We start from the raw sequence: 227,037 nt of genomic DNA, 5'->3' as shown, positions 1-227,037 counted from the left end.
GGAAGTGCCACGGTCGGAGACGATCGTCGATCAGGTCCGAGCGCCGCGGCGCCGTCCACAGGCATGATCATCCCGCACCAGTGGCTGCTCGGTCCACCGGTCGGGCAGCCCTCAGTGCGGGGTGATCACCGAGCCGCGGGCAGGCTCAGAAGCCGCGCCTCCCGCGCGACCGGAACCTACGGACCGGCGGGGTCCGGGATCAGCGAGTTGAGCAGCTTGATGTCCGCGGCGTGGCCGCCGCACGGGTCGCCGTCCTTCTCCGACGGCGTCTCGACGACGACGGGGACGCCGGCCATCGAGGGGTGCGCCAGCAGCTCGGCGAACGGCGCGACCCCGATAGAGCCCTCGCCGATGGTGGTGTGCCGGTCCCGCTTCGACCCGCACCCGTCGAGCGAGTCGTTGGCGTGCACCAGGCCCAGCCGGCCCGGACCGACGGTGGACTCGAGCAGGTCGAGGGTCGCCGCCATCCCGCCGGGGGTGACCAGGTCGTGCCCGGCCGCCCAGATGTGGCAGGTGTCGAAGCAGACGCCGACCAGCGGGTGGTCCTCGAGCGCGGCGAAGTACGGGCCGAGCTCCTCGACGGTGGCCGCCAGCGCCTTGCCGCCGCCGGCGGTCGGCTCGATCAGCAGCCGCGGCCCGGCCGGGTCGGCGGCCTCGAGCACCGGCAGCAGCCGCTCGTGCAGCTGCCGCAGCGCGTGCTCGTAGCGGTCCTCGCCGACGGCGGAGCCCGCGTGCACGACCACGCCCTGGCAGCCCAGCTGGGCGCCGCGGGCCAGGTTGTGCGCGATCGAGGCGATGGACTGCTCGACCGTGGCCTCGGTGGGGGAGCCGACGTTCACCAGGAACGGTGTGTGGATGAAGGAGGGCACGCCGCGCTCGGTGCAGCCGGCGGTGAACAGCGCGTCCTGCGCGGGGTCGCCGGGGGTCAGCCTCCAGCCGCGCGGGTTGCCGACGAACACCTGGACGGCGGCCGCACCGACGGCGTCGGTGTACGGGAGTCCGCCCTTGGCCAGGCCGCCCTTGATCTGGATGTGCGCGCCGATGGGCGGCACACGCGAGGGAGTGCTCACGGAGGAGGTGCCTATCCGAACGTCAGGAGGATGGTGATCTTGGAGCCCTGCTCGACGGTCTCGCCCGGGCTCACGCTCTGCCGGAAGACGCGGTTGCCGAAGAACCGGGTGGACTCCACCTGCAACCCGACCGCCTCGAGCGCGGCGGTCGCCTCGGCCTCGTTCATGCCGACGACGTCGGGCACGGTGACCAGCGGAACGCCCGCCGAGACCTGGATCGTCACGGTGCTGCGATAGGGCGCCTCGCGACCGGGGGCGGGCTCGATCGCCATGACCTCGCCCTTGTCGACGTCGGCGCTGCGGCCGTCGTCCGCCCGCTCCACGCTGAAACCGAGCGCCTCCAGGTTGGCCACCGCCTGCTCCGGCGACTGGCCGGTCACGTCGGGGACGCCGACCGGCGCGTGGCCCTTGCTGACCAGCATGGTGACCACCTGGTCGCGCTGCAGCGCAGAACCGGGGGCGGGGTCGAAGCCGGTGACCAGGCCGGCGTCCACGTCGTTGTCGTAGACGTCGCTGCGGGTGACCTGCACCGGCACGGTCTCCTGCAGCTCGGCCTCCACCTCGTCGGCGGGGCGGCCCACGAGCTCGGCCGGGACGGTGTAGCGCTCCGGCCCCTTGGAGACGACGACCCGCACGTCGGTGCCGCGGATGGCCTCGCGGCCGGCCACGGGGTCGGTGGAGATCACGGTGCCCGCCGCCACGGTCTCGCTCCACTCCTCGACCACCGGCTTCGGGTCCAGGCCCGCGTCCTGCAGCAGGTCGACGGCGGCCTCGCGGGACTTGCCCACCAGGGCGGGGACGTCGGTCCAGCGGCCGCTGCCCATCCACCAGCCGATCGCGCCGATGGTGATCGCCAGCAGGACGACGACGGCGACGGCGAAGCGAGCCCGGCGCCGGCGGATGTGCTGCGGCACGCCGGGACGCGCCCGGTCGATGCCGGGGCGGCGGCCCTGCACGTCGGTCGTGGGGCCGGCGCCCATGCCCGGCATGGCGGTGGTGCGGCCGCCGCGCTGCGCGCCGAGCACGGCGGTCCCCGGGTTGCTGGGGTGCCGCGGGCGGGTGGGCCGGTTGGTGGGGCGGAGCGTGCCGGGGCCGGCGGTGCTTCGGCCGGTGGGCACCGGCACCGGCTCGATGCCGACGTCCTTGCGCACGTCGGCGAGCTCGGCGAGGAACGCGCCCGCGTCGATCGGCCGCCCGGCCGGGTCGCGGCGGGTACCGCGCGCGACCAGCTCGTCGACCGCCCACGGCAGCCCGGGCACCTCGGCCGACGGCGCGGGGACGTCGTGGTGCACGTGCTGGTAGGCCACCGCGAGCGGGGTGTCGCCGCCGTACGGCGGGTGCCCGGTGAGCATCTCGTTGACAGCACGATGCCGGCGGCGTAGATGTCGGAGCGGGCGTCGGCGCGGCCGCGCTCCAGCTGCTCGGGGGAGAGGTAGGCGACGGTGCCTATGAGCACGCCGCCGGTCTGGCTGGTCTGCCCGGTGCCGACGACGGCGCGGGCCAGCCCGAAGTCGGCGACCTTGACCACGCCGTCGACGCCGATGAGGACGTTCTCCGGCTTGATGTCGCGGTGCACGATGCCGGCGCGGTGCGCGGCGGTGAGCCCCGACAGCACCGGCTCGAGGACGGCGAACGCCTCGGCCACGGTGAGCCGGCCGCGGGCGGTCAGCAGGTCGCGCAGGGTGCGGCCGCGCACCAGCTCCATGACGAGGAACACCAGGCCCTGGTCGCTGCCCTGGTCGCTGACGCCGACGACGTTGGGGTGGCTGAGCATCGCCGCGGCCCGCGCCTCGCGGGTGAACCGGTCGACGAAGGTGGGGTCGTGGGCCAGGTGCTCGGCCATGACCTTGACCGCGACGGTCTTGTGCAGCCGCAGGTCGGTGGCCGAGTAGACGGTGGACATGCCCCCGCGCGCCACCCGCTCCTCGAGGCGGTAGCGCCCCTCGAGTACGAGCCCGACCACGGGGTCGGTCACGGCGGTGTCCACCTGATCGAGTGTAGGAGGGCCGGGGGCCGGCGGAGGCCCACACGCGCGAGCGGGGCCGGTGCGATGGGTTCTCCTGTCACACCGGCCCCAGGACCCCTCAGCCCAGGTCCAGACCCGGGTAGAGCGGGTGCGCGGCGAGCAGCTCGGCGGTGGCGGAGCGGGTCCGGTCGGCCAGCCCGTCGGTGAGCACGTACTTGGCCTTGGAGACGCCACCGTCCCGCGTCGCGGTCGGCGTGGCGCCGGTGAGGACGTCGACGATGAGCTCCGCCGTCCGGTCGAACTCTTCCGAGCCGAAGCCGCGGGTGGTGAGCGCCGGGGTGCCCAGGCGGACGCCGGAGGTGTACCAGGCGCCGTTCGGGTCGGCCGGGATGGCGTTGCGGTTGGTGACGATGCCCGCGTCCAGCAGCGCGGACTCGGCCTGCCGGCCGGTGAGGCCGAAGGCTGTGACGTCGAGCAGCACGAGGTGGTTGTCGGTGCCGCCGGTGACCAGGCGGGCGCCGCGCTTCCCCAGGCCCTCGGCCAGGCTCTGCGCGTTGTCGGCGACCTGCTGGGCGTAACCGGCGAACTCGGGACGGCGGGCCTCGGCGAACGCGACGGCCTTGGCGGCCATGACGTGCGGCAGCGGGCCGCCGAGCACCATCGGGCAGCCGCGGTCGACGGACTCGGCGAACTCCTCCTGGGCGAGCACGAACCCGCCGCGGGGGCCGCGCAGCGACTTGTGGCTGGTGCTGGTGACGACGTGGGCGTGCGGCACCGGGTCGAAGTCGCCGGTGAGCACCTTGCCGGCGACCAGCCCGGCGAAGTGCGCCATGTCGACGACGAGCGTGGCGCCCACCTCGTCGGCGATCTCGCGCATCGTCGCGAAGTTCACCCGGCGCGGGTAGGCGGAGTAGCCGGCCATGAGGATCAGCGGCTTGAACTCGCGGGCCCGCGCGCGGACGGCGTCGTAGTCGAGCAGCTCGGTCGACGGGTCGGTGCCGTAGGAGGACTGCTCGAACATCTTGCCGCTGATGTTCGGGCGGAAGCCGTGGGTGAGGTGGCCGCCGGCGTCGAGGGACATGCCGAGCATGCGCTGGTCGCCCAGGGCGCGGCGCAGGGTGGCCCAGTCGGCCTCGGTGAGGCCGTTGACGTGCTTGGCGCCGGCCTGCTGGAGGGCGGGCAGCTCCACCCGCTGGGCGAGCACGGCCCAGAAGGCGACCAGGTTGGCGTCGATGCCGGAGTGCGGCTGGACGTAGGCGTAGGGGGCGCCGAACAGCTCGCGGGCGTGCTCGGCGGCGAGCGCCTCGACGGTGTCGACGTTCTGGCAGCCGGCGTAGAAGCGGTGCCCGACGGTGCCCTCGGCGTACTTGTCGCTGAACCAGTTGCCCATGGTGAGCAGCACGGCGGGGCTGGCGTAGTTCTCGCTGGCGATCAGCTTGAGCGACTCGCGCTGGTCGGTGAGCTCCTGGCTGATCGCGGCGGCGACCCGGGGCTCGACGGCGCCGATCACCTGCAGCGCGCTGCGGTAGGCGTCGGAGGCCGTGGCCGCGTCGAAGGCGGTGGCCGGGGTCGTGGAAGGCGCGGTGGTCATGGGGTTCTCCTGGCCGGCATCGTCAACAGGGGGCGCCCAGGCGCGCGGCAGGGGGTGCAGGGCCGCTCCCCGGTGGGTGCCCACCTCTTCGCGCCAGTCACGGCCCGGGTCGAGGTTATCGCGCGGCCACGACCGTGTCGCGGGGCACCGACCGGACGTCGTCCAGGCCGCACAGCGCCATGGTGTGCGCGAGCTCCTCGCCGAGCCCGGTCAGGACGCGCGTGACGCCGTCGGCACCGCCGGAGGCCAGGCCCCAGATCGTGGGCCGCCCGACGAACACCGCCCGCGCCCCGAGCGCCAGCGCGGTGAGCGCGTCCGAGCCGGAGCGGATGCCGCCGTCGGCGTAGACCTCGACGTCGTCGCCGACGGCGTCCACCACCTCGGGCAGCGCGTGCGCGCTGGCGACGGCCGGATCGACCTGCCGCCCGCCGTGGGTGGAGACCCAGACGGCCGACGCCCCGGTCTGCACGCAGCGGGTGGCGTCGTCGCCGCGCAGCACGCCCTTGACGACGACGGGCAGGCCGGAGAGGTCGGCGAAGCGGGGGATGTCGTCGAAGGTCCAGGTCGCCGTCGCGAGGTCCTGCAGGCCCGGCCGGTCGCCGTCACCGGGGTGGTTGGCCATCCGCAGGCCCGCGGGCAGGGCGAAGTCGTGCCGCAGGTCGCGGCGTCGGCGGCCCAGCAGCGGCAGGTCGACGGTGAGCACGAGGGCGGCGTACCCGGCGTCGCCGGCGCGGCGGGCCAGGTCGTCGGTGTGCGCGCCGGAGTGCAGCCGGTAGAGCTGGAACCACCGGGGCGAGCCGCCGGCCTCGGCCGCGACCTCCTCGAGCGTGTGCGTGGCGCTGGTCGAGACGGTCATCAGCGACCCGGCGGCCGCCGCGCCGCGGGCGGTGGCCAGCTCGCCGTCCGCGTGCGCCATGCCCTGGTAGGCCCACGGCGCGACGCCGATCGGGGAGCGCACCGGGCTGCCCAGCAGCTCGGTGTCCAGCGGGACGGCGGTGACGCCGCGCAGCACGCGGGGCCGCAGCCGCCACGACCGCCAGGAGCCCGGCGCCTCGCGCAGCGTCGTCTCGGACTCCGCCCCGCCGGCGTAGTAGTCGAAGACGTCGGCGGGCAGCCGCTCGCGCGCGTCGTCCTCGAGCCGCTCCAGATCGAGGAAGGGCGGCTCCCGGTCCTCCGGGGTCTCCTCGCCCACGGCACGCCGTCGCTGCCCCGGCACCGGGCTGTCGGCTGGGGATGGATGCGCCATAGGCTCGCACCCTATGGACACGTTGACGCCTGCGGAGGTCGCCCAGCTCCTCGGCACCTCGCCGAACCGGGTCCGGCAGCTGCTGCGCGACCGGAAGCTGATGGCCGTCCCCGGCAGCGGCAACGGCAAGATCCCCGCCGCCTTCGTCCAGGACGGCGTGATCCTCAAGCACCTGCCCGGGCTGCTGACCGTGCTCAAGGACGGCGGCTTCACCGACGAGCAGGCCTTCGAGTGGCTGTTCCGCGAGGACGACACGCTCCCCGGCACGCCGGTGCAGGCGTTGCGCGACGACCGGCACACCGAGGTCACCCGCCGGGCGCAGGCCCTGGCGTTCTGACGCCGGCGCATCCGGCGCACCGCCCGGGACGGAAGGACCTGCCGTGGAGCAGCTGACCTACCTCGGGCTGCTCGTGGGCTGCCTGATGGTGACCGCGCCGCTGGAGCTGGTGCTCGGCGTGCGGGTCTACGCCCGCTGGCGGCGGTTCCTGCTCGCGGTGCTCCCGGAGTTCACCGTCTTCGTCGTCTGGGTGCTGTACGCGATCGCGCAGGGGCACTGGGACTACTCGGCCACCCGCACCCTCGACGTGCGGCTGCCCGGCGGGATCCCGCTGGAGGAGGCGCTGTTCTTCCTCGTCGTCCCGCTGTGCTCGGTGCTCGCCCTGGAGGCGGTGCGGAGGGTGACGGGGTGGGACGCCGGCTACCCGGCTGAGGAGGCGGAGCGCGGGCGATGACCTACTCGACCCTGGCGGTGACCGCCGTCGTCGCCGTCCTGGTGGTGGACCTGTTCGGCTACCGCACCCGCATGGTGACCCGGAAGGCGTACTGGACCGCGTACGCGATCATCGTGTCCTTCCAGCTGCTGATGAACGGCGTGCTCACCGGCCTGGACGTCGTCGTCTACGACGAGCGGACCATCTGGGGCCCGCGGATCGCCTACGCGCCGGTCGAGGACCTGCTGTTCGGCTGGGCCATGGTCACCCTCACCCTGGCCAGCTGGGCGGCGGTCAACCGGCGGGCGAACACCGCCAGGCGGCGCGGGGTCGAGACCGACACCCCGCCCGTCGAGCACCCGGTAGCCGACCCGCTCGATCTCGCCGAGGATCCCGCCGTACAGGTCGGTCGCGGCGCGCACGCAGTCGCGGGACTCGGGCGCGAGCATCGGCGTGCCGAGGGCCGCGTCGTCGTACCGGCGGCGGGTGATCGCCACCATCTCGCGCATCAGAGCCTCGAACCCGGGCGAGTGCCGCTTCTCGGCGAGCTGCTCGCGGGTGACGCCGTGCGCGGCCATGAGGTCGGCGGGCAGGTAGACCCGGCCGCGGTCGATGTCCTCGGCGACGTCGCGCAGGAAGTTGGTCAGCTGGAACGCCTCGCCCAGCGCGATGGCGTGCGGCGCGGCCTCCTCGCGGGCCACCCCGGGCGCGGTGCCGAGCACCGGCAGCACCTGCAGGCCGATGACCGACGCCGAGCCCCACATGTAGCGGTCCAGCGCGGCCAGGTCGGCGTAGGAGTCGACGTCGAGGTCGCTGGTCATCGCCGCGAGGAAGTCGACCAGGTGCTCGACGGGGATGTCGTAGCGGCGGTAGGTGTGCACCATCGCCAGCCGGACCGGGTCCTCGGACCAGCCGGCCTCGAGCTCGGCGAGCAGCGCCCGCGACCAGTCGGCCAGGTCCGCCTGCGGATCGGCGCCGGGCAGGTCGACCAGGTCGTCGGCGGTGCGCGCGGCGGCGTAGAGCGCGTGGACGGCGGGCCGCCGGTCGGGGGTCAGCAGCCGGGTCGCCAGGAAGTAGCTCTTGCCGTGCCGTGCGGCGATCGCCGCGCAGTGCGCGTAGGCGGCGGCCAGCTGCTGCTGCCGGGCGGCCTGCGTGCCCGGCGGGTGGAGGAGCGTCACGACCGGGGCCCGGTGATCCGCTCGGCGGCCAGCCGGCCGCTGATCAGCACCATCGGCACGCCGACGCCCGGCTGCACCGACGAGCCGGCGAGCACCACGTTCTCCGGGCCGCGGCGGGGGAGCGTGGAGGGCCGGAACGGGCCGGTCTGGCCGAAGGTGTGCGCCAGGGCGAACGGGGTGCCGGCGGCCATGCCCTGCTCGGCCCAGGTCAGGGGCGTGTCCATGTGCTCCACCTCGATCGCGTCGGCGATGCCGGTCCAGCCGCGCGCGTCCAGCGTGGCCAGCAGTTCCTCGCGGTACCGCGGGCCCAACGCCGCCCAGTCCAGGCCGGCGTTGCCGCCGCTGCGCGGGTCCAGGTTCGGCGTGGGCGCCACCACGCTCACCACCTGACCGCCCTCGGGCGCCAGCGTGCGGTCGGTGACCGACGGCATGCTGATCAGCAGGCTGGGGTCGGTCATGGGCCGGCCGTCGCGGGTCAGCTCGTCGAACACCCCGCGCCAGGACTCCCCGAAGCTGATCGTGTGGTGCGCCTGGCCGGGCAGCTCGGCGCGCACCCCGACGTGCAGCGCGACGCAGGACGGCGAGTAGACCGGCCGGCGCGGCGCGCGCAGGCCCGGCACCAGCCGCCACGGCGCGTCCGAGGTGACGACGACGGCGTCGGCCGGCAGCAGCTCGCCGTCGGCCAGCCGCACGCCGGTGATCCGCCGTCCCGACGTCGGGAGCTCGGTGACGGTGGCGCCGTACCGGAACACCACCCCGGCGTCCGCGGCCGCCGCGGCCAGCGCGCGCGGGACCGCGCCGATGCCGCCCTCGGGGTGCCAGACCCCGGCGCCGATGTCGAGCTGGGCGATGACCGCGTAGGCGGCGATGGCGCGGAACGGCGAGACGCCGGCGTAGAGCGCCTGGAAGCTGAACAGCCGGCGCAGCCGGTCGTCGGCGAAGTACGTCGCGACGTGCGCCGACAGCCGGCCGAAGCCGCCGCGGCGGGCGAGCTGCACGAGTTGGGGGCCGAGCAGGTCCAGCGGGGAGTCGAGGTTGCGGTCGATGAAGGTGGACAGCTGCAGCCGGTACAGCTCGGCGAGGTCGGCCAGGTAGCGGCGCAGCGCGTCGGCCTCGGCCGGCCCGCAGAGCGCGGCGACCTCGGCGGCGAACGCGTCCGGGGCGGCGTGCACGTCCAGCGAGCTGCCGTCGGCGAACTGCGCGCGGTAGCTGGTCTCCAGCGGGGTGAGGGTCAGCCGGTCCTCGAGGCCCTCGCCGACCGCGGCCAGGGTGTCGGCCAGCACCTCGGGGGCGGTGAACACCGACGGGCCGGTGTCCAGGGCGTAGCCGCCGGACTCGACCCGGCCGGCGCGCCCGCCGGGGACGGTGCCGCGCTCGACGACGGTGACCTCGCGGCCGGCGCCGCGCAGCCGCAGCGCGGTGGCCAGGCCGGCCAGCCCCGCGCCGACGACGACGACGCGGTCGGTGCGCCCGGGAACGGTCCGCACGTCAGGCGGTGCGGGTGGTGGCGGCGACGGCGAGCGCGTCGAGCGCGGCCTTGGCGTCGTCGGCCAGCGGGGCGTCGGCGATGGCGGCGCGGGCGCGGGCGGTGCTCTCGGAGATCCGCTCCTCCACGCGGTCGCGGGCACCGGTGCTCACCAGCAGGTCGCGCAGGGCCTCGAAGTCCTCCTCGCGGGCGGCGGCGTTGCCGAGCAGGTCGGCCAGCAGCCGGCGCCCGGCGCCGTCGGCGGCCTCCTCGGCCAGGGCGATGAGCAGGGTCTGCTTGCCCTCGCGCAGGTCGTCGTCGGCGGACTTGCCGGTGACCGCCGGGTCGCCGAACACGCCCAGGACGTCGTCCCGCAGCTGGAAGGCCTCACCCAGCGGCAGGCCGATGGCGGTGGTCGCCTCGACCACCCGGGGGCCGGCGCCGGCGATGGCCACGCCCAGCTGGAGCGGGCGCTGCACGGTGTACCCGGCGCTCTTGTAGCGGGCCACGGTGAGGGCGCCCTCGGCGCCGGGCAGGCCGCCGGCGGCGCGCAGCAGGTCGAGGTACTGGCCGGCGGTGACCTCGGTGCGCATGGTGTCCCAGACCGCGCGGGCGCGGCTGAGCGCGCTCTCGGAGATGCCCGAGCAGCGCAGCAGCTCGTCGGACCAGACCAGGGCCAGGTCGCCGACGAGGATCGCCGCGCCGGTGCCGAACAGGTCGCCGTCGCCGCGGAGCGTGTGGTCGGCGTGCCGGGAGGCGAAGCCGATGTGGGTCGCGGGGCGGCCGCGGCGGGTGGTCGCGCCGTCCATGACGTCGTCGTGGACCAGGGCGCTGGCGTGCACGAACTCGAGCGCGGAGACGGCGCGCAGCACGGCGTCCTCGTCTTCGGCGGCACCCGGGCCGGTGTCGCGCGCCCCGCGCCAGCCCCAGTAGGCGAACGACGGCCGCAGCCGCTTCCCGCCGGAGGCCAGGGCGGCGACCTCGTCGACCAGCGGGATGAGCGAGCCGTCCATGCCGGCGAGCGTCGTGCGCTGGCGCTCGAGGAACTCGGTGAGCGACGCGGTGACCGCGGCGTTGAGCCGGTCGAGCTCCGCGGCGGCGGGGGACGGCGTCCTGTGGGCGGTGGCCGTCCCGTGCGGGGTACCGAGGGTCACCCGCCCAGTATCGCCCCAGGCCCCCGGACGGGCTGGTCCGGCGAGGGTGCGGGGAGGTGCTGCCGTGCATGGGGGTCCGCCTTCCCGGGTCGTCCGCTCCTGCCTTCTTCACCGCTCCGGGTGCTCCTGGATGCGGTCCCGGCCCACAAATCCCCGCGGGCTCCGTACCCTCGTGCACCGTGACCCAGACCGTGCGTGAGCTGCTGGCCTCGGAGCGGCCGACGTGGTCCTTCGAGTTCTTCCCGCCGAAGACGCCCGAGGCCGAGCCGCAGCTGTGGACGGCGCTGCGCGAGCTGGAGCGGCTGCGGCCCTCGTTCGTGTCGGTGACCTACGGCGCGGGCGGCTCCACCCGCGAGGGCACGGTGTCGGTGACCGAGCGGATCGCCACCGAGACGACCATGACGCCGATGGCGCACCTCACCGCCGTCGACCACAGCATCGCCGAGCTGCGGCACGTGATCAGCCGGCTGGCCGCGGCCGGGGTGCGCAACATCATCGCGCTGCGCGGCGACCCGCCCGGCGCGGACCCGCAGGCCGAGTGGGTGGCCCACCCCGAGGGGCTGAACTACGCCGCCGAGCTGGTCGAGCTGATCAGGTCGATGGGCGACTTCTCCGTCGGCGTCGCCGCCTTTCCCGAGCGGCACCCGCGCTCCCCGGACTTCGACACCGACGTGGACATGTTCGTGGCCAAGTGCCGGGCCGGGGCGGACTTCGCGATCACCCAGATGTTCTTCCGCGCCGAGGACTACCTGCGCATGCGCGACCGGGTCACCGACCGCGGCTGCGACGTGCCGATCGTCGCCGGCGTCATGCCGGTGACCAACGCCAAGCAGATCAAGCGGATCGTGCAGCTCTCCGGCCAGGCGTTCCCGGCCGACCTCGCCGAGCGGTTCGAGGCGCTGGACGGCGACCGGCCCGAGGACAAGGCCGCGGTGCGGGCCTTCGGGGTCGAGGTGGCCACCGAGCTGTGCCGCACGCTGCTGGACGAGGGCGTGCCCGGCATCCACTTCATCACCATGAACCGGTCGACGGCGACGCGGGACGTCTACACCAACCTGGTCGGCGCCCCCGCCGTCACGACGGCGGGCTGACCCGGTCGTCGACGGCCGCCGCGGCCCGCGCGGCGGCCCGGCGCAGGCCCTCCCGCTCGGCGGCGTAGCCACCGGCGACGCCGACCACGGGGATGTTGGACAGCGCCCGGTGGTGCAGCCGGCCCTTCGGCCGGGCGTCGAGGGCGTCGTCGATGCGGCTCAGCAGCCGGGACACCCGCCACAGCGTGCGCACCGGGCCGAGCACGCCCCGGCGCTCGTCGCGGGAGCCGAAGGCCTCGCCCCGGTAGGTGCCGCGGGCGTGCACGAGCATCGGCTCGACCGCCTCGGGGGTGAGGTCGCGGTCGAGCAGGACCCGGGAGAGCAGGGAGACGCGCGCGGCGGGGTCGGTGACGCCGTGCTCGCCGGCGACGCCGAGGACGACGAGCGACTGCACCGCCGTCCCCACCGTGTTCTGCAGCGGCAGCAGGTCGGCGAGCTTGCCGGCGAACCGCGGCGCGGCGGAGACGACCGCGGCGACCCGCGAGACACGGTCGGCCCACCACTGGTCCCGCTCGGCCTGCGGCAGGGCGGGCGGGCGGCCGAGCCGCGTGGCCAGCGGGGTGGCCAGGCGGTCGACCCGGCGGAGGACGTCGACGACGACGGCGTCGCTGATGGGGGCAGCCATGCAGGTGCCCTGCCCAGCACGGGCCCGGCGCACGCGTGCGGTGCACCACGGCGCCCTACTGTTCCGGGAGGAACCGTGGCGCGGGGAGGTGCGGGATGCTCAGCCGGGACGAGTACCTGGCCGCGTGGTCGCGCTGGCACGGCGGCAGCGACACCTCCGCCCCACTGGTGCGGGGCTGGCTGACCCTCGCGCACACCCTGGCCCGGCCGCTGGCGTGGATGCACCCGGCGGTGGCCACGGCCGCGGGGCTCGTCGTCGCGGCGGCCGCCGTCGGGCCCGCCGCGGCGGGTGGCGGCTGGCTGATCGCCGCCGGCCTGCTGGTGGGGCTGTCCGGCCTGCTGGACAGCCTGGACGGCGCGCTCGCGATCGGCGCGGGCCGGGCCTCGCAGCGGGGCTACGTGCTCGACTCGGTGGTGGACCGGCTCACCGAGGTCGCCTACGCCCTCGCCCTGTGGGTCGCGGGGGCGCCGGGCTGGCTCGCGGTCGTGTTCGGCGCGCTGTGCTGGCTGCCGGACTACGTGCGGGCCCGCGCCGGGCAGGCGGGCGTGGACCGGACCGGCCCCATCTCGCTGTGGGAGCGGCCCACCCGCGTCCTCATGGCCGGCTTCACCCTCGGCGGCGCGGGGGTCGTCTCCGGCCTCGAGGTGCAGGGCGTCGCGGGCGACGTCGTCACGGTGACCGCCGGGGCGGCCGTGGGGGCGCTGCTCGGTGCGCTGGCGACGCTGCAGCTGGGCTGGTGGCTGCGCTCGGAACTGGCCGGGCCGGACGCCGGCACCCCGGTCGCACCGGAGGCCCGGTAGCGGAGGCAGGCACCTCGTGCCCCCGGGGGAGGGGTGCGCCGCCTACTGTGTGCGTGCTCGTCCCGTCCCGTTCGCCTCTCCGTCACCCAGGCCCGCTCGCGAGCCGGGCGCCCGCGCCCCTCCGGAGCCACACCCCCAGGAGCAGCACGTGCCCGTCGTCGTCACCGGATCGATCGCCACCGACCACCTCATGACCTTCCCCGGGAAGTTCACCGAGCAGTTCGTCGAGGGCCAGATGGCCAACGTCTCGCTGTCCTTCCTGGTGGACGACCTCGTCCAGCACCGCGGTGGCGCCGGCGCGAACATGGCGTACGGCCTGGGCCTGCTCGGTCTCTCCCCGGTGCTCGTCGGCGCGGTCGGCAGCGACTTCGCCGACTACGAGGCCTGGCTGAGCCGGCACGGCGTCGACACCGCGGGCGTGCACTGGTCCGAGCTCAAGCACACCGCGCGCTTCGTCTGCACGACCGACGCCGCGAACAACCAGATCGCGTCCTTCTACTCGGGCGCCATGAGCGAGGCCTCGCAGATCGAGCTGGCGCCGGTCGCCGCCCGGGTCGGCGCCCCCGACCTCGTCGTCGTGGGCCCGAACGACCCCACGGCGATGGTCCGCCACACCGAGGAGTGCCGGACCCGCGGCTACGCCTTCGCCGCCGACCCCAGCCAGCAGCTGGCCTGGGCCGACGGCGCGATGATCCGCGAGCTGGTCGACGGCGCCGACCTGCTGTTCACCAACGAGTACGAGTCCCACCTGCTCCAGCAGAAGACCGGCTGGGACGCCGACGAGGTGCTGGCGCGGGTCGGCACCTGGGTGACCACCCGCTCGAAGGACGGCGTCCTCGTGCGCCAGGCCGACGCCGAGCCGATCGAGGTCATCGCCGTCCCGGAGACCAAGCCGGTCGAGCCGACCGGTGGCGGTGACGCGCTGCGCGCCGGGTTCATCGCCGGGCGCATGTGGGGTCTGAGCCTGGAGCGGGCGACCCAGCTGGGCTCGGCCGTCGCCACCGCGGCGGTCGAGGTCGTCGGCACCCAGGAGTACGCCCTGCCGCGGGAGAGCTTCCTCGGCCGGTTCGCCGAGGCGTTCGGCGACGAGGCGGCCGCGGAGATCGCCGCGCACCTGCCGGCCTGACCGGCCTCAGCGGACGGGGGCGTACGCCGCGTACGTGACCCCGTTGCCGAAGCGCTGCGCGTCCAGCAGGCGCAGCCGCGGCAGCTCGTGGCCGTCGGGGAACAGCCGCCGGCCGCGGCCCTGGACCGCGGGGTAGGTGAACAGCCGGTACTCGTCGACCAGCCCGGCGGCGATCAGCGCGTGGGTGAGCGTGATGCTGCCGGTGACGACGACGTCCTGGCCGGGCTGCTCCTTGAGCTCCCGGACGGCCGCGACCGGATCCCCGGTCAGGACCGTCGTCGGCTCCCATCCGGGCTCGGTCAGGGTCGAGGAGACGACGTACTTCGCGACCTGGTCGAGGTACGCGGTGATGCCGGTCGGGTCCTCCGTCTGCAGCGGCCAGTAGCCGCGGAAGTCCTCGAAGGTCCGCCGGCCCAGCAGCAGGGCGTCGGCGGTCTCGTCCTGCCGGCGCATCTCGCTGAGCTGGTCGGCGCCGTCACCGGCGCCCGCCTGCGGGTCGAACCAGTCGCCGATCATCTCGATCGACCCGTCGAGCGTCATGTTCTGCGTGACAGCGAGCGTCCGCACGGTGGGCTCCTCCGGTCGGGGTGGGGCGGTCGGAGGTAGGACCGCGGCGGACGCCGGAACCGAGCGGTCCTACTCGCCGCCGCGGAGCCGCTCGCCGATGCCCGGGTCGGCCGACCAGGTCCGGAACGGGATGCGCCGGATCTCCTTGACCTCGCCGATCGTGGACCACTCGTTGCCGCCGAGGCGGGCCAGCGGGCGCAGGTGCTCGATGCGCGGCCGGCCGTCGCGCACGGCCTCGGCCCAGACGCTGATGTGCCGGACGCGGCCGAACACCACGGTGCTGTCACCCAGCCGCACGGTGCCGTGCAGCACGCACTCGATGGAGACCGGGGAGTCGGCGACGCGCAGCGCGCCCACCGTCTCGGCCGGCTCCAGCCGCACTCCGGTGTGCTCGGCCTCGCTGTGGTCCGGCGGGAAGTCGGTGGCGGTGGCGTTGACCTGCTCGAACAGCGCCTCGGGGGTGAGGTTGACGGTGAACTCGCCGGTCGCCTCCGCGTTGCGCAGCGAGTCCTTGCGGCCCACCGAGGTGAACTGCACGACGGGCGGGTCGACGCAGGCGACCGTGTAGAACGAGTGCGGCGCCAGGTTGTGCACACCGGTCGCCGAGCGGGTGCACACCCACGCGATCGGCCGGGGGACGACGACGGAGTTGAGCACCCGGTAGAAGGCGCCGGTGTCCATCGCGTCGGGGTCGAAGTGGACGCGGTCGTGCGCTGCCGGGTCGGTCACCGGACCATCCTCGTCGCACCGCCGCCGTCCGGCGCGGGGGCACGGCCGTCCGGCGCGGGCGGCCCGGCGTCGACCGCGCGGCCCCGCCAGCGCAGCGTGCCGCGCCGGTGCCCGAGGACCGATCGCACCATCAGCACGTCGAGGGCGAGGACCGAGACGGGGTGGGCCAGCGCGTCGGGCCACACCCGCCCGCCGGTCGCCGCGGCGCTGACCGCCCGGCCGGCCACCCCGGCCGCGTACCCGGCCAGCCCGGCGCGGGAGCCGCGCAGCGCCGCAGCCGCGGGCAGCACCCAGATCGCGGTGAGCGCCCCGGCCGTGGCCAGGCCCGCGGCCGGCGAGCCGCCGACCGAGGCCCACAGCGACTTGGCGTAGCCCTCCCGGACGCCGGCCCAGCCGTCGTACATCCGGCAGACCGCCAGCGTCGACCCGTCGACGACGGCGCCGCGCCCGCCGGTGGCCTTGACCGCGCGCAACAGCGCGACGTCCTCGATCACCTCCCCGCGCACCGCGGCGTGCCCGCCGGCCCGGTCGTACGCGGCCCGGCGCACGACGAGAAACTGGCCGTTGGCCGCGGCCAGCGAGGGTCGCGGCGAGCGCTCGGCCAGCCGCAGCGGCAGGAAGGTCGCCCACAGCCACTGCTGGAGCGGCTGGACCAGCCGCTCCGCCGCACTGCCCGCCAGCTGGCGCGGCCAGGGGGAGACCAGGTCCAGCTCCGCGTCGTCCAGGACGGCGACCGCGGCGGCCACGGCGTCGGGCATCAGCCGCACGTCCGCGTCCAGGAAGACGAGGACGTCGGCGTCGCCGGCGGCTGCCGCGCCCTGGGCGCACGCGTTCGGCTTGCCGAGCCAGCCCGGACCCGGCGCGCGGGCGGGAACCGACCGGACGCGCGGATCGGGGTGCCCGGCGACCAGGGCGGCGGTGCCGTCGGTCGAGCCGTCGTCGACCACGACCACCCGCAGGTCGGGCACGCCGCGCTGGTCGAGGGCGGCGGCCAGGCAGTCGAGGACGTGCGCCGCCTCGTCGCGGACCGGCAGGACCACGGCGACCGAGCGCCGCACCGACGGTGGAGCGGCCGGCGGGCGGCGCAGCAGCGCCGTGTTCACGGCCGCGTGCACCGCACCGGCGGCGCTGAGCCCGGCCAGCGCGCGCAGCAGCCGGCCGCTCACCGCCGGCGGGACCGCTGGACGGCGAGGACGGCGAGCACCGCCGCGCCCAGCCCGGCGCCCCAGGCCGCGGACCCGGGCAGCCCCAGCCAGCCGGCGTGCGCGAGCGCGCCGCCGAGGGTCATCCAGGCCAGCGCGAGCAGCGGCGCGGCGTCGCCGACCGCAGGGGGAGCCGCGGTGCGCTCGACCAGCAGGTCGAGCAGCGCCATGAGCACCAGCCCGGCCAGCAGCCAGCCGGCCAGGTTGGTCAGGGGGACCGTGTCGATGCCGGGCAGCCCGGGGTCGGGGTGCGCCCAGGTCCAGTAGCCGGCGTCCACCATCTGCGGGTCCAGCACGACGTCCCAGGCGGCGAAGATCGCGGCCGCCCAGGCGATCCGCGCGGGCCTGCGCCGCGTCGCGCGCACGGGACGGGCCAGCCGCCCGGCCAGCAGCCAGCTCGGCCAGGCCATCATCAGCCAGGCCAGGGGCACCAGGAACGGGACGCCGAGCAGCGTCGGGCCGAGCACGGAGCTGTAGGTCCAGCTGCCGTACGGGAAGCCGGTGGCCAGTCCCAGCGACTCGAAGGCGATGGAGACGAGGAGGACGAGCGCCAGGACGCCGAGGCCGGTGCGGGGCCCTCGGCTCAGCCACGCGTGGGTGACCGAGAGCGTCCCGCCCAGCAGCACGATCGCCCAGCTGACCGCGTCGCGGGCACCGCCGTCGGTGAGCGGGTAGGCGATCGCCGTCGCCACCAGGGCGAGCGCGAGCGCGAGGGGCACGGCCCGGCGGGCGCCGGTGCCGTGCAGCAGCGGGACCTCGGCGTCCGGGCTCGCGGCCGGTGCCGGAGCCGTCCCCGTGGTCACGTGCGACCCCGGGCGCGGCCGGCGAGCCGGCGCACGGCACGCCCGGCCGCCGCGCGGGCGAGCGCCGGCCGCGACCGGTCGCCGAGCACCACGCGGGCCGCGCTGCGGCCGGAGTTGCCGGACACGCCGCCGCCCGGGTGGGTGGAGGCGCCGGCCAGGTACAGCCCGGTCAGGCCGGGCACGCGGTAGCCCGACAGGGCAGGCGTGGGTCGGAAGCCGAACATGCTCGCCAGGCCCATCTCCACGTGCATCACGTTGCCACGGGGCAGGGACAGCTCCCGCTCGAGCGCGAGCGGCGTCTGGACGTACAGCCGCTGCACCGAGTCGGCGAAGCCCGGGGCGAAGCGGTCGACCGCCTCGACCAGGCGCCGGGCCTCGGTCTCGGCCATGGCGTCCCAGTCCGCGCCGTCGGCCAGGGCGTAGGGGTACCACTGGCCCCACAGCGTCACGACGTGCTGCCCGGGTGGTGCGAGCGTCTCGTCGCTCGCCGAGAACGACATGGCCAGGGGCACCGGCTCGCGCGGCACCCGGCCGGCGCCCCAGTCGCCGTGCGCGGCGGCCAGGTGCGCGCGGTCGGTGCACAGCAGTTGCAGTCCCTGCAACGACTCGTCGGGCGTGGCGCCCGGATAGCTGGGCGGGGCGCTGGTGAGGGCGCGCACCACCAGGCCGAACCCGTTGCCGACCGGCGGGTCGGCGGCCGCGAGCGCGGGGGGTGCGTCCGCGCCGGCGAGCCGCCGGGTGACGCCGACGTGGCAGGCGGCGACGACGGCGCCGGCGTGGATCCGCCGTCCGGACTCCGTCTCGACGCCGGTGACCCGCGGGCCGGTGCCGTCGTCGTCCACGAGCAGGCGCGCGGCGCCGTCCCCGAGCACGACCCGGCCGCCGTCGGACTCGATCCGCCGGCGCAGCGCCTCGGTCAGCCCGCCGGAGCCGCCGACCGGGTGGCCGGGCGGCACGTCGTGCAGCAGCGCCACCCAGCCGACCATCGCGGCGGTGCCGGGCTCGGACATCGGCGGGCCGGACTGCGCGCCGAACCAGGCCAGCGCCGCCTTGAGCCGCTCGCTGCGGAACCAGCGGTCCAGCAGCGCGTCACCCGAGCCGAGGAAGTCGACGGCGAGGTCGCCGCCCGGGGTGCGCTCACGGCCCTCGCGCGGCGCACCGAGCGGCCAGAACGAGCGGACCAGCCCGCCGGCGCTGGGCCGCCGCCCGAAGGACGCGACGACGGCGCGGCTGCGCGGACCCCACACCCCGACGAACTCGCGGTAGGCCGTGGCGTCCTCCTCGCCACAGGCCGCGGCGATCGAGGCGCAGGTGGCGTCGAGGTCGACGGAGAAGACCAGGGGCCGTCCGTCGGGGCCCTCGTCGCCGGGCGCCGGGGCCGGGGCGAACCCCCACGGGTCGCAGTCGATGTAGCGCAGGCCGGAGGCGGCGAGGTCCAGCTCCTCGACGATCCCGCTGTGCCGGATGATCACGTGCGCGCTCGAGCCGCGGTCGACGCGGACACCGGGCCAGCGCTCGACGGTCGAGACGGCGCCGCCCAGGACGTCGTCGGACTCGACGACCTCGACGGAGAGGCCGGCGCGGGCCAGGTAGGCGGCCGCGACCAGGCCGTTGTGGCCGGAGCCGATCACGACGACGTCGACGGCGGTGTCGGGGGAGCTCACCTCAGGTGTTCGCCGCGGCCGGGTCCTGCGGATGCAGGGGGAGCTCGGCACCGAGGATCGCGAACGGGCGGGGGTCGCCGGGGAAGTGGTAGCCGCGGGCCAGGTCGACGAAGCCGTCGGCGTGGTACAGCCGGAACGCCTTGGTGTCGGCGTCGGGGGTGGACAGCAGCGCCACCGGATGGGGCAGGTCGGCGACGAGGGCGTGCAGCAGCTGCCTGCCGAGCCCGCGGCTCTGCGCGTCGGGGTGGACGTGCAGCTCGCAGACCTCGAACGCGCCGGGCATCCAGCGCTTCGCCGTCCGCCGGTCCAGGGCGGCACGCACCTGGTCGTGCCACCACTGGCCGGGCGCGATCTCGTAGCCGTAGCCGAAGCCGACCAGCTGCTCGGCGTCGTCGTCCGTGGCGGCGAAGGCGCCGACGGCCCGGAAGCCGGGGCGGTCGGTGTGCTGGATCGCATAGCCGTAGCGGCCCGCGACGACCGCGGAGTCGTAGCCCATGGCCAGGCCGTAGATGGCGAGCGCCTCGTGCATGTGGTCGCGGAACCACGGGATCGGCAGCTCGGCGATCCGGGTGCCGGGCCTGGTGTTCGTCACGTGCCGACCGCCTCCGCGACGTCGTGGGGACGGGGTGCGTCGCCCGCTCCGGGGCCGGCCGGGCCGTCCCCGACCTCGGCGGGTGCGCCGTCGGTGAGCCGGAGCAGCTCCTCGTAGGTGGTGGGGAAGACCGTCGCCGGGTGGCCGGCCGCGGCCCACACCTGCTCGTGGCGGGCCAGCTCGACGTCGACGAGGGTGCCGATCGGCTCCGGGTGGCCGACCGGGGCGACGCCGCCGATGGGCTGGCCGGTCACCTCGCGGACGAACTCGGCGGGGGCGCGCCGGACCTCGGGGACGCCGAGGAGCTCGGCGACCTTCGCCTCGTCGACCCGGTGCGCGCCGCTGGTCAGGACGAGCACCGGCTGGCCGACGGCGACGAAGACCAGGCTGTTGGCGATCGCGCCGACCGGGACGCCGAGCTCGGCGGCCGCCGCGGCGGCGGTGCGGACCTCGGCGGGCAGCACGCGCACCTCGCCGGGCGCGCCCGCCTCGTGGAGCAGGCGGGCGACCTCGACGGCCCGGGGGTGCGCGGCGGAGGTCATGGCGATGATCCTGCCACCGGCGACGTGTCGGCGCGCCGGGCCGTCGCCCGGGTGCTCGCCGGAGCGCCTGCGGACGGGGTGACGGGCTCGTGACCTGCGGAAACCGTCGTACCCCGCCCTCACCGTGCAGGGGTGCGGGATCGGGCGCATGCCTGCCACGACCTCTACTGCCTGTGCCGGCGTCACCACCGGAGCAAGACCTTCGCCCGCGGGTGCTCCGGATCCGCAACGCTGCTGAGGAGGCGTGCGCGTCGTCTTGACGGCGCCTGCGGGCTCCGGTCTACTGGACGTGTTCGAACACGCGTTCGAACGAAGAGTTCATCCGCTGCCCGCACCGGTCCCCGGCCTTCCCCACGGGGTGGTGCGGACGGTCGGGGGTGCCGGAGACGTGGGGAGTCTGTCAATGAGCCGGGTGCTCGGTGAGGCCGTCGAACGGGTCGGCGAAGAGGTGCAGGTGGAGCGGGGCGCCCTCGGTCCGGTGCAGTTCTGGCGCGGGCAGTCCCGGTACCTGGTGGGGGAGCTGCTCGACTCGTGGATGGAGACCGCGCCGTGGTGGCGACGCGACGCCGGTGGTGGCGCGTCGGCCGACCTGGTCGCCCCGCGCGAGGTCTGGCGGGTGGAGGCGGTGCGCGCCGGCCGCTCGCGGACGGACTTCGCCGGCGTGTTCGACCTGTCCTGGGACGCCGCGGCGAACCGCTGGTGGCTCGTCCGGGTGCACGACTGATGGGCGCGCGACCCCTCATGGCCGACCAGCTGCCCCTGCCCCCGGCGCTGCCCGCCGCCGCCGTCACCCTGCTGGACCAGGCGCGCCGCGGGCTGGTCGAGGCCGCCGCGAGCACCGACGTCCGGCAGCGCTACGCCACCGCGCACCTCGGCGCGCTGCGGGCCGCGGCCGCCGTGCTCGCCGCCCGCACCCGCCCGGAGTCCGGGCGGCGCCGGCCGCGCAGCGCCTGGGTGCTGCTCGAGCAGGTCGCCCCCGAGTTGGGGGAGTGGGCCGCCTTCTTCGCCGCGGGCGCGGCGAAGCGGGCCGCCGCCGAGGCGGGGCTCTCCTCCGCGGTCACCGACCGGGAGGCCGACGACCTCGTCCGCGACGTCGGCACCTTCCTCTCGGTCGTGGAGAACTGCCTCGGGGTGGCGGCCGGACGCACCTACCCGCGGCCGCGGGTCGTCGGTGGCACCGCCGCCGAGTCCACCTCGTCCACGTCGCAGCGGTGACCGACCCCTTCGTCCACCTGCACGTCGCGTCGGGCTACTCCATGCGGTTCGGGGCCAACCACCCCGCCGACCTGGTGGCGCGCGCCGCCGAGCACGGGATGGGCGCCCTGGCCCTCACCGACCGGGACGGGCTCTACGGGTCGGTCAAGTTCGCCCTGGCCTGCCGCTCCGCCGGGATCCGCCCGATCTTCGGGGTCGACCTCGCCGTCGCCCCGGCGCTCGACACCACCGCACCCCCGGCGCTCGCCCGCGCCCTCGGCGGCGCGGGATCCGGCGCCCGCCCGCCCCGGCTGCACCCCGGCGGCCCGGCGGGCACCCGCCGGGCACCGGCCCGGGGTGGCGCGGCCGTCGACGCCCGGCTGCCGCGCACCACCTTCCTCGCCCGGGACGGCGCCGGCTGGGCGTCGCTGTGCCGGCTCACCAGCAGCACCCACCTGCGCGGCACCCGGGGCGAGCCGGTCAGCTCGCTGGCCACGGCCGCCGAGCACGCCACCGGGCTGACCGCGCTGCTCGGTCCCGACTCCGCGGTGGGCCGGGCGCTGGTCGCCGGTCGCGCCGACCTGGCCGCCGCGCAGCTGGACACCTGGCGGGCGGTGTTCGGCGCGCACCTGGTCCTGGAGGTCGTGCACCACCGCGGCCGGGGGGACCGGCAGCGGGCCCAGGCGATGCTCCGGTTCGCCGCCGAGCACGACGTGCCGGTCGTGCTCAGCAACGCCGTCCGGTACGTCGACGCCCTGGACGCGCCGACCGCGGACGTCCTCGACGCCGCCCGCCGACTGGTGCCGCTGGACCTGCGGCACGTCGACCGGCGCACCGCCGAGGGCTACCTGAAGTCGGGCAAGGAGATGGCGCAGGTCGCCGAGGACCTCGTCGGCCCCGACCGGGACGCCGCCCTGCGGCTGCTCGAGCGCACCGCGCGGCTGGCCGAGCAGTGCGCCGTCGACGTCCGCGACGACCTCGGCATCGGCAGCGTCCGCTACCCCGAGCTGGACGTCGTCACCACGCCCACCGAGCGGGGGCTGACCTCCTCGCAGGTACTGCGGGCGCGCTGCGAGGCCGGGCTGGGCCGCCGCGGGGTGGCGCCGTCGGAACGGGTGCGTGCCCGCCTCGACGAGGAGCTGGCGGTGATCGACCAGCTCGGCTACCCCTCCTACTTCCTCACCGTCGCCGACGTGGTCGACCTCATCAAGAGCTTGAGGGTTCGGGCCGCCGCGCGGGGCTCGGGCGCCGGCAGCCTGGTCACCTACCTGCTCGGCATCTCCGACGTCGACCCGATCCGCTACGGCCTGCTGATGGAGCGGTTCCTCTCGCCGCTGCGCCACCAGCTGCCCGACATCGACATCGACGTGGAGTCCGCCCGGCGGATGGAGGTCTACGACGCCGTCCTCGACCGCTTCGGCGCCGACCGGGTCAGCTGCATCTCGATGATGGACACCTACCGGGTGCGGCACGCGATCCGCGACGTCGGCGCCGCGCTGAGCCTGCCGCAGGCCGAGATCGACGCCGTCGCCAAGGCCTTCCCGCACATCCGGGCCAACCAGGTGCACGCCGCGCTGCGCGACCTGCCCGAGCTGCGGGCCAGCCGGTACGGCTCCAAGCGCGCCGGCGGCTCGGGCGACCTCGACCTGCTGTTCGACCTGGTCGCCCGGCTCGACGGGCTGCCCCGGCACATCGCGCTGCACCCCTGCGGCGTGCTGCTCTCCGATGCCACCCTGCTCGACCGCACGCCCGTCGAGAGCAGCTACCTGGGCTACCCGATGAGCCAGTTCGACAAGGACGACGTCGAGGAGCTCGGGCTGCTCAAGCTCGACCTGCTCGGCATCCGGATGCAGTCGGCGATCGCGCACGCCCTCGACGAGGTCGCCCGGGTCGACGGCGAGACCGTCGACATCGACGCCGTCCCGCGGGACGACCCGACGACCTTCGAGCTGATCCGCAGCACCCGCACGCTCGGCATGTTCCAGATCGAGTCGCCGGGCCAGCGCGAGCTGGTCGGCAAGTTCGGGCCGCAGACCTTCGAGGACATCATCATCGACATCTCGCTGTTCCGGCCCGGGCCGGTGAAGAGCGACATGGTCACCCCGTTCCTCCTGGCCCGGAACGGCTGGCGGGACGCCGAGTACCCGCACCCCGACCTCGAGTTCGCCCTCGCCGAGACCGCCGGCGTGGTGGTCTTCCACGAGCAGGTGCTGCAGGTCGTCGCGCGGATGACCGGCTGCTCGCTGGCCGAGGCCGACGAGGTGCGCCGGGCACTGGGGGAGAAGGACGCCCACGCCGAGGTGCGGGCCTGGTTCATGCCCCGGGTGCTGGACGCCGGCTACCCGGAAGCGGTCGCCGAGCAGGTCTGGCAGGTCCTGGTGGCCTTCGGGTCCTTCGGCTTCTGCAAGGCGCACGCGGCGGCGTTCGCCCTGCCCACCTACCAGTCGGCCTGGCTCAAGACCCACCACACCGCGGCGTTCCTCGCCGGCGTGCTCACCCACGACCCCGGCATGTACCCGAAGCGGCTGATCCTCGACGACGCCCGCAACTTCGGCATCCGGGTGCTCGGCCTCGACGTCAACGCCTCGGGGGCGACCTACCGGGTCGAGCGCGTGGCAGCCGAGCAGGCGCCGGAAGAGGGGGGTGACGAAACCCCCGCCGAGGGTCGCCGCCGCCCCGGGTGGATGCCGCCGGCGATGCAGGACCCCTCGCGGTACGGCATCCGGCTCGCGCTGGCCGACGTGAAGGGCATCTCCGACGACGAGGTGGCCCGCGTGGTCGCCGGGCAGCCGTACCGCTCGCTGAGCGACTTCTGGTCCCGGGCGTCGGTGTCCCGCCCGGTGGTGGAGCGGCTCGTGCTCGCCGGGGGGTTCGACTCGCTCTACGGGTTCGGCGTGCGCGACCGCGAGTCCCGCCGGCCGGCGCACCGCCGCCGGCAGCTGACCCGCCGCGACCTGCTGCTGCAGATCGGTGAGCTCGACCGGTGGAGCCGCAGCGGGGCGCGGGCGAGCTCGGCCGGGCAGCTGAGCCTGGACCTGCTCGGGCTGGAGGGGGACGGCGCGGGCGGGGACGGGCAGGAGGCGCTGTTCCCGCTCGACGACGTCACCGGGCAGGAGGGCCTCGGCACGGAGGCGCCCAGCGGGTCGGGCGCCGGTCCGGGCTGGGCGGAGGGCAGCGGGCTGCCGGAGTTCACCGACGCCGAGCTGGTCCGCGCCGAGCTCGAGGTGCTCGGCCTGGACGCCAGCCGGCACGTCGTCGACTTCTACAAGCCGTTCCTCGCCGCGCTCGGGGCGGTGCCGGCCGACGACCTGCTCGGCTGCCGCAGCGGCTCGGAGCTGCTGGTCGCCGGGGTGAAGGTGGCCACCCAGACCCCGCCGATCCGGTCGGGCCGGCGGGTGGTCTTCGTGACCCTCGACGACGGCACAGGGTGCACCGATTCCACCTTCTTCGAGGACGCCCAGGGGCCCTACGCCGCGACGGTCTTCCACTCGTGGCTACTGGTGATCCGCGGCGTGCTGCGCCGGACCGGAGCACGGGGGGTCTCGCTGCGGGCGACCGGGGCGTGGGAGCTGCCGGCGCTGCACGAGGCGTGGGAGACCGGTGGGCTGGACGCCGTGCGCGAGCTGATGGCGACGCCGGGGGAGTACACCGAGCAGGCCATCGCCGGAGCGGCGGCGTCGCACGGGCCGCGGCCGGTCGTGGTGCGCCCGGTGCTGGTGCACCCCACCGGCTTCCGCATGTCGCCCTACGCCGACATCAAGCCCGCCGGCGACGACGCCGGGACGGCCGCCCGGCGCGCGGCGGCCGGTCCGCCCCGCAAGCTCTGGCACTCCAGCCCGGGCAGCTCGGGGCACTGAGCAGGATGGGGGCATGAGCCGTGACCTGCGCATCTGCTTCGTCGGCGACTCCTTCGTGGCCGGCGTCGGTGACCCCGAGCACCTCGGCTGGGCCGGCCGGCTCGCCCGGAGCAGCGCGCACGGCGGCACCCCGCTCACCGGGTACGTGCTCGGGGTCCGGCGGCAGACCACCGCCGAGGTCGCCGGCCGCTGGGCCGCCGAGTGCCGGGTCCGGCTCGAGGGCGGCGCGTGGGAGTCGCGGGTCGTGCTCTCCACGGGCGTCAACGACACCACCGAGGAGGACGGCGCACTCCGGTTGGCGCCGCAGCGGTCGGTCGCGGCGCTCGGGGGGATGCTCGCCGACGCGGCCGGGGCCGGGTGGCCGGTGCTGGTGGTCGGCCCGCCGGCCGTCGCCGACGACGCCCAGAACCAGCGGATCGCGGTCCTCGACGACCACTTCGCGCGCGTCTGCGCCGAGCACGGGGTCCCGTACGTCCCCGTCGCCGCCGTGCTGGCCGCCGACCCGGTCTGGACGGCGGAGGTCGCCGCGGGGGACGGGGCGCACCCCGGGGCGGCCGGCTACGCCCTGCTCGCCGACCTCGTCCGGCCGCACTGGCAGCGCTGGCTCGCCGGCTGACCGGACGCCGGGAGCACCCCGGCGTCCGGCCGGGGGCTCAGCCCTCGCTGTCCTCGCCGTCGGTGGCGTCCTCGACCTCGCGCTCGGCGTCGTCCACACCCTCCTCGATGTTCTGCTCCACGTCGTCGTCGACCACGTCGGACCCGCAGGCCACGGTCGTGAGGGAGGCGGCGGTGATCGCGAACGCGGCGGCCGTCGTCCGGAGCAGGCGGCGGCGGGGGCGGGTGGTCGTGGTCATGGCGGCTCCTCGGTGCGTGAGCGGGAACGGTCCCCGGAGACCTGCCCGCGACCCGGGCACCGGCAAACGACCCGCAGGTCGCTCAGCGCGGCGGGAGCAGGTGCACCAGCCCCGCGTCGGTCGGCCGGAAGCCGCACGCGTCCAGGTAGAACGGCCGCAGCTCCGGCCGGAAGTCGACGTGCAGCCACTCGCAGCCGGCCGACCGGGCCCGCGCGACCGCCTCCCGCACCACCAGCGCGCCGATCCCCGTCCGCTGCCGGTCGCCCCGGGTCTTCGTGTCGAGCAGGAACGCGTGGTCGCCGCCGTCCCACGCGACGTTGACGAACCCGACCAGCAGCGTTCCCGACCGCGCCGTCACCCAGCCCAGGCTGAACGGGCGGATCCGGTCCCACCAGCCGGGCACCGGGTCGCCGCCGTGCGACCGGATGAGCTCTCCCAGCTCCTCGTCGGGCAGCGGCGCCCGCCAGGCGAGCACGACGTCGGGAGCCCCGGGCATGACGGCACGGTAGGGGCGGCCGCGCGCCGGCGCCGCTGCTTTCCCGGCCCACCGATGAGTCGCCTGCCGCCCGCCGGTCCACCCTCCCGACAGCGATCCCCGGGCCAGAGAGGACCCATCCCATGCCGAAGCAGATCCCGTGCCTGTGGTTCGACGGGCAGGCCGAGGCCGCCGCCCAGCTCTACACCTCGCTCTTCCCGAACTCCGGCATCGGCCCGATCACCCGCTACGGGCCCGACATGCCGCCGCCGATGAAGGAGGGCGACGTCATGACCGTCGAGTTCACCCTCGACGGCCAGCAGTACACCGGCCTCAACGGCGGGCCGCAGTTCCCCTTCACCGAGGCGATCTCCTTCCAGATCCTGTGCGCCGACCAGGAGGAGACCGACCACTACTGGTACGGCCTGATCGAGGGCGGCGGGGAGGAGAGCCAGTGCGGCTGGCTGAAGGACCGCTTCGGCGTCTCCTGGCAGGTCATCCCCACCGAACTCCTGGAGCTCACCGGCGACCCCGACCCCGCGCGGGCGCAGCGGGCCACCCAGGCGATGCTGCAGATGCGCCGCATCGACGTCGCCGAGCTCCGCCGGGCCGCCGACAGCACCGACGGCTGACCGCGGGCGTGGCGTCGCGCCACTAGGCTCCGGACCGTGCCGACCCCGTCCGCTCCGTCGCCCGCCGAGCAGCTCCCCCCGCGGAGCGCAGCGGTCTGGGCGGCCCTGGACCCGGTGATCGGCGCGGGCGCGGCGCTCCGCGTGCTCGACGTCGGCGGCGGCAGCGGCATCTTCGCCGTCCCGCTCGCCCTGCTCGGACACGACGTCACCGTCGTCGACCCCAGCGCCGACGCGCTGGCCACGCTCGCCCGCCGCGCGGCCACGGCCGGCGTCGGCGACCGGGTCCGCGGCGTCCAGGGCGACGGCGACCAGCTCGGCGAGGTGCTCGCCACGCTGCCGTCGGACGGCGGCGGCTACGACCTCGCCCTCTGCCACTCGGTGCTGGAGGTCGTCGACGACCCCGCCGGCACCCTCCGCGAGATCGCCGGCGCGCTGCGCCCCGGCGGCCAGGTGAGCGTCGCCGCGGCCAACCGCGCCGGCGCGGTCCTCGCCCGGGCCGTCGCCGGCCACCCCGTCGAGGCCCGCGCGCTGCTCGAGGACCGCGACCCCGCGGCCGCCCGCCGCACCCCGGCCCGTCGCCGGTTCACCCCCGCCGACCTCCTGGCTCTCGTCGAGGGCGCCGGCCTGCGCCCCGGTCCCTGGCGCGGTGTCTCCGTCGTCGCCGACCTGCTCGACGCCACTTCCGGCGCCGACCCCGACGCCGTCCGCGCCCTCGAGCTGGCCCTGGCCGGCACCTCGCCCTACCGCGAGGTCGCCACCGGGCTGCACGTCCTGGCCGCGCACCCCTGACGCCGCCACACGCGCCGCCGAACCCGATGACCCCGCTGCCCCCGGACCTGGCCCGCCCCGACTACGGCACCGCGACCCTCGCCGACGTCCTCCCCGGCGTCGCCGCGGCGCTCGGCGTCCCCGTTCGGCGCGGCGACCTGCCCGCCGACCCGCTCGGCCTCACCGCCGCCCTCGCGGGGGCCCGGCGGGTGGCCGTGCTGCTCGTCGACGGCCTCGGGGCCGACCTGATCCGGCGGCACGCCGACCTCGCACCCGTGCTCGCCGCCCTGGCCACCCCCGCCGGCGACCTCACCGCGCCCTGCCCGAGCACCACCCCGGTCAGCCTCACCACCCTGGGCACCGGCCTGCCGCCCGGCGGGCACGGCGTCCTCGGCTTCGTCACCGACGTGCCGGGGGAGGACCGCGCCCTCGACCACACGAAGTGGCGCGACGACCCGGACCCCGACACCTGGGCGCCGCAGCTGACCGTCTTCGCGCAGGCGGCAGCGGCCGGCGTCCCCGCGACCGGTCGTCGCCCCGTACGCCTACACGGGCAGCGGCCTGAGCCGGGCGGCCTACCGCGGCGCCACCTACACCGGCACCGTCGGCGCCGGTGACCTCGCAGCGCTGGTCCTGCGCGCGCTGCACGCCACGCCGCGCGCCCTCGTCTACGGCTACTTCCCCGACCTCGACCTCACCGGCCACGTCCGCGGCGTCGACTCCGGCAGCTGGCGGGCGCAGCTCCAGCTGGTCGACCGGATGGTCGAGCAGGTGGTGGCCGGGCTCCCCGGCGACGCCGCGCTGCTCGTCACCGCCGACCACGGCATGCTCGATGTCCCCGCCGGCACCCGGTTCGACCTCGATGCCGCACCGGAGCTGGACGACGGCGTCCGGCTATTGGCCGGTGAACCCCGCGCGCGGTACGTGCACGCCGTCCCCGGTGCCGCGGCCGACGTGCTGGACCGGTGGCGCGCGGTCCTCGGCGAGCGGGCGTGGGTCGTCTCCCGCGACGAGGCCGTGGCCAGCGGCGTGTTCGGCGCCGTCGACCCCGGCGTGGCCGCCCGCATCGGCGACGTCGTGGCGCTGGCGCGCGGCACCTGGGCGCTGACCACCCCGGAGCGCGAACCCGGCCCCAGCAGGCTGGCCGCGTACCACGGCTCGCTCACCGCGACCGAGCTCGCCATCCCGCTGCTCGTCGCGCCGGGCGGGTCACTCGGCTGACCCGGCCGGCTCCGCGCCCCGGCGGGCCGACTCCCGCTGCCACTCCCGGGGCGTGAGCCCGTAGGCCTGCCGGAACCGGCGGGCGAAGTGGCTGGCGTCGGCGAACCCGCAGGCGCGTGCGACCGCCGCGATGGAGCGGTGCCGTCCCGATCGGGACACCAGCTGGGCGCGGGCGCGTTCCAGCCGCTCGGCGATCAGCCACTGCTCCAGGTGCAACCCGGCCCCGGCGAACTCCGAGTAGAGCCGGCGCAGCGAGACGTTGTGCGCCGCCGCCAGCCGCTGCGGGCCGAGGTCGGGCTCGGTGAGGTGCGCACGGGCGTAGGTGGTCAGCCGGGTCAGCAGCGTCTCCTCCCGGACGGCGCGGGCGTACCGCTCGTCCCCGGCCGCGGAGACCAGCAGCGCACGCACCAGCTCGACGGTCGCCCTGCCCAGCGACGCCGCGCCCGGGTCGGCCGCGAGTGGCTCGGCGGCCGCGGCCAGCCGTTCCAGGTGGTCGCGCACCAGGTCGTGCAGCGGGCTCGCGCGCAGCCGCGGCGCCCCGCGGCGCACCACGTCCGGCGGCAGCGCGAGCAGGTCGTAGGGGACCTGGAAGGCCCGCGAGCCGCCGGACTCCTCCCACGAGAACTCGTAGGGCGCGGTCAGGTCGCTGACCATCAGCTGCCGCGGCGGCACCAGGGCCTGCACGTCGAACTGGCCGAACCGGCCGACGCCGGCCGCCTGCACGGCGAGCGCGACCACCGGCGGGCTCTCCACCCGCAGGTGCCGAGGGGTGCGCACGAGCCGGAAGCCCGACGCGTCGGTGGTGAACAGGTTCGCGGCGCCGAAGTGCCACAGGTGCATGCGCGAGTGCACGCGCTCGTCGGGCCCGAGGTGCTCGATCCGGCACGGGACCGAGGCCTGGTCGAACGCCGCGCGGAAGGCGTCGACGCGGTGCTCGGGAGCGACGGCGTCGGTGTCCAGCAGCTGCATCGGCTCCTCCGGCGGAGCGGGACGTGCGGCACCTCCGTGCGGGCGCGTCCAGGGTGGCAGAGCGCTGCCGCACGGGGAACCGGCCCGGGCGCGCGGCCGGCGTGCACGCAGGAGCCGGAGCCGTGCACGCAGGGCCGATCGGGCCGCCCCGCGCGGTGCCAGGCTCCCCGACACGTCCGCCGACCGAGGAGCCGACCCGTGACCGACATCCCCGCGCCCCGCTCGTCCGCCCCCGGCCCGCCCGCCGGCGGTCCCGACACGATCGTGCTCGTGCACGGCTTCTGGGTGACGCCCCGGAGCTGGGAGCACTGGAAGGCCCGCTACGAGGCGGCGGGCTACCGCGTGCTGACCCCGGCCTACCCGGGCTTCGAGGTCGAGGTCGAGGCGCTCAACGCCGACCCGACCCCGATCGCGGAACTCACCCTGCCCGCGGTCATGGCCCGCCTCGAGGAGGTGGTCGGCGGCCTGGAGCAGCCGCCGATCCTCATCGGCCACTCCGCCGGAGGCACGCTCGTCCAGCTGCTGCTCGACCGCGGGTACGGCGCGGTCGGCGTCGTGCTCAACTCGGCTCCCACCGAGGGCGTGCGCGTCCACCCGCTGTCCCAGCTGCGCGCGACCTTCACGGCGTTCAAGAACCCGGCCAACCGGCACCGCGCCGTCCCGCTCACCTACGAGCAGTGGCACTACGCGTTCACGAACACCTTCGACGAGCCGGAGTCCCGCGCGCTCTACGAGCGGTACGCGATCCCCGCCTCCGGCCGGATCCTCTGGAGCACGGTGCTCGCGGACTTCATGCCCGGCCCCCAGGACGCCGCCGTCGACTACCGCAACCCCGACCGCCCGCCGCTGCTGTTCATCTCCGGCGGGGAGGACCACATCATGCCGCCGAGCGTGCAGCGGTCGAACGTCGAGCACTACGACGACGCGCTGCTCACCGAGCACGAGGAGTACCCCGGCTACGCCCACCTGCTGCCCGCGCAGGCGGGCTGGGAGGCGATCGCCGACCACGCCCTCGCCTGGGCCCAGCGGCACGCGACCACCCCGCGGCGGGCGGGCGCCCGGCCGTGAAGGGCGTGCGGCTCACCCACGTCGGCGGGCCCACCGTCCTGATCGAGACCGGCGGCTGGCGGCTGCTGGTCGATCCCACCTTCGACGCCCCCGGCCGCAGGTACGCCTTCGGCTGGGGGACGTCCTCCCGGAAGGTGGCGGGGCCGGCCCTCCCGGTCGAGCAGGTCCTCCCCGTCGACGCCGTCCTGCTCAGCCACGACCACCACGCCGACAACCTCGACGACGCGGGCCGGGCGCTGCTGCCCTCGGCGGGCGCCGTCCTCACCACCCGGCCGGGCGCCGCCCGGCTGGGGAACGGCGCCCGCGGGCTGCACCCCTGGGAGACCACCGAGCTCGAGGCGCCCGGCCGGCCGGCCCTGCGGGTCACCGCGACACCGGCCCGGCACGGCCCGCCGCTCAGCCGCCCGGTCGCCGGGCACGTCATCGGCTTCGCGCTGGAGTGGCCCGGCCAGGAGGACGGCGTGCTGTGGATCTCCGGCGACACCGTGCTGTTCGGCGGCGTCCGGGCCGTCGTCGACCGGCTGCGGATCGACACCGCCCTGCTGCACCTGGGCGGCGTCCGCTTCCCGGTGACCGGCCCGCTCCGTTACTCCATGACCGCCCGCCAGGCGGTCGAGCTGGTGGCCCGGGGCGGGCTGCGGACCGTCGTCCCGGTGCACTACGAGGGCTGGTCGCACTTCCGCCAGGGCCGGGACGCCGTCGAGCGGGAGCTGGCGACCGCGCCGGCCGACGTGCGCGAGCGCGTCCGCTGGCTGCCGCTCGGGCGACCGGTCGAGCTGGTCAGCGGCTGACCGACACCCGGTGCCAGGTGCGCACCCGGCCCGGCCGGACCGCCGAGCAGGTCAGCGGCACCGCCTCGCCCGACGGGCGGCTCTCCACGACGACGGTGACCGTCCCGGCCGGGCCGGCCAGCGCCACCTCCCACCGCTCGGTGCCCGCCGCCGGATCGGGCAGCCGGGTGGCGCCCAGCGGGGCCAGGTCGTCGACGCCCAGCAGACCGAGCTCCTCCCGCGCGCCGTGCTGCGCGGCCTGCACGGGTGCGGCCAGGCCGGCCCGCCCGCGCAGCCACGCCAGCGCCACCTCGCCCTGCTCGTGCGCGGCCACCAGCAGCCCGCCGTCGCCGGGCACCTGCCCGTAGTAGAAGCCGTGGGGGAGGACGACGACGTTCGCGGCGAACCGGTCCCCGCCCAGGTGGCTGCACTCCCACACGTCCGCGGCGGGCATCGCGCGCGCCAGGGGCCGGCCGCGGAGCGCGCAGCACGCGTCGTGCCCGCCGTGCGTGCAGACCAGGTAGGTGGGCAGCGACGCCGGCTCGCCCACCGACCCGTCCCAGGGGGCGGTGAGCAGGTCGGCGTCCGACGTCCGCACCGACCACCACAGGCCCTCGCGGCCCGGGCGGCTGTCGGCGTACGCCCAGCGGCCGCCGGCGTCGGCCAGCCGATCGCCCGGGCGGCGCACCAGCAGGACGCGGACGTCCTCCCGCCGGGCCCGCTCCGCCAGCAGCGGGGCCACCTGCGCGTCGAAGCGGGACTGCAGCAGCGCGTCGCGCCCCCACGGTCCGGGCTGCTCCACCAGCAGCCACCGCTGCACGGGGGAGGCAGTGGCGATACCGGAGTCGCCCCGCGCCAGCGCCTGCACCGAGCAGCGCGCGGCGTCCAGCCGGCCGGGCGGGCGCGGCGGGAGGTCGGTGGCGGTCACGACCCGGGGACGGCGTCCGGGACGACCGCGACCGACTCGGTGACCAGCCGGCGGGCCAGGGTGATCCGGTCCTCGGGCGCCAGCCCGGGCAGGTCGCCCACCTTCAGCTCGCCGACGGCGAGCAGTTCGGTCAGCGCGTCGCGCACCGAGCTCGGGAAGGTGTGCGTGCGCCGGCCGCCCACCAGCGTCACCCGGCCGTCGTCGCCGTCGCGCAGCGCGCAGCGCAGCCGCGGGCGCAGCCGGAGGACGGTGTCGGCGGTGAGCGCGGCCGCGGCGGTCGCCTGGGCCAGCGGGGCGACCGGCTCGGGCCGCACCTGCGCCCAGGTCCGGGCGCGCAGCTGCTCGGCGATCTCGTCGGGGTCCACCCGGCCCAGCCACTCCTGCAGCCCGGCGATCACCGTGGCGACGTGGTCGCGGATCGAGTCGGGGCGGGCGAGGTCCACCCCCAGCGGCAGCGAGCCGCGCAGCGCCGGGTCCTCGGCGGCCAGCGAGCGGAGCAGGTCCAGCGCCGCCTCGGCGGCGCCCCAGCGGGTGACGGAGTGCACGCCGATGGTCAGGTGCGCGCTGATCTCGCCGAGCGCGGTGGCCGAGTGCAGGAAGCCGCGGGGGAGGTAGAGGACGTCGCCCGGCTCGAGGACGGCATCGACGACCGGCTCGCGGGTGGCCGCGGCGGCGACGTCCTCGCGGCGGTCGGTCCACACCTGGGTGCGCAGCGGGTCGCGCAGCACCGGCTCGTGGATGGTCCAGTGCTTCTGGCCGGCCACCTGCAGCACGAAGACGTCGTGCACGTCGTAGTGCGGGTCGAACCCGCGCGAGGACGGCGGGGTGACGTAGGCGTTCACCTGGGTGGGGTGGCCCAGGTCGGCGGCGAGCTGGTCGGCGAACTCGATCAGCGGCGGCCACAGCCGGTGCAGGCCCTGCAGGACCACGGTGCTGCCCTCGGCGAACAGTCGCAGCACCGCGTCCGAGCTGACCTGGTCGGCGACCTCGGCACCGGCGCCTCCGGAGGTGGTGAAGCGCTTCGGGTCGACCACCTGCCCGTCCTTGGCGATGCGCAGGAACGGGGTGCGCAGCCCGCGGCGGGAGAGCAGCTCGTCGACCGCGGCCAGGTCGAGCAGGTCGGTGAAGGTGTTGCCGGTGTCCGCCGCGCGGGTCAGCAGCGGGTGCCGGCCCCAGTGCTCACGCGCGAAGACCTCCGGCTCGGTGTTCGTGCACCGCCGCAGGGCCGGGCGGAGCGGCTGCTCCGCCCGGCCCTGCGGGGCGGGGTCCACGCTCAGGCCGAACCGTCCGCGCCGCCGTCGGCGCCACCGTCCGCGCCGCCATCGGCACCGCCGTCCGCGCCGCCATCGGCGCCGCCGTCGGCACCGCCGTCCGCGCCGCCATCGGCACCACCGTCCGCGCCGCCGTCGTGACCGCCCGGGGTGCCGGCCGCGCCGTGGTCGGCCGCGCCCGCGCTGCCGTCGGCCGGGCCGTGCGCGCCGCTGTCCGCGCCGCCGTCGGCACCGCCGTCGCCGCTGGTCATCTCGTCGTCCAGAGCCATGGGCTCCTCCGCTCGTCTCGGGTCGGGCCGCCGGACGGCGGCTCTCCAGGGCTGTCCTACCTCCCGCATCCTGGCCCCACACCTGGTGTCCCACCAGCGGGGACCGCGCCTCCGTCACAGCCCCCGTCGCGGCCCCCTCCCCAGCCCGCATCACGACTGGGACACGGACCCGCGCCGCGGCCGCGCCCACGGCCGTCCGGGCCGATAGTGTCTCCCCAGGGATCGAACACGTGTTCGACAGGAGAGGGGGCGGCGTGACCGGGCGGGCGGAGGGGTGCACCGTGCTGCACGTCGACATGGACGCGTTCTTCGCCAGCGTCGAGGTCCGGCGCCACCCGGAGCTGGCCGGCACCCCGGTGATCGTCGGCGGGGCGGGCAACCGCGGGGTGGTCACCTCGGCCACGTACGAGGCGCGGCGGTACGGCGTGCACGCCGCCATGCCCACCGCCCGCGCGCTGCGGCTGTGCCCCACGGCGACCGTGCTCCCCGGCGACCTGGCGCTCTACGGCGAGGTGTCCCGCTCGGTGATGGCCGCTGTTCCGCTCGATCACCCCGCTGGTGGAGCCGCTCAGCATGGACGAGGCATTCCTCGACGTCTCCGGGTCCGGCCGGCGGCTGGGCGACGCCGCGGAGATCGGGGAGTACCTGCGCGCCCGCGTCTTCGACGAGCAGGGGATCACCTGCTCGGTCGGCGTGGCGAGCAGCAAGTTCGTCGCCAAGCTCGCCTCCACCTCCGCCAAGCCCGACGGGATGCGGATCGTCCGGCCGGCCGAGGTCATGGACTTCCTGCACCCGCTGCCGGTCGGCGCGCTGTGGGGCGTGGGCCCCAAGACCGAGGAGCAGCTGCTGCGGCTCGGGCTGAAGACCGTCGGCGACCTCGCGCACGTCCCGGCCCGGACGCTGCAGCGGGCGCTGGGCCCGGCCGCGGGCGGCCACCTGCACGAGCTGGCCTGGGGGCGCGACCCGCGCCGGGTGGTCCCGGACGAGCCGGAGAAGTCGACCGGCCACGAGGAGACCTTCGGTACCGACGTCGACGACCCGGCGGTCATCCACCGCGAGCTGCTGCTGCTCGCCGAGCGGACGGCGGGCCGGCTGCGGTCGGGCGGCTGGCTGGCCCGCACGGTGAGCATCAAGGTGCGCTTCGCCGACTTCGCCACGATCACCCGCAGCCGCACCCTCGACGTCCCGACCGACGTCGGGCAGGAGCTCTACGACACCGCCCGAGCGCTGTTCGACGCGCTGGGCCTCGAGCGGGCCCGCATCCGGCTGGTCGGCGTGCGCGCGGAGCGGCTGGTGGAGGCCGGGTCGGCACCCCAGCAGCTGGAGCTCGGCGCCCGCGAGCACGGCCGGCGCGACGCCGAGCTCGCCGCCGACCGCGCCGCCCGCCGGTTCGGCGCGGGAGCCGTCCGACCGGCCACCCTGCTGCACCGCGACGGTCGCCCGGGACGGTCGGGAGGGGCCGCTGCGACCCGCCCGCGACCCCCCGCGCGATACCCGGAGGGGTGACCACCGGCACATCGTCCACGGCTCGCCGTAAGGTCACCTTTCGCGCCCCGCAAAGGGCTCGTATCCTCGATGTCACCGTCGGCGGGAGCCACCGACGGCCCTGGCTCCGCCCACCTGGAGGTCGACGTGCCGCTCTCCGAACACGAGCAGCGTCTGCTGGAGCAGATCGAGCGCGCCCTCGTCGACGACGATCCGAAGTTCGCCTCGTCGGTCCGCACCGGCGACCGCCGGCTGAAGGCCCGGCGCCGGCTGCAGATCGGCGCCGGTCTCGTCGTCGTCGGCTTCGCCGTCCTGGTCGGCGGCGCGGTCGCCGACTCGGTGATCCTGGGGGTGATCGGCTTCCTCATCGCCTTCGGCGGTGCCGCGCTGGCCGTCCTCCACTACAAGGCCGCCACCGGCGCCGTGGAGGCCGGGCCCGCCCCGGCCGGCGGTCGCGGTCCCGCCGGCCCCGCCCGGGCCGGTCGCGGCAGCCGCCCCGGCCGCCCGCCGCTGAAGAACCGGCTCGAGGAGCGGTTCCGCCGCCGCTACGACCAGTAGCCCTCAGCTTCCCGCACCTCCCGTCCGCAGCCGCCGCCCTCCGGGGCGGCGGCTGCGGCGCATCTCGGGCAGCCCACATGCCCATGCGGGCAGCCCCGCCCGCACCGCAGCCGGCAGCGAGGCGGGCCACGCGGTCGCCCGCAGCCGGGTCCGGCGGTCGACGCCCGCGCGCAGCTCCCGCCGGGCGGTGCGCAGCGCCTCGGCCAGCCCGTCCTCGGGGGCGGCGGCCGGCGGGCCGTAGCCGGCCAGCTCCTCGGCCCGCGCCAGCCGGCCGATCGCCGCGGCGCCTTCGGGCCCGGTCCGCCCGCCGAGCGCGGCGCCGGCCTCGCGGGGGGTCCAGGCGGGATCCCGGGCGATGCCGAGGTCGTCGGCGGTGGCCGTCAGCTCGTCCCACAGCGCCTGCGGCTCACCGGTCGCCAGGCGCCGGCGGCGCTGGAGCAGCCGGACACCGGCCGGCGCCGCCGCGGCCCCGACCAGCAGCAGGACCAGGCCTGACCGCACCGGCCACGGGTTCTCCGCGGCCGCGGGGGCGGCGTCGGGCACGGCGCCGTCGTCCGGGCCACCCCCGGGCACCAGCGGGTTGAGCGGGTCCAGCAGCAGCAGCTCGGGCGGGATCTCCGGCGCCAGCTCGGGGGCCTGCTCGGGCAGGTCCTCGGTCGCCACCCGCGGTGCCCACGGCAGGTCGGCCCGGCGGCTGACGTCGATCGGCGTGGGGTCGAACGGCACCCAGCCCAGGTCGACGAAGAAGACCTCCACCCAGGCGTGCGCGTCGTCGGTGGTGATCAGCCGGCTGCCGTCCTCCTGAGCGGTGCCCGGCGTGTAGCCCAGCGCCACCCGGGCCGGCATGCCGGCGGCGCGCACCATGACGGCCATCGCCCCGGCGTACTGCTCGCAGTAGCCCTGCCGCTCGGCGAGGAAGTCGACCAGGTCGTCGCCGCTGGTGCCCGGGGCGGTGGAGAGGTCGTACTCGAAGCCGTTGGCGCGGTCGGTGAGGAAGTCCAGGATCGCCCGCACGCGCGCGTAACCGCCCTCCACCCCGTCGACCAGCCGACGCACCTCGGCGGTCACCCGGGGGTCCAGGTCGGGCAGCTGGGTGAAGCGCACCAGTTCTGGGTGGCCCGGTGGGAGGGGCGGCGCGGCCTGCAGCTGCTCCGGCGAGGGCCGCACCTCCGACGCGGTCACCTCGTAGCGCCGGCCGCGGCTCGAGACGTCCGCGCCGACGACGGTGTCGGTGACCGGGTCGAAGCGCCAGCCGTTCTCCCCGCCGGCGATGGACACCGCCTGCGGCGCGACGGGCACCGGCAGGAAGCGGTCGTCGTGCCCGACCGCCTCGATCGTGGCGGTGACCGGCCGCCCGGACTGCGGGTAGTGGCCGGTCGGCAGCTGCGCGTTCAGCGGCAGCTGGGTCTGCGGCTCGGTCAGCGTCCAGCCGCCCTCGGTGTCGTACCGGTCGATGGTGACCGCGCGCAGGTAGCCGGGGTCGGGCACCGGTGTCTCCAGCCGGAGCAGGTCGATGGGGTCGTTGCGGGTCAGCTCGCCGGCCATCTCGGCGACCGGGTCCAGCGCCGTCCCGGTGGACCCCCCGCCCGTGCCGCCGTTGAGCGTCCCCTCGGCGAGGGTGGGCAGCGTCCCGCCGAGCAGGACCGCGACGAGCACCGCGACCCCGCCGATGCGTGCGGCCGTGCTCCCGCCGGCGCTGCGCGGCCCGCTGACCCGGCGGCCGGCGTCGAGCCGGCCGGCCTGGTCGGACCACAGCAGCAGCCCGAACCCGGCCGCGGGGCCCACGACGGGCACCAGGCCGATGTCGCCGCCGAGGGTGAACACCGGGACGCCGGCCAGGGTGAGCAGGGCCAGGCCGGCGAGCGCGCCCCGCCGGGTGACGGCGAGCAGGTCGACCAGGACCGCGACCAGCCCCACGACGCCGACGACGAGGGCGGTGAGCGAGGCGACCGGCAGCGCGGGCGCCACCTGCTCGCGGATCTCCTCCACCCCGTCGCGCAGGACGGGCAGGAGTGCCTCGACGCCGGCGCGGGTGGGGAGGAGGCCGCCGACGTCGGTGGAGCGGCGGACCAGGTGGGCGGTCAGGGCGGCGAGCTGGGCGAGCGGGACCACGGCGGTGCCGAGCACGGCGAGCACGCGGGGGACCGGCCGGTCCGGGAAGGCGCGGGCGGCGAGCGCCGCCCCGGCGCCGCGCAGCACCAGCCCGGTGACCAGGACGACGAGGACGGCGTCGACCACCGGGCGCAGCCAGGTGCCCGACGAGAGGACGGGGGAGAGCGCGAGTGCCCCGAGCAGCGTGGCGGCCGCCGCGACCAGCGACGCGCGCAGCTCCGCGGCCCTCACCGGACCGCCCCGGCCACCGGCCGGCCGGACAGCGCGGCCCAGACGACGGCGACGGGGTCGCCCGCGCGGGCCACGGCCACCTGCCAGCCGGCGGCGCGCAGCCGGTCGGCGGACTCGTCGCGCTGGTCGGCCAGCGCGGTGCCCGCGGCCGAGCCACCGCGGCGGTGCCCGCGGACGGCGGGCAGGAAGCTGCCCAGGTCGAGCAGCACGGCCGCGCGCGGCGCCGGCCCCGGCAGGGCGCGGACCAGCTCCGCGACGTCGTCGGGGCCCAGCGCCCCGAGCAGGCAGACGACCTGACCGTCGCCACCGATGCGGTGCAGCACCTCGAGGCCGGGGCGGAGGTCGGTGCGCGGGGAGGGCAGCAGCGTGCCCAGCCGGTCGAGCAGCCCCTCGGCCGCGGCGCCGGACGGACCGGCGGGGAGGCGCCCGGTGCCGGCCAGCTCGCCGTCCTCGGTGACGACCCGGACCTCGTGGCCGCGCCGGCCCAGGCCGACGGCGATGCTGGCCGCCGCCTCGACCGCCCACTCCAGGCTGTCGGCGGGATCGGGGTCGTGCTGGCCGGCGATGAGGTGCGCGGGCCGGCGGGCGTCGAGCAGCACCGTGGTCCGCGCCCGCCAGGGCCGCTCCTCGAGGCGGACCTTCAGCTCGCCGGTCCGGGCGGTCGCCCGCCAGTGGACCTTCCGCAGGTCGTCGCCGCGGCGGTACTCCCGGATGCTCACGTCGTCCTCGCCGTGCACGGCGATCGCCCGGCGGGCGCCCTCGCCGCCGTGGCCGTCCAGCGTGCCCGCCGGGCTCAGCGGCTGCACCCGGGGGACGACGAGCAGCGGCGCGGTGCCGGTGCCGGCGTTGCTGCGCTCCACCAGGCCGAAGGGGTCGACGACCCGCGACCGCAGCGGGCCCAGGGCGTGGTGCCCGCGGCGGCGTGGCACGAGCGCGTAGCGCAGCTCGGTCGGGCGCCCGGAGCCCAGCCGGCTCACGGCGAAACGCGGCTCGGGACCCAGGGCGGGCGGCAGGTGCTCGGTGAGCAGCCAGGTGGCCCCGGGACGGCGGCCGGCGCTGGTCAGCGCGAGGGTGACCTCGGTGCCCTCCCCGCGGCGCACCCGCGCCGGCACCGCGGCCCGCTCGACCGACGGCCGGAACCGCTCCCGGGCGACGACCAGCGCGGAGACGAGGGGGAGGACGAGGACGAAGACGGCCAGCTGCACCACGGCCTGCTCGCCCATGGAGGCGCCCGCGGCCAGCAGCACCGCCCCGGCCGCGAGCAGCACCCACCCGCGCCGCGTCAGCGCGGTCCGCGGTCGGCCCGGCCCCGGCACCGCCGTCAGCGCCCGCGGGGGACCGGCAGCGTGGCGACCAGCTCGGCCACCACGTGCTCCGCGGTGCGCCCGCCCCCGGCCGACTCCGGCGCCAGCAGCAGCCGGTGGGCCAGCACGGGGACGGCGAGCGCCTTCACGTCGTCGGCGAGCACCATGTCGCGGCCGGCCAGGGCCGCCGCGGCGCGGGCGGCGCGCAGCAGCTGCAGGCCCGCCCGGGGGGAGGCGCCCAGCCGCAGCGCGGGGGAGCGGCGGGTGCCCTCGACCAGGTCGACGACGTAGCGGCGCACCGCCTCGGACACGTGCAGCCGGCCGACCGCCGCGATGAGGTCCGCGCACCGAGGCGGCGTCGGCCACCGGCTGGAGGTCGGCCAGGGGATCGGTGGTCGCGCGGTCGTCGAGCATCGCCAGCTCGGCGGTCCGGTCGGGGTAGCCCATCGACACCCGGGTGGTGAAGCGGTCGCGCTGGGCCTCCGGGAGGGGGTAGGTGCCCTCCATCTCCAGCGGGTTCTGCGTCGCCATGACCAGGAACGGGCGGGCCAGCTCGTAGCTGACGCCGTCCACCGTCACCTGGCGCTCTTCCATGCACTCCAGCAGCGCCGACTGCGTCTTGGGGGAGGCCCGGTTGATCTCGTCGGCCACGACCACGTTGGCGAAGATCGCGCCGGGCTTGAACTCGAACTCGCGCGACTCCTGGTCGTAGACGGCCACGCCGGTGACGTCGCTGGGCAGCAGGTCGGGCGTGAACTGGATGCGCCGGACGGTCGCGTCGACCGAGGCGGCCAGCGCCTTGGCCAGCGTGGTCTTGCCGACGCCGGGCACGTCCTCGATCAGCAGGTGGCCCTCGGCGAGCAGCGTCACCAGCGCCAGGCGGACGACGGCGTCCTTGCCCTGGACCACGCGGCCGATGTTCGCGGCGATCCGGCCGGCCTCCGCGGCGACGTCGACGGGTGGACCGGTCAGCCCACCGGGGGTGCGTGTCGCCTCCGTCACCCGCCCCACGGTACGTGGCAGGCGCCTGGTCGGAGGGGTGCGCGCGGCCCCCGGGCGCCGGGGGCGGCCCGGACCGGGCGGCGCGGTGGGGAGGTGGACCGCGACACGGCGTTGAGTGGTGTCCAGTGGGGGCCAGTGGGTTACTGTGTCGCCTGGTGGGGAGGCAGGGACTGCTCAGGGGTCGCTGCGGAGCCGGTGGAGGACAGATGCGGGGGGTGAGCCGGTGTTCGTCGGCAGCTATCCCCTGCGCCTCGACGAGAAGGGCCGGCTCGCGCTGCCGGTCCGCTTCCGCGACCAGGTGGCCGACGGCATGGTGATCAAGAAGGGCCAGGAGCGCTGCGTCTACGGCCTCACCATGGCCCGCGTCGCCGAGCAGAGCGCCGCGATGGCCGCCATGGCGCCCTCCGACACCGCCCGGGCGCGCATGGCCGCCCGCATGAGCTTCGGGTCGATGGTCGAGATCGAGCCGGACAAGACCGGCCGCATCACCATCCCGGCGAGCCTCCGCGAGTACGCCGGGCTGGACCGCGACGTCGTCGTCGTCGGCGTGGACACCCGCTTCGAGATCTGGGACGCCGGCAACTGGGAGGCCTACGTGGCCGAGCTGGAAGCCGCCTACGCCGACATGGAGAGCGAGGGGATGCCGACGCTGTCGTGATCCCAGGTCGCCCCACCCGCCCCCACCCGGGCCCCGGGAACCCGTTCGAGCCGCCTTCCCCGCGGCTCGACCGGACCAGGCCCCAGCCGCCTTCCCCGCTGCTGGGTCCACGCCCCGAGGACCGACCGGGCCGGCAGGTGCGCCCGGCCCCGCCCTCCCCGGCGGGCCGGCACCGGTGACCAGCCCGGCCCCGCGGGGCACCACCTGACGCTCTTCCCCGACGCCAGGCGGCGCCCCGCGGGGGACGGACCCCCTCCCCGGACCGGTTCCGCGGACGACCTGCACCCACCCGCCCCACCGCGCCCCACGATCCCCACCGCGCCCCACCGAGAGGCAGTCGACGATGAGCAGCACCGGACCTGCCGAGGCGCCGGACGCGCCGCGGCCGCCGGTGCACGTGCCCGTCCTCCTCGACCGGATCACCGAGCTGCTCGCCCCGGCCTGTGCCGCCCCCGGCGCCGTGCTCGTCGACATGACCCTGGGCCTGGCCGGCCACTCGCTGGCCCTCCTTGACGCCCACCCCGGCCTGCGCCTCATCGGCCTGGACCGCGACCCCGACGCCCGCGCCGAGGCCGCCCGCCGCATCGCCGCCGCCGGCCACACCGACCGGGTCACCCTGGTCCCCGCCGTCTTCGACGAGCTGCCCGACGTCCTCGACCGCCTCGGCGTCCCCGAGGTGCAGGCGGTCCTGTTCGACCTCGGCGTCTCCTCGCTGCAGCTGGACCGCCCCGACCGCGGCTTCAGCTACTCCGCCGACGCCCCGCTGGACATGCGGATGAACCCCGAGCGCGGGCGCACCGCCGCCGAGATCGTCAACACCTACCCGGCCAAGGAGCTGGCGCGGGTGCTCCGGGTCTACGGCGAGGAGCGCTTCGCCTCCCGCATCGCCGCCGCGATCGAGCGCGAGCGCGCCCGCGAGCCCTTCACCTCCACCGCGCGGCTGGCCGACCTCGTCCGCGACGCCATCCCCGCGGCCACCCGGCGGACCGGCGGCCACCCGGCCAAGCGGACCTTCCAGGCGCTGCGCATCGAGGTCAACGACGAGCTCGGCGTGCTCGAGCGCGCGCTGCCGGCCGCGATCGAGGCGCTCGCCGTCGGCGGGCGGATCGCGGTCATCACCTTCCACTCCCTCGAGGACCGCATCGTCAAGCAGACCCTCGCCGAGGGCGCCACCGACCACACCGCCGCACGGCATGCCCGTGCCCCTGCCGGAGCACGGCCCCGTGCTCCGGCTCCTGACCCGTGGCGGCGAGGCCGCCACCGACGACGAGGTCGCCGCGAACTCGCGTGCGGCCTCCGCCCGCGTCCGCGCGGCCGAGCGCATCCGGAGGGCGGCATGAGCAGCCGAGCCACTGCCCGCGTCCCCAGCGCCCGGGTGCCCGCCGCGCCGAGGACCTCGCCCTCGCGCCCCGTGCCCCGGACGGCGCCGCGCACCGCCCGCCCCCAGCTGAGCGTGGTCGCCCCGCCGGCGCCGCGCGCCCGCCGCCGCCCGCGCACGGCGCTGCGGCACCGGCGCGCGCCGTTCGTGCTGCTCGTCGTGGCCCTGCTGGCCGGCACCACCCTCGGCCTGCTGGTGCTCAACACCGCGATCGCCGTCGACTCCCTGGAGGCCACCCGGCTGCGCGCCGACAACGCCGCGCGGGCGCAGGAGGTCGCGCTCCTCCAGCAGCAGGTCATCGCCGGCGGCACCTCGGCCGCCATCGCCACGGCCGCCGTCGCCGCCGGGCTGGTCCCCGCCGGACCGGCCGCCTACCTGGTGCTCGACGCCGACGGCTCGGCCGTGCTCCGCGGGGAGCCGGCGCCCGCCGAGGCGCCCGAGCCGCCGGTGGAGACCCCCGCGGGCGGTAACTGACCGTGGCGGGCACCGTCCGCGGCCCCGGGACGGGACCGCGCAGCGGCGGCCGCCCGGCGCCGCGCAGCGGTCCGGGGGCCTTCACCTCCCGGCGTGCACCGGGCAGCCGGCGCAGCGGGGGAGCGGGGCTCTCGCTCGCCCAGCGGATGAGCCGCAACCGGATCGGGCTGGGTTTGCTGGTCCTGCTGCTCGTCGTCGTGGTGGGCCGGCTGGCCGTCGTCCAGGGCATCGACGGCGCGCGCTACGCCAACGCCGCCGCCCAGGACCGGCTGCGCACCTACCCGATCGCCGCCATCCGCGGCGAGATCACCGACCGCGAGGGCCGGCCGTTCGCCTACACCGCCGACGCCTCCACGATCGCCGCCGATCCCACCGTCGTCACCGACCCGGCCCGGGCCGCGCTGGCGCTCACCACGCTGCTCGACGTCCCGGTCGCCGAGCTCACCGAGAAGCTCGCGGGGGAGGGGCGCTACCAGCTGCTGGCCGAGGGGGTTCCCCCCGAGACCGCCGACGCCGTCCGGGAACTGGGGCTGGCCGGCATCGTGATCACCGACGCCCCGGAGCGGCGCTACCCGGCCGGTGCGGTCGGCGGGCAGGTCGTCGGCTTCGTCGGCCGCGACGGCACCGGCCTGGCGGGCATCGAGCAGACCTTCGAGGACGAGCTCGCCGGCACGCCGGGCACCCGCCGGCTCGAGGTGGGCAGCGGCGGCAACCCCATCCCCTCCCGCGGCATCGACGAGTCGGTGCCCGCCACCGACGGCAGCGACGTCGCGCTGACCATCGACCAGGACCTGCAGTACGTCACCGAGCAGCGGCTCGCCGAGGCCTGCGCCGACGGTTTCACCACCCGCGCCTCGGCCGTGGTGCTCGACGTGCGCACCGGCGAGGTCGCCGCCATGGGCTCCTGCCCCGGCTACGACCCCGGACGGCCTGGTGAGACCCCTGACCGGCTGGGCAACCCGGTGGTCTCCGACGTCTTCGAGCCCGGCTCGGTCATGAAGGCCGTCACGCTGGCCGCCGCGATCGAGGAGGGCGAGGCGACGCCGGAGGAGTTCCTGACCGTCGACGGCCACATCCAGGCCGGCAACCGGCGGGTCACCGACGCGCACGACCACGCGCCCATCGACTGGTCCGTCACCGGCATCCTCGCCAAGTCCAGCAACGTCGGCACGATCATGCTCGCCCGCGAGGTCGGCGACGAGGTGCTCGAGCGCTACCTCCGGGCCTTCGGCATCGGCAGCCGCACCGGCATCGAGCTGCCCGGCGAGAGCAGGGGCATCTTCCAGGGCTCCGACGAGTGGAGCGAGATCCAGGCCGCCAACATCGCCATCGGGCAGGGCGTCTCGGTGACCGCGCTGCAGATGGCCTCGGTCTACCAGGCGATCGCCAACGACGGCGTCCGCATCGAGCCGCGCATCGTCCGGTCGGTCACCTCGCCCGACGGCCACGTCGAGCAGGCGGAGCGGCCCCAGGGCACCCGGGTGATCAGCGAGGACACCGCCGACGCGATGGCCTACATGCTCGAGGCGGTCGTGGGCCCCGGCGGCACCGCGCCGCTGGGCCAGATCGAGGGCTTCCGCGTCGCCGGCAAGACCGGCACCGCGCAGCGGGCCAACCCCGAGTGCGGCTGCTACGAGGGCGGCGGCTACTTCACCACCTTCGTCGGCTTCGCCCCCGCCGACGACCCGCAGTACGTGGTCGCGGTCGACCTGGAGCGGCCGACCAGCTCCGCCGAGGGCGGCCAGGTGGCCGCGCCGGTGTTCCGCGACATCCTCCGGTACGCGCTGACCGCCGACGGCGTCGTCCCCTCGGGCACGCCGCGCCCGGACTTCCAGCTCACCCGCGACCGCTGACCGGGCGCAGCGCTCCGCCCTCCCGCCCGCACACCCCCGGGGCGATCCCGCCACGTCGGCGGGGCGCGGTGGCACGAGGAGGAGGACCGGCGCCGGTAGATTGGAGCCCCGTGACCCCGACCGACGGCGGGTCGGCGCCCCCGCCCGCGGGCAGCCGCCCGCGCGCACCGCGCCCCGTGCCGCTGCCCGAGCTCGCCGATCTCCTCGGCCGGCCGGTCGCCGGCGACCCGGAGGTGACCGTCTCCGGCCTCACCCTCGCCTCCGGCGACGTCCGCCCCGGGGACCTCTACGCCGCGCTGCCCGGCGCCCGCACGCACGGCGTCCGCTACGTCGCGCAGGCCGTCGAGCGCGGTGCCGTCGCCGTCCTCACCGACCCCACCGGGCGCGCCGACGCGGTCGCGACCGGCCTGCCCGTGTGCGTCGTCGAGGACCCCCGCGGCGTGCTCGGCGAGGTGGCCGACCGCGTCTACGACCGGCCCAGCGAGCGGCTGCAGGTCATCGGCATCACCGGCACCAACGGCAAGACGACGACGGCCTACCTGGTGGAGGCCGGGCTGGCCGCCGCCGGCCGGGCCACCGGGCTCATCGGCACTGTGCAGACCCGCACGCGGACCGCCGACGGCGCCACCACCGCGATCCCCAGCGAGCGCACCACTCCCGAGGCGCCGGCCGTGCACGCCCTCCTCGCCGCCATGGCCGAGTCCGGCGTCGCCACCGTGGTCATGGAGGTCTCCAGCCACGCGCTGGTGCTCGGCCGCGTCGGTGCCGTCCGCTTCGCCGCCGCCGGGTTCACCAACCTGGGGCGCGACCACCTGGACTTCCACGGCGACCTCGAGGAGTACTTCCGCGCGAAGGCGCTGCTCTTCGACGGCCGCGCGGCCGCCGAGGTCGTCGACGTCGACGACGAGCACGGCCGCCGGCTGCTCGACCGCCCCGGCCGGCCCCGCCCGGTCACCGTCTCCACCGAGGGCGCGGACGCCGACTGGCGGGCGACCGACGTCGCCGCCGCGCCCGAGGGCGGTTCCACCTTCACCCTGCACGGCCCCGGCGGGCTGCGCCGCGACGCCCGGGTCCGGCTGCCCGGCCGGTTCAACGTGGCCAACGCGCTGCTCGCCGTCGCGCTGCTCGACGCCGTCGGGGTGCCGGTCGACGCCGCGCTCGACGGCATCGCCGCGACCGTCGTCCCCGGCCGGATGGAGCCGGTCGAGGCCGGCCAGCCCTTCGTCGCCGCCGTCGACTACGCGCACACCCCCGACGCCGTCAGCACCGCCCTCGCGGCGCTGCGGACGGCGACGACCGGCCGGCTGATCACCGTGCTCGGCTGCGGCGGCGACCGCGATACGGGCAAGCGCGCGGGCATGGGCGCGGCCGCGGCTGCGGGCAGCGACGTCCTCGTGGTGACCGACGACAACCCCCGCTCCGAGGACCCGGCCGCCATCCGTGCCGCGATGCTGGCCGGCGTGCTCGAGGTGCCGGCGCACCGCCGCGCCGAGGTGCACGAGGTCGGCGACCGCCGCGCGGCGATCGCGACCGCGGTGTCGCTGGCCCGCCCGGGGGACACCGTGCTGGTGGCCGGCAAGGGCCACGAGACCGGCCAGGAGGTCGCGGGCACCGTGCACCCCTTCGACGACCGCGCCGTGCTGCGCGAGGTCCTGGCGGAGGTGCGCCGGTGATCGCGCTGACCCTGGCGGAGGTCGCCGCCCTCGCCGGTGGCGAGCTCGCCGGCGACCCGGACGCCGCGGTCACCGGCGCGGTGACCCTGGACTCGCGCACCGTCGCCCCCGGCGACCTGTTCGTCGCCGTCGCCGGTGAGCGGGTGGACGGGCACGACTACCTCGGTGCGGCCGCCGCGGCCGGTGCCGCCGGCGCGCTGTGCACCCGGCCCGACCCGGCGCTGCCGTGCGTCCTCGTCGACGACCCGGTGGCCGCCCTCGGCCGGCTGGCCGCCGGCGTGCACGCCCGGCTCGCCGCGGCCGGTGGGCTCACCACGATCGGCCTGACCGGCTCGTCGGGGAAGACCTCGACCAAGGACCTGCTCGGCCAGGTGCTGGCGACGGCGGGGGAGACGGTCAGCCCGCCCGGCTCGTACAACAACGACATCGGCATGCCGCTCACCGTGCTCGGCGCCGACGAGGGCACCCGGTACCTGGTGCTCGAGATGGGCGCCCGCGGCCCCGGGCACATCGCCCGGCTGTGCGCCGTCGCCCGGCCCGACATCGGCATCGTGCTCAACGTGGGCTCCGCGCACCTCGGCGAGTTCGGCAGCGCGGAGGTCATCGCGCAGGCCAAGGGCGAGCTGGTGGAGGCGCTGCCCGAGAGCGGGACCGCCGTCCTCAACGCCGACGACGCCCGCGTGCTCGGCATGGCGCCGCGCACCCGCGCGCGCGTGGTCACCACCGGGCGGGCCGCGACCGCCGACGTCCGCGCCGTCGACGTGGCCCTCGACGACTCCGCCCGCGGCCGGTTCACCCTCGTCGCCGGCGGCGAGGAGCACCCCGTCGCCCTGCGCGTCGTCGGCGAGCACCAGGTCGCCAACGCGCTGTCCGCCGCCGCGGCCGCGCTGGCCGCCGGGATGGCCCCGGCCGCCGTCGCCGCCGCGCTGTCCGAGGCCGGGCCGCGCAGCCGCTGGCGCATGGAGGTCACCCGCCGCCCCGACGGCGTCACCGTCGTCAACGACGCCTACAACGCCAACCCCGAGTCGATGCGGGCCGCGCTCGCCGCGGTGGCCGGGATGCCGGCCACGCGGCGCATCGCGGTGCTCGGCGCCATGGCCGAGCTCGGGCCCGGCGCGGCGGCCGAGCACGAGCGGCTGGGGCGCGACGCCGCGGCCGCCGGGATCGATCTCGTCGTGGCCGTCGGCCCCGATGCGGTAGGCATAGCCGACGGTGCGGCCGCAGCCGGGCGTCGTCCAGGAGAGGAGTCGGTGCTCGTGCCGGACCGGGCCGCTGCCCGCCAGCTCGTGTCGGAGGTGCTGCGCCCCGGGGACGTCGTCCTCGTCAAGGCCAGCCGGTCCTTCGGCCTGGAGCTGCTCGCCGCCGATCTGCTCGACGAGGGGGCGAACGGATGAGGAGCGTCCTCATCGCCGCAGGCGTCGGCCTGATCCTGTCCATCCTGCTGACCCCGCTGGCCATCCGCGCCTTCCGGCGGCAGGGCCTGGGCCAGGAGATCCGCGACGACGGCCCCGAGAGCCACCTGTCCAAGAAGGGCACGCCCACGATGGGCGGCACGGTGATCGTCGGCGCGACCGTCGTCGGTTACCTGGTCGCGCACCTGGCGTTCATCGGCAACGCCGGCTGGGGCTTCAGCGCCACCGGCATCCTGCTGCTGTTCCTCATGGTCGGCATGGGCACCGTCGGCTTCCTCGACGACTACCTCAAGATCCGGCACCGCCGCAGCCTCGGGCTGAACAAGACCGCCAAGCTGGTCGGGCAGCTGCTGGTCGGCGTCACGTTCGCGGTGCTGGCGATCAACTTCCCGAGCAACGGGCTGACGCCGGCCTCCACCGTCGTCTCCTACGTGCGCGACATCGAGCCGCTCACCCTGGGCTCGATCGGCTTCGTGATCCTGGCCTACCTGTTCATCGCCGGGTTCTCCAACGCGGTGAACCTGACCGACGGGCTCGACGGGCTCGCGGCCGGCTCCTCGGCGATGGTGCTGGCCTCCTACATCGTCATCTCCTTCTGGCAGTTCACCCACGACTGCGCCAGCGAGCTCATCGAGGGCTGCTACCAGGTGCGCGACCCGCTGGACATCACGCTGGTCGCGGCCTCGGCCATGGGCGCCTGCCTGGGCTTCCTGTGGTGGAACACCAGCCCGGCGCGCATCTTCATGGGCGACACCGGCTCGCTGGCCCTCGGCGGGCTGATCGCCGGGCTGGCGATCGTCACCCGCACCGAGCTGCTGCTCGTCGTGCTCGGCGGCCTGTTCGTCGCCGTCACGCTCTCGGTGGTCATCCAGGTCGCCTTCTTCCGGGCCACCCGCCGCCGGGTGTTCCGGATGGCGCCGCTGCACCACCACTTCGAGCTCGCCGGCTGGACGGAGAACACCGTCATCGTCCGGTTCTGGCTGGTCACCGGGATGGCCGTCGCGTTCGGCCTCGGGCTGTTCTACGCGGACTGGCTCTCCTTCGTGGGGCTGTGATGGAACTCGGCTCGGCCCGCGTGCTCGTCGCCGGGCTCGGCGTCTCCGGGGTCGCGGCGGCCCGCGTGCTGCTGGAGCTGGGCGCGACGGTGCAGCTCACCGACGCCCAGGAGCGCCCGGTCGTCGCCGAGCTCACCGCGGCCGGCGCAACCTGGCTGGGCGACGCCGCCGCCGTCCCCGAGGGCACCGACCTCGTCGTCACCTCGCCGGGCTGGCGCCCGGACTCCCCGCTGCTCGCCGACGCCGCCCGCCGCGGGGTCGAGGTCGTGGGGGAGCCGGAGCTGGCCTGGCGGCTGCGCATCGCCGGGCCGGACGGCGTCCCCGCGCCGTGGCTCGCGGTCACCGGCACCAACGGCAAGACGACGACGGTCACCATGCTCGAGGCGATCCTGCTGGCCGCCGGCCGCCGCGCGGTGGCCGCCGGCAACGTGGGGCGGCCGCTGGTCGAGGTGGTCACCGCCCGCGACCCCGACGGGACGCCCACCTTCGACGCGATCGCCGTCGAGCTGTCCAGCTTCCAGCTGCACTGGTCCTCGACCCTGGCACCGGCCGCCGCCGCGGTGCTCAACGTGGCCGACGACCACACCGACTGGCACGGCTCCTTCGCCGCCTACCGCGACGCCAAGGCCCGCATCCTCGAGCGCTCGCCGGTCGCCGTCGCCGACGCCGGGGACCCGGTCGCCGCGTCGCTCGCGGCGGCGCACCCGCACCCGGTCACGGTCACCCTCGGCGAACCGGCGCCCGGCCAGCTCGGCGTGCGCGAGGGGGCGCTGGTCGACCGGGCGTTCGCCGCCGACCCGGCGGGGGAGGTGCTGCTGGAAGCGGGTCTGCTGCAGGTGCCCGGCCCGCACAACACGGTGAACGCCCTGGCCGCCGCGGCGCTCGCGCGGGCGGCCGGCGTTCCTGCCGAGGTCGTCGGCCGCGGGCTGGCCGGCTTCCGCGGCGGCGCCCACCGCAACGTGCTCGTGGCCACCGTCGACGGCGTCGACTGGGTCGACGACAGCAAGGCCACCAACCCGCACGCCGCCGGCGCCTCGCTGGCCTCCTACCCGCGCGTGGTGTGGATCGCCGGCGGGCTGCTCAAGGGCGCCGACGTCGACCCGCTGGTCGCCGCCGTCGCGCCGCGGCTGGCCGGTGTGGTCCTCCTGGGCCGCGATCGGGACCGGATCGCCGCCTCCCTGGCGCGACACGCCCCGACGGTCCCCGTCGTCACGGTCCCCAGCGGCGACGATGGCGGGATGGATGGGACGGGTGTGACGGCCGAGGCGACGACGGCGCGCGTGGTGGCGGCCGCGCGCGGGCTCGCGCGCCCCGGCGACACCGTGCTGCTCGCCCCCGCGGCGGCGTCCATGGACGTCTACCGCGACTACGCGCACCGGGGCACCGCCTTCGCCGCCGCGGTCCGGGCGCTGGGCTGACCCCGTGACGACGACGCAGACCCGTCCGCGTCCTCCCCGGTCCGCGCGCGAGGAGCGCGTGCGGCCGCCGGCCCGCCGCTGGGCGGCCCCCGCCTGGATGGACGGGCCGATGACCAGCTGCCACCTGGTGCTGGGCGCGGCCGGCCTGCTGCTGCTCATCGGGCTGGTCATGGTCTTCTCCGCCTCCTCGATCGAGGCGGCGCTGGCGCAGGAGGCGGCCTGGGCACCCGGCGTCCAGCAGCTGGTCTGGGCGGGCCTGGGCCTGACCGCGATGCTGGTCACGATGCGGCTGCCGGTCGGGCTGATCCGCCGCTGGTCGCCGTTCGCGCTGGTCGCCGTCGCCGTGCTGCTGCTCCTGGTGCTCGTGCCCGGCATCGGCGTCCGCCTCAACGGCGCGCGGCAGTGGATCGACCTGGGCTTCACGCTCTTCCAGCCCTCGGAGCTGGCCAAGATCGTGCTCGCCCTCTGGGGCGCGCACGTCCTGGCGCTGCGCGAGCGCTACCTGACGACGACGTCGCTGCTGGTCCCGGTCCTGCCGGTGTTCGGCGTGCTCTCGCTGCTGATCATCGCCGAGCCGGACTTCGGCGGGGTCGTGAGCCTCGGGCTGGTGCTCGTCGGGCTGCTGTGGGCCGGCGGGATGCCGCTGCGCTGGTTCGGCGCGTTCGCCGCGGTCGGGGCGCTGCTGATCGCGCTGCTCGTGGCGGTGGCGCCCTACCGGATGGACCGCATCACCGCGTTCATGGACCCCTTCGCCGACCCGACCGACACCGGGTTCCAGGCCATCCGCGGCTTCTACGCGCTGGCCAGCGGCGGCTGGTCCGGCGTGGGCCTGGGCAACAGCGCGATGAAGTGGAACATCCTCCCGGAGGCGGAGTCGGACTACATCTTCGCGATCATCGGCGAGGAGCTGGGCTTCCTGGGCTGCCTGGTGGTCGTCACCCTCTACGGGGTGCTGGCCTACGCCGGCTTCCGCATCGCCAAGCGGGCGGCCGACCGGTTCGTGCAGCTCGCCAGCGTCGCGATCACCGTGTGGCTGGTCGGCCAGGCCACCATGAACATGGGCTACGTGGTCGGCCTCCTCCCCGTGACCGGCGTGACGCTCCCGCTGATCTCCGCGGGCGGCACGTCGCTCATCCTCACCCTCGCCGTGATCGGCCTGCTCGCGCGCTTCGCCTGCACCGAGCCCGCGGCCGTCGAGGCCCTCCGCGCGCGGGACCGCGGCCGGCTCTCCCGGCTGCTGCTCCCCGCCCCCTCGGCCGCCGTCGAGCCGGTCCGCCCCCGCCGCCGTCCCGAGGACCAGGACGCGCAGCGCCCGGTGGTCGGCAGCGGGCGCACCGTCGTGCCCGCCCGCGCCCCGGTCCGCCGGGAGCGGCCGGTCCGCACCCCGGCTGCGCCGCGGCAGGCCGCGCCGCGGCAGGCCGCGCCGCGGCAGGGCGGAGCCCGCGCCTCGGCGCCGCGGCCGGCGCCCGACCGCCGGTCCGGGGGGCCCCGGTGAGCGGCGCGTCCCGACCGCTGTCCGTCGTCCTCGCCGGCGGTGGCACCGGCGGCCACATCGAGCCGATGCTCGCCCTCGCCGACGCGCTGCGCCGCACCCCGGCCGCGGCCGACGGCGGGCTGCGGATCACCTGCCTGGGCACCGCCCGCGGCATGGAGACCCGGCTGGTCCCCGCCCGCGGTTACGACCTGCGGCTGATCCCGCCGGTGCCCCTGCCGCGCAAGCCCACCGTCGACCTGCTGCGCGTGCCCGGGCGGGTGCGGCGCGCGGTCGCCGAGACCCGCGCGCTGCTCGACGAAGTCGGTGCCGACGTCGTCGTCGGCTTCGGCGGCTACGTCGCGCTCCCGGCCTACCTGGCGGCGCGGCGGGCCGGCGTCCCGGTCGTGGTGCACGAGCAGAACGCGCTCCCGGGGCTGGCCAACCGGATCGGCGCCCGGCTGGCCGCGCGGGTCGCCGTCACCACGCCGGGGACGCCGCTGCACCGCGGCGAGCACGTGGGCATGCCGCTGCGCACCGCGATCTCCGCGCTGGACCGCGCCGCCCGACGCGCCGAGGCGCGCGAGACCTTCGGCCTGGATGCCGACCGGCCCACGCTGCTGGTGTTCGGCGGCTCGCAGGGCGCGGCCACGCTCAACCGGGCCGCGGTGGGTGCGGCCGACGCGCTGGCCGCGGCCGGCGTCCAGGTGCTGCACGCCCGCGGACCCAAGAACACCGACGTGGTGGTGTCGCCCCGCGGCGACGGCGCGCCGCCCTATGTCGTCGTCGACTACCTGGAGCGCATGGACCTCGCCTACGCCGCCGCCGACCTCGCCCTGTGCCGGTCGGGCGCGGTGACCGTGGCCGAGCTCTCCGCCGTCGGGCTGCCCGGCGTCTTCGTGCCGCTGCCGATCGGCAACGGCGAGCAGCGGCGCAACGCCCTGCCCGTGGTCGAGGCCGGGGGAGGGCTGCTGGTGGAGGACGCCGAGCTGACGCCGGCCTGGATCGCCGAGCACCTGGTGCCGCTGCTCACCGACCCGGACGCGCTGGCCGGCTACGCCCGGAACGCCGCCGCGGCGGGGGCGCCGGACGCCGACGAGACCCTGGCTGCGATCGTGCTCGACGTGGCCGGAGTCGAGCAGTGAGCGCAGCGGACGTGGCGGCCTGGACCGGTGCGGTGCCCGCGCCGGCCGAGCTGGGGGCGGTGCACTTCGTCGGCATCGGCGGCGCCGGCATGAGCGGCATCGCCCGCATCCTGCTCGCCCGCGGCGTGCGGGTGTCGGGCAGCGACCGGCGGGACACCCCGACGCTGCTGGCCCTGCGCGCCCTGGGCGCGCGGGTCGAGCTCGGGCACGACGCCGCGCACCTGGGCGACGCCGACACCGTCGTGGTGTCCACCGCGATCCGGGACGACAACCCGGAGCTCGCCGGCGCGCGGGCCCGCGGGCTGCGGGTGCTGCCCCGGGCGGTCGCGCTGGCCTCGGTCATGGCCGGGCGGCGCAGCGTGGCGGTCGCCGGAACGCACGGCAAGACCTCGACCACCTCGATGCTCACCGTCGCCGTGCAGGCCTGCGGCGCGGACCCCTCCTTCGCCATCGGCGGCACCCTCAACGAGTCCGGCTCAAACGCGCACGCGGGGGAGGGCGACATCTTCGTCGCCGAGGCCGACGAGAGCGACCGCTCGTTCCTGCTGCTCGCGCCGTTCGGCGGCATCGTCACCAACGTCGAGGCCGACCACCTGGACAACTACGGCGACCTCGCCGCGGTCGAGGCGGCCTTCGACCGGTTCCTGCAGACGATCGACCCGGCCGGCTTCCTCGTGCTCTGCGCCGACGATCCCGGGTCGGCGCGGCTGCGGGGCGTGCCCACGCCGGCCCGGGTGCGCACCTACGGTCGCGACGCCGACGCCGACCTGCGCCTGGACGACCTGCGGGTCGAGGGCGACGCCACCAGCTGGACCGCGGTGCTGGACGGCCGCGAGCTCGGCCGGGTGCGGATCCGCGTGCCGGGGGAGCACATGGCCCTCAACAGCGCCGCCGCGCTCCTGGCCGGCCTCGAGCTGGGACTGCCCGCCGAGGCGCTGATCGATGGCCTGGGCCGCTTCGGCGGGGTGGGCCGGCGGTTCGAGCTCAAGGGCGTCGTCGACGGCGTCCGGGTCTACGACGACTACGCCCACCACCCGACCGAGGTGCGCGCCCAGCTGCGTGCGGCCCGCGCGGTCGCGGGGGACGGCCGGCTGGTCGTGGCCTTCCAGCCGCACCTGTACAGCCGGACGCAGGAGTTCGCCGCCGGCTTCGGCGAGGCCCTCGGGCTGGCCGACGAGGTCGTCGTCATGGAGATCTACGGCGCCCGGGAGGACCCCGTCCCCGGGGTGACCGGCGCGCTGGTGGCCGACGCCGTCCCGCTGCCGGCCGAGCGGGTGCTGTTCGAGCCGTCCTGGTCGGCGGCCGCCCCGGCGCTGGCCGCGCGGGCCCGCGCCGGCGACCTGGTCATGACGATGGGCGCGGGCGACGTCTCGATGGTCGGGCCCGAGGTGCTCGAGGCGCTGACCGCCCGCGCGTCCGGACGGACCGGGGAGGACGGGGCGGGCGGGGCGACGGGCGCCCTCCGGTGAGCCGGACCGGGACGACCACCAAGGACCGCGACGGCGGCTCGTCCCGGCGGCGCCCCGCCGAGCGGCGCACCGGCGCCTCGGTCACCTCGCTGCGCGACCGCCGCCGTGACCGCCGGCGCGGGCGGTCGGGACGGCGCCGCCGCGCGCTCCAGGCCGGGCTGGGCGTGCTCGTGCTCGGCCTCCTCGCGTGGGCGCTGTGGGCCGGCCCGCTGCTGGCGGTCCGCTCCGTGCAGGTGGACGGCACGACCACGCTGCCGGCCGAGCTGGTCCGCGAGACCGCGGGCATCGACGACGGCACGCCCCTGCTCCGGGTCGACGTCGACGCCGCCCGGGACGCCGTCGCCGAGCTGCCCCAGGTCGAGTCGGTCACGGTGAGCCGCGGCTGGCCCAGCCGCGTGGTCGTCACCGTCGTCGAGCGGACGCCGCTGGCCGTCGTCGGCGAGCCCGGCCGCCGGTCCCTGCTGGACGCGCGGGGGGTGCTCTTCGACACGGTCACCGGCGAGCCGCCCGCGGGCGTCGTGCCGCTCGCCGTGGCCGAGCCCGGCCCGGACGACCCCGCGACCACCGCGGCGCTCACCGCGATCGGTGCGCTCCCGGCCGGCATCCGCGAGCAGCTGGGTCTCGTCGAGGCGCCCGGGCCGGGCGCCCTCGTGCTGACGCTGACCGACGGCACCGTCGTCCGCTGGGGCGGCCCGGAGGAGTCCGAGGACAAGGCGCGGATCCTCGCGGCGCTGCTCGACGAGATCGACGCCGGCACCGTCGAGCCCGCCACCGAGCTGGATCTCAGCGTCCCCGACGCCGTCGTCCTCCGGTAGCGGTCGCGCACCGTCGCCACCCGTGTCCGCAGCGCGCGGACGGGCCCCGCGGGTCGACACGCCCACCACCGCGACACGCCCGGAGGGCAAAACAAATGTCGCGGGTGTGATTCCCGGGGTCGGTGGGAGTCTGCACCCCGGCATGAGACGAATCCGGCGCGAGTCGTCACGGCCAGTGGTGAAGATGTGACCGGTGTGTCGCCAGTGGTCCGTGGCGTCCGGCCCTACCGACACGCCGAGCCGGAGCGGGTGCTTGTAGCGCCTCTCGGCCCGCACCTAGCTTCATCCCCGTCGACCGAGTTGACATAACTGTAAGGCTGAACTTGAGGATGAGGGTCCAGTTGGGGAGCGCCGCATGACACCTCCGCACAACTATCTAGCGGTCATCAAGGTCGTCGGCATCGGCGGCGGCGGGGTGAACGCGGTCAACCGCATGATCGAAGTCGGCCTCAAGGGGGTCGAGTTCATCGCGATCAACACCGACGCGCAGGCGCTGCTGATGAGCGACGCCGACGTCAAGCTCGACGTCGGCCGGGAGCTCACGCGCGGGCTGGGGGCCGGTGCGCAGCCCGACGTGGGCCGCCAGGCCGCCGAGGACCACCGCGAGGAGATCGAGGAGGTCCTCAAGGGGGCCGACATGGTCTTCGTGACGGCCGGCGAGGGCGGTGGCACCGGAACCGGTGGCGCGCCCGTCGTGGCCTCCATCGCGCGCAAGCTCGGCGCCCTGACCATCGGCGTGGTCACCCGCCCGTTCGCCTTCGAGGGCAAGCGGCGCGCGGTGCAGGCCGAGTCGGGCATCGAGGAGCTGCGCAACGAGTGCGACACGCTCATCGTGATCCCGAACGACCGGCTGCTCCAGCTCGGCGACCGGAACGTCAGCGTCATGGACGCCTTCCGCACCGCCGACCAGGTGCTGCTCTCCGGTGTCCAGGGCATCACCGACCTGATCACCACGCCCGGCCTGATCAACCTGGACTTCGCCGACGTCAAGTCGGTCATGTCCGGAGCGGGCTCGGCGCTCATGGGCATCGGCAGCGCCCGCGGGGACAACCGCGCGCTGCTCGCCGCCGAGCAGGCGATCGCCAGCCCGCTGCTGGAGGCCTCGATGGAGGGCGCCCACGGCGTGCTGCTGTCGATCTCGGGCGGGTCCGATCTGGGGCTGTTCGAGATCAACGAGGCCGCCTCGCTGGTCTCCGACGCCGCGCACCCGGACGCCAACATCATCTTCGGCGCCGTCATCGACGACGCCCTCGGTGACGAGGTCCGCGTCACGGTCATCGCGGCCGGCTTCGACAGCGGTAAGCCGAACGTGCGCAAGGACGGCGCGGCCGCCTCGGTGCCCGCCGGCCAGGCGCCCGGCGCGGTGCCCAGCGGTCTCTCGCCGCACCGCCGGCCGTCGATGACCCCGATGAACCCGGTGGCCGCCCCGGCGCCTCAGGGCTCGGGGGAGCGGCTCGCCCCGGCGCCGCAGGCGGCGGCCACCCCGGCCCGCCCGGCGACGCCGGCTGCCGCGCCGCAGCAGGGCGGCGGCATCACCGTGCCGCCGCTGCCGCCGATCCCGAGCGCGATCAACGGCCGCCGGCCGCTGTCGAACGAGGACTTCGAGGAGGAGCTCGACATCCCCGAGTTCCTCAAGCAGTAGCCCACGAGCCGGGCGGGGACCCCTCCGCCCGGCCGTAAGGTCGACGCGATGAGTACGAATCCGGCCGCCCCGTCCTCGGCACGACCCCGCAGGGTCGTCACCGATCGGCGGGGCGGCCGTTCGCTGCCGCCCTACGACTCGTTCAACCTCGGCGACCACGTCGGCGACGACCCGGCCGCGGTCGCGGCGAACCGGTCCCGCGTGGCCCGCGAGCTGGCCGTCGCCGAGGACCGGCTGGTCTGGATGGAGCAGGTGCACGGGGCGCGCGTCGCCGTCGTGGAGGGCCCGCAGGACGGCCCGCTGCCCGGCACCGACTCCGTCGTCACCGCCGTACCGGGGCTCGTCCTCTGCGTCCTGGTGGCCGACTGCGTTCCCGTGCTGCTCACCGACCCGGTCGCCGGGGTGGTCGCCGCCGTGCACGCGGGCCGCGAGGGCGTGCGCCGGGGGGTGCTGCCCGCCACCCTCTCGGCGATGGCGAGCCTGGGCGCCCGCGCCCGGCACGTCACCGCGCTGCTCGGCCCGGCGGTGTGCGGCGCCTGCTACGAGGTGCCCGAGGCGATGCAGGCCGAGGTCGCCGCCGTCACCCCCGCGGCCGCGGTGCGCACCCGGCGCGGCACCCCCGGGCTCGACCTGCGCGCGGGGCTGGCCGAGGTGCTGGGCCGGGCCGGCGTGACCGAGGTCGTGCACGACCCGCGCTGCACCGTCGAGGACCCCCAGCTGTTCTCCCACCGCCGCGAGGGCGTCACCGGGCGACAGGCCGGCCTGGTGTGGCTCGACCCGTCGTGACCGGCCTCGGCGCGCACCTCGACGCGGTGCGGGCGCGGATCGACGCCGCCGCCCGGGCGGCCGGGCGGGATCCTGCCGCGGTCTCGCTGCTGGCCGTCAGCAAGACCCGGCCCGCGGCCGACGTGCGGGAGCTGGCCGCGCTCGGCCAGCTGGACTTCGGCGAGAACCGCGCGCAGGAGCTGATCGGCAAGGCCGGCGAGCTGGCCGACCTGCCGGTGCGGTGGCACTTCATCGGCCAGCTCCAGCGCAACAAGGCCGCCGCCGTGGCCCGGCTGGGCGCTGTCGTCCACTCGGTCGACCGCACGTCCCTCGCGCAGGCCCTGAGCCGGGCGGGGGAGGCCGCGCAGCGGCCGGTGGACCTCCTGCTCCAGGTGGACCTCGGCGGGCCGGAGGGGGAGCTGGGCGCCCGCGGGGGGGCGGCCCCGGACGACGTCCCCGGCCTGGCCGACGCCGTCGCCGAGCTACCGGGCGTGCGGCTGCGCGGGCTCATGGCGGTCGCCCCGCGCGGGGAGGAGCCGGGGCCCGCGTTCGCCCGGCTGGCCGCGCTCGCCGATCGCGTGCGTGCCGAGCACCCGGGCGCCGTCGAGCTCTTCCGCGGGCATGAGCGGGGACCTGGAGGAGGCGGTCGCGGCGGGTGCCACGATCGTGCGTGTCGGAACCGCGTTGTTCGGCCGGCGGCCCCTAGCCTCGCCTCACGACACATGAGTCACACCAGTCCCAGGGGCCCCCGGAGCCCCGGAGTGGCTCCGTCGACGATCGTCGAAGGTGCATCTGAGCACGCTGGCAGAGGGGGAGGTCCGATGGCTGGAGCCATGCGGAGGATGGGGATCTACCTGGGGCTCGTCGAGGACGACGACGCCCGCGGGTACGGCCGGTACGACGCCCGGCAGTCCGACCATCCCGACGCCGATCGCCGGTACTCGCGCTACGACGAGGACCGGTACGACGACTACGACGGGGCCGACTACCCGGCCGGCTACGACGAGGACGAGCCGGTGCCCGCCGAGCCCGCCCCGGCGCGCGCCCCCGAGCCGCTCAGCGTGCGCCGGGTCGCCCCGGCCCGCCCGCTCGGGCTGGCGCCGTCGGCCGGCACCGGTGGCGGTGGCTCGCGGATCAGCGCCATGAGCAGCGGCCCCGTGGGCGCGGCCGGTCTCGCCGTCCGCGAGCCGGTGGCCGCCGTCGTCCCGGAGCCCGCTCCGGCGCCGGCCCCCGCGCCGCAGCCGTACCGGATCACCACGCTGCACCCGCGCACCTACAACGAGGCGCGCGTGATCGGCGAGCGGTTCCGCGACGGCATGCCGGTGATCATGAACCTCACCGAGATGGACGACGCCGACGCGAAGCGGCTCGTCGACTTCGCCGCGGGACTGTCGTTCGGGCTGCGCGGTAGCATCGAGCGCGTCACGGCGAAGGTGTTCCTGCTGAGCCCGCAGAACGTCGACGTGACGGCCGAGGACAAGGCGCGGATCCGCGAGGGCGGGTTCTTCAACCAGTCCTGAGGCAGGCGCGGCGCCCATCCGGGCGCCCATGACGGCGGCACCCCCGGGTGCCAGGACGAACGAGGACCGTGGCACTTCTCTGGTTGATCCTCTACGTGGTCCTGACCGTGTTCCTCGTGCTGCTGTTCGCGCGGTTCATCGTCGACTGGGTGATGGTGCTGGCCCGCAGCTGGCGCCCCGCGGGTGCGGTGGCCGCCGGTCTGGAGCTCGTCTACAGCACCACCGACCCGCCGTTGAAGGCCGTGCGCCGCGTCATCCCGCCGCTCAACCTGGGGACGATCCGGCTGGACCTCGGCTTCATGGTGGTCCTGATCGCCGTGGTCATCCTCCGTGGCATCGTCGGGGGTCTGGCGCGCTAACGTGATCGACACTCCCCGGGCAACCGGACGGTCGATCCAGCGCGTCCCCCTCCGGTTGTCCGCAGCCCACTCGTCCCGCCGTACCTCTAAGGTGACCTGATGCCACTCACGCCTGCCGACGTGCACAACGTCGTCTTCAAGAAGCCGCCCATCGGCAAGCGGGGCTACGACGAGGACGAGGTCGACGCCTTCCTCGACGTGGTGGAGGCCGAGCTGGCCCGCCTGATCGAGGAGAACAACGAGCTGCGCTCCGGCGCCGGCAGCCGCGTCCAGGCGCGCGCCGAGGAGCGCCCCGAGCCGGCCCCCGCCCCCGCGCCCGTCGCCGCCGCGCCCCCGGCGCAGCCGCAGCAGGACGACAGCGCCCGCGCGTCGCGGATGCTGGCGCTGGCCACCGAGACGGCCGACCGGTACGTCAACGAGGCCAAGACCCAGGCCGAGCAGATGCTCAGCGGCGCGAAGACCAACAGCGAGCGGCTCATGACCGACGCGCGCGCCAAGAGCGAGCAGATGGTCACCGAGGCCAAGCACCGCGCCGACTCGATGATCGGCGACGCCCGCACCCGCGCGGAGACGCTGGAGCGCGAGGCCCGGGCCAAGGCCGCGGCCCTCGACCAGGACGCCGAGCGCCGGCACGTCGAGGCGATGGGCAGCCTCGAGGAGAAGCGCAGCAGCCTCGAGCGCAAGATCGAGGAGCTGCGCACCTTCGAGCGCGAGTACCGCACCCGGCTGCGCTCCTACCTCGAGTCGCACCTGCGCGACCTGGACAGCCGCGGCTCGGCGGAGCCGGCGTCCAACGCCCGGCAGAACCAGCACGCCGGCGCCTGACCGACCGCGCTCCGCGCGGAGCGCGCTGCAGGGCCCCCGGACCACCGTCCGGGGGCCCTGTGCCGTTCCCGGGGGCGGAGGGCGTCGTGAGCGCGCCGCTGGGGTCGTGCCCCTAGAGTTCGGGGCGTGATCATCGTGGCCGGCCTGTTGGTGCTCGGAGGTCTCGGACTCTTCGTGGGCGGCGTGCTCACCGGGATGACCGCGCTCTACTGGGCGTGCGTCGGGGTGTGCGTGCTGGCCGCGGTGCTGCTGTTCCTCGCCCGCCGGGGGATGGCCGCTCCTGCCGAGCCCGTCCCGGCTGCCCCCACCCCGCCCGCCCGTGCGGCGACGGAGCCGGCCCGGCGGCCGGCGACCACCGAGGCCCCCACCGGCCGGCACGCGGGGAACGGCGCCGCCGCCGCGCCGCCCGCGGAGCCGGTCCTGCCGGCCACGCCGGCCGCACCGGTCTCCGCTCCGCCGCCGGCGTCGTCGTCGCAGCGCGCGGACGAGGGCGAGCCGCCGGTCGAGGAGGTGGAGGTCACCGACCTGCTGCTCGTCGTCGACCTGAAGGACGAGGTGCTCGTCGTCGACGAGCACCCGCGCTACCACGTGCCCGGCTGCGCCGCCCTGACCGGCCGGGAGGTCGTCCCGATCCCGGTGGACGAGGCCCGCGCCGACGGCTTCACGCCGTGCGGCACCTGCCGGCCCGACGCCACGCTCGCCGAGGGCGTCCGGGCCCGCAGGCGCGGCTGATCAGCGCGGGCTGCGCACCACCCAGAAGCGCGAGCCCTCCGGCCCCTCGACGCCCTCGCCGTCGCCCGGCCCCTGCGTGACGCGCTCGGCGAGCACCTCGGCGGCCAGCGCGTCGGCGTGCTCGGTGACGGCCCGGGCGACCGCGCCCTCACCGGTCCAGGAGAGCTCGATCCGGTCGCTGACCTCCAGGCCCGCGTTCTTGCGCGCCTCCTGCACCAGCCGCACGACCTCGCGGACCAGGCCGGCCCGCTCGAGCTCGGGGGTGAGGGTGAGGCCCAGGGCGACGGTGAGCCCGCCGCCGCTGGCCACGGTCCAGCCCTCGCGCGGGGTCTCGGTGACGATCAGGTCCCCGTCGGCCAGCGCCACGGGCGAGCCCTCGACCTCCACGGTCGCGGTCCCCGCGCGGTAGGCGGCGGTGAGCGCGGCCGGGTCGGCGGCGGCGACGGCCTTCGCGACCGCCTGCACCTGCTTGCCCAGCCGGCGGCCGACCGCGCGGAAGTCCACCTTGACGCTGACGTCGACGAGGTCGCCGCCCACGGCCGAGAGCTCGACGAGCTCGGCCACGTTCAGCTCGTCGGCCACCTCGGCGACCAGGTCGCGGGGGAGCGCCGACCATGCGGGTGCCGCGACTAGCGCGCGGGCCAGCGGCTGCCGGGTGCGCACCTTGGCCGAGGTGCGGGCCGAGCGGCCCAGCTCCACGAGCCGGCGCACCAGGTCCACCTGCGCCACGAGCGCGTCGTCACGGGCGTCCTCGTCGACGGCGGGCCAGGAGGCCAGGTGCACCGAGTCGACGGCGCGGTCGGCGGCCGCCCCGACCAGGCCGGGGACGACGGCGCGGCGCCAGACCTCGTCGGTGACGAACGGCGTGAACGGCGCCATGAGGCGGGTCAGCCCGTCGAGCACCTCGTGCAGCGTGGCCAGGGCGGCGGGGTCGCCGTCCCAGAAGCGCCGCCGCGAGCGCCGGACGTACCAGTTGGACAGGTCGTCGACGAAGCCGGCGAGCAGCCGGCCGGCGCCCTGGGTGTCGAAGTCCTCCATCGCGTCGGTGACCTCACGGGTCACCGCCGCCAGGCGGGCCAGCGCCCAGCGGTCCAGCAGCGGGCGCTCGGCGCGCGCGGGCGCCGGCGTCGTCGCGGGATCCCAGCCGTTGGCCTCCGCGTACAGGGTGAAGAAGCTCGCGGTGTTCCAGTAGGTGAGCAGCACCTTCCGGACGACCTCGGAGAGCGTCTCGTGGCCCACGCGCCGGGCCGACCATGGCGAGCCGCCGGCCAGCATGAACCAGCGGACGGCGTCGGCGCCGTGCCGGTCCATCAGCGGGATGGGCTCCAGGATGTTGCCCAGATGCTTGCTCATCTTGCGGCCGTCCTCGGCCAGGATGTGGCCCAGGCACAGCACGTTCTCGTAGGAGCTCCGCTCGAACACCAGCGTGCCCACGGCCATGAGCGTGTAGAACCAGCCGCGGGTCTGGTCGATCGCCTCGCAGATGAACTGCGCCGGGTAGGCGGCCTCGAACTGCTCCTGGTTGCGGTGCGGCGCGCCCCACTGGGCGAACGGCATCGAGCCGGAGTCGTACCAGGCGTCGATCACCTGCCGGACCCGCCGGTAGGTGCCCTCCTCACCGGGCCGGGTGAAGGTGACGTCGTCGATGAACGGGCGGTGCGGGTCCAGGTCGGACAGGTCGCGGCCGGTCAGCTCGGAGAGCTCGGCCAGCGAGCCGACGGCGACCATGCGGGACGGGTCGGCGTCGTTCCGCCAGATCGGCAGGGGTGTGCCCCAGTACCGGTCCCGGGAGAGCGCCCAGTCGACGTTGTTGGTGAGCCAGTCGCCGTAGCGGCCGGTCTTGATGCTCTCCGGGTACCAGGTGGTCTTCTGGTTCTCGGCGAGCAGCTGGTCCTTGATCTCGCTGGTCCGGATGTACCAGGACGGCTGCGCGTAGTACATGAGCGGCGTGTGGCAGCGCCAGCAGTGCGGGTAGCTGTGCTCGAAGCGCTGCTCGCGCCACAGCACCCCGCGGGCCTGCAGGTCCTCCACCAGCGCTGGGTCGGCGGCCTTGAAGAAGTGCCCGCCCACCAGGGGGACGTCGGGCAGGAAGTGGCCCGTGGCGTCGATCGGGACGACGACGGGCAGCCCGTAGCCGCGGCACACCGCGAGGTCGTCGGCGCCGAACGCGGGGGACTGGTGCACCAGGCCGGTGCCGTCCTCCGTGGTCACGTACTCGGCGAGCACGACGTAGTGGGCGTCGCCCTCCGGGAACTCGACCAGGTCGAAGGGGCGCTGGTAGTGCACCCGCTCCCAGTCGCGGCCGGTGGTCCGGGCGAGCACATCGACGTCGTCGGTCTCCCCGAAGACGGCGGCGAGCAGCGGCTCGGCGACGACGAGCGTGTCCTCCCCGCGCCGCGCGACGACGTAGGTGACGTCGGGATGCACGGCGACGGCGGTGTTCGACGGCAGCGTCCACGGCGTCGTCGTCCAGATCAGCAGGTCGGCCTTCCCGGCCCACTCGCCGCTGGTGACGGGCATGCGGACGTACACCGAGGGATCGGTGATCGACTCGTACCCCTGGGCCACCTCGTGGTCGGAGAGGCCGGTGCCGCAGCGCGGGCAGTAGGGGGCGACCCGGTGGTCCTCGACCAGCAGGCCCTTCTCGAAGATCTGCTTGAGCGACCACCACACGCTCTGGATGTAGCCGGAGTCCATGGTCCAGTAGGCCGTGGACATGTCCACCCAGTAGCCCATCCGGCGGGTCAGCTCGGAGAACGAGTCGACGTGCCGCTCGACCGACTCGCGGCACTTCGCGTTGAACTCCGCGATGCCGTACCGCTCGATGTCCGGCTTGCCCGCGAACCCGAGCTCCTGCTCGACGGCGATCTCCACCGGCAGGCCGTGGCAGTCCCAGCCCGCGCGGCGGGGCACGTGCCAGCCCTGCATCGTCTTGAACCGGGGGAAGACGTCCTTGAACGCGCGCGCCTCGATGTGGTGCGTGCCCGGGCGGCCGTTGGCCGTCGGCGGCCCCTCGTAGACGTTCCACTGCGGCCGGCCGGCCGAGCCCTCGAGCGTCCGGGCGAAGATCTTGTCGGCCTCCCAGCGCTGCAGGATCTGCTGCTCCAGCTCCGGCAGGTCGACCTGCGGGGGCATGGCTGCGAACGGGCCGGTGGCCGAGGGGGAACTCACGCCGGCCATTCTCCCCGAACCGGCAAACGGGTTCGGGGCGGGCGTCCGCCGCGCCGCCCCGAACCGCGAGAGGGCGCGACACCGCCCCGACACGGGCGTACGCGACACTGCCCCCATGGGGGACGGCGGCCGGTGAGCACGACGGTCACGCTCGCGCTCGGGATCGGTGCCGTCGTCGTGCTCGTCGCGGCCGTCGCGCTGCGCCTCGCGGACCGGCTCGGCCTGCCCAGCCTGCTGCTCTACCTGGCCCTCGGCGTGGGGCTGGGGGAGAGCGGCCTGGGCATCCAGTTCGAGGACTTCGACCTGGCGGCCAACCTCAGCATCGCCGCGCTCGTGGTCATCCTGGCCGAGGGCGGGCTCACCACGCGGTGGGACGACATGCGCCGTGCCCTGGGGCCGGGGGTCACCCTGGCGACGGTCGGCGTGGGCGTCAGCGTCGTCGTCACCGCGTCGTTCGCCGTCTGGCTGCTCGACGTCGAGTGGGGGTTCGCCCTGCTGCTCGCCGCGGTCATCGGCTCGACCGACGCCGCCGCGGTGTTCGCCGTCCTCCGCCGGTTGCCGCTGCCGCGCCGGCTGGTGGCCGCCGTCGAGGCCGAGAGCGGGCTGAACGACGCGCCGGTGATCCTGCTGGCCGCGGCGCTGATCTCGCAGCTCAAAGGCGGTGAGACGCACGCCTGGTACGTCGTCGTCGGGGAGCTCGCCGTCGAGCTGGCCGGGGGTGCGCTCATCGGCCTGGCCGTCGGTTCCGGCGGCGGCTGGCTGCTGCGCCGCGTCGCGCTCCCCGTGGCCGGGCTCTACCCGCTGGCCACGCTCGCGATCTGTGTGCTCGCGTTCTCCGGCGCCAGCCTCGCCCACACCTCGGGGATCGTCGCGGTCTACCTCTGCGGCGTCGTCCTCGGCAACGTCCGCATGCCGCACCGGTCGGCCAGCATCGGCTTCGCGGAGGGCGCGGCGTCGCTGGCCCAGATCGGGTTGTTCGTGCTGCTCGGGCTGCTGGTCTCGCCGGGCCGGCTGCCCGACGCCGTGGTCCCGGCGCTGCTCGTCGGCGCCGCGCTGCTGCTGGTGGCCCGGCCGCTGTCGGTGCTCGCCAGCCTCGTCTGGTTCCGCTGGCCGCTGCGCCACCAGGCGTTCGTCTCGTGGGCCGGGCTGCGCGGCGCCGTGCCGATCGTGCTGGCCACCTTCCCGCTCACCGGCCGGGTCCCCGACGCCACGATGATCTTCGACACCGTGTTCGTCCTCGTCGTGGTGTTCACGGTCGTGCAGGGCGGGCTCCTGCCCGCGGTCACCCGGCGGCTGGGCATCGCGGCTCCCGCCATCCCGCGCGACGTCGACGTGGAGTCCGCGCCGCTGGACGAGCTCGACGCCGACCTGCTGCAGCTCACCGTCCAGGCCGGCTCCCGGCTCCAGGGCGTCTACCTGCCCGAGCTGCGGCTGCCCGAGGACGCCGCGGTGGTGCTCGTCGTGCGCGACGGGCGATCGTTCGTCCCGGACGAGCAGACCCGGCTCAGGCGAGGCGACCAGGCGCTCATCGTCACCGCCCGGCGCTCGCGTCGGGAGGCCGAACGGCGGCTGCGGGCGGTCAGCCGGGCCGGCCGGCTGGCGACCTGGCGCGGGGAGACCGGCGCCCCCACCGGCGCGGACTGAGCCCTCGCTCCGCTCGGTGGGGCTGCGGGCCCTGCACCGGTCGTGCGAAGGTGGCGGCCCGGCCAGTGCTGCGACCGACGGAGTTCGCCATGCGCTTCCTCTTCCGGCCCCCGGCCACCGAGGCGGCCGAGCTGCTCGGCCTGCCCTGGGACCGACCGCTCGAGGAGTGGGACGACAGCCTGCTGCTCGAGGTGCCGCAGCGCGGCATCTCCCGGCACGTCGTGCGGTTCGTCGCCGCCGGCGGGCACGTCTACGCGCTCAAGGAGATCGCCGAGCGGCTGGCCCGGCACGAGTACGGGCTCCTGGCCCGCTTCGAGGAGGAGGGGCTGCCGGCGGTCAGCGTGCTGGGCATCTGCGTCGACCGCCCCCTCGACCAGCAGGCGATCCTGGTGACCCGCTACCTCGAGTACTCGATGTCCTACCGGTGGCTGTTCTCCCGCCCGCCGGGGGACCACTCCGCCGAGCAGCTGCTCGACACGATGGTCGTGCTGCTCGTGCGGCTGCACCTGGCCGGCGTCTTCTGGGGCGACTGCTCCCTGTCGAACACGCTGTTCCGGCTGGACGCGGGCACGCTGGCCGCCTACCTGGTCGACGCCGAGACCGTCGAGCGCTACCCGTCGCTCACCCCGGGGCAGCGCCGGCACGACGTCGACCTGGCCCGCGAGCGGGTCGGCGCCGAGCTGCTCGACCTCCGCTACGGCGGGCTGCTGCCCGAGGGCATCGACCCCGTCGAGGTCGCCGACAGCCTGCCGCCGCGCTACGAGTCGCTGTGGGAGGAGGTCACCCGGGAGGAGACCTTCTCGCCCAACGAGCAGCAGTACCGCGTCGCCGAACGGCTCCGGCGGCTCAACGAGCTCGGCTTCGACGTCGGGGAGGTGGAGATCGTCACCTCGCCGGAGGGCGCCCGGCTGCGCGTGGAGACCCGGGTCTCCGAGCCCGGGCACAACCGGCGGGAGCTGTTCCGGCTCACCGGCCTGGAGGTGCAGGAGCGGCAGGCGCAGCGGCTGCTCAACGACGTCCGCGCCTACCGGGCGCACCTGGAGCAGCGCACCGGCGAGCCGGTGCCCGAGCCGACGGCGGCGCACCGCTGGCTGGCCGACGTCTACCAGACGGTGATGGCCGCCATTCCGCCCGAGCTGGCCGGCCGGCTCGCCCCGGCGGAGATCTTCCACGAGGTGCTCACGCACCGCTGGCTGCTCTCCGAGCGGGCCGGCCGGGACGTCGGGACGGCGGAGGCGGCGCGCTCGTACGCGCAGAACGTCCTCCCGCGCACACCCCCCGAGGTCACCACACCGTCGGTCATCGCCGAGCGCGCGACCGGCCGCTGAGCGGCGCGTACGGCCGCCGCGCCGGGCGGGAACGGCATCGGTCACGGCGCGGTATCGGTTCGAATTGACAGCCCCTGTGGCCTGCACCACGCTCCGAGCACCCCTCTTGATCAGCTCGCGAGGCGCCAACGGAGGCGATGACCGATGCCGAACGCTCCTGGCCGTTCCGGATCCCGGGGGCGCGCTCCCGCGCCTGCGAGGGCGGTGCCCCGATCAGGGCGACGAGGGATGGCCGGCGCCGCTGCGCTGCTGGTGGCGGCGGGCACCCTCGCCGCCTGCGGCGGCGACAGCGGCGGACCGCCGACCCTGACCTGGTACACCAACCCCGACGCCGGCGGGCAGGCCGAGATCGCGTCCCGGTGCACCGACGCCGCCGAGGGGCGCTACCGGATCAGCACCGCGGTCCTGCCGCGGGACGCGGCCGGGCAGCGCGAGCAGCTGGTCCGCCGCCTCGCCGCCTCGGACTCCTCGATCGACATCATGAGCCTGGACCCGCCGTTCATCCCGGAGTTCGCCGAGGCCGACTTCCTCGCCCCGGTGCCCGACGACGTCGCCGAGCGGGTGACCGAGGGCGTCGTGCAGAGCGCCGTCGAGGGCTCGACCTGGCGGGACGAGCTGGTCGCCGTCCCGTTCTGGGCCAACACGCAGGTGCTCTGGTACCGCGCCTCGGTCGCCGAGGCCGCGGGGCTGGACATGAGCCAGCCGGTGACGTGGGACGACGTCATCCAGGCCGCCCAGGACCAGGACGTGCTGATCGGCGCGCAGGGGGCCCGGGCCGAGTCACTCACCGTGTGGTTCAACGCGCTCATCGAGTCCGCCGGCGGCTCGATCATCGACGAGAACGCCGACGCCCCCGAGGACATCACCCTGGGCCTGGACACCGAGCCCGGGCGCCGCGCGGCGGAGGTCATGCGGGCGGTGGCCGACTCCGGCCAGGTCTCCTCGGCCTTCTCCACCGAGAACGAGGACGCCTCGGCCACCGGGTTCGAGGGCGAGCGCGGCGGCTTCCAGGTCAACTACCCCTTCGTCTACGCCCGCGGTCAGGGTGCGGTGGAGGCGGGCAGCCTGGAGCAGTCGGTGGTCGACGACTACGCCGCCGCGGTCTACCCCCGCGTCGACGAGGACACCCCGGCCGCCCCGCCGTACGGCGGCATCAACCTCGGCATCGGCGCCTTCAGCGCGCACACCGACCTCGCCTTCGAGGCGGCCGAGTGCATCGTGAGCGAGGAGAACCAGGCGTACTACTTCGTGCACGACGGCAACCCGGCGTCGAAGGCCGCGGTCTTCGACGACCCGGACGTGCAGGAGGCGTTCCCGCAGGCCGACGTCATCCGGGAATCGCTCGAACTGGCCGCCCCGCGGCCGCAGACCCCGTACTACAGCGAGGTCTCCGGCGGCATCCAGCGCGAGTACCACCCGCCGGCGTCGGTGGACCCGGAGTCCACCCCCGCGACGGCCACGGAGTTCATCACCGCCGTCCTGGCAGGAGAGCAGTTGCTATGACGCAGACGACGATGCCCCCGACGGAGAAGACGCAGCCGGTCTCCGCCCCGCACGGCACGATCAGCGACCGGTCGAAGGCCGAGCGCAAGCTCGGCTGGCTGCTGGCCGGCCCGGCGTTCTTCGTGATGCTGGCCGTCACGGCCTACCCGATCCTGCAGGCCGCCTACGAGTCGCTGTTCTCCTACCGGCTCACCGACCCGGACAACCGGTCGTTCACCGGCCTGGACAACTACTGGGTGATCCTGACCGACAGCCTGTGGTGGAAGGCCCTGGGCGTGACGATGCTCATCACCGTCGTCACGGTGCTGGTCGAGCTGGTCCTCGGCTTCGCGCTGGCGATGGTGATGGCCAAGGCGCTGTCCTCGATCCGGCCGATCATCCGGGCGGCCATCCTCATCCCGTACGCGGTGATCACCGTCGTCTCGGCGTTCGCCTGGCAGTTCGCCTTCGACATCAACACCGGGTTCGTGAACAGCTGGTTCGCCTGGCTGCCCGGCGTCTCCGCCGACACCGACTGGTTCGGCGGGACGTGGCACCTCGCTGCTGGTGATCTGCCTGGCCGAGATCTGGAAGACCACGCCGTTCATCTCGCTGCTGCTGCTCGCGGGCCTGGCCCAGGTGCCCGAGGTGCTGCAGGAGGCGGCGAAGGTCGACGGCGCGACCTGGTGGCAGCGGCTGTGGCGGGTGACGCTGCCGAACATGAAGGCGGCGATCATGGTCGCGCTGCTGTTCCGCACCCTGGACGCCTTCCGCGTCTTCGACACGATCTTCGTGATGACCAACGGTGCCAACAGCACCGAGTCGGTGTCCTTCCTGGCCTACCGGCAGACCATCTCGCGGCTGGAGATCGGGCTGGGCTCGGCCGTCTCCGTGCTGCTCTTCCTGTCCGTGGTGCTGCTCGCCACGATGTTCATCAAGGCCTTCAAGGTCGACCTGGCCTCCGCGAGAGGGGAAGGCTGATGTCCCGCAAGGAGAAGACCTGGTGGTGGATCGGCGGGGCGGCGATCCTCGTCTACTGCCTGTTCCCGATCGCCTGGATCGTGTCGGTCTCGTTCAAGAAGCCGTCCGACCTGGCCAACAAGTCGTTCCTGCCCGACGGCGGGACCTGGGAGAACTACAAGGGCATCTTCACCGGCAGCGGCGGTGACCTGTTCCTGCCGGCGCTGCGCAACAGCTTCGGCATCTGCCTGATCGCCACCGCGATCTCCTGCCTGCTGGCGATGTTCGCCGCCTACGGCATCGCCCGGCTGGACTTCCCGGGCAAGAAGCTGATCCTCTCGACCGCGCTGGTCGTGGCGATCTTCCCGGTGATCTCGATCGTGACGCCGCTGTTCAACGTGTGGCGGCAGATCGGGCTCTACGACACCTGGCCCGGCCTGATCATCCCGTACCTGTCGCTGACCCTCCCGATCTCGATCTGGACGATGTCGGCGTTCTTCCGTGAGATCCCGTGGGAGATGGAGCAGGCGGCGCAGGTCGACGGCGCGACCACCTGGCAGGCGTTCCGCAAGGTGATCGTCCCGCTGGCGGCGCCCGGGGTGTTCACCACCGCGATCATCGCCTTCTTCATCGCCTGGAACGACTTCGTCTACGGCATCTCGCTGACCTCGACCAGCGCGGCCCGTCCGGTGCCCGCCGCACTGGGCCTGTTCTCCGGTGCCTCGCAGTTCGAGGACCCGACCGGTGCGATCGCCGCGGCCGCCGTGGTCGTGACGATCCCCGTCGTCCTCCTGGTCCTGCTCTTCCAGCGGCGCATCGTCGCCGGCCTCACCAACGGCGCGGTGAAGGGATGACCCCCGCACCGGCGCCCCGGCTCACCCCCACCCCACCCACCCAGCGAGGGGACTCCTGATGGCCTCGATCGAGATGAAGAACATCGTCAAGCAGTACGGCGACGGGTTCCCCGCGGTGAACGACGTCAGCCTGGACATCGCCGACGGCGAGTTCATGATCCTGGTCGGGCCGTCGGGCTGCGGGAAGTCGACGCTGCTGCGGATGATCGTCGGCCTGGAGGACATCACCAGCGGCGACATGCTCATCGGCGGCAAGCGGGTCAACGACCTCGCGCCGCGGGACCGGAACCTGTCGATGGTCTTCCAGAACTACGCCCTCTACCCGCACATGACGGTGTTCGAGAACATCGCCTTCCCGCTGCGGCTGGCCAAGATGCCCGACGACGAGGTGCGCCGCCGCGTCACCGAGGCCTCCGACGTCCTGGAGCTCAAGGACCACCTCGAGCGCAAGCCGGCCAACCTCTCCGGTGGCCAGCGGCAGCGCGTGGCCATGGGCCGGGCCATCGTCCGGCAGGCCGAGGCGTTCCTCTTCGACGAGCCGCTGTCCAACCTCGACGCCAAGCTGCGCGGTCAGATGCGCACCGAGATCTCGCGGCTGCAGCGCCGGCTGGGCATCACCACGGTCTACGTCACCCACGACCAGACCGAGGCCATGACCCTCGGCGACCGGGTCTGCGTCCTGCGCAAGGGCAAGATCCAGCAGGTCGCCTCCCCGCGGGAGCTCTACGAGCAGCCGGTCAACCTGTTCGTCGCCGGGTTCATCGGCTCGCCGCCGATGAACTTCCTGCCGGCGACGCCGAAGGGCGACCGGCTGGAGACGCCGTTCGGCGAGATCGTGCTGGACGAGAAGCGGGCCGCCGCCGTCGCCGGCCACGAGCTGCTGCTGGTCGGCATCCGGCCGGAGTACTTCGAGGACGCCTCCCTGGTGGAGGAGGCCAAGCGGCCGCACGGCTCGGTCTTCACGGCCCGGGTCGACGTCACCGAGTGGCTGGGCGACTCGCAGTTCGCCTACATCCCCTACGACGCGCCCGAGTCGATCCGGAAGCAGCTGCGCGACCTGTCCCGCGAGCTGGACTCCGAGGAGCTGCGCACCCAGGCGATCGTCTCGATCGACTCCACCAGCCGGATCCGCGAGGGCCGCGAGGCGGAGTTCTGGCTGGACACCCGCAAGGTGCACGTCTTCGACCCGGAGACGGGGGAGAACCTCACCCGCGACGCCGAGGCCGGTGCCGAGCTCACCCGCATGGCCACCCAGGACCGGGAGGAGCAGCAGGAGCACGCGCGCGGGGAGTCCATCGGGGCGGCCTGAGCGAGGGGCCGGCGGGGGCGGCGCAGCCGGGTGCCCGCGGACGGCGCGGCTATCGTCGTCGGCGTGACCGAGCAGCCCGACCCCGTCGGCGCCCCGGCGGCCCGCCCCCGCACGCGGCTGCTGCTGCTCCTGGCCGCGGCGGTGCTGCTGGTGGACCTCGCGACCAAGCTGGTCGTCGTCGCCACGGTGGAGCCCGGCGAGGACATCACCGTCCTCGACGGGGTGCTGTACCTGACCCACCTGCGCAACACCGGTGCGGCGTTCTCCTTCGCCGAGGGCTTCACCGTCGTGTTCACGCTGGTGGCGCTGGCGGTCGTCGCGGTCATCGTGCGCACCGCCCGGCGGCTGTTCTCCACCGGCTGGGCGGTGACCCTCGGGCTGGTGCTCGGCGGCGCGGTCGGCAACCTGGTCGACCGCGTCTTCCGCGACCCGGGCTTCCTGCGCGGGGGAGTCGTGGACTTCATCGCCGTCCTCGACCCCGACGGGCGGGCCTGGCCGGTCTTCAACGTCGCGGACTCCGCGATCGTCTGCGGCGGGGTGCTGGGCGCGGTCCTGGCGTTCCGCGGGATCGACTTCGACGGCACCCGCGCCCACGCGGGGACGGCGGGCTCCACCGACCGGGACAGCCCGACCGTCACAATGGGGGAGTGACCAGCGCTCCCGGCTCTCCCGCGTCCGGGATCCACCGTGCCCTGCCCGTCCCCGACGGCCTCGAGGGGCAGCGGGTCGACCAGGCGCTGGCCCGCCTGTTCGGCCTGACCCGCAGCGTCGCGGCCGAGGTCGCCGACGCGGGGAACGTGCTGGTCGACGGCCGGGTCCGGGGCAAGGGCGACCGGGTCAGCGGGGGCAGCTGGCTCGAGGTCGAGCTGCCGCCACCCCCGGGCGAGCCGGTGGCGCCGCGGCCGGTGGAGGGCATGGCGATCCTGCACGACGACGACGACCTGGTCGTCGTCGACAAGCCCGTCGGGGTCGCCGCGCACCCGAGCCCCGGGTGGGACGGCCCGACCGTCATCGGCGGCCTCGCCGCCGCCGGCTACCGCGTCTCCACCTCCGGCGCCGCCGAGCGGCAGGGCGTCGTGCACCGCCTCGACGCCGCGACCACGGGCGTGATGGTCGTCGCCAAGAGCGAGCGCGCCTACACCGCCCTCAAGGCGGCGTTCAAGGAGCGCAGGGTCGAGAAGGGCTACCACGCGCTGGTGCAGGGGCACCCCGACCCCTCGCGGGGCACCATCGACGCGCCGATCGACCGGCACCCCCGGCACGACTGGCGGTTCGCGGTGGTCCAGGGCGGGCGCCCGTCGGTGACCCACTACGAGGTGATGGAGGCCTTCCCGGCCGCCAGCCTGGTCGACATCCGGCTGGAGACCGGGCGCACCCACCAGATCCGGGTGCACTTCTCGGCGCTCCGGCACCCCTGCGTCGGCGACACGACCTACGGCGCCGACCCGACCCTGGCGGCCCGCCTGGGCGTGAGCCGCCAGTGGCTGCACGCCGTCCGGCTCGGGTTCCCGCACCCCGCCGACGGCACCTGGGTGGAGTTCACCAGCGAGTACCCGGCCGACCTCGCCGGCGCGCTGGCCGTCCTGCGCGCCGAGGCCTGACCGGGCGGTGGGGGACCAGCCGTGAGCGGGCTGCCGGACTCGCTGGCCGACTTCGGCCCCGCCGCATTCGCGGCCGCGGTCGTCGCCGTCTACCTGGTCGTCGGTGAGCCGGTCGCGGGCCACGTCCTGCACCGCCGCTTCGAGGGCCGGCTGCGGAGCGACCCCGGCGCCCGGCGCTCCTTCTACGGCCGGCTGCTGGTCCTCGAGTGGGGCCTGGCGCTGCTGGCGCTGGTCGTGTGGCTCTCCGCCCCCGGCGTGGACGCCGCCGCCGTCGGGCTGGCCTGGCCGCGGTCGCCCGGCCCGCTGACGCTGCTGCTCGTCGTCCTCGTGCTGCTCTTCGTCGGCGCCTCCACCCGGGCGCTGCGGGGCGGTGCGCTCACCGAGGCCCCGCAGCCCGTGCGGCCCGCGGCCGGGAGCCGGGCCGGCCGGCACGCCGAGCCGCCCGGGCAGGCGACGCTGGCGCTGCTGCCCCGGACGCCGGGGGAGCGCCGGCTGTTCACCGTCGTCGGGCTGACCGCCGGCATCTGCGAGGAGTGGCTCTACCGCGGCTTCTTCCTCGCCGTCGTGGCAGCGGTCGCCGGGGGCCTGCCCTCGGCCGTGCTCGTGCTCGTCGCGGCGGTCGCGTTCGGCCTGGCGCACGCCTACCAGGGCCGCGCCGGCATCGTGCTCACCGGCGTGCTCGGCGGGGTGATGGCCGCCCTCTACCTCGGGACCGGGTCGCTGCTGCTCCCCGTGCTGCTGCACGCGGCCATCGACCTACGCTTCCTGCTCGTGCCCACCCGCGCCCTGCCCGCCGGACGACCGGCGTGGTGACCGCACGCGTCGCCTGGCCCCGCCGACTGGCCCGAGATCGCCGCCCTGCGCACCCGCGTCTTCGTCGAGGAGCAGGGGGTGCCGCCCGAGATCGAGCTGGACGAGCGGGACGCCACCGCCGTCCACGTGCACGCCCGGGACGACGCCGGACGCGTCGTGGCGACCGGGCGGCTGCTGCTCCCCGACGACGGCGGGACGACGGCGTCCCTGGGGCGGATGGCGGCCGACGCCTCGGCGCGGGGCCGCGGGTACGGCGCCGCCGTGCTGGCCGAGCTGCACCGCCAGGCCGTGCTCGGCGGGATGACCGCGATCGAGCTGCACGCGCAGCTCACCGCCCGCGGCTTCTACGAGCGGGCCGGCTACACCGCCGTCGGGGACGAGTACCTCGAGGCCGGTATCGCGCACGTCACCATGCGCCGCGAGCTGCCGTGACGCCGCTCCGGCCTGCGCTGCCGCGGGCGGACGGGGCGGGTGTGACGGATCGGTCCGGCCGGGCGCCGACACGTCCTGTCAGACCCTCGGCGTAGACAGCTTCCAGTGCGAGGATCGAGGGCACCCCGAGCCACCTCTCCCGAGGCCTCGCACACCGGTCTTCCCCACCGGTCGCCCACCGGAGGACCGCCGGCCGGGCACGCACGACCACCGAGGAGCACCGACCGCCCGTGAGTTCGTCCGATTCGTTCGCGCACCTGCACGTGCACACCGAGTACTCGATGCTCGACGGTGCGGCCAAGCTGCCCGAGGTGACGAAGGCGGCCGCCGAGCAGGGCATGCCGGCGCTGGCCATGACCGACCACGGCAACGTCTTCGGGGCCTACGACTTCTACAAGCAGGCCACCAGCGCGGGCGTGAAGCCGATCATCGGCATGGAGGGGTACTACACCCCGGGCTCGCGGTTCGACCGCGCCCCGTTCGACTTCGGCGACAAGCTCCTCGACGAGGAGGGCGACGGCGGCTCCAACCGGGGCAAGGCGGCGTACACGCACATGACGCTGCTGGCCCGCACCACCGAGGGGATGCACAACCTCTTCCGCATCTCCTCGCTGGCCAGCCTCGAGGGGCAGTACCGCAAGCCGCGCTTCGACCGCGACCTGCTCGAGCGCTACGGCGCGGGCCTGATCGCCACGACCGGCTGCCCGTCGGGCGAGGTCAACATGTGGCTGCGCGCGGGCAAGGAGGACAAGGCGCGCCAGGCGGCGGCGGACTTCCAGGACATCTTCGGGAAGGAGAACTTCTACGCCGAGCTGATGGACCACGGCCTGTCCATCGAGAAGAAGACCCGCCCGGCGCTGATGGCGATCGCCAAGGACCTCGGCATCCCGCTGCTGGCCACGAACGACCTGCACTACACGCACAAGGAGGACTCGGCCGCCCACGACGCCCTGCTGTGCATCCAGACCGGTTCGCGGCTCAACGAGCCCAACCGCTTCCGGTTCAACGGCGACGGCTACTACCTGAAGAGCGCCGCGGAGATGCGTGCGCTGTTCCCCGGTGAGCTGGCGGTGGCCTGCGACAACACGCTGCTGGTCGCCGAGCAGTGCGAGGTGACCTTCACCGAGGGCGCCGACCTCATGCCGCGCTTCCCCCTGCCCGAGGGGGAGGACGAGACCTCCTGGTTCATCAAGGAGGTGGAGCGCGGGCTGCACAAGCGCTACCCCAACGGCATCCCGGACCACGTCCGCAAGCAGGCCGACTACGAGACCGGGATCATCTGCCAGATGGGCTTCCCGGGGTACTTCCTCGTGGTCGCCGACTTCATCAACTGGGCCAAGGACAACGGCATCCGCGTCGGCCCCGGCCGTGGCTCGGCCGCCGGCTCGCTGGCCGCGTTCGCGATGGGCATCACCGATCTCGACCCGCTGGCCCACGGCCTGATCTTCGAGCGGTTCCTCAACCCCGAGCGCGTCTCCATGCCCGATGTCGACATCGACTTCGACGACCGCCGCCGCGGCGAGGTCATCCGGTACGTGTCGGAGAAGTACGGCGAGGAGCGGGTCAGCCAGATCGTCACCTACGGGACGATCAAGGCCAAGGCCGCGATCAAGGACGCCGCCCGCGTGCTCGACCGGCCCTACTCGGTCGGGGACGAGCTCACCAAGCTCATGCCGCCGGACGTCATGGGCAAGGGCATCCCGCTGTCGGGGGTCTTCGACCCGGCGCACCCCCGCTACAAGGAGGCCGCGGAGTTCCGCGCCCGCTACGAGTCCGACCCCGGTGCCGCGGAGGTCGTCGACCAGGCGAAGAAGCTCGAGGGCCTGAAGCGGCAGTGGGGCGTGCACGCCGCCGGCGTCATCATCGGCCGCTACCCGCTGATCGACTCCATCCCGATCATGCGCCGCGAGGCCGACGGCGCGGTCATCACGCAGTTCGACTACCCGACCTGCGAGACGCTCGGCCTGCTCAAGATGGACTTCCTGGGCCTGCGCAACCTCACCGTCCTCGACGACGCGCTGCGCAACATCGTGATCAACGGCAAGGAACCGGTCGACCTCGACGAGATCAGCAAGGACCTCACCGACCCGGCGACCTACGCCCTGCTCTCCCGGGGCGAGACGCTCGGGGTCTTCCAGTTCGACGGCGGCCCCATGCGCTCGCTGCTGCGGCTCATGCGGCCGGACAACTTCGAGGACATCTCCGCCGTCGGCGCGCTCTACCGGCCCGGCCCGATGGGTGCGAACTCGCACACCAACTACGCGCTGCGCAAGAACGGCCAGCAGGAGATCACGCCGATCCACCCCGAGCTGGCCGAGCCGCTCGAGGAGATCCTGGGCGGCACCTACGGCCTGATCGTGTACCAGGAGCAGGTCATGGCGATCGCGCAGAAGGTCGCCGGGTACTCCCTCGGCAAGGCCGACCTGCTGCGCCGGGCGATGGGCAAGAAGAAGAAGTCCGTCCTGGACGCGGAGTTCGTCGGGTTCGAGGCCGGCATGAAGGCCAACGGCTTCTCCGCCGCGGCGATCAAGACGCTCTGGGACATCCTGGTCCCGTTCGCCGACTACGCGTTCAACAAGGCGCACTCGGCGGCCTACGGCCTGATCTCCTACTGGACGGCCTACCTCAAGGCGAACTACCCGGCCGAGTACATGGCCGGCCTGCTCACCAGCGTGCAGGACGACAAGGACCGCCGGCCGGTCTACCTGGCCGAGTGCCGCCGGATGGGCATCAAGGTGCTGCCGCCGGACGTCAACGAGTCCTCCTGGGACTTCACCGCCGTCGGCAACGACATCCGCTTCGGCCTGGCCTCGGTGCGCAACGTCGGGACCAACGTCGTCGACTCGATCGTCAAGACGCGCGAGGAGAAGGGCGCGTTCAAGGACTTCCCCGACTTCATGAAGAAGATCGACACGGTGGCCTGCAACAAGAAGGTCATCGAGTCCCTGGCCAAGGCCGGCGCCTTCGACTCCATGGGGCACTCGCGGCAGGGCATCGTCGCCATCCACGCGCAGGCCGTGGACTCGGCGATGGGGCTCAAGCGCAAGGAGGCCGAGGGCCAGTTCGACCTGTTCGGCAGCTTCGGCGAGGGTGACGCGGCCGAGGACCCGTTCGGCAGCGCGCTGGACATCGTCATCCCGACCGCCGACTGGTCGAAGAGCGAGCGGCTGGTGTTCGAGCGGGACATGCTCGGCCTCTACGTCTCCGACCACCCGCTGCACGGCGTGGAGCACGTGCTCGCCCAGAACGCCGACACCCCGATCGCCGAGATCAACGCCGGCGGGGTCGAGGACGGCGCGAACGTCACCATCGCCGGCATCCTCACCGCGGTCTCGCCGCGCACCAACAAGCAGGGCGCGCCCTGGGCGATCGCGACGCTGGAGGACCTCGAGTCCGGCATCGAGGTGCTCTTCTTCCCCAAGACCTGGGCGGAGGTCTCGGAGAAGGTCGTCCGCGACCAGATCGTCGTGGTCAAGGGCCGGATCAGCCGCCGCGACGACCAGCCCTCGCTGTTCGGCTCCGAGGTGACGCTGCCCGAGCTGACCGAGGGGCCGCGCGGCCCGGTGCTGGTCTCGATGGCGGCCGCGCGCTGCACCCCGCCGGTGGTGGAACGTCTCCGCGAGGTCCTGGGCAGCCACCCGGGCACCACCGAGGTGCAGCTCAAGCTGGTCAACGGCAGCCGCGAGACCGTGCTGCGCCTGGACCAGGGCCTCCGGGTCCGGCCGAGCACCGCGCTGATGGGCGACATCAAGGCGCTGCTCGGGCCCACCAGCGTCGCGATCCTGTGACCACCCCGCCGCCGGCACCGGTGCTGCCCGACCTCGTCGCGGCGGCGGCGGCCACCGACCGCTGGCAGCCCCGGCAGGAGCTGCGCGCGGACCTGCGCGCCGCGGTCTGGCTGGTCCTGGGTCTGGCCGCGGCCGGCGTGCCGGCCGGGCTGGTGTGGTGGCTGCTCGCGCCGCGGGCGGACTTCCGGATCACCGAGGACGGCCCGGTCGTGGTCGGCTCCCCGTCCGCGGAGCTGCTGGTGGCCGACGACGCCGTCTTCGTGCTGGTCATGGCCGTGGTCGGGCTGCTCGCCGGCGTCGTCGCCTGGCTGCTGCGCCGCCACCGCGGCGTCGCCCTGCTCGTCGCCCTCGCACTGGGGGCGACCGCCTGCGGGGTGGTGGCCTGGCTGGTCGGCGAGCTGTTCGGCGAGGGGCCGACGGCGGCCGAGCTGGCCGACGTCGGCGGCACGGTCACCACCGGCCTGGACCTGGGGGCGCTGGCCGCGCTCGCCGTGGCGCCGTTCGTCGCGCTGCTGGGGTACGTGGTCGGCGTGGTGATCAACGCCGACGACGGCCTGGGCCGGACGGGGACGCCCCCGGTCAGTTGACCGTCATGGGGGTGGCGAAGCGCTGCAGCGGTGCCGGGACCGCCCCCAGCTCGCGCAGCAGCGTGAGCTCGCGCCGCAGCAGCCGCGTCTCCGCCGCCAGCCGGCGCCGGGTGGTCGACTCGGCCAGCAGCACCTGCCGGTCCTCGGTGGTGAGCAGCGCCGCCGAGGCGACCAGCCAGGACAGCGCCGCGGGGTCGTCGGCCACCGCCGCGAGCAGTGCGGCCCGCTCGGCGTCCTCCCCGCCGCTGCCGGCCCCGAGGTCGGCGACCTCGTCGACGTAGTCGGTGAACAGCTCCTGCACGCCCGAGGCCAGCACCGCCAGCGAGCCCCGGGCGACCGAGGCGGCCACCGCGTCGAGGTCCTCGTCGCACTCGGCCGGGCCCTGCGCGGTCGCCGTGCCGGGGAGGGCCAGGCCGTCGGCGTCGCCCGCGGCCTCCTCGGCCGCCTCCTCGTCGGCGAGCCACTCGACCTCGCCCTGCAGGTAGGGCGGGTCCTCGCCGACGACGACGTCGCGCAGCCGGAACCGGTCGCCGCCCACGGTGACGATGCGGAAGCCGCCGTCGGCCTGCGGGCGCACCAGCTGCAGCCGCGCGGTGCAGCCGATGTCGTACAGCGCCTCGGCCGGCGCCACGCGCTCGACCTCCCAGCCCTGCCGGATCGCGACGACACCGAAGAACCGCTGCTCGCTCTCCTCCGGCATCGCCAGCAGGTCGAGCACCAGCCGCCGGTAGCGCGGCTCGAAGACGTGCAGCGGGAGGACGACACCGGGGAACAGGGGAGTGCCGAGCGGGAACAGCGGGATCAACTCACCCATCCCGGCAGCCTACGGGCCGCTGACTACGCTGGGACTCCGTCCCACCCCACCCCTCCCGGAGGCAACCCGTGCTCGCCCGCATCGACCTGCGCGGAACCGCGCTGCCGGGATTCCGCGAGCTCGCCGGCCTGCTGCCGCGCGCCGCCACCGACATCGACTCCGTCCTGGCCACCGTCCGACCGCTGTGCGAGGACGTGCGCATCCGGGGCGCCCAGGCGGTCCGCGAGATCACCGCGCGGCTCGATGGCGTGGACAACGAGGACTTCGCCGTCCCGCAGGCGGCACTGGACCGCGCGCTGGCCGAGTGCGACCCGACGCTGCGTGCCGCCCTGGAGGAGGCGATCGCGCGGGTCCAGCGGGTGCACGCCGACCAGCGCCGCGCCGACGTCACCACCGAGGTGGTGCCCGGCGGGACGGTCACCGAGCGCTGGGTCCCGGTCCGCCGGGTCGGGCTGTACGTCCCCGGCGGCCTCGCCCCGCTGCTGTCCAGCGTGGTCATGAACGTCGTCCCCGCGCAGATCGCCGGCGTGGAGTCCATCGCCGTCGCCTCCCCGCCGCAGCGCGACCACGGCGGCCTGCCCGACCCGGGCGTCCTGGCCGCCTGCGCGCTGCTGGGCATCACCGAGGTCTACGCCGTCGGTGGGGCGCAGGCCGTGGCCGTCTTCGGGTACGGCGCGGGCTCCTGCGAGCCGGTGGACATGGTCACCGGCCCCGGCAACGTCTACGTGACCGCTGCCAAGCGGCTGCTGCGCGGGATCATCGGCATCGACTCCGAGGCCGGCCCCACCGAGGTCGCGATCCTCGCCGACGAGACCGCCGACCCCGCGCACGTCGCGGCCGACCTGATCAGCCAGGCCGAGCACGACCCGCTCGCCGGAGCGGTGCTGGTCACCGACAGCGAGGCGCTCGCCGACGCCGTCCTCGCGCTCGTGCCGGGGCAGGTCGCCGCCACCAAGCACTCCGACCGGATCAACACGGCGCTGCACGGCAGCCAGTCCGGCATCGTCCTGGTCGACGACATCGACGCCGGGCTGCGCGTGGTCGACGCCTACGCCGCCGAGCACCTCGAGATCCAGACCCGGGACGCCCGGGCCGTCGCCGGCCGGGTGCGCAACGCCGGCGCGGTCTTCGTCGGCGCCTGGTCGCCGGTGTCGCTCGGCGACTACGCCGCCGGCTCCAACCACGTGCTGCCCACCGGCGGCTGCGCGCGGTTCTCCAGCGGCCTGTCGGTGCAGTCCTTCCTGCGCGGCATCCACGTCATCGAGTACGACGAGCAGGCGCTCGCCGGCGTCGCCGGGCACATCGACGCCCTCGCCGGTGCCGAGGACCTGCCCGCGCACGCCGCCGCGGTCCGGATCCGGCAGCGCACGTGACGTCGATGGACGAGCTCCCGCTGCGGCCGGAGCTGCGGGGGCGCACGCCCTACGGCGCCCCGCAGGTGCCGGCGCAGCATCGGCTGAACACCAACGAGAACCCGCACCCGCTGCCCGACGAGCTGCTCGCCGACCTCGGCGCGGCGCTCGGGCACGCGGCGCTGGAGCTCAACCGCTACCCCGACCGGGACGCCGTCGAGCTGCGCGCCGACCTCGCCGCCTACCTCACCCGGTCGGCCGGGACGCCGGTCGACCCGGCGCAGGTGTGGGCGGCCAACGGCTCCAACGAGGTGCTCCAGCAGATCCTGCAGGCCTTCGGCGGGGCGGGCCGCACCGCGCTGGGCTTCACGCCGTCGTACTCGATGCACCCGATCATCTCGGCGGGCACCGGCACCGGCTGGGTGGACGGGCACCGGCGGGCGGACTTCACGATCGACCCGGCCGCCGCCGTCGCCCAGGTGCGCGAGGTGGCGCCGCACGTCGTCTTCGTGACCAGCCCGAACAACCCGACCGGCACCGCCCGTCCCGCTGGCCACGATCGAGGCGCTGTACGAGGCGACCTCGGGCGTGCTGGTCGTCGACGAGGCCTACGCCGAGTTCGCCCGCACCGGGACGCCGTCGGCGCTGACCCTGCTCCCGGGGCGGCCGCGGCTGATCGTGAGCCGGACGATGAGCAAGGCGTTCGGGATGGCCGGGCTGCGGCTGGGCTACCTCGCCGCCGACCCCGCCGTCGTCGACGCGCTGCAGCTGGTGCGGCTGCCCTACCACCTGAGCTCGCTCACCCAGGCCGCCGCGCGGGCCGCGCTGGCGCACACCGACGCGCTGCTGGCGACGGTGGACGCGGTGCGGGCGCAGCGGGACCGGATCGTCGCCGCGCTGCCGGCGCTGGGCCTGACCAGCGTGCCCAGCGACGCCAACTTCGTGCTCTTCGGCCGGTTCGCCGACGCGCCCGCCACCTGGCAGGCGCTGCTCGACCGCGGCGTGCTGGTCCGCGACGTCGGGCTGCCCGGCTGGCTCCGGGTTCACCGCCGGCACCGCCGCCGAGACCGACGCCTTCCTCACCGCGCTGGGTGAGGTCGCGCCGGATCACCGCCTCGTTCTGGGAGACTGAGCTCATGACCGCACCTGCACGTCGCACCGCCCGGGTGGAGCGCGCGACCAGCGAGACCAAGCTGGTCGTCGAGCTCGACCTCGACGGCACGGGCACCAGCTCGATCAGCACGGGCGTCGGCTTCTACGACCACATGCTCACCGCGCTGTCCAAGCACAGCGGCATCGACCTCACGGTGCAGGCCGACGGCGACCTGCACATCGACGCGCACCACACCGTCGAGGACGTCGCGATCGCGCTCGGCCAGGCGTTCGCCGAGGCCCTGGGCGACAAGCGCGGCATCACGCGGTACGGCGACGCCACCATCCCGATGGACGAGGTGCTGGCGCAGGCCGCCGTCGACCTGTCGGGCCGGCCGTACTTCGTGCACGCCGAGCCCGAAGGCATGACGCCGATGATCGGGCCGGACTACCCGACGTCGCTGACCAAGCACGTGCTCGAGTCGTTCGCGTTCAACGCGCGGATCAGCCTGCACGTGCGGGTGCTCTACGCCGGCCGGGACGCCCACCACATCGTCGAGGGCCAGTTCAAGGCGCTGGCCCGCGCGCTGCGCCAGGCCGTGGCGCTGGACCCCCGCGTCACCGACGTGCCCTCGACCAAGGGTGCCCTGTAACCGGTGAACTCCGGGCTGATCCTGCTGGTGTTCGGCGGCTTCCTCCTCGGCGGCGCGTGGAGCATCTGGAGCGTCGACGAGGACGACCCCCGCCGGAGCACCCCGCAGGTGGTGTTCGCCGTCGTCCTGCTGCTGGCGGCGCTGCTGGCGTCCGCGGCGGGCGTGCTCCGGCTCGTCTGACCCGCGGATGAGCGGGGCGGACGAGCAGCGCCTCCTGCGCACCGTGCTCGCCGACCCGACGGTCGCGGCGGTGCTCGACCGGGCGCCGGCCCTGGGCGTGGCCGACTGGTGGCTCACCGCCGGGGTGCTGTTCCAGACGGTGTGGAACGACCTCACCGGCCGCCCGCCCGGGACCGGCATCCGCGACGCCGACCTCTTCTACTTCGACGAGGACACCTCGTGGGAGGCGGAGGACGTCGTCATCCGGGCCGGGGCGGAGCTGTTCGCCGACCTGCCCGTGCCCGTGGAGATCCGCAACGAGGCGCGGGTGCACCTCTGGTACGCCGACCACTTCGGGACGCCGGCCCCGCCGTTCCGCGACTGCGCCGACGCCATCGACTCCTTCGCCGCGGTCTGCTGCGCCGTGGGCGTCACGGTGGACGCCTCCGGCGAGCCGCGGGTGTACGCGCCGTACGGGCTCGACGACCTGTTCGGGCTGGTCGTGCGCCCCAACCCGCGGCTGGCGCCGCGGGCGGTCTACGAGGCCAAGGCGGCGCGCTGGCTGGGGGAGTGGCCGGAGCTGACCGTGCTGCCGTGGGACGCGGCGGTACCGATACCGCACCGCTGACCCGGGCGCACCCCGGGCCGGGGTGCCTCTCCCTCATCCGGGTGATGATCATCTGCGTCCGCTCGGCTGCGGGCCGCCGCGGGACGACCAGATGATCATGGTCCTCCGCATGCAGCAGTCGCTGCCCGCCGCCCCGGCCGACCCACGGTCGGCCGACGCGCAGCTCCGCCTCGGTGACGTGCTCCTCGAGCAGGGCGTGATCACCCGCGACCAGCTGCGCGAGGCCCTCGACGGCCACCGGCAGGTCGGTGAACCCCTCGGTGCCGTCCTGCTCGCGCGGGGAGCGATCACCCGCCGGCAGCTCTACACCGCGCTCGCCCAGGTGTGGGGCGCCGACATCACCTTCCTCGACTCCGACGACGTCGACCCGGAGCTCGCCCGGCTGTTCCCCGCCGATCTGCTCGCCCGCGAGCTGTGGCTGCCGGTGCGGATCGAGCAGTCTGCCGACGGCGGCCGGCAGGTCGTCGTCGCCGTCGCCGGTCGCCCGTCGGTGCACATCGCCGACGAGGTCGCCGCCCGCACCGGCATCCCCCGGGTGCGGCAGGTGGTGACCTCCGACTGGGACGTGCACCGCGGCCTGCGCACCGCCTGGCGCGACGAGCTGGTGCACACCTCGGTGCGCGCGCTGGCCGAGCAGCGCCCCGCTGAGTCCGCGTCGCAGGTGTTCGTGTGGTGGCAGATCGCGCTCGCCGTCGGCCTGGTCGCGGGCACCACGCTGTCGGCCGTCCTGTGGTTCTCCGCCACGGCGCTCGTCGTCGTGGCGGTGCTCAACGTCTCCGTCGCGCTCGCCGTGGGCGCGAAGGCCCTGATCAGCACGGTCGGCACCGCGTACGAGACCGTCGAGCAGGTCACCGACGAGGAGGTCGCCGCGCTCGTCGACGCCGACCTGCCGCGGTACTCGATCCTCGTGCCGGTCTACAAGGAGGCCGGGATCGTCGGGTTGCTCATGCGCAACCTCGCCGCGCTGGACTACCCGCGGGAGAAGGTGGAGATCCTCCTGCTGCTCGAGGAGGACGACGAGGAGACCCTCGCCGCCGCGCTGGCCGCCGCCCCGCCGGACATCGTCCGGATCATCGTGGTCCCGCACTCGCTGCCCAAGACCAAGCCGAGGGCCTGCAACGTGGGCCTGACCTTCGCCCGCGGCGAGTTCGTGGTCATCTACGACGCCGAGGACCGCCCGGACCCCGACCAGCTGAAGAAGGCCGTCGTCGCGTTCGGCAAGGGCGGCGAGGACCTGGCGTGCGTGCAGGCCGCGCTGAACTACTTCAACGCCACCGAGAACGTGCTCACCCGCATGTTCACCCTCGAGTACTCCTCGTGGTTCGACTACACGCTGGCCGGCCTGGACAAGCTGCGGCTGCCGATCCCGCTCGGCGGCACCAGCAACCACTTCCGGGCCGGCGCGCTGCGCGAGCTCGGCGGCTGGGACCCCTACAACGTCACCGAGGACGCCGACCTGGGCATCCGCGCCTCGGCCCGCGGCTACCGGGTCGCCGTCGTCAACTCCACGACGTACGAAGAGGCCAACATGGCCGTCGGCAACTGGATCCGGCAGCGCAGCCGCTGGGTCAAGGGCTACATGCAGACGGTGCTGGTGCACAGCCGCCGGCCGGTGGCGCTCTTCCGCAGCGTCGGGGCCCGGCAGACCGCCGGGTTCGCCCTGCTCATCGGCGGCACCCCGCTGATGTTCCTGGCCACGCCCTGGCTGTACGCCTTGTTCGTCGTGGACCTCGTCCGGCCCGGGCTGCTGGTGTCCGCCCTGCCGCAGTGGCTGGTGACGGTCAGCCTGGGCAACCTGCTGCTCGGCAACGGCGTGATCATCTACCTGTCGCTGCTCGCCGGGTTCAAGCGGCGCAACTACCGGCTGGTGCCCTTCGCGCTGCTGTCCCCGCTGTACTGGCTGCTGCACTCGGTCGCGGCCTACAAGGCGGCCTGGCAGCTGGTCACCAAGCCGTTCTACTGGGAGAAGACGACGCACGGGCTGTCCAGCCACGTCGCCCCCGGCCCGGCGGCGACCGCCACCGACCGGGCGGACGACCAGTGACCACCGTGCCGTCGCCGCTCGCTCCGCTTCCGCACCGGCGGCGCACCGCCGTCTCCCCGGTCGATGCGTCTCCGGTCGCTGCCGGCGCCGCACCTCGGTCCGTTCCCCTGGGCCGGGTGAGCGCGGCCGCGCTGCTCGCAGTCGGCGCGGTCGCGGGCGGGCTGCTGGTCGCCGGCCGGCCCTGGCAGGACGCGCTGCTGCCGGGGTTCGCGCTGCTGCTCGCCGCCTACGGGGCGGTCTTCTGCCTGCGGGCGGTGACCGTCACCGGCTTCCTCGCGGGCTCCGCCGGGGCCGGACTGGTGATCGCCGGATCGATCCCGCTGCTCGGGGCGCTGGCGGTGGCCGGGGTGCTCGCCGTCGCGTGCGGCGGGGCGCCCGAGTGGCGCCGGGTGGAGGCCTGGCAGTCCGACCGCGCCCGGATGGGTGACTCCGCCCCGGGGCCGGTCGGTCGGCTGTGGCGCTGGGACCCGCGTGGCCGCGGCCTTCCTGGTGCTGTCCTTCCCGCCGGCCATGGCGGCCTTCGCGGAGTTCTTCATCGCCTGGAGCACCTCGCGCTGAGGCCCGTGCCCCGGCCGGGCAGCCGGTGCGCCCGCATGCGCACGAGCGTGGCCTCCCGCCCGCCGGAGACCACGCTCGTGCGCATCCGCGCGACCGGTGGGCTGGTGGTGGCCGTCGCAGCGCCTCGGGGGAATCCCCGGCGGGGCCGCTGCGCTGGTCGGTAGCGTGGCAGGCGTGAAGAAGGTGGCGGTCCTCGACTACGGGTCGGGCAATCTGCGCTCGGCGGAGCGCGCGCTCGCGCGGGTGGGGGCCGACGTCACCGTCACCTCCGACGCGCAGACCGCGCTCGAGGCCGACGGTCTCGTCGTCCCCGGCGTCGGCGCGTTCGCCGCGTGCATGGAGGGCCTCAAGGCCGTCGACGGCGCGCGGATCATCGACCGCCGGCTGGCCGGCGGTCGTCCGGTGCTCGGCATCTGCGTCGGCATGCAGATCCTCTTCGAGCGCGGCGTCGAGCACGGTCACGATGCGGAGGGCTGCGGCGAGTGGCCCGGCGTCGTCGAGCCGCTCCGGGCCCCGGTGCTGCCGCACATGGGCTGGAACACCGTCGACGTCGCCCCCGGCAGCGTGCTCTTCGACGGGATCGAGGACGAGCGCTTCTACTTCGTGCACTCCTACGGCGTCCGCGAGTTCACCCTCGGTCAGGACGACCTGCCCTCGCCGCTGCCCAAGCCGAAGGTCACCTGGGCCGAGCACGGCGACCGGTTCGTCGCGGGCATCGAGAACACCGCGCTGTCGGCGACGCAGTTCCACCCGGAGAAGAGCGGCGACGCCGGCGCCCAGCTGCTCACCAACTGGCTGGGCACGCTCGCCTGATCAGGGCAGCGCGAGCAGCCGCAGGGCGAGGAAGCCCGGGCGGGTGCTCAGCTTCGCGGCCTCCTCGGGCCAGCGCTGCCGCATGCTCTCCGGCGGCCGCGGCTCGACCAGCCGCTGGATGACGAACCCGGCGTCGGTGGCCGCGGCGCAGAGGTCGGACAGCGGCTCGCGCCAGAACTGCACCTCGTGCCGCCCCGACAGCATCGACCAGGCGTCGGTCTCCAGGACGCGGTCGAAGTAGGAGCCGCCCTTGCGCAGCCAGTCGGTGGTCGGGTGCTGGGTGGAGACGACGGCAGCACCGCCGGGCTTCAGGACCCGGCGCATCTCGGCGAAGGCGGCGCGCTCGTCCGCGACGTAGTGGATCGCGAGGGCGCAGACGACCAGGTCGACGGAGGCGTCGGGGTAGGGGAGGGGCTCGTCCAGCCGGGCGACGCGGATCTCGGCGCGGTCGCCGACCCGCGCCCGCGCCAGCTCCACCATGGCGCTGCTGGCGTCGAAGCCGACGACCTCCGCGCCGCGCGCCAGCAGCTCCTCGGCGTAGAGGCCCGGCCCGCACCCGGCGTCCAGCACCCGCAGGCCGGTGACGTCGCCCAGCAGCTCCAGCACGGCCGGCCGGTCGTAGTGGGCGTTGTAGGCGCCGTCCTCGGCGTGCGCCAGGAACTCGTCGGCCATGGACTCGTAGGGGCGCCAGAGCTCGTCGGTCACCGGGCGACCCTAGTGGCGCGGGTCACCACCGGCCGCGGTGCACGACCTCGTCCAGGCCGCGTCGCCCGCGCCGCAGCGAGGGGGAGCGGCGGTCGCCCTCGCCGGGGTAGCCGATCGACAGGCAGCCGACCGGCCGGTACTCCCCGGGCACCCCGAACGCGGCGCGCAGCGCGTCCACCTTGTCCCCGGGCACGCCGAAGAAGCAGGCGCCGAGCCCCTCGTCGACGGCGGTCAGCAGCACGAGCAGCGACGCCATCCCGGCGTCGACGTCCCAGTACGGCACCGGCCAGCGCGCCTCGTCGCGGTCGGTCCAGCCCTTGTCCGGCTCGGCGTACCGGTCGAGGTAGGCCTGCTTGTTCGCGAACGGCACGACCAGCAGCGGCGCCCGGCGCATCCGCGTCAGCCAGGCGTCCGGCGCGCCGGCGTCGGTGGTCGCCGTCCAGAAGCGGTCCCGGTCCTCGTCGTCCTCCAGCACCAGGAACGCCCAGCCCTGGCTGAACCCGGCCGAGGGCGCCCGGATGGCGTGCGCCAGCAGCCGCTCCCGCACCTCCGGCGGCACCGGCCGGTCGGGGTCGTAGTCGCGCACCATGCGACGGCGGCGGACCACCTCTGCGAACTCCACGGCGACAGCCTGCCGCAGAACTCCGATGACATCGCTCCTAGGCTGGTCACCGTGCCGAAGCTGCAGCTGCTCCCCGCCGTCGACGTCGCCGACGGACAGGCCGTGCGCCTCGTCCAGGGGGAGGCCGGGAGCGAGACCTCCTACGGCGACCCGCTCGAGGCCGCCCTCCAGTGGCAGCGCGACGGCGCCGAGTGGGTCCACCTGGTCGACCTGGACGCCGCCTTCGGCCGCGGCAGCAACCGCGAGCTGCTGGCCCGCGTCGTCGGTGAGCTGGACGTCGACGTCGAGCTCTCCGGCGGCATCCGGGACGACGAGTCGCTGGCCGCGGCGCTGGCCACCGGCTGCCGCCGGGTCAACCTGGGCACCGCGGCGCTGGAGTCGCCCGAGTGGTGCGCCCGCGCCATCGCCGAGCACGGCGACCGCATCGCCGTCGGGCTGGACGTGCGCGGCACCCGGCTGGCCGCCCGCGGCTGGACGCAGGAGGGCGGCGAGCTCTACGAGACCCTCGCCCGCCTGGACGCCGAGGGCTGCGCCCGCTACGTCGTCACCGACATCACCAAGGACGGCACGCTCAAGGGCCCGAACCTGGAGCTGCTGCGCGAGGTCTGCGCCGCGACGCCGCGCCCGGTCATCGCCTCCGGCGGCGTGAGCTCGCTGGACGACATCCGCGCCCTGGCCGGGTTGACCGCCGTCGGCGTCGAGGGCGCCATCGTCGGCAAGGCCCTGTACGCCGGCGCCTTCACCCTGCCGCAGGCCTTGCGGATCACCGAGGAGCTCGCGTGAGCGTGGTGCGGCTGGGCTCGGGCAGCCCGTGGGAGGCGGTGGTCGGCTACAGCCGCGTCGTCGTCCGCGGTGACACCGCCTGGGTCAGCGGCACCACCTCCACGGTGGACGGCGAGGTCGCCCACCCCGGCGACGCCGCCGCGCAGACCCGGCAGGCGCTCGCGATCATCGAGCAGTCGCTGGAGCGGGCCGGGTTCACCATGGCCGACGTCGTCCGCACGCGGCTGTTCGTCACCGACATCTCCCGGTGGGAGGAGGTCGGGCGGGTGCACGGCGAGGTCTTCGGCGACATCCGGCCGGCCACCTCGATGGTGCAGGTCGCCGCCCTCATCGACCCCGCCCACCTGGTCGAGATCGAGGCCGACGCGGTGCGGGGGGCCGGGGCATGAGCGTGTCGGTGCGCGTCATCCCGTGCCTGGACGTCGACCAGGGCCGGGTGGTCAAGGGCGTCAACTTCGTCGACCTGCGCGACGCCGGCGACCCGGTCGAGATGGCCCGGGTCTACGACGCCGAGGGCGCCGACGAGCTCACCTTCCTCGACATCAGCGCCAGCTCGGGCAACCGGGAGACGACCTACGACGTCGTCCGCCGCACCGCGGAGAGCGTGTTCATCCCGCTCACCGTCGGCGGCGGCGTGCGCACGGTCGAGGACGTCGACCGGCTGCTGCGGGCCGGCGCGGACAAGGTCGGCGTCAACACCGCCGCCGTCGCCCGGCCGGAGCTGATCGCCGAGATCGCGCACCGGTTCGGCAGCCAGGTGCTGGTGCTGTCGGTCGACGCCCGCCGCGTGCGCGACGGCGCGGCCACCGATTCGGGCTTCGAGATCACCACGCACGGCGGGCGCCAGGGCACCGGCCGGGACGCCGTCGAGTGGGTGGTGCGGGCCGCCGAGCTCGGTGTCGGCGAGGTGCTGCTCAACTCGATGGACGCCGACGGCACCCAGGCCGGCTTCGACACCGAGCTGATCCGCGCGGTGCGCCGCGAGGTGACCGTGCCGGTGATCGCCAGCGGGGGAGCCGGCAAGGTCGAGGACTTCCCGCCCGCGGTCGAGGCCGGCGCCGACGCCGTCCTCGCCGCGAGCGTCTTCCACTTCGGCAAGCTGCGGGTCGGCGACGTCAAGGCCGAGCTGTCCCGCGCGGGGATCCCGGTCCGGTAGCGCCCCGCGGTCAGCGTCCGGGCGCCGTCATGCGCGGCCAGCGGCTCACCAGCGCCGCGGCGGTGAGCAGCACGGCCAGCGACAGGCCGGCCTGGACCCAGGTCCACCAGCCCACCGGCGTGTGCCCGGCCCACGGGCAGGTGATGGTCTCGACGGCCATGAGGACGCCGGCGGCGATGCCGGCGACCGGGGCGTGCCGGCTGCTGCGCCACAGCAGGGTCACCGCCAGCACGATGGTGCCCAGCGCCGACAGGTCGATGACCGCCTGCCACGCCGGGTAGGCCAGGTCGCCCGCGGGCAACGGCTCGACCGCCGGGCACAGCACCCAGGCCACGGCGAAGGCGATGGCGAGCCACCGGCCGGGTCGCCCGGAGGGGACCGGACCACCAGTGCCCGCAGGCGCGGGAGCGGGCGCAACCGGGGCCGGGACCTGCTGCCGGGACTGCGGCCGGGGCGCTACCGGGGAGACCGGCGCGGGGGTCGCGGAGGAAGCGTCGAGCGTCACGCGCGGAACCGTAGAGGTCGACGAGCCGCTGCGCCTGCATCCGGCTCGCCGGGCGCGCGACGGACCGTCGACGCGCGGCGGCCGGGGGAGCAGGGTGGGGAGCCCGACCCCGGAGCGCCGCCATGCACCTGCATCGCATCATCCCGAACCTGACGGTCGCCGACCCGACCACCGGGCACGAGTTCTACGAGGAGTTCCTCGGCCTGGAGAAGCAGTTCGACATGGGCTGGGTCGCCAGCTTCCGGTCCCCGGCGAACCCGAGCATCCAGGTGACCCTCGTGAGCAGGGACGAGACGGCGCCCGAGCAGTCGTCGATGAGCGTGGCGGTCGCCGACGTCGACGCCGCGTACGCCGAGGCGCAGCGCCGCGGCTACGAGATCGTGCACCCGCTCACCCAGGAGCCGTGGGGGGTCCGCCGCTTCTTCGTCCGCGATCCGCACGGCGTCGTCGTCAACGTCCTCGGGCACGCGGACTAGGAGGCGACCGGCCGTGCGGTTCCGGTACTCCCTGACGACGCGGGCCACACCCGAGCAGGTGTTCACCGCCTTCACCGACTTCTCGGAGCGCCGCCTGGAGGTCTGGCGGAGGACCCTGGACCCGGCGAAGTACGAGCTGCGCGAGAGCGGCCCCGGCTGGGCGGTCGCCCGCGAGGGCAGCGCGGGCACCCGCATCTGGGTGCTGCTCCGCTACGAGTGGCAGCCGCCGGGCACCGTCCGCTGGACGCTGCTGGACAGCGACCACTGCGACGCCGGCCGTGGCGAGATCCGGATCGCCCCCGGTCCGGACGGGGGCAGCCGGCTCGACGCCGAGATCGACCACCACCACCCGCGGGGCGCGCGGGGGCGGGCGATCCTGCTGGCCCAGCGGCTGATCGGCCCGGTCGCCTTCCCTCGGCTGTGGCGCTCGGCCCTCGACGCGCTGGCCGGGCCGCCGGGCTGATCACGGCTCAGCAGATGCGCACCCGTGCCACCCCGGTGCGGCCCGACGCCCACAGCAGCAGCTCCAGCGGCTCGCCCTCCACGGTGCGCCCGCCCGCGCCGATGCGGGCCTCGGTGCCGGGCCGGTCGGTGCGGCGCAGCACGGCACCGCGGCGGCCGGCGGCGCGGCGGGCGTACAGCCTGGCCGGCACCCAGAGCTGGTCCTGCACCCCGGCCGGCAGCTCGCGGGGCGTCCACCCGGGCTGGGCCCGCCGCACGTCCTCGTGGTGGATCGCGAACTCCGGCGCGTTCAGCCGTTCGAGCCCCGGCCAGGCCAGCGGCGACCAGGCCGGTGGGCCGGAGCGCACCGCCGTCACCAGCTCGGCGTAGGAGCGCTGCAGCCGGGCGCTGTCCTCCACGCGGTGCGACCAGGCACCCAGCCGCCCCAGCCCCGGCACCTGCTCGAGGGCGTAGCCCGGCATCGCGTCCGGCCGCCGGTCGCGGACGGCGAGGTGCGCGGCCAGGTGCGCCGTCGTCCACCCCGCGCAGCAGGTCGGGGCGTCCGGGCCGAGCTCGTCGAGCAGGTCGGCCAGCGCGCGGCGCTCCTGGTCGGCGAGCGGAGCGGACGCGTCGGGAGCGGAGGTCATCGCCCGACGCTATCGGCATCCGGCGCGCGGAATAAACCGAATACCGTTCGGTTGACGGGTGAGATCCACGTAACATCCGAAGGCCGAACCGAACCACCCCGAGGAGACCCGTGCCGCGCCGCCGTCGAGATGCCGTCGTGCGGCGAGGGGTCCGGCACGTCGGGCGCGCCATCGCGCTGCAGCCGAAGATCTTCGCCGCCGCCCTGCTGGGCAGCGCCCTGTTCGCCGTCATGACGGTGGTCAGCGCCTACGTGATCGGCGAGGTCACCGACCGCGTCGTGCTGCCCTCGTTCGACGACGGCGAGGCCTCGGTCGCGGCCCTGGCGGTGGCGGTGCTGGCCATCATCGGCGTGGCCCTGCTGCGCATCGTCGGGATCGTCGGCCGCCGCCTGCTCTCCGGGATCATGCAGTACCGGCTGCAGGCGCAGATGCGCCGCGAGGTGACCGGGCAGTACCTCCGGCTGCCGCTCTCCTGGCACCAGCAGCACCCCACGGGTCAGCTGCTGTCCAACGCCAACTCCGACGTCGAGGCGGCCTGGTTCTTCGTCGCGCCGCTCGCCTTCGGGCTCGGCGCCGTCGTGATCATCTTCATCACCGGCGGCGCGATGGTCGCGACCGACCCGCTGCTGGCGCTCATCGGGCTGGTCGTCTTCCCCCTCGTCTTCGTCATCAACGCGCTGTACTCGCAGATCATGAGCCCGCGCCAGCAGCGGGCCCAGCAGCTGCGCGCCGAGGTCAGCGAGATCGCCCACGAGAGCTTCGACGCCGCGCTGGTCGTCAAGACCCTCGGCCGCGAGGAGTCGGAGACCGAGCGGTTCGACGCCCGCGCCGGGGAACTCCGCGACGGGCTCATCGCCGTCGGCCGGATCCGCGGGCTGTTCGACCCGCTGATCGAGTCGCTGCCCAACATCGGGACGCTCGCCGTGCTGCTCGTGGGCGCCCACCGGGTGGCCGACGGCGCGATCGACGTCGGCGACCTGGTCTCCATCGCCTACCTGTTCACCCTGCTGGCACTGCCGATCCGCGCCATCGGCTGGGTGCTCGCCGAGCTGCCGCGCGCCCTGGCCGGCTACGACCGGATCACGCCGGTCCTCGAGGCCACCGGCGAGACGCCCTACGGGCCGGACGACGCGGTGACCGGGGGCGGCGGTGCCGCGCTGGGGCTGCAGGGCGTCGGCTACACCTTCGCCGGCGTCGAGCGTCCGGCCGTCCGCGACGTCACCTTCGACGTCCCCGCCGGCCGCACCGTCGCGGTGGTGGGGCCGACCGGCTCGGGCAAGTCCACGCTCGCCGGTCTGCTGGTCCGGCTCGTCGACCCCGTCGACGGGACCGTGCTCATGGACGGCCTGGACCTCCGCCGGCTGCGCGAGGGGCAGGTCAGCGACTCCGCTGCCTTCGTCGCCCAGCAGGCGTTCCTCTTCGACGACACGGTGCGCGGCAACATCACCCTCGGGGGCCCGTTCTCCGACGAGGAGGTGTGGGCGGCGCTGCGGGTGGCCGCCGCCGACGACTTCGTGAGCGCGCTGCCCCAGGGCCTGGACACCCACGTCGGCGAGCGCGGCGCCTCGCTGTCCGGCGGTCAGCGGCAGCGGCTGGCGCTCGCCCGCGCGATCGTGCGCCGGCCGCGGCTGCTCGTGCTCGACGACGCCACCAGCGCCGTCGACCCCGCCGTCGAGGCGCGGATCCTCGACGCGCTGCGGTCCAGCGACTCCCCGGCCACCGTGGTGGTCGTGGCCTACCGCCAGGCGACCATCGCGCTGGCCGACGAGGTGGTCTGGTTCGAGCGCGGCCGCGCGGTCGCGCGCGGCAGCCACGCGTACCTGCTCGGCGAGGTGCCCGGCTACGCCGACCTCGTGCGCGCCTACTCCCAGGCCGAGGGGGTCTCGGCATGACCGTCACGCTGCCCGACGAGGACCGCAAGGAAGGCGCGCTCAAGACGCTGCGCCGGGGCCTGCGGATGATGCCCGAGTTCCGGCGCGGGCTGCCGCTCACGATCCTGCTCGCGGTGCTCGCCACCGCCGGCCGGGTCGTGGTCCCCATCGCCGTCCAGCAGGTGCTCGACCGCGGCATCGGCGCCGACGGCGGGCCGGACCTGGACTTCGTCACCTGGGTGGTGCTCGCCTGCGCGGTCGTCGTGGTGCTCACCGCCGTGGCGGTCTACCGGATGAACCTGCGGCTGTTCCGCACCACCGAGACCGCGCTGGCCGGGCTGCGCGTGCGCGCCTTCCGCCACGTGCACGACCTGTCCGCGGTGCACCAGCAGGGCGACAAGCGCGGCGGGCTCGTGTCACGGGTGACCAGCGACGTCGACCAGCTGTCGCAGTTCATGCAGTGGGGCGGTGTGCTCGGCCTGATCAGCTTCGGCCAGCTGCTCGTCGCCACCGTGGTGATGTTCTTCTACTCGTGGCAGCTGACGCTGGTCGTGCTGGCCTGCTTCGTGCCGCTGGGCATCGCCGTCCGCTGGTTCGCCGCGAAGCTGGCCGTCGTCTACGGCGTGGTCCGCGAGCGGATCGGCGACCTGCTGGCCGCCGTCTCCGAGTCCGTGGTCGGGGCCTCGACCGTGCGCGCCTACGGCGTGCGCGAGCGCACGGCGGAGCGCATCGACGGCGCGATCGACCGGCACTACCGCGCGGCGGTGGACGCGCAGCGCGTGGCCGTGGGCGTCTTCGTCAGCGGTGAGTTCGCCGCGGCGCTGGCCAACGCGGCGCTGGTCGTCGCCGGCGTCTACCTGGGCCTGGCCGGTGACATCACCGCCGGCACCCTCGTCGCCTTCCTGTTCCTCGTCACCCTGTTCGTCGCGCCGGTGCAGACCGCCAGCGAGGTGATCAACGAGGCGCAGAACGCCGTCGCCGGGTTCCGCCGCGTGCTCGACATCATCGACACCGAGCCCGACGTCCAGGACCCCGCCATCACCGACCCCGACGGCACCCACCACCTGCCCGCCGGCGTGCTCGGGGTGCGCTTCGAGCACGTGACCTTCCGCTACGCGCCCGGCGCCCGGAAGGCCCTCGACGACATCGACCTCACCATCGCGCCGCGCCGCCGGGTGGCGATCGTCGGCGAGACCGGCTCGGGCAAGACGACCTTCGCCAAGCTGGTCACCCGGCTCATGGACCCGGTCGAGGGGCGGGTGCTCCTGGGCTCCGACGACGCCGGCTGGGTCGCCCTGCCCGACGTCGCGTTCGAGTCGCTGCGCGCGCGGGTGGTGATGGTGCCGCAGGACGGCTTCCTGTTCGACGCCACCGTCGCGGACAACGTGCGCTACGGCCGGCCGGGCATTCCCGACGACGCCGTCGCCGCCGCCTTCGACGACCTCGGTCTCACCGACTGGGTCACCGGCCTGCCCGCGGGCGTGGCCAGCCCGGTCGGGCAGCGCGGCGAGTCGCTGTCGGCGGGGGAGCGGCAGCTCGTCGCCGTCGCCCGCGCCTACGTCGCCGACCCCGACCTGCTCGTGCTCGACGAGGCGACCAGCGCGGTCGACCCGGCGACCGAGCAGCGGCTCACCCGGGCGCTGGACACCCTCACCGCCGGGCGGACGACGCTCACGATCGCGCACCGGCTCTCCACCGCCGAGCGCGCCGACGAGGTGCTGGTCGTCGACTCCGGGCACGTGGTGCAGCGCGGCAGCCACGCCGAGCTGGTCGGGGTCGAGGGCACCTACGCGCGGCTGCACGCCTCGTGGCGCCGCGCGTCGGCCGGCGAACCGGAGCCCGTCGGCCGACCGCGGCCCTAGGCTGCGCGCCGTGACCCACCCCGCCCCGGCCGTGCCCGCACCGCGCATGCCGCCGTTCCCCGCCATGGTGGCCGCGCCGCTGGCGGTGCTCAGCGCCTTCGCGCCCGGCTTCTTCTTCCTGGTCGCGCTCGGCTTCTCCGGCGGCGAGCTCTCCGGCCCGGAGTGGGTGCTGCTCGCGGTTCCGCTCGCGCTCAGCCTCGGCCTGCTCGTCGGCGCCGTGCTGCTGGTGCGCGGCCGGTCGTGGCTGGTGCTGGCCACCGCCGGCGGGGTGCTCGCCGGGCTCGTCCTGGGTGGCACCGCGTTCGGCGGCTGGGCCGAGGACGCGCTCGGTTTCGGCCTGGCGGTGGGGCTGCTGCCGGCCGCCGCGGCGCTGCTCGCCGCGCATCCCGCGGTGCGCACCTGGGTCGCCGCGCGGCGCGGCGTCCGCTAGCCGCCCGGGCGGCTCAGCCCACGTGCCAGTGCCGCCGGACCAGCTCCTCCCGCGCCGAGCCGTCCTCGGCCAGCGCCTCGGCCGGCGTCGCCTCGTCGATCTCGCGGAGCCCGGCGATGACGGCGTCGAGCAGCGCCGCCGGGAAGACGCCCTCGGCCTCGAACAGCGCCCGCTCGGCGTCGAGCGCGTCGGCCGACTCGGCGCACGAGGTCGGCAACTGCTCGACGTCGTCGCTGTCGCCGGTGCTGAGCCGCTCGGCCAGCTCGAGGCTGCCGTCGTCGATGAGGCCGCGCCGGACAGCGACCGCCATGCCGGCCAGCAGCAGGTGGACGTCGGCAGAGCCGTCGCCGAGCCGGAACTCGACGGTCTGGGGGTGGACGTCCGGCTCGGGAACGGGCGCGCTGCCCGCCGGGTTGGCGTGCGCCACCATGCCGGGCAGCACGTCCCCGTTCCAGGCCAGCGGGACGCGGACCAGGCCGGTCCGGTCCTTCTCCGCCCAGGTGATGGCTCCGGGCGACTCGTCGCCGTCGGCGAACCGCAGGTAGGAGGTCGGGACCGTGTTGCCGAACGCGGTCAGGGCTCTGGCCGCGGAGAGGTACCCGGCGACCAGCCGCCGTCCGGTGTCGTTCAGCCCGTCCCGGCGCACGATGGTGCTGGCGCCGTTGCGCACCAGCCGGCTGTGCACGTGCAGGCCGTTCCCGGCTCCGCCGCTGCTCACCGACGGCGCGAAGGTCGCCTCCAGCCCGTGCGCGGCGGCCACCTCGCGCACCACCCACTTCGCCAGGACGAGGTGGTCGGCGGCCTGCTCGACGGGCACCGGCTGGAACTCGATCTCGTGCTGGACCAGCTGCCGGTCCTCCTCGAGGATGCCGCCGACCTCGCCGTGGGCGTACTTGAGCGGCACCCCCATGGCGGTCAGGTGGCCCAGCACCTGTTCCCGGACCCGTTCGCCCTTCGCGAAGGGACCCGACTCCTGGTACCCCCGCTCCTCCTCGACCGGGTAGATGCGGGAGGGGGAGTCGACGAGGTAGTACTCCAGCTCGCCGAAGGCCTCGAGCGTCATGCCCGTCTCCGCCTGCAGTGCCTCGGCCGCCTTCCGCACGATCTGCTCGCGGGCGTGCCGCAGCGGCGTGCCGTCCTCGTCGTAGAACGAGCAGAGCAGGTCCAGCGAGGGCCGCTCGCCGAACGGGTTGACGAAGGCGGTGCGGTACCGCGGCACCACGTAGACGTCGCTGGCGTCGGCGTCGGTACCGGCGAACACGCTCGAGCCGTCCACCCGCTCGCCGCGCACCAGTACCTCGGTGAGGTGCGCGCGCGAGGTGATGCCGAAGGCCAGCGTCTTCAGCCGGCCGTCACCGCCGACGTAGCGCAGGTTCACCTGGCGGAGCTCCAGCTGCTCGGCCGCCCGCACCAGGTCGGCCGCGGTGAACTCCACCGCCGGCATGCCGAGCAGGCGGACGAGCGGGTGCGGTTCGAACGCGTCGATGGCCATGCCCGCTCCCACGAGCGCGGAGGCGCAGGAGTTCCTCCGGGGCCGTCACGGGCCCACCGCCCTCCGGCCCGCTAGCGTCGGGTCGTGCAGAACACCACCGAGGCAGACGTCGTCGTCGTGGGCGCGGGGCTCGCGGGGCTGGTGGCCACCGCCGAGCTGGCCGACGCCGGCAAGCGGGTGGTCCTGGTCGACCAGGAGCCCGAGGCGAGCCTCGGCGGCCAGGCGCACTGGTCCTTCGGGGGCCTGTTCCTCGTCGACTCGCCCGAGCAGCGCCGGCTGCGGGTGCACGACTCCCTGGAGCTCGCCCGCCAGGACTGGTTCGGCACCGCCGCCTTCGACCGGACCGAGGACCACTGGCCGCGGCAGTGGGCCGAGGCCTACCTCCAGTTCGCCGCCGGTGAGAAGCGCGCCTGGCTCAAGGAGCAGGGCGTCGGCTTCTTCCCCGTCGTCGGCTGGGCCGAGCGGGGCGGCTACACCGCCACCGGGCACGGCAACTCCGTGCCGCGCTTCCACATCGTGTGGGGCACCGGCCCCGGCGTCGTCGCGCCGTTCCTGCGCCGCGTCCGGGCCGCCGTCGAGGCGGGCACCGTCGAGCTGCGGTTCCGGCACCGCGTGTCCGAGCTGGTCGTCAGCGGCGGCGCGGCGACCGGCGTGCGGTGCGCGGTCCTCGAGCCCAGCGGCGTGGCCCGGGGCGAGGCCAGCTCGCGCACCGAGGTCGGCGCGTTCGAGATCGCGGCGCAGGCCGTCGTCGTCACCTCCGGCGGCATCGGCGGCAACCACGAGCTGGTGCGGCGCAACTGGCCGGCCCGGCTGGGCCCGGCGCCGCAGCGGATGCTCTCCGGCGTCCCCGCGCACGTCGACGGGCACATGCTCCAGGCGACCGCGGCCGCCGGCGCCAGCGTGGTCAACGAGGACCGCATGTGGCACTACACCGAGGGCATCGCCAACCACTCGCCGGTCTGGGCGCAGCACGGCATCCGCATCCTGCCCGGGCCCTCGTCGCTGTGGTTCGACGCGCTCGGCCGGCGGCTGCCGGTGCCGCTGTTCCCCGGCTTCGACACCCTCGGGACGCTGGCCCACATCGGCACCACCGGGTACGAGCACACCTGGTTCGTCACGACGAAGAAGATCGTCGAGAAGGAGTTCGCGCTCTCGGGCTCCGAGCAGAACCCGGACCTCACCGGCAAGGACGTCCGGTTGCTGGTCAACCGCGCGCGGGCGGGCGTCTCCGCGCCGGTGCAGGCCTTCCTCGACAGGGGCGAGGACTTCGTCGTCGCTCCGACGCTGCCCGAGCTCGTCGAGGGGATGAACCGGATCACCGGGGGGACGCCGGCCATCGACCTGGCCGAGCTCGAGCGGGAGATCGTCGCCCGCGACCGGGAGATCGCGCACCCGTTCACCAAGGACCTGCAGGTCACCGCGATCCGCGGCGCGCGGAACTACCTCGGCGACAAGCTGATCCGGGTGGCCCAGCCGCACCGCATCCTCGACCCGGAGGCCGGGCCGCTGATCGCCGTCCGGCTGAACATCATCACCCGCAAGTCGCTCGGCGGGCTGGAGACCGATCTGTCCGCCCGGGTGCTGCGCCCCGGCGGCGTGGTCTTCGACGGCCTGTACGCCGCGGGCGAGGTGGCGGGCTTCGGCGGCGGCGGCATGCACGGCTACCGGTCGCTGGAGGGCACCTTCCTCGGCGGCTGCCTGTTCTCCGGCCGGACGGCGGGCCGGGCCGTCGCGGCGGCGCTGTGAGCGACCCGCGCCACCCGGACCCCTGGTCGGACCCCGACCGGCCCGCACCGCCGCCGTACGCCGGACCGCCGCGGACCGCGCCGCCGCAGCAGCCGTGGGGCCAGCCCCCGCCCGGCCAGCAGCCGTGGGGTCAGCAGCAGCCCTGGGGACAGCCCCCGTACGGCCCGCCGCAGTGGGGGCAGCCGCAGTACGCCCAGCCGCCGTGGGGACAGCCGCCGTACGGGCAGCCGTGGGGCCCGCCGCGGCCGGTCGAGCGCACGCCCGGCCAGGTCATCGGCGCGGCCGTGCTCGCCTTCGTGCAGGGCCTCGTCGTGCTCATCGCCTCGCTCTACGTCTGGTTCTTCGCCTCGATCGCCGATATCGCCTCCAGCGGCCGGCCGGGCGTCTACACCTCGGCGACCGCGCGGCAGCTGGCGACGGAGGGCACGGTGCTCGCCGTCCTCCAGCTGGCGTCGGTGGTGCTGCTCGTGATCGGCGGCATCGTCGCGCTCAACCGGCGCACCCGTGCCGCGTACCGGCTGCTCGCCGGCGCGCACGTCGTCCAGGTGGTCCTCGCGTTGTACTGGGGCGGCCGCATGCTCGACCTGCTCGGCGGCCTGGGCGGGTCCGACGGCGAGGGCTCGCTGGCCGCGTTCGCGCTGTTCTTCGCGGTGGCGCCCGCGGTCTCGCTCGGGCTGCTGCTCAGCGCCACGTCGCGGCGCTGGTTCACCGCCCCACCGGCCTGAGCGGGTCGCACGGCAGACTGGCGGCATGCCCGATGTCGTCCCTCCCGTGCTCGACCCCGAGGTCGCGGCGCTGCTGCGCCACGACCCCACCGGCCTGGTGACCGCCGTCGTCCAGCAGCACGACACCCGCGAGGTGCTCATGGTCGCCTGGATGGACGACGAGGCCCTGCGCCGCACGCTCACCACCGGCCGGGCCACGTACTGGTCGCGCAGCCGGCAGGAGTACTGGGTCAAGGGCGAGACCTCCGGCCACCGGCAGTGGGTGCACGAGGTGCGGGTGGACTGCGACGGCGACGCGCTGCTGGTGCTCGTCGACCAGGAGGGCGCGGCCTGCCACACCGGCGAGCGCAGCTGCTTCTACCGCGAGCTGCCCGCGGTCCCCGGCGTCCGTCCCGCGGCGGCCGGCGCATGAGGTTCGGCGTCGACACCCCCGCGCGCGAGGACTTCACCGCCGACCGGCCGATGGTGCCGGTGGTCCGCCGGCTGCTGGCCGACAGCGAGACCGCGGTCGGCATCTACCGCAAGCTCGCCGGCAACCGCCCGGGCACGGTGCTGCTGGAGTCGGCCGAGCAGGGCCGGCGCTGGGCGCGGTACAGCTTCGTGGGCGCCCGCAGCGCGGGCGTGCTCACCGAGCGCGGTGGCGTCACGCAGTGGCTGGGGGAGGAGATCCCCGGGCTGACCGACGACCTGCCGGGCGATCCGCTCGACGCCGTCCGCACGCTGGCCCGCCGGCTGCGCTCGCCGCGCACCCCGGACCTGCCGCCGCTCACCGGCGGGCTGGTCGGCTACCTGGGCTACGACGTCGTCCGGCGGCTGGAACGGCTGCCGGAGACCAGCACCGACGACATCGGCATGCCCGAGCTGGCGATGATGCTGGTGACCGACTTCGCGGTGCTCGACCACGCGGACGGGACGGTGCTGCTGATCGCCAACGTGCTCCGCGGGTCGGAAGGCGGCTACGACGACGCGGTCGCCCGGCTGGACGCGATGGCCGCCGACCTGGCCCGCGCCGTCCCGCCGGGGGTCGCCGTCCTGGGGGAGGCAGCCGTCCCGGAGGTGACCAGCAGCATGGCGCCCGGCGTGTACGAGGCCGGTGTCGAGCGGGTGCGCGAGCACATCCGCGCGGGCGACGCCTTCCAGGTGGTGCTCGCCCAGCGGTTCGAGACGCCGACCACCGCCGACGCGCTCGACCTCTACCGGGTGCTGCGCGCCACCAACCCCTCGCCCTACATGTACCTGCTGCGCTTCGAGGGCCGGGAGACGCCGTTCGACGTCGTCGGCTCCTCGCCGGAGGCGCTCGTGACCGTCACCGGGTCGTCGGCGGTCGTGCACCCGCCGGCGGGTACCCGCCCGCGCGGGGCCACGCCGGAGGAGGACGTCCGGCTGGCCGAGGGGCTGCTCGCCGACCCGAAGGAGCGCGCCGAGCACGTCATGCTGGTCGACCTCGCGCGCAACGACCTGGGCCGGGTGTGCGTGCCGGGGTCGGTCGAGGTGCCCGACTTCATGCGCGTCGAGCACTACAGCCACGTCATGCACCTGGTCTCCACGGTGGCCGGCGAGGTGGCACCGGAGCACGACGCGCTGGACGTCTTCGACGCCACCTTCCCGGCCGGCACCGTCTCCGGCGCCCCCAAGCCGCGGGCGATGGAGATCATCGAGAGCGTCGAGCCGACCCGGCGGGCGCTCTACGCCGGCACGGTGGGCTACGTCGACGCCAGCGGGGACATGGACATGGCGATCGCGATCCGCACCGCCGTCCTGCACGACGGGACGGCCTACGTCCAGGCCGGCGCGGGGATCGTCGCCGACAGCGACGCCGCCCTGGAGGAGGCCGAGACCCGGCACAAGGCGCGCGCGGTGCTCTCGGCGATCGCCCGCGCCGAGGGGCTGCGGGAGCTGTGACCGCGCGCCGGGAGCTGACCAGCGCCGTCCTCGGGGCGGTGGCGTCGGGCGCGCTGGCCCTGGTCGCCGGCGGGCAGGCGTGGGCGGAGGTCACCGCCGACCGGCGGGCCCCGCTGCCCCCGGTCTCGGCCGACCTCTCCGGCGCCGACGCCGCACCGCTGGTGCCCGCCGCCGGGCTCGTGCTGCTGGCCGCGGCGGTCGCGCTGCTGGCGGTGCGCGGCGCCGGTCGCGTCGCCGTCGGCCTGCTCGCGGCGGCGGCCGGGGGCGCGCTGCTCTGGTCGGGCGGGCGCGCCCTGGCCGGCGGGCTGGACGACGCCGGCGCCGACCTGCCCGGCCTCTCCGGCGCCACGGTCGGCGACGTCACCGCCGACGTCGCGGCGTCGGGGCCGCTGCTCGTGGTGCTCGCCGGGCTGGTCGCCGTCGCCACCGGCGCGCTCGTCGTGCTGCGCGGCCGGTCCTGGCCGGGCATGGGCCGCCGGTACGAGCGCACCGACGGGGCGCCGGCGGCCGGCAGCACCGCACCGGCCCGGCCGCGCACCGACGAGGACCGGGCGGTCGACGCCTGGAAGGCGCTGGACCGGGGCGAGGACCCCACCGACCGGCGCGACGTATAGCCCAACCGGCGGGCACCACGCCGACCGCCCCCCTGGCCGGGCGGGATCGGCGGCGGCTCTAGAGTCGTGCTACCGATCCGGCTGGTGAGGGGACGACGTGCGACAGGCAGTGGAGACGGGCAGCGGGCGCACCCCCGCGCCGGCAGGAGCGACCGCGTGAACGTCCTCGACGAGATCGTCGCCGGTGTCCGCGAGGACGTCGCCGCCCGCGAGGCGCTCATCCCGCTCGCCGAGGTCAAGGCGGCCGCGCGCGACGCCCGTCCCGCCCTCGACGCCCTGGCCGCGCTGCGCGCCCCCGGCGTCGGCGTCATCGCCGAGGTCAAGCGCCGCAGCCCCTCCAAGGGCGAGCTGGCCGACATCCCCGACCCCGCCGAGCTGGCCCGCCAGTACGCCGACGGCGGCGCCCGGGTCATCTCCGTGCTCACCGAGCGGCGCCGCTTCGGCGGCTCGCAGGCCGACCTCGACGCCGTCCGCGCGGTCGTTGACGTGCCGATCCTGTGCAAGGACTTCGTCGTCAGCAGCTACCAGGTGCACGAGGCCCGGGCGCACGGTGCCGACGTGGTGCTGCTGATCGTCGCCGCGCTCGAGCAGAACGTGCTCACCGGGCTGCTGGAGCGGGTCGAGTCGCTCGGCATGACCGCCCTGGTCGAGGTGCACACCGAGGCCGAGGCCGACCGCGCCCTGGCCGCCGGTGCCGCCGTCATCGGCGTCAACGCCCGCGACCTCACCACGCTGCAGGTGGACCGCTCGACGTTCGAGAAGATCGCCCCGGGCCTGCCGTCGGAGGTGGTCAAGGTCGCCGAGTCCGGCGTCCGCGGCCCGCACGACCTGATCAGCTACGCCGCGGCCGGCGCCGATGCCGTGCTCGTCGGCGAGGGGCTGGTCACCGCCGGCGACGCCCGCCAGGCGGTGGCCGACCTGGTCACCGCGGGGGCGCACCCCGCGACCCCGCGCACCACCCGCTGACCCCCTCCACCTGCTGCGGCGCGCCGCGCGCGACACTGGGGGCATGACGACGACCAGCCCTCCGCAGCCCGGAGATCTCTCTCTTCCGGCGCGCCCGGGCTGGCCGGACGCCACCGGGCACTTCGGCATCTTCGGCGGCCGGTTCGTGCCCGAGGCGCTCATCGCCGCGCTCGACGAGCTGACCGAGGCCTACGAGGCCATGCGTGTCGACCCGGCGTTCCTCGAGGAGTTCGCCCGGCTGCAGCGGGACTACACCGGCCGGCCGAGCCCGGTCACCGAGGTGCCGAAGTTCGCCGCGCACGCCGGCGGCGCCCGGATCCTGCTCAAGCGCGAGGACCTCAACCACACCGGCTCGCACAAGATCAACAACGTGCTGGGCCAGGCGCTGCTCACCAAGCGGATCGGCAAGACCCGCGTGATCGCCGAGACCGGCGCCGGCCAGCACGGCGTGGCGACGGCGACCGCGGCCGCGCTCATGGGGCTGTCCTGCACCGTCTACATGGGCGAGGCGGACACCCGGCGCCAGGCGCTCAACGTGGCCCGCATGCGCCTGCTCGGCGCCGAGGTCATCCCGGTGACCACCGGCTCGCGCACCCTCAAGGACGCGATCAACGAGGCGTTCCGCGACTGGGTGACCAACGTGGAGACGACGAACTACGTCTTCGGCACCGTGGCCGGCCCGCACCCGTTCCCGGCGATGGTGCGGGACTTCCAGCGGGTCATCGGCGACGAGGCGCGCGCCCAGGTGCTCGAGCGCGAGGGCCGGCTGCCCGACGCCGTCCTGGCCTGCGTGGGCGGCGGCTCCAACGCGATCGGCATCTTCACCGCCTTCGTCGGCGACGAGGGCGTGCGGCTGGTGGGCCTGGAGGCCGGCGGCGACGGCGTCGGCACCGGCCGGCACGCGGCGACCATCACCGGCGGCACCCCCGGCGTGCTGCACGGGGCGCGCTCGTTCCTGCTGCAGGACGAGAACGGGCAGACCATCGAGTCGCACTCGATCAGCGCCGGCCTGGACTACCCGGGCGTCGGCCCCGAGCACAGCTACCTGCACCAGATCGGCCGCGCCGAGTACCGGCCGGTCACCGACGCCGAGGCCATGGAGGCCTTCGCCCTGCTCTGCCGGACCGAGGGGATCATCCCGGCCATCGAGTCGGCGCACGCGCTGGCGGGCGCGCTCGTGCTCGGCCGGGAGCTCGGGGCGTCGGGGGCCGGTGGGCGGGGAGGCGAGCCTCCTCTGCTGCTGGTGAACCTCTCGGGTCGCGGCGACAAGGACGTCGAGACGGCGTCCGCGTGGTTCGGGCTGGGCGAGGACGCCGCGCCGACCGACGAGGACGACCGGGCCGTGGAAGAGGGGCGCGGGGCCGACCCGGGCCCGGGCCTGGACACCCACCAGCAGCCGACCGAGGGTGCGGTCAGCAACGACCAGGCCGTCGCCGGCCAGGACGCGGGGGAGACGGCGTGACCAGCCGGCTGGCGCAGCGGATCGAGGCGGCGAAGGCCGAGGGGCGGGCGGCGCTGATCGCCTACCTGCCCGTCGGCTACCCGGACGTCGAGGGCTCGATCGAGGCGATGGTGGCCGCCGTGGAGGCCGGCGCCGACGTCATCGAGATCGGCGTCCCCTACAGCGACCCCGGCATGGACGGCCCGGTCATTCCAGGAGGCCGTCGAGGTCGCGGTGCGCGCGGGCGTCGGCCTGCGGGACGTGTTCCGCGCGGTCGAGGCCGTCGCCGCCGCCGGCGCCGTCCCGGTGGTGATGACCTACTGGAACCCGGTCGAGCGCTACGGCGTCGAGCGGTTCGCCGACGACCTGGCCGCGGCCGGGGGAGCGGGGCTCATCACCCCGGACCTCATCCCCGACGAGGCCGGCGAGTGGATCGCCGCGGCCGAGCGGGCCGACCTCGACCGCGTCTTCCTCGTCGCCCCCTCGTCCACCGACGCGCGGCTGCGGTCGACGACGGCGGCCAGCCGGGGCTTCGTCTACGTCGCCTCGACGATGGGCGTCACCGGCGCCCGCGACACCGTGAGCGACGCCGCCCGCATCCTGGTCGCCCGCACCCGCGAGGCCCGGCCGGGCATCCCGCTGTGCGTGGGCCTGGGCGTCTCCAACGGCGCCCAGGCCGCCGAGCTCGCCGCCTTCGCCGACGGCGTCATCGTCGGCTCGGCCTACGTGCGGGAGCTGCTCGAGGGCCGCGGTGCCGACGGCGTCCGCGCGCTCACCGCCGACCTGGCCGCGGGCGTCCGCCGCGCGGGGGTGCCGGCATGACGGTGCTGGCGTCGATCCCGAGCCCCTCGCAGGGCGTCTGGGAGCTCGGGCCCTTCCCGCTGCGCGCCTACGCGCTGTGCATCATCGCCGGCATCGTGGCCGCGGCCTGGCTGACCGAGAAGCGCTGGATCGCCCGCGGCGGCGCCCCTGGCGACGTGCTGGACATCGCCACGTGGGCGGTGCCCTTCGGCATCGTCGGCGGCCGGCTCTACCACGTGATCACCAGCCCGCGGCCCTACTTCGGCGAGGGCGGTGACCCGCTCAAGGCCTTCGCCATCTGGGAGGGCGGCCTGGGCATCTGGGGCGCGATCGCGCTCGGCGGGGTGGGGGCGTGGATCGCCTGCCGCCGCCGTGGCATCCCGCTGCCGGCCTTCGGCGACGCCCTCGCGCCCGGCCTGCTCGTCGCCCAGGCGATCGGCCGGCTCGGCAACTGGTTCAACCAGGAGCTCTTCGGCGGCCCGACCGACCTGCCGTGGGGCCTGGAGATCGATCCCGTGCACCGGCCGGCGGAGTACCTCGACGTCGCCACCTTCCACCCGACGTTCCTCTACGAGTTGCTGTGGAACCTCGCCGCCGCGGCGCTGGTGATCTGGGCCGACCGCCGCTTCCGGCTCGCCCACGGCCAGGCGTTCGCGCTCTACGTGCTCAGCTACTGCACCGGCCGGCTGTGGATCGAGCTGCTGCGCACCGATCCGGCGGAGACCTTCTTCGGCGTGCGGCTCAACGTCTTCACCGCCGTCGTCGTCGGCCTGCTGGCCCTGGCCTACCTGGTGTCGCAGCGCGGCCGCCCCCGCGAGGTCATCACCCGCGGCGCCGAGTTCGCCGCGGCCGGGGGCCCGGCCGCCCCGTCACCGTCGCCGGACCGGGACGGGGACCCCGCCCGTGAGGATGATCACGAGCACCCCGGAACCGCGCGGCCGCCCGCCGACGGGTGAGGAGCGCCAACGACCAGCGGGAAGCTGCCGTGCTGCCGCGAACGTGATTTACGCAGCTGTTCGCCGTGTTACGGCTGTGTACGCTTCGGTCGGGCCCGCCGGCGATCCCGGACGGGCCCGAGTGTCGGACCGGGCCAGCGTCGCCCCGCGGACGACGGCCCGTCGGTGACGACCCGAGGGGCTCCCGCCTGCACACCCGGGTCGACCTCCCCTCCCGGGCTGCGCCGGCCTCCGCAGTGCTGTCCGCCAAGACCTTGACCACCGGCACGGGCTCCAGCCCCGCCCGCTCTCCTCGGGAGGAGACGGGCGCCGCCGACGACGGGAGTGACATGCCCGACCTCACCGCCCCCGCCGCTCCGAAGTCAGCCGTTCCGTTCTCCGCGGTTCCCGCTGCCTCCGGCCTCTACGACCCGGCCAACGACAAGGACGCCTGCGGTGTCGCCTTCGTGGCCGACGCCCGCGGACGCCGGTCGCGCGACATCGTCGCCAAGGGCCTCACCGCCCTGCACAACCTCGACCACCGCGGCGCCGCCGGCGCCGAGCCCAACTCGGGCGACGGCGCGGGCATCCTCACCCAGGTGCCCGACGCCCTGCTGCGCGCCAGCGTCGGGTTCGACCTGCCGCCGGCCGGCGAGTACGCGGTCGGCATCGCGTTCATGCCCGCCGACGACGCCGAGCGCGCCGCCCGCGTGGAGGACGTCGCCCGCCTCGCCGCCGAGGAGGGCCTGACCGTCCTGGGCTGGCGCGACGTGCCGATCGACCCCGAGGGTGCCGACCTCGGCCCCACGGCGCGCGCGGTCATGCCGCACTTCGCCCAGCTGTTCGTCGCCGAGACGATGGGCGCCCGCGCCGACGAGGCGGCCTTCGGCGGCAACGTCGAGTGCAACGGCGTCACCCGCCTGGAGCGGCGCTCCTTCGTGCTGCGCAAGCGTGCCGAGCGCGCCGCCGTCGACGCCGGCAGCTCGCTGTACATCGCCTCGCTGTCGTCCCGGACGATCACCTACAAGGGCATGCTGACCACCGACCAGCTGCCGCTGTTCTTCCCCGACCTGCGCGACGAGCGCTACGAGTCGGCGATCGCGCTGGTGCACAGCCGCTTCTCGACCAACACCTTCCCGAGCTGGCCGCTGGCCCACCCGTTCCGCTTCATCGCGCACAACGGCGAGATCAACACGATCAAGGGCAACCGCAACCGCATGCGGGCCCGCGAGGCGAAGCTGGCCACGGAGATGTTCGACGGTCCCGCCGGGCCGGCCTCCGAGCTCGGCCTGGACCGGATCTTCCCGGTCACCGCCAGCGACTTCAGCGACTCGGCGACCTTCGACGAGGTGCTGGAGCTGCTGCACCTGTCGGGCCGCTCGCTGCCGCACGCGGTGCTGATGATGATCCCGGAGGCGTGGGAGAACCACGACGAGATGGACCCGGCCCGCCGGGCCTTCTACCGGTTCCACTCCTCGATCATGGAGCCCTGGGACGGGCCCGCCGCGGTCTGCTTCACCGACGGCACGCTCATCGGCGCCGTCCTGGACCGCAACGGGCTGCGCCCGGGCCGCTGGTGGCACACCAAGGACGACCTGGTCGTGCTGGCCAGCGAGGTGGGCGTGCTCGACATCCCCGCCGCCGACATCGTGGCCAAGGGCCGGCTGCAGCCGGGCCGGATGTTCCTGGTCGACACCGCGTCGGGGCGCATCGTCTCCGACGAGGAGGTCAAGGGCGCCCTGGCCGCCGAGCACCCGTACGACGACTGGCTGCACGCCGGCCTCGTGCACCTGCCGACGCTGCCCGAGCGCCGCCGCTCGCGGCCCAGCCACGAGTCCGTCGTCCGCCGGCAGGCGCTGTTCGGCTACACGGAGGAGGAGCTGCGCGTCCTCGTCCAGCCGATGGCCGCCTCCGGCGCGGAGCCGATCGGCTCGATGGGCACCGACACCCCGATCGCGGCGCTGTCGGACCGCTCGCGGCTGCTCTACGACTACTTCGGGCAGCTGTTCGCCCAGGTGACCAACCCGCCGCTGGACGCCATCCGCGAGGAGCTGGTGACCAGCCTGGGCCGCACCTTCGGCCCCGAGCAGAACCTGCTCAAGGCCACCCCGGCCTCGGCCCGGCAGGTGTTCCTGCCGTTCCCGGTCATCGACAACGACGAGCTGGCCAAGATCCTGCACATCGACGACGACGGCGACCTGCCCGGGTACGCCGCCGTCCGGATCACCGGCCACTTCGACGTCAACGGCGGCGGCCCGGCCCTCGCCCAGGCCGTCGAGGAGCTGCGCACCAAGGTCTCGAAGGCGATCGCCGCCGGGGCCCGGATCATCGTGCTCTCCGACCGCGACTGCGACGAGCAGCGCGCGCCGATCCCGTCGCTGCTCATGACCGCTGCGGTCCACCACCACCTGGTGCGGGAGAAGACCCGCATGGAGGTCGGGCTGGTCGTCGAGTCCGGCGACTGCCGCGAGGTGCACCACGTCGCGCTGCTGCTCGGCTACGGCGCGGCCGCGGTCAACCCCTACCTGGCGTTCGAGTCGATCGAGGACCTCATCCGCGACGGCGCGCTCACCGGCGTCGAGCCGGCGCAGGCCGTCCGCAACATGGTCAAGGCGCTCGGCAAGGGCGTCCTCAAGGTCATGAGCAAGATGGGCATCAGCACCGTCGGCTCGTACACGATGGCGCAGATCTTCGAGGCCGTCGGCCTGTCCCAGGACCTCGTCGACGAGTACTTCACCGGGACCTCCGCGCCCCTGGGCGGCGTCGGCATCGACGTGCTCGCCGAGGAGGTGGCCATGCGCCACCGCCGCGCCTACCCGGACAACCCGACCGAGACCGCGCACCGCCGGCTCGAGGTCGGTGGCGAGTACCAGTGGCGCCGCGAGGGCGAGATCCACCTGTTCAACCCCGAGACGGTGTTCCTGCTGCAGCACGCGACCCGGTCGCGTCAGTACGACGTGTTCCAGAAGTACACCGACACCGTCGACCGGCTCAGCGCGGAGGCCTCGACGCTGCGCGGGCTCTTCGAGCTCAAGACCGGCGTCCGCCCGCCCGTGCCGCTCGAGGAGGTCGAGCCGGTCAGCGAGATCGTCAAGCGGTTCCAGACCGGTGCGATGAGCTACGGCTCCATCTCGCAGGAGTCGCACGAGACCCTCGCGATCGCCATGAACCGGCTGGGCGGCAAGTCCAACACCGGTGAGGGCGGCGAGGACCCCGACCGGTTCACCCCCGACCCGAACGGCGACCTGCGCCGCTCGGCGATCAAGCAGGTGGCCAGCGGCCGGTTCGGCGTCACCAGCGAGTACCTGGTCAACGCTGACGACATCCAGATCAAGATGGCCCAGGGGGCCAAGCCCGGCGAGGGCGGCCAGCTGCCCGGCGGCAAGGTCTACCCGTGGGTGGCGCGCACCCGGCACTCCACGCCGGGCGTGGGCCTGATCAGCCCGCCGCCGCACCACGACATCTACTCGATCGAGGACCTCAAGCAGCTCATCCACGACCTGAAGAACGCCAACGACCAGGCGCGGATCAACGTCAAGCTGGTCGCCGAGGTCGGCGTCGGCACGGTCGCGGCCGGCGTGAGCAAGGCGCACGCCGACCTGGTGCTCATCTCCGGTCACGACGGCGGGACGGGCGCGGCACCGCTGACCTCGCTCAAGCACGCCGGCTCCCCGTGGGAGCTCGGCCTGGCCGAGACCCAGCAGACCCTGCTGGCCAACGGGCTGCGCGACCGCATCGTCGTGCAGGCCGACGGCCAGATGAAGACCGGCCGCGACGTGATCATCGCGGCGCTGCTGGGGGCCGAGGAGTTCGGTTTCGCCACCGCACCGCTGGTCGTCGCCGGCTGCGTGATGATGCGGGTCTGCCACCTCGACACCTGCCCCGTGGGCGTCGCGACGCAGAACCCGGAGCTGCGCAAGCGGTTCACCGGGCGGCCGGAGTTCGTCGTCACCTTCTTCGAGTTCCTGGCCGAGCAGGTGCGCGAGTACCTCGCCGAGCTGGGTTTCCGCACGCTGGACGAGGCGGTCGGCCACGCCGAGCTGCTCGACACCCGGCAGGCGGTCGACCACTGGAAGGCCGCAGGTCTGGACCTGTCGCCGCTGCTCGTCGTCCCGGAGCTGCCCGAGGGCGCGCCGCGCCGCAAGGTGCGCGACCAGGACCACGGCCTCGACGTCGCGCTGGACCAGACGCTGATCCAGCTCTGCGAGGGCGCGCTGCTCGACGCCCGCCCGGTCACCCTCGAGCTGCCGGTGCGGAACGTGAACCGCACCGTCGGCACGATGCTGGGCTCGATGGTCACCCGGCGGTTCGGGGGAGAGGGGTTGCCCGACGGCACGATCGACCTCACCTTCGGCGGGTCGGCTGGGCAGTCGTTCGGCGCCTTCGTGCCGCGCGGCATCACCATGCGGCTCTACGGCGACGCCAACGACTACGTCGGCAAGGGCCTCTCCGGCGGCCGGATCGTCGTCCGCCCCTCGCGGGAGGCGCCGTTCGCCGCCGAGGACAACGTCATCGCCGGCAACGTGATCGGCTACGGCGCGACCGGTGGCGAGATCTTCCTGCGCGGCCGGGTGGGCGAGCGGTTCTGCGTCCGCAACTCCGGTGCGCTCGCCGTCGTCGAGGGCGTGGGGGACCACGCGCTCGAGTACATGACCGGCGGCCGCGCGGTGATCCTCGGCCCGACCGGGCGGAACATCGCGGCCGGCATGTCCGGCGGCATCGGCTACGTGCTCGACCTGGCCCGGCACCGGGTCAACGGCGAGATGGTCGACGTCGAGCCGCTGGACGGCGAGTCGGCCCAGTGGCTGCGGGACGTGCTCGTGCGCTACGCCGAGGAGACCGAGTCGCCGGTGGCCGGTGCGCTGCTGGCCGACTGGGGCCGCTGGTCGGCCCAGTTCAGCGTGATCATGCCGCGGGACTACAAGCGGGCGCTGGACGCGCAGCGCATGGCCGAGGCCAACGGGACCGATGTCGATCTCGCAGTGATGGAGGCCGCTCGTGGCTGAGACGCGCTACGCAACCGAAAGTCTCACGGCGACCGCGCAGGAGGGCTGTGCACGTGGCTGACACCACCGGATTCCTGAAGTTCGAGCGGGAGCTGCCGCCGCGGCGGCCCGTGGAGCTGCGCATCCGTGACTGGAAGGACGTCTACACGGCCCGCCAGAACGGCGAGGACCCGCTGTTCCCGACGGCCGAGGTGCGCAAGCAGGCGGCGCGCTGCATGGACTGCGGCATCCCGTTCTGCCACCACGCGTGCCCGCTGGCCAACCTGATCCCGGAGTGGAACGACCTGGCCCGCCGCGACGACTGGCACGACGCCATCGAGCGGCTGCACGCGACCAACAACTTCCCGGAGTTCACCGGGAAGCTGTGCCCGGCGCCGTGCGAGGGCTCCTGCGTGCTCAACCTGCAGGAGTCGCCGGTCGCCATCAAGCAGATCGAGTGGGAGATCATCGACCGGGCCTGGGACGAGGGCTGGGTCGAGCCGCAGTCGCCCGCCGAGCGCACCGGCAAGAAGGTCGCCGTCGTCGGCTCCGGGCCGGCCGGGCTCGCCGCCGCCCAGCAGCTCACCCGGGCCGGGCACGAGGTCACCGTGTACGAGCGGGCCGACCGCATCGGCGGGCTGCTCCGCTACGGCATCCCCGAGTTCAAGATGGAGAAGGCCGTCCTCGACCGGCGGCTGGACCAGATGCGCGCCGAGGGCACCCGGTTCGTCACCGGTGTGGAGGTCGGCGGCCCCGGTGCCGACGACCTGTCCAGCGAGCAGCTGCGGGCCGAGTACGACGCCGTCGTCCTCGCCGGTGGCGCGACGGTCGGGCGCGACCTGCCCGCCCCGGGCCGGGAGCTGAACGGCATCCACCTGGCGATGGAGTACCTGCCGATGGGCAACCGCCAGGCGCTCGGCGAGCTCGACGACCCGCCGATCAACGCCGCCGGCAAGCGCGTGGTGATCATCGGTGGCGGTGACACCGGGGCCGACTGCCTCGGTACCGCGCACCGCCAGGGAGCGGCCTCGGTCACGCAGCTGGAGATCATGCCCGCGCCGCCGGACCGCCGGGACGCGGGCGCCAACCCCTGGCCCACCTACCCGATGATCATGCGGGTCTCCAGCGCCCACGAGGAGGGCGGGGAGCGGCTGTACTCGGTCAACACCGAGCGCTTCCTGGGTCATGAGGAGGGCCCCGCCCACGGCAACGTGCGGGCGCTGCTGCTGCACGAGGTGGAGCGGGTCGACGGCCGGTTCCAGAAGATCGAGGGCACCGAGCGCGAGCTGCCGGCCGACCTCGTCTTCCTCGCCATGGGCTTCACCGGCGCGCAGCGCACCGGCCTGCTCGACGCCCTCGGCGTGGAGATGGACCAGCGGGACAACGTCGTCCGCGACGCCGAGTTCATGTCGACCGTCCCCGGCGTCTTCGTGGCCGGTGACATGGGCCGCGGGCAGTCGCTCATCGTGTGGGCGATCGCCGAGGGCCGCGCCGCGGCCGCCGCCGCGGACACCTGGCTCACCGGCGCCTCGGCGCTGCCCCGCCCGGTGACCCCCACGGCCGTGGCCCTGCGGTAGCACCGCGCTCCTCCGGAGCGCTCTCCTCCCGGCCCCGCGACCACGACCCGGTCGCGGGGCCGGGGCGTGTGTGGGGAACCGCTCCCGGGCGCGATGCGGTCCGGAGGACTGCGGTGAACTAGCGTTCCCACCATGTCCCGCCGCGCCAAGATCGTCTGCACCCTGGGTCCGGCGACCAGCTCTCCGGAGCAGGTCATCGCCCTCGTCGAATCGGGCATGGACGTCGCCCGCCTGAACTTCAGCCACGGGGCGCACGACGACCACGCCGCGGCCTACCAGCGGGTGCGGGAGGCCTCCGACCGGACCGGCCACGCCGTCGCCGTCCTGGCCGACCTGCAGGGCCCCAAGATCCGGCTGGGCACCTTCTCCGAGGGCCCGGTCGAGTGGCCCACCGGCAGCCAGGTGATCATCACCGTCGACGACGTCCAGGGCACCGCCGAGCGGGTGTCCACGACCTACAAGGACCTCGCCAACGACGTCGCCGTCGGCGACCGGCTGCTGGTCGACGACGGCAAGCTGGCGCTCACCGTGCTGTCGGTCCACGGCCCCGACGTCACCTGCCTGGTCATCGAGGGCGGCCCGGTCTCGAACAACAAGGGCCTGTCGCTGCCCGGCGTCTCGGTGAGCGTGCCGGCGCTGTCGGACAAGGACGAGCTCGACCTGCGCTTCGCGCTGCGGCTGGGCGTGGACTTCATCGCGCTGTCCTTCGTCCGCTCCGGCTCCGACGCCGAGCTGGTGCGCGAGATCATGCGCCAGGAGGACGTCGAGGTCCCGGTCATCGCCAAGCTGGAGAAGCCCGAGGCGGTGGAGCGGCTGGACGAGATCGTCGAGGCGTTCGACGGGATCATGGTCGCCCGCGGCGACCTCGGCGTGGAGCTGCCGCTGGAGCAGGTGCCGCTGGTGCAGAAGCGCGCCATCCAGGCCGCGCGCGAGCGCAACAAGCCGGTCATCGTGGCCACCCAGATGCTCGAGTCGATGATCGTCAACTCGCGGCCCACCCGCGCCGAGGCCTCCGACGTCGCCAACGCCGTGCTCGACGGCGCCGACGCGGTGATGCTCTCCGGTGAGACGTCGGTCGGCGCGCACCCGATCGCCGCCGTCCGCACGATGGAGCGGATCATCGACGCGGTCGAGAGCGACCACGCCGCCGTGCCCGAGGTGGCCCGCCGCTCGCGGTCCCGCTCCGGGGCGATCGTGCGCGCGGCCAAGGACGTCGGCGAGGCGCTCGACGTCAAGGCGCTGGCCACCTTCACGCAGACCGGCGAGACCGCCCGGCGGCTCTCCTCGCTGCACCCGCGCCAGCCGCTGCTGGCCTTCACCGTCGACCCCGCCGTCCGCAGCCGGCTGGCGCTCACCTGGGGCGTGGAGACCTTCCTCGTGCCCGAGGTGTCGCACACCGACGACATGGTCGCCCAGGTGGACTTCTCGCTGCTGTCGATCGGCCGGCTCAAGGTCGGCGACCGGGTCGTGGTGGTGGCGGGCAGCCCGCCCAACACCGTCGGCTCGACCAACCTGATCCGCGTCCACGAGGTGGGAACCGACTCATGACCGCCAGCGACGGCACGACCCAGGCCGCGGCCCTCATGTCGGTGCTCGCCCTCGAGGAGCGCGAGCCCGACCTGTTCGTCGGCAAGACGCCCGACACGACGATGCAGCGCATCTTCGGCGGCCAGGTGGCCGGCCAGGCGCTCATGGCGGCGGCCCTGACGCTGCCCGAGGGCCGCTCGGTGCACTCGCTGCACTCGTACTTCCTCCGCCCGGGCGACCCGAACGAGGAGATCCGCTACGCCGTCGAGCGGATGCGCGACGGGCGCACGTTCAGCACCCGGCGGGTGGTCGCCTGGCAGCGCCGCGGCGAGAAGGACGCGGCGATCTTCGCGCTCACCGCCGACGCCTCCGCGGGGGAGGCCGCCTACGCCGAGCACGCGCTCCCGATGCCCGACGTCCCGGAGCCGGAGAGCCTGCCGACGTTCCTCGAGCTGCTGGCCAGCCGCGGCGAGGAAGGACGCGCGGCGATGAGCATCGGCCAGGCCGTGGAGCAGCGGATGCTCGAGCACCCCTTCCACCGCCCGCCCAAGACCTACCCCGACACCAAGTCCTGGGCCTGGATGCGGGTGGCCGGGCGACTGCCCGACGACCAGGCCGTGCACGCCGCTGCCCTGACCTTCGCCAGCGACCTGAGCCTGCTCGGTGCGGGCACCGCACGCATGGGCGGCGGCTGGGGCCGCACCGCGGGCTCGAGCCTGGACCACGCGGTCTGGTTCCACCAGCCCGTGCGCGCCGACGAGTGGTTCCTCTACGAGACCGACAGCCCGGCGGCGTCGCACGGCCGGGCGCTGTGCTTCGGCCAGATCTGGGCCCAGGACGGCACCCACATCGCGACGGTCACCCAGCAGGGCCTCATCCGCTCGCTCTGAGGCCGCCGCCCGCCCGCCGCCTACTCGGCGGCGGCGGGCTCCTGCGGGCGCTCGTCGGCGGGCCGCTCATCAGCCGGCTGCTCGGGCTCGCCGACCGGTGCCGCGGCCTGCTCGGCGTCGGCCCGCTCGCTCTCGGCCCGCTCGCTCTCGGCCCGCTCGCGCTCGGCCCGCTCGCGCTCGGCCCGCTCGCGCTCGGCCTGCCGGGCGGCGGCCTGCTCCGCGGCCTGGGCGGCGAAGTCGGCGGCCAGCCAGTCGTGGCCCTCGCGCAGCAGCGTCCACACCCGCTCGACGTGGGCGCGGGTGGTCGACGGGGCGCCGACGGCGATCCGGAGCACCGCCCGGCCGCCGACGGTGGTGTGGGTCAGGAACACCTCGCCGCCGTCGTTGAGCCGCTCGAGCAGGGTCATCGTGGCGACGTCGGCGTCGACGCCCGAGGGCCACCGCGGGGTCAGGCAGACCAGCGACAGCGGGTGCGGGGTGAGGACGTCGAAGCGCTCGTCGGCCTCGGCCCACCCGGCGAGCTCCTGGGCAAGGGCGACCGACCCGCGGATGTGCGCGCGCAGCCCCTCGGCGCCGTACCAGCGGAGCACGAACCACAGCTTGAGCGCGCGGAAGCGGCGGCCGAGCGGGACCTGCCAGTCGCGGTAGTCGACGACGGTGCCGGCGTCGGTGGCGGCGTTGCGCAGGTACTCGGGGAGGATCGCCAGCGCGCCGGTGAGGGCGGCCCGGTCGGCGACCCAGAACAGGGTGGCGTCGAAGCCGGTGAGCAGCCACTTGTGCGCGTCGGTGGTGTAGCTGTCGGCCCACTCGACGCCGTCCTGCAGGTGCCGCAGCTCCGGGACGACGGCGCTGACGCCGGCGTAGGCGGCGTCGACGTGCAGCCAGGCGCCGAACTTCTGGCAGACCGGGCCGATGGCGGCCAGCGGGTCGACGGCGGTGGTGGAGGTGGTGCCGACGGTCGCGCAGACCAGCACCGGGGTGTAGCCGCGGGCGACGTCGCGCTCCATGCGGGCGGCGAGCGCGCCGGGGTTCATCGCCAGGTCGCCGTCCACCTCGACGATGCGGACGGCGTCGCTGCCCAGGCCGGCGATGCGGACGGCCTTCTCCATGGAGGAGTGCGTCTCGGCGGAGACGTAGACGGTGGCCCGCTCGGGCTCGACGCCGCGGCGCACGGTGGCGCCGCCGCTGGCCCGGTGCAGGGCGGCCAGGAGGGCGACGAGGTTGGCCCCGGAGCTGGAGTCCTGGACGACGCCGCCGCCGGTGCCGGTGGAGCGGAAGGAGGCGGGCAGGCCGAGCAGCTCGGCGAACCAGTCCATGACGTGCTGCTCGAGCTCGGTGGCGGCCGGGCTGGTCACCCACGACATGCCCTGCACGCCTAGGCCGGCGGAGACCAGGTCGCCGAGGACCGAGGGCCCGGAGGTGTTGGCCGGGAAGTACCCGAAGAAGCCGGGGTGCTGCCAGTGGGTGAGCCCGGGCACGACGACGCGGTCGAGGTCGCCCAGGACGTCGGCGAACGGCTCGCCCCGCTCCGGCGGGGCCTCGGGCAGCGCGGCCCGCACGTCGCCGGGAGCGACCGTCGACCGCACGGGCAGCGACCCGACCCGCGACCAGTAGTCGGCGATCCAGTCCACGACCTCGTGGCCGTGCTGCCGGAACTGCTCAGGAGTCATGTGCGGCGCGGGCTCGGTCACGCTGAACACCCTAGGCGGGCCGGTGGGGCCGACCCCCGCTACCGCCGCAGCTGCGCGAGTACCGCACCGCACCGCGGTACCGAGCCCATCACCGCGGTACCGGGGGACCGCCGGAGGCGGTGTCGCGCCGAGCGGGGGCCCGGAGGGTCCCCGACGAACGGCAGGGAAGGGCTCCGAGCACAGGGGGAACGGCACGTGGCCGCGTTCGTCGTCCGCAGGACGACAAAGACAACCCAGTGCCCCCGGTGCGACTCGAACGCACACTGCGCGGGTTTTGAATCCGCTCCCTCTGCCGATTGGGGTACGGGGGCGCGCCGGCCGGGCCGGCAGCCGGGTCAGCGTAACCGGGGCGGTCAGGGGCCTGACGTCGCTAGGCTCAGCCCCGTGAGCAGCGCGCCGGCCAGGGTTCTCATCGCCGAGGACGAAGCACTCATCCGTCTCGACCTCAAGGAGATGCTCGAGGAGGAGGGGTACGAGGTCGTCGCCGAGGTGGGCGACGGCCAGCAGGCGGTGGACCGCGCGGCGGAGCTGGCACCGGACCTGGTGATCCTGGACATCCAGATGCCGGTGCTCGACGGGCTGTCGGCGGCGGAGCAGATCGCGGCGGCGCGGATCGCTCCCGTCATCGTGCTGACGGCGTTCAGCCAGCGGGAGCTGGTGGAGCGGGCCCGTGACGCCGGCGCGATGGCCTACCTGGTGAAGCCGTTCTCGAAGCACGACCTGGTGCCGGCGATCGAGGTGGCGCGGGGCAGGTTCGCGGAGATGGCGGCGCTGGACGGCGAGGTGCGCACGCTGGAGGAGCGGTTGGCGGCCCGGCAGGTTGTGGAGAAGGCCAAGGGTCTGCTGATGGCTGCGCGCGGCGTGACCGAGGCGGACGCGTTCCGCTGGCTGCAGCGCTCCGCCATGAACGAGCGGACGTCGATGCGGGTGCTCGCGGAGCGAATCCTGGCCGACGGCGTACCTCCTGAGGCCGGCGCCACCTGAGCGTCGGCGGCGCCGTCGATGTAGCGGCTCCAATGCGTCGGTGACCTGTCGATCGTCGGTATCGGAAACTGTCCGCCTACGAAGTTGCGGGACGGTCTCGGGGTGGCCCTCCGACCCCGCCGTGGCGCCCGTTCCGGCCCGGTCAGGGACGCGATCACGAGACGGTCACGAATCGTCGGGGGCCGCTCAAACTCGCGCGGGGAGCGCCCTACTGTTTGCCAGCCGCTCCCCACCGGGACGGCGATCGACCACCGGCGGAGCGAACAGCGATCCGCCGATCTGGCTCTGGAGGACATGTGCGTTTCTCGGTCAAGACGGGCGCGCCCCTGCTCGCCATGGCGCTGGCTCTCACCGCCTGCGGCACGTCGGGCGGCGACGACGAGGAGGCCTCGGGCAGCGGCGGCGAGGCCGGCACCTGCGAGGACGTCGCCATCGGTTACTTCGGGGCCCTGACCGGCTCCGCGGCGAACCTCGGCATCAACATCCGCAACGGTGTGCAGCTGGCCGTGGACCAGTTCAACGAGGAGAACGCCGACTGCCAGGTGGCGCTGGAGGAGTACGACTCCGCCGGTGACCCCAACCAGGCGACCGGTCTGGCCACGCAGGCCATCGGTGACGACTCGGTCATCGGCATCGTCGGCCCCGCCTTCTCGGGCGAGTCCGACACCGCCGGCCCGATCTTCTCCGAGGGCGGGCTGCCGACCATCTCCGCGTCGGCCACCAACCCCGACCTGTCGACCAACGGCTGGGACACCTTCCACCGCGTCCTCGGCAACGACGCCAGCCAGGGCCCGGCGGCGGCGAGCTACATCGCCGACGTGCTCAAGAGCGAGAAGGTGTTCGTCGTCGACGACGCCTCCGCTTACGGCGCCGGCCTGGCCGAGATCGTCGAGGAGAGCGCCGGTGACGCCGTCGTCGGCACCGACACGATCCAGACCGGTCAGACCGACTTCTCGGCGACCGTGACCGCCATCCGCAGCTCGGGTGCCGACTCGGTCTTCTTCGGCGGCTACTACGCCGAGGCCGGCCTGCTCGTCCAGCAGATGCGCGGCGCCGGTGTCGAGGCGACGTTCGTCGTCGCCGACGGCGTGAAGGACCCCGGCTTCATCGAGGCCGCCGGCGACGCCGCCGAGGGCACCATCATCACCTGCCCCTGCCTCCCCCCGGAGGAGAGCCAGGACTTCTACACCGCCTTCGAGGACGCTTTCGGCTCCGCGCCGGCGACCTACTCGGCCGAGGCCTACGACGCTGCCAACGTGATGCTCCAGGGCATCCTCGAGGGCAACACCGACCGCGAGTCGCTGCTCGAGTGGATCAACGACTACGAGGGCGAGGGCATCACCAAGTCGATCAAGTTCGACGAGAACGGTGAGCCGGAGAACATCTCGGTCTGGGCCTACAAGGTGGAGAACGGCGAGATCGTCGCCGACCAGGAGATCGAGACCGACTGATCTCCTCCTGACCCACCAGTGCGCGGCCGGGCCTCCTCCTTGAGGAGACCCGGCCGCGTCGCCACCTGCCTACCGGAGACCTCGTGTCATTCCTGATCGACAACTTCGTCGAGCTCACCGTCACCGGTCTCGTGCTCGGCGCCGTCTACGGCCTCGTCGCCCTCGGCTACACGCTGGTCTACGGCGTGCTCCAGCTGATCAACTTCGCCCACTCCGAAGTCTGGATGTTCGGCAGCTTCGCCGCGGTCTGGGTGACCGTGGCCCTGGGCGTCGCCCCGGGCAGCGCGCTGCCGATCGTCATCGGAGTCCTGCTGCTGGCCCTGCTGGCCGCCATGACCGTCAGCGGTGGTGTCGCGCTGCTCCTCGAGCGCGTGGCCTACCGCCGGCTCATCCGTCTCGACGCCCCGAAGCTCGTCGCGCTCATCAGCGCCATCGGCGCCAGCTTCGCCCTCGCCGAGCTCATGGGTCTGCGCGACCGCGTGGCCGGCTGGCTCGGGCTGCGCGACACGCTCGACCCGTACGTGCGCTCCGCGCGCGACAACACCCGCTTCCGGAACCCCCTCGAGACCGAGGGGGTGTTCTCCGTGGGCGGGTACACGGTCACCAACGTCGACATCATCATCATCGTCAGCGCCATCCTCATGATGGTGGCGCTGGACCAGTTCATCCGGCGCACCCGCACCGGTCGTGGCATCCGCGCGGTGGCCCAGGACTCCGAGGCCGCCGCGCTCATGGGCGTCAACCGCAACCGCGTCATCCGCGCGACGTTCCTCGTCGGCGGGATCATGGCCGGCGCGGCCGCGCTGCTCTACCTGATGCGCTTCGGCGTGACCCGCTGGAACGCCGGCTTCCTGCTCGGCGTGAAGGCGTTCACCGCCGCCGTCCTCGGGGGCATCGGCAACGTCCGCGGCGCTCTGCTGGGCGGCTTCGTGCTCGGCCTGGCCGAGAACTACGGGTCGGCGCTGATCGGATCCGAGTGGCGCGACGTCGTCGCGTTCCTGCTGCTGGTCGTCATCCTGCTGTTCCGCCCCACGGGGCTGCTCGGCGAGAGCCTGGGGAGGGCCCGCGCATGACTCAGGGAAAGGCTTCCCCCGACACCGAGCCGAGCGCAGCCCGCTCGGCCTGGGGCCCCCGGCTGGGCTGGGACCGCGGTGCGCTCGCCCGCCGGATCACCGCCCTGCCCGTGCCCGCGAAGTGGACGCTCATCGGCGCGTTCGTGGTGTTCCTCTACGCGCTGCCGCTGCTGGAGATCCCGATCCTCAGCACGCCGGACACCGACTTCGGCGCGGTGCTCTTCACGGTGGCCAGCTACGTGCTGGTCGCCCTGGGGCTCAACGTCGTCCTCGGTTACGCCGGTCTGCTGGACCTCGGGTACGTCGGGTTCTACGCGATCGGCGCCTACACGGTCGCCGTGTTCGGCTCGCTCCAGGCGCAGCTGTCCTGGTGGCTGCTGATCCCGATGGCGGTGGTCTTCACCACCATCTCCGGCGTCCTGCTGGGTGCGCCCACGCTGCGCGTCCGGGGCGACTACCTGGCGATCGTCACGCTGGGGTTCGGCGAGATCATCCGGCTCACCGCGCTCAACACCGACTGGCTGGGCGCGGCCAAGGGCATCACCGGCGTCCCGCGTCCGCCCAGCGTGGAGCTCTTCGAGATCCCGCACCTCCAGTGGGAGGGCGCGACGGCCGTCATCGACCTCGACGACACGACGACGTTCCTCGTGTTCGGCGTGGCCGACCAGGCGCCGTACTACTGGCTCGCGCTCACGGTGATCTTCATCGTCCTGGGTGCCGACCGGATGCTGCGGCTCTCCCGCGTCGGCCGGGCCTGGGAGGCGACCCGTGAGGACGAGGACGCCGCCGAGCTCATGGGCGTCCCGACGTTCCGGTTCAAGCTGCTGGCCTTCGCCTCGGGCGCGTTCATCGGTGGCCTCTCGGGCGCCCTGTTCGCCTCGCGGCAGGGGTTCATCAACCCCGAGTCCTTCCAGCTGCTGCTGAGCATCCTGTTCGTGGCCGCGGTGGTCGTCGGCGGTGCCGGCAACCGCTGGGGCGTCATCATGGGTGCGATCGTGGTGGCCTACCTGCCGGAGCGGTTCCGCGGCTTCGAGGAGTGGCGCCTGCTGGTCTTCGGCATGGCCCTGCTCATCCTGGCCAACTTCCGCCCGCAGGGGTTGATCCCACCGAGGCGCACCAGACGCGCCCAAGCCGTCGACGAACAGCTCGAGGCACTCGAGGAGGGGACCGATCGTGTCTGAGATCCCCGTGGCCGAGCAGCCCCGCGCCCGGGAGGGCGCGGCGCTGCTGTCGGTCGACGACGTCAGCATCCAGTTCGGCGGGCTCAAGGCGCTGGACCGCGTGAGCTTCGACGTGCAGCGAGGGCGAGATCCTCGGGCTCATCGGGCCCAACGGCGCCGGCAAGACGACCTGCTTCAACGTGATGACCGGCGTCTACCAGCCCACCTCCGGCGAGGTCCGCTTCGCCGGTCAGCCGCTGGGCCGGCGCAAGCGGTTCGCGATCACCCGCCTCGGCATCGCGCGCACGTTCCAGAACATCCGGCTGTTCGGCAACATGACGGCGCTGGAGAACGTGCTGGTGGGTGCCGACGCCCACCACCGCACGAACGTGGTCGACGCGCTGTTCCGCTCGCCGCGGCACCGCCGCGAGGAGCGCGAGGGCGAGCAGACCGCCCGCGACGTCATGCGCTTCCTCGGTCTCGAGCGGAAGGCCGACGAGCTGGCCCGCAACCTCTCCTACGGCGACCAGCGCCGGCTGGAGATCGCCCGGGCCATGGCGACCAAGCCCAAGCTGCTCTGCCTGGACGAGCCGGCCGCCGGGTTCAACCCGGCGGAGAAGGCCCAGCTCATGGACCTCATCCGGCGGATCCGCGACCGCGGCCTCACCGTGCTGCTCATCGAGCACGACATGAGCCTGGTCATGGGCGTGAGCGACCGGGTCGCCGTGCTGGAGTTCGGCCGCAAGATCGCCGAGGGCTCGCCGGCGGAGGTCCGGAACGACCCCGCGGTCATCGCCGCCTACCTCGGCACCGAGGTCGACGATCTCGACGACGAGGAGGCGAACCTCTGATGCTGCTCGAGGTCGAGGGGCTGTGCGTCAACTACGGGCGCATCGAGGCCATCCGGGACATCACGTTCTCCGTCGAGCAGGGGTCGGTGGTCACCCTCATCGGGGCCAACGGCGCGGGCAAGACGACGACGCTGAAGACGCTGTCCGGGCTGCGCAAGGTGCGTGCGGGCTCGGTGCGCTTCCAGGGTCGGGACGTCACGCACATGGCCTCGCACGAGCGGGTGCCGCTGGGCATCAGCCAGTCGCCCGAGGGGCGGCGGATCTTCCCGGGGATGTCCGTCGTGGAGAACCTGGACATGGGCGCCTACGCGCGCGCGGACCGGGCGAAGACGCGGTCGGCGGACCTGGAGCGGGTCTTCGGGCTGTTCCCGCGGCTGCTGGAGCGGCGGGACCAGGCGGCCGGCACGATGTCCGGCGGCGAGCAGCAGATGCTGGCGATCGGGCGGGCGCTCATGTCGCACCCGACGCTGCTGCTGCTGGACGAGCCCTCCATGGGGCTGGCGCCGAAGCTGATCCAGCAGATCTTCAGCATCATCAAGGAGATCCGCGAGCAGGGCACCACCATCCTGCTGGTCGAGCAGAACGCCGCGCAGGCGCTCAAGATCGCCGACAGCGCCTACATCCTGGAGACCGGTGAGATCGTGCGCACCGGCACCGGGCGAGAGCTGGCGGCCGACGACAGCGTGCGGGCGGCCTACCTCGGTGGTGACGTCTGACCGGCTGACCCGGCCGGCGGGGCCCGGACGTCCTCGGACGTCCGGGCCCCGCTGCGTTCGGCGGCGCCGGCCTGCCGGTGGCACCTGCGGGTCTGTGGTGCGCCGCCTGGTTGCTCACCGCCCGGTCGCTTTCCGCACCGCGCGTCCCGCCCGTCACACGGGGCGGCGCGCCGCCGTCACCCCGTGTGGGCGGGGCGGCACGCTGCGCTCAATTCGTCCAGGGAGGCAGCTGTGCCGGGAGTCGCATCGCGATCCAGGGTGGTCACGCGGGTCGCACGTCCCGAGGACCTGCCCGTCGTCCTGGACCTGGTCCGCCAGCACCGGTCCGAGGCGCACGCCGAGGAGGTGCTGACCGGCCACCCGCCGGTGCACGCCGCCGGCGCCGGCTTCCGCCGCCTGCTCGAGGACGGCGGGCACCAGGTGGTCCTGGCCGTCCTGCCGGGGGCCGACGGCTGCCCGGAGACCGGGGTCGCCGTGGGCCTGGCGGTGCTGGGCCTGGACCCGCTGTCGCTGGTGCTGGGCACCCCGCAGGTCACCGTGGACACCTTCGTCGTGCACCGCGACCACCGGCGCTCCGGCGTCGGTGCCGCCCTGCTCGCCGCCGCCGCCGGCTACGCGCGGGCCAACGGTGCGGCGCACGTCGTCGCCGCCGTGGCCCAGGAGGCCGACCGGCAGCGGTTCTTCGCGCGCATGGGCTTCGCTCCGCTCACCACCCGCCGGATCGCCTCGGTGCACACCCTCGGCCGGTCGCTGGCCGCCTGGCAGCGCCGCCGGCTCGGGATCCTGCCGCTGCCGCGGCGGGTGCCCGCCATGGCCCGGCGGCGCGGGGTGCCGCCGCTGCCCTCGGCACCTGCCGGCCGCTGACCGGCCGGCAGGCGACGGGCGTCAGGTGCGGTCGGCCAGGGTCATCGTGGTCAGCCGTGCGGTGGCCGTCTGCCGGCCTTCGTCGTCGGTGACCTGGATGAGGAACGTCGACAGCGTGCGGCCGCGGCGCACCGGGGTGCAGACCGCGGTCACCGTGCCCGAGGTCGCGGCGCGCAGGTAGCTGGCGTTCAGCTCCACGCCGACGACCTGCTTGCCCGGGCCCGCGCCGATCGCACCGGCCACCGAGCCGATCGTCTCGACCAGCGCGCAGGTGGCCCCGCCGTGCAGCAGGCCGAAGGGCTGCTCGTTGCCGGCCACCGGCATGGTCGCCACCAGCCGGTCGGGGGTGTAGTCGACGATCTCGATGCCCAGCTTGTCGTCCAGCGGGCTGAGCGCGTGGCCGGGCAGCCATTCGGGGGGAGGAGTGCTCACCCCGGCACCGTAGCCACCCCGTCCCGGGGTCGCCCGGCCCCGGGTGTCGGTGCCCGCACCTAGGATCGGAACCGATGTCCGCTCCGGTCTCCACCTCCGCGCCCGCCACCCCTGCCAGCACGGGCACGCGCCCCCGGCTGCTGCTCCTCGACGGTCACTCGCTGGCCTACCGCGCCTTCTTCGCGCTCCCGGTCGAGAACTTCTCCACCACGACCGGGCAGCCGACCAACGCGGTCTACGGCTTCACCTCGATGCTGATCAACATCCTGCGCGACGAGCAGCCCTCGCACCTGGCCGTGGCGTTCGACGTCGGCCGCAAGACCTTCCGCAGCGAGATCTTCGCCGAGTACAAGGCCAACCGGGCCGAGAGCCCGACCGACTTCCGCGGCCAGGTCAGCCTCGTGCAGGAGGTGCTCGGCGCGCTGCGCGTGCCGGTCATCACCGCCGAGGGCTACGAGGCCGACGACGTCATCGCCACGCTCACCGTGCAGGCGGTCGAGCAGGGGATGGACGTGCTCATCGCCACCGGCGACCGCGACGCGCTGCAGCTGGTCAACGAGCACGTCACCGTGCTCTACCCGCGCAAGGGCGTCTCGGACATGACCCGGTTCACCCCCGACGCGGTCGAGGAGAAGTACGGCCTCACCCCGACGCAGTACCCGGACTTCGCCGCGCTGCGCGGCGACCCGAGCGACAACCTGCCCAGCATCCCGAGCGTGGGGGAGAAGACCGCGGCCAAGTGGGTGCGCGAGTACGGCTCGCTGGACGCGCTGGTCGACCAGGTGGACACCGTCAAGGGCAAGGTCGGCGAGAAGCTGCGCGAGCACCTCTCCTCGGTGATGCAGAACCGCCGGCTCACCGAGCTCGACCGGTCGGTGCCCCTCGAGGTGGGCCCGCAGGACCTCGCCGTCCAGGCCTGGGACCGCAACGAGGTGCACACCCTCTTCGACAACCTGCAGTTCCGCGTGCTGCGCGAGCGGCTGTTCGCCACGCTCTCCAGCGCCGAGCCGGAGGTCGAGGGCGGCTTCGAGGTCGTCCTCGACGAGCTCTCGCGCGGCGAGCTGGCGGAGTGGCTGGACACCTACGCGCAGGGGCGCACCGGGGTGATCTTCCGCGGGAGCTGGGGCCGAGGCGTCGGCGAGCTCGCCGGCCTCGGGCTGGCCGGCAGCGACGACCACGCCACCTTCGTCGACCTGGGCCCCGGCCTCGAGGTCGCCGACGAGCAGGCGCTCGCCGCCTGGCTCGCCGACCCCGACCGGCCGAAGGTCGTGCACGAGGTCAAGGGCCCGCTGCTGGCGATCTGGTCGCGCGGGTGGGAGCTCGAGGGCGTGGTCAGCGACACCGCGCTGGCCGCCTACCTGGCGATGCCCGGCCAGCGGTCGTTCGACCTCGCGGACCTCGCCGTCCGGTACCTCCGGCGCGAGCTCAAGGACACCGCCGAGCCCGAGGGCCAGCTGACCCTCGACGGGCTCGGCCCGTCCGAGGACGACGTCGCCCGCGAGGCCGCGCACGCCGACGTGCTCAAGGCCGTCGCGGTCAACGACCTCTCCGACGCGCTGGAGACGGTGCTGGGGGAGAAGGGCGGCGACGCGCTGCTCGGCGGCATCGAGCTTCCGCTCACCCGCGTGCTGGCCGCCATGGAGTACCGCGGCATCGCCGTCGACCTGGACTTCCTGCGCGACCTGCAGCAGGAGTTCGCCGACGGCGTCGCCCAGGCGGCAGCGGAGTGCTACGCCGTGATCGGCCGCGAGGTGAACCTGGGCTCGCCGAAGCAGCTGCAGGCGGTGCTCTTCGACGAGCTCGGCCTGCCGAAGACGAAGAAGAACAAGACCGGGTACACGACCGACGCCGACGCGCTCACCTCGCTGCTGGCCTCGACCGGGCACCCGTTCCTCGAGCACCTGCTGCGGCACCGCGACGTGACCCGTTTGCGCACCGTCATCGACGGGCTCATCCCGATGGTCGACGACGCCTCGCGGATCCACACCACGTTCCAGCAGACGATCGCCGCCACCGGCCGGCTCTCCTCGACCGACCCCAACCTGCAGAACATCCCGATCCGCACCGCCGAGGGCCGCCGGATCCGGCAGGCGTTCGTCGTCGGGCAGGGCTACGAGTCGCTGATGACGGCGGACTACAGCCAGATCGAGATGCGCATCATGGCGCACCTCTCCGGCGACGAGGGCCTGATCGAGGCCTTCACGTCGGGGGAGGACCTGCACTCCTTCGTCGCCTCGCGGGCCTTCGACATCCCGATCAGCGAGGTCGACCCGGAGGATGCGCCGGCGGATCAAGGCGATGAGCTACGGGCTCGCGTACGGGCTGTCGGCCTACGGGCTGTCCGGGCAGCTGCGCATCTCCGTCGAGGAGGCGCGCGAGCAGATGAACGCCTACTTCGAGCGGTTCGGCGGCATCCGCGACTACCTCGACGGGGTCGTCGACGACGCCCGGCAGACCGGGTACACCGAGACGACGCTGGGCCGCCGCCGTTACCTCCCCGACCTCACCAGCGACAACGGCCAGCGCCGGCAGATGGCCGAGCGCATGGCGCTCAACGCCCCGATCCAGGGCTCGGCCGCCGACGTCATCAAGGTCGCCATGCTCAACGTGGAGAAGGCGATCGCGGCCGAGGGGCTGGAGTCGCGGATGCTGCTGCAGGTGCACGACGAACTCGTGCTCGAGGTGGCGCCGGGGGAGAAGGACGCCCTGGAGACGCTGGTCCGCCGCGAGATGGCCGGTGCCGCCGAGCTGTCGGTGCCGCTGGAGGTCTCGGTCGGGTTCGGTCGCACCTGGAACGACGCCGCGCACTGACCCCCGGGGCAACCCTGCAGCTGAGGTCGAGCGTGAGACCTGTCCTCAGCCGGTCCGCGCGGGGCTGATGCGCTGCCAGCCGTGGACGACGCGGCCGGTCGCCGCGTCGAAGCGGTACCAGCTGCCCTGTCCCGGCTGGTCGTACCGGCGGTCGACGGGGACGCCGAGCAGGTGGCACAGCAGCAGTGCACCCACCGCGCCGTGGGCGACGACGGCGACGTCGCCCACCGCGGCCGCGACCGCCCGCTCGACGGCGCGCACGAAGCGCCGCTGGGCGTCGACCGCCCGCTCCCACCCGCGCACGCTCTCCTCGGGCCGCGCGAAGAACGCGTCCGCCACCGCCTCGAACTCGGCGGGCGGGAGGTAGCCCGTCGCCGAGCGGTCGTTCTCGCCCAGCTCCGGGTCGACCTCCACCGCCAGGCCGGTCGCCTCGGCGAGCGCCCCGGCCGTCTCCAGCGCCTTCCGCTCCGCGCTGCTGACGACAGCGGTCAGCGTGGGCACCCACGGCTGCGCGACCAGGTGGGTCAGGCGGGCGCGACCGTCGGCGGACAGGCCCCACTCGGGAACCGGCACGCCGGGGTCGACGGCGACCTCGGCGTGGGTCACCACGTAGATCTGCACGTCGGCAGTCAACCGCGCGCCGGCTGCCGGCGGGCAGGTCCGGGCCGCGACCCGGTCGGTGTCCTCACGTCGGCGCGTCGCGGACGGACCGTCCGGCGCACCGGGTCACGCGGGCGTGCGGCAGACCAGGATCAGCGTGCCGGGCACCAGGGCGCCGCGCTCGGGGGACCACTGGCCCCAGGTCTGGGTGCGGCTCGGCGTCCACTCCGGCTCGACCAGGTCCTCGAGGACCAGGCCCGCGCCGACCACCGCCCGGACCCAGTCGCCGACCGTGCGGTGGTGCTCGACGTAGACCGTGCGGCCCGAGCCGTCGGTCTCCACGTAGGGCCGCCGGTCGAAGTAGGACGAGGTGACCTGGAGGTCCTCGGGGTCGGGGGAGTCGGGGAACGGCCAGCGCATCGGGTGGTTCACCGACGCCACGAAACGCCCGCCGGGCCGCAGCACCCGGGCGACCTCGGTCAGCACCGCGTGCGCGTCCGCGACGAACGGCAGCCCGCCGAACGCCGAGCAGGCCAGGTCCGCCGAACCGGTCGCCAGCGGCAGCGCCCCGGCGTCGGCCTGCAGCAGCGGGACGTCGAGGCCGGTGGCCCGGTTGAGCTCGGCGGCGCGGGCCAGCATGCCGGCGGAGAGGTCCAGCGCGACGACGGCGGCGCCCTCACGGGCCAGCCAACGGGCGCACGGCGCCGAGCCGCAGCCGATCTCGACCACCCGGCGGCCGGCGACGTCGCCCAGCAGGCGGGCGTCGGCCTCGCGCAGCCCCTCGGGGCACCAGAGGAAGTCCGCGTCGCCGAGGTCGGAGCCGTGCTCGGCCAGGTAGGCGGGGGCGGCGGCGTCCCACCAGCGCCTGTTGGCGCGGGCGGACTCGTCCTGGCCCGCGGGGCGCCGGGCCACGCCGCCGGCGGCGGGGTAGCCGTCGCCGCCGAGGGGCAGACCGCCGGCGGGCGGGGGAGGGGTGCTCATGACACGCCGATGGTGACACGCCGCCGGGGCGGCCGGACGGCGCGCACCCAGGTGGACCCGGGCCTCCCGACGTCCGTACCATGAGGAATGCGCCAGAGGTCTGTCGTGGTTTTCCCCACACGGAACGCCAGAGCCGGCTTCCCCCGCTGAACCACCCTCGTGGTCCCGAGGCCACGGGGTTCCCTGTCCCTACGCATAAACCGTCCGGAGCAACCAACCACATGACCTCCACTCAGGTCCGTCCTTCCAGCACCCCCCAGGTCGCCGTCAACGACATCGGCAGCGAAGAGGACTTCCTCGCCGCCATCGACGCCACGATCAAGTACTTCAACGATGGCGACATCGTCGAGGGCGTCATCGTCAAGGTCGACCGGGACGAGGTGCTGCTGGACATCGGCTACAAGACCGAGGGCGTCATCCCCTCGCGCGAGCTCTCCATCAAGCACGACGTCGACCCGAACGAGGTCGTCAAGGTCGGCGACGAGGTGGAAGCCCTTGTTCTCCAGAAGGAGGACAAGGAAGGCCGGCTGATCCTCTCCAAGAAGCGCGCTCAGTACGAGCGCGCCTGGGGCACGATCGAGGCCAAGAAGGAAGCCGACGAGGTCGTCACCGGCACCGTCATCGAGGTCGTCAAGGGCGGCCTCATCCTGGACATCGGTCTCCGCGGGTTCCTCCCGGCCTCGCTGGTCGAGATGCGCCGCGTCCGCGACCTCCAGCCCTACGTGGGCCGCGAGCTCGAGGCGAAGATCATCGAGCTCGACAAGAACCGCAACAATGTCGTGCTCTCCCGTCGCCAGTGGCTGGAGCAGACCCAGTCCGAGGTGCGCAGCGAGTTCCTCAACAAGCTCGCCAAGGGCCAGGTCCGCACGGGCGTCGTCTCCTCGATCGTCAACTTCGGTGCGTTCGTGGACCTCGGCGGCGTCGACGGTCTGGTGCACGTCTCCGAGCTGTCGTGGAAGCACATCGACCACCCGTCCGAGGTCGTCGAGGTGGGCCAGGAGGTCACCGTCGAGGTCCTCGACGTCGACTTGGACCGCGAGCGGGTCTCCCTGTCGCTGAAGGCGACGCAGGAGGACCCGTGGCGTCAGTTCGCCCGCACGCACCAGATCGGTCAGGTCGTCCCGGGCAAGGTCACCAAGCTGGTTCCCTTCGGTGCGTTCGTGCGCGTCGACGAGGGCATCGAGGGCCTGGTGCACATCTCCGAGCTGGCCGAGCGCCACGTGGAGATCCCGGAGCAGGTCGTGCAGGTCGGCGACGAGCTCCTGGTCAAGGTCATCGACATCGACCTGGACCGCCGCCGCATCTCGCTGTCCCTGAAGCAGGCCAACGAGGGCGTCGTCGGCGACGAGGAGCAGTTCGACCCGGCCGCCTACGGCATGTCGGCGTCCTACGACGAGCAGGGCAACTACATCTACCCGGAGGGCTTCGACCCCGAGACGGGCGAGTGGCTCGAGGGCTTCGACGAGGCCCGCGAGACCTGGGAGCGGCAGTACGCCGAGGCCCAGGCTCGCTTCGAGGCGCACCGCAAGCAGATCGCGGCGGCCAAGGAGGCCGACGCCGAGGCTGCGGCCGGTGGCAGCTACTCCAGCGACGACGCTGCTGGTCCGGACGCCCCGGCCAGCACCGGCGGCACGCTGGCCAGCGACGAGGCCCTGGCCGCGCTGCGGGCCAAGCTCGCCGGCGGCGAGTGAGCAGCTAGCCCGGCGCCGAGCGCCCGGCACTGAACGACGGAGGCCCAGGACCCACGCGGTCCTGGGCCTCCGGCGTTCTCCGGGGGAGGTCACGACCCCGAGGACCGGACTCCGAAGACGACAGGCTCCGGCGACGACGACAGGCCCCGTGGACGGTCGTCCACGGGGCCTGTCGGATGCCGGCGCCGTCCCAGATCCCCCTGGGGCGGCGGGCGCTGCTCGGCTGCGGGGCGCGTGCGCGCCCGGCCGTCAGAGGCTGAGGATGATGGCGAACGCGGTGCGCGGGCGGCCGCCGTTGCCGGCGAGGAAGGTCCAGGTGTGCCGGCCGGCGGGCGGGGTCTGCACCAGCCAGCGCAGGAAGGCGTTGCGCGGCCCGGGCTGGGGGCGCTGGAACGCCATGCGCTCGCGGACGGCGGGGATGTCCGCGCAGCTGACGCCGTTGGTGGCGCCCATCCGGTGCCGTCCGGCGCCCCGGGAGGCTGCGCGGGTGGACGGGGTGCCGGCGGTGGTCCGGTGACGGGACATGGGGGGGCCTGCCTCTCTTCGGCGGGGAAGATCGCCGAGGCCGAAGTTAGCCGTGTGACTGGTGGGACTCGTGCGACGCGCCGGTGGGTGCGCGGTCGTGTTACCTCTCCGTGACCTCCGACGGCGCCGGTCGCTACTCTGCGCACATGCTGCGGATCGGACTGACCGGTGGGATCGGCTCGGGGAAGAGCACGGTCTCGGCCCTGCTCGACGCCCGGGGCGCGGTGATCGTCGATGCCGACCGCATCGCCAGGGAGGTCGTCGAGCCGGGCACGCCCGGGTTGGCCGCGGTCGTCGAGGCGTTCGGGGACGGCGTGCTCGCCGCCGACGGCTCGTTGGACCGGCCGGCGCTGGCCGCCATCGTGTTCGCCGACCCCGCGGCGCGCGCCCGGCTGGACGCGATCGTCCACCCGCTGGTCCGCGACCGGGCGCTCGAGCTGACCGCTGCCGCGGCGCCGGACGCCGTCCTGGTCAACGACGTCCCGCTGCTCGTGGAGACCGGTCAGGCGAGCAGCTACGACCTGGTCCTGGTGGTGGAGGCCGACCTCGGGACCCGGCTGGCGCGGCTCGTGGAGCGCGGCATGACCGAGGAGGACGCGCGGGCGCGCATCGCCGCGCAGGCGACCGACGAGCAGCGCCGGGAGGTCGCCGACGTGGTGCTGGACAACAGCGGCACGCGCGAGGAGCTGGCCGCGCAGGTCGACCGGTTCTGGGGGGAGCGGGTCGAGCCGGCCCGTGGCTGATCCCGGGTCGCGGGCGCGGCGGCGCGAACGGGGCCGGCTCGAGGCCCTCGTCGGGGTCGACCTGCGGCCGGTGGCGGAGGGAGTCCTCTCCCGGCTGGTCGCGGCCGCTCTCGAGGGTGCCTCGGCCGACGAGGTGACCCCGCCGGTCACCCCCGGCCCTGGGTGGAGCCCGGAGCGGGTCGAGTGGCTGCGGGCGTTCCACCGGGACCGGCGGGCCGGGCTCGACGGGCCCGCCGGTGAGGTCACCTGGGCCGTCGTCGAGTTCGCCCCGGGGGAGGACCAGGACACCGGCCGCGTCCTCGGCTCCGTGCGGCTGCGCCGGACCGGCGAGCCCGGCGGGTTCGAGACCGGGATCTGGCTCGTGCGCGACGCCCGGGGGCGGGGGGTCGGCACGACGGCGGTGCGGCTGCTCCTGGAACGGGCCCGGGAGGCCGGTGCGGCGACGGTGCGGGCCGACACGACGACCGGCAACGCAGGCGCCGTCGCGCTGCTGCGGGCACTGGGGTTCAGCACGACCGTCCAGGGTGAGCGCGTCCGGGCGGAGCTGACGCTCGGCTGAGGTGGCCGGAGGGCCCCGGAACGGAAGAACCCCAGGCGCCCGGTGGGCTCCTGGGGTTCTCGTGGTGGGCGATACTGGGATCGAACCAGTGACCTCTTCCGTGTCAGGGAAGCGCGCTACCGCTGCGCCAATCGCCCGGCCCGGTCTCGCGACCGGTCCCTCCTCCGCGCTCGTGCTCCGCGGAGGAGAACGAGGTGGAGACGGGATTTGAACCCGTGTAGACGGCTTTGCAGGCCGTTGCCTCGCCTCTCGGCCACTCCACCGCACGCGGGCGCCGATCTCGCGATCAGCGCCCGAGGTTCCGAGCGGATGACGGGATTCGAACCCGCGACCCTCACCTTGGCAAGGTGATGCTCTACCACTGAGCCACATCCGCACTGCGTTGTTGCGAGGAGAACGTTACCTGACGGCCTTTCGGCGTCCAACGAGGGGGGGTCCCCCGCTGCGTCGCGCGCCGGCACTGCAGGAGCGTTCCCGCAGGTCAACGCCCCGTCGGGTCTGCTCCGCCGTTGGACAGCAGGACGTGCAGCTCGTCGTCGAGGCGCAGCAGCTCGCTCTCCGAACCCGACGGCACCAACGCCTCGGTCTGCCGCAGGAAGCTTGCGACGACGGCGCGGGACAGCTCGAACAGCGCCTCGCCCGAGGGGGCGCGCAGGTGCAGGAAGAGCACGTCGCTGGCCGCGTGCGCGGGCCAGACGCGGACGTCACCCTCGCCCGACGGGCGGTCGAGGCCCACCTGGAGCAGCTCGCGGCTGACCAGCCAGGCGATGCCCTCGTCGGTGTCGACGGTGCCGCTGTCGTCGCCGATGTCGCCGAAGGCGATGCGGACCGCGAACGGGTCCGCCGCGTCGTAGCAGAGGAGGGCCGGCACCTCGGTCCACGATTGCGGACCGATCAGCTGCAGCGTGACGGGGGACGTGTGACCGGGATTCCAGCGGCTGGCCATGTCAGGTCAACGACATCCCGCTCGGGGAGTGACGCAGCTCGTCACTCCAGTCACACCCGCCACACCGGCCACGCCTGTCGGTCATGCAAAGGTGTGTGTCCGCCGAGGACGGTTCGGAAACGGGTTTGGTGCAGTCGGGACGGAAGAGGTTGCGCGGGGGCCACTGCCCGCAAGGCCCCCGACGTAGGCTGCGGAGGTCGTCCGGGGGACCGATACCGGTACGACGCAGCCTTGACCTGGAAGGTGACCCGCTGAGCGGACAGGAGACCGTGGCCACGCCGGACCGGCACCCGAAGCGGGAGACCGGCACCGAGCGGCGCGCCCGGTACGACGCGGACGACACGGACAGCCTGCGCGAGCGGGTCGCCGACGCGCGCTGGCGCCGCCGGATCGCGGCGCGGCGCAGCACCAACCACGCCTACCGGGTCGGGGTCGGGGTCGTCGGTGGTGTCGTGGTGGCGTTCGGGCTGGTCACCATCCCGCTGCCCGGGCCGGGCTGGCTGACCGTCATCGCAGGCCTCTTCGTGCTGGCCACCGAGTTCACCTGGGCTGAGCGGCTGCTCGAGTTCACCCGCGAGCGGGTGGCCCGCTGGACCGCGTGGGTCGGGGCGCAGCCGGTGTGGGTGCGCGGCCTGCTGGGGCTCGCCACGGCCGCCTGCGTGTACGGCGCCCTGGTCGTCACGCTGCACGTCGTGGGCGTTCCCGGGTGGATGCCGGGGTGGGTGCCGCTCTGGCGCTGAGCGTCTGGCAGAATGGCACCGCGGTCGCGAGCGGCCGCGCCGGGCGATTGGCTCAGTGGTAGAGCGCTTCGTTCACACCGAAGAGGTCACTGGTTCGAACCCAGTATCGCCCACCGGCACGCAGGGCCAGGTCACCCCGGGAACGGGTGGACCTGGCCCTTCGTCGTTCCCGGGGTGGCCGCTCAGCGGGCCCGGTAGTGGGCGTGCACGAGCCCGCTGGCGAACGCCTTCTCGCCGACCAGCTCGAGGTCCAGGCGGACGCCGTCGGGGAAGAAGCGGGTGCCGGCGCCGACCACGCTGGTCGTGGTGAACAGGTGGTAGTCGTCCACCAGGCCGGCCGCGATCGCCTGGGCGGCCAGGGTCGGGCCGTCGACGGAGAGGTCGGCGTCGGAGGCCGCCTTGAGCCGGCGCACCGCCTCGGGGTCGAAGGTGCGCTCGATCCGCGTGCGCGCGCTCGACACGTCCTCCAGCGTCGTGGAGTAGACGACCTTCTGCGCCGCCTGCCAGTCCCGCGCGTACTGCACGATGTGCGGCGGGGCGCCCGGCTCGGCGTGCGCGGTCTCCCAGAAGACCATCGTCTCGTACATGCGCCGGCCGTAGAGGTACGTGCCCAGGTCGCGGAAGAGGTCGCCGATGTAGGTGTGCACCTCCTCGTCCTCGGCGCCGCGACCGAGGTCGCCGTCCGCCGCCACGGCGTAGCCGTCGAGCGAGGTCACCATCCCGTACACGAGCCTGCCCATGCGTTCCTCCCGGTCCGAGCGCTGCGGCTCCGGTCTCCTGCCGCTCCGACCGGAGCCGGCCCGGGAACTGAGCGGTCGCGCGGGGCGGGTCAGCCGTAGCGGACCAGTCGCACCATCCCGTCCTCCATGTGGTGGTGGTTGTGGCAGTGGAACAGCCAGTCGCCGGGGTTGGTGGCCAGGAAGTCGAAGGTCACCTCGCCCCCGCGCGCCGGGACGGTGACGGTGTCCTTGACCGGGCCGCGGCCCGTGGGGGTGAGGACCTGGAAGTGGTGGCCGTGCAGGTGCATCGGGTGCCACTTCGCGCTGGTGTTGCGCATCGAGATCCGCACCCACTCGCCCTCGGCGACCGGCAGTGGATCGGCGTCGGGGTAGCTCTGGCCACCGATCTGGGTGCCCGAGAGCTCCAGCTCGAAGCGCCGGTCGGGCTCACCCGAGGGCAGCGGCAGCGGCTCGCGCGCCAGCAGGTCGGCGTAGGACGCCAGCCGGCCGTCCAGCTCGGCGGGCCGCTCGGCGACGGCCGGCGGCGACGACGCCTCGCTTCCGTCGTACCGGAGCAGGGCCCGCCCCCAGCCCGTGCGCCCCTCGGCCTGGACGCCGATCTGCCACACGCCCCCGGCCTGGTCGCACTCGACGAGCACGTCGTACCGCTCGCCCATGCCCAGCCGCAGCGCCTCGACGGTGACCGGCTCGACCGGCATGCCGTCGGTGTGGGTGACCGTCAGCCGGTGCCCGGCGACGGCGAACCGGAAGCCGGTGTCGGCCGCGATGTTCATGACCCGCAGGCGCAGCCGGTCGCCCGGCCGGGTCGTGAGCACCGGGGCGTCCTCGGGAGGACGGCCGTTGACCAGCAGCAGCGGGTACGAGCGCCCGCCGAAGGAGACCGCGTCGCCGGGGTCCTCGTCGGCACCCGGCGCGGCGCCCGGCCCGGCGTCCGGACCGGGAGCCGGCCCGTGCCCGCCGTGGGCGTCCACGCCGTCCCGCCAGTCGTCGAGCATCAGGACGTGCTCGCGGTCGTAGGAGAGCTCCTCCGACCGGGGCTCCACGACCAGCGGGCCGTAGAGCCCGCGGTCCAGCTGCATGCCGACGTGCGCGTGGTACATGAACGACCCGGGCACCGGCGTCGTGAACTCGTAGGTGAACCGCCCGCCGGGCACGACCGGGTCCTGGGTCACCCGCGGCACGCCGTCCATCCGGTTGGGCGGTGCCAGCCCGTGCCAGTGGATGGTCGTGTCCTCGGGCAGCGCGTTGTCCAGCTCCACCCGCAGCACGTCTCCGGCCCGGAGCCGGATCTCCGGACCGGGCAGCGTGCCGTACCCCCACGTCGGGATCTCGTGCCCGGCGAGGTCCACCCGCATCGGCGCGGCCGTCAGCCGCAGCGCCCCCGGGGCCGGGGGAGCCGCGGCCGACGGGCCTCGGCCGCTGCAGCCGGGCAGCAGGGCCAGCCCGGCCGCGGCGGCGCTCAGCCCCAGGAACCGGCGTCGGGTCGCCGTCACCAGCGGTCCGTGGTCACTCGGCGGTGAACTCGGCGAACATGCCCATCGTGAAGTGCGGGGCACCCATCCCCGGCATCTCCGTGCTCATCGTCCCCTCGGGGATGAAGCAGGCGGCGCCGTACCGGCCGGCGTCCATGCGCAGGAAGGTCGTCTCCGACTGCCCCGGCTCGACGACGGTGACGCCCTTGAGCTCCAGCTTGGAGAAGACCTCCTCCTCGGGGAGGGTGAGCAGCGCCTCGATGGGGTCGGTGACGTCGTCGTTGATGCGCGCGATGCCGATCTCGTGCAGCTCGGTGCCCTCGTTGGTCAGGGTGACCGCGACGACGCCGGCCGGCACGGAGTCCGGCAACCCCTCGTACTCGAAGTCCACGCCGGTCGCCTCCACCTGCTCGAAGCCGCACTCGGCGAGCATGTACTCGTCGATGGCGTCGTCGGCCTGCTGGAACTCGGGGCTCTCCAGGCCCGACGGGTCGCCACCGGAGAGCGCCTCGCGCACGAGCCCCGCGGCGGTGTCGACGTCCTCGGAAATCTCCTCCGGCGCGTTCTCCTCGACGTCGGCCAGCAGCGGCTCGACGGTCGCGCCGAACTCCTCCAGCGCGGCCTGCTGCTCCTCGGGCGGGGCGGTCTCGTCGATCGGGGGACCGAGGGAGAAGGCGCCCTCGAGGTCCACCGACGCCTCGCAGAACGCGGCCGGGTCGGCGGCGGCCGCCGACTCGCTGGTCTCCGACGCGCTGGTCTCCGAGGAGGCCTGCGCGTCGTCGCCGTCGTCGTCGGAACCGCAGGCGGCCAGGGCGGTGGCCATCAGCAGTGCAGCACCCCCCGAGGCCCATCGCCGCACCCGCCGGGTCCGTCCCGTCATCTCGTCCTCGCCTTCGACCTGGGCGGACGGCGCGGTGCCGCCCGCTCTGCCGCGGAAGGGTGGAGGGCAGGCGGCACGCGGAGGGCGCTCCGTGTTCCACCGGTGTAGTCACTCCATCCGCACCCCCGCGAGGCGGCACGCCTCGTGCCCGCTCCCTCACCGGACGTGCCCGACGAGGAAGCCGGTGGGCTCCGGGGGGACGATCGGACCGTGACGACGACGACGGCCGGGCACGTGGCGGGCATCTGGATCTACCCGGTGAAGTCCCTCGGCGGCACCGCGCGCGAGCGGGTGCGGCTGGCGGCCTCGGGGCCCGAGGGGGACCGCGCCTGGGCGGTGGTCGACGCGGGCACGGGCGAGGTGGTGCGGGGCAAGCACGCGCCCGCGCTCGCCGGCATCGCGCCCAGCGGCGACCCGGACGCCGACGCGCGGGCCGTCGCCGCGGCGCTGGGCCGGGGCGTGCGGCTGCAGGCGGCGGAGGGATCGGCCGCCGACGCCGCCGCGGTGCACCTGGTCTCCCGGCAGGCGATCGACCGCGCCGTCACCGGCGACGTCCCGGAGGGCTGCTCGGCGGACGACCCGCGCGCCAACCTGGTGCTCGACCTGCCCGACGGGGAGGACGAGCGCACCTGGGTGGGCCGCACGCTGCGGATCGGGAGCGCCGAGCTCGCCGTGACCCGTACACCGAAGCACTGCCTGGGCGTCTACGCCGAGGTGCGCCGGCCCGGCGAGGTGTCCGTCGGCGACGCCGTCCTGCTCTAGCGTCCGCTCGTGCCCCGCCGATCCGTCGTCGTCGCCGCGCTCGCGGTGCTGCTGGCCGCCGGGTGCTCCGGTGGGCCGTCCCGGGAGGCGGCGGCGCCCGGGACCACGACCGCGCCCGCGCCCCCGGCGCCGGAGAGCGTCACGCTGCTGGCCACCGGCGACGTGCTGGTGCACCAGGAACGGTCGCTCACGCGGGGCGCGCGGCAGCCGGACGGCTCCTACGACTTCTCCGGCGTGCTGGCTCCCGTCTCCGGGCTGATCGGGGACGCCGACCTCGCCGTCTGCCACCTGGAGACCCCGGTCGCGGCGGCCGGCGGGCCCTACGCGCGGCTACCCGAGCTTCGCGGTGCAGCCCGAGATCGTCGACGCCCTCGCGGGCGCCGGGTACGACGTCTGCTCCACCGCCTCCAACCACTCCCTCGACGACGGCTTCGAGGGGCTCACCCGCACGCTGGACGAGCTGGACGCGGTGGGGATCGCGCACACGGGGACGCATCGCAGCGATCAGGCGAGCGCCGAGCCGACGATCGTGGAGCGGGCCGGTGTCCGGGTGGGGTTCGTCGCGGCCACCTTCGGCCTCAACGGGGTGCCGCTCCCGGACGGCCGGGAGTGGGCGGTCGACGTGGCCGCGGTGCCGGACGTCGACGGGATGCTGGCGGCGGCGTCCCGCGCCCGCGCGGCAGGTGCCGACGTCGTCGTCGCCAGCCTGCACTGCTGCCGGGAGTACGAGCAGGACCCGACCGACGAGCAGGTGGCCGCCGTCCGCACGCTGCTGGCCTCCCCGGACGTCGACCTGGTGCTGGGCCACCACGCGCACGTCGTGCAGCCGTTCGAGCGGATCGACGGCGAGTGGGTCGCCTACGGGTTGGGCAACCACCTCGCCGAGCACTCCACGCGGGGCTACCCGACGGAGGACTCGGTGGCCGCCCGGTTCACCTTCACCCGGGGTCCCGACGGGCGGTTCACCGTGTCGCGCGCCGAGGCGGTGCCGTTGCGGATCGAGATCGCCGAGGACGGCGTCCGCGTCGTGCCGGCCGACCCGGCGAGCGCCGCCCGGATCGCCGAGGTGCTGGACCGGCGGGGCGCGCGGGCCGCCGGACTGGAAGTACTCCCGGGGTGAGGGCGGTCGCGCACTAGTCTCGGGAGGTCCGTCCCCCGAACTCCTGGAGTGCTCTCGTGTCGACCCCGCCCTCGCCCACCGCCGTCGGATCCGTGCGGGTGCCGGCCGGGACGACGGCGGTGCAGGCGCTCAAGGACGCAGGCCTCCCGCTCAAGGGTCCCGACGGCGCCGTCGTCGTCCGGGACGTGGCCTCCGGTGAGCTCAAGGACCTCGCCTGGGCCCCGGAGGCCGACGCCGAGGTGGAGCCGGTCGCGGCGTCCAGCGCGGACGGCCGGGCCGTCATCCGGCACTCGACCGCGCACGTCCTGGCGCAGGCGGTGCAGGAGCTCTTCCCCGGCACCTCGCTGGGCATCGGGCCGCCGGTGGAGAACGGCTTCTACTACGACTTCGACCCCGAGCGGCCCTTCACCCCCGAGGACCTCGCGGCGCTCGAGAAGAAGATGACCGAGATCGTCCGCGCGGGGCAGCACTTCGCCCGCCGGGAGATCAGCGACGCCGACGCGCAGGCCGAGCTCGCGCACGAGCCGTACAAGCTCGAGCTGATCGGGCTCAAGGGCGGCGCCGGCGACACCGAGGGCGCCGACGTGGAGGTCGGCGGCGCCCAGCTGACCATGTACGACAACCTCGACGCGCGCAGCGGTGAGCGGGTCTGGACCGACCTGTGCCGCGGCCCGCACCTGCCGCGCACCAACGCGATCCCGGCGTTCAGCCTCACCCGCAGCGCGGCCGCCTACTGGCGCGGCAGCGAGAAGAACCCGCAGCTGCAGCGCATCTACGGCACCGCGTGGGAGAGCAAGGACGCCCACAAGGCCTACCTGCAGCAGCTGGCCGAGGCCGAGCGCCGCGACCACCGCCGGCTCGGCGTCGAGCTGGACCTCTTCAGCTTCCCCGACGAGATCGGGTCCGGCCTGGCGGTCTTCCACCCCAAGGGCGGGGTGGTGAAGCGCGAGATGGAGGACTACGTCCGCGCGCGCCACCTGGAGGAGGGCTTCGACTACGTCGGCACCCCGCACATCAGCAAGCGCGGGCTCTTCGAGACCTCCGGGCACCTGCCGTACTACGAGGACACGATGTTCCCCGGCATGGAGCTGGAGAACAGCGAGTACTTCCTCAAGGCCATGAACTGCCCGATGCACAACCTGATCTTCCGGTCGCGCGGGCGGTCCTACCGCGAGCTGCCGCTGCGGTTCTTCGAGTTCGGCTCGGTGTACCGCTTCGAGAAGTCCGGCGTCGTCCACGGCCTCACCCGCGTGCGCGGGCTGACCCAGGACGACTCGCACAGCTACGTCACCCCGGAGCAGGCACCGGGCGAGGTCCGCCACCTGCTGTCCTTCGTGCTCGGCCTGCTGCGCGACTTCGGCCTCGACGACTACTACCTGGAGCTGTCCACCCGCGACGACGGGCCGAAGTTCATCGGCTCGGACGAGGAGTGGGCGGTCGCGACGCAGGTGCTGGAGGACGCCGCGCGGGAGACCGGGCTCGAGCTGGTCCCCGACCCGGGCGGCGCGGCCTACTACGGCCCGAAGATCTCCGTGCAGGCCCGCGACGCCATCGGCCGGACCTGGCAGATGTCGACCATCCAGTACGACTTCAACCAGCCGGCGCGCTTCGGCCTGGAGTACACCTCCGCCGACGGCGGCCGGCAGCAGCCGGTGATGATCCACTCGGCGAAGTTCGGCTCCATCGAGCGCTTCTTCGGCGTCCTGACCGAGCACTACGCCGGCGCCTTCCCGGCGTGGTTGGCACCGGTGCAGGTCGTCGGCATCCCGATCACCGACGAGCAGGTGCCCTACCTGACCGACGTGGCCGCGAAGCTCCGGCGGCGCGGCGTCCGCGTCGAGCTCGACGACTCCGACGACCGGATGCAGAAGAAGATCCGCACCGCGAGCAAGCAGAAGATCCCGTTCGTGCTCATCGCCGGGGCGACCGACGCCGAGGCCGGTGCGGTGTCCTTCCGCTACCGCGACGGCAGCCAGCGCAACGGCGTCCCCGTGGACGAGGCCGTCGAGCAGGTCGTCGCGTGGATCGCGGCCCGGACGAACGCCGACCCGTCGGCGGCCGACGAGACCGGGACCGTGGTCGCCGGATGAGCGAGGCCTTCGAGCACCTGTGGACGCCCTACCGGATGGCCTACATCCGCGGCGAGGGCAAGCCCACCGGGGCGCACGACTGCCCCTTCTGCGTCATCCCGTCGATGAGCGACGAGGACGGCCTGATCGTGGCCCGGGGGACCGCGGTCTACGCGGTGCTCAACCTGTACCCGTACAACGCCGGCCACCTGATGGTCGTGCCGTACCGGCACGTGCCCGACTACACCGACCTGACCGTCGAGGAGGTCGCCGAGCTCGGGGCGGTCACCCAGACGGCGATGCGCGTGGTCCGCGAGGTCGCCGGCGCGCACGGGTTCAACATCGGGATGAACCAGGGCTCGGTCGCCGGGGCCGGCATCGCCGACCACCTGCACCAGCACGCCGTCCCGCGCTGGGGCGGGGACACCAACTTCATGCCGGTCGTCGGGCTGACCCGCGTGCTGCCCCAGGTGCTGCGGGAGACCCGCGACCTGCTCGCCGCCGCCTGGCCCGGGGAGGGCTGATGCTCGGCGTCAACGCGCGCCCCGCCGTCGCCAAGGTGCTGGCGCCGATCGTGCCCGGGCTCTCCCGCGCCGGGATCACCCCCGACATGGTGACCGTCACCGGGACCCTCGGCGGCGGTCCTGTCCGCGGTGTTCCTCATCGGGAACGGCTTCCTCTTCTGGGGCGCCTTCGCGGTCTGGATGTTCGTGATGCTGGACATGCTCGACGGCGCGCTGGCCCGCGCCCGGGGCGGCGGCACCGTGTTCGGCGCGGTGCTGGACTCCGTGGGCGACCGCGCCGCCGACGCCGCGATCTTCGCCGCGCTGGCCTGGTGGTTCTCCGGCGAGGGGGACAACCGGCTGATCGTGCTGCTGGCGCTCGTCTGCCTGGTCCTCGGTGTCCTGACCAGCTACATCAAGGCCCGTGCCGAGGGCGTGGGGCTGTCCTGCGACGTCGGCATCGTCGAGCGCACCGAGCGGCTGATCATCGTCCTCGTGGGCACCGGGTTCACCGGCCTGGGCATCCCGTACTCGCTGCACGTGGCCCTGGTCGTCCTGGTCGCCGGCAGCGCGGTCACCGTCGCGCAGCGGATGCTCGCCGTCCGCCGGGGTGCCGCGGGCGCCCCGCTGCCCTCGTCCCCGCCGAAGCCGTGACCGCACCCGCGGGGCTGCGCAGCCGGATCACCGGCCGGCTGACCGACGCGGGGTACGCGGCCGGCTGGCGGGCGGTCCGCATGCTGCCCGAGCCGCTGGCGCGGTCCGGGTTCGAGGCCGGCGGGCGCTGGGCGGCCGGCCGGGACGGCGCCGGGGTGCGCCAGCTGCGGGCCAACCTGCGGGTGGCCACGGGCGGCACGCTGTCCGAGGCCGAGCTCGACGAGCTGCACCGCCGGGCGATGGCCTCCTACGCGCGCTACTGGCAGGAGGCGTTCCGGCTGCCCACGCTGGGCATCGACCGCATCCGCCGGGACACCCGGGTGCCCGGTTTCGAGCACGTGGAGCGCGCGCGGGCCGAGGGCCGCGGGGTGGTCCTCGCGCTCCCGCACAGCGGCAACTGGGACGCCGCCGGCGCCTGGCTGGCCGACCGCCTGGGCACCCCGTTCCTCACCATCGCCGAGCGGCTCAAGCCGGAGTCGCTGTACCGCCGCTTCCTGGAGTACCGCGAGGGCCTGGGCATGAAGGTCACCCCGCTCACCGGCGGGCCCCGGCCGGGCTCGGAGGTGCTCCGCCAGTGGCTCGCCGAGGGCGGGGTCAGCTGCCTGCTGGTCGACCGCAACTTCGGCACCGGTGGCGTGAGCGTCGAGTTCTTCGGCCGCCCGGCCCTGCTGCCCAGCGGGGCCGCGCTGCTGGCCGCCCGCACGGGGGCCGCGCTGTTGCCGGCCGTGCCGCGCTTCGACGGCGCGGGCTGGCACGTCCAGGTGCACCCCGAGGTGCCGGTGACGGGGGAGGGGCGCCTCGCCACCCGGGTCACCGACGCGATGCAGGCCGTCGCCGACGTCTTCACCGAGGGCCTGGGCCGGCACCCCGAGGACTGGCACATGCTGGGTCGGATCTGGGCCGACGTCCCGCCCGACCCGCCGCGACGGGCGGTCCCCGCGGGGGAGGAGGGCTGATGCGGATCGGACTGGTCTGCCCCTACCAGTGGGACGTCCCCGGGGGCGTGCAGTACCACGTGCGCGACCTGGCCGACACGCTGCGCGGGATGGGCCACCACGTCGAGGTGCTGACCCCGGCCGAGCACGAGGAGTCGCTCACCGACCCGTGGATCACCTTCGCCGGGCGGGCCGTCCCGGTGCCGTACAACGGCTCGATGGCCAGCCTGCAGTTCGGGCCGGTGTCGGCGGCGCGCGTGCGGCGCTGGCTGCGCGAGGGGCGGTTCGACGTCGTCCACGTGCACGAGCCGGCGCCGCCGTCGGCCTCGCTGCTGGTCTGCATCATCGCCGACGGGCCGATCGTGGCGACCTTCCACGCGGCCACGACCCGGTCGAAGTGGCTGGCGGCCTGGGGGCCGGTGGTCCGCCCCTGGCTCGAGCGGATCAGCGGGCGCATCGCGGTCTCCGACTTCGCCCGCCGCGTGCAGGTCGAGCACCTCGGCGGGGACGCCGTCATCATCCCCAACGGGGTGCACGTCGACGCCTTCGCCGAGGGGCCGTCGCTGCCCGCGGCGTCCGGCCCGGGCCCCACGATCGGCTTCCTCGGCCGCTTCGACGAGCCGCGCAAGGGGCTGCCCACGCTGCTGGAGGCGATGCGCACCGTCGTCCGCCGGCACCCGCAGGCCCGGCTGCTCGTCGCCGGGCGGGGCGACGCCGACCAGCTGCACCGGCTGGTCGGGGAGGAGCTGCGCCCGCACGTGCAGCTCCTCGGCGAGGTCTCCGAGCCCGACAAGGCCGCGTTCCTGCGCTCGGTCGACGTCTACTGCGCGCCGAACCTGCTGGGGGAGTCCTTCGGGGTCGTCCTCATCGAGGCGATGGCCGCGGGCGCCCCGATCGTCGCCAGCGACCTGGACGCGTTCGCGCGGGTGCTCGACGGGGGCAGCGCCGGCGTGCTGGTGCCGCGCGGGGACGCCGCGGCGCTGGGCCGCACCCTGGCCGACCTGCTCGCCGACCCGGAGCGGCGGGCGCGGTTCTCCGCCCGCGGGGGGCCGAGGTGGCGCGGACCTACGACTGGCCGGTCCTGGCCCGGCGGATCCTCGCCGTCTACGAGACCGTCGTCCCGCCCGGGGGCGCCGGCGTCACCGCGGCGGAGGACGGCGAGGTGCCCGAGGTGCCCCCGTCCGGCGGCGCGCCGCGGAGCTCCCGCTGGCGGGGGAGCGCCCGCTAGCTGTACTGACCAGAGACGTTGGTCGAGGAGCTGTGACGACGGGATCTGAGTAGAGGTCTTGTTCGGGGAGGACCTCCGGGCGTGGAGTGGAGCTGCTGAAGGCACCCATTCCACGAGTCACCGGAGGTCCTCGTGCTCCACGCTAATGCCGCCTTGACCCCGCGCCAGCGTCTGCGGATGGCCCAGCTGATCGTCGAGGACAACTGGCCCAAGGTTCGGGCCGCGGAGTTGTTCGGAGTGGCGTGGACGACCGCGGATCGGTGGGCCGAGCGGTATCGAACGCTGGGTGCCGCCGGCATGGTCGATCGCTCCAGCCGTCCGCGCACCAGCCCCACCAAGACCGCCCCGGAGACGACGAAGCGGATCGTGTCGCTGCGGCTGCGCAAGCGGTGGGGCGCGGTCCGGATCGCCGCGGAAACCGGCGTGGCGGCCTCGACCACCGGGGCGGTGCTGCGCCGCTGCGGCCTCAGTCGGCTGTCTCGTATCGAGCGTCGCGAGCACCAGGTGGTGCGCTACGAGCACGCCGCTCCCGGCGATCTACTGCACGCCGACGTGAAGAAGCTGGGCAACATCCCCGCCGGCGGCGGCTGGCGCTTCCTCGGCCGCGAACAAGGCAAGGCCAACCGCACCGCCGATGGCGGCCGCGCCCGCAGCCGCCACGGGCAGCCGCTGATGCGCCACGGCTTCATCCACGTCGTGCTCGACGACCACACCCGGCTGGCCTACGCCGAGATCCACAACGACGAACTCGGGGCCACCGCCACCGCGGTGCTGCGCCGCGCGGTGAACTGGTTCGCCGACCGGGGCGTGACCGCCCGCAGGGTGCTCACCGACAACGGAGGCTGCTACCGCAGCCGCGACTGGGCGGCCGCCTGCGCCCAGCTCAACATCACCCCAAAACGGACCCGGCCCTACCGCCCGCAGACCAACGGAAAGGTCGAACGCTTCAACCGCACCATGACCAGCGAATGGGCCTTCGCTCAGCTCTTCACCAGCGAAGCCGACCGCCGCGCCGCCTTTCCTGCTTGGCTACACGGCTACAACCACCATCGGCCCCACACCGGCATCGGCGGCCACCCACCCATCAGCCGCTTGACCAACCTGCCCGGTCAGTACAGCTAGCCTTCGCCCTCATGGGTGCGCAGGCGTGGGTGTGGGCGGTCCTCGCGGTCGTCGCCGTCCTCCTGCTGCTCTGGACGGCGTGGACGCTGGTCCGGCTCACGCGGCTCGAGGCGCGGGTGGCCCGCGCCCGGGCGACGCTCGAGGTCCAGCTGCGGCGGCGCGCCGGGCTGGCGGAGGAGCTGGCCCGGGAGCACGCGGCGGCGCTGGGCCCGGAGCGGGCGCGCGCCCTCGCGGGGGCCGCCGCCGACGCCCGCTCGTCCGGGCCCGGGGACCGGGAGGCGGCCGAGAACGCGCTGGGCCGCGAGCTGCGCGAGCTCCCGCCCGAGCTGCCCGGCGTGCCCGCGCCGCTGCAGGCCGACCTGGCCGGCACCAGCACCCGCGTGGCGCTGGCCCGGCGCTTCTACAACGACGCGGTGCGCGACACCCAGGCGCTGCGCAGCCGCCGGCTGCCGCGGGTGCTCCGGCTGCACGCCGGGTCCCCGCTGCCCCGCTTCTTCGACATCGACGACCGGCTCGAGGTGCTCACCGGCAGCGGTGCGGGACACGCGGCCGCCGAGCGTCCGTAGGATCACGGGCCTCCGACCGTCCCTCTGCACCCCGAGGCGCCCCCGATGACTGCGCAGACCCCCTCCACCGGTACCGACCGCGTCAAGCGCGGCATGGCCGAGCAGCTCAAGGGCGGCGTCATCATGGACGTCGTCACCCCCGAGCAGGCGAAGATCGCCGAGGACGCCGGCGCGGTCGCCGTCATGGCGCTCGAGCGGGTCCCCGCCGACATCCGCGCCGAGGGCGGGATCTCCCGGATGAGCGACCCCGACATGATCGAGGGGATCATCGGCGCGGTCTCGATCCCGGTCATGGCCAAGGCCCGGATCGGCCACTTCGTCGAGGCGCAGGTGCTCCAGGCGCTCGGCGTCGACTACATCGACGAGTCCGAGGTGCTGACCCCCGCCGACGAGGCGCACCACATCGCCAAGAGCGCGTTCACCGTGCCGTTCGTCTGCGGCGCCACCGACCTGGGCGAGGCGCTGCGCCGGATCTCCGAGGGCGCGGCGATGATCCGCTCCAAGGGCGAGGCCGGCACCGGCAACGTCGTCGAGGCCACCCGGCACATGCGCTCGATCCGCGCCGGCATCAAGGCGCTGGGCACCCTGGACGAGACCGAGCTGTTCGTCGCGGCCAAGGAGCTGCGCGCCCCCCGTGGAGCTCGTGACCCAGGTCGCGCGGGAGGGCAAGCTGCCGGTCGTGCTCTTCACCGCCGGCGGCATCGCCACCCCCGCCGACGCGGCGATGATGATGCAGCTCGGCGCCGAGGGCGTCTTCGTGGGCTCGGGCATCTTCAAGTCCGGCGACCCCGCGCAGCGCGCCGCCGCCATCGTCCAGGCCACGACCTTCCACGACGACCCCGACGTCATCGCCAAGGTCTCCCGCGGGCTGGGCGAGGCGATGGTCGGGCTCAACGTCTCGACGCTCCCCGCCGACCAGCGCTTCGCCTCGCGCGGCTGGTGACCCCGACCGCCCCGGCGGTGCTGCACTTCTCCGAGGACCCGACGATCCGCCGGTTCGTGCCGCACCGTGCCCGCACCTCGGCGGACCCGCGCCCGCTGGTGTGGGCCGTCGAGCCGCTGGCGGCCCCGGAACCGGTCGGTGACCTGCTGGCCCTGCACGAGCAGGCGCGGATCCAGCTGCGGGCGCTCCCCGAGCTGGGGGCCTTCTGGCGGGACGTCGTCGGGTCCACGCTGGGGTTCAGCGGGATCCGGCTGGGCAACGCGCGGCCGGCGGTCGCGTCGTGAGCCGGCCGCTCATCGGGGTGCTGGCGCTGCAGGGCGACGTCCGCGAGCACCTGGCCGCGCTGCGCGACCAGGACGCCGAGGCGGTGCCGGTGCGGCGGCCCGAGGAGCTGGCCGCCGTCGACGGCCTGGTGCTGCCGGGCGGGGAGTCGACGACGATCGCCAAGCTGGCCCGCCGGTTCGGGCTGCTCGACCCGCTGCGCGCCGCGGTCCGGGACGGGCTGCCGGTCTACGGCAGCTGCGCCGGGATGATCCTGCTCGCCGACCGGCTGCTCGACGCGCCCCCGGACCAGGAGACGATCGGCGGGCTCGACGTCACCGTCCGCCGGAACGCCTTCGGCCGGCAGGCCGACAGCTTCGAGTCCGAGATGGACGTCGAGGGCCTCGGCGGCGGCTCGCTGCACGCGGTCTTCATCCGGGCGCCGTGGGTGGAGGAGGCGGGCGACGGCGTCGCCGTCCTCGGCCGCGTCGTCGGCGGGGAGGCCGACGGTAGGATCGTCGCGGTCCGCCAGGGGAACCTGGTGGCCACGAGCTTCCACCCCGAGCTGACCGGGGACCGCCGGGTGCACGCGCTGTTCGTCGAGATCGTGCGGCGTCACCTGGCCGCGAGGGCCGGCGCGGGCGCCGGGAACGAGGAGGACTGATGAGCGGCCATTCCAAGTGGGCGACGACCAAGCACAAGAAGGCCGGCATCGATGCCAAGCGCGGCAAGCTCTTCGCCAAGCTGATCAAGAACATCGAGGTCGCGGCCCGCACCGGTGGCGGTGACCTCTCGGGCAACCCGACGCTCTACGACGCCGTCCAGAAGGCGAAGAAGAGCTCGGTGCCCAACGACAACATCGACCGGGCGGTCAAGCGCGGTTCCGGTGCCGAGGCCGGTGGCGTCGACTACCAGGGCATCACCTACGAGGGCTATGGCCCCGGCGGCGTCGCCGTCCTCATCGAGTGCCTGACGGACAACAAGAACCGCTCGGCCATGGAGGTCCGCACCGCCATGACCCGCAACGGCGGGAACATGGCCGATCCCGGGTCGGTTTCCTACCTGTTCTCCCGCAAGGGCGTCGTGGTGGTGCCGAAGTCCGACGGCGTCGACGAGGACACCGTGCTCATGGCCGTCCTCGACGCCGGTGCCGAGGAGGTCCGCGACCTCGGCGACACCCTCGAGGTGGTCAGCGAGCCCGGGGACATGGTCGCCGTGCGCACCGCCCTCCAGGACGCCGGGATCGACTACGACTCCGCCGACATGGGCTTCCTGCCCAGCGTGCAGGTCGAGCTGGACGAGGACGGCGCCGGCAAGGTGTTCCGCCTCATCGACGCCCTCGAGGACCTCGACGACGTGCAGAACGTCTACGCGAACTACGACGTCTCCGACGAGGTCATGGAGAAGATCGACGCCTGACGGCCGCCCCGCCCGAGGGCGGGGCGCCCCGGCGGAGGCCGGTCCGCTCCGCGTGTTGCGGGCGCGCGCCGCAGAGTTGCGGTTAGCGTGGGTCGAACAGGCGTTCGGTCGGCGGGAGGCTCTTCCATGCGGGTGCTCGGCATCGATCCGGGGCTGACCCGGTGCGGCTGGGGGGTCGTGGACGGCCGCCCCGGCGCCCGGCCGGCGGCGGTCGGCGTGGGCGTGATCCGCACCCTGGCCGAGCTGGACCTGGAGCTGCGGCTGCTGGAGCTGCACACCGCGGTCACCGCGCTGCTGCGCGCGCACCGGCCCGACGTCGTGGCCATCGAGCGGGTCTTCACCCAGAACAACAAGGGCACGGCCACCGGCACCGCGCAGGCCGCGGGCGTGGCCGCGCTGGCCGCGGCGCAGGCCGACCGGCCGGTCGCCTGGCACACCCCCAGCGAGGTCAAGGCGGCGATCTCCGGCAACGGCCGCGCGGACAAGGAGCAGGTCACCCTCATGGTCACCCGCGTGCTCGGCCTGGCCGAGGCGCCGAAGCCGGCCGACGCCGCCGACGCGCTGGCGCTGGCCGTGTGCCACGTCTGGCGCGGCCCGGCCCAGCAGCGGCTCCGCTCGGCGGCGATCGCCGGCGGCATCGGCGCGCCCGTCGTGCAGCGCACGCTGCCGCGCTGGCAGGGGGTGGCGGCCCGATGATCGCCTCGGTGAACGGCCGGGTGGCCGCGGTCTCCCCGGACGGCGCGGTCGTCGAGGTCGGCGGCATCGGCCTGGCGGTGCAGTGCACGCCCGGCACCATCGCGCGGCTGCAGGTCGGCGAGGCCGCGCGGCTGTCCACCAGCCTGGTCGTGCGCGAGGACTCGCTGACCCTCTACGGCTTCGCCGACGACGACGAGCGCTCGCTGTTCGAGCTGCTGCAGACCGCCAACGGGGTCGGCCCGCGGCTCGCCCAGGCCGTGCTGGCCATCCACCCGCCCCGCGAGGTGCGCCGCGCGGTGTCGATGGCCGACGTCAAGGCGCTCATGCAGGTCCCCGGCATCGGCAAGAAGGGCGCCGAGCGGCTGATCCTGGAGCTGCGCGACCGGCTCGGCTCGGTCACCACCGACACCTCGCTGGACGGCCCGTCCACCGGCCTGCCGGCGGTCACCCCGGTGGCACCGTGGCGCGACCAGCTCACCTCCGCGCTCGTCGGCCTCGGCTGGTCGGGCAAGGAGGCCGAGACGGCGGTCGTCGAGCTCGCGCCGGTCGCCGACGCGCAGATCGTGGAGACCGGCGGCGTCGAGGTCGCGGTCCTCCTGCGCCGGGCGCTCCAGCTGCTGGGCCGCTCGTGAGCGCCCCCTTCGACCGGTCGCTGACCGGTGAGGTCGCCGCCGACCTCGGTCAGGAGTGGGCGGTGTCGCCGCAGGCCGGCGACGAGGAGCGCGTGGTCGAGTCGGCGCTGCGCCCGCACTCGCTGCACGACTTCATCGGCCAGCCCAAGGTCGCCCGGCAGCTGGCGCTGGTCCTCGAGGGCGCCAAGCGGCGCGGCCGCCCGCCGGACCACGTGCTGCTGTCCGGCCCGCCCGGGCTGGGCAAGACCAGCCTCGCGCTGATCATCGGCTCGGAGCTCGGGACGGCGGTGAAGATCACCAGCGGCCCGGCGATCGAGCGCTCGGGCGACCTCGCCGCGATGCTGTCGAACCTGGCGCCCGGCGACGTGCTGTTCATCGACGAGATCCACCGCATCGCCCGGCCGGCCGAAGAGCTGCTGTACATGGCGATGGAGGACTTCCGGGTCGACGTCGTCGTCGGCAAGGGGCCGGGGGCGACGGCGATCCCGCTGGAGATCAACCCGTTCACCCTGGTCGGCGCCACCACCCGCGCCGGCCTGCTCACCGGCCCGCTGCGCGACCGCTTCGGCTTCGTCGGCCAGATGGAGTTCTACGAGCCCGCAGAGCTGCAGCAGGTGCTCGCCCGCAGCGCCGAGCTGCTCGGCGTCGAGCTCACCGACGAGGGCTCGGCGGAGATCGCCGGCCGCTCCCGCGGGACACCGCGGATCGCCAACCGGCTGCTGCGCCGCGTCCGCGACTACGCGGAGGTGGAGGCCGACGGCCGGGTCACCCGCGCCGTCGCCGAGGCCGCGCTCGCGCTCTACGACGTGGACCACCTGGGCCTGGACCGGCTCGACCGCGAGGTCCTCTCGGCGCTGGTGACGAAGTTCGGTGGCGGCCCGGTCGGCGTCGCCACCCTCGCCGTCGCCGTGGGGGAGGAGCCGCACACCGTCGAGGAGGTGTGCGAGCCCTTCCTGGTGCGCGCCGGTCTGCTGGCCCGCACCTCCCGCGGGCGGGTCGCGACCGAGGCGGCCTGGCGGCACCTGGGGCTGGAGGTGCCCCGGGCCGGGATTCCGCTCGGCCGGGTCACAGCAGACCCACAGGGCGCAGGCTCGTCGTCAGAGCCGCTCTTCGACGCCTAGACTCCGGGGCGCTGGCGCGCAAGAAGAGAGGCCGCGGCCGTGCGCGCCCCACCGGGTCGCCGCGTGCCGCGCACCGGGTGCGCGCAGGCAACCGACGAACCCGAGCGGCCCCCGGGCCGCACCGACCGCGGAGCTGGACGCGCGGTAGAGAGGCACACCTGTCGTGGAGCTCTTCCCTCTGATCATGCTGGTCCTGCTGGCCGTGCTGCTGTTCGTGCTCCCCGCACGCCAGCGCAAGGCGATGCAGGCCCGGGCCCAGGCGCTGCAGGAGTCGCTGACCATCGGCTCGCCGGTGATGACCACCAGCGGCATGCACGCCACGGTCGTCGGTCTCGGCGAGACGACGGTGGACCTGGAGCTCGCTCCCGGCGTCGTCGTCACCTTCGCCCGCCAGGCGGTCCTGGAGATCCGCGAGCCGGTCACCGGCACCCCGGGCGATGACGCGCCCGGTACGGCCGGGGGACGCCCGGCCGACGACAGCTTCTGATCGCAGGAGATCCCGTGGCCAACCGCTCGTTGCCGGCCAGCCGGTACTTCGGGGCGTTCGTCCTCGTCCTCGCCGTGCTCTACGGCCTGGTCTTCTTCACCGGCTCCACCCGGACGCCGCAGCTGGGCCTGGACCTGCGCGGCGGCACGACCGTCACGCTGACGGCCCGCACGCCGGACGGCGGGGCGCCCGACCGGGAGGACCTCGAGCTCGCCCGCCGGATCATCGAGCAGCGGGTGAACGGCCTCGGTGTCGCCGAGGCCGAGGTGGTCACCGAGGGCGACTCGAACATCGTCATCTCCGTCCCCGGGGACGACGGCGACCAGGCCCGCGAGCTCGGCGAGACCGCCCAGCTGCGGTTCCGCCCGGTGCTGAACGTCGCCCCGGCCGACCAGGCGCCGGCCGAGGACGCCGCGCCCAGCGACGGCGCCGAGGCCACCGACCCGGCCGCACCCACCGAGGGTGCCGAGCCCACGGACGGCGCCGAGCCCACGGACGGCGCCGAGCCGACCGATCCGGCCGCGCCGAGCGAGGCCGCCGAGCCGACCGACCCGGCCGCACCGAGCGGGGCCCGCCGAGCCGACCGGCGGCGCGGACACCGCTGCGCCCACCCGGGCGCCGGACGCACCCGCCGTGACGCAGGAGGAGGCCCAGGCCGCCTTCGACGCGCTCACCTGCGGGGGTGCCGCCACCAGCGACGTCGCCCGGCCCGACGACCACGTCGCCGCGTGCAGCGAGGACGGCGAGTTCAAGTACCTGCTCGGCCCGGCCGTGGTCGAGGGCACGTCGGTCACCGACGCCGCCGCCGGCACCCGCGCCGGGACCGGCGAGTGGGTCGTCAACCTGGACTTCGACTCCCGGGGCAGCTCCGCCTGGGGCGCGTACACCTCGGCCAACGTCGGCAACTCCGTGGCGATCACCCTCGACGGCCGGGTCATCTCGGCGCCGACGATCAACTCGGCCATCGTCGGTGGCGGCACCGAGATCACCGGCAGCTTCGACCAGGAGTCGGCCACGGAGCTGGCCAACCAGCTCAAGTACGGCGCGCTGCCGCTGAGCTTCAGCCAGGCCACCGCCCAGTCGATCTCCACCGAGCTCGGCGAGGAGCAGCTGCAGGCGGGACTCATCGCCGGTGCGATCGGCGTCGGCCTGGTGTTCCTGTACTCCCTGCTCTACTACCGCGCCCTCGGCCTGGTGATGATCGCCAGCCTCGTGCTCTCCGGCGTGGTGGTCTACGGCGTGCTGGTGGTGCTCGGCCGGGAGATCGGGTTCACCCTGAGCCTCGCGGGCATCGCCGGGTTCATCGTGTCGCTCGGCATCACCGCGGACTCGTTCGTCGTGTACTTCGAACGGCTCAAGGACGAGATCCGCGAGGGCCGCAGCCTCCGCTCGGCGGTGCCGCGCGCCTGGGTCCGGGCGCGGCGCACCATCCTCTCGGCCGACGCGGTCAGCTTCCTGGCCGCGGCGATCCTCTACTGGCTCGCCATCGGCGACGTGAAGGGCTTCGCGTTCACCCTCGGCATGTCCACGGTCCTCGACCTGGTCGTGGTCTTCCTCTTCACCCACCCGCTCATGTCGGTCCTCTCCCGGTACAAGTGGTTCGGCAGCAGCCGGATCTCGGGGCTGGGGTCGGTCGACCGCGCCGGGTGGTCCACGCAGCGGCAGGCGGACCGCGAGCTGGTCGGCGCCACCGCCGGCCCGACCGCCGAGAACAGGAGCCAGGCATGACCCGCGACGAGCGGAACGACGGGACCGGGACCACGGAGCCCGACGAGGTCGTCCGGGTGGGCACCGACGCCGACGAGGCGCAGGACGCCAGCCACGCCGCCGACGAGGCGGCCGCCGCGCTGGGCGACGACGACCTGGCCGAGGCCGGGCTGCCCCGCGAGGGGGCCGGTGACCGGACGCACGAGCCGCGCGCCTCGCTGGCGCACCGGCTCTACAACGGCGAGGCCGGGCTGGACGTCGTCGGCAAGAGCCGGCTGGTCTACAAGGTCACCGCCGTCGTGGTGCTGCTCTGCCTGGCCGCGATGGTCTTCCGGGGCTTCAACTTCGGCATCGACTTCGCCGGCGGCAACAGCTTCCGCCTGCCCGGCGAGTCCGCGCAGCTCGCGCAGGTCCGCGAGGCCGCGGAGGAGGCCGGCGCGGAGGTCGCCTCCGCGCAGGTCGTCGGCGGCGACACCCTGCTGCTGCGCACCGGAGCCCTCGAGGGCGACGCGGAACGCGCGGTGGTGGCGGCCGTCGCGGACGCCGCCGGGGTCGAGCCCGGCCAGGTCAGCCCGGAGTCGGTGAGCGCCGACTGGGGCCGGGACATCACCGACCAGGCCCTGGTCGCGCTGGTGGTCTTCCTGGTGGCGGTCGTGGCGTTCCTGGCGCTGCGGTTCCAGCTCAAGATGGCGATCGGTGCCATGGCCGCCCTGCTGCACGACATCGTCGTCACCGCGGGCGTCTACGCGCTGATCGGCTTCGAGGTCACCCCGTCGACGGTCATCGGCTTCCTGACCATCCTCGGGTTCTCGCTGTACGACACCGTCGTCGTGTTCGACAAGGTCGACGAGAACGTCAAGGACCTCGACAAGTCCGCCCGCATGACCTGGAGCGAGGCGGCCAACCTGGCGGTCAACCAGACGCTCATGCGCTCGATCAACACCTCGGTCATCGCGCTGCTGCCGGTCGCCGGGCTGCTGTTCGTCGGCGCCGGGCTGCTCGGTGTGGGCACGCTCAAGGACCTCGCCCTCGTGCTCTTCGTCGGGCTGGCCGCGGGCACGTACTCCTCGATCGTCCTGGCCACGCCGATCGTCGCCGACCTGAAGGAGCGCGAGCCGGAGGTGCAGGCGCTGCGCCGGCGCGTCCTCGCCCGCCGCTCGTCGGCCGCCCGGCAGGGAGGGTCCGGCGTGCCCGCGGGCCCCGTCGCCAGCGCGCGGCGCGGCCGTCGTCCCGCGGGCGGGAGCACCGCGGTCGCGGAGCTGCCCACCGAGGTGCAGGCCGACGTCGTCGTCGAGTCGCCCGCGTCGGTGCGCCGGGACGTGGACGGCGGCACGACCGCGCCGCGCCCCGGTGCCCGGCCGCAGCGGCCCGGCGCCCCGGCCCGCCGCCCGTCGGGCAAGAAGCGCCGGTGAGCGCCGCCCCCGAGCAGGTCGGGACGCAGCAGCCGCTGGACGAGCTGATCGCCTCGCTGACCGTCGACATCCCCGACCACCCCGAACCCGGGGTGCTCTTCCGGGACCTCACCCCGGTCTTCGCCGACGGTCCGGCGTTCGCCCGCGTGGTCGAGGGGCTGGCCGCACCGGCCGCCACCGACCCGCGGGCCGCGGCGGTGGCCGGGGCCGGCGGCCCGGGTGCCGACACCCCCGGCCGCTCGTTCGACGTCGTCGTCGGGGTGGAGGCGCGCGGGTTCCTGCTCGCCGCCGCGGTCGCGCTCGCCGCCGGTGTCGGGGTCGTCCCGGTGCGCAAGGCCGGCAAGCTGCCGCGCGAGCGGATCTCGGCCGACTACGTGCTCGAGTACGGCACCGCGACGCTGGAGCTGCACGCCGACTCCATCCGGCCCGGCCAGCGGGTGCTCGTCGTCGACGACGTGCTGGCCACCGGCGGCACCCTCGGTGCCGCGGTCGCCCTGGTCGAGCGGCTCGGCGGCGTCGTCACGGCGGTGGGCGTCGTCGTGGAGCTGGCCGCGCTCGGCGGCCGGGAGCGCGTCGCGCCGCACGCGGTGCACGCCCTCTGGACCACCTGACCGGGTCATCCGGGTCCCCGGGGTGCGGCGGGGACACGCCCGGCACGGCTAGCATGGTGAGGGTCTCCCTCTCCTCGAACCAGCAGGAGTCGCCGTGGCCTCCGACGTAGCCGCCGACGCCGCTCCTGCGCGCCCCGGGCGGCCCGGCGCCACGACCGACGCGGCGCCGCCGTCGGGGCCCGGGAGCGCCCCCGCGCACCGGCCGCCGCTGCCCGAGCGCCCGGCCGTCCGCCGCCCGGACGACGTCGCCGCCGAGCCGGGGGACGGGGACTCGGGCGCGCCCCGCCGCCGGGTCCGCGACCGGCTGGCCCGCCGGATCGTGGCCGGCCAGCGCAGCACCGTCGTCCGCCCGGTGCTCGAGCCGCTGGCCGCGCTGCACCGGCAGAGCCATCCCAAGGCCGACCTCGTGCTGCTCCAGCGGGCCTACGACGTCGCCGAGACCGCGCACGCGGCGCAGAAGCGCAAGAGCGGCGACCCCTACATCACCCACCCGCTGGCGGTCGCGACGATCCTCGCGGGCCTCGGCATGGACACCACGACGCTGGTGGCGGCGCTGCTGCACGACACCGTCGAGGACACCGGCGTCACGCTGGAGTCGATCACCGCCGACTTCGGCCCGGAGGTCGCGCACCTCGTCGACGGCGTCACCAAGATCGACAAGGTGAAGCTGGGGGACGCGGCCCAGGCCGAGACGATCCGCAAGATGATCGTCGCGATGGCCCGCGACCCGCGGGTGCTGGTCATCAAGCTCGCCGACCGGCTGCACAACATGCGCACGCTGCGCTTCCTCCCGCCGGAGAAGCAGGAGAAGAAGGCGCGCGAGACGCTGGAGATCCTCGCCCCGCTGGCGCACCGGCTGGGCATGAACACGATCAAGTGGGAGCTCGAGGACCTCGCGTTCGCGACGCTCTACCCCAAGCGGTACGACGAGATCGTGCGGCTGGTGGCCGAGCGCGCGCCGTCGCGGGACACCTACCTGGCCGAGGTCACCACGACCGTCCAGGAGCAGCTCAAGGCCGCCAAGATCGAGGCGGTGGTCACCGGCCGGCCCAAGCACTACTACTCGATCTACCAGAAGATGATCGTCCGCGGCCGGGACTTCACCGACATCTGGGACCTCGTCGGCATCCGGATCCTGGTCGACTCGGTGCGCGACTGCTACGCCGCGCTCGGCATCATGCACGCCCACTGGCAGCCGCTGCCGGGGCGCTTCAAGGACTTCGTGGCGATGCCGAAGTTCAACATGTACCAGTCGCTGCACACGACGGTGATCGGTCCGCACGGCAAGCCGGTCGAGCTGCAGATCCGCACCCACGACATGCACCGCACCGCCGACTACGGCATCGCCGCGCACTGGAAGTACAAGGAGAACGCGCGGGCCGGCGGCCGGCCCAGTGCCGGCGAGTTCGGCGCCCCGCCGAAGGTCGGCTCGCCCGACGACATGCTGTGGCTGCGGCAGCTGCTGGACTGGCAGCGCGAGGCGCAGGAGCCCGGCGAGTTCCTCGAGACGCTGCGCTACGACCTCGGTCCGCAGGAGGTCTTCGTCTTCACGCCCAAGGGCGACGTGGTCAGCCTGCCCGGCGAGTCGACGCCGGTGGACTTCGCCTACGCGGTGCACACCGAGGTCGGCCACCGCACCATCGGGGCCCGGGTGAACGGTGCCCTGGTGTCGCTGGACAGCACGCTCTCCAACGGCGACGTCGTCGAGATCTTCACCTCCAAGTCGCCGACCGCCGGCCCGTCGCAGGACTGGCTGTCCTTCGTCGGCTCCTCGCGGGCGCGCACCAAGATCCGCCAGTGGTTCACCAAGGAGCGCCGCGAGGACGCGGTCGAGGCCGGCAAGTAGAGGCGCTGACCCGCGCCATGCGCAAGGCCGGCCTGCCGCTGCAGCGGCTGCTGGGCGGCGAGGCGCTGAGCACGCTGGCCAAGGACCTCCGCTACGCCGATGTCACCGCGCTCTACGCGGCGGTGGGGGAGAACCAGATCTCCGCGGCATCGGTCGTGGAGAAGCTGATGACGGCGCTCGGCGGGACCGAGGGCGCCGTCGAGGACATCGCCGAGACCGCGATCCCCACCAACCGGCCCACGCCGCGCCGCTCCGGCACCGGCGACCCGGGCGTCGTCGTCCACGGTATGACCGACGTGTGGGCCAAGCTGGCCAAGTGCTGCACGCCGGTGCCCGGCGACGAGATCCTGGGCTTCGTCACCCGCGGCGGCGGCGTCAGCGTGCACCGCACCGACTGCACCAACGCCGGCGACCTGCAGCGCAAGCCCGAGCGGCTGGTCGAGGTCGAGTGGGCCAGCGCGCCGGGCTCGGTGTTCCTCGTCGCCATCCAGGTGGAGGCGCTGGACCGGCACCGGCTGCTCTCCGACGTCACCAAGACGCTGGCCGACGAGCGGGTGAACATCCTGTCCGCGTCGGTGCAGACCAGCCGCGACCGCGTCGCGATCAGCCGGTTCACCTTCGAGCTCGCCGACCCCGCCCACCTCGGGGCGGTGCTGCAGGCGGTGCGCAACGTCGACGGCGTCTTCGACGTGGAGCGCGTCACCGCCTGACGACGCCACCCCACGCTGGGATCAGGTGACCTGATCCCAGCGCGTCCTCCCTCGTGGTGCACGGTGAGGGAGGACGCGCTGCGGTGGGGGAGGACGCCCCGGGAGGTCAGCCGGCGAGGGCCATCGACTCGATGGTGACCGGCTCGGCGGGGGCGCCGTCCTGGCCGCCGTCGGCGACGCCCTTGGCTGCGATGGCGTCGAGCACGCCCAGCCCGGCCTCGTCGATGGTGCCGACGACGGTGTAGTTCGGGTTGCCCTCGAGGCTGTCGCCGTAGACGAGGAAGAACTGGCTGCCGTCGAAGCCCTGGCCGGAGTTGGCCATGGCGACGGTGCCGCGCGGGTAGGTCTCGTCGCCGGTGGCCGCGGTCGGGTAGTCGAAGGCCGCGCCGCCGCGACCGGTCTCGCTCGGGTCGCCGCACTGCAGCACCTGCAGGCCCGGGCTGGTGGTCAGCCGGTGGCAGCCGGTGCCGTCGAAGAAGCCCTGCTCGGCGAGGTAGGTGATCGCCGCGGCGGCGCACGGCGCGCCGGCCCGGTCGAGGGTGAGGCCGATGTCGCCGGCGCTGGTCGCCATGGTCAGCGCCTGGGTGCCCTCGGTCGGGACGTCGCCGTCGGGCAGCCCGACGTGGGTCAGGTTCGGGTTCACCGAGGGGTCGGTGGCGACGTAGTCGCAGGTGGGCGCGTCGGCGGCGGCCTCGGGGGCGTCGTCGTCGCCGGAGAAGACGCCGCTGATCACCAGCGCGGCGAGGACCACCACGACGGCGGCGAGCGCGGCCAGGCCGATGCCCAGGTTGCGGCGGCGCTTCTGGGCCAGCTCGGCGCGGCGCTCCAGCTGGCGCTGCAGGTGGCGCTGGGCGGCCTCGCGGCGCTGCTTGTTCGTGGGCACGGGGGAACTCCTCGGCGGGCGGCTGCTCGGCGGGGCGGCGGCCCGGACCACGGGCGCCGCTCGACGCGGTCAGCGACGGAGTCTAGGTGGGGGACCTGCGGGGTCCCTGGATGCCCGCTGTCCTGGCACGCCGCCCGAGCGGGGGTGCCCGCGTAACCTGCACGGGTGCTCATCCGCTCCTTCCCCGCCGGTGCCTTCGGGACCAACTGCTACGCCGTCGCGTCCGGCCCCGGCCAGGAGTGCGTCGTCGTCGACCCCGGCATGGACGCCGTCGAGCCGCTGGCCCGCATGCTGGCCGACGACGGGCTCAAGCCGGTCGCCGTCGTCCTGACCCACGGCCACCTCGACCACACCTTCTCGGTGCTGCCGGTGTGCGACGGGTACGACATCCCCGCCTACCTGCACCCGGCCGACCTCGGCATGATCTCCGACCCGATGCGCTGGCACGGCCCGCAGCTCGCCCCGCTGCTCGGGGGGCTGAAGCTGCCCGACCCGAGCGACGTGAAGCGCCTGGACGACGGCGCGGTGCTGTCGCTGGCCGGCGTCGACCTCACCGTCCGGCACGCGCCGGGCCACACGCAGGGCTCGGTCATGTTCTCCCTCGACCTGGGCGAGGCGCCGGGGCTGCTCGCCGGTGACGTGCTGTTCGCCGGATCGGTGGGCCGGGTCGACCTGCCCGGCGGCTCCTGGGACGCGATGCTCACCTCGCTGCGCGACGTCGTCCTGCCGCTGGACGACGCGACGGTCGTGCTGCCCGGCCACGGCCCGGCGACGACGATCGGTCGCGAGCGGGCCACCAACCCCTACCTGGCCGAGGCCGCCGCCGAGCCGAAGGGGCGGGGGCTCTGATGGCGGGCCTGACCGCGCCGAAGGGCACCTTCGACACGCTGCCGCCGGACTCCGCGCCGCTTCCTCGCCGTCCGCGACACCCTCACCGCGCCGCTGCGCGCGGCGGGCTACGGGTACATCGAGACGCCGGTGTTCGAGGAGACCTCGGTCTTCTCCCGCGGGGTGGGCGAGTCGACCGACGTCGTCACGAAGGAGATGTACACCTTCGAGGACCGCGGCGGCCGCTCGCTGACGCTGCGCCCGGAGCTGACCGCCGGGCTCATGCGCGCCTTCATCGAGCACCGGCTGCACACCGGCGCCCTGCCGGTGAAGGTGTGGGCGGTCGGCTCGGCGTTCCGGTACGAGCGCCCGCAGGCCGGCCGCTACCGGCACTTCACCCAGGTCGACTGCGAGGCGCTCGGCGTCGACGACCCGGCGCTGGACGCCGAGGTCGTGGCCCTGGGCGTGCAGGGTTTCCGCGACCTGGGGCTCACCGACTTCGAGCTGCTGCTGACCTCGCTGGGCGACGCCACCTGCCGCCCGCAGTACCGCGAGCTGCTCGTCGAGTTCCTCGCGAAGGCTGGACCTCGACGAGGAGACCCGCCGGCGCGCGGAGATCAACCCGCTGCGGGTGCTCGACGACAAGCGCCCCGAGGTGCAGGCGCAGCTGGACGACGCCCCGCTGATGGTCGACCACCTGTCGGACTCCACGAAGGCGCACTACGACGCCGTCCGCCAGCACCTGACCGACCTCGGCGTCAGCTGGACCGAGGCGCCGCGACTGGTGCGCGGGCTGGACTACTACACGAAGACCACGTTCGAGTTCGTGCACAACGGGCTGGGTGCGCAGTCCGCGATCGGCGGCGGTGGCCGCTACGACGGGCTCTCCGCCGCGCTCGGCGGCCCGGACCTCTCGGGCATCGGCTACGCCGTCGGCGTGGACCGCACCCTGCTCGCGGTGCAGGCCGAGGGGCTCGACATCGGAGCGACCGCCGGCGTGCAGGCCTTCGTGGTGCCGCTCGGTGCCGAGGCCAAGCGCCTGGCGGTCCGGCTGATCGGGCAGCTGCGGCAGGCCGGGGTCGCGGCGGACACCGTCTACGGCGACCGCGGGCTCAAGGGCGCGATGAAGGCCGCCGACCGCTCGGGGGCCTCGCACGTCGTCGTCATCGGCGAGCGCGACCTCGCCGAGGGCGTCGGCCAGCTCAAGGACATGGCCACCGGGGAGCAGACCGCCGTCCCCGTCGCCGAGCTGTTCGACGCGCTCCAGCGTGCGACGGTGGGGGCATGACGAGCATGGAGCAGCGGCCGCTGGGCCGTACCGGCGCCGAGGTCGGCGTCGTCGGCCTGGGCACCTGGCAGCTGGGCGGCGACTGGGGCGACGTCTCCGCGGACGACGCCGCCGCCGTGCTGGACGCCGCGCTCGACTCCGGCGTCACGCTGCTGGACACCGCGGACGTGTACGGCGACGGGCGTTCCGAGGAGCGGATCCGGCAGGCGCTGGCGACCCGCTCGGACCGGCCGGTCGTCGCGACCAAGGCCGGCCGCCGCGCCGACCCGTTCGAGGCGGCCCAGTACACGCCGGAGAACCTGCGCGCGTGGATCGACCGGTCGCGCCGCAACCTCGGCGTCGACACCTTGGACCTGGTGCAGCTGCACTGCCCGCCGCCGGCCGTCTACTCCGACCAGCGGGTCTACGACGCGCTGGACTCCTTCGTCGAGGACGGCGCGATCGCCGCGTACGGGGTGAGCGTGGAGACCGTCGCCGAGGGGCTCACCGCGCTGCAGCACCCGGGCGTGGCCACGATCCAGGTGATCCTCAACGTCTTCCGGCGCAAGCCGCTGGAGGAACTGCTGCCCGCCGCCCGTCGTGCCGGCGTCGGCGTGCTGGCCCGCGTGCCCCTGGCCAGCGGGCTGCTCACCGGCACGTACGACGAGTCGACGACGTTCGCCGCCGACGACCACCGCAGCTTCAACCGCAACGGCGAGGCCTTCGACGTCGGCGAGACCTTCGCCGGCGTGCCCTTCGACGTGGGTGTCGCCGCCGCCCGCGAGGTCGCCGCCATCGCCGGCGACACCGACACCGCGGCCTTCGCGCTGCGCTGGGTGATCGACCAGCCCGGCGTCACCGCCGTCATCCCCGGGGCGCGCAACGTCGCGCAGGTGCGCGGCAACGTCGCCGCCGCCGCGCTGCCGCCCCTGACCGCAACCCAGCTCGCCGACCTCGAGCGGCTGTACGACGAGCGCATCCGCGCGCACGTCCACGACCGCTGGTAACCACCCCCACTCGAAAGGCACCCCCTTGCTCCGCACCCACGACGCCGGCGCCCTCCGGGCAGCCGACGCCGGCAGCACCGTCACCCTCGCCGGCTGGGTCGCCCGTCGCCGCGACCACGGTGGCGTGGTCTTCCTCGACCTGCGCGACGCGTCCGGCTACGTGCAGGTCGTCGTCCGCGAGGAGGAGGCGCACCACCTGCGCAACGAGTACTGCGTGCTCGTCACCGGCGAGGTGCGCCGCCGTCCCGAGGGCAACGAGAACCCCGAGCTGCCCACCGGCGAGATCGAGGTGGCGACGACGTCGCTCGAGGTGCTGTCGTCGTCGGCGCCGCTGCCCTTCCCGATCGAGAGCGACCAGGCCGCGTCGGACGACGTCCGCTACAAGTACCGCTACCTCGACCTGCGCCGGCAGGGCCCGGCGAAGGCGATGCGGCTGCGCTCGGAGGTCAGCCGGGTCGCCCGCGCCGTCATGCACGAGCACGGCTTCGCCGAGGTGGAGACGCCGTCGCTCACCCGCTCGACGCCCGAGGGCGCGCGCGACTTCGTCGTCCCGGTCCGGCTGCAGCAGGGCAAGTGGTACGCGCTGCCGCAGTCGCCCCAGCTGTTCAAGCAGCTGCTGATGATCGGCGGGCTGGAGCGCTACTACCAGATCGCCCGCTGCTTCCGGGACGAGGACTTCCGCGCCGACCGGCAGCCGGAGTTCACCCAGCTGGACTTCGAGATGAGCTTCGTCGAGCGCGACGACGTGCTGGCCGTGGCCGAGGACGTGGTCCGGGCGCTGTGGCGCGAGCTGGCGTCCTACGACGTCCCGGAGATCCCGCGGATGACCTACCGCGAGGCCATGGACCGGTTCGGCTCCGACAAGCCCGACCTGCGCTTCGGCGTCGAGCTGACCGAGCTGACCTCCTACTTCGCCGACACCCCGTTCCGCGTCTTCCAGGCGCCCTACGTCGGCGCGGTCGTCATGCCCGGCGGCGGGTCGCAGCCGCGGCGGGCGTTCGACGCGTGGCAGGACTGGGCCAAGTCGCGGGGTGCCCGCGGGCTGGCCTACGTGACCATCGCCGAGGACGGCACGCTCGGCGGGCCGGTCGCCAAGAACATCTCCGACGGCGAGCGCGAGGGCCTGGTCGCCGCCGTCGGCGCGAAGCCGGGCGACTGCGTCTTCTTCGCCGCCGGCGCCCGCCGCACCGCGCAGGAGCTGCTGGGCGCCGCGCGCAACGAGATCGCCAAGCGGCTGGAGCTCATCGAGCCCGGCTCGTGGTCGTTCCTCTTCGTCGTCGACTTCCCGATGTTCGAGGAGACCGAGGACGGCGACTGGACCTTCATGCACCACCCGTTCACCTCGCCCACCCCGGAGTGGCGGGACCGGTTCGCCGAGGACAAGGGCGCGGCGCTGTCCGACGCCTACGACATGGTGATCAACGGCAACGAGGTCATGAGCGGCTCCGTGCGCATCCACGACGCCGACCTGCAGGAGCGGGTGTTCGAGACCCTCGGCATGTCCCGCGAGGAGGCCCGCGAGCGGTTCGGGTTCTTCCTCGAGGCGTTCGCCTACGGCCCGCCGCCGCACGCCGGCGCCGCGCTCGGGTGGGACCGGCTCACCGCGCTGCTCACCGGGGTCGACTCGATCCGCGAGGTGATCGCCTTCCCGAAGACCGGTGCCGGCTTCGACCCGCTGACCGGGGCGCCGACGCCGATCAGCGACGCCCAGCGCGCGGAGGCGGGCATCGACGCCAAGCCCGAGGAGCCCGCGGAGGCCGACCCGTCATGAGCCTGCGCGCCCGCACCCTGCTCGGACCCGGCCCGTCCAACCCCTACCCGGAGGCCCAGGCCGCGCTCGGGTATCCGCTGCTGGGGCACCTCGACCCGCTGTTCCTCCAGGTGCTCGACGAGACCTCGGACCGGCTGCGGCAGGTCTTCGGGACGGCGAACCGGCGCACGCTGCCGCTGTCGGCGACCGGCTCCGCGGGCATGGAGGCGGCGTTCGTCAACACGGTGGGCCCGGGCGACGTCGTCGTCGTCGCGGTGAACGGGTTGTTCGGGCAGCGCATGGTGGAGGTCGCCTCCCGCTGCGGCGCCGAGGTGGTCGCCGTCGAGCACGAGTGGGGGCAGCCGGTCGACGCCGAGCGCGTGCTGGCCGCGCACCCCTCCCCGAAGCTGATCGCCGCGGTGCACGCGGAGACCTCCACCGGGGTGCTCTCCGACCTCCGACCGCTGGCCGCCGGGAAGGGCGACGCCCTGCTGCTGGCCGACTGCGTGACCTCGCTGGGCGGGGTGCCGGTGCGGCTGGACGAGTGGGGGGTCGACCTCGCGTACTCGGGTTCGCAGAAGTGCCTCGGCGTCCCCCCGGGCCTGGCGCCGTTCACCATCTCCGACCGGGCGTGGGAGCGGCGGATCGAGAAGCCGCAGAGCTGGTACCTCGACCTCGGGCTGCTCGGCGGCTACGCGGGTGAGGCGGCCGGCGGTGGGCGCACGTACCACCACACCGCGCCGACCGGCATGGTCGTGTCGCTGCACGCGGGGCTCGGCCGGATCCTCGAGGAGGGGCTGCACGCCGTGCACGCCCGCCACGCCGAGGCCGGCCGCCTGCTGCACGAGGGACTGGCCGGGCTGGGCCTGGAGCTGTTCGCCGCGGAGGGCCACCGGCTGCCCGAGCTCACCACGGTGAAGGTGCCCGACGGCGTGGACTCGGCGGCCGTGCGGAAGGAGCTGCTCGAGCGCTACGACCTCGAGATCGGCGCCGGCGCGGGCCCCTATGCGGCCTCGGTGTGGCGGATCGGTCTCATGGGCCCCAACGCCGCCCCCGACCGCGTCGCCCTCGTCCTCGCCGCGCTCACCGACGTCCTCGCCCGCTGACCCGCCCCGTCCGCGAGGGCCCGCTCCAGCGCCGAGTGCTGACTTGTGGTCGTTCGCGGCGGCGTGTCGGCGCGCGTCGACGACCGCAACTCAGCAGTCGGCCTCACCAGGTGGCTCCGCGGCTGCGCAGCGCCCGAGCCGCGCGCTCCACGACGGCGTCCAGCCGCCCCAGGTGCCGGCCGGCGAAGCGGAGCACGAGCCAGCCGTCGGCGGCCATCAGCGAGTAGCGGTCGACGTCGCGGCCGAACTGCTCGCGCTCGGCGTGCTGACGGCCCTCGTACTCCAGGGCGATCTTCCACCGCGCCCATCCGAGGTCGGCGTGCGCCACCTCCCGGCCCCACCTGTCGACGATCGGGTGCTGCACCTCGGGCGCAGGGAGGCCCGCGCTGACCACCGCGTAACGGACGAGGCTCTCCGGCCGGGACGCCGCCAGCGGGGTGAGCAGCGGCGCGAGGTGCCGGGCGGCGACGACGCCGCGCACCCCGCCGGCTCGCCGGAGCCGCGCGTCCACGCGGGCCGCGTCGAGGTGTCCGCCTCGGTACAGCGCATCACCGACCGCGACGAGCTCCCCACGGGGCAGGACGGGTGCCAGGTCCAGCCAGGTCTGCGCGCCGCTGGTCACGGGCAGGCCGAACGCCCGATCGACGTCGTCCTCGTCGAGCCGGCGGACGTGCGACCGGATCCGCAGCCGCTGCGGTCGGGCCACACCGGGCGGGACGCTCACGTGCAGGGGGAACGCGTGCCGGACGGGCGCGCCGAGGAGCCCGGCGGCCGTCCCGTGGGAGAACGCTGCCCCGGGCGGCAGCACCTCGGCCACGGCCGCGCAGACGTTCGGGAGCGAGAACGCGACCGCTCTGGAGACGTAGGCCCCGCGGGTGGCCCGCGCGCCGTCGTCCCGGAGCTGGGCCCGGGTCATCCCGGCCGTCGCCACCTGCACGCGCGTGTAGACGACGGGCAGCTCCACGGGATCCATCAGCGCAGCGTCGCCAGCGCATTCCCCGGGCGGGGCCGGCGTGCGCGATCCGTGGACGACGCGGCTGCCTGTGGATCGTCGAGTGCGGACGTGCGGTCGTCGCCCGCGGCGCGTCGGTGCGTGTCGGCGGCAGCAACTCAGCAGTCGGCCGGGGGCGATCGGCGGGGAGGCGGACGGCGGGGAGAAGTGGGGTCGGGCCCGAGGGCGGAGCCGCTGGTCAGTGCCGGAGCCCGGGCGTAGCGTCCGCGCATGGGCCTGCCGGTGCTCCTGGCCGTGGACGACGACGCGCCGGTCCTCGCCGCGGTCGAGCGGGACCTGCGCGACCGGTACGCCGAGCGGTACCAGGTGATGACGGCGGGCTCCGGGGAGCAGGCGCTGGACCTGCTGCGCCGGCTGCGGCTGCGCGAGGAGCCGGTCGCCCTGCTGCTGGTCGACCAGCGGATGCCCGGGATGACCGGCACCGACCTGCTCACCGCGTCCCGGCGGGTGTACCCGGACGCGCGGCGGGTGCTGCTCACCGCCTACGCCGACACCGATGCCGCCATCCGGGCGATCAACGACGCCGGCGTGGAGCACTACCTGCTCAAGCCCTGGGACCCGCCGGAGGACCGGCTCTACCCGGTGCTGGACGACCTGCTGGAGACCTGGCGGCGGCCGGCGCCGACGGCGAACCTGCGGCTGATCGGCGACCGCTGGTCGCCCGACTCGCACGAGCTGCGCCAGTTCCTCGCCCGCAACCTGGTGCCCTACCGCTGGCTGGACGTCGAGTCCGACCCGCAGGCCCGCGAGCTGCTCGACCTGGCCGGCACCGGCGCCGGCGAGCTGCCCGTCCTGGTGCTCGACGACGGCGAGGTGCTGACCCGCCCCGACCTGCACGACATCGCCGCCCGCATCGGGCTGCACGTGCGGGCCGAGCGGGACGCCTACGACCTGGTCATCGCCGGCGCCGGCCCGGCCGGGCTGGCCGCGGCCGTCTACGGCGCCTCCGAGGGGCTGACCACCCTGCTGCTGGAGTGCAGCGCCCCGGGAGGGCAGGCGGGCACCACGAGCCGGATCGAGAACTACCTCGGCTTCCCGGTCGGGCTCTCCGGCGCCGACCTCACCCTGCGCGCCCGCGAGCAGGCGACCCGCTTCGGGGCGGAGATGCTGGTGCCGACGGAGGCGGTCGGGCTGGTGCGCGCCGACCCGTACTCGGTGGTCACCCTGGCCGACGGCGGGGAGGTGAGCGCCGCGGCCCTCGTCGTCGCCTCCGGCGTGAGCTACCGAACCCTCGACGTCCCGGGCGCCGCCGAGCTGACCGGCCGGGGCGTCTACTACGGCGCCGGCCGCGCGGAGGCCGCCGACCACGAGGGCGGCCGGGTGTTCGTGGTGGGCGGCGGCAACTCCGCCGGTCAGGCCGCGCTCTTCCTCGCAGCCTTCGCCGCCGAGGTGACGATCCTGGTCCGCGGCCCGGACCTGGCGACCACCATGTCGCGCTACCTGACCGACCGGATCGAGGCCTCCGACCGGATCACGGTCGTGCCCCGGACGGAGGTCGCCGGAGCCGTCGGTGGGCACCGGCTGGAGGCCCTCCGGCTGCGCAGCGGCACCGAGGAGCACGAGGTGCCCGCGGACGCCGTCTTCGTCTTCATCGGGCAGGCGCCGCGCACCGGCTGGCTGGACGGCGCGGTGCGGCGGGACGCCCGGGGCTTCGTGCTCACCGGCGCCGACCTCGGCACCCCGCCGCCGGACTGGCCGCTGGCGGTCCCGCCGCTGCCGCTGGAGACCTCGGTGCCGCGGGTGTTCGCCGCGGGGGACGTGCGCGCCGGCTCGGTGAAGCGGATCGCCTCGGCGGTGGGCGAGGGCGCGATGGCGGTGAGCTTCGCCCACGAGCGGCTGGCGGGGCGGTGACCACCCCGGCCGGCGACGTCGCCGCCGCGCTGCGCAGCTCCACGATCTTCGCGCAGCTGCCGGAGGCCGACCTCGCCGAGCTCGCGGCCGGCGGGCGCACCCTGGAGGTGCCCGCGGGCACGGTGCTCATGGCCGAGGGGGCGCCGTCGGACGCGATGATCGTCGTCCTCGAGGGGCAGGTCGAGGTCACCCGGGACGGCGGGGGCGGCCCGCCGGTGCTGCTCAACCTGTGCACCCGGGGCGACCTGCTGGGCGAGCTGGGCGTGCTGCAGCGGGTGCCGCGGTCGGCGACGGTGCGGGCGCGCACCGCGGCCCGGGTGCAGCGGATCGACGTCGACGCCCTGGACCGGCTGCTGGCCCACCCGCACTCCGCGCGGGCGCTGCTCCAGGCCACCGCCCGCCGGCTGGCCCGGGAGGAGGCGCTGCTCCGGCAGCGCGAGCGGATGGCCGCGCTGGGCGCGCTCTCCGCCGGCCTGCTGCACGAGATCAACAACCCGGCCGCGGCGGTCCGGCGCAGCGCCGGCCGGCTCCGGGCGCTGCTCGCGGAGGACGCCGCGCCCGGCCCGCTGCACGGGCTGGCCGGGCCGCCGCCCGCGGACGCCCTGGACCGGGCCGACGCCGCCACCGCCCTGGCCGGCGTGCTGGCGCGCGCGGCCCCGGGCCTGGGCCGGGCGGCGGCCCAGCAGCTGGCCGCGGCCGGCGTCGCCGCGCCCGCTCTGGAGGCGGCGCTCCAGGCGCTCCCGGCGGAGCGGCGCGCCACCGAGGTGCGGCGGTTCCTGCGCCTGCGCGAGGCCGACGACCTGCTGGAGGAGCTGGCGACCGGTGCCGAGCACCTGTCCCGCATCGTCACCGGGTTCCGCCCCCTGGCCTACTCCGCCGACCAGGGGCTCACCGAGGTCGACCTGCACGCCGGCCTCGACCAGGCGCTGGTCCTGCTCCGGCACAAGCTCCCGCCCGGGGTGCAGGTGGTGCGCGAGTTCGCCCCCGACGCCCGCGTGGTCCGCGGGCGACCGGCGGACCTCGCCCTGGTCTGGATCAACCTGCTCGACAACGCGGTCGCCGCGGTGGGGAAGGAGGGCACGATCACCGTCCGCACCTCGAGCGCCGGCGACCGGGTCGTCGTCGACGTCGAGAACACCGGCCCGCCGGTGCCGCCGGAGGTCGCCGACCGCGTCTTCGACGCCTTCTTCACCACCAAGGGCGTCGGCATCGGCACGGGCCTGGGCCTGACGACGTCGCTGGCGGTGGTCGCCCAGCAGCACCACGGCGAGCTGACGCTCGGCTCGGCCGACGGCGTCACCCGCGCCCGCGTCGTGCTGCCCCGGGGCGACGACGGCCCGGCCTAGGGCACCGCCTCCGCCAGCCGGTCCTGCCGTCGCCCGGCGAGCAGCCCGCGGCACAGCGCGGCGAGGTCCACCAGGCCGACGAGCACCCCGTCCTCCACGACCGGGGCGTAGGCGGCGGAGACCCGCAGCATCCGCTCGGCCGCCTCGGGCACGGGGGTGTCCGGGGCCAGCCCGACCATCTCCGGCAGCTCCAGGTCCACCAGCCGGGTCTGCTCGAGGTCGCGCCCGTCGGCGACGGCCTGGGTGACGTCGCCGTCGCAGACCAGGGTGGCCGGCACCCGGGAGGCGCCGTCGGTGAGCACCACGAGCACGTTGTCGTGCGACCGCTTCATCAGGTACGCGGCCGCGGCGACGTGCGCCGTGCGCTCCACCGTCGTCATCGCCGAGCGCATGACGTCGCGCACCACGGGGTCGGGGGTGGGGGTCATGCCGGGCTCCTCGTCGTCGTCCGGTCGCGCTGCGGTCAGCGCCTCCGGCGGGTGGGTGCGCCCGCTCCCGACCGGGGAGCGGGGCGCGGGACGGGCAGGGTCAGCAGGTAGGCCTCGACCGGCTCGGCCTTGCCCTTGACCCGCAGCTCGGGGGTCGGGGCGAGCGCGGCGTCGTCGCCCAGCAGGGCCCGGGTCCGCTCGCCGACCAGCACGCCGCCCACCGGCGCGGCCGCCTGCAACCGGGCGGCGACGTTCACCGTGTCGCCGACGGCGGCGTAGACGACGTAGCCGCGGCCGCCCATCTCGGAGACGACGACGGGGCCGCTGTTGACCCCGACCCGGAGCTCCGGCCAGTCGTCGTGGTCGCGCCGGATGGCGGCCACCTCGTCCTGCAGCGCCGCCGCGGCGCCGACCGCACGGCGGGCGTGATCGGGCTGGTCGCCGCGGCGGTTGAAGGTGGCGAAGATGCCGTCGCCGGTGAACTTCTCCACCTCGCCGCCGAACCGGCGGGAGACCAGCGGCGTCGCCACCTCGTAGTAGGCGCGCAGCATCGCGGCGACCTCGGCGGGGTCGCGGTCCTCGGCGAAGGTCGTGTACCCGGCCAGGTCGCCGACGAGGACCGACACCTCCTGCCGCTGCTCACGGGTGGCCGGCAGGTACAGCGGGCGGAACCGCTCCTCCCGCCACTCGCGCCGCGCGGCGGCGAAGACCAGCAGGAACCCGGCGACGATGATCGCGTGCCACACCCACCAGGAGGGGTGGAACTTGCGCTCCCCGGCGGCGGCCACGCCCAGGAGCGCCTCGGCCAGCAGCACGTAGCAGACGACGACGCTGACCACGAGGAACCCGAGCCGCTCGCGGTGCACCCACCACAGGCGCGCGGCGGCGCACACGTAGGCGAGCGCGGCGGTGCCGGCGGCGATCTCCAGCGCGTCACCGCTGGGGCCCTCGCCGGTGATGACGTCGATCGGCGGCCAGTTGCCCAGCGACCAGATCCCCCACAGCACCAGCGCACCGACGACGGCGGCGCGCAGCCACGGCCGGGCGCGCATGACCGCCGGCCCGGCCCACGGGCGGATGTCGACGTAGGCCGACGCCAGGGCGAACGGGGCGGCGACGAGCAGCCCGACGGTGATCGCCACCGTGTAGCCGGGCAGCGACTCGTGGGTCAGCACGTGCTGGGTGCCCGCCGCGTGCAGGGCCATGAACCCGCTGACCGTGAGGAACGCCAGCGAGAGCAGCAGGACGCGGGCGTCACCCCGGGCGCGGGCGGCCTCCCCGGTCACCACCGAGAGGCTGGCCGCCACGAAGCCGACGACGAGGAAGAAGACGAAGTGCAGCGGCGCGCTGGTCCAGTGGACGGCGGCGTAGTCCGGCTTCAGCAGGAAGACCATGCCCGCGGCGGGCAGGAGCAGCCCGGCGACGACGGCCACGGTGCCGGGCCGGAGCCACCCCGGGGCACGGCGCGCGGGCGCCGTCGCCCGCCCGCCCGCAGCGGGAGGGCGGTCGGCCTCGTCCTGCGCGGGTGCGCGCCCGGCCGGGTCCACCGCGCCACTGTGCGTCGGCGCCGCACGCCGGTGCCAGGGTCTTTCGGCCGCGGGGCTCAGCCCAGCCGGGCCAGCTGCTCCGGGGTCAGCTCGAGCTCGGCGGCCTGCGCCGAGTCCTGGACGGAGGCCGCGCGGGACGCGCCCGGGATCGGGACGACGACGTCGGCCTGCGCCAGGTGCCAGGCCAGCGCGACGCGGTACACGGAGACGTCGAGCTCGGTGGCCAGCTCGGCGAAGGCCGGGGCGTCGGCGTCCAGCGAGCCGGCCCGCGCCGACCCCGCCGAACGGGCTCCACGGGAGGAACGCCAGCCCGTGCGCGGCGCAGTGCGCCAGCTCGCCGGCCGAGTGCCGCCAGCCGGGGGAGAACTGGTTCTGCACGCTCACGAAGGCGTCGCCGACGATCGCCCGGGCCGCGTCGATCTGCGCGATGTCCGCGTTGGAGACGCCGACCATCCGCACCAGGCCGTCGTCGGCCAGGGCACGCAGCGCGCCCATCGACTCCTCCCACGGCGTCGACGGGTCGGGCCGGTGGTACTGGTACAGCCCGATCGCCTCCACGCCCAGCCGGCGCAGCGAGTCCTCGCAGGCACGGCGGAGGTAGGCGGGGGAGCCGTCCAGCCCCCAGTCGGTGCCCGAGCGGGTGTGCCCGCCCTTGGTCGCCACGAGCACGTCGGCGGCGCCGGGCCCGTAGGAGGCCAGCGCCTCGGCCACCAGCGACTCGTTGTGCCCGAACTCCGCCTCGTCGCGGGAGTAGGCGTCGGCGGTGTCGACCAGGGTCACCCCGGCGTCCAGGGCGGCGTGGACGACGCCGACCGCCTCCTCGCGGGAGGGCCGGGGCCGCTTGGTGGACAGGGGCATCGCCCCCAGCCCGATGGCGCTGACGGACAGGGTCCCGATGCGTCGCTGCTGCACGGGGGGTGTCGTGCCCCGCGGGTAGCGTCGCAACCGTGACATCGCTGTTCGACCCGGCTCCGGACGAGCAGGGTGCGCCCGCCGTCGACCCGGGTGCCCCGCTGGCCGTGCGCATGCGGCCACGGTCGCTCGACGAGGTGGTCGGCCAGCAGCACCTGCTCGGCGCACGCGCCCCGCTGCGCCGGCTGGTGGAGTCCGACGAGCCGATGTCGCTGGTGCTCTACGGCCCGCCCGGCACGGGCAAGACCACCCTGGCGCACGTCATCTCGCTGGCCACCAAGCGGCAGTTCGTGCAGCTCTCCGCGCTGGACTCCGGGGTCAAGGAGGTGCGCGCGGTCATCCAGAGCGCCAAGCGCGAGCTGACCTTCTCCGGGCGCCGCACCGTGCTGTTCATCGACGAGGTGCACCGCTTCTCCAAGACCCAGCAGGACAGCCTGCTCTCCGCGGTCGAGGACCGGATCGTCAGCCTCATCGCGGCCACCACCGAGAACCCGTTCTTCTCCGTGGTCAGCCCGCTGCTGTCGCGCAGCCTGGTCCTGGCCCTCCAGCCGCTGGACGACGACGACGTCCGCACGCTGCTGCACCGGGCGCTCACCAGCGACCGGGGGCTGGACGGCGCGGTGACGCTCAGCGCCGAGGCCGAGGAGCACCTGGTGCGCATCGCCGGGGGTGACGGCCGCAAGGCGCTGACCGCGCTGGAGTCCGGCGCCGGCGCCGCGCAGGCGGTGGGGGCCACCGAGATCGACCTGGCCACGCTGGAGACCGCCGTCGCCCAGGCCGCGGTGCGCTACGACCGGCAGGGCGACCAGCACTACGACGTCGCCAGTGCCTTGATCAAGAGCATCCGCGGCAGCGACGTCGACGCCGCCATGCACTACCTGGCCCGCATGGTCGAGGCCGGGGAGGACCCGCGCTTCATCGCCCGGCGGCTGGTGATCTCCGCCAGCGAGGACATCGGGATGGCCGATCCGACGGCGCTGCTCACCGCGGTCGCGGCCGCCGACGCGGTCGCCTTCATCGGCATGCCCGAGGGGCACTTCCCGCTGGCGCAGGCCGTCGTCCACCTGGCCACCGCACCGAAGTCCGACGCCGTCACCAAGGCGATCGGCGAGTCGGTGCGCGACGTCCGGGCGGGGCTGGCCGGGCCGGTGCCACCCGGGCTGCGCGACGGTCACTACGCCGGGGCGAAGAAGCTCGGGCACGCCCAGACCTACGTCTACCCGCACAGCCACCCCGACGGCGTCGTCCCGCAGCAGTACCCGCCGGACGCGCTGGTCGGCAAGGACTACTACCGGCCCACCGGCCGGGGTGCGGAAGCCCGGCTGGGGGAGCGGCTGGCCAAGCTCCGGGCGATCATCCGGCGCGGTCGCTGACCGAACTGCCGATGACGGGCGGGGACGGGAACGGTCGACCGGCCCCGCGACTACTGTGACCACTCCCGGGCGGAGCCTCGCCGAGACCTTCAGAACAGGAGCACGTGTGTCCGCAGGAGAGATCGCCGGGCTGGTCGCAGCCGGGGCGCTGGTGCTGCTGGTGGTGCTGGTCGCCGTCCCGCTGCTCAAGCTCGGCCGCACGCTCGACGAGACCACGCTGACCATCCGGCAGGTCCGCGAGCAGAGCGCGCCGATCCTGACCCAGGCCAGCACCACGGTCACCCACGTGAACAGCAACCTCGAGCGGGTCGACGACATCACCGGCAACGCCGCCAACGTGTCGAGCAACGTCGCCGCGCTGACCAGCGTCGTGGCCGCCACGCTCGGCAGCCCGCTGATCAAGGTCGCCGCGTTCTCCTACGGCGTGCGCAGCGCCGCCCGCAAGAAGCGCGAGGGCGAGGCGCTCGCCGAGATCGCGCGCCGGGACAAGGAGGCGCGTCGCGCCCGTCGGTCCGCGCGGCGGGCCGCCTGATGCGCCGGCTGTTCTGGCTGGCCATGGGCGTCACCATCGGCGCCCTCGTCGTCCGCAAGCTCGGCCGGGCCGCGGAGAAGATGACCCCCGCGGGCATCGGCGCCTCGATCGCCGACGGCCTGCGCGACCTCGCCGACGCGATCGGCGACTTCGGCGCCGACGTCCGCGACGCGATGGCCGAGCGCGAGCAGGAGCTGCGCGCCGGCACGGGCCTGGACTCCCCGCTGCCCACCGGCGACCAGGTGCGGCTGCCCGGCCGCGGCGCGCACAGCGCCGAGTGACATGGCCCCCTCCTGACCTCCCGGGCCGGGGCACGCCGCCCCGGTCCGGCCCCGACCGCCGACCTGAGAAGACCTGATGCAGACCGCCGAGATCCGCCGCCGCTTCCTGGAGCACTTCGCCGCGCGCGGCCACACCGTCGTCCCCAGCGCGTCGCTGGTGTCCCCGGACCCGTCGCTGCTGTTCACCGTGGCGGGCATGGTGCCGTTCATCCCGTACCTGACCGGCCGCGAGCCCGCGCCCTACCCGCGGGCCACCAGCGTGCAGAAGTGCGTCCGCACCCTCGACATCGAGGAGGTGGGCAAGACCACCCGCCACGGCACGTTCTTCCAGATGAACGGCAACTTCTCCTTCGGCGACTACTTCAAGGAAGGCGCCATCCAGCACGCCTGGGAGCTGCTCACCGGCTCGGTCGACGACGGCGGCCTGGGCTTCGACCCCGACCGGCTCTGGGTCACCGTCTACCTGGACGACGACGAGGCCGCCGAGGCCTGGCACCGCATCGCGGGGCTGCCGGTCGAGCGGATCCAGCGGCTGGGCAAGAAGGACAACTACTGGCACACGGGAGCGGCCGGCCCCGGCGGTCCGTGCTCGGAGATCTACTACGACCGCGGCCCGGAGTTCGGGCCCGAGGGCGGTCCGCTCGTCGACACCGCGGGCGACCGGTTCCTGGAGATCTGGAACCTCGTCTTCATGCAGTACGAGCTCACCGACGTGCGCAGCAAGGAGGAGTTCACCGTCGTCGGTGAGCTGCCGAACAAGAACATCGACACCGGCATGGGCCTGGAGCGGGTGGCCTACCTGCTCCAGGGCGTCGACAACATGTACGAGATCGACGAGGTCGCGCCGGTGCTGCGCAAGGCCGCCGAGCTGGCCGGCGTCACCTACGGCAAGGACCGGGACGCCGACGTCCGGCTGCGCGTGGTCGCCGACCACGTGCGCAGCGGTCTCATGCTCATCGGGGACGGCGTCACGCCGGGCAACGAGGGCCGCGGGTACATCCTGCGCCGGCTGCTGCGCCGCGCGGTCCGCTCGATGAAGCTGCTCGGCGTCGACGACGCGACGCTGCCCGAGCTGCTGCCGGTCTCGCGCGACGCGATGAGCGCCAGCTACCCCGAGCTCGCCACCGACTTCGACCGGATCTCGTCGGTCGCCTACGCGGAGGAGGAGGCGTTCCGCCGCACCCTCACCTCCGGGACGGCGCTGTTCGACACCGCGGTGGCGCAGGCCAAGCAGGCGGGCACCCCGACGCTCTCGGGCGACCAGGCGTTCAGCCTGCACGACACCTTCGGCTTCCCGATCGACGTCACCCTCGAGATGGCCGCCGAGCAGGGCGTGACGGTCGACGAGGCGGGCTTCCGCGCGCTGATGCAGGAGCAGCGCGACCGGGCCCGCGCCGACGCCCGCGCCAAGCGCACCGGCTCGGTCGACGTCCTCGCCTACCGGAAGCTGCTGGCCGACCACGGGCCCACCGACTGGCAGGCCTACGAGACGCTGCGCACCGACTCCCGGGTGCTCGGCCTGGTCTCCGAGGCCGACGACGAGGCCCCGCGCCCGGCCGGCCCCGGCGAGATCACCCGCGTGGTCCTGGACCGGACGCCGTTCTACGCCGAGTCCGGTGGCCAGGTCGCCGACGCCGGCATCCTCACCTGGGACGGCGGCCGCGCCTGAGGTCATCGACGTGCAGCGCCCGGTCAAGGGCCTGGTCGCCCACCAGGTGCGCGTCCTCGAGGGCGAGCTGCACCTCGGCACCGAGCTGACCGCCGAGGTCGACCACGAGTGGCGGATCTCCGCCTGCCAGGCGCACTCGGGCACGCACGTCGTGCACGCCGCGCTGCGCCAGGTGCTCGGCCCGCAGGCCCTGCAGTCGGGCTCCTACAACCGGCCGGGCTACCTGCGGCTGGACTTCGCCTGGCAGGGCGCGCTCACCCAGCAGCAGCGCACCGACATCGAGGACGTCGCGAACGCCGCGGTGCGGGCCGACCACGCGGTCTCCGCCTCCTGGATGACGCTGCCCGAGGCGCGCGCGTTCGGCGCGCTGGCGCTGTTCGGCGAGACCTACGGCGAGCAGGTGCGCGTCGTCGAGATCGGCGGCCCCTGGTCGCGCGAGCTGTGCGGTGGCACCCACGTGCGGGGCAGCGCGCAGATCGGGACGCTGGCGCTGACCGGCGAGTCCTCGGTCGGCTCGGGCGCACGTCGCGTCGAGGCGGTCGTGGGCCTGGAGGGCTTCCGCTACCTCGCCCGCGAGCGCGACCTCGTCCGCCAGCTCGCCGAGCTGCTCAAGACCCCGCAGGACGGGCTGGTCGAGCGGGTCGGCGGCATGCTGTCGCGGCTGCGCGAGGTCGACCGCGAGCTCGCCGAGCTGCGCGGCCAGCAGACCCTCGCCGCGGCCGGTCAGCTGGCCGGCGCCGCGCGCGACGTCGGCGGGGTCGCCGTCGTCACCGGCGCCCCCGCGGGGCTGGCCGGCGGCGACCTGCGCACCCTGGCGCTCGACGTCCGCGGCCGGCTGGGCGAGCGCCCGGCCGTCGTGCTGCTCGCGTCGGAGTCCGGTGGCAAGGTGGCTCTCGTCGCGGCGCTGAACCCGGCCGCCCTCGCGCAGGGGCTGTCGGCCAACGACGTGTTGAAGGCCGCGGCGGGTCCCGTCGGCGGTCGAGGTGGCGGAAAGGCAGACGTCGCCCAGGGGGGCGGCACCGACGCTGCAGGGATCCCCGCCGCGTTGCAGGCCGGCGAACAGGCGGTTGCGGCCGCCACGGGAAGGTGAGCACCGTGCCCACGAGCGACGACCACGGTTCCGAGTACAACCCCGACGACACCGGTCCGGTCGGGGGACGGCGGCGCGAGCTGCCGGCCGTCCCCCCGGCCCGGCCGCGTCCGCCGGCGGGTCAGCCGACGTACCACCCGACGACCGAGATCGACCTGAGCCAGGGGTTCCCGCCCGTCACGAACGAGACGACGGAGATCGACCTGTCCGGGGGCTGGCCGGCGCACCTCAAGGTGCCGCCGAAGCCGGCCGCGCCGTCGGGCCGGGTGCTCGGCGTCGACGTCGGCACCGTGCGGGTCGGGCTGGCCCTGTCCGACCCGACCGGCACCCTGGCCAGCCCGCTGGAGACGGTCCAGCGGGCCAAGGACGGCGCCGATCTGGACCGTCTCGCCGCCCTCGTGGTGGAACTACGAGGTGACCGAGGTGGTGGTGGGGGAGCCGAGGCACCTGTCGGGTGCGTCGGGGGCGTCCGCGGCAGACGCCAGTGCTTACTCTCAGGCACTGGCCGACCGCATAGCGGAGGTGCCCGTGTACCTGATCGACGAAAGGCTCTCGACCGTGACCGCAGCCAGCCACCTGCGCCAAGGCGGCATCGACAGCCGCCGCCAGCGCTCGGTGATCGACCAGGCCGCCGCCGTCGTGATCCTGCAGCAGTACCTGGACAGCCGGCGGGCGCGGCCGTGACCGTGCCCGGTGGTCCGGGCGGGCGGGGGCGGCACTCCGCCGGGGACAGCACCGGCGGCCTCCCGTCCCTGCCCTGGACCGCCGGCCCGCCGGCCGCTCCCGGCACCGACCGCACCGGCCCGCTCCCCGAGCCGGCCTGGTGGTCCTACGGCTCCACCGATCACCCCGACCACCCGCGGGCCCGGCACTCGAGCGGCGACGACGACGTCCCCGAGCGGCGTGAGCCCGGGCCGGCCGCACCCCTCGGCTCCGCTGCCGCCGATGCCCTCCGGCGTCTGGGACCGGCTGCAGCCGCCCGCCGGGGGCACGCCCGACGACGACGCGACCGTCGCGCACCGGTTCGACCCGCACGAGGAGCACCCGCTGGACGGTGCTCGCGAGGCCGGCCGCACCGACGACGCCGGGCACCGCGACGACGACGGGCCCGACGACGCCGGGCACACCGCGCCGGCCCACCCCGCCGACGGCGACACCGATTCGTGGGACCGCACCGGCGGCCTCGAGGTCATCGGCTCCTCCGACGACCCCCACCACGACGAGTTCCACGACGACCACCACGACGACGACCGGTTCGGCGACGACTCCCACGACCACGCCGGCGCGGCGCCCGCGCGCCGCCGCGGCCGCCGCCGGCGCCGTCCCGTCGCGGTGCTGCTCAGCCTGCTGGTGCTCGGCGGGCTGGTCGCCGGGATCGTGCTCGGCGTCCAGGCGCTCATGGGCCTGACCGAGGCCGAGGACTACACCGGCACCGGCACCGGCACCGTCGAGGTCCGCGTCGCCCAGGGCGACACGCTGAGCGACATCGCCCGGACGCTGGCCGACGCCGACGTGATCGCCTCGACCCGGCCGTTCGTCGACGCCGCCGACGGTCGCCCGGAGGCCACCGGCATCCAGCCCGGCCTCTACTCCCTGCGTTCGCAGATGAGCGGCCAGGCCGCGCTGGACCTGCTGCTCGACCCCAGCTCGCGGCTGCTCTCCCCCGTGACCATCCCCGAGGGGCTCACCGTCGCGCGGGTGCTCGACCGCATCGCCACCGAGACGGGGCGGCCCATGGAGGAGCTCCAGGCGGCCGCGTCGGACGGCGCCGCGCTCGGGCTGCCCGCCTACGCCAACGGCCAGCTGGAGGGCTACCTCTTCCCGGCCACCTACGACGTCGAGCCCGGCCAGTCGGCCGTCGAGGTGCTGCGCGCGATGGTGCAGCAGTTCACCAAGGTCGCCGCCGACCTCCAGCTCGAGGCGCGGGCGGCGGCCGCCGGCCGGACCCCGGCGGAGGTCGTCACGGTCGCCTCGATGATCCAGTCGGAGACGCGGCTGGACGCGGAGCGGCCCGACGTCGCCCAGGTCATCTACAACCGCATGGCGCAGGGCATCCCGCTCGGCATCGACGCCACGCTCGCCTTCGGGCTGGGCAAGAGCGGCAACGACCTCACCGTCTCCGACCTGCGCACCGACAGCCCGTTCAACACCCGCACGCGCACCGGCCTGCCGCCCACGGCGATCAGCTCCCCGGGCGAGGAGAGCCTGGAGGCGGCGCTCGCGCCGAGCTCGGGCGACCTCCTGTACTACGTGCTGCAGAACTCCGACGGGGCGCACTTCTTCACCGACGACTACGCCGAGTTCCAGGCCGCCCGGCAGCGGTGCGCCGACGCAGGCCTCGGCTGCGGTGGCTGAGCGGCCCGGCCGGGCCGCGGTGCTGGGCCGGCCGGTCTCGCACTCGCTCTCCCCGCTGCTGCACCGCGCGGCCTACGCCGCCCTCGGCCTGGACGGCTGGCGCTACGACGCGCTGGACGTCGGGCCCGAGGACCTGCCGGAGCTGCTGGCCGGCCTGGACGAGGAGTGGCGCGGCTTCTCGGTGACGATGCCCTGCAAGCAGGCGGCCGTCGACGTCGCCGACGTGGTCGAGCCGCTGCCGCGGCTGCTGCACGCGGCCAACACCCTGGTCCGGGAGGAGCGGGGGTGGCGCGCGGAGAACACCGACGTCGCGGGCATCGGCACCGCGCTCCAGGTCGCCGGGGTCGACTCGGTGGACCGGGCGGCCGTGCTCGGTGCCGGCGGGACGGCCGCGGCGGCCGCGGTGGCGCTCGCCTCGCTGGGCGCCCGGCACGTCGACGTCGTCGTCCGGGAGCCGGCCCGCGCCCAGGACCTGGTGCGCGTGCTCGACGTCCTGCAGGTGCCGGTGACGGTGTCGCCGCTGGAGGGCGCCGTCGTCGACGCGCCGGTGGTCGTGAGCACCGTCCCGGTGGCCGGCCAGCCCGCGGTCAGCGCCCTGCCGTGGCGCGCCGGGCAGACCGTCCTCGACGTCCTCTACGTGCCCTGGCCCACGCCGCTGGCCGAGCGGGTGACCGCCGCCGGCGGCACGGTCATCGGCGGCGCCGAGGTGCTGTTCTGGCAGGCCACCGTCCAGGTCGAGCTGATGACCGGCCGGCCCGCGCCGATCGCGGAGATGCGCCGCGCCCTGGACGCCGCGCTCTCCGCCGCCTGACCCCACCGTGGAGCCGACCCGGCCGGCGCTGGCCGTCGGCGTCCTGGTGGTCGCCGTCGTCGTCGGGCCCTGGCTGGCCCGGGTCGCGGTGCGGCTCGGCCGCCGGGACGACGCCGCGCTGCCCGGGGGCGCCCGCGCCGGCGTGATGACGGCGGTGTTCGCCGCGCTGCTGGCCGGAGCGGTCGAGTTCACCGGGCTGCGGCCGGTCACCGCGGCGCTGGCGTGGGCCGCGGGCGCGGCGGTCGTCCTCGGCGCCACCGACCTGATCGGCCACCGGCTGCCCGACCGGGTCACCTACCCGGCCTACGTCGTCTGCGGCGCCGCGCTGCTGGTCGACGCCGCCGCGGAAGGCACCTGGCCGGCGCTGCTGCGCGCGGCGGCCGCCGGAGCCGTGGCCGCCGGCCTGGGGGCGCTGGCCTGGCTGGTCTCGCCGCAGGGCCTGGGGCTCGGCGACGTCAAGCTGCTCGGCCTGCTCGGGCTGCTGCTCGGGTGGTTCGGCTGGGGCGTGCTGATGGCGGGGGTGTTCCTCGGGCTGCTCACCGGGGCGCTGGTCTCGGTGCTGCTCCTCGTCACCCGCCGGGCGACCTGGCAGACCGCGCTCCCGTTCGGCCCGCCGCTGCTGGCCGGCGCCGTCCTCGCCCTGGCGACGGGTGCGGTCCCGCCGGGCTGAACCGGATGGCGCGCGGGGGAGGCGGCGCTCGTACTGGCAGAATCGCCGGCATGTTGCGCTGGTTGACCGCAGGGGAATCGCACGGTCAGCAGCTCACCGCCATCCTGGAGGGGCTGCCGGCGGGCGTGGAGGTGCAGACCTCCGACCTGGACCGCGAGCTGGCCCGGCGCCGGCTGGGGCACGGCCGCGGGGCCCGGATGTCCTTCGAGCAGGACGAGGTGACCCTCACCGGTGGCGTGCGGCACGGCCGCACCCAGGGCGGGCCGATCGCGGTGCAGGTGGGCAACACCGAGTGGCCGAAGTGGTCGACGGTCATGTCCGCCGACCCGGTGCCCGCCGACGTGCTGGAGGGCCAGGCGCGCAACGCGGCCCTGACCCGGCCGAGGCCGGGCCACGCCGACCTCTCCGGCATGCAGAAGTACGGCTTCGACGACGCCCGGCCGGTGCTCGAGCGGGCCAGCGCCCGCGAGACCGCGGCCCGCGTCGCCCTCGGCGCGATCGCCCAGGCGTTCCTCCGCCAGGCGCTGGGCGTCTCGGTGGTGAGCCACGTCGTCGCCATCGGGCCGGTCACCGCACCCGAGGGCATCGTGCCCGGCCCCGACGACAACCCGGCGCTCGACGAGGACCCGGTGCGCTGCGCCGACCCGGCCACCAGCGCCGCCATGGTCGCCGAGATCGACGACGTCCGGAAGAGCGGTGACACCCTCGGCGGCGTCATCGAGGTCGTCGTCTACGGCCTGCCCCCGGGCCTGGGCAGCCACGTGCACTGGGACCGGCGGCTGGACTCCCGGCTGGCCGGCGCGCTCATGGGCGTGCAGTCGGTGAAGGCGGTGGAGGTCGGCGACGGCCTGGAGACCGCCCGCCGCCGCGGCTCGGTGGCCCACGACGAGATCGTGCTCGTCGACGGCCCGGGCGGGGAGAAGCGCGTGCAGCGGCTCACCGACCGCGCCGGCGGCATCGAGGGCGGCATGACCAACGGCGAGGTGGTGCGCGTGCGCGCGGCGATGAAGCCGATCAGCACGGTGCCCCGTGCGCTGCAGACCGTGGACGTCGCCACCCAGGAGCCCGCGGTCGCGATCAACCAGCGCAGCGACGCCTGCGCCGTGCCCCGCGGCTCCGTGGTCATGGAGGCGATGGTCGCGCTGGTGCTCGCCGACGCGGTCCTGGAGAAGTTCGGGGGCGACTCGGTCGCCGAGACCCGGCGCAACGCCGCGGCCTACCTCGACTCGCTCCCGCTCCGGTGACCGGCCCGATCCTGGTGCTCGTCGGGCCCCCGGCGTCCGGCAAGACCACGGTGGGCACCGCGGTCGCCGCCGCCCTCGGGGTCGGGTTCCGCGACACCGACCGGGACGTCGAGGAGGAGACCGGCACCCGCATCGCCGACCTGTTCGTCGAGCACGGGGAGCCGCACTTCCGCGCCCTCGAGCGCGCGGCGGTCGCCCGCGCGCTGGCCGAGCACGACGGCGTGCTCGCCCTCGGCGGCGGCGCCGTCGTCGACCCGGAGACCCGGGCGCTGCTCGTGGCGCACGGCCGCGGCGGCGGGCGGGTCGTCTGGCTCGACGTCGACCTGGGCTCGGCCGCCAAGCGCGTCGGCCTGTCGCGGGACCGGCCGCTGCTGGCGGTCAACCCGCGCGCCATGCTGCGCACCATGCTCGAGGACCGCGCCCCGCTGTACCGCGAGGTCGCCACCGCCACCGTGCCGACCAGCGGCCGGGAACCCGACGACGTCGTCGTCGACGTGCTCGCCGTCGTGCGGGGAGGAGAGCCCCGATGAGGCAGGTGCAGGTCGCCGGCGAGCGGCCCTACGAGGTGCTCATCGGCGCCGGCGCGCAGACCCGCCTCGGGCTGGTGCTCGACGGCGTCGCCCGCGCCGTGGTCGTGCACGCCCCGCCGCTGACCGCCGCGGCCGGCGCCGCGGTGGAGACGCTGCAGACCTCGGGCATCGCCGCCGAGTCGATCGTGGTGCCGGACGGCGAGGCCGCCAAGACCGCCGAGGTCGCCGCCGGTGCCTGGGAGGAGTTCGGCCGGCTCGGGCTGACCCGCACCGACGCCGTCGTCGGGCTCGGCGGGGGAGCGGTCACCGACCTCGCGGGCTTCCTCGCCGCCACCTGGGCCCGGGGCGTCGCCGTCGTGCAGGTGCCCACCAGCCTGCTCGGCATGGTGGACGCCGCCGTGGGCGGGAAGACCGGCATCAACACCTCCGCCGGCAAGAACCTCGTCGGCGCCTTCCACCCGCCGGCCGCCGTGCTCGCCGACACCGACGCCCTGGCCGGGCTGCCCGACGCCGAGTTCCGCTCGGGGCTGGCCGAGGTCGTCAAGTGCGGCTTCATCGCCGACGCCGAGGTCCTGCGGCTGCTCGGGGAGGACCCCACCGGCCGCCGCGACACCGAGGAGCTCATCGCCCGCGCCGTCCAGGTGAAGGCCGACGCGGTCGGGCAGGACCTGCGCGACACCGGCGTCCGCGAGTTCCTCAACTACGGGCACACCCTGGGCCACGCCATCGAGCGGATCGAGGACTTCGGCTGGCGGCACGGCGAGGCCGTCGCCGTCGGCATGGTGTTCGCCGCGGAGCTCGCCGGACGGGCGGGACTGCTCACCCCCGCCGAGGTCGACCGGCACCGCACGCTGATCGCCGCCATGGGCCTGCCGACCACCTACCGCGGGGACTGGGACGCCCTCCAGGCGGTCATGCGCGTGGACAAGAAGGCCCGCGGCGCCACGCTGCGCTTCGTCGTCCTCGACGGGATCGGCACCCCCCGCATCCTGACCGACCCCGACCAGTCCTGGCTCGACGCCGCCTGGGCAGCCGTGTCGTCCACCCACCCCTCCGCCCCCGCGAACGGAGACACCGCGTGACGATCCAGGTCCTCAACGGCGCCAACCTCGGCCGGCTCGGCACGAGGGAGCCCGAGATCTACGGGACGACCACCTACGCCCAGCTCGTCGACGTCATCGGGACCACGGCGCGCGAGCTGGAGCTCGACGTCGTCGTCCGGCAGACCGACGACGAGGGCGAGCTGCTGCGCTGGGTGCACGAGGCGACCGACGCCGGCGATCCCGTCGTCCTCAACCCGGCCGGCTGGTCGCACACCTCGGTGGTGCTGCGCGACGCGCTGGCCGCGCTCCCCGGGCCGCTGGTCGAGGTGCACATCAGCAACGTGCACACGCGCGAGGAGTTCCGGCACCACTCCTACGTCTCGGCGGTGGCCGACGGCGTGATCGCGGGCCTCGGCATCGAGGGCTACGTGCTGGCGCTGCAGTGGATGGCGCTGCGGGGCCACCGGTGAGCGCTGCGGGACGGGTGGGGAGCCCCGCGGCACGCCGGGACGCGCTGCGGGCCGTCGCCGCGGAGCGGGGTCTGGACGCGGTCCTGGTGACCAACCTGCTCAACGTCCGCTACCTGACCGGGTTCACCGGCTCCAACGGCGCGCTGCTGCTGCGCACCGACGGTGCGGACCTGTTCGGCACCGACGGGCGCTACACCACGCAGGCCGCCGCCCAGGTGCCCGACGTCGAGGTGCTGGTCGACCGCGGCACCGTGCCCGCGCTGGCCCGCGCCGCCGTGCGCACGGGTGCCGGCCGGCTGGGCTTCGAGTCGCACGACCTGACCGTCGACGGGCTGGAGCAGCTGCGCTCGGTGCTGGCCGACGCCGCCGCCGGCGGCACCGTGCCGGAGCTCGCGTCGGTCCGGCGGGCGGTCGAGGCGCAGCGGGCGATCAAGGACGCCGGCGAGATCGAGGCGCTGCGGCGGGCCTGCGCGATCGCCGACGAGGCCCTCGGCGAGCTGGCCACCGAGGGCGCGCTGCGGCCGGGCCGCACCGAGCACGAGGTCGGGCGCGAGCTGGACGCGCGGATGCTCGCCCTCGGTGCGGAGGCGCCCTCGTTCGAGACGATCGTGGCCACCGGCGCGAACTCGGCGATCCCGCACCACCGCCCCGACGGCACCGTGCTGCAGGCCGGCGACTTCCTGAAGCTGGACTTCGGCGCCACCGTCGACGGCTACCACTCGGACATGACCCGCACCCTCGTGCTGGGCCCGGCGGCCGACTGGCAGCGCGAGATCTACGCGCTGGTCGCGGAGTCACAGGCCGCCGGACGAGCCGCCCTGGCGGTCGGCGCGGACGTCGTCGCGGTGGACGCCGCCTCCCGTGACGTCATCGCCGCGGCCGGCCACGGCGACCACTTCACCCACGGCCTCGGGCACGGCGTGGGGCTGGAGATCCACGAGGCGCCGGGCATCGGGCCTCTCGGCGCGGGTACTCTTGCCGCCGGCATGGCCGTCACCGTGGAGCCGGGCGTCTACCTTCCCGGCCGCGGCGGTGTCCGGATCGAGGACACCCTCGTCGTCACCGCGGACGCGCCCGAACTGTTGACCCTCACGAGCAAGGAACTGCTGGTTCTCTAGATGGCTACCACCAACGACCTGAAGAACGGCATCGTCCTCAAGCTGGACGGCCAGCTCTGGACCGTCACCGACTTCCAGCACGTGAAGCCCGGCAAGGGCGGCGCGTTCGTGCGCACCACGCTGAAGAACGTGCTCTCGGGCAAGGTCGTCGACAAGACCTTCAACGCCGGCCTCAAGGTCGAGACGGCCACCGTCGACAAGCGCACGATGACCTTCCTCTACAAGGACGGCGCTGACTTCGTCTTCATGGACGGCGACACGTTCGACCAGATCACCGTGCCGGCGGCCACCGTCGGCGGCGGCGCGGACTACCTCCTCGAGAACACCGAGGTCATGGTGGCCGTGCACGACGAGGTCCCGCTGTACGTCGAGCTCCCGGTGACCATGGAGCTCGTGGTCGAGCACACCGACCCGGGCCTGCAGGGCGACCGCTCCACCGGCGGCACCAAGCCGGCCACCCTGGAGACGGGCGCGCAGATCAACGTCCCGCTGTTCATCTCCACCGGCGAGAAGCTCAAGGTCGACACCCGCGACGGCCGGTACCTCGGCCGGGTCAACTGACCCCGTCCGCGATGCCCTCCACCGCTGTGCCCCCGCGCCGGACCGCCCGCTGATGGCCGCACGGACCAAGGCCCGCAAGCGCGCCGTCGACGTCCTGTACGAGGCCGACGTGCGCGGCCGCGACCGCCGGGCGCTGCTCGAGGAGCGGGTCGCCGACGGCAACCCGCCGGTCCCGGAGCACTCGATCCGGCTGGTCGAGGGCGTGATCGAGCACTCGACGCGCATCGACGAGCTGATCGACACGCACGCCTCGGGCTGGTCGCTGGACCGGCTGCCCGACGTCGACCGCGCGATCCTGCGGATGGCCGTCTTCGAGCTGCTGTGGGTCGACGACGTGCCCGACGCGGTCGTCATCGACGAGGCGGTGGAGCTGGCGAAGACGCTCTCCACCGACGACTCGCCGGCCTACGTCAACGGCGTCCTCGGCGCCGTCCTCCAGGCGGAGATCCCCACGACGTGATCTGTCGGCCTCCGGCCGACACCGCGGCCAGGAGCCGTCCCGACGGGCACTGAGGCCCCTCAGCCGACCCGTCACGGACCCTCCGGGCCCACTCCGCGCCGACTCGGTCCACGGGGCTCCCGCTGCGACGTCCGCTCGTCACTGCAGGTCGCGCCTGGCGAACAGGACCGCGCCGAGCACCAGCACGACAGCGGTGACGGCGCCGAGCAGCAGGCCGGACTGCAGGTGGCCCAGGTAGTACTCGACCGGTTGCAGCACCCCGTCGACGTCGGGCCGGCTCTCGTCGTAGACGTAGAGGGTCGACCCGCCCTGCTCCACGAGCGCGACGGCGTTGTTGCTGAGCAGCCAGGGCTGCCACAGGGGCCGCAGCCCGCGCACCGCGCTCTCCACCACGACCAGGTAGACGAAGGCGACGCCGAGCGCCGCGCCGGTGTTGCGCACCAGGTTGGTCAGGCCGAACGCGAGCAGCGCGGCGAGCACGGTGAGCAGCACGCCGCGGGCCTGGGTCTGCAGCAGGTCGCCCCAGAACCCGGCCGGCAGCGCGGCGTCCCGGCCGACGAGCGCGTGCAGGGTGCCGGCCATCGCCAGCCAGCCGGCCTGGGCGAGCACGCCGATGACGGCCGCCGCCCCGGTGAGGACGACGACCTTCGCGGCCATCACCTGCATCCGGCGGGGCACCCAGAACAGCAGCGCCACCAGCGAGCGCGTCGACCACTCGGCGCCGATCCAGGTCGCCCCGACGAGCGCGACCACGACCGAGGCGAGCGCGGCGAACCCCAGCGCGCCGGTGGTGCCGGAGGCGGCGAGGTCGAACGGGGCGGTGTCCAGGTACCAGGAGAGGTCGTAGTCGTCGCGGGACTGCTCGGGGCCGCAGAAGTCCTCGGGCGAGGTGCCGGCCGGGAGTTCGGCGTCGGCCAGGCACTCCTGGCGGAACTCCTCGTTCATCGCCACGTCGGCGTCGATCTGCTGCTCGGCCCGCGCGATCTCGTCGGCGGTCGGGGTGCCGTACTGGGTCAGGGCGATGCCCGTGGCGGCGAGCCAGCCGACGACGGCGAGGGCGAGCACCACCTGGATGAACCGGCGGGACCGGAACCGGTGCAGCTCCGAGCGCAGCAGGCTGCCGAAGGTCGACCGGGGCGCGGTCCGGTTTCGGCGGGCGGTGCGGACGGCTGCACGACGGCGCTCATGCCGGCGTCCCCGGGTCGGCGCCGGCGGGGCCGTGCTCGCCGCCGGTGAGGGCGAGGAAGGCGCTCTCCAGGTCGGGGGTCAGCCGTCTCAGCTCCTCGAGGTAGATGCCGGCGCCGGCGAGCGCGCGGGTGATCTCGCCGGGGGAGGCGACGGCGTGCACCACCAGCCCGCCGTCGGCGGGGGAGACGGCGAACCCGGCCCGCTGCAGCACGCCGGCGGCCGCGACGGGGTCGGGGACCTGCACGAGCACGTCGCCGGAGCCGCGCCCGGCCAGCACCTCGGCGACCGGCCCGGAGGCGACGCAGCGGCCGCGGGTCAGGATCGACACCGAGTCGCACACCTGCTGGATCTCGCTGAGCAGGTGCGAGGAGAGCAGCACGGTCGTGCGCCCGTGCCGGCCGAGGCGGCGGATGAGCTCGCGGACGTCACGGATGCCGGCCGGGTCCAGCCCGTTGCTCGGCTCGTCCAGGATGAGCAGCCGCGGCTGCTTGAGCAGCGCCGCGGCGATGCCCAGCCGCTGCTTCATGCCGAGCGAGTAGCCCTTGAACCGGTCCTCGGCCCGGTCGGCGAGGTCGACGAGCTCCAGGCACTCCTCGACCCGGGCGCGCGGCAGGCCGGCCGCCTCGGCGAGCAGCTGCAGGTTGAGCCGGCCGGTGAAGCCGGGGAAGAACAGCGGCGTCTCGACCAGCGCGCCGACCGAGCCGATGACGTCGGGCAACCGGTCGGGCACGGGCTGGTCGAGCACCCGGATCGCCCCGCCGCCCGGGTCGGCCGCGACCAGGCCCAGCAGCACGCGGATCGACGTCGTCTTGCCCGAGCCGTTGGGGCCGAGGAAGCCGTGCACCCCGCCGTCCTCGACGAGCAGGTCGAGCCGGTCCAGCGCGCGGTGCGGCGGCCGGCCGCGCCGCCGGTAGGTCTTGGACACGGCGGTCATCTGCACGGCCGGCATGGCTGCACCCTGGCACAGGCCCGCCCGCCGACTGCGTACTTGTCGTCGCCGACACGCGCCGCCACGCCGCGCCCGCCGACGACAACTCAGCACTCGACGCGGGGCCGGAACGACGGAGGGCCCCTGCCGTCGTGGCAGGGGCCCTCCGTTCGTCTCAGGTCACCGCGGGGAGCGGCGGCGCTCCCAGTCGGGGTTGAGCTCCTCGTCCTCGTCGTCCGGGCCACCGAAGCCCACGACGCTCTCCATGCCGGCGGAGATGACGCCCCACTCGATCAGCCGCGAGGTGAGCTCGTCGGGGCTCATGTCGTAGATGATCGCCAGCGACTTGAGGTCCTCGGCGCGGATCGAGAGGACCTTGCCGTTGTAGTCGTGCCGCTGCGCCTGGATGGTCGAGGCGTAGCGGGCCAGCGGGCCGGCCTCGTCGGCGGGCAGCGAGCCCAGTGACTCGAGGTTCAGCACGATCTTGCTGCTGGAGGTGACCGCGGAGCTCGGCCGCGGGTCGGGCAGCAGCTCGGAGACCGGCACGCCGTAGAAGACGGCGAGTTCGGAGAGCCGCTGCACGGTGACGGCGCGGTCGCCGCGCTCGTAGGAGCCGACGACGACTGCCTTCCAGCGGCCGTGCGACTTGTCCTCCACGCCCTGCAGGGACAGGCCCTGCTGGTTGCGGATGGCGCGGAGCCGGGCGCCCAGGGCCCGTGAGTAGTCGGTGCTCATCGCGTTCCTGCTCACTGTCCGTCGTCTGGGGGTGGTCGTGATCGTCACGCAGCGTACTGGTCAACGGGTGTGCGCAACACCCGGTCACGCCCCGGCGCAGAAAGTCCGGGCGCCCGACCAGCGGCTCCGCACCGCCGCCGGGCCGGCGGGGCCCGTGCAGTACCGTCGGGGCAGGTCCACCCACTCCTTTAACGACCCGTCCCGTGAGGCGGGGAAGGAGGCCTGATGGCCAGCTCGACCCCGCCTGCCCGGAACGCGGCGCCCCCCAGCGGCGACCCGTCGGCCGGCTCCCTCCTCTCCGCCGCCGACGTCGCCCGGATGGTCGACCGGATGGCCCACCAGCTCATCGAGCGCGCAGCCGCTGCTGCCGCACCCGGTGACCCGACGGCCGGGCTCGACGGCCTGGTCCTGGTCGGCATCCCCACCCGCGGCGCCCCGCTCGCCCGCCGGCTGGCCGCGCGGATCGAGGCCTTCGCCGGCGTCGCCGTCGACGTCGGCACCGTCGACATCACGCTCTACCGCGACGACCTGCGCCGCCGCGGCGTCCGCGCCCTGGAGCCCACGGTGCTGCCCGACGGCGGCATCGACGACCGGCTCGTGGTGCTCGTGGACGACGTCCTGTATTCCGGCCGGTCGGTGCGTGCGGCGCTGGACGCGCTGCGCGACCTGGGCCGGCCGCGGGCGGTGCAGCTGGCGGTCCTGGTCGACCGCGGGCACCGCGAGCTGCCGATCCGCGCCGACCTGGTCGGCAAGAACCTGCCCACCGCGCGCAGCCAGAAGGTGTCGGTGCGGCTCGCGGAGATCGACGGCGTCGACGAGGTCAGCGTCACGGAGGTGGTGGAGCAGTGAAGCGGCACCTGCTGGAGGCCGCCGACCTCGACCGGGACGACGCGACGCTGGTGCTCGACACGGCGGCGCAGATCGACCAGGCGCTGGCCGGCCGCGAGGTGAAGAAGCTCCCGACGCTGCGCGGGCGCACGGTGGTCAACCTGTTCTACGAGGACTCCACCCGCACCCGGATCTCCTTCGAGCTGGCCGCCAAGCGGTTGAGCGCCGACGTCATCAACTTCTCCGCGAAGGGCAGCAGCGTCTCCAAGGGCGAGAGCCTCAAGGACACCGCGCTGACCCTGGAGGCGATGGGTGCCGACGGCGTCGTCGTCCGGCACGCGGCCTCGGGCGCACCCCACCGGCTGGCGAACTGGGTGCGCGGCAGCGTGGTCAACGCCGGCGACGGCACGCACGAGCACCCGACGCAGGCGCTGCTGGACGCGTACACGATCCGGCAGCGGCTGGGCCGGCTCGAGGGCGCGCGGGTGGCGATCGTCGGCGACGTCCTGCACAGCCGGGTCGCCCGCTCCAACGTGGGGCTGCTGCACACCCTCGGCGCCGAGGTCACCCTCGTCGCGCCCCCGACGCTGCTGCCGGTGGGGGTGGGCAGCTGGCCGGCGGAGGTGTCCTACGACCTCGACGCCGTGCTGCCCAAGGTCGACGTGGTGATGATGCTGCGGGTGCAGGCCGAGCGGATGAACGCCTCGTTCTTCCCGAGCGCGCGGGAGTACAGCCGCCGCTACGGCCTGGACGCCCGCCGCATGGCCGCGCTGCCCGACGACGCGATCGTCATGCACCCCGGCCCGATGAACCGCGGGATGGAGATCGCCGCCGAGGTGGCCGACTCCGCCCGCTCCACGATCGTCGAGCAGGTCGCCAACGGGGTCTCCACCCGCATGGCCGTGCTCTACCTGCTGCTCGGAGGCTCGCCCGCATGACCACGTACCTCATCAAGGGCGCGCGCCCGCTCGGCGGCGACGCGGCCGACATCCTGGTGAAGGACGGCCGGATCGCCGCCATCGGCGACAACCTCTCCGCGACCGGCGCCGAGGTCGTCGAGGCCGCCGGGCTGATCGCGCTGCCCGGCCTGGTCGACCTGCACACCCACCTGCGCGAGCCGGGCCGGGAGGACGCCGAGACCGTCGAGACCGGCAGCCGGGCCGCCGCGCTCGGGGGCTTCACCGCGGTGCACGCCATGGCCAACACCGACCCGGTCGCCGACACCGCCGGCGTCGTCGAGCAGGTGTGGCGGCTGGGCCAGGAGGCCGGGCTGGTCGACGTCGTCCCGGTGGGCGCGGTGACCGTGGGCCTCCGGGGCGAGCGGCTGGCCGAGCTCGGTGCCATGGCCGACTCCGCCGCGCGGGTCCGCGTCTTCTCCGACGACGGGCACTGCGTCGCCGACCCCGCGCTCATGCGCCGCGCGCTGGAGTACGTGAAGGCCTTCGACGGCGTCGTCGCCCAGCACGCCGAGGAGCCCCGGCTGACCGTGGGCGCCCAGATGCACGAGGGCGACCGCTCGGCGTCGCTCGGCCTGACCGGCTGGCCGGCCGCCGCGGAGGAGGCGATCATCGCCCGCGACGTGCTGCTCGCCCAGCACGTCGGCGCGCGGCTGCACGTCTGCCACGTCTCGACGGCGGGCTCGGTGGAGATCCTGCGCTGGGCGAAGTCCCGCGGCGTGCAGGTCACCGCCGAGGTCACCCCGCACCACCTGCTGCTCACCGACGCCTGCGCCGAGAGCTACGACCCGGTGTTCAAGGTCAACCCGCCGCTGCGCACGGACGCCGACGTCGAGGCGCTGCGCGCCGGGCTGGCCGACGGCACGATCGACGCCGTCGGCACCGACCACGCACCGCACGCGGTGGAGGACAAGGAGAGCGAGTGGGCGTCGGCCCGGCCCGGCATGCTGGGGCTGGAGCAGGCGCTCTCCGTGGTGATCGAGACGATGGTCGAGCCCGGCCGCCTCGACTGGGCCGGCGTCGCCGACCGCATGTCGGTGCGCCCCGCGGCCATCGGCCGCCTCGACGGGCACGGCCGGCCGATCGCGCCGGGCGAGCCCGCCAACCTGCTGCTGCTGGACCCCACGAGCCGGGCCACCGTCGACCCGGCCGCGCTGGCCAGCCGCAGCCGCAACAGCCCCTATGCCGGCCGGGAGCTCCCCGGCCGGGTCGTCGCGACCTTCCTGCGGGGAGTCCCGACGGTGCTCGACGGAAAGGCGCAGAAGTGAAGGACGCGATCCTCGTGCTCGAGGACGGCAGGACGTTCCGGGGCGAGGCCTACGGCGCGGTCGGGACGACGGTCGGCGAGGCGGTGTTCGCCACCGGCATGACCGGCTACCAGGAGACGCTGACCGACCCCAGCTACGCCGGTCAGATCGTGGCGATGACGGCCCCGCACATCGGCAACACCGGCGTGAACGGCGAGGACGACGAGAGCCGCCGCATGTGGCCGGCCGGGTTCGTCGTGCGCGACCCCGCGCGACGCACCTCTAACTGGCGGGCCACCGGGACGCTGGACGACGAGCTGGTCGCCCAGGGCATCGTCGGCATCAGCGGCATCGACACCCGTGCGCTCACCCGCCACCTGCGCGACCGCGGCGCCATGCGCGCCGGCATCAGCAGCGAGCTCTCTGTCGACGAACTGCTGACCCGGGTCACCGCGGCCGCCGGCATGGCCGGTGCGGACCTCGCACCCACGGTGAGCACCGGCGAGGCCTACGTCGTCCCGGCGGTGGGGGAGAAGCGGTTCACCATCGCCGCGCTCGACCTGGGCATCAAGACCGCCACCCCGCGGCACCTGGCCGAGCTCGGCGTCGAGACGCACGTGCTGCCCTCGACGGCCACCGCCGAGGAGCTGCTCGCCGCGGGCCCGGACGGGGTGTTCCTCTCCAACGGCCCGGGCGACCCGGCCGCCGCCGACTACGCCGTCGCCGCGGTGCGGGGCGTGCTGGACGCCCGCCGCCCGCTGTTCGGCATCTGCTTCGGCAACCAGATCCTGGGCCGCGCGCTGGGCCTGGGCACCTACAAGCTGCGCTTCGGCCACCGCGGGCTCAACCAGCCGGTGCTCGACCGGGTCAGCGGCACGGTCCGGGTGACCAGCCACAACCACGGCTTCGCCGTCGACGCCCCGCTCGACCGGCCCACCGACACCCCGTACGGGCCGGTGGAGGTCAGCCACGTCGGGCTGAACGACGACGTCGTCGAGGGGCTGCGGCTGCTCGAGACGCCGGCCTTCAGCGTCCAGTTCCACCCCGAGTCGGCCGCCGGGCCGCACGACGCCGCGCCGCTGTTCCAGCGCTTCGTCGACCTCATGGAGTCCGCCCGCGCCGGGGAGAAGAACTGATGCCGAAGCGCACCGACATCGAGCACGTCCTGGTCATCGGCTCCGGGCCGATCCTCATCGGCCAGGCCGCCGAGTTCGACTACTCCGGCACCCAGGCCTGCCGCGTGCTGCGCGCCGAGGGCCTGCGGGTCAGCCTGGTGAACAGCAACCCGGCGACGATCATGACCGATCCCGAGGTCGCCGACGCCACCTACGTCGAGCCGCTGACCCCGGAGTTCGTCGAGAAGGTCATCGCCAAGGAGCGCCCCGACGCGCTGCTGGCCACCCTCGGCGGGCAGACCGCGCTGAACATCGCGATCGGCCTGTACGAGAACGGCGTGCTGGAGAAGTACGGCGTCCAGCTGATCGGCGCCGACGTCGACGCGATCAACCGCGGCGAGGACCGGCAGCTGTTCAAGGACATCGTCCGCTCGATCGGCGCCGACGCCCCCCGCTCGACGGTGTGCTCCACCGTCGAGGAGGCGCTCGCGACCGCCGAGGAGGTCGGCTACCCGGTCGTCATCCGGCCCAGCTTCACCATGGGCGGGCTCGGCTCGGGCTTCGCCACCGACGAGGCGATGCTGCGCCGCATGGCCTCCCACGGCCTGGCCGACTCCCCGGTGCACACCGTCCTCATCGAGGAGTCGGTGCTGGGCTGGAAGGAGTACGAGCTGGAGCTGATGCGCGACCGCAGCGACAACGTGGTGGTCATCTGCTCGATCGAGAACATCGACGCGATGGGCGTGCACACCGGCGACTCGGTGACCGTCGCTCCGGCGATGACGCTCACCGACCGCGAGTACCAGAAGATGCGCGACGTCGGCATCGCCGTGCTGCGCGAGGTCGGCGTCGACACCGGTGGCTGCAACATCCAGTTCGCCGTCAACCCCGCCGACGGCCGGCTGGTCGTCATCGAGATGAACCCGCGGGTCTCCCGGTCCAGCGCGCTGGCGTCCAAGGCCACCGGCTTCCCGATCGCCAAGATCGCCGCGAAGCTGGCCATCGGCTACACCCTCGACGAGATCACCAACGACATCACCGGCGTCACCCCGGCGGCGTTCGAGCCGACGCTGGACTACGTCGTGGTCAAGATCCCGCGGTTCGCCTTCGAGAAGTTCCCCGGTGCCGACCCCCGGCTGACGACGACGATGAAGAGCGTCGGCGAGGTCATGTCGATGGGCCGCAACTTCGCCGAGGCCCTCGGCAAGGCGATGCGCTCCACCGAGACCAAGGTCGCCGGCTTCTGGACCGGTGGGGAGGAGACGCGGAGCGCCCAGGAGCTGCTCGACGCGCTGCGCGTGCCGGTCGACGGCCGGCTCTACCTCGCCGAGGCGGCGCTCGCCGCCGGTGCGAGCGTCGAAGACGTAGCGGCTGCTAGTGGATTCGATCCATGGTTCGTCGACCAGATCGCGCTGGTCCGCGGGGTGGCCGACGAGGTGCGCACCGCGCCGTCGCTCACCCCGGAGGTGCTGCGCCGGGCCAAGCGGTACGGGCTGTCGGACCGGCAGATCGCCGCGCTGCGCCCCGAGCTCGCCGGTGAGGACGGCGTCCGGTCGCTGCGCTGGCGGCAGGGCATCCGGCCGGTCTACAAGACCGTCGACACCTGCGCCGGCGAGTTCGCCGCCCGCACGCCGTACCACTACTCGTCCTACGACGAGGAGACCGAGGTCGAGCCGCGCGAGAAGCCGGCGGTGCTCATCCTGGGCTCCGGGCCGAACCGGATCGGGCAGGGCATCGAGTTCGACTACTCCTGCGTGCACGCCGTGCTGGCGCTGCAGGACGCCGGCTACGAGGCGGTGATGGTCAACTGCAACCCCGAGACCGTCTCCACCGACTACGACACCGCCGACCGGCTCTACTTCGAGCCGCTGACCTTCGAGGACGTCCTCGAGGTGGTCGAGGCCGAGCGCGCCGCCGGCCCGGTCGCCGGCGTCATCTGCACCCTGGGCGGGCAGACGCCGCTGGCGCTGGCGCAGCGGCTCAAGGACGCCGGCGTGCCGGTGCTGGGCACCTCGCCCGAGGCGATCGACGACGCCGAGGACCGCGGGGCGTTCAGCCGGGTGCTCTCCGACACCGGGCTGCTCGCGCCCAAGCACGGGATGGCGACCACGTTCGCCGAGGCCCGCGCGATCGCGGCGGACATCGGCTACCCGGTGCTGGTGCGCCCCTCCTACGTGCTGGGCGGCCGCGGTATGGAGATCGTCTACGACGACGCCACGCTCGAGGCCTACATCGCCAAGGCGACCGACGTCAGCGTCGACCACCCGGTGCTCGTGGACCGCTTCCTCGAGGACGCCGTCGAGATCGACGTGGACGCGCTCTACGACGGCACCGACCTCTACCTGGGCGGGGTCATGGAGCACATCGAGGAGGCCGGCATCCACTCCGGTGACTCCGCGTGCGCCCTGCCGCCGATCACCCTCGGCACCGCGGACCTGCTGAAGATCCGGGCCGCCACGGAGAAGCTGGCCGAGCGGATCGGCGTCCGCGGGCTGATGAACGTCCAGTACGCGATCAAGGACGACATCCTCTACGTCATCGAGGCCAACCCGCGGGCCAGCCGCACGGTGCCGTTCGTGTCGAAGACGACGGCGGTGCAGCTGGCCAAGGCGGCGGCGCGCATCGCGGTGGGGGAGACGATCGCCGAGCTGCGCGCGGCCGGGGTGCTCCCCGCGACCGGCGACGGCACCGACCTGCCCGAGGGCGCGCCGATCGCGGTCAAGGAGGCGGTCCTGCCCTTCCACCGGTTCCGCGACCTCGAGGGCCACGGGGTGGACACCGTGCTCTCCCCGGAGATGAAGTCGACCGGCGAGGTCATGGGCCTGGACACCGAGTTCGGCACCGCCTTCGCCAAGTCCCAGGCGGCCGCCTACGGGTCGCTGCCGGTGAAGGGCACGGTCTTCGTCTCGCTGGCCAACCGCGACAAGCGCGGCGCGATCTTCCCGGTCAAGCGGCTCGCCGACCTCGGCTTCCGCATCCTCGCCACGGCCGGCACCGCGCAGGTGCTGCGCCGCAACGGCGTGACCGCCGAGGTGGTCGGCAAGTTCAGCGAGGGTCCGGGCAACGTCGTCGAGGCGATCCTGGCCGGGGACGTCGACATGGTGGTCAACACGCCGTTCGGCGCGCCGGGCAACAGCGGCCCGCGGCTGGACGGCTACGAGATCCGCACCGCCGCGGTCTCCGCCGGCATCCCGTGCATCACCACGGTGCAGGGCCTGGGTGCCGCGGTGCAGGGCATCGAGGCGCTGCGGCAGGGCGGCATCGGCGTGCGCAGCCTCCAGGAGGTGCACGCCGCGCTGGCCGCGGGAGCGCAGGCGTGAGCTCCCCGGTCCGGCAACTGCGCGACGACCTGGTCGCGCGCGGGCTGGTCGAGCAGCTGCCGGCAGCGTTCCGGGCCGGGCTGACCCGGTTCGGCACGCCGCCGGCCGGCGAGCTCGCCGCGCTGACCGGGGCCGCCGAGGACCTCGCCGGGCGCCTGGCCTCCGGCGGGGTCGGGGACGCCGACCTGCCGCTGCTGGTCCGGGTCCTCTACGTCGCCCGCCGTGCCGACCTGCTCGCCGGGCACGGGCTGCCGACGCCGGCCTACGACGTGCTCGGCGGGTTCCGGGAGAACCTCGACCGCCCGCTGGGCGCCCGGCTCCCCGAGCGGCCGTCGGCCGGGGGACGCCGCTGGCGGCTGCTCGGCCGCTCGGTCGGCTTCCCGATCGGCATCCCGGCGTGCGTGCTCAACGGCAGCGAGGCGTGGGTGCGGCACAACGTCGCCAACGGCTGGAACGTGCTCACCTACAAGACCGTGCGCGGCCGCGCCCACCCGGCCAACGAGGCGCCGAACTGGGTGCTCGCCGCCCGGGAGACCGCGAGCCTCGCCCCCGGGGCGGACGCCGACGTCGTGGCCGACCCGTGGGACTGGGTGCCGCCGGGCACCCGCGAGGTCAGCAGCGTCAACTCCTTCGGCGTGCCCTCGCCCGAGCCCGCGGAGTGGATGGCCGACCTCGCCCGGGCGGTCGCCGCGGTGGGCGAGGAGCAGCTGCTCCTGGTCAGCGTCATGGGGGAGGACCCCGAGGGTCGCGGCGACGTCGCCGCCCTGGCCGGCGACTTCGCCCGCACGGCGCTCATGGCCCGCGAGGCCGGCGCGCAGGTCGTCGAGCTCAACCTCTCCTGCCCGAACACCCTCGACCGCTCGGCGAGCGGCGTGAAGCCGCCGCTGTGCCTGGACCCCGACGCCACCGTGGCCGTCGTCGAGCACGTCCGCCGCGCGCTCGACGACGGCGCCGGGCTGGTCGCCAAGCTCTCCTGGCTCGACGAGCCGCAGCTGGCCGCGCTCGTGCCGCGCCTCGCGCCCCTGGTCGACGGGATCGCGGGCATCAACACCGTGCAGAGCCGGGTGCGCCGCAGCGACGGCACCCCGACCTTCCCCGGGCGCGAGCTGGCCGGGCTGTCGGGCATCGCCGTCCGCGAGCCGGCGCTGGACTTCACCCGGCGGCTGGTCGCGCTGCGCGAGGCCGGCGGCGTCCCCTTCGACGTCCTCGCCATGGGCGGGGTCACCGACCCGGCGTCGTTCGAGGCGCTGTTCGCCACCGGCGCCGACGCGGTGCAGACCGCGGCCGGCGCCTTCGCCGACCCCGGGCTGGCCGCGTCCTGCACCGCCGCGCTGGCGAGCACCCTGCCACGATCCGGAGGAAACCCGTGACCGCACCCTTCGGCTCCCGCCTCGCCGATGCCGTCGCCGCCCGCGGTCCGCTGTGCGTGGGCATCGACCCGCACCCGCCGCTGCTGGAGCGCTGGGGGTTGCCGGACAGCCCGGAGGGCCTGGCCCGGTTCACCGACGCCGTCGTCGACGCGCTGGCCGGGTCGGTCGCCGTCCTCAAGCCGCAGGCGGCCTTCTACGAGCGGCACGGCTCGCGGGGCCTGGCGGTGCTGGAGGACGGCGTCGCCCGCGCCCGCGCCGCCGGGGCCCTGGTGCTGCTGGACGCCAAGCGCGGGGACATCGACTCCACGATGGCCGCCTACGCCGACTACCTGCGCCCCGACCACCCGCTGGCGGTCGACGCGATGACGGTGAGCCCCTTCCTGGGCGCCGGCTCGCTGCAGCCCGCCGTCGACACCGCCCGCGCGCACGGGGGAGGGCTGTTCGTCCTGGCGCGGACCTCCAACCCGGACGCCGGCTCCCTCCAGCTGGTCGGATCGCCGTCGGTCGCGCAGCGCGTCGTCGACACCGTGGCGGGCTGGAACGCGGAGACCCCGGGCGGCTCGTTCGGCGTCGTCGTCGGCGCCACGCTGAGCGACCTCGACGTCGACCTGGGCGGGCTCGGGGGGCCGGTGCTCGCCCCGGGCCTGGGCGCCCAGGGCGGGTCGCCCGAGGACGTGCGCCGGCTGTTCGGCGCCGGCTTGGTCGTGCTGCCCAGCGTCTCGCGGGACGTGCTCTCCGCCGGCCCGGGCACCGCGGCGCTGCGGGCGGCGGCCGACCGCTGGTCGGCGGCGCTCGCCGGCTGAGCCGTCGGCCGGACCGGCCGGGACCGCGTCCCCACCGGCGTGTCGCGCGTGCGGCGTGTCGCGCTCCGGCGCCTTGCCGATCGGTCGGGAACCGGTTCGGAACGGGTCCGTCCGCATCCACCCCTGACCTGCGGTGATCACGAAGGGTGAGCGGCGCGGTCACCCGGCCGTGCGCGGTGCCGGTGCCTCCTGCGAGCCGCGCAGCGGATGGTGTCGTGACCTGCGGATTTGCCTCATACTCGCCGGATCGTGAGGCTCAGGGCGCACGTCGCACCCACCACCCTGGATCCGCGAACAGCACCGCCGGCGACGCCGCCGGCGACGACACGATTGGGTCGCACCATGCCCCTTCCCGAACTGTCCCCGGAACAGCGCGCAGCCGCACTCGAGAAGGCCGCCGCCGCGCGCAAGGCGCGCGCCGAGCTGCGCGAGCGGCTCAAGAGCAAGGGCGCGACCGTCGGCGACGTCCTCAAGCAGGGCGAGACCGACGAGGTGATCGGCAAGATGCGCGTGTCGGCCGTCCTGGAGTCCCTCCCGGGCGTCGGCAAGGCGCGGGCTGCGAAGATCATGGAACGCCTGGAGATCTCCCCGACGCGCCGCGTCCGGGGCCTGGGCGCCAACCAGCGCCGGGCGCTGGAGACGGAGTTCGCGGCCGACCAGGACGCCTGAGCCCCGTTCCGGCCCGCACGCGCACGACCGGACGAGGACGACGAGTGGCAGCGAAGGCACCGGCACGGCTCACCGTGCTCTCCGGACCCTCCGGGGTCGGCAAGGGCACCGTGGTCGCCGAGGTCCGGCGGAGGCATCCCGACGTCTGGGTGTCGGTGTCCGCCACCACCCGCCGCCCCCGGCCCGGCGAGGTCGACGGCGTCCACTACCACTTCGTGGACGCCGCCGAGTTCGACCGGCTGGTCGCCACCGACGGGCTGCTGGAGTGGGCCGAGTACGCGGGCAACCGCTACGGCACCCCGGCCGCTCCGGTGCGCGCGCAGCTGGCCGCCGGTGCTCCGGCCCTGCTGGAGATCGAGCTGCAGGGCGCCCGCCAGGTGCGCGCCCGCGCTCCCGAGGCGCAGCTGGTCTTCCTCGCGCCGCCGTCCTGGGCCGAGCTGGTCAGCCGGCTGGCCGGTCGCGGCTCCGAACCGGCCGAGGTCCAGGAGGCCCGGCTGGCCATCGCGCAGGCCGAGCTGGACGCCGCCGGGGAGTTCGACGTGGTGGTCGTCAACGACGACGTGGCCCGCGCCGCCGACGAGTTGGTAGGCTTGCTGACTGCGCCCTCGCCCGGACTCGTGCCGGGGGAGTAGCGCCCACGAGGGAGAGCCCCACCGGTCCCTCCCTCCCGCTGTCGAATGAGGAGCACGCCCGCCCGTGTCCGGAGTCGCACCCGCCCCCGAGGGCATCACCAACCCGCCGATCGACGAGCTGCTCGAGCGCACCAGCAGCAAGTACGGCCTGGTCATCTTCGCCGCGAAGCGCGCCCGGCAGATCAACGCCTACTACAGCCAGCTCTCCGAGGGCCTGCTGGAGTACGTCGGTCCGCTGGTCGACACCGCGCCGCAGGAGAAGCCGCTGTCGATCGCGCTCCGCGAGATCAACGAGGGTCTGCTGACCCACACCGCCGGCGAGAACTGAGCCGGCCGCCCGGGCACCCGCCCCGGGCACCCCAGAAGTGATGACGACGCCCCCGGTCCCGGCCGGGGGCGTCGTCGTGCCTGCGGCAGGATGAGCGCATGAGTCGGATCGTGCTGGGCGTCAGCGGGGGCGTGGCCGCGTACAAGGCGGCCCTGCTGCTGCGCGCCTTCACCGAGGCCGGGCACGACGTCCGCGTCGTCCCCACCCCGGCGGCGCTGCACTTCGTCGGCGCGGCCACCTTCGAGGCGCTGTCGGGCAACCCGGTGACCACCGACGTGTGGTCCGACGTCGACGAGGTCGCCCACGTCCGCATCGGGCAGACCGCCGACCTCGTCGTCGTCGCCCCGGCGACCGCCGACCTGCTGGCCCGGGCCGCCACCGGCCGCGCCGACGACCTGCTCACCGCCACGCTGCTCACCGCGCACTGCCCGGTGGTCTTCGTCCCGGCGATGCACACCGAGATGTGGCTGCACCCCGCGACGCAGGACAACGTCGCCACCCTGCGCCGCCGCGGCGCGGTCGTCCTGCCGCCCGCGGTCGGCCGCCTGACCGGCCCCGACTCCGGCCCCGGCCGGCTGCCCGAGCCCGCCGACGTCGCCGCCCTGGCCGCCGTCGTCCTGGAGTCGGGGGCGGCCGCGCTCGCGCAGGACCTGGCCGGGCGCCGCGTCGTCATCAGCGCCGGCGGCACCCGCGAGCCGCTGGACCCGGTCCGCTACCTGGGCAACCGCTCCTCGGGCAAGCAGGGCTGGGCGCTGGCCCGCGTCGCCGCCGCCCGCGGCGCCGACGTCGTCCTGGTCGCGGCCAACGTCGAGCTGCCCGCGCCCTTCGGCGTCCGGGTGGTGCCGGTCGGCACCGCCGAGGAGCTGCGGACGGCGATGCACGCGGAGGCGGGGTCGGGCGGGGGAGCCATGGCCGACGTCCTGGTGATGAGCGCCGCCGTCGCCGACTTCCGCCCGGCGAGCGTGGCCGGCGCCAAGATGAAGAAGGACTCCGCGGGTGAGCCGGACTCCGTGCCGCTGGTCCGCAACGCCGACGTCCTCGCCGAGCTGGTGGCCGGGCGCCGCCCGGGGCAGCTGGTCGTGGGGTTCGCCGCCGAGACCGGGGACGCGGAGGCCGACGTGCTCACCCACGCCCGCGCGAAGCTCACCCGCAAGGGCTGCGACCTGCTGGTCGTCAACGACGTCTCCGCCGGCCAGGTCTTCGGCAAGGAGGACAACTCCGTCGTCGTGCTGGCCGCCGACGGCGCGGCCGACGAGATCGGGCCCGGCCCGAAGGACTTGATCGCCGCCGGGATCTGGACGACGATCGCCGCCCGCCTCACCCCCGCCTGACCCCGGGGATCCCCAGCCCCACCCGTCCCCGGCCGGGGGTCCGCCCCGGCCGGGTACCGTGCCCCCACGAGTCGTGGAAGCGAACGGCTCGACGACTCGTGCCCAGCGACCCAGGAGTACCGACATGTCACGCCGTCTCTTCACGTCCGAGTCGGTCACCGAGGGGCACCCGGACAAGATCGCCGACCAGATCAGCGACTCGATCCTGGATGCCATGCTCGCCCAGGACCCGCGCAGCCGCGTCGCCGTCGAGACCATGATCACGACCGGCCAGGTGCACATCGCGGGCGAGGTGACCACCGCCGGCTACGTCGACATCGCCTCCATCGTCCGCGAGACGGTGCTGCGCATCGGCTACGACTCCTCCCGCAAGGGCTTCGACGGCGCCTCCTGCGGCGTCAGCGTCTCCATCGGCGCGCAGTCGCCCGACATCGCCCAGGGCGTCGACACCGGCTACGAGGCCCGCACCTCGGGCTCGGCCGACGACGCGATCGAGCGCCAGGGCGCCGGCGACCAGGGCCTGATGTTCGGCTACGCCACCGACGAGACCCCCGAGCTCATGCCGCTGCCGATCGCGCTGGCGCACCGCCTGGCCCGCCGCCTCTCGGCCGTGCGCAAGGACGGTTCGGTGCCCTACCTGCGCCCCGACGGCAAGACCCAGGTCACCGTGGTCTACGAGGACGACCGCCCGGTCGCCGTCGACACCGTCGTCGTCTCCTCGCAGCACGCCGAGGACATCTCGATCGAGCAGCTGCTCGCCCCCGACATCAAGGAGCTCGTCGTCGAGCCGGAGCTGGCCGCCCTCGGCCTGCCCACCGACGGCTACCGCCTCCTGGTCAACCCGACCGGCAAGTTCGTCATCGGCGGCCCCATGGGCGACGCCGGGCTGACCGGCCGCAAGATCATCGTCGACACCTACGGCGGCATGGCCCGCCACGGCGGCGGCGCCTTCTCGGGCAAGGACCCGTCGAAGGTGGACCGCTCGGCGGCCTACGCGATGCGCTGGGTGGCGAAGAACGTCGTCGCCGCCGGGCTGGCCAAGCGCTGCGAGGTGCAGGTCGCCTACGCGATCGGCGCCGCGCACCCGGTCGGCCTGTTCGTCGAGACCTTCGGCACCGGCACCGTCGCCGACGACGTCCTCGAGAAGGCCATCAGCACGGTGTTCGACCTGCGCCCCGGCGCGATCGTCCGCGACCTGGACCTGCTGCGCCCGATCTACGCGCCGACGGCCGCCTACGGCCACTTCGGCCGGTCCGACGTCGACCTGCCGTGGGAGCGCCTCGACCGCGTCGAGGCCCTCCGCTCGGCCGTGGGCCTCTGACCTCCTGAGCACCCCCGTCCCACCCGACGACCCGGGTCCCGCGCGCCTGCCGCGCGTGGCCCGGGTCGTCGTCGACGTGCCGCTGGCGCACCTGGACCGGCCCTTCGACTACGCCGTCCCCGAGAAGCTCGAGGACACCGTGCAGGCCGGCTGCCGGGTGCGGGTGCGGTTCCACGGCCGGCTGGTCGACGGCGTCGTCTGGGAGGTCGGGGACAGCACCGACTTCGCCGGCACCCTCCAGCCGCTGTCGCACGTCCCCTCCGGCGAGCCGGTGCTCACCCCGCAGGTGGCGCGGCTGGCCCGCACGGTGGCCGACCGGTACGCCGGGACGCTGAGCGACGTGCTGCGGCTGGCGCTGCCACCGCGGCGGGCGGCCGCGGAGAAGCGCGAGTCGCCGACGCCCGAGGCGCTGCCCGGGCCGCCGGACCCCGCGGGGTTCGCGCGCTACACGGCCGGCCCGGCGCTGCTCGACGCGCTCGCCGAGGGCCGGCCGGCGCGGGCGGTGTGGACGGCGCTGCCCGGGGAGGACTGGCCGGCCCGGCTGGTCGAGCTGTGCCGCGCCACGCTCTCCGGGCGGCGCGGCGCGCTGGTCGTCGTCCCCGACGGCCGGGACCTGGACCGGCTCGCCGCGGCGGCAGCCGCGCTCCTCCCGGCGCACGCGTTCACCGTGCTGCGCGCCGACGACTCACCGGAGAAGCGCTACCGCTCGTTCCTGGCCGCCTCGCGCGGAGCGGCGCAGGTGGTGCTCGGTACGCGCGCGGCGATGTTCGCGCCGGTCCGGGACCTGGGCCTGGTGGTGATCTGGGACGACGGGGACGACCTGCACGCCGACGAGCGCGCGCCGTACCCCCACGCCCGCGACGTGCTGGTCCAGCGCGCGTGGCTGGACGACTGCGCCGCCGTGGTCGCCGGGACCACGCGCACCGCGGAGGGCGCGCTGCTGGTCGAGTCGGGGTGGGCGCACGAGCTGGTGGCGGACCGGGCGGTGCTGCGGTCCGCGGCGCCGCGCGTGCAGGCGCTCGGCGAGGACTTCGAGCTGGCCCGCGACGCCGCCGCCCGCTCGGCCCGGCTGCCCTCCCTGGCGCACGAGGCGGCACGGAAGGCGCTGGCCGCCGACACCCCGGTCCTGGTGCAGGTGCCGCGCCGCGGTTACGTGCCCTCGCTGGCCTGCGCGCGCTGCCGCGCGCCGGCCCGCTGCGCGCACTGCTCGGGGCCGCTGGGCATCTCCCCGCGCCCCGGACCCGGGGGCACCCGCATCCCGGCCTGCCGGTGGTGCGCCCGGCCGGCGGCCACCTTCGACTGCCCGCACTGCCACGGCACGAAGCTGCGCGCCTCGGTCATCGGTGACTCGCGGACGGCGGAGGAGCTCGCCCGCGCCTTCCCCGGCGCGGCGATGCGGACGTCGGGCAGCACCTCGGGCGTGCTGGCCACCGTGCCGGGCGGGGCGTCCCTCGTCGTCGCCACGCCGGGCGCCGAGCCGGTGGCCGAGGGCGGGTACGGCGCGGCGCTGCTGCTGGACTCGTGGGCGCTGCTGGGCCGCGCCGACCTGCGGGCGGGGGAGGAGACGCTGCGCCGCTGGATGAACGCCGCGACGCTCGTGCGCCCGGCCGCGGCCGGCGGTCACGTCGTCGTCGCGGCGGACGCCGGGCACCCCGTCGTCCAGGCGCTGGTGCGCTGGGACCCCGCCTGGCTGGCCGCCCGCGAGCTGGCCGACCGGCGTGAGCTGGGCTTCCCGCCGGTCACCCGGATGGCGTCGGTCGCGGGCTCCCCGGCCGCGCTGGCCGAGTTCCTCGAGGCGCTCCGGCTGCCCGAGGGCGCCGACCTGCTCGGCCCGGTGCCCGAGCGGCCGCGGCCCGGCCAGGAGGGGGAGCGGGAGCGCTACCTGGTCCGCGTGCCGCGCGCGGCCGGCGCGGCGCTGGCGCACGCGCTCGCCGAGGTGCAGGGCGTGCGCAGCGCGAAGAAGGTGCCCGAGCACATCCGCGTCCAGCTGGACCCGCTCGACCTCGTCTGAGCCACGCCTACGATCGACGGGTGAGCGTCACCCCCATCCGGCTGTACGGCGACCCCGTCCTGCGCACCCCCGCCGCCCCGGTCGTCGACTTCGACGCCGAGCTGCGGCAGCTGGTGGGCGACCTGACCGAGACGATGCACGCCGCCGGCGGGGCCGGGCTGGCCGCTCCGCAGATCGGGGTCGGCCTGCGGGTGTTCACCTGGTTCGTCGACGGCGAGGTCGGCCACCTGGTCAACCCCGACGTCGTCGCCGTGGGCGAGGAGGTCCAGGACGGCCCCGAGGGCTGCCTGTCGATCCCGGGCCTGCGCTACGACTGCCGGCGGCACCTGCACGTGGTGGCGTCGGGCTGGAACATGCACGGCGACCCGGTGCGGATCGAGGGCTCGGAGCTGCTGGCCCGCGCCATCCAGCACGAGACCGACCACCTCGACGGCGTGCTGTTCGTCGACCGCCTCGACGAGGTCGCCCGCGTCGAGGCCCTGGCCGAGCTCGAGGCCGCCGAGTGGGCCGGCATCCCCGCCTACCTCCCCGTCGTGAAAGTGAGCCCGCACTGAAGGTCCTGTTCGCCGGTACGCCGGCGCCCGCCGTCCCGTCGCTGGAGGCGCTGCTGGCCTCGGACCACGAGGTGGCGGCGGTCCTCACCCGCCCCGACGCCCGGTCGGGGCGCGGCCGGACCGCCAGCCGGTCCCCGGTCGCCGAGCGCGCCGACGCCGCCGGCATCCCCGTGCTGCAGCCGCGCTCGCCGCGCGAGCCGGAGTTCCTCGACCAGCTGGCCGACCTCGCCGTCGACTGCGCGCCGGTGGTCGCCTACGGGGCGCTGATCCCGCAGGCCGCGCTCGACCTGCCCACCCACGGCTGGGTCAACCTGCACTTCTCGCTGCTGCCCGCCTGGCGCGGCGCCGCCCCGGTGCAGCACGCGATCATGGCCGGCGACGAGATCACCGGCGCGGCCACCTTCCGGCTCGAGGCGGGCCTGGACACCGGCCCGGTGTTCGGCACCGTCACCGAGGCCATCGGGCCGCGGGACACCGCCGGTGACCTCCTCGGCCGGCTCGCCGTCAGCGGCGCGCAGCTGCTGGTCGCCACCCTCGACGGCATCGCCGCCGGCGCGCTCGAGGCGCAGCCGCAGCCGGCCGACGGCGTCAGCCTGGCGCCGAAGGTCGAGACCGCCGACGCCCGCGTCGACTGGGCGCTGCCCGCGCACGTCGTCGACCGGCGGGTCCGCGGCGTGACGCCGGCACCCGGCGCGTGGACCACCTGGCGCGGCGACCGGCTGCGTCTGGGCCCGGTGACGCCGGTGGCGGACGCGCCGTCGCTGGCCCCGGGCGAGCTGGCGGTGGCCGGCCGCGACGTCCTCGCCGGCACGGGCACCGGTGCGGTGCGGCTGGGCGAGGTGCAGCCCGCCGGGAAGCGGATGATCCCCGCGGGGGACTGGGCGCGCGGCGCCCGGCTCACCGCCGGCGACCGGCTGGGGGAGACCGCGTGACCCGGCCCCCGAAGCGCCCCTCCGGCGGTCCGCAGCGCGGCCGGCGGCCGCACCCGGCCAGCAAGCGCCGTCCGCTGGACGGGGCGCGGCTGACCGCCTACGACGTGCTGGACGGCGTCTCCTCGCGCGAGGCCTACGCCAACCTGCTGCTGCCCCAGCTGCTGCGCGAGCGCCGGCTCGACACCCGCGACGCCGCCTTCGCCACCCAGCTGGCCTACGGCGCGCTGCGCGCCACCGGCACCCTCGACGACATCCTCACCGGGCTGGTGAGACGCCCGCTGGCCGAGCTGGACCCCCGGGTGCTGGACCTGCTCCGGCTCGGCACCTACCAGCTGATCGACCTTCGGGTGCCCTCGCACGCAGCCGTCGACACCACCGTGGACCTCACCCGGGCGATCGTCGGCAGCGGCGCGTCGGGGCTGGTCAACGCGGTGCTGCGCAAGGTCGCCGCGGGCGGTGACCGGGCGGCGTGGCTCGAGACGCTGGGCGGCGACGCCGGGCAGCGGCTCGCCCTGGCCACCGACCACCCGCGGTGGATCGTCAACGCCTGGCGCGACGCCCTGGGTGGTGAGGACGAGCTCGAGGCCGCGCTGCTGGCCGACGACGCCGCTCCCGAGGTGCACCTCGTGGCGCGGCGGATCCCCCGCGACGAGCTGGCCGCCGAGGCCGGCGGCGAGCCCGGCCCGTGGTCACCGTTCGCCGTCCGGCTGCCCGGCGGTGACCCGGGGCGGCTGGCGTCGGTGCGCTCCGGCCGGGCCGCCGTCCAGGACGAGGGCAGCCAGCTGGCCGCGCTGCTGCTGACCCGCGCGCCGCTGGAGGGGCCGAACGCCGCCTGGCTGGACATGTGCGCCGGTCCCGGCGGGAAGTCGGGGCTGCTGGCCGCCGTCCGCCCCGAGGGCGTGCGGCTCACCGCCGCCGACCGCGCGCCGCACCGGGCCGAGCTGGTCCGGCAGGCACTGGCCGGTGAGGACGACGTCGAGGTGCTGGCCGCCGACGGCCGCGAGCCGCCGTGGCGGGCCGGATCGTTCGACCGGGTGCTGCTGGACGCGCCCTGCACCGGGCTGGGCGCGCTGCGCCGTCGTCCCGAGGTGCGCTGGCGGCGCACGGCCGAGGACGTCGCCCCGCTGGTGGAGCTGCAGCTGGAGCTCCTGGCGAGCGCGCTGGCGTCGGTGCGGGTCGGGGGCGTCGTCGCCTACGTGACCTGCTCGCCGCACGCCGAGGAGACCGTCGGGGTGGTCGAGGTCGCCGCGGCGCGGGACGACGTCGAGGTGCTGCCGGTCGCGCCGCTGTTCCCCGACGTCCCCGGCCTCGCGCGCGGGGACGCCGGGCAGCTGTGGCCGCACCGGCACGGCACCGACGCCATGTTCATGGCGCTGCTCCGGCCGGACCCGCTGACCGCTAGGGTCGCCGGCCATGGCCTGGCTGCCCGACGGCTTCGCCCACCCGCTGCGCGTGGACCTGCCGACCGGGCACCACCTGCGCCCCATCCGCGCCGACGACGTCGACCTCGACCTGCCGGCGGTGATGGGCTCGCGGGAGCGGCTCTGGTCGATCTACGGCGAGGCGTGGGGGTGGCCACCGGTGGGGATGACCGCCGAGGCCGACCGCGCGGACCTGGGCCGAGTGGATCGCCCTGCCCGACGCGTGACCCGCCACGAGATATGCACAGTCGGGGCTTTCACGGCCCGCTGGACCCCGAGTGTGCAGATCTCGCGGACCGGTGTCAGAAGGGGAACGCCCGCTTGGTGCGCTGGACGCTCACCCAGTGGTCGGTGGTGAACTCCTCGATCGCCCACTCGCCGCCGAAGCGGCCCAGCCCGGACTCCTTCTCGCCCCCGAACGCGGTGTTGTTCTCGTCGTTGAGCGGCGAGTCGTTGACGTGGGTCATCCCGGCCTCGACGCGCAGCGCGAAGTCCACGCCGCGGGCGACGTCCTCGGTGAAGACCGCGCTCGAGAGGCCGTACTCGGTGTCGTTGGCGATCGCCAGGGCGTCGTCCTCGTCCCGCGCCCGGATGATCGTGACCACCGGGCCGAACATCTCCTGCCGGGCGCTGGCCACGGAGTTGTCGCCGAGCAGCACGTGCGGGGGCAGCACCGAGCCGATCGGGCCGGTCGGGTCGCCGCCGAGCAGCTGCTGCGCGCCGTCGGACAGCGCGTCGGCGATCTTCTCCTGGATGCCCTCGAGCTGGCCGCGGTTGATGATCGGGCCGATGACGGTGTCGGACTCGCGGGGGTCGCCGGCCTTCAGCGCCCGGGCGCGCTCGACGTAGCGCTCGACGAACTCGTCGTGCACCGAGCCGTCGACGACGATCCGGTTGGTGATCATGCAGACCTGGCCCTGGTGGAAAAACTTGCCGAAGATCGCGGCGTCCACGGCGTAGCCCAGGTCGGCGTCGTCGAGCACGACCAGCGGTCCGTTGCCGCCGAGCTCCAGGGAGAGCTTCTTCAGCCCGGCCTTCTCGGCGATGCCCTTGCCGACCGGTGTCGAGCCGGTGAAGGACACGACCCGCGGGGTCGGGTGGCTCACGATCGCGTCGCCGATGTCGCGCCCGGACCCGATGACCACCGAGAGCAGGCCCGGCGGGAGGCCGGCCTCCTCGTAGAGCTTGGCCAGCAGCAGGCCGCCGGTGACCGGGGTGTCCCCGGCCGGCTTGAGGACGACGGCGTTGCCGAGGGCGAGCGCCGGGGCGACCGAGCGGTTGGACAGGTGCATCGGCACGTTCCACGGGCTGATCACCGCGACCACCCCGACGGGACGGCGGTAGACGCGGCTCTCCTTGCCCTCGATGTCGGCCGGCAGGATCCGGCCCTCCACGCGGTACGGGTAGGACGCCGCCTCGTGGAAGTCGCGCAGCGTGATCGCGTACTCGAACTCGGCGGCGGGGGCGGCGGCGCCGGACTCGCGGATGTGCCAGTCGACGATCTCGTCCTTGCGCGCCTCCATGATCCGGGCGGCGCGGCGCATCACCTCGGCGCGCTCGCCGGGCAGCCGGGCCGCCCAGTCGCGCTGGGCCTCCTTGGCGGTGGCGTAGGCCTCGTCGAGGTCCTCGGCGTCCGCCAGCGGGATCTCGGTGAGCGTCTCGCCGGTGTAGGGGTCGGTGTCGGTGGCGGTCTTCCCGGCGCGGCCGGCGCGCCAGGTGCCGGCGATGGGCATCCGGTCGAATCCGTCGTAGGGCGTGGGGGTGTCGGAGGCCATGGGTGGGGCCCTACCCGGTGGTGCCCCACGGACACGTCCGCGCAGGTCGGGCGGTGGCTCAGTAGTAGGGCGAGCCGGATCCGTCGGCCGCCCCGGCCTGCCGGATGCTGCGCCACTGCGCCTCCTGGAGGTGGGCGACGACCGCCTCGCAGATCCAGAGCAGGGGACCGGCCCGCTCGAGGTCGCGCCGGTCGACCTCTGCCGGACGACGCCCGGCGGCGCCGCAGGCCGTGGCGAGTGCGTCGAGGACCGCCGATTCCGGCTCGCCGTGGGAAGCCGGCGTCCCGACCGCGTACCGGCGACCGAGCAGCGTCCGGCGGACCGTCCACCGGTGCGCCGTCACCGCCGCGTCGGCGACGTCGGACATGCCCACGCCGCCGTGGTCCACCCACCAGGTCAGCGGCTGCTGCGGCTCGACCTCCATCGCGGCCAGCAGCCGGTCCGCCGGCGGGAACCCGGTCGGCGCGACCTGCACCTCGATGGCATCGGCCTGCTCCACGACCCGGCCGGCGCGGACCAGATCGACCAGCAGCGCGCCGCGGGCGGCGGTGTCCCAGATGTCGAAGGAGCGCAACCGGCCGCGCTCGCGCAGGCAGCGGGCAGCCAGCCCGACCGCCACCCCGTCGGCCAGATCCATGTGCACCCTCCGTGGACGAGGCCGCAATAAGGCGGCACCTAGACTCCCCGCGTGTCCCGGCAGCCCATGATCGCCCCCAGCCTGCTCTCCGCCGACTTCGCCAACCTCGCCGCCGAGGTGGCGCGGGTCGCCGACGCCGACTGGCTGCACGTCGACGTGATGGACGCGCACTTCGTGCCGAACCTGACCCTGGGCCTGCCCGTGGCCCAGGCGATCCAGGCGGTCAGCCCGGTGCCGCTGGACTGCCACCTCATGATCGAGAACCCGGAGCGCTGGGCGCCCGGCTACGCCGAGATGGGCGCCCGCAACGTCACGGTGCACGCCGAGGCGTGCACCGACCCCCGTGCCGTCGCCCGCGACCTCAGGGCCGCCGGCGCGCTGGCCGGCCTGGCGATCAAGCCCGGCACCCCGCTCGAGGACTACCTCGACGTGCTGCCCGACTTCGACACCCTGCTCGTGATGAGCGTCGAGCCCGGCTTCGGCGGCCAGTCCTTCATCGCCGACGTGCTGCCCAAGGCCCGCAAGGCCCGCGAACTCGTGGACGCCGGTCACCTGACGCTCGTCGTCGAGATCGACGGCGGGATCAACGCCGACACGATCGAGCAGGCCGCCGAGGCCGGCGTGGACATGTTCGTCGCGGGCTCGGCCGTCTACGGCGCCGACGACCCGGCGAGGGCGATCGCCGCCCTGCGCGCGCAGGCCGCCGCGGCGATGCACGGGTGACGATCCGCGACGTCGAGCGCGCGGCCATGGCCCGCGCCCGCGAACTGGGCGCAGCCGTCCTCGGCACCACCAGCCCGAACCCCGCCGTGGGCGCGGTCGTCCTGGCCGCCGACGGCACCGTCGCCGGAGAGGGCGCCACGCAGCCACCGGGCGGCCCGCACGCCGAGGTGCAGGCCCTCGCGCAGGCGGGGGAGCGCGCCCGGGGCGGGACCGCCGTCGTCACCCTCGAGCCGTGCGCGCACACCGGCCGCACCGGCCCCTGCGCCGACGCGCTGATCGCCGCCGGCGTCGCCCGGGTCGTCGTCGCCGTCCCGGAGCCGACGCAGCTCGCGGGCGGGGGAGCCGAGCGGCTGCGCGCCGCCGGCGTCGTCGTCGAGCTCGGCGTCGAGCAGGACCTGGCCGAGGACGGCGCGCTGGCGCCGTGGCTCACCGGCGTGCGCGAGCACCGGCCGCAGGTCGTGTGGAAGGTCGCCGCCACGCTCGACGGCCGGGTGGCCGCCGCCGACAGCAGCAGCCGCTGGATCACCGGCCCGCGGACCCGCGCCGCCGTCCACCGCCTCCGGGCCACCTGCGACGCCGTCGTCGTCGGCTCCGGGACGGCGGTCACCGACAACCCCCAGCTCACCGTGCGCGACACCGACGGCCGCGACGCCGACCGGCAGCCGCTGCGCGTCGTCGTCGACCGGCGCGGGCGGCTGCCCGCCACCGCCCGCGTCCTGGACGACGCCGCACCCACGCTGGTCAGCCGGGCCGCCGGGCCGGCGGAGCTGCTGGCCGAGCTGTTCGGCCGCGACGTGCGCCGCGTGCTGCTGGAGGGTGGCCCGACGCTGGCCGCCGCGTTCCTGCGCGCCGGGCTCGTGGACGAGGCCGTGGTCCACCTCGCACCGAAGCTCCTGGGCGCCGGACCGGCCCTCGTGGGCGACCTGGGAATCACTTCGATCGCGGATGCGCTCTCCTTCGAGACGGTCGAGGTGCTCCCGTCGGGTGGGGACGTGCAACTCCGGCTGCGGCCCACCCGGCACACTGGGGGCCGACAGTCCGTCCGGGAAGGGAGCTGAGGTGTTCACCGGCATCGTCGAAGAGGTGGGCACGCTCGTCGTCCGCGAGGCCCAGGGCGACTCCGCCGTCCTGCGGATCCGGGCGCAGCGGGTGCTCGAGGACGTCGCCCTGGGCGACTCCATCTCGGTCAACGGCGTCTGCCTGACCGTCACCGGTGTCACCCCCGACGGCGAGGCCTCGGTGTGGACCACCGACGTCATGGCCGAGACGCTGGACCGCAGCAGTCTGGGCGCGCTGGCCGACGGCGACCCGGTCAACCTGGAGCGGGCCGTCTCCGCGCACACCCGCCTGGGCGGGCACATCGTGCAGGGCCACGTCGACGGTGTCGGCACGGTGCTCGCCCGCACCCCCGGCGAGCACTGGGAGGTCGTCCGCATCGGGCTGCCGGCCGGGCTCGCCCGCTACGTCGTCGAGAAGGGCTCGATCACCGTCGACGGCGTCTCCCTCACCGTCAGCGCCGTGTGCGCTGCCACCGACCCCGAGCCGTGGCTCGAGGTCAGCCTGATCCCCACCACCCTCCGCGAGACCACGCTGGGCACGCGCGCCACGGGGGACCCCGTCAACCTGGAGGTCGACGTGATCGCCAAGTACGTCGAGCGACTGCTGGAGGCACGTCGGTGACCGCACCCCTGACCCGTCTGGACAGCATCGAGACCGCGATCGCCGCGATCAAGGACGGCCGCCCGGTCGTCGTGATCGACGACGAGGACCGCGAGAACGAGGGCGACCTCATCTTCGCCTCGGAGCTGGCGACCCCCGAGCTGGTGGCCTTCATGGTCCGCTACACCTCGGGCTACATCTGCGTCGCGGTCACCGAGTCCGACGCCGACCGGCTGGACCTGCCGCCCATGCACCGGGTGAACCAGGACCGCCTCGGCACCGCCTACACCGTCACCGTGGACGCCCGCGAGGGCGTCACCACGGGCATCTCCGCCTCGGACCGGGCGACGACGATCCGCACGCTGGCCAACGCCGACGCGACCTCGCGCGACCTGTCGCGGCCCGGGCACATCGTCCCGCTGCGCGCCAAGGACGGCGGCGTGCTGCGCCGGCCCGGCCACACCGAGGCCGCCGTCGACCTCGCCGTGCTCGCCGGCCTGCGCCCGTCGGGGACGCTGTGCGAGATCGTCAGCGAGAAGGACCCGACCGGGATGGCCCGCGGCGAGGAGCTGCGCGTCTTCGCCGACGAGCACGACCTCGTCATGGTCTCCATCGCCGACCTCATCGCCTACCGCAAGCGCTTCGACAAGCTGGTCGAGCGGGTGGCCGAGGCGATCGTGCCGCTGGCGCCGGGCACCTTCACCGCCGTCGGCTACCGCAGCTCCTACGACGAGCGCGAGCACGTCGCCTTCGTCTACGGCGACATCGGCGACGGCGAGGACGTGCTCGTGCGCGTGCACTCCGAGTGCCTCACCGGCGACGTCTTCGGCTCGCTGCGCTGCGACTGCGGCCCCCAGCTGCAGGCCGCGCTGCAGGCCGTCGCCGACGAGGGCCGCGGCATCGTGCTCTACATCCGCGGGCACGAGGGCCGGGGCATCGGCCTGCTGCACAAGCTGCAGGCCTACCAGCTGCAGGACCTCGGCGCCGACACGGTCGACGCCAACCTCGACCTGGGGCTGCCGGCCGACGCCCGCGACTACGGCACCGGCGCGCAGATCCTCGTCGACCTGGGCGTGCACACCATGCGGCTGCTGACCAACAACCCGGCCAAGCGCGCGGGGCTGGAGGGCTACGGCCTCAAGGTGCTGGGCCGGGTCGGCCTGCCCAGCCACGTGACCGCCCAGAACCTCGGCTACCTGCGCACCAAGCGCGACCGCATGGGCCACCTGCTCGACATCATCGAGCCCGGGGTCGAGGAGGCCGGCGAGCCCGTGCACGCCGACCCGATCCCGGAGAACGTGCCCCTCCGCGTCGACGAGCAGCCTTCGTGAACGAGCTCGCGAGTTCAGCGATGGACAGAGCAGTGGAGCCGCGAACGCGGCCGACGAGCGCCAGCGAGGAGGTCACGTGAGTGGTTCGGGAGCGCCGGTCGTCGAGCCCGTCGACGCCGCGCGGCTGACGCTCGGCATCGTGGCCACCACCTGGCACGCGGAGATCACCGACTCGCTGCTCGCCCGCGCCCTCGAGGCCGCCCGGGCCAGCGGCGTCGCGGAGCCGACCGTCGTCCGCGCCCCGGGCGCCGTCGAGCTGCCGGTGGTCGCCCAGGCGCTGGCCGAGGGGCACGACGCCGTCGTCGCCCTCGGAGTGGTCATCCGCGGCGGCACGCCGCACTTCGAGTACGTCTGCGACGCGGTGACCGCCGGCCTGACGCGCGTGGCGCTGGACGCGGGCACCCCCGTCGGCAACGGCGTGCTGACCTGCGACACCGAGGAGCAGGCGCGCGACCGCGCGGGCCTCCCCGGCTCGGCCGAGGACAAGGGCTGGGAGGCGACCATCGCCGCCCTCGCCACCGCCCTGACCCTGCGCGACCTGCGGCGCCGGCAGCGCACCACCGGGTTCAGCGCCACCCCCGCAGGAGGCCGGTCGTGAAGACCTTCGACGCACTGTTCGCCGAGCTCTCGGTCAAGGTCGCCGAGGGCGACGCCGCCTCGGGCACCGTCGCCGCGGTCCGCGACGGCGTGCACGCCGCCGGCAAGAAGGTCGTCGAGGAGGCGGCCGAGTCGTGGATGGCCGCCGAGCACGAGGGGGAGGAGCGCACGGCCGAGGAGATCAGCCAGCTCCTCTACCGGGTGCAGGTGCTGATGCTCGCCCGGGGTCTGACCCTGGACGACGTCTACGCTCACCTCTGATCTCCCCGCGTCGTCCCCGTTCTGAGGAGTAGTTCCGTGCTGCGCATCGCCGTCCCCAACAAGGGCGTCCTGAGCGAGCCGGCGGCGGAGATGCTCGCCGAGAGCGGCTACCGCATGCGGCGCAGCACCAAGGACCTCGTGGTCTACGACCCCGACAACGACACCGAGTTCTTCTACCTCCGGCCGCGGGACATCGCCGTCTACGTGGCCGCCGGCACGCTGGACGTCGGCATCACCGGGCGCGACATGCTGCTGGAGACCGCGCCGGCCGAGGGGGAGGGCCCGACCGCGGTCGAGGTCATGCCTCTGGGTTTCGGGCGGTCGTCCTTCCGCTTCGCCTCGCCGGTCGGCTCGGGCATCGAGTCGGTCGAGGAGCTGGCCGGCAAGCGGATCGCCACCGCCTACCCGGTGCTGCTGCAGCGGCACCTCGGGGAGTCGGGCATCAAGGCCGACGTCGTCAAGCTCGACGGCGCCGGTCGAGACCGCCTGCGCGCTCGGCGTCGCCGACGCCGTCTGCGACGTCGTCGAGACCGGGACGACGCTGCGCGCGGCGGGTCTGCACATCATCGGCGAGCCGGTGCTGGCCAGCGAGGCGATCCTCGTGGGCCGCGAGGGCGCCGAGGAGATCCCCGCGGTCGCGCAGCTGCGCCGCCGACTGCAGGGCGTGCTGGTCGCCCGGCAGTACGTGATGCTCGACTACGACTGCCCGGACGACATCCTGGCCCGCGCCACGGCGATCACGCCCGGCATCGAGGGCCCGACGGTCAGCCCGCTGCAGCGGGCCGGCTGGTCGGCGGTGCGGGCCATGGTCCGGCGCAGCCAGACCAACCAGATCATGGACGACCTCTACGAGCTGGGGGCCCGGGCGATCCTGGTCACGAGCATCCACGCCTCGCGGCTCTGACCGGCGGAAACTTCTCCGCGCCCCCGCTCGTCAGTAGCACGTGCGCCGACTCGCCCTGGGCCTGCTGCCCGCCGTCCTGCTGCTCACCGCCTGCGGCTCGTCCGACGACGACGGCGCCGCTGTACCGGGTCCGACGACGTCGAGCCCGACCGCCCCTGACCCCGACGGGGGCGGCGCCGATCCGGCGGCGGGCGGGATCGCGCAGGCGGACAACGACCTCCAGCTCGAGATCGACCTGGGCGACGGCCGCGCGGCGGAGACCTGGACGCTGACCTGCGTCGGGTTCGTCGAGGGCAGCCACCCGGTGGCGCAGGCCGCGTGCGACCACCTGGCCGGCCTCGAGCGCCCGTTCGCCCCGCTGCCGGAGGACGTCATGTGCTCGCAGCAGTACGGCGGGCCGGAGACCGCGCGGGTGCTCGGGCGCTGGGGCGGCGAGCCGGTCGACCTCGAGCTCTCCCGGGTCGACGGCTGCCGCATCGCGCAGTGGGACGCGCTGGTCCCCGTGGTGCCCGCGCCCGCGGGCTGATCGCTCCCCGTCGTCAGCGGCCCCGGGTGGTGCGCTCGACCAGGTCGATGGCGGTGCACAGCCCCAGGGCCGTGGCGCGGTTGCCCGTCGGCCCGGACGACAGCAAGGCGTCGACCGCCGCGGCCAGCGAGCCCTCGCCGACCAGCGCGTGCAGCACCGCGGCGTACTCGCCACTGACCCGGCCGGCGGCCGCGTGCCGCAGCAGCGCCCGGGACAGCTCGGTGGTGCGGCAGGCGGCCAGTGCGGTCACGCCGGCGGCGAAGCGCGGCGCGGCGGGGTGCCCGAGCAGGACCAGGCCGGCGATGGTGCCGGCCATGACGTCGTCGCCGGCCGGGGTCAGGCCCGGGCCCACGCCGATGAGGCGGGTGGCGGTGCGCAGCGCGGCGTCGAGGTCGGCGCGGCGGACGGCGCCGCGCAGCGCGGCCAGCGGGCCCCCGGGGCCGGTGGGGAGACCAGGGAGCGCGAAGGCGCTGTGCGGGACGCCCTCGCCGTACAGCGTGGTGCGCAGCTGGCGGACGCCCTCGGGGAGGAGCGCGGGCCGCGCGCTGGGCAGCCGGGGGCGGGGGTCCCACCAGGCGGCGGCGCTGACCGCGAGGTCGCCGACGACGATGCGGCCGCCCCCGACCTCGGCCGCTGCTGTCGGGGAGACGAGCGGGCGCCCGGTGCTCGGGCGGAACAGCACGCAGCCCAGCGGCAGGCGGGCCGCGTCGCTGGTGAGGACGGCGACGACGTCGCCGTCGCGCTCGCCGGGCACGTGCAGGTAGACGCCGGTCGGGGTGCTCGCGACGATGCGGGCCCGGCGGACGGGGCCGCGCAGCAGCGCGGTGACACCGGTGCTGGCGGCCGCCGGCACGGGGGTGAACTGGCGCGGGCGCCCGGGGGAGCCGGCGTGGCGGTGGAGGGGGATGGTCGGAACGGCTGCTCGCGCGGCGCGGCCGCGCGCCGCCGTCGTATGCGAGCGGCCGTCGCGGCCCGTGGTCTCGTCGATCGTGCGCATGGTGACCCTTCGCCGCAGGGACGTCGGAGGGGTCGGGTCGGCCCCGTCCGAGTTCTGCTCGCCGTCCGCTCGCGGAGGGGGCAGGTGCCGCCGGGTCGGGAGTGACGGCCTAGCATCCTTGCGAGCGGGTTGAGTGGACTTCGAACCTATGCGGCGCGTCGCACGCCCTCTGATGGCGGAACTCGCCAAGAATGGGTGCACCGGTCCAGGGAGTCCTGACAGATTTCTGCGACACGGACGCCACGTTGGCGACGGGAAGGGGGGGTGTGTCGTGACTCAGAGTGAGAGCTCGCCCGTGTCGCCCACGCAGCGTGACGGAACGGTGCCGTTTCGCCGGAACTGGGTGGTCGAGGAGCCGGCCCGCGCCGACCCCCGCGCCGAGCGCGGCAGCTGGCAGGAGCGCATGGGGCTGACCGTCGAGGACGTGCTCGACCTGCCCGGGCTCTCCGGGTCGTCGGTGGTGGCCGGCAGCGGCGGTCTGGGCCGCTCCGTCCGCCACATGGTCGTGGACAACCCGGCCGACCCGCTGGCGGCCGCGGGCGTCGACGTCCTCGTCGTCCTGGGGGCCCGGCTGCCGCAGGCCGACCCGGCCAACTGCCGGGCGCTGGTCGAGCGGCTGGACTCGATGGGCACCGCCGCGCTGGCCTACCGGCGCGCCGAGGGCCCGCCGCCGGTGCCGGCGGAGGTGCTCGCCGAGGCCGAGCGCCGCGGGCTGCCGGTGCTGGCGCTGCCGGCCGGCGTCCGCCTGGACGAGATCGTCTCCGAGGTGCTCGGCGCCGTCGTCACCAAGCAGGGTCAGGCGCTCGCGCTCTCCTCCCGCATGGACGACCAGTTCATGGAGGTGGCGCTCACCGGCGGCGGGCTGGCCGAGGTCACCCAGCGGCTGGCCGTGATGATGGACGGCGCCGCGGTGCTGGGCCTGGGGCCCGACCGCGAGGTGGTCACCAGCGCCGGCCCCCGGGACGACGTCGCCGAGATCAGCGACTGGCTGTGGCTCCTGGACGCCGCCGCGGACGACGCCCTCGCCGAGCTCACGCCCTCCCGCCGGCTGGCCGGTGTCCGCGCCGACCGGACGGTGGTGACCCCGGCCGACGTGCTGGCCGACGCCGACCTCTCGCCGGCCGACGGCATCCTGCTCGTCCCCGGCCACCACGAGCTCCCCGGCGGGGTGGGGGAGTACGCGGTGGCCCCGATCATGGCCGGCGACCAGCGGCACGGCTGGCTGGTCGCGGTGCACCGCACCGGCGCGATGATGGTCGGTGCCGGCGGCGTGCTGGAGCGCGCGGCGGTCATCGCCGCGCTGTCGGTGATCCGGCTGCAGGCCGTGCACTCCGTGGAGCTGCGCTTCCAGGGGGACCTGGTCCGGCGCCTCGTCGGCGGCTCGGTGGGCCACACCGAGCGGACGCTGGCCTACACCCGGTCGTTCGGCTGGCGGCTGGACGGGCCGGTCGCGGTGCTCGTGACCGCCACCGAGACGGTGGCCGACGCGGCGGGCGACCCCACGCGTGCCCTCGACGTCCTGGACCGGCTGGCCGACGGCTGGCGCTCGGCGCTGGAGTCCGAGGTCGCCGGCGCCGCCGTCGCGGGGCTGGCCACCGAGATCGTCACCCTGCTGCCGCTGGACGGCCGCACGCCCGAGGAGGTCTCCTCGCTGGTCGCCGCCGTCAGCTCGCGGGTCAACGGCCGGCTGCGCCGGCTGGGCCGCGTGCTCGGCACCGGTATCGGCCGGCCCGCCGGCTCGCTGCCCGAGCTCGCCGAGGCGCACCGCCAGGCGCAGCGGGCGCTCGGCGTCGGCCAGGAGATCCAGGGCGGCGCCTCGGTCACCCACTTCGACCAGCTCGGCGTCTTCCGGCTGCTGTCGCTCATCCCGGACAGCACCGAGCTGCGCTCCTACGTCGACGAGGTGCTCGGCCCGCTGGCCGACGCGACCGACGCCGACTCGGCCGACCTGCGCGAGACGCTGCTGGTGCTGCTGGAGACCAACCTCAACGTCGCGGAGTCCGCGCGCCGGCTGCACTTCCACTACAACACGATGCGCTACCGGATCGGCAAGCTCGAGCGGATGCTCGGGCCTTTCACCAGCGACCCCAACCTGCGGCTGAACCTGCTGCTGGCGCTGCACGCCGCCCGGATGAGCGGGCTGGACCAGCCGCACCGCCCGCCGCTGGAGGCGGGCATGGCCCCGCCGCCGGACGACGGCCTCGACTCGCTGCTCTGAGCACTGGAGGAACCGCCATGACCGATGCTGCGCGTCCGCTGCAGGGGAAGGTCGCCCTGGTCACCGGGGCCTCGTCGGGCATCGGGGCCGCGACGGCGGAGGCGCTGGCCGCCGCCGGCGCCGCGGTCGCCATCGGTGCCCGCCGCCGCGACCGGCTCGACGAGCTCGCCGGGCGGCTGCGCGGCAGCGGCGCGAGCGTGCTCACCCTGGACCTCGACGTCACCGACGAGCAGGCCTGCGCCGACGCCGTCGCCCGCACCCGGTCCGAGCTGGGCGGGCTGGACGTCCTGGTCAACAACGCCGGCGTGATGCTGCTGGGCACCATCGTCGGCGCCGACCCCGAGGACTGGCGCCGGATGCTGTCCACCAACGTGCTGGGCCTCATGTACATGACCCACGCCGCGATCGACGGGATGGTCGAGCAGGGGTCCGGGGACGTCGTCAACGTCTCCAGCGTCGCGGGCCGGGTCGCGCGCAAGGGGGCCGGGGGGTCACCGGCCGCGGTGTGCGGATCGGGCTGGTGGAGCCGGGGGCGGTGGCCACCGAGCTGACCGACCACATCACCCAGCCCGAGGCCAGGGCGGCGTCGAAGAAGATGGCCGAGACGATGACGCCGCTGCAAGCCGAGGACATCGCCCGCGCCGTGGTCTACATGGTCGGCCAGCCGCGGCACGTCGCCGTCAACGAGATGCTGGTGCGCCCCACCGACCAGGAGCGCTGAACCGCGTCCTCCCTCACCGGAGCGCGTCCTCCCTCGCGGTGCGCGCCGAGGGAGGACGCGCTGGGATCAGGTCACCTGATCGTGGCGGGGGTCAGTCGTGGAAGACCTCGATCGCGGCGCCGATCTCGACCAGCCGCTCGTAGAGGTGCTCGTATCCGCGGGCGATGATGTCGACGTTGCGCAGCACCGAGGTGCCCTTCGCCGCGAGCATCGCCAGCAGGATGCAGACCGCCGGGCGCAGCGCGGGTGGGCAGACCACCTCGGCGCTGGACCAGCGGGTCGGGCCGTCGACCAGCACGCGGTGCGGGTCGAGCAGCCGCACGTCGGCGCCCAGCCGGGTCAGGTCGGACAGGTGGATGGCCCGGTTGTCGTAGACCCAGTCGTGGATCATCGTCGAGCCCTCGGCGTGGGCGGCGATGACCGCGAAGAACGGCAGGTTGTCGATGTTGAGCCCCGGGAACGGCATCGGGTGGATCTTGTCGATCGGCGCCCGCAGCTGCGAGGGGTGGATCGTGACGTCGGCCAGCCGGGTGTGCCCGTTGGCCGCGAGGTACTCCGGCGAGAGCTCGTAGCGCAGCCCCATCTCGGCCAGCACCGCCAGCTCGATCTCGAGGAACTCCACCGGCGCCCGGCGCACGGTGAGCTCGGAGCCGGTGACGATGCCGGCGGTGAGCAGGCTCATCGCCTCGACCGGGTCCTCGCTGATCGTGTAGTCCACGTCGGCGTCCAGCACCGGGCGGCCGTGCACGGTCAGCGTCGTCGTCCCCAGGCCCTCGATCTCCACCCCGAGCAGCTGCAGGTACAGGACCAGGTCCTGGACCATGTAGTTGGAGCTGGCGTTGCGGATGGTGGTCGTGCCCTCGGCGCGGGCGGCGGCCAGCAGCGCGTTCTCGGTGACGGTGTCCCCGCGCTCGGTCAGCACGATCGTGCGGCTCGTGGCCCCGGTCGGGGTGACGGTGGCGTGGTACTCGCCGGCGCGCGCCTCGACCTCCAGGCCGAACGGGCGCAGCGCGATCATGTGCGGCTGCACGGTGCGGGTGCCCAGGTCGCAGCCGCCGGCGTAGGGCAGCTCGAACTCCGGTGCCCGGTGCAGCAGCGGGCCCAGGAACATGATGATGCTGCGGGTGCGCCGGGCGGCGTCGGCGTCGATGCCGGCCAGGTCCAGCTCGTCCGGGACGACGAGGGTGAGGTCGTGCCCGGCCTCGTCCCAGGACGCCGAGACGCCGATCGAGCGCAGCACGTCGAGGATCCGCTCCACCTCGACGATGCGCGCCACGTTGCGCAGCGTCGTCCGGCCGCGGTTGAGCAGGGCGGCGCAGAGCAGCGCGACGGCGGCGTTCTTCGACGACTTGACCGCGACGCTGCCGCTGAGCAGCCGGCCCCCGGTGACCCGCAGGTGCGTGGGCCCGGCGGGGCCGACGCTGATCAGCTCGCTCTCCAGCGCGGCGGAGAGCCGGCCGAGCAGCTCGAGGGTGAGGTTCTGGTTGCCCTGCTCGATGCGGGCGACGGCGCTCTGGCTGGTGCCCAGCCGGTCGGCGAGCTGCTGCTGGGTGAGGCCGCGGTGCTGCCGGGCGTCCCGGACCAGCGCCCCGATCTGGCGCATCGCGGAGTCGGGGGGCAGCTCGGTCACCGTCACCGGGCGAGGCTATCTCATCTGTGAGATAACGAGCCGGGACCGTCGCGTGTCGCCCACGCGAACCGGTGCGGTGTCCGGTTCCCGCCGGATCCTGTCGGTGCCCGCGCCTACGGTCCGCTCGTGAGCTCTCCCGCCGCCCCCTCGGCCCGCACCGTCCTGGCGGTCGTCGTCACCGTGCTCTCCTGGGCGTCGGCGTTCGTCGCCATCCGGGGCGTGGGGGAGGACCTCTCGCCCGGCGCCCTGGCGCTCGGCCGGCTGCTCGTCGGCACCGCCGTGCTCGGGCTGCTCCTGGCCGGCCGGGGCTGGGTGGCGCCCGACCGCCGGGAGTGGGTGCTGCTGGCGGTGTGCGGCGTCGGCTGGTTCGGCGTCTACAACCTGGCGCTCAACGCGGCCGAGCAGCACCTGGACGCCGGCACCACCGCGATGCTGGTGAACATCGGGCCGATCCTCATCGCCGTCCTGGCCGGGTGGCTGCTGGGCGAGGGCTTCCCGAGCTGGCTGGTGGTCGGCGTGGCGGTGGCCTTCGCCGGGGTGCTGCTCATCGGCCTGGCCACCCGCGGTGCCGACGTCGACCTGCTGGGCGTCGTGCTGTGCGTGGTCGCCGCCGTCACCTACGCCATCGGGGTCGTGGCGCAGAAGCCGCTGCTGCGCCGGCTCCCGGGCCTGCAGGTGACCTTCACCGCCTGCGCCATCGGGGCGGTCTGCTGCCTGCCGTGGGCCGGCGCGCTCGCCCGCGACCTCGGCACCGCCCCGGCCGGCTCGATCGCCGGCATGGTCTACCTGGGGGTGGTGCCGACGGCGCTGGCGTTCAGCACCTGGGCCTACGCGCTCACCCGGATGGACGCCGGCCGGCTCGGCGTCACCACCTACCTCGTGCCGCCGCTGGTGATCCTGCTGGGCTGGGGCCTGCTCGACGAGGTGCCGCCGGCGCTCGCCGTCGTCGGCGGCGCGGTCTGCCTGACGGGTGTGGCGCCTCTCCCGCCGGGGTGCGCCCCGCCGGTCGGCGGCGGCCCGGGCCGAGCCGGTGCCCGCCGGCACGTGAGCGACGCGCGTGCGGGGTCGGGCCGCCGATGGGGTAGGCAGGTCCCAGGCACCCGACCGGGAGGTAGGACCGTGGACCAGCAGCAGTGGGCGCAGGTGGTGGAGGCGGCCACGCGCGCGCCCTCGATCCACAACACCCAGCCGTGGCGGTTCACCGCCACGGCCGACCAGCTCGACGTGTTCCTCGACCCGGGGCGCGCGCTCCCGGTGCTCGACCCGACCGGTCGCCAGCAGGTGATCAGCTGCGGGATCGCCGTCGAGTTCGCCGTCGTCGCGCTCGCCGCCGCGGGCTGGCTGAGCGAGGTCGAGCTCCTGCCGGACGACGACGCCGACCACCTGGCGACGGTGCGGGTCATCGGCCCGATCGTGGCGACCGACGAGGACTCCGCGCTGGCCGCATCGATCGCCCGCCGGCACACCGTCCGCGACCCGTTCCAGCCGCGCGTCGTCCCGGTCGACCTGCTGGACCGGCTGCAGGCCGAGGCCGCCGCGTTCGGCACCTGGTTCAAGCCGGTGACGCGGTCGGAGGAGGAGGTCGCCACCGTCTTCCTCATCGACCGGGCCGAGGAGATGGAGCAGGGCGACCCCGCCTACCTCGCCGAGCTGCAGCAGTGGGTGCGCACCGACCCCGCCGCGGTCGACGGCGTCCCGGTGGGTGCCGTGCCGGCCGAGGACCCCCACGGGCGGCCCTCGAACTGGAGCATCCGGGACTTCGTCGTCGGCACCCGGAGCGCGGGGGAGGGGGCGCCGGTCGACGCCGACGCGCCGCCGCCCGAGGTCGAGCGGCCCACCGTCGTGCTCATGGGCACCGACGGCGACGACCGGTACGCCTGGCTGCAGGCGGGGCGGGCGCTGGCCCGGGTGCTGCTGGTCGCCACGGCGGCCGGCGTCGCGGCCTCGCCGCTGACCCAGGCGCTGGACTGGCCGGCCACCCGCACCCGGCTGCGCGCCCGGCTCTCGCTCGTCGGGCACCCGCAGATGCTGCTGCGGATGGGCTACCCGCGCGAGGGGGGCGAGGTCGCGGTCAGCGGCCGGCGTCCGGTCGCCGAGGTGCTCACGGTCGCGCCCTGAGCCCGATCCGCAGAGGGGCTCCGGCCGGTCAGTCGGTGCGGCGGGTGGGCGCCCACGGGTCGTCGGCGTCGAAGTCGTCGGCCGGCTCGGCGCCGGCGGACCCTGCGCCGGTCTCGGCGTCCGCGGACCCGGTGCCGGTGCGTCCGCTCCGCTGCGCGGCGCGCTGGGCGGCGGCCTCCAGCGCGGCGTCCCGCTCGCGGGCCCTCTCGGCGGCCGCTGCGCGGGCCCGGGCGCGCTCCTCGCGGCGGGAGGGCCGCGGGTCGTCCCTCGTGCCGGCCCCAACCCCGTCCCCGACCTCGGCGGCCGCGCCGGACCTGCCCAACGCGAGGCCCGCGACGGCCAGCCCGATCGGCAGCACGTAGGCGGCGGCGCGCTCGGTCGCGCCCTCGGCGAGGACGGCGACCTCGGTGAGGAAGAAGACCGTGGCGGCGGTGCCGACCAGCCCGAGCACCACGAGCACCGTGCCCAGCACCTCCGAGCGGGGACGCAGCGCGTACGCGAGCGCGATGAGCCCGAGCGCGCTGCCGATCAGGTACATCGTCGCGCCGACGCCGTGCCAGGTGCCGGAGCGGTCCGAGGGGAGCACCCCGACCAGCAGCACACCGACGGCGGCCAGACCGAAGAGGTAGGCGGCGACGCGGCCGGCGCCGGCCCCCAGCGCCGGCAGCAGCAGCACGGTGCCGCCCAGGATGAGCGCCGCCTGCACGACGAAGGAGGCGTTCATCACCTGGTGGCCGGGCCACGTGGTGGCGCCGAGGTCGCTGATGACGTCGTCGGCACGGGAGTAGCCCTCGCCGCGGAACTGCACCACGGTCTCGACGACGAAGAACTGCAGCGTCAGCAGCCAGGCGAGCGCGCCCCAGCGGATTCGGTCGGAAGTCACGGCACCCATGGTCCCAGGAGCGGCGCGCCGGCCCGCTCGAGGACTGCGGCGAGCTGCGCCGCGGTGAGCCAGGAGGGGTTGCTCCCGGCCGGCATGCGGAGCACCTCGGCGTCGCGGAACCGCGGGTCGTGCAGCAGCTCGCCGCGATCGACCGGGTCGGCGAGCCGGGTCAGGCGCACGGGGAGGGCGGGGCGGTCGTCGCCGTCCGGGCCGGGGTCGGCGGGCTCCTGCGGCGGGCCGGTGACGATGCCGACGGCGTGCACGCCCGGGGTGACCCGGCCGCTCACCCACAGCAGCACCGGCTGGCCCGCCGCCACCAGGCCGAGCCGGTAGGAGCGCCGGACGCAGCGGGTCAGCTCCCGCTGCTCGCCCGGCGTCCATCCCGGCTCGATCTGCTCCGGTGGGCGGCTGCTCTTGACCAGCCAGGCGGCCAGCGCGCCCGGCTCCGTCCGGAGGCCCATCCCGAGCCGGCGGGGGCCTCGGCGTCAGTCGGTGGCCGGGTGGCGCTCGGCGCCCAGCGGGTCGGCGTCGTCGGAGCCGACGGCCTGGCGCTCGAGCTCGGTGCGGCGCTCGAGG

212 protein-coding genes, 5 tRNA genes, 20 pseudogenes and 1 riboswitch (2 of these 238 running past the window's edge) are annotated in these 227,037 nt (G+C 74.9%); of the genes and pseudogenes, 173 read left to right on the top strand and 64 right to left on the bottom strand.

The genetic code is table 11. The features are described from left to right. From JKP76_RS16710 to JKP76_RS16690, 6 genes and pseudogenes are all read right to left on the bottom strand, one after another. Nucleotides 1-11, bottom strand: the start of a protein-coding gene (locus JKP76_RS16710) for a DUF559 domain-containing protein (protein WP_309229606.1). The gene continues 850 nt to the left of window position 1, outside the view; 11 of the gene's 861 nt are visible here — the first part of the coding sequence; it begins with the start codon at nt 9-11; the stop codon falls past the left edge of the window. A gap of 165 nt (nt 12-176) precedes the next feature. After that, nucleotides 177-1,070, bottom strand: a complete 894-nt coding sequence (locus JKP76_RS16705; RefSeq protein WP_309233023.1) for a deoxyribonuclease IV — start codon at nt 1,068-1,070, stop codon at nt 177-179. Between the two features lie 11 nt (nt 1,071-1,081). Next, a complete protein-coding gene (locus JKP76_RS16700) occupies nt 1,082-2,422 on the bottom strand; it encodes a Stk1 family PASTA domain-containing Ser/Thr kinase (protein ID WP_242471984.1) in 1,341 nt (446 codons plus the stop codon). Between the two features lie 23 nt (nt 2,423-2,445). Next, nucleotides 2,446-2,973, bottom strand: a pseudogene (locus JKP76_RS21490) (protein kinase); the annotation flags it as partial. 181 nt (nt 2,974-3,154) lie between these two features. Further along, nucleotides 3,155-4,627 carry a glycine hydroxymethyltransferase gene (locus JKP76_RS16695; RefSeq protein WP_200491991.1) on the bottom strand — a complete coding sequence of 491 codons (1,473 nt, stop codon included), beginning with the start codon at nt 4,625-4,627 and terminating at the stop codon, nt 3,155-3,157. A 27-nt stretch (nt 4,628-4,654) separates the two neighbouring features. Then, nucleotides 4,655-4,738, bottom strand: a riboswitch (ZMP/ZTP riboswitch). Between the two features lie 4 nt (nt 4,739-4,742). After that, a complete protein-coding gene (locus tag JKP76_RS16690; protein ID WP_309229608.1) occupies nt 4,743-5,819 on the bottom strand; it encodes an alpha-hydroxy acid oxidase in 1,077 nt (358 codons plus the stop codon). Between the two features lie 67 nt (nt 5,820-5,886). Between JKP76_RS16690 and JKP76_RS16685 the strand changes: the two genes are divergently transcribed. From JKP76_RS16685 to JKP76_RS16675, 3 genes and pseudogenes are all read left to right on the top strand, one after another. Further along, the gene (locus JKP76_RS16685) at nt 5,887-6,210 is read left to right on the top strand and encodes an Rv2175c family DNA-binding protein (RefSeq protein WP_200491989.1); all 324 of its coding nucleotides are present in this window, start codon (nt 5,887-5,889) and stop codon (nt 6,208-6,210) included. A gap of 43 nt (nt 6,211-6,253) precedes the next feature. Next, complete coding sequence (locus JKP76_RS16680; RefSeq protein WP_200491988.1) at nt 6,254-6,604, top strand: lycopene cyclase domain-containing protein; 351 nt, start codon at nt 6,254-6,256, stop codon at nt 6,602-6,604. Beyond that, nucleotides 6,601-6,810, top strand: a pseudogene (locus JKP76_RS16675) (lycopene cyclase domain-containing protein); the annotation flags it as partial. The gene JKP76_RS16680 and the pseudogene JKP76_RS16675, both read left to right, overlap by 4 nt. 177 nt (nt 6,811-6,987) lie before the next feature. On the opposite strand, the pseudogene JKP76_RS16670 reads toward JKP76_RS16675, so the two are convergent. The 3 genes and pseudogenes from JKP76_RS16670 to JKP76_RS16660 all read right to left on the bottom strand — a co-directional run. Continuing rightward, nucleotides 6,988-7,761 (bottom strand): annotated as a pseudogene (locus tag JKP76_RS16670) (phytoene/squalene synthase family protein); the annotation flags it as partial. After that, entirely contained in the window at nt 7,758-9,248 is a 1,491-nt protein-coding gene (gene crtI, locus JKP76_RS16665; RefSeq protein WP_200491987.1) for a phytoene desaturase family protein, read from the bottom strand. The pseudogene JKP76_RS16670 and the gene crtI, both read right to left, overlap by 4 nt. Before the next feature lies 1 nt (nt 9,249). Then, a complete protein-coding gene (locus JKP76_RS16660) occupies nt 9,250-10,380 on the bottom strand; it encodes a polyprenyl synthetase family protein (protein ID WP_200491986.1) in 1,131 nt (376 codons plus the stop codon). Between the two features lie 179 nt (nt 10,381-10,559). On the opposite strand from JKP76_RS16660, the gene metF reads away from it, so the two are divergent. Beyond that, a complete protein-coding gene (metF, locus tag JKP76_RS16655; RefSeq protein WP_309229609.1) occupies nt 10,560-11,471 on the top strand; it encodes a methylenetetrahydrofolate reductase [NAD(P)H] in 912 nt (303 codons plus the stop codon). Here the strand turns inward: metF and JKP76_RS16650 are convergent. After that, complete coding sequence (locus tag JKP76_RS16650; RefSeq protein WP_200491984.1) at nt 11,455-12,096, bottom strand: hypothetical protein; 642 nt, start codon at nt 12,094-12,096, stop codon at nt 11,455-11,457. The genes metF and JKP76_RS16650 overlap by 17 nt on opposite strands. A gap of 95 nt (nt 12,097-12,191) precedes the next feature. Between JKP76_RS16650 and JKP76_RS16645 the strand changes: the two genes are divergently transcribed. After that, complete coding sequence (locus JKP76_RS16645) at nt 12,192-12,896, top strand: CDP-alcohol phosphatidyltransferase family protein (protein WP_200491983.1); 705 nt, start codon at nt 12,192-12,194, stop codon at nt 12,894-12,896. Nucleotides 12,897-13,044: 148 nt separating this feature from the next. Then, nucleotides 13,045-14,022, top strand: coding sequence for a carbohydrate kinase family protein (locus tag JKP76_RS16640; protein WP_200491982.1), 978 nt, complete (start codon nt 13,045-13,047; stop codon nt 14,020-14,022). Between the two features lie 6 nt (nt 14,023-14,028). On the opposite strand, the gene JKP76_RS16635 is transcribed toward JKP76_RS16640, so the two are convergent. The 7 genes from JKP76_RS16635 to JKP76_RS16605 all read right to left on the bottom strand — a co-directional run bounded on the left by JKP76_RS16635 (nt 14,029) and on the right by JKP76_RS16605 (nt 20,121). Then, nucleotides 14,029-14,589: a dihydrofolate reductase family protein gene (locus tag JKP76_RS16635; RefSeq protein WP_200491981.1), complete on the bottom strand. Its 561-nt coding sequence runs from the start codon at nt 14,587-14,589 to the stop codon at nt 14,029-14,031. A gap of 69 nt (nt 14,590-14,658) precedes the next feature. Next, complete coding sequence (locus JKP76_RS16630) at nt 14,659-15,318, bottom strand: flavin reductase family protein (RefSeq protein ID WP_309229610.1); 660 nt, start codon at nt 15,316-15,318, stop codon at nt 14,659-14,661. Then, on the bottom strand, nt 15,315-16,484 hold the full coding sequence (locus JKP76_RS16625; RefSeq protein WP_200491980.1) for a glycosyltransferase family 2 protein: 1,170 nt from the start codon (nt 16,482-16,484) through the stop codon (nt 15,315-15,317). The genes JKP76_RS16630 and JKP76_RS16625 overlap by 4 nt, the downstream gene beginning before the upstream one ends. After that, a complete protein-coding gene (locus JKP76_RS16620) occupies nt 16,481-17,323 on the bottom strand; it encodes a carotenoid biosynthesis protein (RefSeq protein WP_309229611.1) in 843 nt (280 codons plus the stop codon). Before JKP76_RS16620 ends, JKP76_RS16625 begins: the two co-directional genes overlap by 4 nt. Next, entirely contained in the window at nt 17,320-18,987 is a 1,668-nt protein-coding gene (locus JKP76_RS16615; protein ID WP_200491979.1) for an NAD(P)/FAD-dependent oxidoreductase, read from the bottom strand. The genes JKP76_RS16620 and JKP76_RS16615 overlap by 4 nt, the downstream gene beginning before the upstream one ends. Before the next feature lies 1 nt (nt 18,988). Next, nucleotides 18,989-19,579 carry an N-acetyltransferase gene (locus tag JKP76_RS16610; protein ID WP_200491978.1) on the bottom strand — a complete coding sequence of 197 codons (591 nt, stop codon included), beginning with the start codon at nt 19,577-19,579 and terminating at the stop codon, nt 18,989-18,991. Continuing rightward, entirely contained in the window at nt 19,576-20,121 is a 546-nt protein-coding gene (locus tag JKP76_RS16605; protein WP_200491977.1) for a YbaK/EbsC family protein, read from the bottom strand. The genes JKP76_RS16610 and JKP76_RS16605 overlap by 4 nt, the downstream gene beginning before the upstream one ends. 403 nt (nt 20,122-20,524) lie before the next feature. Between JKP76_RS16605 and JKP76_RS16600 the strand changes: the two genes are divergently transcribed. The 4 genes from JKP76_RS16600 to JKP76_RS16585 are packed head-to-tail and all read left to right on the top strand — an operon-like array spanning nt 20,525 to nt 25,788. Continuing rightward, nucleotides 20,525-20,845, top strand: a complete 321-nt coding sequence (locus JKP76_RS16600) for a DUF6504 family protein (RefSeq protein ID WP_200491976.1) — start codon at nt 20,525-20,527, stop codon at nt 20,843-20,845. Beyond that, nucleotides 20,845-21,336: an SAV_6107 family HEPN domain-containing protein gene (locus JKP76_RS16595; RefSeq protein ID WP_200491975.1), complete on the top strand. Its 492-nt coding sequence runs from the start codon at nt 20,845-20,847 to the stop codon at nt 21,334-21,336. Before JKP76_RS16600 ends, JKP76_RS16595 begins: the two co-directional genes overlap by 1 nt. Further along, on the top strand, nt 21,333-25,172 hold the full coding sequence (locus tag JKP76_RS16590; protein ID WP_200491974.1) for a DNA polymerase III subunit alpha: 3,840 nt from the start codon (nt 21,333-21,335) through the stop codon (nt 25,170-25,172). Before JKP76_RS16595 ends, JKP76_RS16590 begins: the two co-directional genes overlap by 4 nt. A 13-nt stretch (nt 25,173-25,185) precedes the next feature. Next, nucleotides 25,186-25,788: a GDSL-type esterase/lipase family protein gene (locus JKP76_RS16585; RefSeq protein WP_200491973.1), complete on the top strand. Its 603-nt coding sequence runs from the start codon at nt 25,186-25,188 to the stop codon at nt 25,786-25,788. Between the two features lie 37 nt (nt 25,789-25,825). On the opposite strand, the gene JKP76_RS16580 is transcribed toward JKP76_RS16585, so the two are convergent. Beyond that, nucleotides 25,826-26,026 carry a hypothetical protein gene (locus tag JKP76_RS16580; RefSeq protein WP_200491972.1) on the bottom strand — a complete coding sequence of 67 codons (201 nt, stop codon included), beginning with the start codon at nt 26,024-26,026 and terminating at the stop codon, nt 25,826-25,828. Between the two features lie 82 nt (nt 26,027-26,108). Continuing rightward, the gene (locus JKP76_RS16575; RefSeq protein WP_200491971.1) at nt 26,109-26,522 is read right to left on the bottom strand and encodes a GNAT family N-acetyltransferase; all 414 of its coding nucleotides are present in this window, start codon (nt 26,520-26,522) and stop codon (nt 26,109-26,111) included. Nucleotides 26,523-26,644: 122 nt separating this feature from the next. Here JKP76_RS16575 and JKP76_RS16570 point away from each other — a divergent pair, with 122 nt between their 5' ends. Genes JKP76_RS16570 through JKP76_RS21480 form a run of 4 tightly spaced genes read left to right on the top strand, consistent with a single transcriptional unit; the run spans nt 26,645 to nt 29,122 of the window. Next, entirely contained in the window at nt 26,645-27,133 is a 489-nt protein-coding gene (locus tag JKP76_RS16570; protein WP_200491970.1) for a VOC family protein, read from the top strand. A gap of 36 nt (nt 27,134-27,169) precedes the next feature. Continuing rightward, nucleotides 27,170-27,922 (top strand): methyltransferase domain-containing protein, encoded by a 753-nt coding sequence (locus tag JKP76_RS16565; RefSeq protein WP_200491969.1) that lies wholly within the window; start codon nt 27,170-27,172, stop codon nt 27,920-27,922. A gap of 26 nt (nt 27,923-27,948) precedes the next feature. Beyond that, nucleotides 27,949-28,518 carry an alkaline phosphatase family protein gene (locus JKP76_RS21485; RefSeq protein WP_242471983.1) on the top strand — a complete coding sequence of 190 codons (570 nt, stop codon included), beginning with the start codon at nt 27,949-27,951 and terminating at the stop codon, nt 28,516-28,518. After that, entirely contained in the window at nt 28,463-29,122 is a 660-nt protein-coding gene (locus tag JKP76_RS21480; protein ID WP_309233073.1) for an alkaline phosphatase family protein, read from the top strand. The genes JKP76_RS21485 and JKP76_RS21480 overlap by 56 nt, the downstream gene beginning before the upstream one ends. Here the strand turns inward: JKP76_RS21480 and JKP76_RS16555 are convergent. Continuing rightward, on the bottom strand, nt 29,111-30,091 hold the full coding sequence (locus JKP76_RS16555; RefSeq protein ID WP_200491968.1) for a helix-turn-helix domain-containing protein: 981 nt from the start codon (nt 30,089-30,091) through the stop codon (nt 29,111-29,113). The genes JKP76_RS21480 and JKP76_RS16555 overlap by 12 nt on opposite strands. A gap of 198 nt (nt 30,092-30,289) precedes the next feature. On the opposite strand from JKP76_RS16555, the gene JKP76_RS16550 reads away from it, so the two are divergent. Further along, entirely contained in the window at nt 30,290-31,159 is an 870-nt protein-coding gene (locus JKP76_RS16550; protein ID WP_309229612.1) for an alpha/beta hydrolase, read from the top strand. A 5-nt stretch (nt 31,160-31,164) separates the two neighbouring features. Then, entirely contained in the window at nt 31,165-31,950 is a 786-nt protein-coding gene (locus tag JKP76_RS16545) for an MBL fold metallo-hydrolase (protein ID WP_200491967.1), read from the top strand. Here the strand turns inward: JKP76_RS16545 and JKP76_RS16540 are convergent. From JKP76_RS16540 to JKP76_RS16530, 3 genes are read right to left on the bottom strand one after another with little or no spacing between them, the layout of a single operon-like run. Further along, on the bottom strand, nt 31,940-32,857 hold the full coding sequence (locus tag JKP76_RS16540; protein WP_200491966.1) for a sucrase ferredoxin: 918 nt from the start codon (nt 32,855-32,857) through the stop codon (nt 31,940-31,942). The two genes, JKP76_RS16545 and JKP76_RS16540, sit on opposite strands and share 11 nt — an antisense overlap. Further along, nucleotides 32,854-34,128 carry a JmjC domain-containing protein gene (locus tag JKP76_RS16535; RefSeq protein ID WP_200491965.1) on the bottom strand — a complete coding sequence of 425 codons (1,275 nt, stop codon included), beginning with the start codon at nt 34,126-34,128 and terminating at the stop codon, nt 32,854-32,856. The genes JKP76_RS16540 and JKP76_RS16535 overlap by 4 nt, the downstream gene beginning before the upstream one ends. Before the next feature lie 2 nt (nt 34,129-34,130). Then, nucleotides 34,131-34,397, bottom strand: a complete 267-nt coding sequence (locus tag JKP76_RS16530; protein ID WP_200491964.1) for a hypothetical protein — start codon at nt 34,395-34,397, stop codon at nt 34,131-34,133. Between the two features lie 296 nt (nt 34,398-34,693). Here JKP76_RS16530 and JKP76_RS22695 point away from each other — a divergent pair. From JKP76_RS22695 to JKP76_RS16520, 3 genes and pseudogenes are all read left to right on the top strand, one after another. Then, a pseudogene (locus tag JKP76_RS22695) lies at nt 34,694-34,870 on the top strand (DNA polymerase IV); the annotation flags it as partial. Nucleotides 34,871-34,970: 100 nt separating this feature from the next. Further along, nucleotides 34,971-35,903: a DNA polymerase IV gene (locus JKP76_RS21470; RefSeq protein ID WP_255522696.1), complete on the top strand. Its 933-nt coding sequence runs from the start codon at nt 34,971-34,973 to the stop codon at nt 35,901-35,903. A 126-nt stretch (nt 35,904-36,029) separates the two neighbouring features. Beyond that, nucleotides 36,030-36,440 (top strand): DUF3040 domain-containing protein, encoded by a 411-nt coding sequence (locus JKP76_RS16520; protein WP_200491963.1) that lies wholly within the window; start codon nt 36,030-36,032, stop codon nt 36,438-36,440. A gap of 3 nt (nt 36,441-36,443) precedes the next feature. Here the strand turns inward: JKP76_RS16520 and JKP76_RS16515 are convergent, their stop codons facing one another. From JKP76_RS16515 to JKP76_RS21460, 4 genes and pseudogenes are all read right to left on the bottom strand, one after another. Next, complete coding sequence (locus JKP76_RS16515; RefSeq protein ID WP_200491962.1) at nt 36,444-38,783, bottom strand: DUF3488 and transglutaminase-like domain-containing protein; 2,340 nt, start codon at nt 38,781-38,783, stop codon at nt 36,444-36,446. Next, nucleotides 38,780-39,496: pseudogene (locus JKP76_RS24210) on the bottom strand (DUF58 domain-containing protein); the annotation flags it as partial. The gene JKP76_RS16515 and the pseudogene JKP76_RS24210, both read right to left, overlap by 4 nt. Before the next feature lie 608 nt (nt 39,497-40,104). After that, nucleotides 40,105-40,386 carry a hypothetical protein gene (locus JKP76_RS21465; protein ID WP_309233072.1) on the bottom strand — a complete coding sequence of 94 codons (282 nt, stop codon included), beginning with the start codon at nt 40,384-40,386 and terminating at the stop codon, nt 40,105-40,107. Nucleotides 40,387-40,597: 211 nt separating this feature from the next. After that, nucleotides 40,598-40,918, bottom strand: a pseudogene (locus JKP76_RS21460) (AAA family ATPase); the annotation flags it as partial. Nucleotides 40,919-41,312: 394 nt separating this feature from the next. Between JKP76_RS21460 and mraZ the strand changes: the two are divergent. The 18 genes and pseudogenes from mraZ (at nt 41,313) to JKP76_RS16410 (ending at nt 61,753) form a co-directional block, all read left to right on the top strand. Further along, nucleotides 41,313-41,747: a division/cell wall cluster transcriptional repressor MraZ gene (gene mraZ, locus JKP76_RS16500; protein ID WP_200491960.1), complete on the top strand. Its 435-nt coding sequence runs from the start codon at nt 41,313-41,315 to the stop codon at nt 41,745-41,747. A gap of 343 nt (nt 41,748-42,090) precedes the next feature. After that, on the top strand, nt 42,091-43,599 hold the full coding sequence (rsmH, locus tag JKP76_RS16495) for a 16S rRNA (cytosine(1402)-N(4))-methyltransferase RsmH (RefSeq protein WP_242471982.1): 1,509 nt from the start codon (nt 42,091-42,093) through the stop codon (nt 43,597-43,599). A 2-nt stretch (nt 43,600-43,601) separates the two neighbouring features. Next, complete coding sequence (locus JKP76_RS16485; protein ID WP_200491958.1) at nt 43,602-45,452, top strand: penicillin-binding protein 2; 1,851 nt, start codon at nt 43,602-43,604, stop codon at nt 45,450-45,452. Between the two features lie 110 nt (nt 45,453-45,562). Continuing rightward, nucleotides 45,563-47,125, top strand: coding sequence for a UDP-N-acetylmuramoyl-L-alanyl-D-glutamate--2,6-diaminopimelate ligase (locus JKP76_RS16480; protein ID WP_200491957.1), 1,563 nt, complete (start codon nt 45,563-45,565; stop codon nt 47,123-47,125). Then, entirely contained in the window at nt 47,122-48,519 is a 1,398-nt protein-coding gene (gene murF / locus JKP76_RS16475) for a UDP-N-acetylmuramoyl-tripeptide--D-alanyl-D-alanine ligase (RefSeq protein ID WP_200491956.1), read from the top strand. Before JKP76_RS16480 ends, murF begins: the two co-directional genes overlap by 4 nt. After that, complete coding sequence (gene mraY, locus JKP76_RS16470; RefSeq protein ID WP_200491955.1) at nt 48,516-49,592, top strand: phospho-N-acetylmuramoyl-pentapeptide-transferase; 1,077 nt, start codon at nt 48,516-48,518, stop codon at nt 49,590-49,592. Before murF ends, mraY begins: the two co-directional genes overlap by 4 nt. Further along, nucleotides 49,592-51,010 (top strand): UDP-N-acetylmuramoyl-L-alanine--D-glutamate ligase, encoded by a 1,419-nt coding sequence (gene murD / locus JKP76_RS16465; protein WP_200491954.1) that lies wholly within the window; start codon nt 49,592-49,594, stop codon nt 51,008-51,010. The genes mraY and murD overlap by 1 nt, the downstream gene beginning before the upstream one ends. 4 nt (nt 51,011-51,014) lie before the next feature. Next, nucleotides 51,015-52,505: a putative lipid II flippase FtsW gene (gene ftsW, locus JKP76_RS16460; RefSeq protein WP_309229615.1), complete on the top strand. Its 1,491-nt coding sequence runs from the start codon at nt 51,015-51,017 to the stop codon at nt 52,503-52,505. 65 nt (nt 52,506-52,570) lie between these two features. After that, the gene (gene murG, locus JKP76_RS16455) at nt 52,571-53,626 is read left to right on the top strand and encodes an undecaprenyldiphospho-muramoylpentapeptide beta-N-acetylglucosaminyltransferase (RefSeq protein WP_242472208.1); all 1,056 of its coding nucleotides are present in this window, start codon (nt 52,571-52,573) and stop codon (nt 53,624-53,626) included. Then, a complete protein-coding gene (gene murC, locus JKP76_RS16450; RefSeq protein ID WP_200491953.1) occupies nt 53,623-55,095 on the top strand; it encodes a UDP-N-acetylmuramate--L-alanine ligase in 1,473 nt (490 codons plus the stop codon). Before murG ends, murC begins: the two co-directional genes overlap by 4 nt. Beyond that, nucleotides 55,092-55,910, top strand: coding sequence for an FtsQ-type POTRA domain-containing protein (locus JKP76_RS16445; protein ID WP_200491952.1), 819 nt, complete (start codon nt 55,092-55,094; stop codon nt 55,908-55,910). The genes murC and JKP76_RS16445 overlap by 4 nt, the downstream gene beginning before the upstream one ends. Before the next feature lie 355 nt (nt 55,911-56,265). After that, nucleotides 56,266-57,552 (top strand): cell division protein FtsZ, encoded by a 1,287-nt coding sequence (gene ftsZ / locus JKP76_RS16440; protein WP_200491951.1) that lies wholly within the window; start codon nt 56,266-56,268, stop codon nt 57,550-57,552. Nucleotides 57,553-57,600: 48 nt separating this feature from the next. Further along, nucleotides 57,601-58,338, top strand: coding sequence for a peptidoglycan editing factor PgeF (gene pgeF, locus JKP76_RS16435; RefSeq protein WP_200491950.1), 738 nt, complete (start codon nt 57,601-57,603; stop codon nt 58,336-58,338). Further along, nucleotides 58,320-58,832 (top strand): annotated as a pseudogene (locus tag JKP76_RS24205) (YggS family pyridoxal phosphate-dependent enzyme); the annotation flags it as partial. The gene pgeF and the pseudogene JKP76_RS24205, both read left to right, overlap by 19 nt. A gap of 723 nt (nt 58,833-59,555) precedes the next feature. Further along, a pseudogene (locus JKP76_RS24200) lies at nt 59,556-59,837 on the top strand (cell division protein SepF); the annotation flags it as partial. A gap of 68 nt (nt 59,838-59,905) precedes the next feature. Beyond that, complete coding sequence (locus JKP76_RS16420; RefSeq protein ID WP_200491948.1) at nt 59,906-60,196, top strand: YggT family protein; 291 nt, start codon at nt 59,906-59,908, stop codon at nt 60,194-60,196. A 99-nt stretch (nt 60,197-60,295) separates the two neighbouring features. Then, the gene (locus JKP76_RS16415) at nt 60,296-61,021 is read left to right on the top strand and encodes a DivIVA domain-containing protein (protein WP_200491947.1); all 726 of its coding nucleotides are present in this window, start codon (nt 60,296-60,298) and stop codon (nt 61,019-61,021) included. Between the two features lie 126 nt (nt 61,022-61,147). Next, nucleotides 61,148-61,753 carry a hypothetical protein gene (locus tag JKP76_RS16410; RefSeq protein ID WP_200491946.1) on the top strand — a complete coding sequence of 202 codons (606 nt, stop codon included), beginning with the start codon at nt 61,148-61,150 and terminating at the stop codon, nt 61,751-61,753. Here the strand turns inward: JKP76_RS16410 and ileS are convergent, their stop codons facing one another. Then, a complete protein-coding gene (ileS, locus tag JKP76_RS16405) occupies nt 61,754-64,924 on the bottom strand; it encodes an isoleucine--tRNA ligase (RefSeq protein WP_309229617.1) in 3,171 nt (1,056 codons plus the stop codon). It lies immediately after the preceding gene. 132 nt (nt 64,925-65,056) lie between these two features. Between ileS and JKP76_RS16400 the strand changes: the two genes are divergently transcribed. The 3 genes from JKP76_RS16400 (at nt 65,057) to JKP76_RS16390 (ending at nt 69,399) form a co-directional block, all read left to right on the top strand. Beyond that, nucleotides 65,057-66,568: a potassium/proton antiporter gene (locus JKP76_RS16400; protein WP_200491944.1), complete on the top strand. Its 1,512-nt coding sequence runs from the start codon at nt 65,057-65,059 to the stop codon at nt 66,566-66,568. A gap of 89 nt (nt 66,569-66,657) precedes the next feature. After that, nucleotides 66,658-67,896, top strand: coding sequence for a DUF4032 domain-containing protein (locus JKP76_RS16395; RefSeq protein ID WP_200491943.1), 1,239 nt, complete (start codon nt 66,658-66,660; stop codon nt 67,894-67,896). Between the two features lie 228 nt (nt 67,897-68,124). Further along, nucleotides 68,125-69,399 (top strand): extracellular solute-binding protein, encoded by a 1,275-nt coding sequence (locus JKP76_RS16390; RefSeq protein ID WP_242471981.1) that lies wholly within the window; start codon nt 68,125-68,127, stop codon nt 69,397-69,399. On the opposite strand, the gene JKP76_RS21450 is transcribed toward JKP76_RS16390, so the two are convergent. Beyond that, nucleotides 69,365-69,538: a hypothetical protein gene (locus JKP76_RS21450; protein ID WP_242471980.1), complete on the bottom strand. Its 174-nt coding sequence runs from the start codon at nt 69,536-69,538 to the stop codon at nt 69,365-69,367. The genes JKP76_RS16390 and JKP76_RS21450 overlap by 35 nt on opposite strands. A 90-nt stretch (nt 69,539-69,628) precedes the next feature. Next, nucleotides 69,629-69,910, bottom strand: coding sequence for a hypothetical protein (locus tag JKP76_RS21445; protein ID WP_242471979.1), 282 nt, complete (start codon nt 69,908-69,910; stop codon nt 69,629-69,631). A gap of 35 nt (nt 69,911-69,945) precedes the next feature. On the opposite strand from JKP76_RS21445, the gene JKP76_RS21440 reads away from it, so the two are divergent. The 9 genes from JKP76_RS21440 (at nt 69,946) to JKP76_RS16345 (ending at nt 79,722) form a co-directional block, all read left to right on the top strand. After that, the gene (locus JKP76_RS21440) at nt 69,946-70,359 is read left to right on the top strand and encodes a sugar ABC transporter permease (RefSeq protein ID WP_309233021.1); all 414 of its coding nucleotides are present in this window, start codon (nt 69,946-69,948) and stop codon (nt 70,357-70,359) included. Then, nucleotides 70,359-71,192: a carbohydrate ABC transporter permease gene (locus tag JKP76_RS16380; protein WP_200491941.1), complete on the top strand. Its 834-nt coding sequence runs from the start codon at nt 70,359-70,361 to the stop codon at nt 71,190-71,192. The genes JKP76_RS21440 and JKP76_RS16380 overlap by 1 nt, the downstream gene beginning before the upstream one ends. A 58-nt stretch (nt 71,193-71,250) precedes the next feature. Next, complete coding sequence (locus JKP76_RS16375) at nt 71,251-72,501, top strand: ABC transporter ATP-binding protein (RefSeq protein ID WP_200491940.1); 1,251 nt, start codon at nt 71,251-71,253, stop codon at nt 72,499-72,501. 63 nt (nt 72,502-72,564) lie between these two features. After that, nucleotides 72,565-73,152 carry a signal peptidase II gene (gene lspA, locus JKP76_RS16370; RefSeq protein WP_200491939.1) on the top strand — a complete coding sequence of 196 codons (588 nt, stop codon included), beginning with the start codon at nt 72,565-72,567 and terminating at the stop codon, nt 73,150-73,152. Further along, nucleotides 73,149-74,102 (top strand): RluA family pseudouridine synthase, encoded by a 954-nt coding sequence (locus JKP76_RS16365; RefSeq protein WP_309229620.1) that lies wholly within the window; start codon nt 73,149-73,151, stop codon nt 74,100-74,102. Before lspA ends, JKP76_RS16365 begins: the two co-directional genes overlap by 4 nt. Before the next feature lie 21 nt (nt 74,103-74,123). Beyond that, on the top strand, nt 74,124-74,915 hold the full coding sequence (locus JKP76_RS16360) for a CPBP family intramembrane glutamic endopeptidase (protein ID WP_200491938.1): 792 nt from the start codon (nt 74,124-74,126) through the stop codon (nt 74,913-74,915). A 36-nt stretch (nt 74,916-74,951) separates the two neighbouring features. Continuing rightward, nucleotides 74,952-75,347: a GNAT family N-acetyltransferase gene (locus JKP76_RS16355; RefSeq protein ID WP_200492595.1), complete on the top strand. Its 396-nt coding sequence runs from the start codon at nt 74,952-74,954 to the stop codon at nt 75,345-75,347. 230 nt (nt 75,348-75,577) lie between these two features. Then, nucleotides 75,578-79,135: a DNA polymerase III subunit alpha gene (gene dnaE, locus JKP76_RS16350; protein ID WP_200491937.1), complete on the top strand. Its 3,558-nt coding sequence runs from the start codon at nt 75,578-75,580 to the stop codon at nt 79,133-79,135. Then, complete coding sequence (locus tag JKP76_RS16345) at nt 79,132-79,722, top strand: DUF2567 domain-containing protein (RefSeq protein ID WP_200491936.1); 591 nt, start codon at nt 79,132-79,134, stop codon at nt 79,720-79,722. Before dnaE ends, JKP76_RS16345 begins: the two co-directional genes overlap by 4 nt. Here JKP76_RS16345 and JKP76_RS16340 read toward each other — a convergent pair. Then, a complete protein-coding gene (locus JKP76_RS16340) occupies nt 79,715-80,536 on the bottom strand; it encodes an LON peptidase substrate-binding domain-containing protein (RefSeq protein ID WP_200491935.1) in 822 nt (273 codons plus the stop codon). The genes JKP76_RS16345 and JKP76_RS16340 overlap by 8 nt on opposite strands. Nucleotides 80,537-80,604: 68 nt before the next feature. Between JKP76_RS16340 and hisD the strand changes: the two genes are divergently transcribed. From hisD to hisH, 9 genes and pseudogenes are all read left to right on the top strand, one after another. Next, on the top strand, nt 80,605-81,909 hold the full coding sequence (hisD, locus tag JKP76_RS16335) for a histidinol dehydrogenase (RefSeq protein WP_200491934.1): 1,305 nt from the start codon (nt 80,605-80,607) through the stop codon (nt 81,907-81,909). A gap of 5 nt (nt 81,910-81,914) precedes the next feature. Further along, a pseudogene (locus JKP76_RS22685) lies at nt 81,915-82,373 on the top strand (aminotransferase class I/II-fold pyridoxal phosphate-dependent enzyme); the annotation flags it as partial. A 103-nt stretch (nt 82,374-82,476) separates the two neighbouring features. After that, the gene (locus tag JKP76_RS22680) at nt 82,477-82,983 is read left to right on the top strand and encodes an aminotransferase class I/II-fold pyridoxal phosphate-dependent enzyme (protein ID WP_309233071.1); all 507 of its coding nucleotides are present in this window, start codon (nt 82,477-82,479) and stop codon (nt 82,981-82,983) included. A gap of 41 nt (nt 82,984-83,024) precedes the next feature. Further along, nucleotides 83,025-83,633: an imidazoleglycerol-phosphate dehydratase HisB gene (gene hisB / locus JKP76_RS16325; RefSeq protein WP_091767363.1), complete on the top strand. Its 609-nt coding sequence runs from the start codon at nt 83,025-83,027 to the stop codon at nt 83,631-83,633. A 3-nt stretch (nt 83,634-83,636) separates the two neighbouring features. Next, a complete protein-coding gene (locus tag JKP76_RS16320) occupies nt 83,637-83,813 on the top strand; it encodes a hypothetical protein (protein WP_200491933.1) in 177 nt (58 codons plus the stop codon). A 7-nt stretch (nt 83,814-83,820) separates the two neighbouring features. Then, nucleotides 83,821-84,420 (top strand): nucleotidyltransferase family protein, encoded by a 600-nt coding sequence (locus tag JKP76_RS16315; protein ID WP_200491932.1) that lies wholly within the window; start codon nt 83,821-83,823, stop codon nt 84,418-84,420. Nucleotides 84,421-84,511: 91 nt separating this feature from the next. Next, nucleotides 84,512-86,464 carry a glycosyltransferase gene (locus tag JKP76_RS16310; protein WP_207168316.1) on the top strand — a complete coding sequence of 651 codons (1,953 nt, stop codon included), beginning with the start codon at nt 84,512-84,514 and terminating at the stop codon, nt 86,462-86,464. 116 nt (nt 86,465-86,580) lie between these two features. Next, nucleotides 86,581-87,186: a hypothetical protein gene (locus JKP76_RS16305; RefSeq protein ID WP_200491930.1), complete on the top strand. Its 606-nt coding sequence runs from the start codon at nt 86,581-86,583 to the stop codon at nt 87,184-87,186. A 10-nt stretch (nt 87,187-87,196) separates the two neighbouring features. Continuing rightward, on the top strand, nt 87,197-87,835 hold the full coding sequence (gene hisH, locus JKP76_RS16300) for an imidazole glycerol phosphate synthase subunit HisH (protein WP_200491929.1): 639 nt from the start codon (nt 87,197-87,199) through the stop codon (nt 87,833-87,835). Here hisH and JKP76_RS16295 read toward each other — a convergent pair whose 3' ends face one another. Both JKP76_RS16295 and JKP76_RS16290 read right to left on the bottom strand, forming a co-directional pair. After that, nucleotides 87,836-88,540: a class I SAM-dependent methyltransferase gene (locus JKP76_RS16295; protein WP_200491928.1), complete on the bottom strand. Its 705-nt coding sequence runs from the start codon at nt 88,538-88,540 to the stop codon at nt 87,836-87,838. A gap of 22 nt (nt 88,541-88,562) precedes the next feature. Next, nucleotides 88,563-89,162, bottom strand: a complete 600-nt coding sequence (locus JKP76_RS16290) for a nitroreductase family protein (RefSeq protein WP_200491927.1) — start codon at nt 89,160-89,162, stop codon at nt 88,563-88,565. A gap of 51 nt (nt 89,163-89,213) precedes the next feature. Between JKP76_RS16290 and priA the strand changes: the two genes are divergently transcribed. The 3 genes from priA to hisF are packed head-to-tail and all read left to right on the top strand — an operon-like array spanning nt 89,214 to nt 91,101. Continuing rightward, on the top strand, nt 89,214-89,945 hold the full coding sequence (priA, locus tag JKP76_RS16285) for a bifunctional 1-(5-phosphoribosyl)-5-((5-phosphoribosylamino)methylideneamino)imidazole-4-carboxamide isomerase/phosphoribosylanthranilate isomerase PriA (protein WP_200491926.1): 732 nt from the start codon (nt 89,214-89,216) through the stop codon (nt 89,943-89,945). Next, the gene (locus JKP76_RS16280; RefSeq protein ID WP_200491925.1) at nt 89,942-90,334 is read left to right on the top strand and encodes a RidA family protein; all 393 of its coding nucleotides are present in this window, start codon (nt 89,942-89,944) and stop codon (nt 90,332-90,334) included. The genes priA and JKP76_RS16280 overlap by 4 nt, the downstream gene beginning before the upstream one ends. Next, nucleotides 90,331-91,101, top strand: coding sequence for an imidazole glycerol phosphate synthase subunit HisF (gene hisF, locus JKP76_RS16275; RefSeq protein WP_200491924.1), 771 nt, complete (start codon nt 90,331-90,333; stop codon nt 91,099-91,101). Before JKP76_RS16280 ends, hisF begins: the two co-directional genes overlap by 4 nt. Nucleotides 91,102-91,111: 10 nt before the next feature. On the opposite strand, the gene JKP76_RS16270 is transcribed toward hisF, so the two are convergent. Beyond that, complete coding sequence (locus JKP76_RS16270) at nt 91,112-91,606, bottom strand: hypothetical protein (protein ID WP_200491923.1); 495 nt, start codon at nt 91,604-91,606, stop codon at nt 91,112-91,114. A 122-nt stretch (nt 91,607-91,728) separates the two neighbouring features. Between JKP76_RS16270 and JKP76_RS16265 the strand changes: the two genes are divergently transcribed. Further along, nucleotides 91,729-92,082 (top strand): VOC family protein, encoded by a 354-nt coding sequence (locus tag JKP76_RS16265; protein WP_200491922.1) that lies wholly within the window; start codon nt 91,729-91,731, stop codon nt 92,080-92,082. A 13-nt stretch (nt 92,083-92,095) separates the two neighbouring features. Then, nucleotides 92,096-92,545, top strand: a complete 450-nt coding sequence (locus tag JKP76_RS16260; protein ID WP_200491921.1) for an SRPBCC family protein — start codon at nt 92,096-92,098, stop codon at nt 92,543-92,545. A 7-nt stretch (nt 92,546-92,552) separates the two neighbouring features. On the opposite strand, the gene JKP76_RS16255 is transcribed toward JKP76_RS16260, so the two are convergent. Further along, on the bottom strand, nt 92,553-93,170 hold the full coding sequence (locus tag JKP76_RS16255; RefSeq protein ID WP_200491920.1) for a TIGR03085 family metal-binding protein: 618 nt from the start codon (nt 93,168-93,170) through the stop codon (nt 92,553-92,555). Nucleotides 93,171-93,307: 137 nt separating this feature from the next. Here JKP76_RS16255 and JKP76_RS16250 point away from each other — a divergent pair, with 137 nt between their 5' ends. Genes JKP76_RS16250 through JKP76_RS16240 form a run of 3 tightly spaced genes read left to right on the top strand, consistent with a single transcriptional unit; the run spans nt 93,308 to nt 97,333 of the window. Continuing rightward, entirely contained in the window at nt 93,308-95,062 is a 1,755-nt protein-coding gene (locus JKP76_RS16250; RefSeq protein WP_309233020.1) for an ABC transporter ATP-binding protein, read from the top strand. Further along, entirely contained in the window at nt 95,059-96,903 is a 1,845-nt protein-coding gene (locus JKP76_RS16245) for an ABC transporter ATP-binding protein (protein ID WP_200491918.1), read from the top strand. Before JKP76_RS16250 ends, JKP76_RS16245 begins: the two co-directional genes overlap by 4 nt. A gap of 10 nt (nt 96,904-96,913) precedes the next feature. Then, complete coding sequence (locus JKP76_RS16240) at nt 96,914-97,333, top strand: hypothetical protein (protein WP_200491917.1); 420 nt, start codon at nt 96,914-96,916, stop codon at nt 97,331-97,333. A 13-nt stretch (nt 97,334-97,346) separates the two neighbouring features. Here JKP76_RS16240 and JKP76_RS16235 read toward each other — a convergent pair whose 3' ends face one another. Further along, a complete protein-coding gene (locus JKP76_RS16235) occupies nt 97,347-98,825 on the bottom strand; it encodes a glutamine synthetase beta-grasp domain-containing protein (protein ID WP_200491916.1) in 1,479 nt (492 codons plus the stop codon). Nucleotides 98,826-98,909: 84 nt separating this feature from the next. Between JKP76_RS16235 and JKP76_RS16230 the strand changes: the two genes are divergently transcribed. The 14 genes and pseudogenes from JKP76_RS16230 (at nt 98,910) to JKP76_RS16170 (ending at nt 116,934) form a co-directional block, all read left to right on the top strand. Next, nucleotides 98,910-100,571: an FAD-binding dehydrogenase gene (locus JKP76_RS16230; RefSeq protein WP_200491915.1), complete on the top strand. Its 1,662-nt coding sequence runs from the start codon at nt 98,910-98,912 to the stop codon at nt 100,569-100,571. Continuing rightward, nucleotides 100,568-101,296: a hypothetical protein gene (locus JKP76_RS16225; RefSeq protein WP_200491914.1), complete on the top strand. Its 729-nt coding sequence runs from the start codon at nt 100,568-100,570 to the stop codon at nt 101,294-101,296. Before JKP76_RS16230 ends, JKP76_RS16225 begins: the two co-directional genes overlap by 4 nt. A 25-nt stretch (nt 101,297-101,321) precedes the next feature. Then, a complete protein-coding gene (gene hisI, locus JKP76_RS16220) occupies nt 101,322-101,708 on the top strand; it encodes a phosphoribosyl-AMP cyclohydrolase (RefSeq protein ID WP_200491913.1) in 387 nt (128 codons plus the stop codon). Continuing rightward, complete coding sequence (locus JKP76_RS16215) at nt 101,705-103,198, top strand: anthranilate synthase component I (RefSeq protein ID WP_200491912.1); 1,494 nt, start codon at nt 101,705-101,707, stop codon at nt 103,196-103,198. Before hisI ends, JKP76_RS16215 begins: the two co-directional genes overlap by 4 nt. Next, the gene (locus JKP76_RS16210) at nt 103,195-103,812 is read left to right on the top strand and encodes a Trp biosynthesis-associated membrane protein (RefSeq protein ID WP_200491911.1); all 618 of its coding nucleotides are present in this window, start codon (nt 103,195-103,197) and stop codon (nt 103,810-103,812) included. Before JKP76_RS16215 ends, JKP76_RS16210 begins: the two co-directional genes overlap by 4 nt. A gap of 156 nt (nt 103,813-103,968) precedes the next feature. Next, on the top strand, nt 103,969-104,778 hold the full coding sequence (trpC, locus tag JKP76_RS16205) for an indole-3-glycerol phosphate synthase TrpC (protein ID WP_200491910.1): 810 nt from the start codon (nt 103,969-103,971) through the stop codon (nt 104,776-104,778). 43 nt (nt 104,779-104,821) lie between these two features. After that, a complete protein-coding gene (gene trpB, locus JKP76_RS16200) occupies nt 104,822-106,240 on the top strand; it encodes a tryptophan synthase subunit beta (protein ID WP_200491909.1) in 1,419 nt (472 codons plus the stop codon). Next, nucleotides 106,237-106,371, top strand: a pseudogene (locus JKP76_RS23600) (tryptophan synthase subunit alpha); the annotation flags it as partial. The gene trpB and the pseudogene JKP76_RS23600, both read left to right, overlap by 4 nt. 82 nt (nt 106,372-106,453) lie before the next feature. Beyond that, nucleotides 106,454-107,041 (top strand): tryptophan synthase subunit alpha, encoded by a 588-nt coding sequence (trpA, locus tag JKP76_RS16195; RefSeq protein ID WP_309233070.1) that lies wholly within the window; start codon nt 106,454-106,456, stop codon nt 107,039-107,041. Then, nucleotides 107,038-107,976 carry a prolipoprotein diacylglyceryl transferase gene (lgt, locus tag JKP76_RS16190; protein WP_200491908.1) on the top strand — a complete coding sequence of 313 codons (939 nt, stop codon included), beginning with the start codon at nt 107,038-107,040 and terminating at the stop codon, nt 107,974-107,976. Before trpA ends, lgt begins: the two co-directional genes overlap by 4 nt. 329 nt (nt 107,977-108,305) lie before the next feature. After that, nucleotides 108,306-112,961 (top strand): glutamate synthase large subunit, encoded by a 4,656-nt coding sequence (gene gltB, locus JKP76_RS16185; protein WP_200491907.1) that lies wholly within the window; start codon nt 108,306-108,308, stop codon nt 112,959-112,961. A 53-nt stretch (nt 112,962-113,014) separates the two neighbouring features. Further along, on the top strand, nt 113,015-114,517 hold the full coding sequence (locus JKP76_RS16180; RefSeq protein ID WP_200491906.1) for a glutamate synthase subunit beta: 1,503 nt from the start codon (nt 113,015-113,017) through the stop codon (nt 114,515-114,517). Nucleotides 114,518-114,649: 132 nt separating this feature from the next. Continuing rightward, nucleotides 114,650-116,065 (top strand): pyruvate kinase, encoded by a 1,416-nt coding sequence (gene pyk / locus JKP76_RS16175; protein ID WP_200491905.1) that lies wholly within the window; start codon nt 114,650-114,652, stop codon nt 116,063-116,065. Further along, nucleotides 116,062-116,934, top strand: a complete 873-nt coding sequence (locus JKP76_RS16170) for an acyl-CoA thioesterase II (RefSeq protein ID WP_200491904.1) — start codon at nt 116,062-116,064, stop codon at nt 116,932-116,934. Before pyk ends, JKP76_RS16170 begins: the two co-directional genes overlap by 4 nt. Before the next feature lie 20 nt (nt 116,935-116,954). On the opposite strand, the gene JKP76_RS16165 is transcribed toward JKP76_RS16170, so the two are convergent. Together JKP76_RS16165 and JKP76_RS16160 are read right to left on the bottom strand one after the other, a co-directional pair. After that, nucleotides 116,955-118,625, bottom strand: a complete 1,671-nt coding sequence (locus tag JKP76_RS16165; RefSeq protein WP_309229625.1) for a pyridoxal-dependent decarboxylase — start codon at nt 118,623-118,625, stop codon at nt 116,955-116,957. A 237-nt stretch (nt 118,626-118,862) separates the two neighbouring features. Beyond that, nucleotides 118,863-118,936: transfer RNA gene (locus tag JKP76_RS16160), tRNA-Leu, on the bottom strand. A gap of 73 nt (nt 118,937-119,009) precedes the next feature. On the opposite strand from JKP76_RS16160, the gene JKP76_RS23595 reads away from it, so the two are divergent. The 7 genes from JKP76_RS23595 to JKP76_RS21430 all read left to right on the top strand — a co-directional run bounded on the left by JKP76_RS23595 (nt 119,010) and on the right by JKP76_RS21430 (nt 125,724). Further along, nucleotides 119,010-119,609: an ANTAR domain-containing response regulator gene (locus tag JKP76_RS23595; RefSeq protein ID WP_200491903.1), complete on the top strand. Its 600-nt coding sequence runs from the start codon at nt 119,010-119,012 to the stop codon at nt 119,607-119,609. Nucleotides 119,610-119,905: 296 nt separating this feature from the next. Next, nucleotides 119,906-121,060 (top strand): branched-chain amino acid ABC transporter substrate-binding protein, encoded by a 1,155-nt coding sequence (locus tag JKP76_RS16150; RefSeq protein WP_200491902.1) that lies wholly within the window; start codon nt 119,906-119,908, stop codon nt 121,058-121,060. A gap of 83 nt (nt 121,061-121,143) precedes the next feature. Continuing rightward, complete coding sequence (locus JKP76_RS16145; RefSeq protein WP_309229628.1) at nt 121,144-122,133, top strand: branched-chain amino acid ABC transporter permease; 990 nt, start codon at nt 121,144-121,146, stop codon at nt 122,131-122,133. Then, nucleotides 122,130-123,314: a branched-chain amino acid ABC transporter permease gene (locus JKP76_RS16140; protein WP_200491901.1), complete on the top strand. Its 1,185-nt coding sequence runs from the start codon at nt 122,130-122,132 to the stop codon at nt 123,312-123,314. The genes JKP76_RS16145 and JKP76_RS16140 overlap by 4 nt, the downstream gene beginning before the upstream one ends. Before the next feature lie 128 nt (nt 123,315-123,442). Beyond that, the gene (locus tag JKP76_RS16135; RefSeq protein ID WP_309233069.1) at nt 123,443-124,144 is read left to right on the top strand and encodes an ABC transporter ATP-binding protein; all 702 of its coding nucleotides are present in this window, start codon (nt 123,443-123,445) and stop codon (nt 124,142-124,144) included. Next, complete coding sequence (locus JKP76_RS16130; protein WP_200491900.1) at nt 124,144-124,860, top strand: ABC transporter ATP-binding protein; 717 nt, start codon at nt 124,144-124,146, stop codon at nt 124,858-124,860. The genes JKP76_RS16135 and JKP76_RS16130 overlap by 1 nt, the downstream gene beginning before the upstream one ends. A 258-nt stretch (nt 124,861-125,118) precedes the next feature. Continuing rightward, nucleotides 125,119-125,724 (top strand): GNAT family N-acetyltransferase, encoded by a 606-nt coding sequence (locus JKP76_RS21430; protein ID WP_200491899.1) that lies wholly within the window; start codon nt 125,119-125,121, stop codon nt 125,722-125,724. Between the two features lie 21 nt (nt 125,725-125,745). Here JKP76_RS21430 and JKP76_RS16120 read toward each other — a convergent pair whose 3' ends face one another. Beyond that, nucleotides 125,746-126,156: a PaaI family thioesterase gene (locus JKP76_RS16120; protein ID WP_200491898.1), complete on the bottom strand. Its 411-nt coding sequence runs from the start codon at nt 126,154-126,156 to the stop codon at nt 125,746-125,748. A 74-nt stretch (nt 126,157-126,230) separates the two neighbouring features. Between JKP76_RS16120 and polA the strand changes: the two are divergent. Both polA and JKP76_RS21425 read left to right on the top strand, forming a co-directional pair. Then, nucleotides 126,231-128,375: pseudogene (gene polA / locus JKP76_RS16115) on the top strand (DNA polymerase I); the annotation flags it as partial. 58 nt (nt 128,376-128,433) lie between these two features. Continuing rightward, nucleotides 128,434-128,967, top strand: a complete 534-nt coding sequence (locus JKP76_RS21425; protein WP_309233068.1) for a DNA polymerase — start codon at nt 128,434-128,436, stop codon at nt 128,965-128,967. 45 nt (nt 128,968-129,012) lie between these two features. Here JKP76_RS21425 and JKP76_RS16110 read toward each other — a convergent pair whose 3' ends face one another. Then, nucleotides 129,013-129,588, bottom strand: coding sequence for a histidine phosphatase family protein (locus tag JKP76_RS16110; RefSeq protein ID WP_200491897.1), 576 nt, complete (start codon nt 129,586-129,588; stop codon nt 129,013-129,015). Between the two features lie 105 nt (nt 129,589-129,693). Further along, nucleotides 129,694-130,548, bottom strand: coding sequence for a class I SAM-dependent methyltransferase (locus tag JKP76_RS16105; protein WP_200491896.1), 855 nt, complete (start codon nt 130,546-130,548; stop codon nt 129,694-129,696). Between the two features lie 221 nt (nt 130,549-130,769). On the opposite strand from JKP76_RS16105, the gene rpsA reads away from it, so the two are divergent. After that, a complete protein-coding gene (rpsA, locus tag JKP76_RS16100; RefSeq protein ID WP_200491895.1) occupies nt 130,770-132,239 on the top strand; it encodes a 30S ribosomal protein S1 in 1,470 nt (489 codons plus the stop codon). A 249-nt stretch (nt 132,240-132,488) separates the two neighbouring features. On the opposite strand, the gene JKP76_RS16095 is transcribed toward rpsA, so the two are convergent. Beyond that, nucleotides 132,489-132,692 (bottom strand): hypothetical protein, encoded by a 204-nt coding sequence (locus tag JKP76_RS16095; protein WP_242471977.1) that lies wholly within the window; start codon nt 132,690-132,692, stop codon nt 132,489-132,491. Nucleotides 132,693-132,910: 218 nt separating this feature from the next. Between JKP76_RS16095 and coaE the strand changes: the two genes are divergently transcribed. Both coaE and JKP76_RS16085 read left to right on the top strand, forming a co-directional pair. After that, the gene (gene coaE, locus JKP76_RS16090) at nt 132,911-133,507 is read left to right on the top strand and encodes a dephospho-CoA kinase (protein ID WP_200491893.1); all 597 of its coding nucleotides are present in this window, start codon (nt 132,911-132,913) and stop codon (nt 133,505-133,507) included. Further along, nucleotides 133,500-134,066: a GNAT family N-acetyltransferase gene (locus JKP76_RS16085; RefSeq protein WP_309229631.1), complete on the top strand. Its 567-nt coding sequence runs from the start codon at nt 133,500-133,502 to the stop codon at nt 134,064-134,066. Before coaE ends, JKP76_RS16085 begins: the two co-directional genes overlap by 8 nt. A 62-nt stretch (nt 134,067-134,128) precedes the next feature. On the opposite strand, the gene JKP76_RS16080 is transcribed toward JKP76_RS16085, so the two are convergent. The 4 genes from JKP76_RS16080 to JKP76_RS16065 all read right to left on the bottom strand — a co-directional run bounded on the left by JKP76_RS16080 (nt 134,129) and on the right by JKP76_RS16065 (nt 134,937). Beyond that, nucleotides 134,129-134,203, bottom strand: a tRNA-Val gene (locus JKP76_RS16080). 55 nt (nt 134,204-134,258) lie between these two features. Continuing rightward, a tRNA-Cys gene (locus JKP76_RS16075) sits at nt 134,259-134,329 on the bottom strand. A 41-nt stretch (nt 134,330-134,370) separates the two neighbouring features. Then, nucleotides 134,371-134,442, bottom strand: a tRNA-Gly gene (locus tag JKP76_RS16070). Nucleotides 134,443-134,547: 105 nt separating this feature from the next. Further along, nucleotides 134,548-134,937, bottom strand: a complete 390-nt coding sequence (locus JKP76_RS16065; protein WP_309233019.1) for an SsgA family sporulation/cell division regulator — start codon at nt 134,935-134,937, stop codon at nt 134,548-134,550. Nucleotides 134,938-135,281: 344 nt separating this feature from the next. Here JKP76_RS16065 and JKP76_RS21420 point away from each other — a divergent pair, with 344 nt between their 5' ends. Further along, complete coding sequence (locus JKP76_RS21420) at nt 135,282-135,752, top strand: TIGR02611 family protein (RefSeq protein WP_309229632.1); 471 nt, start codon at nt 135,282-135,284, stop codon at nt 135,750-135,752. A 41-nt stretch (nt 135,753-135,793) separates the two neighbouring features. Then, nucleotides 135,794-135,865: transfer RNA gene (locus JKP76_RS16055), tRNA-Val, on the top strand. Nucleotides 135,866-135,934: 69 nt separating this feature from the next. Here JKP76_RS16055 and JKP76_RS16050 read toward each other — a convergent pair. From JKP76_RS16050 to JKP76_RS16040, 3 genes are all read right to left on the bottom strand, one after another. After that, nucleotides 135,935-136,492 (bottom strand): dihydrofolate reductase family protein, encoded by a 558-nt coding sequence (locus tag JKP76_RS16050; RefSeq protein WP_200491890.1) that lies wholly within the window; start codon nt 136,490-136,492, stop codon nt 135,935-135,937. 89 nt (nt 136,493-136,581) lie between these two features. After that, on the bottom strand, nt 136,582-137,985 hold the full coding sequence (locus tag JKP76_RS16045) for a multicopper oxidase family protein (protein WP_309229633.1): 1,404 nt from the start codon (nt 137,983-137,985) through the stop codon (nt 136,582-136,584). Nucleotides 137,986-137,998: 13 nt separating this feature from the next. Further along, nucleotides 137,999-138,787: a hypothetical protein gene (locus JKP76_RS16040; RefSeq protein ID WP_200491889.1), complete on the bottom strand. Its 789-nt coding sequence runs from the start codon at nt 138,785-138,787 to the stop codon at nt 137,999-138,001. A gap of 267 nt (nt 138,788-139,054) precedes the next feature. Between JKP76_RS16040 and JKP76_RS16035 the strand changes: the two genes are divergently transcribed. From JKP76_RS16035 to JKP76_RS23010, 24 genes and pseudogenes are all read left to right on the top strand, one after another. Next, on the top strand, nt 139,055-139,606 hold the full coding sequence (locus JKP76_RS16035) for an MOSC N-terminal beta barrel domain-containing protein (protein ID WP_200491888.1): 552 nt from the start codon (nt 139,055-139,057) through the stop codon (nt 139,604-139,606). A gap of 9 nt (nt 139,607-139,615) precedes the next feature. After that, nucleotides 139,616-139,891 (top strand): annotated as a pseudogene (locus JKP76_RS24195) (CapA family protein); the annotation flags it as partial. 61 nt (nt 139,892-139,952) lie between these two features. Next, nucleotides 139,953-140,726 (top strand): CapA family protein, encoded by a 774-nt coding sequence (locus tag JKP76_RS16030; RefSeq protein WP_309233018.1) that lies wholly within the window; start codon nt 139,953-139,955, stop codon nt 140,724-140,726. 56 nt (nt 140,727-140,782) lie between these two features. After that, nucleotides 140,783-142,816: a threonine--tRNA ligase gene (gene thrS / locus JKP76_RS16025; RefSeq protein WP_309229634.1), complete on the top strand. Its 2,034-nt coding sequence runs from the start codon at nt 140,783-140,785 to the stop codon at nt 142,814-142,816. After that, nucleotides 142,813-143,319, top strand: coding sequence for an HIT domain-containing protein (locus tag JKP76_RS16020; RefSeq protein ID WP_200491887.1), 507 nt, complete (start codon nt 142,813-142,815; stop codon nt 143,317-143,319). The genes thrS and JKP76_RS16020 overlap by 4 nt, the downstream gene beginning before the upstream one ends. A 129-nt stretch (nt 143,320-143,448) precedes the next feature. Then, complete coding sequence (gene pgsA / locus JKP76_RS16015) at nt 143,449-143,952, top strand: phosphatidylinositol phosphate synthase (protein WP_309233017.1); 504 nt, start codon at nt 143,449-143,451, stop codon at nt 143,950-143,952. Continuing rightward, on the top strand, nt 143,949-144,908 hold the full coding sequence (locus JKP76_RS16010; RefSeq protein WP_200491886.1) for a phosphatidylinositol mannoside acyltransferase: 960 nt from the start codon (nt 143,949-143,951) through the stop codon (nt 144,906-144,908). Before pgsA ends, JKP76_RS16010 begins: the two co-directional genes overlap by 4 nt. After that, on the top strand, nt 144,908-146,164 hold the full coding sequence (locus tag JKP76_RS16005) for a glycosyltransferase family 4 protein (RefSeq protein WP_304504742.1): 1,257 nt from the start codon (nt 144,908-144,910) through the stop codon (nt 146,162-146,164). The genes JKP76_RS16010 and JKP76_RS16005 overlap by 1 nt, the downstream gene beginning before the upstream one ends. 83 nt (nt 146,165-146,247) lie before the next feature. Continuing rightward, nucleotides 146,248-147,237, top strand: a complete 990-nt coding sequence (locus JKP76_RS16000) for an IS481 family transposase (protein WP_200491885.1) — start codon at nt 146,248-146,250, stop codon at nt 147,235-147,237. An 11-nt stretch (nt 147,238-147,248) separates the two neighbouring features. After that, nucleotides 147,249-147,803, top strand: coding sequence for a hypothetical protein (locus tag JKP76_RS15995; RefSeq protein WP_200491884.1), 555 nt, complete (start codon nt 147,249-147,251; stop codon nt 147,801-147,803). Nucleotides 147,804-147,848: 45 nt separating this feature from the next. Then, a pseudogene (gene pdxS / locus JKP76_RS15990) lies at nt 147,849-148,746 on the top strand (pyridoxal 5'-phosphate synthase lyase subunit PdxS). After that, nucleotides 148,743-149,030 carry a DUF6886 family protein gene (locus JKP76_RS15985; protein ID WP_200491883.1) on the top strand — a complete coding sequence of 96 codons (288 nt, stop codon included), beginning with the start codon at nt 148,743-148,745 and terminating at the stop codon, nt 149,028-149,030. Before pdxS ends, JKP76_RS15985 begins: the two are co-directional and overlap by 4 nt. After that, nucleotides 149,027-149,671: a pyridoxal 5'-phosphate synthase glutaminase subunit PdxT gene (gene pdxT, locus JKP76_RS15980; protein WP_200491882.1), complete on the top strand. Its 645-nt coding sequence runs from the start codon at nt 149,027-149,029 to the stop codon at nt 149,669-149,671. Before JKP76_RS15985 ends, pdxT begins: the two co-directional genes overlap by 4 nt. After that, nucleotides 149,671-150,426 carry a YebC/PmpR family DNA-binding transcriptional regulator gene (locus JKP76_RS15975; protein WP_200491881.1) on the top strand — a complete coding sequence of 252 codons (756 nt, stop codon included), beginning with the start codon at nt 149,671-149,673 and terminating at the stop codon, nt 150,424-150,426. Before pdxT ends, JKP76_RS15975 begins: the two co-directional genes overlap by 1 nt. A 126-nt stretch (nt 150,427-150,552) precedes the next feature. Further along, nucleotides 150,553-151,122: a crossover junction endodeoxyribonuclease RuvC gene (ruvC, locus tag JKP76_RS15970; protein ID WP_200491880.1), complete on the top strand. Its 570-nt coding sequence runs from the start codon at nt 150,553-150,555 to the stop codon at nt 151,120-151,122. Then, on the top strand, nt 151,119-151,754 hold the full coding sequence (gene ruvA, locus JKP76_RS15965) for a Holliday junction branch migration protein RuvA (RefSeq protein WP_200491879.1): 636 nt from the start codon (nt 151,119-151,121) through the stop codon (nt 151,752-151,754). Before ruvC ends, ruvA begins: the two co-directional genes overlap by 4 nt. Before the next feature lie 62 nt (nt 151,755-151,816). Continuing rightward, nucleotides 151,817-152,875, top strand: coding sequence for a Holliday junction branch migration DNA helicase RuvB (ruvB, locus tag JKP76_RS15960; protein ID WP_375335670.1), 1,059 nt, complete (start codon nt 151,817-151,819; stop codon nt 152,873-152,875). A gap of 163 nt (nt 152,876-153,038) precedes the next feature. Then, nucleotides 153,039-153,362: a preprotein translocase subunit YajC gene (yajC, locus tag JKP76_RS15955; RefSeq protein ID WP_200491878.1), complete on the top strand. Its 324-nt coding sequence runs from the start codon at nt 153,039-153,041 to the stop codon at nt 153,360-153,362. A 14-nt stretch (nt 153,363-153,376) separates the two neighbouring features. After that, a pseudogene (locus tag JKP76_RS24190) lies at nt 153,377-153,673 on the top strand (protein translocase subunit SecD); the annotation flags it as partial. Between the two features lie 322 nt (nt 153,674-153,995). Then, the gene (secD, locus tag JKP76_RS21415; protein ID WP_309233016.1) at nt 153,996-155,090 is read left to right on the top strand and encodes a protein translocase subunit SecD; all 1,095 of its coding nucleotides are present in this window, start codon (nt 153,996-153,998) and stop codon (nt 155,088-155,090) included. Beyond that, nucleotides 155,087-156,481 (top strand): protein translocase subunit SecF, encoded by a 1,395-nt coding sequence (secF, locus tag JKP76_RS15945; protein WP_207146596.1) that lies wholly within the window; start codon nt 155,087-155,089, stop codon nt 156,479-156,481. Before secD ends, secF begins: the two co-directional genes overlap by 4 nt. Further along, the gene (locus tag JKP76_RS15940) at nt 156,478-157,092 is read left to right on the top strand and encodes an adenine phosphoribosyltransferase (RefSeq protein WP_375335657.1); all 615 of its coding nucleotides are present in this window, start codon (nt 156,478-156,480) and stop codon (nt 157,090-157,092) included. The genes secF and JKP76_RS15940 overlap by 4 nt, the downstream gene beginning before the upstream one ends. Before the next feature lie 94 nt (nt 157,093-157,186). Further along, nucleotides 157,187-158,938, top strand: coding sequence for a RelA/SpoT family protein (locus JKP76_RS23015; RefSeq protein ID WP_309233015.1), 1,752 nt, complete (start codon nt 157,187-157,189; stop codon nt 158,936-158,938). Between the two features lie 17 nt (nt 158,939-158,955). Further along, nucleotides 158,956-159,648, top strand: a complete 693-nt coding sequence (locus JKP76_RS23010; RefSeq protein WP_304504741.1) for an ACT domain-containing protein — start codon at nt 158,956-158,958, stop codon at nt 159,646-159,648. Between the two features lie 106 nt (nt 159,649-159,754). Here the strand turns inward: JKP76_RS23010 and JKP76_RS15930 are convergent, their stop codons facing one another. Next, nucleotides 159,755-160,531, bottom strand: coding sequence for a peptidylprolyl isomerase (locus JKP76_RS15930; protein WP_200491877.1), 777 nt, complete (start codon nt 160,529-160,531; stop codon nt 159,755-159,757). A gap of 165 nt (nt 160,532-160,696) precedes the next feature. Here JKP76_RS15930 and JKP76_RS15925 point away from each other — a divergent pair, with 165 nt between their 5' ends. From JKP76_RS15925 to JKP76_RS15905, 6 genes and pseudogenes are all read left to right on the top strand, one after another. Continuing rightward, entirely contained in the window at nt 160,697-161,380 is a 684-nt protein-coding gene (locus JKP76_RS15925; RefSeq protein ID WP_200491876.1) for an MBL fold metallo-hydrolase, read from the top strand. Nucleotides 161,381-161,473: 93 nt separating this feature from the next. Then, a pseudogene (locus JKP76_RS21410) lies at nt 161,474-161,821 on the top strand (ATP phosphoribosyltransferase regulatory subunit); the annotation flags it as partial. A gap of 169 nt (nt 161,822-161,990) precedes the next feature. Beyond that, nucleotides 161,991-162,647, top strand: coding sequence for a His/Gly/Thr/Pro-type tRNA ligase C-terminal domain-containing protein (locus JKP76_RS21405; protein WP_309233014.1), 657 nt, complete (start codon nt 161,991-161,993; stop codon nt 162,645-162,647). Then, entirely contained in the window at nt 162,644-163,633 is a 990-nt protein-coding gene (locus JKP76_RS15915) for an aldo/keto reductase (RefSeq protein ID WP_242471976.1), read from the top strand. The genes JKP76_RS21405 and JKP76_RS15915 overlap by 4 nt, the downstream gene beginning before the upstream one ends. A 25-nt stretch (nt 163,634-163,658) precedes the next feature. Then, nucleotides 163,659-165,404 carry an aspartate--tRNA ligase gene (aspS, locus tag JKP76_RS15910; protein WP_200491875.1) on the top strand — a complete coding sequence of 582 codons (1,746 nt, stop codon included), beginning with the start codon at nt 163,659-163,661 and terminating at the stop codon, nt 165,402-165,404. Continuing rightward, complete coding sequence (locus JKP76_RS15905) at nt 165,401-166,489, top strand: alanine--glyoxylate aminotransferase family protein (RefSeq protein WP_200491874.1); 1,089 nt, start codon at nt 165,401-165,403, stop codon at nt 166,487-166,489. The genes aspS and JKP76_RS15905 overlap by 4 nt, the downstream gene beginning before the upstream one ends. A gap of 103 nt (nt 166,490-166,592) precedes the next feature. Here the strand turns inward: JKP76_RS15905 and JKP76_RS15900 are convergent, their stop codons facing one another. Further along, on the bottom strand, nt 166,593-167,462 hold the full coding sequence (locus JKP76_RS15900) for an endonuclease domain-containing protein (protein ID WP_200491873.1): 870 nt from the start codon (nt 167,460-167,462) through the stop codon (nt 166,593-166,595). A 249-nt stretch (nt 167,463-167,711) separates the two neighbouring features. On the opposite strand from JKP76_RS15900, the gene JKP76_RS15895 reads away from it, so the two are divergent. Further along, on the top strand, nt 167,712-169,352 hold the full coding sequence (locus JKP76_RS15895) for an FAD-dependent oxidoreductase (protein ID WP_200491872.1): 1,641 nt from the start codon (nt 167,712-167,714) through the stop codon (nt 169,350-169,352). After that, complete coding sequence (locus JKP76_RS15890; protein WP_200491871.1) at nt 169,349-170,698, top strand: ATP-binding protein; 1,350 nt, start codon at nt 169,349-169,351, stop codon at nt 170,696-170,698. The genes JKP76_RS15895 and JKP76_RS15890 overlap by 4 nt, the downstream gene beginning before the upstream one ends. Here the strand turns inward: JKP76_RS15890 and JKP76_RS15885 are convergent. From JKP76_RS15885 to JKP76_RS24180, 3 genes and pseudogenes are all read right to left on the bottom strand, one after another. Beyond that, nucleotides 170,695-171,126 (bottom strand): CBS domain-containing protein, encoded by a 432-nt coding sequence (locus JKP76_RS15885; RefSeq protein WP_200491870.1) that lies wholly within the window; start codon nt 171,124-171,126, stop codon nt 170,695-170,697. The two genes, JKP76_RS15890 and JKP76_RS15885, sit on opposite strands and share 4 nt — an antisense overlap. Before the next feature lie 35 nt (nt 171,127-171,161). Next, nucleotides 171,162-172,178, bottom strand: a complete 1,017-nt coding sequence (locus tag JKP76_RS24185; protein WP_242472178.1) for an adenylate/guanylate cyclase domain-containing protein — start codon at nt 172,176-172,178, stop codon at nt 171,162-171,164. A 551-nt stretch (nt 172,179-172,729) separates the two neighbouring features. Further along, nucleotides 172,730-173,531, bottom strand: a pseudogene (locus JKP76_RS24180) (aldo/keto reductase). An 89-nt stretch (nt 173,532-173,620) separates the two neighbouring features. Between JKP76_RS24180 and JKP76_RS15870 the strand changes: the two are divergent. The 17 genes and pseudogenes from JKP76_RS15870 (at nt 173,621) to nusB (ending at nt 187,792) form a co-directional block, all read left to right on the top strand. Continuing rightward, nucleotides 173,621-174,958, top strand: a complete 1,338-nt coding sequence (locus JKP76_RS15870; RefSeq protein ID WP_200491868.1) for a replication-associated recombination protein A — start codon at nt 173,621-173,623, stop codon at nt 174,956-174,958. Nucleotides 174,959-175,064: 106 nt separating this feature from the next. Next, nucleotides 175,065-175,490, top strand: a complete 426-nt coding sequence (locus tag JKP76_RS15865; RefSeq protein ID WP_200491867.1) for a DUF948 domain-containing protein — start codon at nt 175,065-175,067, stop codon at nt 175,488-175,490. After that, entirely contained in the window at nt 175,490-175,771 is a 282-nt protein-coding gene (locus tag JKP76_RS15860; protein ID WP_200491866.1) for a hypothetical protein, read from the top strand. Before JKP76_RS15865 ends, JKP76_RS15860 begins: the two co-directional genes overlap by 1 nt. A 76-nt stretch (nt 175,772-175,847) precedes the next feature. Continuing rightward, complete coding sequence (alaS, locus tag JKP76_RS21400) at nt 175,848-177,440, top strand: alanine--tRNA ligase (protein WP_242471975.1); 1,593 nt, start codon at nt 175,848-175,850, stop codon at nt 177,438-177,440. Nucleotides 177,441-177,450: 10 nt separating this feature from the next. Then, on the top strand, nt 177,451-178,530 hold the full coding sequence (locus tag JKP76_RS21395) for a DHHA1 domain-containing protein (RefSeq protein WP_309233012.1): 1,080 nt from the start codon (nt 177,451-177,453) through the stop codon (nt 178,528-178,530). Further along, nucleotides 178,527-178,877: pseudogene (locus JKP76_RS23585) on the top strand (Holliday junction resolvase RuvX); the annotation flags it as partial. The gene JKP76_RS21395 and the pseudogene JKP76_RS23585, both read left to right, overlap by 4 nt. Before the next feature lie 67 nt (nt 178,878-178,944). Then, nucleotides 178,945-179,214, top strand: a complete 270-nt coding sequence (ruvX, locus tag JKP76_RS21385; RefSeq protein ID WP_309233011.1) for a Holliday junction resolvase RuvX — start codon at nt 178,945-178,947, stop codon at nt 179,212-179,214. Nucleotides 179,215-179,475: 261 nt separating this feature from the next. Continuing rightward, nucleotides 179,476-180,885: an endolytic transglycosylase MltG gene (mltG, locus tag JKP76_RS15845; RefSeq protein WP_200491865.1), complete on the top strand. Its 1,410-nt coding sequence runs from the start codon at nt 179,476-179,478 to the stop codon at nt 180,883-180,885. Further along, nucleotides 180,878-181,696 carry a shikimate dehydrogenase gene (locus tag JKP76_RS15840; protein WP_200491864.1) on the top strand — a complete coding sequence of 273 codons (819 nt, stop codon included), beginning with the start codon at nt 180,878-180,880 and terminating at the stop codon, nt 181,694-181,696. The genes mltG and JKP76_RS15840 overlap by 8 nt, the downstream gene beginning before the upstream one ends. Before the next feature lie 7 nt (nt 181,697-181,703). Beyond that, a complete protein-coding gene (locus tag JKP76_RS15835; RefSeq protein WP_200491863.1) occupies nt 181,704-182,366 on the top strand; it encodes a prepilin peptidase in 663 nt (220 codons plus the stop codon). A gap of 62 nt (nt 182,367-182,428) precedes the next feature. Further along, nucleotides 182,429-183,610 carry a chorismate synthase gene (aroC, locus tag JKP76_RS15830; protein WP_242471974.1) on the top strand — a complete coding sequence of 394 codons (1,182 nt, stop codon included), beginning with the start codon at nt 182,429-182,431 and terminating at the stop codon, nt 183,608-183,610. Next, nucleotides 183,607-184,140, top strand: coding sequence for a shikimate kinase (locus tag JKP76_RS15825; RefSeq protein WP_200491861.1), 534 nt, complete (start codon nt 183,607-183,609; stop codon nt 184,138-184,140). Before aroC ends, JKP76_RS15825 begins: the two co-directional genes overlap by 4 nt. Continuing rightward, nucleotides 184,137-185,222: a 3-dehydroquinate synthase gene (aroB, locus tag JKP76_RS15820; RefSeq protein ID WP_200491860.1), complete on the top strand. Its 1,086-nt coding sequence runs from the start codon at nt 184,137-184,139 to the stop codon at nt 185,220-185,222. The genes JKP76_RS15825 and aroB overlap by 4 nt, the downstream gene beginning before the upstream one ends. Then, a complete protein-coding gene (gene aroQ / locus JKP76_RS15815; protein WP_200491859.1) occupies nt 185,219-185,653 on the top strand; it encodes a type II 3-dehydroquinate dehydratase in 435 nt (144 codons plus the stop codon). Before aroB ends, aroQ begins: the two co-directional genes overlap by 4 nt. Further along, the gene (locus JKP76_RS15810) at nt 185,650-186,771 is read left to right on the top strand and encodes a Xaa-Pro peptidase family protein (RefSeq protein ID WP_200491858.1); all 1,122 of its coding nucleotides are present in this window, start codon (nt 185,650-185,652) and stop codon (nt 186,769-186,771) included. The genes aroQ and JKP76_RS15810 overlap by 4 nt, the downstream gene beginning before the upstream one ends. Further along, nucleotides 186,772-187,332, top strand: a complete 561-nt coding sequence (gene efp / locus JKP76_RS15805; RefSeq protein WP_200491857.1) for an elongation factor P — start codon at nt 186,772-186,774, stop codon at nt 187,330-187,332. A gap of 52 nt (nt 187,333-187,384) precedes the next feature. Further along, nucleotides 187,385-187,792: a transcription antitermination factor NusB gene (nusB, locus tag JKP76_RS15800; RefSeq protein WP_200491856.1), complete on the top strand. Its 408-nt coding sequence runs from the start codon at nt 187,385-187,387 to the stop codon at nt 187,790-187,792. Nucleotides 187,793-187,930: 138 nt separating this feature from the next. On the opposite strand, the gene JKP76_RS15795 is transcribed toward nusB, so the two are convergent. The 3 genes from JKP76_RS15795 to JKP76_RS15785 all read right to left on the bottom strand — a co-directional run bounded on the left by JKP76_RS15795 (nt 187,931) and on the right by JKP76_RS15785 (nt 190,643). Next, complete coding sequence (locus tag JKP76_RS15795; protein ID WP_242472175.1) at nt 187,931-188,893, bottom strand: ABC transporter permease subunit; 963 nt, start codon at nt 188,891-188,893, stop codon at nt 187,931-187,933. Between the two features lie 82 nt (nt 188,894-188,975). Then, entirely contained in the window at nt 188,976-189,929 is a 954-nt protein-coding gene (locus JKP76_RS15790) for an ABC transporter ATP-binding protein (RefSeq protein ID WP_200491854.1), read from the bottom strand. Nucleotides 189,930-190,088: 159 nt separating this feature from the next. After that, the gene (locus tag JKP76_RS15785) at nt 190,089-190,643 is read right to left on the bottom strand and encodes a transcriptional regulator (RefSeq protein WP_200491853.1); all 555 of its coding nucleotides are present in this window, start codon (nt 190,641-190,643) and stop codon (nt 190,089-190,091) included. 225 nt (nt 190,644-190,868) lie between these two features. On the opposite strand from JKP76_RS15785, the gene pyrR reads away from it, so the two are divergent. From pyrR to JKP76_RS15705, 16 genes and pseudogenes are all read left to right on the top strand, one after another. Then, complete coding sequence (pyrR, locus tag JKP76_RS15780; protein ID WP_200491852.1) at nt 190,869-191,492, top strand: bifunctional pyr operon transcriptional regulator/uracil phosphoribosyltransferase PyrR; 624 nt, start codon at nt 190,869-190,871, stop codon at nt 191,490-191,492. Next, nucleotides 191,489-192,409, top strand: coding sequence for an aspartate carbamoyltransferase catalytic subunit (locus JKP76_RS15775; RefSeq protein ID WP_200491851.1), 921 nt, complete (start codon nt 191,489-191,491; stop codon nt 192,407-192,409). The genes pyrR and JKP76_RS15775 overlap by 4 nt, the downstream gene beginning before the upstream one ends. After that, nucleotides 192,406-193,695 carry a dihydroorotase gene (locus tag JKP76_RS15770; RefSeq protein ID WP_200491850.1) on the top strand — a complete coding sequence of 430 codons (1,290 nt, stop codon included), beginning with the start codon at nt 192,406-192,408 and terminating at the stop codon, nt 193,693-193,695. The genes JKP76_RS15775 and JKP76_RS15770 overlap by 4 nt, the downstream gene beginning before the upstream one ends. After that, the gene (carA, locus tag JKP76_RS15765; protein ID WP_200491849.1) at nt 193,692-194,810 is read left to right on the top strand and encodes a glutamine-hydrolyzing carbamoyl-phosphate synthase small subunit; all 1,119 of its coding nucleotides are present in this window, start codon (nt 193,692-193,694) and stop codon (nt 194,808-194,810) included. Before JKP76_RS15770 ends, carA begins: the two co-directional genes overlap by 4 nt. Continuing rightward, a complete protein-coding gene (gene carB / locus JKP76_RS15760) occupies nt 194,810-198,109 on the top strand; it encodes a carbamoyl-phosphate synthase large subunit (protein ID WP_200491848.1) in 3,300 nt (1,099 codons plus the stop codon). Before carA ends, carB begins: the two co-directional genes overlap by 1 nt. Then, entirely contained in the window at nt 198,106-199,479 is a 1,374-nt protein-coding gene (locus JKP76_RS15755) for a dihydroorotate oxidase (protein ID WP_200491847.1), read from the top strand. The genes carB and JKP76_RS15755 overlap by 4 nt, the downstream gene beginning before the upstream one ends. Next, nucleotides 199,476-200,282, top strand: coding sequence for an orotidine-5'-phosphate decarboxylase (gene pyrF, locus JKP76_RS15750; protein WP_200491846.1), 807 nt, complete (start codon nt 199,476-199,478; stop codon nt 200,280-200,282). The genes JKP76_RS15755 and pyrF overlap by 4 nt, the downstream gene beginning before the upstream one ends. 342 nt (nt 200,283-200,624) lie before the next feature. Further along, the gene (gene mihF / locus JKP76_RS15745) at nt 200,625-200,951 is read left to right on the top strand and encodes an integration host factor, actinobacterial type (protein WP_200491845.1); all 327 of its coding nucleotides are present in this window, start codon (nt 200,625-200,627) and stop codon (nt 200,949-200,951) included. Between the two features lie 44 nt (nt 200,952-200,995). Beyond that, the gene (gmk, locus tag JKP76_RS15740) at nt 200,996-201,583 is read left to right on the top strand and encodes a guanylate kinase (protein WP_200491844.1); all 588 of its coding nucleotides are present in this window, start codon (nt 200,996-200,998) and stop codon (nt 201,581-201,583) included. 64 nt (nt 201,584-201,647) lie between these two features. Continuing rightward, complete coding sequence (rpoZ, locus tag JKP76_RS15735) at nt 201,648-201,911, top strand: DNA-directed RNA polymerase subunit omega (protein WP_012949163.1); 264 nt, start codon at nt 201,648-201,650, stop codon at nt 201,909-201,911. A gap of 98 nt (nt 201,912-202,009) precedes the next feature. Continuing rightward, nucleotides 202,010-203,242 carry a bifunctional phosphopantothenoylcysteine decarboxylase/phosphopantothenate--cysteine ligase CoaBC gene (gene coaBC / locus JKP76_RS15730; protein WP_200491843.1) on the top strand — a complete coding sequence of 411 codons (1,233 nt, stop codon included), beginning with the start codon at nt 202,010-202,012 and terminating at the stop codon, nt 203,240-203,242. A gap of 124 nt (nt 203,243-203,366) precedes the next feature. Beyond that, nucleotides 203,367-204,563 (top strand): methionine adenosyltransferase, encoded by a 1,197-nt coding sequence (gene metK, locus JKP76_RS15725; RefSeq protein WP_200491842.1) that lies wholly within the window; start codon nt 203,367-203,369, stop codon nt 204,561-204,563. Nucleotides 204,564-204,618: 55 nt separating this feature from the next. Further along, nucleotides 204,619-206,574 carry a primosomal protein N' gene (locus JKP76_RS15720; protein ID WP_200491841.1) on the top strand — a complete coding sequence of 652 codons (1,956 nt, stop codon included), beginning with the start codon at nt 204,619-204,621 and terminating at the stop codon, nt 206,572-206,574. Between the two features lie 20 nt (nt 206,575-206,594). Continuing rightward, nucleotides 206,595-207,128 (top strand): peptide deformylase, encoded by a 534-nt coding sequence (gene def, locus JKP76_RS15715; protein WP_200491840.1) that lies wholly within the window; start codon nt 206,595-206,597, stop codon nt 207,126-207,128. Then, nucleotides 207,077-208,060 (top strand): methionyl-tRNA formyltransferase, encoded by a 984-nt coding sequence (gene fmt / locus JKP76_RS15710; RefSeq protein WP_309229647.1) that lies wholly within the window; start codon nt 207,077-207,079, stop codon nt 208,058-208,060. Before def ends, fmt begins: the two co-directional genes overlap by 52 nt. Next, nucleotides 208,057-209,430: pseudogene (locus tag JKP76_RS15705) on the top strand (RsmB/NOP family class I SAM-dependent RNA methyltransferase); the annotation flags it as partial. The gene fmt and the pseudogene JKP76_RS15705, both read left to right, overlap by 4 nt. Before the next feature lie 353 nt (nt 209,431-209,783). On the opposite strand, the gene JKP76_RS15700 reads toward JKP76_RS15705, so the two are convergent. After that, entirely contained in the window at nt 209,784-211,256 is a 1,473-nt protein-coding gene (locus tag JKP76_RS15700; protein WP_200491839.1) for an aldehyde dehydrogenase family protein, read from the bottom strand. Between the two features lie 58 nt (nt 211,257-211,314). After that, complete coding sequence (locus JKP76_RS15695) at nt 211,315-211,893, bottom strand: hypothetical protein (RefSeq protein WP_200491838.1); 579 nt, start codon at nt 211,891-211,893, stop codon at nt 211,315-211,317. 51 nt (nt 211,894-211,944) lie between these two features. Between JKP76_RS15695 and rpe the strand changes: the two genes are divergently transcribed. The 10 genes and pseudogenes from rpe to JKP76_RS23580 all read left to right on the top strand — a co-directional run bounded on the left by rpe (nt 211,945) and on the right by JKP76_RS23580 (nt 217,894). Beyond that, nucleotides 211,945-212,616, top strand: coding sequence for a ribulose-phosphate 3-epimerase (rpe, locus tag JKP76_RS15690; RefSeq protein WP_309229648.1), 672 nt, complete (start codon nt 211,945-211,947; stop codon nt 212,614-212,616). Next, on the top strand, nt 212,613-213,674 hold the full coding sequence (gene ribD, locus JKP76_RS15685) for a bifunctional diaminohydroxyphosphoribosylaminopyrimidine deaminase/5-amino-6-(5-phosphoribosylamino)uracil reductase RibD (RefSeq protein WP_309229649.1): 1,062 nt from the start codon (nt 212,613-212,615) through the stop codon (nt 213,672-213,674). Before rpe ends, ribD begins: the two co-directional genes overlap by 4 nt. A gap of 1 nt (nt 213,675) precedes the next feature. Continuing rightward, nucleotides 213,676-214,296, top strand: coding sequence for a riboflavin synthase (locus JKP76_RS15680; protein WP_200491837.1), 621 nt, complete (start codon nt 213,676-213,678; stop codon nt 214,294-214,296). Beyond that, nucleotides 214,293-215,606, top strand: a complete 1,314-nt coding sequence (locus tag JKP76_RS15675) for a bifunctional 3,4-dihydroxy-2-butanone-4-phosphate synthase/GTP cyclohydrolase II (protein WP_200491836.1) — start codon at nt 214,293-214,295, stop codon at nt 215,604-215,606. The genes JKP76_RS15680 and JKP76_RS15675 overlap by 4 nt, the downstream gene beginning before the upstream one ends. Nucleotides 215,607-215,682: 76 nt before the next feature. Further along, nucleotides 215,683-216,204: a 6,7-dimethyl-8-ribityllumazine synthase gene (gene ribH, locus JKP76_RS15670; RefSeq protein WP_200491835.1), complete on the top strand. Its 522-nt coding sequence runs from the start codon at nt 215,683-215,685 to the stop codon at nt 216,202-216,204. After that, on the top strand, nt 216,201-216,464 hold the full coding sequence (locus JKP76_RS15665) for a phosphoribosyl-ATP diphosphatase (RefSeq protein WP_200491834.1): 264 nt from the start codon (nt 216,201-216,203) through the stop codon (nt 216,462-216,464). The genes ribH and JKP76_RS15665 overlap by 4 nt, the downstream gene beginning before the upstream one ends. A gap of 90 nt (nt 216,465-216,554) precedes the next feature. Beyond that, nucleotides 216,555-216,878: pseudogene (gene hisG, locus JKP76_RS22675) on the top strand (ATP phosphoribosyltransferase); the annotation flags it as partial. A gap of 121 nt (nt 216,879-216,999) precedes the next feature. Then, nucleotides 217,000-217,065, top strand: a pseudogene (locus tag JKP76_RS22670) (hypothetical protein); the annotation flags it as partial. Nucleotides 217,066-217,152: 87 nt separating this feature from the next. After that, the gene (hisG, locus tag JKP76_RS21375; RefSeq protein WP_242472170.1) at nt 217,153-217,368 is read left to right on the top strand and encodes an ATP phosphoribosyltransferase; all 216 of its coding nucleotides are present in this window, start codon (nt 217,153-217,155) and stop codon (nt 217,366-217,368) included. Nucleotides 217,369-217,408: 40 nt separating this feature from the next. Continuing rightward, on the top strand, nt 217,409-217,894 hold the full coding sequence (locus JKP76_RS23580; RefSeq protein WP_200491833.1) for an SSI family serine proteinase inhibitor: 486 nt from the start codon (nt 217,409-217,411) through the stop codon (nt 217,892-217,894). A gap of 13 nt (nt 217,895-217,907) precedes the next feature. Here JKP76_RS23580 and JKP76_RS15650 read toward each other — a convergent pair whose 3' ends face one another. Continuing rightward, nucleotides 217,908-218,891: a DUF2877 domain-containing protein gene (locus tag JKP76_RS15650; RefSeq protein ID WP_200491832.1), complete on the bottom strand. Its 984-nt coding sequence runs from the start codon at nt 218,889-218,891 to the stop codon at nt 217,908-217,910. Nucleotides 218,892-219,213: 322 nt separating this feature from the next. On the opposite strand from JKP76_RS15650, the gene JKP76_RS15645 reads away from it, so the two are divergent. Genes JKP76_RS15645 through JKP76_RS21365 form a run of 3 tightly spaced genes read left to right on the top strand, consistent with a single transcriptional unit; the run spans nt 219,214 to nt 221,830 of the window. Next, nucleotides 219,214-221,109: a PucR family transcriptional regulator ligand-binding domain-containing protein gene (locus JKP76_RS15645; RefSeq protein ID WP_309229650.1), complete on the top strand. Its 1,896-nt coding sequence runs from the start codon at nt 219,214-219,216 to the stop codon at nt 221,107-221,109. 17 nt (nt 221,110-221,126) lie between these two features. After that, complete coding sequence (locus JKP76_RS15640) at nt 221,127-221,660, top strand: SDR family NAD(P)-dependent oxidoreductase (protein WP_242471973.1); 534 nt, start codon at nt 221,127-221,129, stop codon at nt 221,658-221,660. Beyond that, nucleotides 221,645-221,830 carry a hypothetical protein gene (locus tag JKP76_RS21365; protein WP_242471972.1) on the top strand — a complete coding sequence of 62 codons (186 nt, stop codon included), beginning with the start codon at nt 221,645-221,647 and terminating at the stop codon, nt 221,828-221,830. Before JKP76_RS15640 ends, JKP76_RS21365 begins: the two co-directional genes overlap by 16 nt. Before the next feature lie 91 nt (nt 221,831-221,921). Here JKP76_RS21365 and JKP76_RS15635 read toward each other — a convergent pair whose 3' ends face one another. Continuing rightward, entirely contained in the window at nt 221,922-223,466 is a 1,545-nt protein-coding gene (locus tag JKP76_RS15635) for a UDP-N-acetylglucosamine 1-carboxyvinyltransferase (protein WP_200491831.1), read from the bottom strand. A gap of 120 nt (nt 223,467-223,586) precedes the next feature. On the opposite strand from JKP76_RS15635, the gene JKP76_RS15630 reads away from it, so the two are divergent. Continuing rightward, nucleotides 223,587-225,578, top strand: coding sequence for an Acg family FMN-binding oxidoreductase (locus tag JKP76_RS15630; protein WP_200491830.1), 1,992 nt, complete (start codon nt 223,587-223,589; stop codon nt 225,576-225,578). A 28-nt stretch (nt 225,579-225,606) separates the two neighbouring features. Here JKP76_RS15630 and JKP76_RS15625 read toward each other — a convergent pair whose 3' ends face one another. The 3 genes in view from JKP76_RS15625 to JKP76_RS15615 are tightly spaced (at most 24 nt apart) and all read right to left on the bottom strand, a layout consistent with a single transcriptional unit that may run on beyond the window. After that, on the bottom strand, nt 225,607-226,470 hold the full coding sequence (locus tag JKP76_RS15625) for a DUF998 domain-containing protein (protein WP_200491829.1): 864 nt from the start codon (nt 226,468-226,470) through the stop codon (nt 225,607-225,609). Next, complete coding sequence (locus JKP76_RS15620) at nt 226,458-226,922, bottom strand: hypothetical protein (protein ID WP_200491828.1); 465 nt, start codon at nt 226,920-226,922, stop codon at nt 226,458-226,460. The genes JKP76_RS15625 and JKP76_RS15620 overlap by 13 nt, the downstream gene beginning before the upstream one ends. 24 nt (nt 226,923-226,946) lie before the next feature. After that, nucleotides 226,947-227,037: the end of a hypothetical protein gene (locus JKP76_RS15615; protein ID WP_200491827.1), read on the bottom strand. The gene runs 110 nt beyond the window's last position; 91 of the gene's 201 nt are visible here — the last part of the coding sequence; the start codon falls outside the window, past its right edge; the stop codon is at nt 226,947-226,949.

This window comes from Blastococcus sp. TML/C7B (assembly GCF_016612845.1).
Lineage (GTDB): Bacteria > Actinomycetota > Actinomycetes > Mycobacteriales > Geodermatophilaceae > Blastococcus.
The sequence above is the reverse complement of the archived record's forward strand: the minus strand, read 5'-3'. Positions and strand labels throughout refer to the sequence as shown.

What these genes read in the sequence shown, in the direction of transcription:
- JKP76_RS15650 (WP_200491832.1), bottom strand. Translation starts at nt 218,891, where the DNA reads ATGCGCACGATCGACGAGACCACGGGCCGCGACGGCCGCTCGCATACG.
- murD (WP_200491954.1), top strand. Translation starts at nt 49,592, where the DNA reads ATGGAACTCGGCTCGGCCCGCGTGCTCGTCGCCGGGCTCGGCGTCTCC.
- JKP76_RS15790 (WP_200491854.1), bottom strand. Translation starts at nt 189,929, where the DNA reads ATGCCGGCCGTGCAGATGACCGCCGTGTCCAAGACCTACCGGCGGCGC.
- JKP76_RS16315 (WP_200491932.1), top strand. Translation starts at nt 83,821, where the DNA reads ATGAGCGGGGCGGACGAGCAGCGCCTCCTGCGCACCGTGCTCGCCGAC.
- ruvC (WP_200491880.1), top strand. Translation starts at nt 150,553, where the DNA reads ATGCGGGTGCTCGGCATCGATCCGGGGCTGACCCGGTGCGGCTGGGGG.
- hisI (WP_200491913.1), top strand. Translation starts at nt 101,322, where the DNA reads ATGCCCGATGTCGTCCCTCCCGTGCTCGACCCCGAGGTCGCGGCGCTG.
- JKP76_RS16340 (WP_200491935.1), bottom strand. Translation starts at nt 80,536, where the DNA reads ATGGGTGAGTTGATCCCGCTGTTCCCGCTCGGCACTCCCCTGTTCCCC.
- JKP76_RS16235 (WP_200491916.1), bottom strand. Translation starts at nt 98,825, where the DNA reads ATGGCCATCGACGCGTTCGAACCGCACCCGCTCGTCCGCCTGCTCGGC.
- mraY (WP_200491955.1), top strand. Translation starts at nt 48,516, where the DNA reads ATGAGGAGCGTCCTCATCGCCGCAGGCGTCGGCCTGATCCTGTCCATC.
- metK (WP_200491842.1), top strand. Translation starts at nt 203,367, where the DNA reads ATGTCACGCCGTCTCTTCACGTCCGAGTCGGTCACCGAGGGGCACCCG.
- hisF (WP_200491924.1), top strand. Translation starts at nt 90,331, where the DNA reads ATGAGCGTGTCGGTGCGCGTCATCCCGTGCCTGGACGTCGACCAGGGC.
- JKP76_RS16095 (WP_242471977.1), bottom strand. Translation starts at nt 132,692, where the DNA reads ATGGGCGCCACCAACGGCGTCAGCTGCGCGGACATCCCCGCCGTCCGC.
- JKP76_RS16605 (WP_200491977.1), bottom strand. Translation starts at nt 20,121, where the DNA reads ATGACCTCCGCCGCGCACCCCCGGGCCGTCGAGGTCGCCCGCCTGCTC.
- pyrR (WP_200491852.1), top strand. Translation starts at nt 190,869, where the DNA reads ATGGCCAGCTCGACCCCGCCTGCCCGGAACGCGGCGCCCCCCAGCGGC.
- JKP76_RS16170 (WP_200491904.1), top strand. Translation starts at nt 116,062, where the DNA reads ATGACCGCCAGCGACGGCACGACCCAGGCCGCGGCCCTCATGTCGGTG.
- JKP76_RS16040 (WP_200491889.1), bottom strand. Translation starts at nt 138,787, where the DNA reads ATGGCCACCGCCCTGGCCGCCTGCGGTTCCGACGACGACGGCGACGAC.
- rpsA (WP_200491895.1), top strand. Translation starts at nt 130,770, where the DNA reads ATGACCTCCACTCAGGTCCGTCCTTCCAGCACCCCCCAGGTCGCCGTC.
- JKP76_RS16650 (WP_200491984.1), bottom strand. Translation starts at nt 12,096, where the DNA reads ATGGCTGCCCCCATCAGCGACGCCGTCGTCGTCGACGTCCTCCGCCGG.
- JKP76_RS16050 (WP_200491890.1), bottom strand. Translation starts at nt 136,492, where the DNA reads ATGGGCAGGCTCGTGTACGGGATGGTGACCTCGCTCGACGGCTACGCC.
- JKP76_RS16310 (WP_207168316.1), top strand. Translation starts at nt 84,512, where the DNA reads ATGATCATGGTCCTCCGCATGCAGCAGTCGCTGCCCGCCGCCCCGGCC.
- JKP76_RS16375 (WP_200491940.1), top strand. Translation starts at nt 71,251, where the DNA reads ATGGCCTCGATCGAGATGAAGAACATCGTCAAGCAGTACGGCGACGGG.
- JKP76_RS15700 (WP_200491839.1), bottom strand. Translation starts at nt 211,256, where the DNA reads ATGGCCTCCGACACCCCCACGCCCTACGACGGATTCGACCGGATGCCC.
- JKP76_RS15625 (WP_200491829.1), bottom strand. Translation starts at nt 226,470, where the DNA reads ATGGGTGCCGTGACTTCCGACCGAATCCGCTGGGGCGCGCTCGCCTGG.
- JKP76_RS16245 (WP_200491918.1), top strand. Translation starts at nt 95,059, where the DNA reads ATGACCGTCACGCTGCCCGACGAGGACCGCAAGGAAGGCGCGCTCAAG.
- mihF (WP_200491845.1), top strand. Translation starts at nt 200,625, where the DNA reads ATGCCCCTTCCCGAACTGTCCCCGGAACAGCGCGCAGCCGCACTCGAG.
- JKP76_RS15905 (WP_200491874.1), top strand. Translation starts at nt 165,401, where the DNA reads ATGAGCCTGCGCGCCCGCACCCTGCTCGGACCCGGCCCGTCCAACCCC.
- JKP76_RS16395 (WP_200491943.1), top strand. Translation starts at nt 66,658, where the DNA reads ATGCGCTTCCTCTTCCGGCCCCCGGCCACCGAGGCGGCCGAGCTGCTC.
- trpB (WP_200491909.1), top strand. Translation starts at nt 104,822, where the DNA reads ATGACGACGACCAGCCCTCCGCAGCCCGGAGATCTCTCTCTTCCGGCG.
- hisG (WP_242472170.1), top strand. Translation starts at nt 217,153, where the DNA reads ATGCTCGACTACGACTGCCCGGACGACATCCTGGCCCGCGCCACGGCG.
- JKP76_RS16580 (WP_200491972.1), bottom strand. Translation starts at nt 26,026, where the DNA reads ATGACCACGACCACCCGCCCCCGCCGCCGCCTGCTCCGGACGACGGCC.
- ftsZ (WP_200491951.1), top strand. Translation starts at nt 56,266, where the DNA reads ATGACACCTCCGCACAACTATCTAGCGGTCATCAAGGTCGTCGGCATC.
- JKP76_RS16685 (WP_200491989.1), top strand. Translation starts at nt 5,887, where the DNA reads ATGGACACGTTGACGCCTGCGGAGGTCGCCCAGCTCCTCGGCACCTCG.
- coaE (WP_200491893.1), top strand. Translation starts at nt 132,911, where the DNA reads ATGCTGCGGATCGGACTGACCGGTGGGATCGGCTCGGGGAAGAGCACG.
- rsmH (WP_242471982.1), top strand. Translation starts at nt 42,091, where the DNA reads ATGAGCAGCACCGGACCTGCCGAGGCGCCGGACGCGCCGCGGCCGCCG.
- JKP76_RS16570 (WP_200491970.1), top strand. Translation starts at nt 26,645, where the DNA reads ATGCCGAAGCAGATCCCGTGCCTGTGGTTCGACGGGCAGGCCGAGGCC.
- JKP76_RS15895 (WP_200491872.1), top strand. Translation starts at nt 167,712, where the DNA reads ATGGGCCTGCCGGTGCTCCTGGCCGTGGACGACGACGCGCCGGTCCTC.
- ruvA (WP_200491879.1), top strand. Translation starts at nt 151,119, where the DNA reads ATGATCGCCTCGGTGAACGGCCGGGTGGCCGCGGTCTCCCCGGACGGC.
- JKP76_RS16255 (WP_200491920.1), bottom strand. Translation starts at nt 93,170, where the DNA reads ATGACCTCCGCTCCCGACGCGTCCGCTCCGCTCGCCGACCAGGAGCGC.
- efp (WP_200491857.1), top strand. Translation starts at nt 186,772, where the DNA reads ATGGCTACCACCAACGACCTGAAGAACGGCATCGTCCTCAAGCTGGAC.
- JKP76_RS16700 (WP_242471984.1), bottom strand. Translation starts at nt 2,422, where the DNA reads ATGCTCACCGGGCACCCGCCGTACGGCGGCGACACCCCGCTCGCGGTG.
- JKP76_RS15900 (WP_200491873.1), bottom strand. Translation starts at nt 167,462, where the DNA reads ATGGATCCCGTGGAGCTGCCCGTCGTCTACACGCGCGTGCAGGTGGCG.
- JKP76_RS16695 (WP_200491991.1), bottom strand. Translation starts at nt 4,627, where the DNA reads ATGACCACCGCGCCTTCCACGACCCCGGCCACCGCCTTCGACGCGGCC.
- JKP76_RS16130 (WP_200491900.1), top strand. Translation starts at nt 124,144, where the DNA reads ATGCTGCTCGAGGTCGAGGGGCTGTGCGTCAACTACGGGCGCATCGAG.
- JKP76_RS15785 (WP_200491853.1), bottom strand. Translation starts at nt 190,643, where the DNA reads ATGAGCACCGACTACTCACGGGCCCTGGGCGCCCGGCTCCGCGCCATC.
- JKP76_RS21470 (WP_255522696.1), top strand. Translation starts at nt 34,971, where the DNA reads ATGGACGAGGCATTCCTCGACGTCTCCGGGTCCGGCCGGCGGCTGGGC.
- pyk (WP_200491905.1), top strand. Translation starts at nt 114,650, where the DNA reads ATGTCCCGCCGCGCCAAGATCGTCTGCACCCTGGGTCCGGCGACCAGC.
- pgeF (WP_200491950.1), top strand. Translation starts at nt 57,601, where the DNA reads ATGAGTACGAATCCGGCCGCCCCGTCCTCGGCACGACCCCGCAGGGTC.
- aroB (WP_200491860.1), top strand. Translation starts at nt 184,137, where the DNA reads ATGAGGCAGGTGCAGGTCGCCGGCGAGCGGCCCTACGAGGTGCTCATC.
- JKP76_RS16555 (WP_200491968.1), bottom strand. Translation starts at nt 30,091, where the DNA reads ATGCAGCTGCTGGACACCGACGCCGTCGCTCCCGAGCACCGCGTCGAC.
- JKP76_RS15640 (WP_242471973.1), top strand. Translation starts at nt 221,127, where the DNA reads ATGACCGATGCTGCGCGTCCGCTGCAGGGGAAGGTCGCCCTGGTCACC.
- hisB (WP_091767363.1), top strand. Translation starts at nt 83,025, where the DNA reads ATGACCGCACCTGCACGTCGCACCGCCCGGGTGGAGCGCGCGACCAGC.
- JKP76_RS15915 (WP_242471976.1), top strand. Translation starts at nt 162,644, where the DNA reads ATGACGAGCATGGAGCAGCGGCCGCTGGGCCGTACCGGCGCCGAGGTC.
- coaBC (WP_200491843.1), top strand. Translation starts at nt 202,010, where the DNA reads ATGAGTCGGATCGTGCTGGGCGTCAGCGGGGGCGTGGCCGCGTACAAG.
- JKP76_RS16575 (WP_200491971.1), bottom strand. Translation starts at nt 26,522, where the DNA reads ATGCCCGGGGCTCCCGACGTCGTGCTCGCCTGGCGGGCGCCGCTGCCC.
- JKP76_RS16585 (WP_200491973.1), top strand. Translation starts at nt 25,186, where the DNA reads ATGAGCCGTGACCTGCGCATCTGCTTCGTCGGCGACTCCTTCGTGGCC.
- JKP76_RS23010 (WP_304504741.1), top strand. Translation starts at nt 158,956, where the DNA reads ATGCGCAAGGCCGGCCTGCCGCTGCAGCGGCTGCTGGGCGGCGAGGCG.
- JKP76_RS16415 (WP_200491947.1), top strand. Translation starts at nt 60,296, where the DNA reads ATGCCACTCACGCCTGCCGACGTGCACAACGTCGTCTTCAAGAAGCCG.
- JKP76_RS16005 (WP_304504742.1), top strand. Translation starts at nt 144,908, where the DNA reads ATGCGGATCGGACTGGTCTGCCCCTACCAGTGGGACGTCCCCGGGGGC.
- JKP76_RS16105 (WP_200491896.1), bottom strand. Translation starts at nt 130,548, where the DNA reads ATGAGCACCCCTCCCCCGCCCGCCGGCGGTCTGCCCCTCGGCGGCGAC.
- JKP76_RS16390 (WP_242471981.1), top strand. Translation starts at nt 68,125, where the DNA reads ATGGCCGGCGCCGCTGCGCTGCTGGTGGCGGCGGGCACCCTCGCCGCC.
- gltB (WP_200491907.1), top strand. Translation starts at nt 108,306, where the DNA reads ATGCCCGACCTCACCGCCCCCGCCGCTCCGAAGTCAGCCGTTCCGTTC.
- JKP76_RS16380 (WP_200491941.1), top strand. Translation starts at nt 70,359, where the DNA reads ATGTCCCGCAAGGAGAAGACCTGGTGGTGGATCGGCGGGGCGGCGATC.
- JKP76_RS15885 (WP_200491870.1), bottom strand. Translation starts at nt 171,126, where the DNA reads ATGACCCCCACCCCCGACCCCGTGGTGCGCGACGTCATGCGCTCGGCG.
- nusB (WP_200491856.1), top strand. Translation starts at nt 187,385, where the DNA reads ATGGCCGCACGGACCAAGGCCCGCAAGCGCGCCGTCGACGTCCTGTAC.
- JKP76_RS24185 (WP_242472178.1), bottom strand. Translation starts at nt 172,178, where the DNA reads ATGCGCGCCCGGCCGTGGCTGCGCGCCGCCGTCGTCGGTGCGCTGGTG.
- carB (WP_200491848.1), top strand. Translation starts at nt 194,810, where the DNA reads ATGCCGAAGCGCACCGACATCGAGCACGTCCTGGTCATCGGCTCCGGG.
- JKP76_RS16140 (WP_200491901.1), top strand. Translation starts at nt 122,130, where the DNA reads ATGACTCAGGGAAAGGCTTCCCCCGACACCGAGCCGAGCGCAGCCCGC.
- JKP76_RS16265 (WP_200491922.1), top strand. Translation starts at nt 91,729, where the DNA reads ATGCACCTGCATCGCATCATCCCGAACCTGACGGTCGCCGACCCGACC.
- secF (WP_207146596.1), top strand. Translation starts at nt 155,087, where the DNA reads ATGACCCGCGACGAGCGGAACGACGGGACCGGGACCACGGAGCCCGAC.
- JKP76_RS15620 (WP_200491828.1), bottom strand. Translation starts at nt 226,922, where the DNA reads ATGGGCCTCCGGACGGAGCCGGGCGCGCTGGCCGCCTGGCTGGTCAAG.
- JKP76_RS16645 (WP_200491983.1), top strand. Translation starts at nt 12,192, where the DNA reads ATGCTCAGCCGGGACGAGTACCTGGCCGCGTGGTCGCGCTGGCACGGC.
- JKP76_RS15695 (WP_200491838.1), bottom strand. Translation starts at nt 211,893, where the DNA reads ATGGATCTGGCCGACGGGGTGGCGGTCGGGCTGGCTGCCCGCTGCCTG.
- JKP76_RS15770 (WP_200491850.1), top strand. Translation starts at nt 192,406, where the DNA reads ATGACCACGTACCTCATCAAGGGCGCGCGCCCGCTCGGCGGCGACGCG.
- JKP76_RS16600 (WP_200491976.1), top strand. Translation starts at nt 20,525, where the DNA reads ATGAGCCGGGTGCTCGGTGAGGCCGTCGAACGGGTCGGCGAAGAGGTG.
- JKP76_RS16020 (WP_200491887.1), top strand. Translation starts at nt 142,813, where the DNA reads ATGAGCGAGGCCTTCGAGCACCTGTGGACGCCCTACCGGATGGCCTAC.
- murG (WP_242472208.1), top strand. Translation starts at nt 52,571, where the DNA reads ATGCTCGCCCTCGCCGACGCGCTGCGCCGCACCCCGGCCGCGGCCGAC.
- JKP76_RS16595 (WP_200491975.1), top strand. Translation starts at nt 20,845, where the DNA reads ATGGGCGCGCGACCCCTCATGGCCGACCAGCTGCCCCTGCCCCCGGCG.
- JKP76_RS21425 (WP_309233068.1), top strand. Translation starts at nt 128,434, where the DNA reads ATGCGCCGGCGGATCAAGGCGATGAGCTACGGGCTCGCGTACGGGCTG.
- JKP76_RS21485 (WP_242471983.1), top strand. Translation starts at nt 27,949, where the DNA reads ATGACCCCGCTGCCCCCGGACCTGGCCCGCCCCGACTACGGCACCGCG.
- JKP76_RS16215 (WP_200491912.1), top strand. Translation starts at nt 101,705, where the DNA reads ATGAGGTTCGGCGTCGACACCCCCGCGCGCGAGGACTTCACCGCCGAC.
- JKP76_RS15995 (WP_200491884.1), top strand. Translation starts at nt 147,249, where the DNA reads ATGGGTGCGCAGGCGTGGGTGTGGGCGGTCCTCGCGGTCGTCGCCGTC.
- JKP76_RS15860 (WP_200491866.1), top strand. Translation starts at nt 175,490, where the DNA reads ATGCGCCGGCTGTTCTGGCTGGCCATGGGCGTCACCATCGGCGCCCTC.
- JKP76_RS16530 (WP_200491964.1), bottom strand. Translation starts at nt 34,397, where the DNA reads ATGGCTCTGGACGACGAGATGACCAGCGGCGACGGCGGTGCCGACGGC.
- alaS (WP_242471975.1), top strand. Translation starts at nt 175,848, where the DNA reads ATGCAGACCGCCGAGATCCGCCGCCGCTTCCTGGAGCACTTCGCCGCG.
- JKP76_RS15975 (WP_200491881.1), top strand. Translation starts at nt 149,671, where the DNA reads ATGAGCGGCCATTCCAAGTGGGCGACGACCAAGCACAAGAAGGCCGGC.
- lgt (WP_200491908.1), top strand. Translation starts at nt 107,038, where the DNA reads ATGACGGTGCTGGCGTCGATCCCGAGCCCCTCGCAGGGCGTCTGGGAG.
- mltG (WP_200491865.1), top strand. Translation starts at nt 179,476, where the DNA reads ATGCCCTCCGGCGTCTGGGACCGGCTGCAGCCGCCCGCCGGGGGCACG.